This is a genomic window from Bradyrhizobium lupini, from assembly GCF_040939785.1.
In the GTDB taxonomy this organism is placed as follows: Bacteria; Pseudomonadota; Alphaproteobacteria; order Rhizobiales; family Xanthobacteraceae; genus Bradyrhizobium; species Bradyrhizobium canariense_D.
In genome coordinates this window covers 5909406-6132743 of record NZ_CP162553.1, presented here as the reverse complement: position 1 = coordinate 6132743, position 223338 = coordinate 5909406, and the positions used below count along the sequence as shown (strand labels likewise).

The window sequence follows — 223338 nt, the reverse complement described above, 5'->3', positions numbered from 1 at the left end:
CCGCCGGAAGCGCCGCGCATGACGCCATCGGAGCCGGTGATCACGTTGACATTGAAGTCGACATCGATCTCCAACGCGCTCAGGATCACCACATTGACGCGATCCACATAGGCCGCCTTGGAGGTCGGATTGGCGTATTCATTGGCAGAGATCTCAAGATGCGCGCTGGACGTACGAAGCGATTCCGCCGCATCCTTATCGAACGACTGCACGTCGACGACAGCCTTGATCAGGCCCTTCTTGTGAAGATCGGCAATGCCTCCCGTGATGCCGCCGAGCGCGAAGCTCGCCTTGATGGCTTTGCAATTCATGCGCTCTTCGAGAAAACGGGTGGCGGCCGTCGATGCCGCCCCGGAGCCGGTCTGCAGCGAAAAACCGTCAATGAAATACCCGGAATGCTCGATGACATCCGTTGCCCGACGCGCGATCAGCAGCTCCCGCGGATTGTTTGTGACCCGGGCAGCACCGACGCTGATCAGCGAGGGGTCCCCGACCTGATCGAGCTTGACGATCAGGTCGACGCGATCCTGCGAGATGCTGACCGGGCGGTTCGGAAAGTCGACCAGCTCTTCAGTGAGCAAAAGGACCTGCCGCGCGTAGTCGGCGTCGACCTTGGCATAGCCGAGTGACCCGCAACTCAGCTTGCCATGCGATCCATTGGCGTTGCCGAACTCGTCACAGCAGGCGACGCCGAGGAATGCGACGTCAATCTTCAGCTCCCCGGTTTGCAGGAGGTGAACCCTGCCACCATGCGAATGGATCTGAACGGGATTCCTCATCAACCCGTTCGAGACGGCTTCGGCCAGCTTGCCGCGCATGCCGGAGGTATAGATCTGCGTGATGACTCCGGTCTTAATGTGCTCCACCAGCGGATCGTGGCAGTTCAGGAGCGAACTCGAGGCGAGCGTCAGGTTCTTGAAGCCGAGCCGGGCGAGCGTATCGATAACCGTGTTGACCACCTTGTCGCCTTCGCGGAACGCATGGTGAAACGAAATGGTCATCCCATCCTGCAGTCCTGACCGCTGGATCGCCTCCTCGAGCGATCCGCAGATCTTTCGGTGCCACTTCGTCTCCTTGGTTGCGAGAAACGGCGTCTGGGCGTTCGCGCTCGTGAACGGCTGCAGCTTGGGTAACGCGGACTCCTGCGCTGCCAGGCACGCGATGGCGGTCGTCATAGCATCGTCTTTCATGATCGTGGTTTCCTTCAGGATGCATCGGCAAGCTGCAAGGTCATCTCGGCCTCTTCGATGACGGGCGGATCGATCATCTTGCCGTCCAGCGAAACGACCCCAAGCCCTTTTCGGTGGGCCTCGTCCGCCGCCGCGATGACGCGTTTCGCACGGCTCACTTCGTCTGTAGTCGGCGCATAGGCCTTGTGCAGAAGCTCGACCTGCTTAGGGTGGATCAGCGACTTGCCGTTGAACCCGAGCCGCTTCGCGATCCTGACCTCGCGGAGGAAGCCATCGTCATCGCTGACGTTGCCGTAGACCACATCGAAGGCATCGATCCGCGCAGCGCGGGCGGCATGGAGCACCGCGGCTCGGGCGTAGAACAACTCAGGCTGCCACCCGTTGCTGCGCTTGGTGTGCATGTCGACGAGGTAATCGAAGCCCGCTGCGATTGCGATCATGCGAGGCGATGCCGTCGCGATCGACACAGCATTGACTACACCGCTCGCCGACTCGATTGCGGCCATGATCTTGGTATCGCCGACCGCGCGGCCGCACGCCTGCTCAATCCGCACCACGTGCGCTTCGAGTTCACCAATCGCCTGAGCGTTCTCCGTCTTGGGGAGACGCACCACGTCGGCCCCGCCCCTAACGGCGACCTCCAGATCCTTCAGTCCGAACCCGGTCTCGAGCGAATTGACCCGCACGACAGTCTCGATGTCGCGATAAGCTGGATGCTGCAGCGCCTGAAACACCAAAAGCCGCGCCGAGTCCTTCTCGCGTGGCGACACGGCGTCCTCCAGGTCGAACATGATCGAATCCGGCCTGTAGACAAAGGATGTGCTCAGCATTGCGGCGTTGTCACCGGGGACGAAGAGCATACTGCGGCGCAGCTTCATGCGAGCCTCCGCCAGTCCAGCTCTTCCACGCTGCAGCCGCGCAACGCCGCCGCCTGGACACGCGCCCGGATCACGCAGTCAAGTGCGCCCTTGTCCTCGATGACGATAGAGCCAGCGCTGACCGAAAGTTTGTCAAGCGTGTCGGCGACGACAAGCCTGATCTGCTTGCCGAATTGCTTGATTACCTCGCTCCTGAGCACGATATCGCGCGTGCCGTTTTCGCTTGGAGCAACCCTGACCAGCACGTCGCCGGATTCCAGAGTGCCGGAAATAGCTTCCTTGACGATTTTCATTGTCTTTCGGTCTCCTTAGTGACGTTGCGGGATGCGGAAAATGTCCGCTCAAGAAATTGCAAAGTCGGTGCGGGGACCAGGTCCTGCATGGCGGGGAACTCCCCCGCGCCAACAATCGCCTGACCTGGGATGCGGAAATGGGGACATCGCGGACGGAGGCCCGGGGTATTTCGATCACCGTGACTGAAGCGGCCGAGGAGGCTGCATACTGCAGCCAATGCTTCATGTCGGCGTTGTATTTCTCGGTAACGGTGTCGAGCGGCTCTGTACCCACATAGCGATGGCTGATGCCCAGCGCCGGCGCGATGTATTCGCGAAACAGCAGCAGATCGATTGCGGCCCAGCTATGATCGACAAGCGCCTGATCTTTCAGAAAATAGCCAGGAAATGTCGCGCGCGAAATGATGTACTCGGAGCCTGGATGCAGGCTGACTCTTTCGAGATGCTTTACGCCTGCCTCCACGAGCCGAAAGCGATCGGCGTACGAGAACAACGACGCGTCTTCCCTGACCACGAATACATGGAGCCAATCGCAGACGTGAGCGGCCCGCTCCACCAAGTATTGGTGGCCGAGCGTAAAAGGATTCGCATTCAGGACAATGCCGCCGATCTTGCGTCCCGGCCGGCGCTGTTGACGCAGCCTGTCGCAGTAGGCCTGGATCGCGATCGGGCTGTTCTCCATCAGAACCACGAGTTGGGGAACCTCAACCAACGGATAGAAACCCCAACCGCGAAAAAACGGCAGGTTATGCGGGGGCGAGTACAAGAACAGATGAAACTGGCCGCACTCGGCCGCCAGTTTGACCGTCTCGCTGCCGAGGCGCAGGCTGAGCGACTCACCGCGAAACTCATCTGCCACGGCGACGCACTTGATGACGTTGTGATCGAGGCCGGCGCACGCGACGATCCTTCCGTCACGGCGGCACACAACGAATGCCTCGACCTGGCTATCCAGCCCGAGATGATTGGCAGCCAGCAAGCTTCTGACTTCGACCATTTCGTCGGAGGCGTCATCCGGACGGATCGTGGCGAACTCATCAACTACAATCATGGCGCACCTGTTTTCAGACGTCCGCCAGATGATGCGTTGCCGCGATCATGATCGGGATAGTGGCGAAGGCGAGCACCCGCGTCGCGAGGATTGTGGTCGAGGACTCGGACTCAAGAATGCCGTGCTGTTCCGCAAACATGGTCGTGATAACGGCGGAAGGAAGCGCCGCCAGGAGGATAGCCTCCCGCGCGAGCACGCCATTCACTCCGAAGGCCAATACGGCGGCCAGCATCGCGGCGGGATGCACCAGATTCTTGATAAGAACGTCGACGGCCACCGCCCTCGTCAGCTCAACCCTTTCCTCGGCAATGATGAGACCGGCGACGAACAGGGAAATCCCGGTGGTCGCGCTGCCGACGAGATTCAACGAGCTGATGACGAATTCGGGTATACGCAGATCGAGAAGCACGAGGACAATGCCGATGAATGGCACCCAGACCCGTGGTTCGCGTAATGCCTTGGTGACCGTTTTGAAGAACGCTCGCGGTCCGGCGCGTTGTTGCCTTTCCGAGCCAACCTCGAGCAACACAGTCGTAAGGGGAAGAATGAGAAGGGACGGGACAAGATTGGCAATGAGAATAGGATACAGGCTCGAGGGTCCAAACAACTGTCCGAGGATCGGAATTCCCATGAACACCATGTCTGGGAAGGCGAGCAGGCTCGCTCTCAGCGTGGAGGTTCGCAGGTCGTAGCGCAGCACGAAACGGCAGCCGAGTAGCACCGTGAGATATGGGACCATAAGCCCCACCACGAAGAGCAGCGGTATTCTGTAGTTGGTCAGATCCGCGCGCGGCGTCTGCAGAATTCCGGCAAGCAGCAATGGGGGCAAAAGCCAAGTGAGAACCAGCCGGGTCAGCAGGGCTCGGTCCGTCCGCGCAAAGGCGTCATGGCTTCCGGCGCGATAGCCGAGATAAATGACGAACGCGACCGGCACGAGAGTCGTTGCGATGGTGTTGAGCATGGGTTCATGTCGCCAGTCGGATTGAAGTCGGATTCGTCTTGCGCGGCGTATTCTCGGCGTGATCTCGCGAACTACCTCAGTGAGGTTTCTGCAAGACGCTATGCGACTTCCTCGCGATCGCCAGGATGCGCTCGGCTTCGCGCAACATTGCCGGCTCCAAGACATGGCCGGCTAGAACCGGCGCGCTACGGCCGGCGGTATCGCAGGCAGCGACGACAGAACGTGCGTGGCTCACGGCGTCCGGCGAGGGCGTGAAGACGGTGTTAATGACGGCGAGTTGCTCGGCGTGAAGTGCTGCCTTTCCTGTCATGCCGAGTTTGCGGCTCGCCATCGCTTCCTGTCTGAGCCCGGCCTCGTCCGCTTTGAAGTAGGGCACGTCGATAGCAGCAAGGCCGGTGCTGGCCGCCGCCGCCACGAACTTGGATCGCGCATACAGCAGGTTTTCCCATGTGCCTTCCACGCCGAGGTCGGCAGCGAGATCGCCGCCACCCAAGAACAGGCCGCAAACACGCTCATGGGCATCGGCCATAAGCTCGGCAACGAACACCGCCCGGGCGAGTTCGACCATGGGGATGATGCCGATCGTGGAGCCATCCAGGATATCGACCACGACACGGATTTCGTCCGCCGATTGACACTTGGGAAGTATGACTGCATCGGGCTGGCTGCCGGCTTCGAGCAGGGCCAGCAGGTCACGCAGCCCGATCGCAGAGCGCGGACTGTTGACGCGAAGGATGCGCATGAAATCGGCTGCAGGCGGTTCACGAAAGAAGGCCAGCGCCGCGTCTTGCGCGTGGCGCTTGTCGTCAGGAGCGACGGTCGACTCGAGATCGACGATGATAGCATCGCCCCCGAACGCCCGGGTGCTGGCAAAACGCTCGGGCCTGGAGCCTGGCGTGAGCAGGAAACTTCGGCATGCACGAAGGCGGCTGCGGAGCGAAACAGTCGGCCGGCGGGCGCCATTCCCCGACTGTATTTCAATGCGGGAGCCGGAATTCACTTCATCGATGTTCGCCATTATCGTCCGCCTTTCGTCGCCAGGATGAGCAACTCTCCCGCGGGGAGACTTCACTCGATTATTGATGCAACGGAGGTAAGCAGACCGCGTGGCGGCACCATTAAATAGACCTTAAGGTGACTAAACTTTCCTTCATAGCTTGGGACGCGTTGAAGCGGCATTTGCTGCGCTCGATGCGCATCCCCGCTTTCGGTGGCGAATGAAAACGCGCTGATGTGCACGTGCACGTTGGCAGTTGTTTCGCGCCACCGCGACCGCGCTACAGATTCGGGTGATGTGCAGAAGACTGTGGAGCGCTTCGGCACGTGCCGCCCGACCACACGAGCAGCACGCGTATTCGCGCGTGTCGATCAGCTGACCTTGGCCGCGTCTCCACCGGTAACTGCAAATTCGCTGCCGGTTACCAGCGCAGCGGCGTCGGATGCCAGGAAGACCGCTACCGGCGAGATGTCTTCGGGCTGCAGCCATCCCACCTGAAGCGGCACAGTCGGAGCGCGAGCGTCCCAGGTTTCCTGCGCGGTCGGGTGCGCCGGGGGTTGGCGGTTAGATTGTGCCATTGCCGCCCGGAACCGCTGCTCATTGTAGGTCAAAGGCGTGCCGACCAGTCCCGGCAAGATTGCATTGACGGTGACGTTGTGCCGACCGAGCTCCAGGGCCGCCGATTTCATCAGCCCCAAGATGCCCCATTTTGACGCGGAATAGCTTGCCCCATCCATCGTGCCCATTCTGCCTTGCATCGAAGAGAGCAGAATGATGCGACCCTGATTGCGGGCGACCAGCTTGGGTCCAAAGGCGCGAACGGTATTCGCAGTCCCATTGAGATTATTCTCGATCTGGTCGCGCCAGTCCATGTCGTCCATTTCCATCAGCGGTTTCCACCCCTGAATGGCGGCATTGGCGACAACGATGTCGATCTTTCCGTGTTCACGCTCCACTTTCTCGGCAACTGCTCGCAAAGCCTTCATGTCACGAATGTCCGCTTTGACTGCGGTGGCGCGCCGGCCATATTTCTCGATCTCCGATACTGTCCCGGCGAGTTGAGCCTCCGTGGCCGGAATTGCATCGGCAGTGGGGCTGACCGGTCCTGCAATGTCGAGGGCAACGATATCAGCACCGTTGGCAGCGAATTCGATGGCAATCGCACGGCCAATTCCGCGGGCCGCACCGGTCACCACCGCGATCTTGCCGACCAGCGCCGAGCCGCGCCCTGGCAGGATCGGCCCGGCGGTTCTTCCGGCAGGAGGTTTCGGATAGGGCCCGCTGACCGGCTCGGCTACCGATGCATGCTTTACTGGCTCAGCTGCTGCAACGCCGCCTGATAGCGCCAACCCGGTTGCTGCCAGCCCCGCGCCGACCAGCACCGCGCGCCGTCGAACACCATTGCCGTTAGGTTGGAATTCATCGCGAGTATTCTCGCTCATCGCAAAGCTCCTTTAGCTTAGCCGTCATTTCTCTTGGTTACCGATCCGGCGATCTCCTTCAGTGGCGCGTTGTGCAGGCTGCTCGCCTTTGCTCCACAGCGGGATTTGCTCGAATTCACTTCATGTGCATCGCGTTCATTGCGGTTGGACGATTCGCAGCATCGGGCTTTGGCCTCGATGGCGGCAACGGCTTGTCGCTTGCCTGCGAAGCTTCCCCGGTGGCGCGGCGCATGATTGATATCTCCTGCTGCTGTTGCGCGATGATGTTCTGCGCCAGCCGCCGAAGGTCTTCGTTGTGACCGTATTTCAGCTCGGCGCGCGCCATATCAATCGCGCCTTGATGGTGAGGAATCATCATTGCAGCAAAGTCACGGTCCACGTCACCAGTTGGTTTGACAAGCATCGCTCTGGTCATGTCACTCATCGCCAGGTCATTGTCGACCATGAATTGCTGCTCGCTGCGACCGGCGCTGCCTGTGCCAGGGTTCGCGCTTGTTGAATTCTGTGCCCACGAAGGCGAAGCTGCAGCCGTTAGCAGCATCGTGCAGAGCAAGATTGTGCGCGAGGAAAGTGCCATGTTGACCTCCAAAGGGATGACCCGTTGCCCAGCCGGACTGATGAAATGCCAGGCTCTCGATTTCTCGAAGTCGGCGCACCAGATGGCGCATTCAACTAAATTTGGATTTAGGTTTGATGAGCGGGGCTCCAGTCGGACGCAGAGCTACCGAGCGCTCAATTCAAATTGATGCTTAAAGTTTTTGCTTGGGGCGAGTGCGCCACCTCCCTACTTCGCTCCTGTCATTAACCCGCTCGGTGCACGGCACTTACGGCTCTTTCATCGCGGCGTCATCGCGCTCCAACCCGGCAAGAGGCTTGGCGATCGGAGCGCAAGGCAGGAATTGTACGATGGCAACGACTTCCTTGAACGTGAACGGTAAAGTCGCTTCAATAACCGTCGACGATCCTGATACTCCCCTGCTTTACGTGTTGAGAAATGAGCTTGGTCTGCATGGACCGCGCTTCGGTTGCGGCCTCGGCCAATGCGGCGCCTGCACCGTCCACGTCGATGGAACGGCAGTTCGGTCCTGCGTTACACCGCTGTCCGCAGTGTCCGGCCGCATCGTGACGCTCGAAGGCCTCGGCACGGCCAGCAATCCCCATCCGCTGCAAAGCGCGTTCATCGAAGAGCAGGCAGTCCAGTGCGGCTACTGCATCAACGGCATGATCATGCAGTCGGCGGACCTTTTGGCGCGCAATCCGAAACCGAGCGAGCAAGACATCAAGACAGAACTGGCGAGCAATCTTTGCCGTTGCGGAACGCATCTGCGGATTCTGCGCGCGGTCATGCGCGCTGCGGCAAGCTCGTAAGGAGACACGCCATGGACGAGATGATCAATCGGCGCAAGCTGTTGCAGGCAGGTGGCGCGCTCATTGTGGCCTTCAGCCTACCGATGGCACGCGCCGCTACGCCCGCCGCCGGAAGATCCCTGTCGACCGATCGGGTCGACGGCTTCCTTGCTGTCGCACACGACGGAACAGTGACGGTCTATTCCGGAAAGGTCGATCTCGGCACCGGCGTGCGGACCGCATTGACCCAGATCGTCGCGGAGGAGCTTGACGTCTCCATCAATCAGATCACGCTCATCGAAGGCGACACCGCGCTCACGCCGGACCAGGGCACGACCAGCGGAAGCTTTTCGATTCAGAACGGCGGCATGCAGCTGCGCCGCGCTGCGGCCACGGCGCGTCGAGCCCTCCTGCGCCGCGCGGCCGCGCAGATGGATCGCGACATTTCCACGCTTTCGATCCGAAACGGTGTCGTCACTGCCGCAGGCGGCGAACGGCTGCCGATTGGGAGTCTCGTTGAACCGACGAGCCTTGCTCTCGACATCGAAAAGGACGCGCCGCAGAAGGCGCCTGGCGATTACACCGTCGTCGGCAAGCCGGTGCGCCGCCTGGATATTCCGGACAAGGTGGATGGCCGCTTCACTTTCGTGCAGGATTTCACAATCCCCGGGATGCTGCACGGCCGAGTGGTGCGTCCATCGGGGTTCGGTGCGACACTCGTCTCCTATGACGAGTCTTCAATCGCCGACATACCTGGAATTATGAAGATCGTCCGCATCAGCAACTTTCTTGGCGTCGTCGCCAAAAGCGAATGGAGCGCAATCAAGGCCGCGCAACAGCTGAAGGTGACCTGGTCGAGCTGGAGTGACCTCCCGGACCAGAGCAAGATCTGGGAGCACGTACGCAATACGCGTGTCGTGCATGACGAGGTCACCAGCCGCCTCGGCAGCTCGCGTGCGGTCCTTGGTGCCGTGCCACGCAAGCTTCGGTCGACCTATGATTTCGCGATCCACACCCACGGCTCGATCGGCCCGTCCTGTGCCGTGGCGACCTTTACCGATGGCAAGCTCACCTGCTGGACCGCCTCGCAGGCGACACACGATTTGCGCAAGCAACTGGCTGCGATGCTGGCATTATCCGACGCGGACGTTCGCTGCGTCTATGTCGAGGGCGCGGGCTGCTATGGCCGCAATGGGCACGAGGACGCCGCGGCCGACGCGGCGCTGCTGGCGCGTGCGGTCGGCACGCCGGTCAGGGTGCAATGGATGCGCGCGGACGAGCACGGCTGGGATCCCAAGGGACCGCCGACACTACTCGACATGCGAGCCGGGGTCGATCCGCAGGGAAATCTGGCGGCGTGGGAATCCGAACTGTTCGTGCCTGACGGATCGGCGACCTTTGTGCCGCTCACCGGCGCTGACCTTGCCGGGCTCAACAGTCTCGGCAAGCTCAGCCCTGGCGGCGTGCTCAACGATCTCTCGATTCCGTATGACATTCCAAACGTCACGACCACCGCCCACCGATTGCAGTCGACACCCCTGCGACCTGCCTGGATCCGCTCGCCCGGGCGCCTGCAAAATACCTTTGCCAACGAATCCTTCCTTGACGAGATTGCGGCGAGCGTTGGCGCGGATCCACTTGACATTCGGCTTCAACATCTCGCGGACGCGCGCGGCAAGGAACTGCTGGAGCGACTGGCTAAGCTCAGCAAATGGCGTGAGCGACGAAAACCGGATCGCAATGCCGAGGTCGTCACGGGACGCGGGCTTGCCTATGTGAAATACGAGCTGATGCGCACCTATGTCGGCGCCGTCGCCGATGTGGAAATCAACCGCAAGTCTGGCGCCGTTGCGGTGAAACGCTTCTACGTGGCGCATGATTGCGGCCAGATCATCAACCCTGACGGACTGCGCAATCAGATCGAGGGCTGCGTTGTCCAAACCGTGAGCCGAATCCTGAAGGAGGAAGTGACCTTCGATCGCTCCATGGTCACCAGCCTTGATTGGGCCAGCTATCCTATTCTGACCTTCCCTGAGATCCCAGAGGTCGTGATCGATCTGATCGATCGCCCGCAAGAGGTCCCCTGGGGCGGCGGGGAGCCTACCTGCGCCGTCGTCCCTTCGGCCATTGCCGGGGCCGTGTTCGAAGCTACTGGCGTACGCCTGCGCTCGGTGCCGTTCACGCCGCCCAAAGTGTTGGCGGCCCTCCGCGCCAGCTGAACACGCCACAGCGCGCTTGTGAGTTCGCCAACGTCCGCCCTGACCAGAGTGGCGAGCCTCACCTGAAAGCCTCTGCGAGACACGAGCGGCCTCGTCCATGCAGGCGCGCGCCATAAAGTCGAATTTACAAGACTAAACTGGATTTAATGAAGCTCGGCTTCGTGCTAGGGCTATGTGATTATTGTACAATTTCGCAACAGACGGTCAGCCTTGTCTGTGGCGATTGGGCAGGCTCCTGCCATGCGAGCGGCCGTGGTGCAAAGGAAGTCGCAATGCCGAAGGTGCTGCTGATCGAGGATCACGACGAGACCGCCCAGCAGATCGCGGCTGAACTCGCCGGCCGTGGATATGAGGTCGACCGGGCGGCGACGGGCATTGAGGGACTCGACAAAGCGCGCGCAGGCGGGTCCGATGTCATGATCGTCGACCGTCTGCTTCCCGGAATCGACGGCTTGACCATCATCGAGGTTGCCAGGCAGGAGCAGGTGCGCACCCCCGTTCTGGTCTTGAGCGCCCTCGGAGCGGTGGATGACAGAATTCGTGGGTTGCGGGCCGGCGGTGACGACTATCTGACCAAACCATTTGCGATCCTGGAGCTGATTGCGAGGATTGAGGCCCTGCTGCGAAGGCCTGGTGAAAGCCGCGACACCGTGCTGCGGGTCGGACCACTTGAAGTCGATCTGCTGGAGCGTACCGCCGCGCGCGGGGGTCGCCCGCTTGATCTTTTGCCGCGCGAGTTCCGGCTGCTCGAATACATGATGCGCCGGGTCGACCAACTGCTCACCCGAGCGATGCTGTTTGAAGAAGTCTGGAACTACAAGTTCGTGCCGCAGAGCAATCTCGTCGACGTGCATATGGGCCGGCTCCGCCGCAAGGTCGATCCGGCCGGCCAGCCGCCGATGATCCTCAATATCCGGGGGGAAGGATTTATGTTGCGTGCCCCTTCCTAAGATTATTCGAACGAGAGCCTTCCGATCGACCATTCTTCGCGGGACCATGGTCGCAATCGGCGCGTTCGCGATCTGCGTCTTCCTGATCATAGCCTTCATCTACTGGCCGACTTCCAGATACGTGACCGCGAGTGTCGATCGACTGATTATCGATCGCGCAAATACGTTCTCCAGCCTTCCTCCACAGCAGCGGCACCAAGCCCTCCAGCAACACCTCGACGGGGATCCGCGGCGGGTGAAGCTCGGCGGCCTCTTCGACGCACATGGAAACCGTGTGATCGGAAACATTGAAAGTCTGCCGCGCAACCTACAGCCAGACACCCCACCACAGCCGCTTTCAGTGGTGCGGATCGACGCCGCCGGCCGCGAGCAACAGTTGGCGCGCGTTGTCGCACGCAAGCTTGATGATGGAGCGATCCTCCTCATCGGCCGGAACACCGACGAGCTGTCTGAAATCGGCAGCACGATAGAGCGAGCAGTCGCATGGGGGCTTATTCCGGCGCTGTGCCTTGGTTCGCTGTTTGGAGCATTCCTGAGCATCAGGACGCAACAACGGCTCGACCAGTACAACCGGCAGATCCAACGCATCGTGGCGGGCGAATTGCGCGAACGCTTGCCGGAACAAGGTGGGGCTCCCTTCACCGAGCTGGCGCGGCTTATCAATGCAATGCTGGATGAAACGGAGGAGCTTCTGCGTAGTGTTGCCGGAGTGGGCGACGACATCGCTCACGACCTGCGAACGCCGCTCACGAATGTGCGGATGACCCTGGAGAGCGGACGGCACAAAGCGAAGACTCTTGACGAGCTGAAGGAGGCTGTCGATCGCGCCATCGGCGGGCTCGACCAATCATTAACGATGGTCACTGCCCTGCTCCGCATCACCGAAATCGAGCATAGTCGGCGTTTGGAGGGGTTCCGGGAGGTCGACCTGGCGGAGTTGGTACGCGACGTTGGAGAGCTCTACGAGCCTATGGCCAAAGATAAAGGCGTAATGCTAGTCGTAGAAGCCAAAGAGAAGATGGTGGTTCAGGGCGATCGCGACCTGCTGTTCGAGGCCATTGCAAATCTCGTCGACAATGCCGTGAAATTCACGCCGGAATGCGGGCATATCGAGCTCAAGCTCTGCTGCATCGGAGAAAAGAGCATCGTGCACGTCAGCGACACCGGGCGCGGAATCGCACCGAGCGAGCGTGACCTCGTCACCAGACGCTTCTATCGATCCGACAAAAGCCGCGGAGAGCCTGGGCTTGGATTGGGTCTGAGCCTGGTGGTTGCGATCGCAAAATTGCACGGAGTTCAGTTCGGGCTGTCGCCAGCGCCAACCGGACGGGGTTGCGTTGCGGAGATCGTCTTCGAGCGCGTTCCACCGCAAGTCAGCTGAGAGCATCGCGACGCGTCTGTACGAGCAGATCTGCCCAGGCGCCTGGCGATAGCCGGCCCTAAATTCAAGTTTAACTTTGCCGCAGAGAATTTAGTGGCCCCAATCCGCCGGCCGCGTACTTTTACTCGTACCTAAGGCGCCTGGAAGCCGACGCGTCGAACCGCTCCTATCGGTTCAACGGAACTTTCGTTGGTTCAGACGGCGCTTTGCAAATCGATGATCAGGAGATGCCGATGCGGCGACGATTGTTCGTGGCAGCGCTTGCGCTGCTTTGCGCCAGCGCAGCCAGCGACGCGCAAACGACCACCGGCCCCTCAGCAATGGGTGCGACTTCCCCGATGGGCACACTGGGCTCCAACGGAACGAGTAGCAGCTTTACTGGCGCCGGCGTCCCGCTTGGGGCAACCGAAATCGATTCCGGCGGTCTAGGTCCGACAATCGGCGCGTCCTGCAATGCGACTGGCTCGACGGGCGCAATGGGCACGTCGCTGACATCTTCTACGGGTGCAACGAGCAGCGCTTCATCCTCGTCATCGACCTTCGACGGCGGCGGCATGACACCGAATTCAAGCTGCGCCACGACATCAAGCAGCACAGCCTCTTCAAGCCAGCCTGCGGCTTCGACGGCGGGCGTGGTTGGCAGCACGATCCCGCTGGGTGCAACGGAGGCCGATACCAGCGGCGAAAGCCCGATGACAACGGTACCTCTACCTAACACTTCGGGCGTTGCGTACGGCACTAACATGTCGACCGCGACGTCATGCACGTCCGCCTCCATCGCCTCCACGGTGACCGGTGCTACCGGCACGAACACCTTTTCATCTTCATCAGGCTGCTGATTGCTTCGGGGAGCGTTGCATGCGCAAACTATGGCTCATTATTCTCGCTGGCGTGGTCGTTGCCGGAGGAGCTGCATTGGCCGCTCGGCAAATCCGCCCGTCCAAACCAAACATGGTAAGCGTTGCGCCGGACTCGGTGCCGGTCGTGGCGGGAACGGTGGTTCGTCACGACGTGCCGATCTACCGGCGTGGCGTAGGCACGGTGATTGCCTATAACAACGTCATCGTGCGCAGCCAGATCACCGGCCAGCTCATCAAGATCGCCTTCACGCAGGGACAGACCGTCAAAAAAGGCGATCTCCTCGCCGAGATCGACCCGCGCCCTTATCAAGCGCAGCTCGATCAGGCGATCGCCAATCGCGATCGCGATCAGGCGCAAGTCAACAATGCACAGGCCAATCTGAACCGGTACGTGCCGCTGGCCAAGAACGGTTGGGCAAGCACGCAGCTCGTCGATACCACGAAGGCCCAATTGGCCCAGCTTCAGGCGATGGTGAAGTCCGATGAGGGCGTCATCGAGCAAGCGAAGACGAACTTGAGCTATACGCAGCTGACATCTCCAATCGACGGCGTGACCGGCCTTCGCCAGGTCGATATCGGCAACATCATCCATCCGACCGATACAGCTGGCCTAGTGGATGTGACCCAGATCCAGCCAATCTCATTGCTGTTCTCGCTTCCCCAGACCGACTTTGTGGAGATCAATCGGGAGATGGCCAAGGGACCATTGAAGGTGCTCGCCTACAGTCAGGATGACAAGACCCAGCTCGACGAGGGCAAGCTCGATCTGCTGGACAACCAGATCGTCCAGACCACCGGCACGATCAAGCTACGGGCGAGCTTTCCTAATGCGAAACGGATGCTTTGGCCGGGCGAACTCATCAATGCGCGGCTCTTTCTCGAAACCCGCCACAACGGGTTGACCATTGCCGCCTCAGCCATTCAGCAGGGACCACACGGGCCCTTCGTCTGGATGATCGGCGCAGACGAAACCGTGACGACGCGGCCAGTGAGGGTCGCCGAGATCAGCGATGGCAGCGCGCTGATCGATTCAGGGCTTCAGGCCAACGAGAAGATTGTGGTCGATGGGCAATACAGGCTTCAGCCTGGTACCCGCGTGCAGGAGCTCCAGGGCAGCGCAGCGCAGGAAGCAGATCTCCAGAACTCCGTCGAGCAGGAAATCCCATGAACATATCCGCGACGTTCATTCACCGGCCGATCGCGACGGTGCTGCTGATGGCCGGGCTGTTGCTCGGCGGACTGGTCACCTATCGCCTACTTCCCGTCGCCTCCCTGCCGAACGTCAACTTCCCGACGATCTCGGTGACCGCGAGGCTGCCTGGCGCCGATCCGCAGACCATGGCCTCGTCGGTTGCGACACCCCTTGAGCAGCAATTTTCGCAGATCCCCGGTTTGACGCAGCTGACCTCTGCGAATGCACTCGGCTACACCCAGCTCACCGTGCAATTTGATCTCAGCCGCGATATCGACAGCGCGGCGACCGACGTTCTCGCCGCGATCAATGCGGCGACGCCATATTTGCCGACAGGAATTCCCTACCCTCCGACCATCCGCAAGGTAAACCCTGCGGACACGCCGATCCTGGTGCTCGGCTTGACCTCCAACACCTTGCCGCTCACGACGGTGGACGCCTTTACCGAAAACATCCTGGTGCCGAAACTCTCCCAGATCTCCGGCGTCGGCCTGATCGGTATTGGCGGGCAGCAAAAGCCGGCGATCCGCGTCCAGGTCGATCCGCAGGCACTTGCCAATCGCGGCATCGGCCTGGAAGACGTTCGCAACGTGCTGATGCAGGCCAATGTTGATCAGCCGAAGGGGACGCTGAACAGTCCGCACCAGACATTCACGCTGGGTACCAACGATCAACTGCTCAAGCCGGACGCCTACAAGAACCTGATCGTCGCGTACCGCAACGGCGCACCGGTGCACGTCAGCGACGTCGGCAACGTCATCGAAGCATCCGAGAACAACCAGATCGGCGCTTTCGTCAACAAACAACCGGCGATCATCCTGGCCATTCAACGCCAGCCCGGCGCCAACGTCATCCAGACCGTCGACCTGATCAAGTCCCAGCTGCCTCAGCTACAGGCCGCGCTGCCGCCGGGCATCAAGCTCGATATTCTGTCCGACCGCACTCAGACGATTCGCGCCTCCGTTTCCGACGTGCAGTTCACGCTGCTCTTGACGGTCGCACTTGTGGTGATGGTCATTTTCGTCTTCCTGCGCAATTTCTGGGCCACGGTAATACCCGCCATCACCGTACCGCTATCGCTGATCGGCACCTTCGCCGCCCTCTATGCGCTAGGATACAGCCTGGACAATCTCTCGCTGATGGCACTGTCGATTGCGATCGGCTTTGTGGTGGACGATGCGGTCGTGGTGATCGAGAACATCGTCCGCCATCTTGAAGCCGGATTGAGTCCGATGGAGGCGGCTTTGAGAGGTTCGCGCGAAATCGGTTTCACGATCATCTCGATCACGCTGTCGCTGATCGCGGTCTTTATCCCGCTGTTCCTGATGGGCGGCTACGTTGGAAAGCTGTTCCAGGAATTCGCGATCACGGTGAGCGTGTCGCTGATCCTCTCGCTCGTGATCTCGCTGACACTGACCCCAATGATGTGCTCACGCCTGCTCAAGCATGACACGGGCAATCATGGATGGCTCTACCGGCAGTCCGAACGCGCCTTTGACGGGCTGCTTGCGCTCTATGAACGTGGACTGAAGCTGGCGCTACGCCACCGCTTCATCACACTGATGACGATGTTCCTGGCCATCGCCGTAACCGGCTATCTGTACGTCGTCATTCCAAAGGGCTTCTTTCCGCAGCAGGACACCGGCCTGATCGTCGGGGTCGCCGAAGCCGCACAGGATATCTCCTACCCCGCAATGAGCCAGCGCATGCATGCCGTCATCGCCAAGGTGGTCGAGGATCCCGCGGTCCTGTCCGTGGGCTCCGCGATCGGCGCCGGTGGCGGGGTGGCCACGGTCAATCAGGGACGCGTCTTCATTACGCTCAAGCCGCGCGAGCAGCGCGACGCCAGTGCAGACGGAGTGATCAACCGGCTCCGAACCAGGCTCGCCTCGGTGGAGGGCATCACGCTTTACATGCAAGCCGCCCAGGACATCACGGTCGGTGCGCGGCTGGCCAAGACCCAGTTTCAATATACGCTGACCGATTCCGACCAGAACGAGCTCAATCACTGGTCGGCCATCTTCCTGGACAAGCTGAAGAGCATTCCAGAAATTGCCGACGTGACGACCGACCAGGAGAACGCCGGGCCGCGCCTTGATGTTGCCGTTAACCGGGAGGTCGCGTCAAGCTTCGGGATTCCCCTTCGGCCATCGACAATACGCTCGACGACGCCTTTGGCCAGCGCATCGTCTCCACCATCTTCACGTCGCTCAACCAGTATCACGTCGTATTGGAAGTCCTTCCGCGCTTCCAAACCAGCCCAATCGTGCTGCAGCAGATCTATCTCAACTCTTCCAACGGACAACAAGTCCCGCTGAGCACGCTCACCAAAAGCACCGTCACCGCCGCGCCGATCGTCATCAACCATCAGGGAATGTTCCCCTCGACCACGATCTCGTTTAACCTGAAACCGGGGGTGGCGCTGGGCACCGCGGTTGCCGCGATCCAGCAGTTCGAGCGCACGAGCGGCAAGCCGCTCTCGCTCGCCACCACCTTCCAAGGCAACGCGAACGCATTCCAGGCAGCGCTTTCCGGCGAGCTAGTGCTGGTCCTCGCGGCGCTGATCGTCATCTACATCATCCTCGGCGTGCTGTACGAAAGCTTTATTCATCCCATCACCATCCTCTCCACCCTGCCCTCCGCCGGCATCGGCGCGTTGCTTCTCCTCATCGTCGTGCATATGGATCTTAGCGTGATCGCGATCATTGGGATCATTCTGCTGATTGGCATCGTCAAGAAGAACGGCATCATGCTGGTCGACTTCGCCCTCGAGGTGGAGCGCAATGAAGGGCTGACATCCGAGCAATCGATCTACCAGGCCTGCGTGCTCCGCTTCAGACCTATTCTGATGACGACCATGGCAGCGCTTTTGGGCGGGGTGCCGCTGATGCTGGGCACCGGTACCGGATCCGAGATACGACAGCCGCTCGGATACACGATCGTCGGTGGGTTGATACTTTCGCAACTGCTGACGCTGTTCACCACGCCTGTGGTCTACCTCTATCTTGATCGCCTGCAGCAGACGTTCCGGGGCCGGCCCGCGCCGTCGCAGGAAGCTGCGTCACGGTCCACCACGGCTTGAGATTCCCGCCACCAACCTGCGCGCTCGATCTCACACTCGGTCGCGCTCCAATCAGCGCGGCCTTGACTTTGGCTGCTCGAGTGGTCCCGGTTCAGCTAACAGCAGACTTAAACACAGGAACTGCCCTTTGTTGGCGCGTCAGCAGCTCTTTCCATGAGATTGCTGGGCTCAATCATCGGAGCTACATCATGAGGACTGCAACGTAGCCGTCGCGCAAACCAGTTTGAAAAGGCTACGATCCACGATTACATTCTTCGATCTTGGTCCCCGGCCAACATCGGAACGACGGGGCCACAAGGTCGCGTTCTCCCGCGTCAGGGCACGAAATCAGCAATCTCGCAACCGAGACAGCCGGTGAAAGCTGAAGTAGTAGCTCACCTGATCGACGTGACGTCTCGCGAGGTGATTGAGATGCATTGCCGAGTGAGTGGCGACTTCTCGCTGAAGAGGCCCGTCAACCGGGAGGACGACACACGGATTGGCAATCAATGCTGGCGGACCTATCGCCCAACGCCGAGATGATTCTGGCCGGGGGGCGCGAAGCAGCACGGAACTCTGGCGCACTTCGCGCGGCACTGGATGCGGTGACAACGCGGGAGCGGCGGGTCTTTAAAAGCAAGGCAGCTGAGCGACAAGCTCCCTGCGCTCGATGAATTGGCGCCCAAATTCTCGATTTCCAGCGAGCGCGTGCGGCAGATCGAGACTAGCGCCTTTGTAAAGGTCAAGCGGACTGCAAAAGGCGTTCGACGGCGGATTCGGAGCTGCGTTCACTAGGTCAGATTTCGAACTTTAAAAAGAACCAGCATAGGCGTCCCATAATAGGACTTACCTATCCCCAGTACCTCATGGTGGTCGTGCTCCGCTTAAAGGATGACCGCACAGTTAAAGCAATGGGTGACGTGCTTTTTCTCGAATCAATCACATTAACCCCGATCTTGAAGCGGCTCGAAGGCATCGGCCACATCGCCCGCGCGCGTCATCCCGAGGACGAGCAGCAGGTCCGCGTGCGCTTGACGGATCGGGGGCTCGCGCCGCATCCCGAGGCGGCGATTATCGTAGCCTGTGCCGGAGAGGCCCTCGGGATGTCCGAGAGTGAACTCGTCAGGTCCACTGAGTATCTGCCAGCCGCGACCGGCTGCCGGACTACCGGCAGAATATCGATCCCGATTCTCAGATCGGATGACGAGCGAGTAGCGAAGCGCCGCTAAATTTGGATTTAGTGCAGGAAACGCGAGTTTAGTGGCCTGAGTTTTTCGGCGGCCTATTGTGTCCCCATATCTGCAGTAGCCAAGAAGAAATCAGATGGATCGATATCAGCTGGACGGGACCTCCGGAATCCTGAGCTTCCCTCCAACCGCCGGCGACAGAGGTCGGCAACTTCGAATGAATGGCGAAAGCCTCCCTCTTTTGCTCCAGGAGGCCAATCACCGAATTCGTAATCTGCTGACCATGGTCGAAGCGATACTTGGACAGACGCGATCACGGACCGTTCACGATTATCGCGAGAAGGTGATGGCCCGAATTTCCGGCTTGAGCGAGTTTTATGAAGTGATGTCCCGATCAGAGATAGCGAAAGTTGGGCTCGCTGAATTGCTGGAGCAGACGATGCGTCCCTGTTACGCACGCGGTCAGGTCGTTGTCGGAGGACCCGATGTGGAAATTGGATCAAAGTTGGCACTTTGGCTGCACTTGGTCATTCATGAGCTCGCCACCAACGCTAGGAAATACGGGGCGCTGAGTTCAACAGCCGGGACTGTCAACCTCACCTGGGAGATCCAGCAAGCACTCGGCGCCCCCGGTAAGCTCGCCCTTGTCTGGTACGAGGATGGCGGGCCGGAGGTGAAGCAGCCCAAGCGCAGCGGTTTCGGTTCGCGCCTGATTACGAAGGCTCTCGATCATTACGGTGAAGTGCAACTCCACTTCCGGCCGGCGGGGGTTGCTTGTTCCATGCTTATCGACCTGGATCGAGATGTGAACACGTAGCGAAGCGAGCCGGTGGCACGCGCATAGCACAGGTGGATCTTAGGCCAGAGAATATCGACGGCCGGGCCGCGGCGGATGTGGCCTGCGGCATGCTCGCAATCCTCAATCAGAGGTTCGATGCGGCGCATCTCGAGCAGGCCCAGCGCCACTGTGCCAAGGCGATCGACGAGCTTGCTGGAAAGGGGCTGATCAATCCCCAGCAGATCGCCGAGGCGATCAGTGACCAGGCGACCGAGGATTCGAGTTTTACCTGCGATGTCGGCCTGCCAACCAGGTGGGCCGCACGCTATCTCGCGAAGAACGGCAAACGCTGGCGCAGCTGCTGACGCTGTTCACCACGCCTTGGTCTACCTCTATCTTGATCGCCTGCAGCAGAGTTCCGGGGCCGGCCCGCGCCGGCGCAGGAGGCTGCGTCAAGCTCCACCGCGGCTTGAGATTCCCGCCACCAACCTGCGCCGAGCGCGCACTCGGTCGGCCCCAGTTCAGCTAACAGCGAATTTAAACACCGGAATTGCCTTTTAATAGCGCATCGGTAGGTCGTTCCTTAATCCATAGATGCTGGGCTCAATCATCGGAGCTGCATCATGCAGGACTGCAACGTAGCCGTCGCGCAAACCAGTTTGAAAACCACGGCGATCAATCGGACGGAGTCATCCCCGTTTGGACGGTACGCTGGCGCCATCCGCCGTTTCGAAATGCTTGAACACGAGCAAGAGCAGCAGCTTGCGCGCCGCTGGCAAGAGCTGGGCGATCAAGCCGCTGCCGACGCCCTCGTGACTAGCCATCTTCGGCTCGCCGCGAGCGTGGCGAAGCGCTATCGCGGATATGGTCTCCCGCTCGCTGACATCATCTCCGAAGCCAATCTCGGTCTGGTGATGGCCGCAACACGTTACGAGCCGGGTCGCGGCTCACGTTTCTCGACCTACGCGCTCTGGTGGATCAAGGCTACGATTCACGATTACATTCTTCGATCCTGGTCACTGGTCAAGATCGGAACGACGGCTGCCCAGAAGAAGCTGTTCTTCTGTCTCAGGCGCGAAATGAGGAAGCTTGCCAGCGAGACGTCCAGCCTCACGCCGGAGGTGGCCGATGCCATCGCTAAGCGGCTGGAGGTTTCGCCTCGCGACGTTCTGGAGATGGACCGCCGACTGAATGGCGACCTGTCGCTAAACAGGCTGGTTAGCGAAGATAGCGAGACGGCGGACTGGCAGTCGAGGCTGGTCGACCCATCGCTGACGGCGGAGGCGCTCCTGGCCGAACATGATGAATCTGAGCAGCAAGCACGCGCGCTGCGCGCCGCAGTGGATACTCTTACGTCACGCGAACGACGCGTGTTCGAGGCGCGCCGGCTAAACGACCGCCCTGCCACGCTTGAAGTCCTGGCGTGCGAACTGTCGATCTCTAGCGAGCGCGTCCGGCAAATCGAAACCTGCGCCTTTGAAAAGGTCAAGCGGGCCGCCAGGAGGAACCTCAGGCCGGACAGGTCGGCATCGAATTCCGAGCCGGAGGAGCGCAATAAACAGATGGAAGCGGCATAGAGCTTCCTTCGACAACGGCGGCGGGCCTATCACCGCCGGTTCGGGGTTGCGCGGGACCGTAAAGCTCGCCGGAGCGCCTTGGACGCAACACGAGTGAGGCCGATAATGCGACGTTCGTAATCGCACGCTGGAGAGCGGGGCGATCGCCTGACGCTTCATTTCTCCGGTACCCACGCTGTCTCGGGCGTTCTGGATGTCATTCTGGAGACCGGAATATGGCCGCGTCCCGGAGATCCACAGAGGGATCATGATGACGTTTCCACGCGGTTGTCCGGATCCGCGCAGTCGCCCGGAGTCAAGAGAGGCTTGAGCGATCGAGTGCGGGTGATTCGACCCTGTGCAGAAGGTCCCGCAGCCGCACGGGCCGCAAGTCTGCTCAAACGTGTCGCAATCGATCGAACGATCGATCTGGAATGTTCCTGCCGGTCCTATTTCTCGTCGGGAGAGCAGTGTCGGACGGCATTGGGCTGACCGAATGATGGATCAGCCCAATGCTGCTTGGAAGCCAACGTTGGCACGCGCGGCTTATCGACTCAAAACGGCTGAGGCTCGCAAGGGACATTGTCGCCCGTCCACGGCGCCGTCGCAAATGCGCCCACGCGGGGGGCAGGAACGCACACACGCCCATCAACGTCACGCTCGGCCGTGGAGGCAGCCGCCGCCACATGCCGCTGGGCTACGTAGTGCTCGCGAGCCATGGCGGGCGTCGCAAGCATCGCGGTCGCGATCAGTCCGGCCGACAACAGCTTGATTTTGGTCATCGAACTACTCCTATGAAGGGTGAAGCCAAACCATTTGGCTTTCACCCACACAGGTCGGAGTCGATGCCGGGATTCGAAATGCAATATTCGCTCACGGACGTTCAACGCGCTGTGAGTTACTGCCCAAGGGAAGCAAGCTCCCGGTTGACGGTCAATCTACACACAACGAATCGTTACTCTGCGCTTGCGGCTCCTTTCCTACTTCTCTGTATGAAAGGACTTTCGTCATGAAGAAGATCTGTGTTCTCCTAGTCGCCCCCTTTCTCGGTCTTATAACCAACCCGACATTCGCCCATGGGGGAATGGGCTCGCATCAGACGCTCAGGACAGGCGGCGTCTTCGGCTCCAGCGCAGCTACACCCGGGACCAACTCGTTGGGTACAGCGCTGTCGTCGGACGCCGTGAGCAACGGCCATCGCATGAACGGCTCTTTGCTGGGGACCAATCCCGCCATCGACCGTGAAGAGGCGAAGGTGGATACGATGATTAATTCCATTTGTCGGGCTGTTGACTCCGGCGAAGCTCCGACTGGTTTTTCCGAACCAACTGACTCGATGCTGCGAGCACAGGCTTAACGAGCACTGATAGCATTGCACAGCCGACGTTCTGCGCGTCGGCTTGCAAAAATGTGGCCAGCTGCGAACGCGCATTCACAGGATAGCGCCATAGCTCGTCGCCACGCCTTTCGCGCTGCGTTCAAAAGCCTCAGGGGACAACGGCGCAATCTCTCGACGCCTCAACAGTCGCAAACCTCTGGGCCATGGTGGCCGAGCCAATTGAAGCCGCCGCACAGCTTGTAAACTCGAATTTAGTCGGCCTAAAAGCCAATTTAATAACTCCGCGCGCCAGCCTCGCTATCTTCTTGGACAGAACTTTGGGCGATTCTGCGAGCGGCGGTGGCTGCCCTCCAGGTTCGTCCTCACTTTTCCAGAGGAGGCGTTAATGCCGACCAAAACAGTCGCCGACCAGTTCGTGGAAACCCTCGCGGCTGCGGGACTCAAACGCATCTATGGCGTGGTCGGCGATAGTCTCAACGGCCTCACCGACGCTATTCGCCGCCATGGGAAGATCGATTGGATTCACGTCAGGCACGAGGAAGTGGCGGCCTTTGCCGCCGGCGCCGACGCGCATCTGACGGGCGAACTCGCTGTGTGCGCGGGCAGTTGCGGACCCGGCAATCTTCACCTCATCAATGGACTATTCGATTGCCACCGCTCGCGCGTGCCCGTTCTTGCGATCGCTGCACACATTCCCTCACCTGAAATCGGCAGCGGGTACTTTCAGGAGACGCACCCGCAAGAGCTGTTTCGGGAATGCAGCCACTACTGCGAGCTCGTGTCCGGATCCCACCAGATGCCGCGCGCCTTGGAGACCGCGATCCGGGAGGCGGTCGGCAAGCGCGGCGCGTCAGTCCTCGTCATTCCGGGGGACGTCGCCTTGCAGGTCGCTGCAGTGGCGCCACCGCCGAAGCGCGCAATGTTGCTACCACCTGTTCCGGTCGTCACACCCGCTCCCGCCGATCTCGATCGGCTGGCGAAATTGCTCAACGACGCGAGCCGCGTGACGATCTTGTGCGGCTCAGGATGCGCGGGCGCCCATGACGAGCTGCTCGCCCTCGGTGAACTGCTCCAAGCACCAATGGTGCACGCCTTGCGCGGCAAGGAGCATGTTGAATGGAGCAATCCCTATGACGTTGGAATGACAGGGCTGATCGGCTTTTCTTCCGGCTATTACGCCATGCGCGATTGCGATGTCCTGTTGATGCTGGGGACCGACTTTCCTTACAGGCAGTTCTATCCGGAGGCGGGCGGTGCGCGCATTGCGCAGGTGGATTTGCGGCCCGAGAATATCAGCCGCCGGGCCTCGGTCGATGTCGGAGTCGTTGGCGGCGTGAGCGAGACGCTTGCGGCGTTGCTGCCATTGCTCACGCAGAAGACCGACGCTGCGCATCTCGTGCAAGCCCAGCGACACTACGCCAAGGCGCGCAAGGGGCTTGACGAGCTTGCCGTCGGCAGGCCGGGCGGCGGATTGATCCACCCTCAGCAGGTCGCGAAAGCGATCAGCGACCAGGCAGCCGAAGATGCGGTATTCACCTGCGATGTCGGTCTGCCGACAGTGTGGGCCGCCCGCTATCTCGAGATGAACGGCAAGCGCTGGCTACTCGGATCATTCTGGCACGGTTCCATGGCCAACGCGATGGCGCAAGCCCTCGGTGCGCAAGCGGCGTGTCCGGGTCGGCAAGTGATCTCGCTCTCTGGCGACGGCGGCTTCACGATGCTGATGGGAGATTTCCTTACCCTCGTTCAGCAGCGCCTTCCGGTGAAGGTCGTCGTGTTCAACAACAGTGCATTGGGCTTCATCGAGCTCGAGCAGAAGTCGACAGGAATTCTTGACTATGGAACCGAGCTCAAGAATCCGAACTTCGCAGCGATGGCCGAAGCCGTCGGGATTCGCGGCATTCGCCTCGAAGACCCCGCCGAGGTCGATGATGGAATCGCTGCGGCGCTCGCGCACGACGGGCCAGTTCTCATCGATGCGGTTGTGAACCGAACCGAGCTCGCGATGCCGCCGTCGATCACGCTGGAGATGGCGAAGGGCTTTACCCTTTACATGATCAAGGCCGTGATCAGCGGACGCAGCGACGAGGTCGTGGACCTCGCCCGGTCCAATCTTTGGCGCTGAGGGAGGCAGCAATGGAACTCACAGCGCTGCTTCTGTCGCGCCTTCAGTTCGCTTTCACCATCTCCTTCCACATTATTTTTCCATCGTTCACGATCGGTCTTGCAGCGTGGCTCACGATTCTCGAGGCATTGCACATCGCGACCGGACGTCCCGCCTACCGCGCGCTCTTCGAGTTCTGGCTCAAGATCTTTGGCGTTGCCTTCGGTCTCGGCGTCGTCTCCGGAATTGTGATGGCGTTTCAGTTTGGCACCAACTGGAGCGAGCTCTCCCGGATGTCGGGGCCGATTCAGGGGCCGCTACTCTCCTACGAGAGCTTTACCGCCTTCGCACTAGAAGCGAGCTTCTTTGGAATTCTACTGTTCGGCCGGTCGCGCGTTCCGCCGTGGTTTTATCTTTTCTGCACTGCCATGGTGGCCCTGGGCACGACGCTCTCAGCCTTCTGGATCATGGTCAACAACAGCTGGATGCAGGTGCCGGTGGGCTACGCCATGCAAAACGGCGTCTTTATTCCGGTCGATTGGTTCAAGATCATTTTCAGCCCGGTGGTTTGGGTGCGTTTCCCACACATGTTGCTCGCCGCCTATCTCACCGGCGCGTTCTGCGTGGCTGCCAGGGGAGCGTGGTACGTGCTGAGACGGATCTACACCCCGGAAGCCCGTATCATGCTTCGGATGGGCCTGTATCTAGCTGCCGTGCTGCTTCCCATTCAACTGCTGTTTGGCCATCTCGTCGGCGATTACGCGCATGACGACCAGCCGGCGAAGTTCGCGGCGATCGAGGGCCGTTGGCACGACGAGCAGCCCGCGGGCGAGGTTCTGTTCGCTCTGCCTGATGCGGCCTCGCAGACCAATCGGTACGAAATCAAGATTCCGATTCTCGGCAGCTTGATCGGCAGCATGAGCTTTGATGCCAGGGAAGTCGGCCTGACCAGCTTTCGGCCTCAGGACCGGCCACCGGTACTCATTCCCTTCTTCGCGTTCCGCATCATGGTAGGCTGCGGCCTCTTGATGTTGGCGCTAGGCTGGCTCGGCTCCTACCGGTGCTGGATGCGCCGGATTCACCGCAATCCGCTCCTGCTCTGGTCGATCTTTCTGAGCTTTCCTCTGCCTTTCATCGCGACGCTGACCGGCTGGTTCACGGCGGAGGTCGGACGCCAGCCCTGGACCATCTACGGGCTGCTCCGCACCGCTGATGCAATGACACCCTTTTTGACGACTCGTACGGCCGCGATTTCGCTCCTGGTGTACTGCGCACTCTATACCTTCATCTTCGTGTTCGGCATTTACTACATCTACCGCCTGCTGCGGACAGGCCCCGCAGGCAGCCTCGGGATGGCGACCTCCGGCATTCCCAATCGCCCGATGTCGGCGGCCGACCTTCAAGGCAACCCCGCCCTTCCGCTCACCGCAGGAGAATAGCGATGGTGATGTTCTGGGTCGCGGTATTGGCGATCAGCATCCTGCTTTACGTATTGCTGGACGGCTTTGATCTCGGCGTCGGCATTCTGTTCGGCATCACCCTGGTGAGGCGCCACGACGCGCGATGGTGAACGCGGTCGCGCCGATCTGGGACGGCAACGAGACTTGGCTGGTGAGCGCCGGCGTCGTGTTGTGGGGAGCGTTCCCGCTTGCGTATGCGACACTGATTTCGGCGTTCTATTTGCCGGTCTTGCTGATGCTGGCCGGACTGATCCTGCGCGGCGTCGCGTTCGAGTTTCGTGGTAAGGCAGCACGGATGCGGTGGATCTGGGACGCTGCATTCGCGGGCGGCTCCTTGGCCGCGGCATTCATGCAGGGCCTGATGGTGGGCGCACTGGTTGAGGGTCTTCCGATAGTCGGCGCGCGCTATGTCGGTGGAGCCTCCGGCTGGCTAAGTCCGTTTTCGGTGTTGTGCGGCGTTGGGCTCTGTCTTGGGTACGCACTGCTGGGCGCTTGCTGGCTGGTACGGAAGTGTGAGGCCGACGTTCGCGAGGCGTCTTATCGCTTCATTCCCTATTTGTCGGTGGCCCTGTTCGCCTTCCTGGCCATCGTATTTGGCTACGCCTTGGCGGAGGACCTTCCGGTAATGACGCGCTGGCTCGACCGACCTGCCCTGTTTGTCTTCCCGATAGCCGGCGCACTGGCCGCCATCATGCTCGCTACAAGCGTCCGACTTCGTCAGGATGCACTACCGTTTCCGATGGTGGCACTCATCTTCGTGGCCGCGTTCGGCACGCTCGCGATCTCGTTCTGGCCCTACATGATCCCGTTCGCCATCACCATCGATGAGGCCGCCGCGCCTCACGCGAGCCTCGCCTTCATGTTCTGGGGCGCCGGCCTGTTCGTCTTCCCGCTGATGCTGCTCTACACCGCGATCAACTACTTCGTATTTCGCGGCAAGATCGGTTCGACAGCTGAGCATTACTAAAGCGAGAGTTGGCATGCTCAAAGAGCTCGGCGCGGCTTCGGCGGTGACCGGCACTGGGGAGTTGATCAGCTTGGCACCTCAGCTGCGTATGCCACTACCAGCCAGATCATTAAACTGGAATATAATGGTTCTCTAGTCGAGGCGAGCTAACTTACCAAGTGAGCATCAAAAATCACTTCGGGACGCCATGATTACTTCTGCGACAATCAACATCGTCAGCCCCGCCCAATTCGATCGGGGAACGGCGCAGACGCCGGGATGCGAGCGTCACGCCGCGATCGCACCGGAGCTCAATATCGCTTCGGCCATCTGGGGTGGACTGTTTGAAGCGGGACCGGGATCACAAACCGGTGTTCCTCATCACGGAGAGCAAGAGACGATTGCCTACGTTCTTTCGGGCATCTGCGAGATCCGCTGGGGCGAGAGAGGCGAAACTGTCGCGAAGGCGAGGGCCGGCGATTTCATTCATGTGCCCGCCTTCCTGCTGCACATGGAGATCAATCCTTCGAAGCAGGAACCGTTTCGATGGATCGTCGTGCGCAGCACCGCGACGCCCGTTGTTATTAACCTCCCTGACGAGGCCTGGCCCACACTTCCGGTGCGCTCATGATAGAGCCAGGAGCAGCACACATCCGGCGCCGCCCGATCTTGGTTGCTATGGTCGCAATTGCCCTGGCCGCCTTCCTGGCGATCGCTCTTGTGAGCTCGCGCAGCGTCGCCGCCGGGCCTGGAGCGCCCTCGCCTGCTGCTATCCCATATCTGCCGAGCATCAGCGATCTGATGATCGAGACGATCCAGCCGCGGCACGAACGACTTTGGCGAGCCGAGCAGGAGGGAAACTGGGATTTTGCGGCCTACGAACTTCGAGCGCTCCGTGGCTCATTCGATCGGCTCGGGCGGTCCCATCCAACCGACCAGCAGACCTCTCTTCCGCAGATGATTGCCTCCGTCATGGAACAGCCGTTCAGGGAGCTCAACAATGCGATCCAAGCCAAGGATGGCACGGCATTCGCCAAGACCTACGCCGGCCTGACCGACGCATGCAATTCGTGCCATCAGGCTCTTAACCGCGGCGTCGTCGAAATCCGCCTACCGAGCAGGGCTTCCCCATCGGATCCAAACGCTAACGATGTCCCGCACAATTGAGGCTCTCACTGCGTACCGTAGGCATTCCCGCATCTGCGCGCAGCAAACATAAGTCGATAAATGGCGTAGCAGCCCCGACTTGATTTCACCTTCTCGGAAGAGTGATCCGCAACAACGCCGGGTTCTTGCGAGGAATGCCTACATCACTCGCGTAGAAACTTCCAAGGAAACGCACTGACAGAGCAGCCGTCATCGCAAGCCGCGAACTCTCCGCACGAGTGAGACAACGGAGACGAGTATGACTGTTTTCAAGATTCTGACCGCTGCGGCCCTGATCTCGATGGCGACAATTCCATCTGCGTTTGCAGCATGGTCCTTCGCGGATCAAGAGCCTGCGGCCTTCGCATCGATGTATCCCAACCGGATGTGCTGAATGGCGGGGCCTTGACACCTGCAGGCAGAATGGGCCTGGAGCGAGCCGGCGGTGCGGCTCCGGTGTTCGCCGGAGGCAACATTTATGTGCGGCCTCGGCATCGCTAACGCTCGCCCGAGAACTAGGCAAGGCATCGTGCGGCTGTTGCAAAGCGCCGCCCCTGCTTGCCGCGTTGAACGGGCGATGCGCCGCATCTTGAGCAGGTGAGATGAGCTCAGGAGCCGAAGCATAGAAGGCCGCTACACTCTGCCAATGGCATTCTCACCGACCGGAGTATGAATTCAGATTTAGTGTCTGAACAGCGATTTTCAGTCGAGGGGTTTCACTAATCGGCCTACGTTCTGATCGCGGCTGCAGCGGAGTGCCGACCAACAAAGACGCATCACGAGGTAAGAAGGCCAATGACGGCAACAGAAGAACATCTGTTCGATGACGTCGCTCGTTATGATCCGATCACCATCTGGCTGCATTGGATCACGGTCGCCCTCGTTTTGATGCTGTGGGTTCTTGGGCAGACTGCCCATTGGTTTCCAAGAGCAGATCGTGCTGCGATGTGGTCTGTGCATATTGTGGTCGGAGCTATCCTGCTCGTTGTGCTGCCCACAAGAGTTGTTTGGCGGATGCGATTCGGCCGCACTCTGCCGCCGGTCAGGGGCAGACTGCAACAAGTCATAGCCAAACTCACACACGGTAGCCTTTACCTCCTCCTCGCCCTGGTGTTGCTATTGGGAACACTCGATGCATCTTACAGGGGCGCTACCCTCTTCGGGACGTGGCCGGTCCCGCAGTTCGGTACGCACAATCCGGCGACTCTTCGTGCCATCCAGGCTTGGCATGGAATTGGAGCCAATACGACAGTGGTGGTCGCCGCATTGCATGCAGCTGCCGCACTAGTACACCAATACGGCTTCCGAGATCGGCTCCTGACCCGCATGAAGCCCTGAGTGCTCTCGTGCAGCCCAGACGGACCTTGAGTCAACTTTGGGACGCCTAGACCGCAATTCTAAAGCAGGTCGACCCAGCTGAATGGCATCATCTAGGTCCACGTGAGAACGGAAATGGCGCATGCCGCGCTGGCGGTTCAGGCACAAGCCTGACAGCCCTTCAGAAAGAACTTCAGCCCTGCCTCGATTTCCTGTTCGATGATCTCATCCGTAAGATCATTGAGGCCAGCACAATCAGCAGCGGTAGCTCGCCCCGGACGAGACTCTGGAATTGTTTGGCGGCTTCCGTCGAGTCGCCAAATTCCAGGAGCTTTGCGGCCCTGGCGTCTTCGAGAAATTGAGAGAGCCGCCGAATCGTTGCCTCGGGACCGCTTTCATAGAACAGGCGGGCGAGTGCGGGAAATCGACCACTCTCATTGGCGATGATGCGGACGAAGGCCACGTCCTTTCGATCGATGAAGGAATGGAGATATTGTTTGGCGAACTCCCGCAGCGCCTCGTCGATGCTATATGTACGGGAGCGTCATAAGCGACGTCCCCCGCCGAAGCCGATGGCGCCGAACGGCAGAGATGGATCAACGTAGCGCTGGCGTGGATCGAACTCACTCGGCTGCGGGTGACCGTACATCACCGTAGTGTCTAGCTGGACTGGCTCTTCAAGACGTCGTCAGCCGGGAGTGAATCTCCGGCCGAGTTAGACCTCCGAGCCATGTGGCCTTTTGCGCCGCTCGTAAGGGCAGATGTCAAGAGCGCCTTGACTGGCGGCGCTCGAGGTTATCAGTACACCGCCTACTCGACCTCGGAGGGACACTCGGGGCAACTGTCGCCGATCGAGTCCAGCACGTCGCCGATTTCGGCGACGGCCGCTTTCCGTGAAACGCCGGCCGGCGGGTCCCGAAGTGCAATCTCGAGTGCTCGCCCGCAGGCGTGCGGGTCGGCGCGGTCTTGCATCCAGCCGTGCTCCTCGCATTCGCGGATGGCGCCGACCTCACGCAGCACCGAGATGGCCCAGCCGCGCTTGTCCGAATCGCGGGAAGTCTTTCCTTGAACATCAGCATCGCGTTCGCTCCTGGCGCCCAACGAATCCTTAGTGACGCGCCTCGCGTTCCACGCCTTTACCACAGGCCAGGGATTCGAAAATTGCTGGTCGGCTTCTTGTCCACGTGTTCCGGCCCTTGTGGGATAATCCTGCCGGAGCGCCCTGCGCCTTTGCGGCAGCTTGGCGAGAGACGCGTGCAGCACGCCGGTACGCATTCTCACCGACGGGTTTATGGTCTGGAGGACAAAGCTGCCCGCCTCTGCACGCTCGCGAAGATGCTCGCGTGGGACTTGGATCAGACTGTTCCGAAGAGCTAACCGGTGCCTCCGGACCTATAGGCTGGGGATGAAGACTGCATGCTCGATACATCGCCGCGAGCGCCGCCTGCTCAGCAGCACCCCGCGCCGGGTTAGTCTACCATGCCGCAAGCTTCATCGCCGCAACTGCCTCGCGCTCGGGGTCGTCCCGCGCCAAGAGAAGCCGATTTGAGCAGACTTCGCCAATCCGATCTGGTTATCCGGAACGTGAAGGGTGGTGCATGTTTGCGCTTTCGCCCTGCACTTTGCGTGTCACCATTGCTCCATGTTGAATCGACAGGAGGGCAGCCGATGCGCTGGTATATCTCGGTCGGGTCTGTGCTGATCGCAGCGGCTTTGGCCGGCGGTGACGTTGCCGGCGTCGCTGCACCAAGCTCCACCCCTCAACTTGCGGATACCAAGGATTCGCCATCCCTCGATGTCGAACTCGTCATCGCCGTCGACGTATCCTATTCCATGGATCTGGACGAGCTTGCGGTCCAGCGCGAGGGCTATGCCCAGGCGGTCGTCTCCAAAGAATTTCTTCAGGCGATGGAGTCCGGCCCGCACAGCAAGATAGCAGTGACCTATTTCGAGTGGTCGGCATCGAGCGACCAGAAGATCATCATTCCCTGGCGGGTGATCGACGGCCCGGAATCGGCGGATGCAGTCGCCAATGAGATCATGAAAACGCCGGTTCGCCGAGGCTCGCGCACGTCGATCTCCGGCGCGATCAATTTCGCGATGCCGCTATTCGACGAAAATCCCTTTCGGGGTTTGAGACGCGTCATCGATATTTCCGGCGACGGGCCGAACAACAACGGCGAGCCGGTCGCCGGCCCGCGGGACGCCGCGCTGGCGAAGGGTATCGTCATCAACGGCCTGCCGATCATGGTGAAGGAGCCGTCCTATTCCACCATGGATATCGACAACCTCGATTGGTACTACGAAGACTGCGTGATCGGGGGCCCGGGCTCGTTCGTGGTGTCGATCAAGGACCGCGACAAGTTCAAAGAGGCGATCCGGGCCAAACTCATACTTGAGGTCGCGGGCAAGACCCCGAACCATCGAACCGTCCCGGTTGCGGAGAAGGAACCGCGGGTGTCTTGTCTGATCGGCGAGAAAATATGGCAGGACCGTTGGGGGCGATGAGAAGGATATGGTCAACCCATCGTGGCTCATGCGTTGGCCCGGCTTCAATGCTCCCCTTTATGAAATCAGGCTGCGATGCAGCCGATTTCGTTTTTGACATCCCGTCGCTGGATTGTCGCGAATGCCGGAATCATGACCGTCCCGTCAGCCTTCGGGGAGTTTGTCGCTGCTGCTGAGGCTAGGCGACAGGTCCGGCGTAGGCCTAAGCCGCCAGACGGCGCTCCGCTTCGGCCTTCCCTGGGTCATCGCCCGAAGCCCTCTTGAGGAAGCGGGCCAGGGCGGCTTTTCGTGAGTCGCGATCCGATGCGTAGACAGTTTGCTTGAATTCAACACCGTCTGGCCGATCAGTGCCGCAATGGTCACCTCGGTAAAGCCGAGATCGTTGGCGATGCATGCAAAGCTGTGACGCAGGAAGGGGGTAATATCGGATAGCGGGGAATCCGCGAAGACGTGCCTCCAATGGTTCGGGAAGCTGCCGAACGCGTTGTCCTCGCCCTGCCCGAGGAAGGCGTATGTGCCGAAATTGTCTGTGCGCCGTCGCTCGAACTATTCGACGACAGACATTCGGTGGCGGCGGAACAGGCAGTCGGCCGGCTTCAACCGAACGCTTCTGGATGTCGGAAGATTCGCCTGACCGAGCCGTGCGTTCGATATCCCACTATGAAGCGTCGTCCGTGTTTGGCGAGCGAAGGTTGCCAGCGGGACCTCCGCATGCCAAATAAGGGGTGCCGTGGGGCTACACCCCGGGGCTACACCAGGGCCTTCTGGCGTGCAGTAATCCTTATTTTACGGGGCTTTCTCGAAGCCGTTTTAATATGGCGGAGAGGGAGGGGCTCTCTCCCGCGCGTGCGAAAAGGCCCGGTAGATACAAGTTTATCTGTGTTTTTGGGCGTTCCTTGAGCCGTCGGTTCTACACCGAGGGTCTCCACCAATGGGAACGACCAGGATGCCGACCCCGATCAGGCCCAAGAAGGCCAACGGCAAGGAACAGAACGTCTACTGGATCCGGAAAAAGGTGCCCGTCCGGTACCGCGCCCTGGTCGGGAAGACCGAGGTGTGGCGGTCCTTGAAGACTAAAGATCGCCGCACCGCGAACGAGCGGATCGTCGCCGAGTCCATCAAACTCGAGCGGGAGTGGGCGGATCTGGCGCTGGAGGCGAAGCGGGATTCCAAGGCTTCGGCGGTGGGGTTGACCCACCAGGATCTCTACGCCATCCAGCGCGAGACCCACATCCGAATCCGCGACGCCCACAGCGCCGAACCCGGCAGCGGCTTCGGCGCGCTGCGCTGGCATGCGCTCGCGGCGGACCCCGACGGTCCGGACGAAGAGGAAGCTCTCGACCAATGGGCGCGCGAGGTGCTGACGCGGGAGGGTGGCCACCCGCCAAGCGACGCCTTGATCGCCAAGTTCAAGCCGCTGCTGCTGGAGGCCAGGCGCGAGGGATACAAAGATGTCGCGAGGGCCTCCAAGGGCGACTACAGCGAGAACAAGAAGCTCGTTGAGCTACCCAAGACCAGATCGAAGCCGAAGATCGATATCATGGAGGCGTTCGAGCTCTACTGCGGTCAGCCGCGGATCAAGGGAGGACTCGACGGACCGACGGCCAAGCGATGGCGTCCGGTCATCGAACGCTTCATAAAATGGATCAAGCATCGGGACCTCGCGCGGGTGACGCCGCAGGACGCGGTGCGCTGGCGCGACTACATGATCGGCCAGGGTATCGCTCCGAAGGCCGTGCGCGACGTCTGGCTCGCCGCTCCACGGTCGATTGCCACCCACATGCTCAACGCGCTGCGGCTCGAGATCAATCCGTTCGCGGGGATCAAGGTCGAGGGCGTCAAGGCATGGAAAGAGGACGACGAGCGGGGCTTCGATCCGGAGCAGGCGCTGAAGATCCTGTCTGCGACCGTCGCGACGCCGTCGCACCTGATCTCCGCCGAGACGAGGGCGGCTAGGCGTTGGGTCCCCTGGATCTGCGCCTACACCGGCGCCCGCGTCAACGAAATCACCTCGCTTTTGCCGTCCGACGTCCAGCAGATTCTCGGTCATTGGTGCTTCGTGCTGAGACCCGAGATCACGAAGGGAAAGCGGCTGCGCCGCGTGCCGGTGCACAAGCATCTGCTCGACCAGAAGTTCATTGTCTACGTCGAAGCACGCCGCAAGCTCGGCAAGCCGCTGTTCTACGATCCCGTCCGCGCTCGCGGAGGAAAGGGAGCCAATCCCCAATGGCACAAGGTCGCCGAGCGGCTGGGAGAATGGGTGCGCGATACGCTCAAAATCACCGACGTGCAACCCAACCACGGCTGGCGCCACCTCTGGCGCGAGATCGTGCGCGGCACGAACATGAAGCCGGAGTTGTGCGACTACATGTGCGGCCACGAAAGCAAGAGCGGCACCGGGGCGCGGTACGGCAAACGGAAGGTGCCGGTGCTCGCATGGCCCTCTTCCCGAGATTCAAAGTGCCCGCCTTGAACCGGCCGTCGGCGCCTCTCAAGCGCACGCGGCGCTCACCGCAGCAGATCGCCGCGGACAAGGACGACCGGGCCGCCCGGCGCACGGCCGCTTGACGGACTAGCGACGAAGCCATGCTTGGCGAGCGACCCACGATAGCGCGACGCTTCGGCGGGGGCGAGCGCGCAGGTCGGCGGAAGGCTGAAAAGGCCGGAAGGCGACGTCGGCAAAAAGAATCGGATCAGATGACTGTTGGAGCTTGCTGCGCTGGGAGATAGACGTTCGAAGCGACAGCATAAGTGGAGACGGACCGGATATTCGCAGCGATCCAAAGGTCGCTGCGCGGGACGTTACAATAAATTGAGTCTCAAATGAGAGTTCTAGTTGTCGATCCATACCGGCGCGATATCTTCGAAAAGGACATTCCGAAGACCTTGAAGGGGATTCAGGACGTCGTCCATGGCTGCATCCAGGATGTCACCCGGTTTCGCAATGGAGATATCTTGTACGTCAACGAGGACGCGCTGGGTCGCTTCGACGCGTACTTCGCGCTCGGCAAGGGCGAAGCTCTTCCTGGGTTCGGTGTGGTCGTCGGCAGCTCGGGCCCGGAGGGCGACGAGGGCCCGGCTCGCTCTTCTGTGGAGGAGCTGAGGGCCCGCATCCGGTACTCCGCTCAGATCTTTGGCGTAGCAGACGGCCAGTTCAAAGTTGGTAAACCGACCGGTCTTGTCATCCCTTCAGGCGCAGCGTCCGCGATCCTGATTGGAGGGCACATTGCGCCGCAGAGCTTGATGACGGTGTGCGAATTGACGAGGCCCACCCTCAAGGAGATCGAAATCTTCAAGACAGGCCGGGTGCAGGTGGCGATCGCGCGGGAAGAAAACGCAATGATCCTGACGTGGCGCATCCTCCGGCAGGCCGACGGCAAATGCCTCTTGTTCGAGACCCCATTCCATATTGGGCTCCAGGAGGCTGGAACGAAATATCTGCTGCCTCGTGAAACCGCGGAACACGGTCGTACGGTGCGCATGATGCTGCAGGACGAGCACACTAATTGCTGCGCAAGTCGTACCTGCGTCATCCCACCCGAAGCCAGTCATGCCATCGAGGAGGCGGTGGTCGATCAGGTCATCGACGCGGCTACCAATCCTGCTTTTCAGGGCTCATATCAGGCCGCCCTCGGACGATATTTTGCCGATACACCAACGCCCGGCTTCGGGTTCTGAGCAGCCTCCGGCTGTTCACGTGGTCCGCGATGGCGCTCGTTTGCGACGCTCCGGAGGTCTACGACCCCATGACGTCTGCTCGCGATCTAGCAGGTGGCTATCCACCAAGGCATGGGCACGTTTGGTCGGAACGCCTCTCCTAGTGTCACAGCTTCGGGCGGCGGAGAGAGTGGGAATCTCTCCCCGATGCCCCCAATGCGCGAAAATCCGCGGAAAACAAGGATTCCTAAAAAGCCCGGCCGAGTTTTGTGACCACCGGTGTGTACCACCTGTTCGGCCGATTCGGCCGTCAATCTCGGCCGATTTGGAGGCGAATGCGGACCTAGTGCTGCAAGCCCAAGCCTTCCATGGCCTCCGCCAGCATCCAATCACGGAACGCCATCGCCGGCGCATTGCTCTCTAGCAACGGCGGATGAACGAGGAAGTGCGATAATGGCAGGCGGCAGTTATGGTCGGACAACCGGACCAATTTGCCGTTGAGCAGATCGGCGCGAGTGACCGAGCGGCGCGCGAGCGCAATTCCTTGCCCGTCGATCGCCGCCTCCATCAGCAGATTCGCATCGGCGAAGGAGTTGCCGACGATCTTCCGGTCGATCTGCACTCCGAGCGATTTGAACCAGGTCGACCAGGGGACGTTCGGATCGATTAACAACCGCTCATTCACGAATGCCGACGGGTCTCGCGTGAACTGCCCTCCGTTGTAGCGCGGGCTGCAGACCGGGAAGATCTCCTCGTCCATCAGCCGGATGGCGTGAAGCCCCTTCCAGGTTCCGGTGCCGAGACGTAACGCGATATCGACCTTGTCCGACTTGAAATTGGCGAGTTGCCGATCCGACTTCACGTTGACGTGGATGTGGGGGTAATGCTCGTTGAATCGGGGCAAGCGCGGCAACAGCCAGCGGGCCGCCATCACCGGTAGCAAGCTCACCGTGACTTCGGCATCCATGGGGGAAGATCTCAGCGAAGTGAGTGCCCCGGTTAGTTCGGCTAACGAGCGCGCAACTCGATCATAGAGACGTCGCCCGTCCGGCGTGGGTACCATTCGGTGCCCCATTCGCTCGAAAAGCTTGATCCCGACCCGCTCTTCGATCTGCCGAATCCTTTGGCTTACCGCTCCATGAGTGATGTGAAGTTCTTCAGCCGCTCTGGAATAGCTGCCATGACGAGCGGCGACTTCAAACACGCGCATGGCTTCGAGTGGCGGTAAACGGACCATTTTTAGATTGTTAGTTTTGCTAACAGAGCGTGTCAATTCATATGGTTGGGCCGCGTTCGGCGGCCGTGGTCATGTCGCTCTCCGCAACGAGAGGAAGTGATCGTGAACGGACCCGCGAATATCGCCGATTCAAAGCCGCACACGGCGCGCATGGCGCTGCGCGATGACCGACTTGACGCGCTGCTAGGCCATCCGGTCGCCTTGACGATCCTCCGCTTGGCGGTCCCGAATTCGACCGTGATGCTCGTCCAGGTGCTGATGGGACTTCTCGAGGTTTACTTCATCGCAAAGCTCGGGCTCGACGCTCTCGCCGGAGTGACGCTGGTCTTCCCGCTGCTCGCGCTTACCGTAGCGATCTCCCAGGGTGCGACAGGCGGTGGTATCGTCACTTCGGTGGCGCGGGCGCTAGGACGCGGCGAATTCGCCGAGGCAAGCTCCTACCCTTGGTACGCGATCGGGTTGGCGCTGCCGCTTGGATTGGCAACCACCGCATTCATGTATGGGCTGGGGCCCTTGATCTATCGTGCGATGGGCGGGCATGGCGCTTCGCTACAGATCTCCCTGCAATATTCGACGGTGGTCTTTGGCGGAGCGACGCTGATCTGGACATTCAACTTGCTGATGGCGGCGGTGCGCGGCACCGGAAACTTGCGAGTGCCGGTCATTGTAGTGTGCTCAGGCGCAACGCTGCTGGTGCCGCTATCACCGCTTCTGATTTTCGGCGGCTTCGGCATTCCCGCGCTTGGCCCAATCGGCGGCGGCGTCGCACTGTTGATCAACTACGCTCTCGGAACACTTGCCTACGCAATCTACCTGTGGGGCCATATGGGCTTGTTGCGGCCTTCGCCAACCCCACCGCGCCTGGCGCTCGCGCCTGCCTTGACGATCCTCAAGATCGGCGGCGTCTCTGCCATCATCGCGGCGAGCACCAATGTAACGCTGACGCTTGTGACCGCTTACGTCGGCTCCCATGGTATCGCTGCTTTGGCAGGGTATGGCTCAGCCTCACGTCTAGAGTTCCTGCTTGTGCCGATCTCCTACGGTGTGGGCGGCCCGGTCGGCATGGTAGTCAGCGCCAGCCTTGGCGCCGGACTGATCGAGCGTGCGCGGCGCGCCGCCTGGACGGGCGCGGTTATAGGCGCTGCGGTGACCGCCACAATAGGACTCGTCGGCGCGCTGTTAGCGCGCCAATGGATCGGCCTTTTCAACGACGACCCCGGGACCATCCAGGCGGGCGTGCAGTACCTGCACGATGTCGGCCCCTTCTTTGGGTTCTTCGGTCTCGGCTTTGTGCTGTACTGTGTAGGCCAAGCCACCCGGCGGCTCGCGCCTTCGCTGCTCGGAGCTCTGACCCGCGCGCTGATCGCTGCTGCGGGCGGTTATCTGCTGCTACGCTGGAATGCGAGTCTCGACCTGAACTTTTTCGCAGTCTCTGCTGGGATGATGGCGTTCGGGTTGATACCGCTTTCTAGTCTGATGCAGCGCGTTGGCTTCGAAGCCGATGATATCTCCAGCAAGAGAACCAGATAGTCCGCCGGCAAGAACCGACCGGAGCCGCAATCACACTCGCCCCCGACACTCTTGGCTCCCTCATACCTTCGACTGCATTTTTCCCGGAAGCTTAACATGCCTGAATCCCCAGCCGGCAAAACCGGGCTACGCTACCCCTTTCCCTCTGGGGCGCCTCATGTTTGATACGGAGACAACCGCGCTTTTGCGCGCGGTCCTGGACGACGTCTGCGAAAGCGTTTCGCACCGCGAGATTGGAGCACGGACTCACGTCGCTTCGAAAATCCTGGAGGCCGCCACCAGAGGCGAGGTTTCGCCCGATGGGCTAAGGCGGGTCGGCCACGACGCGCTGTCCCGTGCACCCACGATGTGGCGCTGATTGATCCGGAGGGGGCGTGAATTTCCAGGTGACGGTCCTCAAGATCCTGGTGAGCTATCCGGACGGCTTCGCCGTGATGGAGGACCTCAAGCGCGACATGGCGATCCTGGCGACCAGCGGTCGCGACTGGGCGGACCGGACCAAACGCCTGGCCGCGCGGGTGCCCGATCTCGACATCTTTTCGCACCGGCTGGTCGAACGGATCGGTGGCGGGTGGAAGATCACGGCAAAAGGACGGGCAGTGCTCGAGTTCATGGAAGCCCGCCCCGCTGCGACCGAACCGATCCAGGCGTCTTTGGTCGAGGAGGCTCCGGCGCCGATAGTCGCTGCGACGCAGGTTGCTCCGCTGCGGCAACCCGCTGACCGTGCCAAGCGGCGCCGCGAACGTCGCGAACGGCGGCGCGAGGCGCGCGAACGAGCGAGGGCGAGCGCCTCCTGAAGTGTCCTACAGCGCCGGCAACGCGCGAAAAGAGGAGGACGGGACCCGAACCCGCGCGGTATCGCCAGCCGCTACCGCTCCGGCGGCCCTGACCACGCCCAGCACCCCGCATTTGAATGGAGGGCCCGTTTCCGCCCACGAGAGCAACTGTCGTTTCAAACCGGAAGCGTTTAGCTCCGCGCTGCAATATCGGCGGAGAGCGGCTCCTTCCGCCGGCCTTGTGCTGAGCGGACGCTTCCTTGCTTCCTTGCTTCCTTGCTTCCTTGCTTCCTTGCTTCCTTGCTTCCTTGCTTCCTTGCTTCCTTGCTTCCTTGCTTCCTTGCTTCCTTGCCGCCTTGCCACCTTGCACCGCATCTTAAAAAAGTGCGGCCTTAGCAGAAACAATCCGTCGCTCGCTCGGTTGAGGAGAATTGCCACGAGGATATGACATGCGTAAGTCAGCTTCAGCGACCGTTCTGTTCCTCTCCTCTTTCCTAGTCTCCGGCTTCGCCCTTGCTCAACAACCCGAGACTGCACCCGGCTCGAACGAGACCCAGACGACTCCTGTTCAGCCGGACCGTACGCCGCAGCAGTCCGATCAGGCGCGCGAGAGGGAGCGTAAGGCCGCTGAAGATACCCGCGTTAAGCGTGACTGGACAACACAGCGCGATGAGGATCGCACGGGTATGGACCGCATGCGTCAGCAGCATATGGGACGTATGATGGAAGATATGGACCATCGCACCACGGGCGGCAATTGGCGGACGCAGCGCGATGATGAAGATATGGACCGTCGCTCGCGATTCCGCGATGAGGATCGGCCGCGGCGCCGCGTCAAAATCTGCTTTGAATATGAAAACGGCGACGAATTTTGTCGTTACCGCGAGTGAGTTGAACGGACGCGCTGTTCTCACGTAACGGTCGCCGCTCCGGTGTCGGGTTGCGTCATGGTCAGTTGCGAGGTCCCTTGAGGATGTTACGCATGCCGTTCTCACCCCAGCCTTGGCTCCGCTGGAGTGGCCGTGCCTCGCGGCTCTAAGGGGGTCAATGTAGATGCTTCCATGAGAACCGCTGATCTCGCAGCTCCCTTCGTGATCAGTTGTGGAACGCGCATCCAATTCGAGCCGAGCTCGACAGCTCCTTCTCCGAGCGCCGGATCGTCGCCTGCGTGCCGATTGGAGCACTAGACTACCGCGATCGAGGTCATCTGCTCGGCCTTGAACCGGCAGCCGATCGGTCATCCTGCGAATGCTGCCTTCTCGGCCCCCGAGGTAGTTCCCGCGCCCCTCTGTAAGGGACTTCTCGCGATGCGTGAGGTTCTGGAGCAGTGTGTGCCTACATTGTATCTTTGGGGCCTCTGTGACGTCGCGGTAGGGCCATGGGGTTCATGCGTCACACCAGGTCACCAACAACAAGGCCGCGACTGAGCCAGAGGTATTTCACCTCGCGCCGGTGAGCTTGGCCATCCTCTTCCTCGATGCGGATCTGAGATATGTTTGTTGCAACCACCTCCTGGCAGAGATGTGCGGAACGCCAGTGTTTGGCATCGAATGTCCGGCTTGGGTCAAGGCGGCTGTCGGCCCCTGAGTGGGACTTCCACTCTACCTATCGCTCCAGGCCTACCGCTGCGGTTTGCCAGCGGCGATGGGCAACACGCGACGCCACCGACGCGCGACGCAACGCCGCCGCTACCGAAGCGGGCGGGACCGGCTGAACAAGAAACCGCTGGGAGTGAACTTTCGGGCTACTGCGAGCGCGCTGCCCTCGCACGTTTCGAGCGCGATCTTCTGGGCCAGCATGACGTCTCCAATCGGAAGGTCGCCAACGGGCAGGAAACACAAGCCGATCCTTGGACGGCCGTTTTCGCCGACCTCGCAGACATTCGCAGCCGCTCCCGCATAGATTCTGTAGCAGTTGCCCCGTGTCGCCACCGATTACCTCGAAATAACCCTTCTCCGCGAATTGCCGCCGTTGGACAGGCGAGAGGTAATGCCGCAGCAGCAGCAGCGCGCGTCCTTCCGGAGTGCTCTCGGCGCCGTGTCTAATGAACAGCGCCTTTGCAGCCCTCATCCGTGAGCGTTCATCCGGCCGCGACGGCCTGAACAGCCACACGGCTCAGCAATTCAGCCGCCGACCAGCCGGGGGAAGAAAAGAGTTTCTTCCGCCGTGGGGTCGAACGATCGGATCTGCGACACCTGACCTGAACCGGTTCGGACCGCAGCGGTGAAGCCGACGTTCGTCAGCTCGCGGAACCGCTGCTCCGCCTTGGCTAATTCTCGTGCATCGTCCGAGTCGAAGAAGTGACGGCTGTCGCCGGTACTGTCCATCACGGTCTGGATCGGCATGCCGGGGCGCAGCTTTTTGGACTTCGGCGAACAGCATCAGCCCGCCACAGCGTCACCGGATATGGCCATTGGTCGAAAGTTGGTCCGCATCCTTCAAGGTGATCGAGATGGCAAAGCCGAATGCCGCAACCAGTTCGGTGGCTCGCGACGTAGTAGCGGAGCAGGGCTGGGGGCGTGGACGGTATCCAGCAGCTTGCGCGAAATTCGGCGGAGCTTCAGCGTTTCTGACTCAACAGGTTCCGGGCTCTTGTGCGAGGATTTGGAACTTGGCGGCCTAAGAGGCCGTCGTCGCACCGGGCCTCGGCAGTGAAAGAAGAGCAATCTGTGAATTAGCTCATTTAAGGTTGAAGGAAGCCGTGTCTTAACACTCAGGCGAGTCCGAGGATTGCACCAGGAGACGGGCAATGCCAATCACTACGGAAACGACCTCGTTCACCAAAGACATTCAAGGCCGCTATCTCTGCAACAATCTCGCGGAAGTTGATGCCTGGAAATCCGCAGGCGGGCGTCCGTTCGATTTCATCATCGTGGGAGGCGGGACGTTCGGTTCTGCGATGGCTGAGCATTTGTGGTTCCGCCAGAAACAAACGGGTGGCGGATTGAGGACGCTGGTCGTCGATGCCGGGATGTTCACCGTCCCTGAGCATGTTCAGAACACGGGGATCCAAGGGTTTGCCGATCCGGCTAATCCGTTCCTTTTGAACGAAAGCCTGCCGCAGCCGGAGCCCCCACGCAACGAGGTCTGGGGAATTCCATGGAAGTCGACTATTCCCTTCAAAGGACTAGCGTACACGCTCGGGGGCAGATCGCTCTATTGGGGCGGTTGGTCGCCTCGTCTGCTGGACGAGGAGATGTTGGGTTGGCCCGCAAACACCGTAGTCGATCTGAACAGCCGCTATTTCGATGAGAGTTCTCGCCAGATCGGTGTCGACGAGGCGAACGACTTCATTTTCGGCGAATTGCAGAATGCGCTGCGTCGCCGGCTCTTCGACAGTTTGTCGAGCGTGCCCGGAGCGTTCGCGCTCGACGCGCTCCCGCCATCTCCGCTGCTGAAGTCGGGCGCCGACCCCGCACAGTTGCTTGGCCTGTCGTCGAGCGGCGGACTTTCGCAAAACGACCTCCTAAACCTGCTGAAGCTGGAAGCGCCGCTGGCTGTGCAGGCGCGCCCGCCACACGCGGGGTTCTTCCCGCTGAACAAGTTCAGCGTCGTTCCGCTGCTGATGAAGGCGGCTCGGACTGCGGCGAGCGACTCCAACGGCAATGATTCGGTCAAGGAATTCATGGTGCTGCCCGACACGCATGTGCTGACGCTGCGCAGCGTCCCCACCGCGGCAGGGACCTGGCGCATCTCAGGCATCGACACCAGTCGAGGTCCGATAGATCTGGCACCCGGTGGTGCCGTTGTCATCGCGCTCGGCACGATCGAGAACGCGCGGCTGGCTCTCGCATCGTTCGATGCCACCGGACTTCCGACCCTGTCGCTCATCGGCAAGAATCTGATTGCGCACCTTCGCTCGAACCTTGTCATCCGCGTGCCGCGGTCGGCGATTTCCGGGCTTTCGCCGGCGGTGAACGAGCTGCAGACTGCGGCCCTGTTCGTGAAGGGACGGGCAACGCGCCCGAATGGTGATCTGATCGGCCACTTCCACCTTCAGATCTCCGCGAGCGGCGGCGGCAACACCAGCGGCGCCGAGGACGAGCTCTACCGCAAGGTGCCCGACGTCGGCTTTTTCGATCAGCTGAAGACCTCGACCGACACGCATGTCGCAATTGCAATCAGAGGGCTCGGAGAGATGGAGCCCGCCGATCCGGCCAATCCCGCCGCTCATCCAGGCCGCGTCGATCTGAGCTCGCGGACAGACGAATACGGCGTTCGTCGTGCATCGGTTGCGCTGACACCGACGCAGCGCGATCAGGATCTCTGGGCCGTCATGGATGCGGCGATGCAAAAGGTCGCCGCCGTCTTGGCCAACGGTCAGCCCATGCAGGTGCTCCAGAGCAACCAGGACGGGCTCGGGACGACCCATCATGAAGCCGGGACACTTTGGATGGGCACCGATCCGACCACGAGCGTCACGGACGGCAACGGACGCTTCCATCACACCGAGAACCTGTATGCGGCCGGCCCGGCGCTCTTCCCGAGCATCGGTTCGCCCAACCCGATGCTGACCGGGATAGCGCTCTCGCGCCGCACCGGCGACCTGATCATGACGCCTCCTGCCTTCGCGGCCGAGGCGGGTTTCGAGACGCTGTTCGATGGCACCTCTCTCGGGGACTGGACAATGTCGATGATCAGCAACCAGCCCGGCCGGGACGACCCTGGCTCGTTCCGGGTCCGGCGCGGGGTTCTCGAGGCACGAACGGGGACCGATCTGGGGCTGCTCTGGCTGAAGCGCCGGACGCCGCCTCGCTATGTTTTGCGGCTGCAATGGATGACGACGGCGCCGGACGACAATTCGGGCGTCTTCATCGGCTTCCCGGACCCCCGGAACGAGGGCTACGACAACACGGCCTATGTCGGCGTCAACTTCGGCTTCGAGATTCAGATCGACGAACTGGCCCGGCCGGACAATGCGCCCATCCACAGGACGGGTGCGGTCTACTCCTTCAAGGGGCCGACCGACGGTCCGCTGACGGTCCATCCGGTGGGAGAATGGAACAGCTATGAGATCACCGTCGATGGTGCCGACATCACCGTCGCGCTGAACGAGCAGACGGTGAACATTTTCCATTTCGCGGGCGATCCGCAGTCCCCGCGCCGCGGGCTGCCGTCCACCGCTCAGGACCCGCGCTTCATCGGCCTGCAAACTCATACGGGTCGCGTGCTCTTTCGCAACATTCAGTGGAAGTCGTTGGAGGGTCTCGTGGCATGAACCTGATGCCACTCGGATCCTTGGGCGCCGTGGAAAGCAACGGCGCGGTGACGTTCGGACTCTGGATGCCCTGGGTGTCGGCGGCTGACGGCAACGTCGTCACCGTGAAGATCATCCATGAGGCGGACCAGTTCCTGCAGGAGATGCCGGCCCGGGAGTTTCGGCTGGCGCACAGCGTTCGTGCTCCATATGGCGACTTCTGGTCGGTCACGGTCCCCGTCGCCGGGACGCCGCCCGCGGTGCCGGGCTCGCCCTGGGGCAGTCCGGGTCGCTATGTCTATCGCTACACCATCACCAACCCGAACGTCGGAACGCTCGACTGGATCGTCGACCCATTTGCGCGCGAGTTTGGTGTCGGCAGGCAATCCGCCTTCACTCTGGGCTACCAGCCCTACCTCTGGAGTGCCGGCGAGGCGCAATGGCGAACGCCCGCGCCGGCAGACCTGATCCTGTATGAGGTGAACATCGCCGAGTTTGGCAACGACCTCGACCGCGCTCGCGGGCTGGTCGCCTACCTCGCCGACCTCGGGATCAACGTCATCGAGATCATGCCGCTGTCCAACGTCGGCAACTCGGTCGATTGGGGCTATCTGCCGATCGGCTATTTCGGCGTCGACGAGCGTTTCGGCAAGCGGTCGGATTTCCAGCAGCTAGTCGACATCTGCCACCAGCACGGGATCGCGGTGATCGTGGACGTCGTCTATGGCCATACGGGCGTGGATTTCCCGTACTACGACGCCTACACGCGGCTGCGGTACCGCGATAATCCGTTCATGGGGCCGTTTGCCAAGGACTACTTCAGCAACTTCGGCAAGAGCACGGATTTCAATCGGGCGATCACGCGGGACTTCTTTTACACGGCAAATCACCATTGGTTGGAGGTCTATCACGTCGACGGCTTCCGTTACGACTGCGTCCCGAACTATTGGGACGGGCCGATGGGCGTGGGCTATGCGAGCCTGGTCTATGAGACGCACCAGCTGACCAAGGCGAACATCGCGGCAGGTCGCCCGTACTGGAGCCGCTTCGACGGAGCGGCCGGCAGGCCGCTGACTCTCGTGCAGATGGCCGAACAGCTCGAAGCTCCGGAGGACGTGCTGCGCTCGACCTATTCCAACTGCACGTGGCAGAACGGCACCTATGGCGCGGCACGCGCGGTAGCCCAGGGGGATCGCGGCCGGCTCGCCGACCTCGGCCTGCAGCTTGGCCTCTTCGGCTACCCCGACCGGGAGACCGTCAACGGCGACGACATCCCCAAGACCGCGCTCCAGTACATCGAGAATCACGATCACGAGCGCTTTCTGTGCAATTTCGGCACCTCCAACCCCGACGAAGCCGGCAATCCGCTGTTCGCCGAGGGAGACCGGGCACGCTGGTACATGCTGCAGCCCTATTTGATCGGCCTGCTGATGAGCAAAGGAATTCCGATGCTTTGGCAAGGCGAGGAATTCGCCGAAAACTACTTTCTGCCCGATTTCGGAATGGGCCGCGTCTCGCTGCTGCGGCCCATGCGCTGGGATTTCTTCTACGATGATTCAGGACGGCCCACCCTAAGCCTGGTGCGTAAGCTGCTGCGGATCCGGCGGCACCGCGACCACATTCGTCAGGGCACGTATTTCTTCTTCAATGACTGGCACCGATATCAGCAGTTCGGAGTGCTTCTTTTCGCCCGCTACGACCGTGGTCGCTACACCTTGATCGCCGTGAATTTTGGAGAGACTGACCGGACCGTCCCGTTCTGGTTTCCGATGGCCGGGGATTACGTCGAAGAGCTGCATGGCGGCGCTCTCGACCTGAGGAACGTGCCTTCGCTTCAGCAAGTAGATCTAAATATCCCGCCGCATTATGGACGGATCTGGACGCTGACGTAGGCGCGGGGACTATCCTGAAGACATCGCCAACACACCGCTCGATCAAGAGCCCTCCCGAGGTTTGTCGAGGATCTGGACAACACGAAGATCTGTCAATTTCCAAAAAACGATCCTCTTGCCAAGTGGGGGAGGCTTTCTCCATTCCACAATCCAACAAGTTGTGGGTCGGACTCGAAACGGCCGAAGAAGGGATTTGGTTCGGTGCCTTCCGCATGCTGCCCGGTCTCAGCCGTCCAGCACAACGGAAGGAGGCGCGTTTCCAAGCCACGCCTGATTCCGGGGCCGCGCGCTACACGGCCCCACCTCGACCGACTTGCACTGAAACCGGAATCCACGGATAGCCCCACATCAAAAGAGTTGACGAGGTCAGCTTGTCGTCATACTGGTCTGACCAAGATCAGACCAGCGAGATCGGGATGGAGCTTAAGCGCGCGGTCGAAGCCGAAAAAGGGTTTGAGAAGGTGTTTGCCTTCCTGCGCGAACGCCTGCTCGCGGGCTCGCTCAGGCCGGGCGACCGCCTGGTCTCGGAACGCGAGCTCGCCACCCTGCTTGGCGTTAGCCGGCCGATCGTCCGCGAGGCGCTGCGTGCCCTTACGGTGCTCGGCATCGTTGAGATCCGCGACCGCATCGGCACTGTGGTGGCCCGGCCGGACGTCTCGGTACTGAACGACTTCTTCACCTTCGCCCTTGCCCACCAGGCAGACATGCTTGACGACGTCATGCAGGCGCGCGTCGCGATCGAATGCCAGGCGATCCGCCTCGCCTGCGAGCGCGCCAACATTGCCGATTTCGAACGGCTGCAGCGTGCACTGGCGAAAATTGGGGACACCATCGACGAGTCCGATGCCGGCGGCATGGCCGACTTCGAATTCCATCGCGCAATCGTCGTGGCCTCGCATTCGGAGACGCTGACCGTCCTGCACGGGTCGCTGGCGGGTCTGTTGACGCATTCGCATCGCAGCCGCCGCAAGCTGGTGCAGGCCTTCCCGTCGATGAAGACGTACCTCATCGACGACCACCGGCGCATATTCGACGCGATCATCGCGCGCGACCCTGAGCGAGCGGATGCGACACTGCGCAAGCATTTTGCCATTGGCGACGAATACCGCAGGAGGGCCGTCGTCGGCGACATCGACAAGACCAGCGCCTCGCGCTGATCGCGGACTAACCTAGAAACGGACGAATAGCATGGGACGGAACGACAAGGGCAGCGTCGGCTTCATCGGAGTCGGTACGATGGGCCTGGAGATGGTGCGCAACCTTCTGAAGGCGGGGCACGCGGTGCACGCGTTCGACCTCAACGAGGCCGCCTTAGCCGATATCGTCCAGGAAGGCGCGACCCGGGCCAAGAACCCGGCCGATGCTGCGCAAGGCGCCGACATCGTCATCACCATGCTGCCCGACACGCCCCATGTCGAGGCGACTGTTTACAGCGAGCATGGGCTGCTGAAGTCGCCGCCCCCCGGCAAGCTGATCGTCGACATGAGCACGATCTCGCCGGTCGCGGTCCGCCGCATCCATGCCGACCTGCAAAAAAATTGGCGTCAGCTTCATCGACGCGCCGGTCTCGGGTGGGCCGTTGGGCGCCAAGAACGCCGCACTCTCGATCATGGCCGGCGGTGATGCGAACGCCTTCGCGCAGGCCGAGCCGTTCTTCCGCGCGATGGGCACCACCATCACGCATGTCGGCGCGTCCGGCGCCGGGCAGACCGTCAAACTCTGCAATCAGCTGATCTGCGGCATCAACATCCAGGCCATCTGCGAGGCGCTCGCGCTCGGGCGCGCTTCGGGCCTCGATCTCAATTTGCTGCGCCGAGTGCTGCTCGGAGGCTCCGCCGCCTCCTGGATGCTCGACAAGCTCGGCCCCGCGATGATCGCCGGTGATGTCTCCGCCGGCTTCCGGATCGATCTCCAGCTGAAGGACCTCCGCCTGGTGCAGGAGCACGCGCAGGCGCTGAGCGTGCCGCTGCCGGGCACGGCGCTCGTCACCAGCCAATATGTGGACGCGCGCGCGCATGGCGAAGGCAACAATGGCAACCAGGCGCTTTTCCGCGTCTATGACCGCATGACCAACCAGACCACCGGCTGAACCTGACACAATGAGCCTCCAACTCGACTTCCCCGCAGTGCTGGAGCGTTGGCCGAGCTTTCTCGCCGGCGCCGCGCTGACGCTGGAGTTGGCGGTTTTTGCGACCGTGCTCGGCGCCCTGTTCGGCACGCTTGCAGCCGTCGGCCGCGGCTCGCACAGCGCGCTGATCGCCGGCACCTGCAAGGTCTACGTCGAATCGATCCGCAACACGCCCCTGCTGGTGCAGATCTTCCTGGTCTATTTCGGCCTCGCCAGCCTGGGACTGAAACTCTCGGCCTTTACCGTGGCGGTGGCCGCGCTGACCATCAATGTCGGCGCCTACACCGCCGAGATCATGCGCGCCGGCTTCGAGGCGGTTCCACGCGGACAAATCGAGGCCGCCGAAGGACTGGCGCTGTCACGCCTCCAGATCTACTGGCACATCATCCTGCTGCCGGCGATCGAAAAGGTCTATCCAGCGCTGACCAGCCAGTTCGTGCTGTTGATGCTGGCCTCCTCGGTCTGCTCGCAGATCTCCGCCGAAGAGCTCACCGCCGTCGCCAACTACATTCAGTCGGACACCTATCGCGCGTTCGAGACCTACATCATCGTCGCCGTGCTCTACATTATCCTGTCGCTGGTGATGCGCGCGGGCTTCTGGGGCCTCGGCCTCGTGCTGTTCCCGCGCCGTCGCCGGCTCGGCACACCGTTGTGAGATGACCATGGGCGGACATCTCAACATTAACCATTTGATGTTCCTCGGCCAGGGCGCGCTGTGGACCATTGGTCTATCCGTGATCGCGCTGATCGGCGGCAGCATCGTGGGCTTTGTGATTGCGCTGGCACGCATCTCGCCGCTCAAATCGGTGCGGATCGCCAGCGGCGTCTATGTCCAGCTCATCCAGGGCACACCGCTGCTGGTCATCCTCTTCCTGGGCTATTTCGGCCTCGCCGCAATCGGCCTCAAGGTCTCCTCGCTCACGGCCGCCGGCGCCTCGCTGACACTCTATGTCGCCGCTTATCTCGGCGAGATCTGGCGTGGCTGCATCCAGTCCGTGCCGAAGCCGCAATGGGAGGCTGCCGAAGGCCTGGCACTGAGCCGGACCCAGCGCATGATGAAGGTGATCCTGCCGCAGGCGATCCGCATCGCGACGCCGCCTACCGTCGGCTTCATGGTGCAGATCATCAAGAACACCTCCCTCGCTTCCGTCGTCGGCTTTGTTGAGCTGATGCGCTCGGGCCAGATCGTCAACAACTCGCTTTTCGAGCCGTTCGTCATCTACGCCATCATCGCCGTCGCCTATTTCACCATGTGCTATCCCCTGTCGTTGTTCAGCCAGAAGCTGGAACGTCGCATGGGGCGTGGCAAGTTTCACCTTGCACCGGCCTGAACATGCAGCAGAACGCCTCCGCCTCCGAACCGATTGTGTTGCTCCGCGACGTGCAGAAGAGCTTTGGCTCGCTGCGGGTGCTCGATGGTGTCAGTTTTGCCGTCGAGCGCGGCGAGGTGCTGGCGCTGATCGGCCGCTCCGGCTCCGGCAAGAGCACGGCGCTGCGCTGCATCGACCGCTTCGAGAAGGTCGACGGCGGCGAGATCGTCGTCTGCGGACATCGGGTTGACCGTCCCGACGTCGACCTGCGCGCGCTGCGCCAGGACGTCGGCATCGTGTTCCAGAGCTACAATTTGTTTCCGCATCTCACGATCGAGCAGAACATCACGCTGGCGCCCTGTGCCGTCAAGGGCATGACAGCGTCGCAGGCCAAAGACCTTGCGCGAAAAGTGCTGGCGCAGGTCGGGCTCGAGGAGAAGCTTCACGCCTACCCGGAGCAGCTTTCCGGCGGCCAGCAGCAGCGCGCCGCCATCGCCCGCTCGCTCGCCATGCAGCCGAAAGTGATGCTGTTCGACGAGGTCACGTCCGCGCTCGATCCGGAGCTCACCGGCGAAGTGCTGAAGGTGATCGAGCAGCTGGCGGCTGATGGCATGACCATGGTGATGGTCACCCACGAGATGGGCTTTGCCAAAGGCATCGCCGACCGGATCGTCTTCATGCATCGCGGCAAGGTTCACGAAACCGGACCTGCCTCGATCCTGACGTCGCCGACGACCCCCGAACTCACGCAATTCGTGGGCACGGGCAACTTAAAAACATAATAGGGAGGAACTAGGAATGACCAACAAGACATTGCTGGGTGCTGCCGCCGCGCTGTGTGGCCTCGTCATGATGGCGGCGACGCCGGCATCGGCCGACTTACTCGACGATATCACGCAGGCCAAGAAGATCCGCATCTCGACCGACCTCGCCATCCCGCCTTCGGGCATGATGGACTCGAGCATGAAGCCGACCGGCTCCGACGTCGAAGTCGCGCAGCTGCTCGCCAAGGACTGGGGGCTCGAGCTCGAGTTCATCCAGACCACCGGGGCAACCCGTATCCCGAACGTCCTGACCGGCAAGGCCGACGTCATCATTTCGACGCTCTCGGTGACGCCGGATCGCGCCAAGGTGATCGATTTCACCAAGCGTTATGCGACGCTGCAATCCGACGTCGGCTGCCTGAAATCATCGACGGTCAAGGACTGGCCTGACCTCAAGGACAAGTCGATCGGCGTCTCGCGCGGCACCACGCAGGACACGACCCTGTCCAACATGAAGGACAAGGACCTCAAGATCTCCCGTTACGATGACGACGCCACCATGGTCACGGCGGCTGTGTCCGGTCAGGTCGACTGCGTCGCCTCGTCGGCGACCATCATCAACCAGATCGGCGTGAAGAACCCCTCGCGCGTGTTCGAGTCCCGGATTCCGCTGGCGACCTTCGACCTCGCCATCGGACTGAAGAAGGGTGAGCCGCGCCTGATGGACAAGCTCAACACCTGGATCACCGAGAACGTCAAGAACGGCAAGCTCAACGCGATCTACAAGAAATTCCACGGCGTCGAGCTGCCGCCGGATATGCGTAGCTAAGACCGGAAACAATCGTGGCAGCCGCGCGCGGCTGCCACGCCCATGCAAAATCAAGAAGGGCATCACATGCGTCTCGTCATCGGATCCGACCACGCCGGCTGGCCGCTCAAGCAAACCGTCATCGACCACATCCGCAGCCTCGGGCATGACGTCGTCGACGTCGGCTCCTATGACGACAAGCCGGTGGATTTCCCCGACATCGCCCGCGCCGTGGCTCAGAAGGTGACCTCGGGCGAAGCCACGCGTGGCATCATGGTCTGCGGCACCGGCGTCGGCGCCTCGATCGCCGCCAACAAGATGAAGGGCATTCGCGCCGCGGTCTGCCACGACATCCATTCAGCCCATCAGAGCGTTGAGCATGACGACGTCAACGTCATGTGCATCGGCGCGCAGATCGTCGGCGCGTGGCTGGCCGTCGATCTCGTCTCGTCCTATCTCTCGGCCGAGTTCTCCACCGACGAGGATTTCCGCCGCCGCGTGGAGAAGCTGCGAGTCTTGGACGAGCAAGGCTGACGGTTTCTCCGCCATGATCCTAGTGTTCGGATCGCTTAACATCGATCTGGTCGCCCATGTCCCGGTCATTCCGGGCCCCGGCCGCACCGTGCTCGCGCCCTCCTATCGAACCCATTTCGGCGGCAAGGGCGCCAATCAGGCCGTGGCTGCCGCGCGCATTGCCGGGTCGGGACGCGTCCGAATCGCGGGCCGTATCGGACGCGACGGATTCGGCGACAGAGCGGTAGAGAATCTCCGAGCAAACGGCGTCGACACGGATCTCGTCGTCAGATCGGACCAGCCGACCGGCTGTGCCTTCATCACGGTCGATCAGACCGGTGAAAATGCAATCACGGTGGCAAGCGGCGCCAACATGACCGCGAGCGCCGATGACCTCCCCATCGCGCTATTCGGCCGTGACACAATCCTGGTGCTTCAAATGGAAGTGCCTTTCGCAGAAGCGCTGGCGGCCGCACGCAAGACGAAATCCGTGTCCGGTACTGTCATCTGGAATCTCGCACCCGTGCCGGAGTTGATGACCCGCGAGATGGTGGTCGAGCTTCTCTCGGTGACCGATTATCTCCTCGTCAACGAGCATGAGGCTCTGGATGCAGCCAGGGCCATCGGCTTCGCCCCGTCGCCGGATTACGACGCCGCAGCCGCCGAACTTGCCAGGGCCGGTGACCTCAACTGCATCGTAACCGCTGGCGCGCTGGGCGCACTCGCCTTCACCGCCGATGGCAAGCGTCTCCGCGCGCCTGCTCCCTGCATCACCCCCATCGACACAACCGGGGCCGGCGATGCCTTCGTCGGCGCCTTCGCGTCTATGGTAAGTGAGATAGTGCCGTTGCAAAAGTCTTTGGAAATTGGATGCGAGGCTGCCGCATTAAATTGCCTTAAAGAGGGCGCGCAGGACGGAATGCCGGTCAGAGGTGCGGTAAAGTCGATCGCCTGACCATCAGAGATCGTTCATGCACGATGGCTGGCAGCAGGATTCTTGGCTTGCGGGGGATCGCCTTCGCCGACGAGAGCACCTGTCGTTTGAAGCCGTTCTGAACAAGGGGCCGTTGAGAACACACGGCGTCCAGATTTCGGTCAGCTCGATATCGCCATGGGTCCGAGCTAAATGATCGTCCCGACGGCATTCGTTCGCGGTCCAGACCAGCAGATGTTCTCGCCCAGCCCCCGCCGCACTCTCGGAGCCAGCTTCAATCAGGGACGAGAATAGCTCGGATGGGATCAGGTGGATTTGGTGCAGATTGAGGAGGGAGGCTGGCGACGGCTCGATAGCGTTGCCGGACGAACGCGCCGGCTTGGACGTTGCCTTTGACGCGATCTGATCCGGCGACGGCTTGCTGATGTGGTGGTCGAGATCGTGGCTACAGCCAATCCTTTCGCTAGGCCAACAGATCCTGTGTCGACGGCATCAGGCGGCCCGGGCGAGCAATCACCGCTCCCGAGCGGAATGGCGAAGGACTCCGAAACAAGCCCACGAGCAGGGCCTTAAGCTAGGGGAAGTGGGACGCCCGTCAGCCGCCCTTGGTCGACACGAACCCTTTCTCGGCGAGTGGTGGTAAGCGCTTGATCGAGGAAAAGCCGCGCCCTCGACGAGCGCGGCTTGTTGCTGTCGGGGCCTGTCACCAGCGGTGATGGTGCCAGCGGTGCCGCACGACCGGATATGATCCGCGGTAATAGGCGTAAGCAGGCCGCACGGCTCGGCGGTACCGGTAGCCGTAAGACACGGGCGCCGTGTAGTAGGTCGTGGTGGCGTAACCACCACCCCAGCGATAGGGCTCGTCGTAGCCGTAGTCGTAGGCGTAGGGTCCGCCGTAATAGCCCGCTCCATAATAGCGGGGGCCACCGTAGTAGCCGTAGCCAGGTCCCCATCCATAAGCCGACGAGGCAAGCCCGCCGATTACGGCGCCGGCCAACAGACCGCCGGCGATGCCCGGTCCCCAGCCACCTCGCCAGTGGGCTTCGGCAGGAGAGGTGGTGGCCACCGTGGACAGACCAAGAGCGCCGACCATCAGCGCCGACATCGCGATCTTCTTCATCGAGATTCCTTTCACATTGCTCGCGCCCTACCGATAACGGGAAAAAGAGGCAATGGTTGCAGCTGCCCGGGCGGCGCGGGCAATGGAATCCTCGCCGCCGGAGACGGCGCGCGATGCGCCAGTACGGAGCCCGCCGCCGTGACCGCGACGGCCGCCCCGCTTGCATCCAGAAGGTCCGGCCGAAGCCAACGCCTGCAGCTCGGTCGGACCGCGCGAAAGAGCCGAGCAAAGGCTCCTTCTCGAGCGGCTAAGCCAGCGGGAAAAACCGGAAACTTTCCGGAGTGCCTTGAGTTGGCAGCGACTGGGTTCGGTCTCCGGAGGGAGTGAGTATGGTCGACGAAGTCGTCTTGAAGAACGCCATGGAGACCGCCTGGACGGTGTACCGGGCGCAGCACCCCGAGGTCGATCCGCACGACAGCCGGCGCTGCCTGCTGGAGCGCCACCTCCAAAGCAGGTCGGAAGCGCGAGAGAGCGATACCGAAGAACTCGCTGGCTTCGGGATAGCCTATCTGCAGCGGCTTCCTCGAGACGAATGTTGACGGCCATGAAGACGCTTGCAGCGCGAGTGGCCCGCGGAAGCACGAGGCCTGATTGGACGCTGCTCGCGATTTCGGCCCTCATTTCCGCGACGATCGTGACTGTCCTGCGGTTCGTGTTCGGAGCCTAGCCGATGCGGATTGCGCAGCTTGCTCCGTTGGCCGAGAGCGTACCTCCAAAGCTTTACGGCGGCACTGAGCGTGTGATCGCCTGGCTCGTGGACGAACTGGTCGAACTCGGACACGACGTCACCCTGTTCGCCAGCGGGGATTCCAAGACGAAGGGAAAGCTCCACGCCGTGTGGCCGCGCGCGCTGCGCCTGGGGCGGAAGGGTGCCGATCCGAATGCCGCCTGCGCGCTTCTGATCGAGGCCATCGCCGAGCGCGCAGGCGACTTCGACGTGATCCACTCCCACATCGACTGGTTGCCCCTTCCGGTGCTGAGCCGAACCGGCGTGCCTTTTCTGACCACGATGCACGGCAGGCTAGACCTTCCTTGTCTGCCCGAGGTAATCGGCATCTTTGCAGACGCTCCATTCGTCTCCATTTCCGCCGACCAGCGTCGGCCACTTCCGGAGGCGAACTGGATCGCGACGATCCAGCACGGACTGCCGAAGGATCTGTTTCGGCCGTCCTACGAACCGGGTTCCTACCTGGCCTTTCTGGGGAGGCTGACGGCTGACAAGGGACCGGAGGACGCCATACGCATCGCGCGCGCGGCGCGAATGCCGCTGCGAATTGCCGCCAAGATTCCTCGGTCGGAGACGGCCTACTTCAAGAACAAGCTCGAGCCGAACATCGATGGCCAGACGGTTCAACTCGTCGGCGAGGTCGACGACGCGAAGAAGCAGCCTTTCCTCGCAGACGCAGCGGGCCTGCTATTTCCGATCGATTGGCCCGAGCCGTTCGGTCTGGTGATGATCGAGGCGATGGCGTGCGGAACGCCCGTGATCGCTTATCGATCAGGGTCGGTGCCTGAAGTTGTGGAGGACGGCGTCACCGGCTTCATCGTCGACGGTCAGGAGCAGGCGATCAGGGCGGTGAAAGAACTGGGCCGACTGGACAGACGAGTGGTCCGCGCCCGGTTCGAAGAGCGCTTCGCCGCAAGCCGGATGGCGAATGAATACGAGACCCGATATCGCAACCTGATCGCTCGTGGAGGACGCTGCGGGTGAGAGATCCGCGGCTGGCACTGGCGTGAATGGAATCCTTGGCCATGCCGTTTTCGAATCAGGAGCAAGTTGAATTCTAGAGTTGAGGTCGGCATCCGAACGGGCGTGGCTTGGACGTACTCTGCGATCGCTCTCAATACGTGCTCTCGGGAGCTCCCGCGCAAAGCATGCCTCGGTTTGCTGCCAATTTATGTCGGTTCCTGACGCGGAACTTTCGCCCCGAAACAACATTGTGGTTGGTGGCAAAGGCTGAGTCATGAAAAACGAACCATCCCGGATCTCAAAATTCTTCGGTGATTTCGCTAACAAAACCTCGCTTGCGGCTGGGCGCGCCTCGACCTTCCTGTTAGCTGCGGGTGTGGTGGTCGTGTGGGGCATAAGCGGCCCGCTCTTCCAGTTCTCGGACACTTGGCAGTTGGTCATTAATACTGGGACCACAATCGTAACTTTCCTTATGGTATTTCTGATTCAGAACTCGCAAAACCGTGACAGCGCGGCCATTCAGGTAAAGCTGGACGAACTCATTCGCGTGAGTGCGGCGCGCAATAGTCTCGTGGGAATTGAGCACCTCACAGACGATGAGATTGAGGAGCTTCGCTCAAAATGTGAAGCGCGTGCCAAGGCCGAAAAAGCCGGAGATGAGACACTCGACCGGACCCGACAGTCAGCGCGGCGAGCCGCCGAGCAGATCGCCAGCTGACGATGTCAACGCCGACATCATCGAAAAGACCGGTAGAAAATATCGACGCCATCCTGCGGCTTGAAAAGCAGGATGAGGAAAAGATCGCTCTTCATCATCGTGTTTTTCATGCAATCGGATCGTTTGCGGGCACTCCGCAGTTCGTGGTGCTGCAGTGCGGGGCGATGGTGTGTTGGATTGCCTTCGGCCGGGTATTCCCCGATCGCGCGCTTGATCCATTCCCGTTCCCGCTGCTCGGGACATTCCTCGCGCTGGAGGCGGTACTTCTCACCTCCTGTGTCCTCATTCGCCAAAATGCGACCGACCGCATTTTGGAGAAGCGAGATCGTCTAGAACTTCAGATTAATCTGCTCTCTGAACGGGAGGCGACGCGGTCCTTGAGAATATTGCAGAAGCTTGCCAGGCGGCTGAATGTCGATGACGAGGATTGCCAACAAGACGAATTGGCGCAGGAGACGTCTGTTGATCAACTTGCCCGAGGCTTGCGCGAGCGCGAGCAGGCTGAAAAGGCTCAATGAGATGTCCGCCCGGAGGACGACATGGGAGGCGCTCTGATGCCACCTGCGCCATCGTGTTCATCTGCACGAGCTCTTCCTGAGCAGAGTCCGTGCGATGCGCACGGGGCTAGAATTTGAGCGTCGTCCTGAGGCCGAATACCGACGCATTTTTGAGGGCCTTGCCGGCGAATGGCGTCGCCTGCCCGGTGGCGCCGCCGCCCGGGTGGATGATGTATTGGAAGTTTGGCTGCAACGACCAGCCCTCCTTTATCTGGTATTGGTAGACCGTCGTCAGCAACCCCTCGAAGTTTCGCGAGGGCCAGTTGGGATTCACCAGCATGCGGTAGTCGGCGTCGAGCGCCTGCGCCCGTTTGGACAGATGGGCATAGCCCGCGGCGATCCCGAACTTGTCATCGGGCCGGCCGTCACGAAGCCCAATGAACTCGACGCCGGCATCAGCGTAGAGATCGATCAGGTTGCGATCAGCGGGCGCGCCGGCGGCCCTTGCGAACACACCGATCCCGCGATTGTCGCTGTGAGGCACGCGGTAGATCTGTTGCTCGAAGACCGCCCAACCACCGATGTCTCCTGCGAGCAATAGCGGCTCGCCGCTGCTACCGGGAGCGGCGAGCGAGCCGCCGTTCGACGCGAGCTGTTGATCCGCGAAAGAGCCAAAGTGCCGCCAGCCGCCGAACTTGATCTGGCCGGTCAGGTTGGGATCGCCCTTCTTGTTGTTCCAGGCGTACTGGATCTGACCCAGTAACAACGGCGGATCGTTGACGCGGAAATTCACGCCGTAGCGATTGCGCTCCTGCGGGTCGCCCGATCCGGGGCCGGCTTGGTCGCCGTCGAAGATCCCGCCCAGAACGGAAAGCTGGTCGGTCACGTTGACCAGTAGCCTTGCGCCCATAGCCGCCAAAGGTGGCGAAGGTCCGCCGCTGGGAAGATCAAGCGACGTGATCGCGGTCCAACCCATTGAGGCGTTGGTGAACACGTCTGTATATCTGGTGTTGAAGAATTCGCTGTCGGCGGCGAGCTGACCCACTTTCAGCGAGATCCTCTTCGCGCCCCACTGCTTCTCGAAATACGCTTCGTAGAGACGCGTTGAGGGAAGGGCCTCGATTCCGCTGACGACGAAGAAGTTCTGAAGATTGCTCCGGGACAGGCCGTCGCCATGGATCTGGAACATGTTGGCGTGAAAAGTGAGCTTGTCGATCTCGACGAGCTTCTGCAGATCGACATCCACCGCGAGGTTGAGACGGCCTTCGTAGATAGCTCCCTGTTTCAGGCCGCCGGAAGCGTTACCAAACGCCTCGCCTATGTAAGTGGCCGCGAACTTCACGCCTACTTCTGCAGCGGATTGGGCAGAATGCCGAGCGTCTTTTCCTCCACGGTGCTCTCACCCGTGTCCGGATCGGCCGGCTTGTCGTCGTCGGTCTTCTTATCCTCCTGGGCCGCGGCGCCGGCTGCCAGGAGCATGACTACCGACATCGAAAGAACGACCTGCCTATAGGCTCGGTGGGGTCTCGACACGCGACTTCCTGATCTCGAAGATAGCCTTACGAATTGCCTGATCTTGCAAGGCAAGTCCACCGTGGAGGCAATTTCCAAAAGGTCGGTCAGACCAGCTGGCCTATCGCAATCATTTTTGAATCGCGGCACGCGAAATGTTGGCTATGATAGGTTTTCCCTTCTGGGGGCATTCATGTTCGGTCCGTCAACTACTGCGCTATTGCGCGCGGTCTTAAACGAAGTTTCCGAGAGCGTTTCGCACCGCGAGATCGGAGCGCGTACCCATGTCGCCTCAAAGATACTGGAGGCTGCTACCAAAGGTGAGGTATCACTAGACGAACTCAGGCAGGTAGCCGTGATGCCCTTTCGCGTGCACCCACGATGTGGCGCTGATCGGTCGAGGCGGGCGTGAATTTCCAGGTCACGGTGCTGAAGATCCTGGTGAGCTATCCGGACGGCTTCGCCGTCATGGAAGACCTCAAGCGCGACATGGCCATCCTGGCGACCAGTGGCCGCGAATGGGCAGATCGGACCAAGCGCCTCGCCGCGCGGGTAGGCGCGGCGGCTGAAATAGTCCCAAACTGTCCATTACGCCTCCCCAGCCCCAAGCGCACCGCCCTTACGTTGCTTGCGGCCAGGCCGATCCGACCTAAGAACGGTTTTGCTTCGGGTATCGGGACGGGGACTTGTGCACGGGTCCATCTACCCAGCCGGCAGAGCCGCGAATGGCAAGGACGGAAGCGGAACCGAACGGTAAACGACCGTCCCGCCGGCCCGCACCACGCCCAGCATCCCGGCTTTGAATGGAAGGCCCCTTTTTGCCGACGAGAGCCCCAGCCGAGGCGTGCCTGGAGGCATCGAGGAGGACGCAGGCGTCCGGAGACCGGGTAGGCTTGGCTAGGCGGGCTCCGTCAGAGAATCGAGACGTTTCCGGAGAAATGCCAGCACCACGATCTCGTCGGAAGTGAGCTTGGCGTACTGGCGCTTGAACTTCTGCGCGATCTTGGTCTCAATCATCTTCACGAGGTCACCTGACAGGTAGGCGTTCAGGACTTCCGGGTGCACGTAGCACTTGCGGCAGATGGCCGGTGTGTTGCCGAGCTGCTTCGAGACGCTTTCGATCGCGGCGACGACGTTGCGCTTCGCCTCGGCCTGGCTGTCGTACTTCTTGAATTCGGCAAGCGCCAACGCCGCCAGAACGGTTCCCGCCCAAGTCCGAAAATCCTTGGCGCTGAAGTCCTCGCCCGTGATGTCCTTGATGTAGGCGTTGACGTCGCCGGAATCGACGGTGCGGGGCTGTCCGTCGTCGTCCAGGTACTTGAAGAGCTCATGTCCGGGGATCTCCGCGCAGCGCTTCACGATCGCGGCTATCCGCTTGTCCTCGACGCGAAGCTTCCATTGTTTGCCCGACTTGCCCGTGAAGTCGAAACGAAGGACGCCGCGCCCGACCGCGACGTGCTTGCGGCGCATGGTGGTGAGCCCGTAGGACTTGTTTTTCTCGGCGTACTCGGCGTTGCCGACCCGGATCAACGTCTTTTCCAGAAGACTGGCGATCGTGGCCAGCACCTTCTCGCGGGGCAGTCCGTCCCGCTTCATGTCGGCAGCGACCCGTTCCCGCAGCGCGGGCAGCGCGGCAGCGAACAGGACGATATGCTCATACTTGTTCTGGTCTCGGAGTTCGCGCCACTTCGGATGGTAGCGATACTGCTTGCGACCCCGCGCATCGAGCCCGGTTGCCTGGATGTGGCCGTTCGACGACGGGCAGATCCACACGGACTCGTAGGCCGGCGGGATGCCGATTGATTTGATGCGTCGGATGACGGCGGCATCGGTGATGCGCTTGCCGTCCTTGTCGTAGTAGCTGAAACTGGTTCCAGTCCGCTTGCGCGTGTACCCCGGCGCGGAGTCGCTGACGTAGCGGAGGCCTTCTTCCGCGATGGTGGCCGCGACCTCGGCGGTGCGGTCCAGAACCTCTTCTTCGTTGCTGGCTTGGCGGAGCATGGGCCGGCCCCCTCGGAAGCACCCGGGAATCGAGCTCCACTCTTTCTCAAGGGATGAAGACACCGGTTGGTTCCGCTCTGAGGTCGAACGCGAGGTCTGGATCAGTGGCCCTCCAGAATAGCGAGACCTCAGATGGCGAGCCGGTCCGGTTGCGGCCGCCTCCATCCTCGCGAAAGTCGAGCGCGACACCCGAATGCGGACACTCGACGAGCGTCACCCCGGCTACGGATTCGCGGATCACAAGGGCTACCCGGTGCCGGCTCATTATGAGGCGCTCGCCAGGCTTGGTGCATGCGCAGCTCACCGGAGGTCGTTCGGACCGGTACGCAAGGCGCTCGGGCTGCCGCCCCTACCGCCGTGGCCTTCGGCGTCCGAGCGCGCCGCCATCTGAACTCCAGATCGAACGTTTCGTCTCGGCGGCATTATTTTCGCGACCACTTCTTTTCGCGAACGACGTCCTTGGCGTTTTTGTCGGACCTCAGGCCGAGATAGACCGGCTGGCGCAGCTCGCCCTTGCTGGTCCACTCCGCGAATTTCACTTCCGCGACCAAGGAAGGACGCACCCAGGTCGTAACCCGCTCATTTTTCACCTTGCCAGGGAAGGGCGACTTGGCTGTCTTCAGCCTCACGAGCTTGCGGTGAAGCTCTTCGAGAACTTGATAGCTGAAGCCGGTGCCGACGTGGCCAATGTACCGCCATGCATCGGCGTCGCGTACCGCCAGCACGAGGGCGCCAAAGAAGGGCCGGGTTCGCCTCGGCGCGGTGAAGCCGGCGATCACTACCTCCTGACGCTGCGCGGTCTTCACCTTCAGCCAATCGGCGGTCCGGCGTCCGGACGCGTACGGGCTGTCGGCGCGCTTGGCCATGATGCCTTCGAGATGTCTCAGCTCGGCTTGTGCAAAGAACTTTGTGCCGCTGCCTTTGCGGTGGTTGCTGAACGCGATGAGCTTGTGGCGCGGCAGGAGGGCTTTGAGCCGCTTCTTGCGCTCGAGAAGCGGCAGCGCGCGCAGGTCCTCGCCCGCTGCGAACATGAGGTCGAACGCGCAGTACAAAAGCTTGGCCTCGTGACGCAGGGCGTTTTGAAGCAACTGGAAATGGGATACGCCGTCCTTCCCGATCGCAACGAGCTCGCCATCGATCACGGCGTCCGCCTTCACTCCCTCAAGTGCTTTCGCGACCTCGACATAGGAGTGGCTGATGATCTTCCCGTTGCGGCTGTAGAGCGCGACCCGACCACGCCGGATTTCCGCGACCATGCGGAAACCATCGAATTTGTCCTCGAAAACCCAATCGGGATCGTCGAACGGCGCATCCGTGAGCGTGGCCAACATGGGCTGCAGGCGATAAGGCAGGGTCGATTTGCGGGCCATGGTAGGCTCTTTCTACACGGCCGGCAGAGGCCGAAACGAGGAGGACGGAGGGCGAGCCCGCGCGGTATCACCAGCCGCGACCATCCCGCCGGCCCGTACCACACCCAGCACCCCAGATTTGAACGGAGGGCCCGTTTCCGCCGACGAGAGCACCTGTTGCTTAACGCCGGGGTGGAAGCGGTCGATCAGAACGCAAGGCGTCCGGAGGCCGGTCAGTTCTACGATCGCCGTTGGTCCAAGCTCGATGAGCGTCCCGAGCGGCATCCGCTCAAGGTCCAGACCGGCAGTGGTGATGTTCTCGCCGAGCTCTCCCGGTCGTACCTCGAAGCCCGCGTCCGAGAGGGAGGCAAAGAGCTCGGACGGGATCAGGTGGACCTGCCGGAGATTGGGCAGGTGCCGCTGGCGGCGGGCGAGATAGCGGTGCCGGACGAATGGGCCGGCGTGGGCATCGCCTTCGACCCCATAGCCTTCCACCAGCACGATCTCGTCCTGGAGCGGTTTGCTGAAGTTGTGCCCCGGGTCGGCGGCGACCGCCACCACCCTTCCCTGCAGCGAGAGATCGTGCGCCTGCGGCATCAGGCCGCCCGGGCGACCGAGCGCCGCTTCTGGCGGAGGTAGCGCGTGATCTCCGGAAGGGCCATCGCGTTCAGGACCCGGTCGGCAGGGACGCCGCCCTTCCGGGCCATCTCGACGCCCCAGTGCATGTGGTCGAGCTCGGGGATCGAGTGCGCGTCCGGATTGATGCTCATCATGCAGCCGAACTCGAGGGCGGCCTGATGCCAGCGCCAATCCAGGTCGAGCCGCCAAGGGTGGGCATTGATCTCGACGACGACGTCATGCCTAGCGCATGCCCGCAACACCTTCTCGATGTCGATTTCGTAGCCCGGCCGCCGCTGCAGCTGCCGCCCGGTCATATGGCCTATGATGGTGGTGTGGGGATCGGAGATCGCACGAAGCAGGCGCTGCGTCTGCGCCTTGGGGTCGAGTTTGAATCGGCCGTGGACGCTCGCGACCACGAAGTCGAAGCGCTGCAGCACGTCGTCCGCATAGTCGAGCGAGCCGTCGGCCAGAATGTCGGACTCGATGCCTTTCAGGATCCGGAAATCCTTGCCGAAGCGCTTGTTCAACCGGTCGGCGTCCCGGTGCTGCTGCCTGATCTCTTCCTCCGAGAGGCCGCCCGCGTAGTGCGCGGACTTGGAGTGGTCGGCGACGCCGAAATACTCGAAGCCGCGCTGGCGCGTGGCCTTGGCCATCGTGTCCAATCTCTCCGTGCCGTCGGAGGCATCGGTGTGGCAATGAAGGATTCCGCGCAGGTCCTTGTCGGTGACGAGCTTCGGCAACTTGCCCTTCAGGGCGAGCTCGACCTCGCCGCGGCCCTCACGGAGTTCAGGATCGATGAACGGCAGACCGAGGGCACTATAGATCTGGACCTCGTCGCCGGCGATCAGGGTGCGGCCCTTGTGCAGCCCGTCGCTCTCCAGCCGCATTCCTTTCTCCGCGGCCAAAGCCTGGAGCCTCTCGATGTGAGCGGCTGAGCCGGTGCCGAAAAGAAGGGCGGCGCCGAAGTGGTTGCGGTCGGACAAGCGGATTTGCAGTCCGTCGGTCGCCGAAGCATTCGCCGCCTTCTCGATCTTGGCAGCCTCCGCAACGATCGTGAGGTCGCCGACGAGTTCGCAGCCGCGGCGGAAGTCGCCTGCGATCGTCACGCGCTTGAGCTCCGGCCGAGCCTTGCGGAGCGGATCCTTGGCGTGCGCGAGCAGGGCGGCGGCACGGTGCAGATGGAGGCGACCTTCTCCACTTTTGGCGATGGCCAGGTTTTGCAGGATCTTGGTCTGCAGCGCGGCGCCGAGGCCTTTGGCCTTCTTGATACGGTCGTCCTTGGCGGCGGCCTCCAACTCGGCGAGCGAGGTGATGCCGAGATCCTTGTAGAGCCGCAGCACCTTCTCGGGGCGGAGGCCGGGAACGGCGAGCATCTCGAGCACGCCCTCGGGTATCTCCTTCCGGAGCTTCTCAAGGCTCGGATGAGAGCCCGTCTTGTGAAGCTTGGTGATGATGTCGGCGATCGCATCTCCGACGCCGGGAATCTCGGTGAGCCGGTCTTCGGCGATGAGCACGTCCAGAGGGACGGCAAGGGCCGCCAGGCTGTCTGCGGCCCGCGTGTAGGCTTTCGCCCTGTACGGGTTGCCGCCACGCAACGCCGTCCGCTGTGCGTATTCTCGCAGGAGACTGACGATGGTGCGTAAGTCAACGGAAGCCACTCAACGAGCCTCCCGTTCCGCGCCCGGCCTCACCGGAGCAAACGCTCCTTTAGCGGGTGGGCCGTGATCGCGGCGATCGAGAGATGCCTCAAGTTTTTGCGCTGCCCGGAAGTCCTCAAGGTGCTGCGTGTTCGGGCTGTAAGCGGCCTCCTTCTTGAGGAGATTGTAAATTCGCCCCGCAACGAGCTGCAGATGCTTCATTCTGCCGCGCGGCAGCGATCGGGCTTTGCAAAGAGCCCGGACGGCGTAGGCGCGGAAGTAATCAAAGGCGTCAGACATGGTCTGGGTAAACGCCCATTCTGGCCTATAGTTCGGTCGACATAGTCAGCCCCGCAGGACCGTTATGGGCGACATTTGGCGTGCACCTATAATCGTCAGCAGGCTACAGCTCAGCGCGTGGCGAGAACAATCAAGGCAGGGGCGATGAAAGCGCGGCTGCGACCTTCGTTTGCGGCCGGGCCTGTTCGAAACGTTCGGACGTCACGTTTTGGGACTTGGCTGCGGAGTGGGAAGACCTTGGGGAGGCTGAGAAGGTGCGGGATTACTCTGCTGCTGAGGTGCTACGGCGGCGCCGCCCGCATGAGGAACGCACGTACCGATGTTGCTGAGCAGGCGTTTGGCCTGGAGATCGCGGACCTTCGAGTATTCGCGCCGTCGCTCGATATTGGCCGCGGCCCATCTGTCCCAGGCCTCGAAAGCGTCCGTATAGTGCTTTCGCATCTGCTCCTCGGCGGCGAGGCAATCGGCAAACTTGTCGAAGACCAGGTCGGTGTTAACCGGTGTCATCCCTCCCGCCAGCACAACGAGCATCCATTTCATCTTGCTTCGCCTTTCGCGCCGGGCGAATTCTCCGCTAACCCGCAGAATTCCGCTCGCTGTGGTTAGATGGCCCGACGGCTGCGACCGGCCACAAAACCGTAGATGAAAAGCACGATGATGGCGCCTACCACTGCCCCCACTAGCCCCGCGCCTTGTCCTGGCCGGTACCAGCCGAGAGCCTGACCAAGATAGGTCGCAACGAACGCCCCTACTATTCCCAGGATTGTGGTCAGGATGAAGCCCGACGGCTCGTTATCGCCGGGCATGATGAACTTCGCGATGATGCCTGCGATGAAGCCAATGATGATCGTCCAGATAATGCCCATGTCTCTCTCTATCGCTGTGATTATCCCGCCGATGGAGCCGGAAGACGTCCATCAGGCGTGTATTTGTCCACGGCCGTCGGAAGCTCTCGGGACAATCGGTCGAGGATCTCCTGCTGCGACAGGCCGGTCTGCTGCTCCAGCTTTTGAAGGACGTCCGGACCGATAGCCTGCTGGAGTTCGGGCGGGGTGACTTCCCGGTTTGGCCCCTGATTGATCCAGGATTGAGCCGCCTCGCCCTGTCCGTTCTGCTTGAAGTGCTCGAGCAACTCGCCGATCCCGCCGTTCAGGAGCGAACCCACGCCGCCGCCCCCCACAAGGCCACCAAGGTTGCCGAGCATGCCGCTCAGGGAATCCTTGGCACCCGCCGGCTGACCGGAGGTCGCACTGCGAAACATGTCGGCCAACTTGTCACGATTCTGGTAACCGGCGATTGCGAGCATACCCAAGAGGGCGGTCATCGATGGCATTCCGCGGCTCATATTCGGCTCCTCAGTTCGATCATTAGTAACGTGCAAGAAAAGGGCGGCCCGCCTAGGGCGGGCCGCCGGCTAATTCATCGCACTCCGGTGCCGTAAAGTTGGCGCTCTCTGCGGACCTCGTCCGCGCCATAAGGCTGGGCGGAGGGATCGTAGCTCTTCCACCCGGCCTTCTGCCAGGCTGCGCTCCGTTCGCGGAGATTGACGGCGGACTGGTTCAGGATCGCTTCGTAGCGCGCGCGGTCCGCATCAGGTACACGAGCCGAAACCAGGGTGCCGCCGCGCCTAACACCTTCGGCGTAGAGTGGTGCTTCCTCATCGGATACGCCGGCCTGCGTCAACGCTCCCACGACCCCGCCCGTCGCGCCGCCGGCAACGGCACCGAGCGCGGTCGATGCGAGCCATCCGGCCGCCACGACCGGACCCAAGCCAGGTATCGCCAACAAGCCAAGGCCCGCGAGCAAGCCGGCCGCGCCACCGAGGCCTGCGCCGACGCCCGCTCCCGTGGCCGCACCTTCAGCCCGATCATCAACCCCATCTCGATCTCGATCGACCTTCTTGTCGGTGCTGTACCAGTTGTCGGAATTGTTCGCGACGATGCTCAAATCCGAATGCGGCACGCCCGCAGCCTCCAGGCTCGTCACCGCGCGCTGCGCATCGGAGTAGTTATCGTAGAGACGTGAAATCGTGACGGTCATCTTGAATCCCTCAATTTGTTGGGCGCAGGTTATTTCGCCGCGTTCACGTTGCCTTGGAAATCCAGACTCACATCGGTCGAGGCGCCGCCTTTGCTGGCCTTTCCGCGCCAGACGCCGTTGTCGTCCTTCTTCAGGGATGTAACGTTGGTGTAGCCCGCGTCCTCAATCTTCGATTTGGCCTGACTCTCGGTGAAGCTGTTGGCCCCTGCGACCGGCTTGTTGGAATTGTTCTGACCGGTACTGTTGACCGCGTTATTGTTGGGCCGATCAGTGGCCGGCGGGTTTTGCGCAAACGACGGACCCGCCAGAAGCGAAGCAGCCGTTAGCAGAAGAAGCAGTCTCTTGTTCATGTCATCCTCCAGAAGTGGCACGGCACAAACATGCGCTGGACTGAGAAGTTCCAAGTTTTCCCGGTCCGTGGGTTTGGAATGGAGGATGTAGAAAAGGATCTGCAAGAAAACGGGAGCGGGCTCAGGGCGCGTACTTCAAGGTCATTCGGGCGGAGCGTTCGGAGCTGGCCAACCCGGGCGACGTACGCCAAAGGGCCGCTGTAGTCATGCGGTGCGACGAAGCCTTCGTGCAGGCGGTCGAGCAAACGAAATGGAAAGGCCAACAAGGGTGAAGCCGAGATGCTGCCGGCGCTCATTCGGCTTCAGCCCGCAACAGCTTCTTTGAGGGAACCCCGCGATTCCTTGAAGCGTTGCACTGCCATCAGTTTCGCAGACGGAGGAGCAGATGGCAGGGAAGAAGAAGAAGACCGCACGGGGACGCAAACAGGATCGCGCCCGCGTGGCTGAAGGCCAGGACTACGAATTGCGGTACGAAGCAAAGAAGACTGGCCGCTCGGTCTCGGCGGTGAAGAAGGCCGTGAAGAAGGTCGGCAACAGCCGCAAGCGGGTCGAGAAACGTCTCGGCCGCTGAGGGCAGGTTCGCGCGCGTAGCATGGCCGTTGGCGGCCATCAGATCCTGCAGGAGAAGCGGGTGAAGGCGGTCAGCGTCTGCAGGCGCGGCTCCACGTCGCGCAGGTAGATCTCGGTCCGGAGAAACGCGAGCTCGGTGTCCAGCGCCGACTCGCAGACGTCGACGTACCAGGACTTTGGCCGACCGTCCGTGCCGTCGCTCCAGCGATAGCCGCGCCGCTTCAGCGAATCCTTGAGTTCGAACGGCGACTGTTCGGCCCAGATCCGGATGGTCTTCTGTCGTGCGGTCTCGAGCAGGACGGCGAGCGCGGGCGCGCCGGTCGTTGGTAGGTCGAAGTCCAAGATCTCGAGCAGCGCGTGACAGTCGTCAACCGCGCGGTGCGCCTGGTGAAAATAGCCGGCGCCATTCAGAAGGTAGCCGAGCTTCGCTCCATCGAAGCCGTGCTGCCGCCACTGGACCTCGGTCGCGGAGCATGCCCACGCCTTCCGCTCGAAGACGGGCCAGTAGCGTTCGGAAAACTTCCGATCGAATCCACTGTTATGCGCGATGACCAGGACCACGGAATCATCGACGAAGGCGTTCACGGCGGCCTCGTCGATCCTGTGGCCGGCCACCATTTCGTGGGTGATGCCGGTAAGCGCCGTGATCTCGGCCGGGATCGGCTCGGACGGCTCATTGAAGGCGGAGAACGTGTCCCTGACATCAATGATGCGCCCGTCCGGCGTGTAGCCGAACTTGACCATGCCGAGTTCGATGACTTCATCTTTGCGGTGGTCGAGGCCGGTGGTCTCGGTGTCGAGCAGGATGCCGATCCTCATTTCGTGTCCGGAGACCCCCATCGACCTCGGCCGCGGCACCAGGCGCCGGAGCACCCGGTAGTCGCTCGATCGCCCTAGTACCTCGGCCATCGCGGCCAGATCCGATGCGTCTTGAAACATCTCTTCTCGTGGTGAGCCGATGAGGTAGTCCCGTCAGGCCCCACAATATCGGGACCGCTCGGCGCGAGATATCTGAAAGACAAGCAATTCACGGGGTTTTCGGGAGAGTCGGTGCAGTTGGGTCCCCTTGCGGGACGCTCGCGCAGGGCTTCAAGCGCGAGCGCTCCAGAGGTCCGCGCTATGAACGGGCGGATCGGCGGAGCAGCTCCAAAGGCTAGACAGGCGTCCGCCTATCGTGCCGACCCCGGATTGCTACGGTCCCACTGGTGCGTGATCGTTTACGATCTGCAGCTATATTTGTATCTATGGATCTCGAGTACGACCCCAAGCGCGAGGCCGCCGCGGCGATGAAGTTTGCCGCCGAAGCCGATGGGCTAGAACCGCAGAGATGGATCACCGCCGCCCTGGCGTGGTCGGAGCTCACTCGCCTACGCGGGGCTGCCGAGCACAACGTGCCGGAAGGGTGGCCTACGCGGCAGCTCGTTACCGAGGCAAGGCGCCGCGCCTTCCGGGCCCCCCTCCAAGGCGCTAGCAGCGAGTTCAGAGGGCAACGCGATGCCGCACCACCCGCTCACGGCATCAAATCCTCGCCGGTGAGGCCAGGACCACCGGCTGGGTACGTGAGCTTGGCCCTGGGGAAGCGTCTGTCGGCAGATCTCTCGCGCGCTGCGGCGCCAGGCTTCATCGGGTGCGCGGTGCGGCACCATCAAGAACGACACGGGTGTGGGCGTCAGGCCTCACTGGGTCCAGAGAAAGTCGCTGCAGGCGGCGGCGTGCGAGACGCCGGCAGCGGCCGCTCGGTCGGCCCGGATGCCGAGGGCTGACCGCCCCTGCTGTCATACCGTTTGGCGAGATCTAGGAGACGACGCCGGGTGAACGGATCGGCTTTCTCCGCCATACCTCGGACCCTTTGGGCCAGACCTCGGTAGAACTCCTGCTCCATGACACGCCCCTCAACATCACTGCCCAGAGTTGAGTGCTGTGCGGCGGCGGAGTCAAGAAGGCGCGCAACAGTGCGTGAACCCGACCTAATTTTTATCGGCCAGCTTGAGCTCGCGATCTCGGCTGAACTAGAGTGCCATCGCAGGGGAAAAATAGATGGCCATGCTCCATCCGATCCGGAAGGCGTGCCCGACGTGCGGCAAGCCGATGAAAGCTATGTCCGACGAAGCTTCAGAACGGCCGCCGCGGTACGTCTGCACCAATTGCAACGATGACCCGCTACGCGACCCCGCCGCCCGCAAGTGGGCGGACGGCCCGCTGCGCCCTCCGGAGCCGTAGGCGTTCGAGCCGCGCGTGGTCTTGGTGTCGAACATGGAACGGGCTCGGCCGGATACCGTTGATGTGGTGGGCCCGCGCGAATGCATGGCCTGCGTGGCTCCGCCCCCAAGCCCCCCAGCCCCCAAAAGGCGAGGCCACGCTCATTCCTCCTCGTCCTCCCGCAGAATTTTTCGTCATCACTAACTTGCGTGAATCCCAGTCTGGGCGGGTTCATGCAAGATCCCGCTTTCGCTGGGGAGACCTCCAATGTTCGATTCTGAAACCACCGCGCTTTTGCGCGCGGTCCTCGACGAAGTGTGCGAGAGCGTGTCACGCTATGAGACCTCTGCCCGCACCCACGTCGCCTCCATGATCCTCGAAGCCGCCAGCAAGGGCGAGACATCGGTCGACGGGCTGAAGCAGATCGGCAGGAGTGCACTTCGCGAGGCGCCGATCCTGCGGAACTAACCTGCTCCCTCCGAGCCGAGGTTCGTCATAGGCCGCAAGAAGCGCCCCCGGCGCCACCATACTACGGTGTCAGTCAAAAATCTCCGCTGACTCAGGGCGCTACGACGTCCGCTCTGCCTCTGATATCCGGCGGCATCTCACCAGAGGTCAGACTTAGGTCCCGACCGGCCACCTCGAAGTTCGTCCAAGATGTGAAATTCCTTGGCACCCACAGCCAACTGCGTAGACTGGCCTCGATCATCCAGGAGGGCGACTTGGCGATCGACCGGCAAATCCGACGGTTGACCACGATCCTGGCGGCCGATGCAGTCGGCTACAGTCGGCTTGTGGGCAGTGACGAGGAAGGTACGCTCGATCGCCTCCGGGACCTTCGCAAGGACTTGATCGATCCCGCCATCACTGCCCATCGAGGTCGCATCGTCAAAACTACTGGAGACGGTTTGCTGGCCGAGTTCGCGTCGGTTGTGGATGCGGTTCGTACGGCGATCGATGTGCAGCGGGCCTTGGCCGGGAGCAACGCCGACCTAGCGCCGGATAAGCGCATTGAATTCCGCATCGGCATCAATGTTGGTGACGTGGTCGTGGAGGAAGACGGCGATCTCATGGGAGATGCGGTCAATGTGGCGGCGCGATTGGAGGGGATTGCCGAGCCTGGCGGTATTTGCCTGTCCAGTGCCGCCTATGACCAGGTACGTGGCAAGATCGATATCGCGGCGCAAGATCGCGGCCGCCACAAATTGAAGAATATCGCCGGGCCAGTCCAAGTCTATACGCTATCGCCTACCCGCTCGTTAGCAACGGCGCCGGACAACGCCATCGCACCGCGGCTCTCTATCGTCGTCCTGCCCTTCGTCAACCTCAATGGCGACAGCGCGCAGGACTACTTCGTCGATGGTGTAACGGAAAGTCTGACAACCGACCTATCCCGCATTCCTGGAGCTTTCGTAATAGCTCGCAACACGGCCTTCACCTTCAAAAGCAAGCCAGTGGACGTCCGGGTGATCGGCCGCGAACTTGGGGTTCGATACGTGATGGAAGGGAGCGTGCAGGGCGGCGCCGACCGCGTTCGCGTCAACGCACAGCTCATCGACACAGAAACCGGCGCACACCTTTGGGCCGAACGTTTCGACAAGCCGCGCGCCGACATTTTCGACATGCAAGATGAGATCACCACGCGGCTCGCTCGGACTGTTGGCATCGAGCTCGTTGCTGCCGAAGGCCGCCGGGCCGAGCGCGAACGGCCAAACAACATGGATGCCGTAGATCTAGCCATGCGCGGTTGGGCGATCCTCAACCAACCCTTGTCGCTGCGCCGCGACCGTGCGGCGTGTGACCTGTTTGACGAAGCGCTCAAGTTGGACGCCCAAAACGTAGAGGCGTTGATCGGTGTTGCGTTCTATCATGGCAACGAACTTCGCACCTTCGCCTCGATCAATCGGGACGAGCAACTACGAATCGCGCTTACCGCGATCACTCAGGCACTGACGCTGGCCCCTAGCAACGCTCTTGCCCATTTTGTCCACGCCAACGTCCTGCATGTCTCGGGCGCGACGGAACGAGCGCTCAGCGAGCTTGAGTTCGCGATCGGGCTTGATCACAATCTTGCCTGGGCGCACGCCGACGCAGGCTTCATGAAGGTGCTACTCGGGCGCGCGGAAGAGGCAGAAGCTAGTCTCACAAACGCAATCCGACTCAGCCCGCGCGATCCCGGACTGGATCGCTGGCACGCCCTGCTTGGGATTGCCGATCTGTTCCTCGGCCGGCTCGACTCTGCCCTGGACCGGCTACGTAAATCAGTCGGGTTGAATCCTAATGTAGGCATGCCTCATTTCTTTCTGGCGGCGGCCTCAGCACTCAGCGGCCGCTCGACGGAGGCGCGAGAAGCGCGGAATGCCGGCCTCCGGCTCGACCCGAACTTCACTGTCGCTAGATTTCGCAATGAACGCCGCAGTGAAAACCCGATTTTCCTGGCGCAGCGCGAGCGCATCTACGAGGGCCTACGTTTGTCAGGTGTGCCGGAGGAGTAGGCTGGCTGCGAGACTGTCACTTCTACTAATGAGATGGTCCGGCCGTGCTCCTGTCCCGCCAGCGATAAGCTGGCCAGGGGCGACAAGGACATGGAGGTCGCCATGTGCCAGACACCCAATACCGCGATCGCCGTGATCGGAATCGATATCGCCAAGAATTGGTTCCACGTCGTAGGCCACAATGCACGCGGCGCCATCGTGCTGCGGGCAAAAGTGGTCGCGTTGGCCAAGTGGAAGTGCGGCCCGCCAACACACCTTTGCCTCATCGGCATGGAAGCCTGCGTCGGTGCACATCACCTGAGCCGCAAACTCGCATCGCTTGGTCATGATGCCAGGTTGATGCCGGCCAAATATGTTCGTCCCTAGCGCGGCGAACCATACCGACGTGTCAACGAAGGCGCTCATGGGCGTCACTCCTGAACCGGATGCTCCCAAATTTTGCCGTCGGATCGTTCTGCTCAACCCACTTTTCCGCACACGCTTGCGAGGCAAAGAGCCTGCCCCAATCGACGTCGCCAATGTCTGTGGACTCCGGATCGTGCGAGTGGAGCCAAACCGATCCTCGCGCCCGACCGCCTTCCACTTCGTACTCCCAGGCTACGCCTTCGGGGTCGTTTTCCTTGAGCCACCTTTCGGCGACGTCGGCCGATGCAAACACCTTCACCAAGCCGGAATCCTCAATCGTGCGCGGTGCGCGGTCGTGGTAATCGAGGTAGAGCCATACGGTTCTGCCCTCGCGGCGAGCTTCATCATGGCTGCGAACCACCTCGTTCACCCTTTGCCGGTCGGAGCGATCGGCCTCAGGCAGCGACATCACCGCGGCGTACAGTTCGGCAGGAATGTTGCGCCTGTCACGGCGAGGTTTGTGGCGCCATTCCACCCATTGATCGAATGCATCTGACATATGGCTTACCTTCTCGACTTGGCGCGGAATGGACTGTCCATGGTGAAGGCGTCCGGCGCGATCCCGCCCTCGATCCGCTTCCAGGTCACGGGCGCTGCGATCGGAAATCCCTCCCGGGCTCGCGGGGAATAGGTGCCGATGGCCGTGGTACCGCGGCCATTTCGCAGATAATCGAGGAAGATGCGATCGCGACGCTTTGCCTGCGCAGACAAGAGGTAGCGGTGTGGATGGCGCGCTGCGAAAGCGGCCACCAGCTGATGCGCCACCCGATGCGCCTTATCGTGCAGCACCGGCTGATCCAGCGGCGCCATCAGATGGATTCCTTTGCCGCCGGTGAGCTTGGGCCAGGTCTCGAAGCCCTCGCGTTTCATCAGTGTGCGCAGAGCGAGCGCAGTCTCCACGACGGCATCCCAGTCGACGCCCTCCCCGGGATCGAGATCGATGACGATGCGGTCGGCATGCTCGAAGTCCTCGACAGTCGCATTCCACGGGTGCAGCTCGACCGCCCCGATCTCGACAAGGCCCAGAAAGCCTTCCAGGCTGTCAACCCACAGGCGCGTGCCTTCGCCGCCCTCGCGTTTCTGAATCCGGAGCTGGTGCACGGCGGCCGGAATGTCCTTCGGCAGCGGCCCCTTGTGGTAGAAGGTGGTGCCGTGCACGCGACGCACCAGCTTGAGCGGGCGATGGCCGAGGTGCGGGAGGGCTTTCTTCCACACCCTGCGCCAGTAGTCGGCGAGTTCTTCTTTTGACGGCACAACGGCGTCGGGCAGAAGCTGCAGGATGTTCTCTCGGGGGACACCCAGCTTCGGCCGGCCGGCTGCGGACGGCACCAGCCGCGGCGCCTTGACCTTGCGTAGCGCAAGATCGTCTCGAAAACCCTTGAACACGGCTTCGCGAAGCAGACCATCATCGGTCAGCGCGCCATACTGGACCTCGATTTCTAGGGTAGGCTCGACCCACGTCGCCTTGGGCTTTTTGACGGCGACATCGAGCGGCGAAGTCTTCCGAATCAACGGATCCAGCCGCTCGCGCAATTCGCATGCCGTCGTCTCGGTGTAGCCCGTACGCACCTTGCCGGCGTAGAGCAGCTTGCCATGGTCGTGGCGCCCGACATAGAGGGACGCCACCTTGCGGGGGCGCGCATCCAGCTTCTCGACGAACGCGACAATCGGAAAGGTCTCGCTCTTCTTGCACTTGAGCTTGACCCAGCTGTCCTGCCGCCCCGAGCGATAGGGCTCGCCGAGTCGCTTGGCGACGAGACCTTCAAGCCCCATCTTACAAGCGTTTTCGAAAATCTGCTTGCCGTTCGCCCGAATCCCTTCGACATAGATGAAGGTTTCAGGCGCGCCCTTCAGGAGCCGCTGCAGCAAACGCTTGCGCTCCTCGTACACGACGCCCCGCAGGTCGTAGCCGTCGAGGTACAGGAGATCGAAGGCGTGGTAACGCACGCGCTCGCTTTGCCTCGGGCCGAGCTCCCGCCTGAGCTGCTGGAAATCCGGCAGGCCGCCACTGCCGTACACCACGGCCTCGCCGTCCATGATCGCGCTGTTTGCCTTGAGCAGGTGGGCGCTCGCTGCGATCGAGGAGAACTGCTCCGTCCAGTCAAGGCCCGTGCGCGAGTAAACTTTGATGTCGCCCTCTTCCAAGTGCAGTTGTGCGCGGTAACCGTCGGCCTTGATCTCGTAGACCCAGTCTTCGCCGCGCGGCGGCTTTTCACGCAACGTGGGATCACACGGCTCGATGTAACCTGGAATAGCAGCTCTGATGGCGCCATGGACACGCGATACTCCCAAACGAGACTGACGCAACGCCACGGCACACATGCCGATTCAACGCCGTCGCCCTGATTCGTTCCGTGTCTCGCCTAGGCTCGTCCGGAACGCGGTTTGTCTCCGAGCGTTGGCGGGCCGTGGGCGCGGGAAGGAGCGAGTGCGATGATAGAATCGGAGACTCTGCTGGAGAAATGTCCCCAATGCGGCGCATGGCCTATGGCGGCGAACATCCAAAAGTCCGCTTCCGCGCAACGCGAAATCCAGTTCAGGTGTCCGAGGTGCCAGGCGGAGGAAATCGGCCGGCTCCGTCGTCCAACGTCCCCGTTGCGCGCTGCCTGACACCGCGCGCCCAAAGCATCGGAGGCGCTATCACCGTCGCCTTTCGAGGTGCCGGGTTCTCGCCCGGCGGGCTGACTAGGCTGACCAGGCTCGATCCCAAGGTCCCCACGAGGAAGGCGAGTAGCTCGCGCGCTGCCAATCCATAGCAACAGGCGTCTGGAACGTAATTGACGTTCCGGCTTTTTGCTCCGTGGTAGTCGGAGGGAAGTGCGATGAAATCGACGAGCGCTCTCGCATTGGCACTTGTCGTCTCGACAGCGACGGCGTCGGCGCAGCCGGTGCGATGGACCAAGTACACCATTCCCCAGACCGGCACCTCGATGGATTTCCCATCTTCGGTCTTCACGGAAGAAGCTGGCCGACCCGACGGCTACGGGCAACGGTTCCGAACCGCCGACGGGCGGGCCGACATCACGATCCAGGCTGCGCCCAACGTCGAGAACGATTCACCCGCGGCCTTTCTCGCCAAAAAACATCCGCCTTCACGCATTCAGTACAAGCGAGTGACACCACGGTTCTTTGCGGTCTCCAGCTACAGGGGCGACAAGGTCTGGTACAACCGCTGCAACTTCTCGGGGCGGCTGATCCATTGCCTCCTGATCAACTATCCCGCAGAAGAGGAGCGCGCCTGGGACAACACCGTCACTCGTATGAGCCTATCGCTCAGCGGGAGGTAATTGCCGGGGCTCGCGCAGAACATCTCCGCGCGTCCCTTTCACAAGGTGCTCAGGTCTTCCGGCACGTCGCCGAACTTGCGGATCACGGTTGCGTCTCCGAATTCGCCTGTAGCCGGATCCCCGCTGCGGCTGAAGGCCACTGCGCCAACAATGCCAGGCTTTCGCGAAGGCGCCTCGGCCTTCATCACGGCGGCTTGGGATTGAAGCATTCGACGGCTTCGCCGGCAGCGATACCGTCATCCGAAGGAAGGAACGGCAGAGCCACATAGTAGGTCACCGCAGGCATGTCAGTCGTACCAATCCTTCCGGTCGCGCGGTACGTCGAACCGGCCGCGCGAATAGCCGGCAGAAATCGAAGCCCGCAGCTCTTCCACCTGCGTCTCCAGGAAGCCATTCGCGATGATGAGCGCCTTGAGAGCTTCCCGAGCGTCGCCCCCACAGGCCGCAATCGCCTGGTCGGCGGCGTCCTCCAAGTCGAAGCTGGCCGGTTCGGATGCCATGGGTTGGGTCATCGGTGCATGTTCTCATTTTGTTCGTAAGAGTCAAGCGCGCCCGCCACGTCTGCCAGGCGCTTGACCGGGCGTGCCCTCAATTTGGCGGTGGACGCCAGCGAGCAGTGTCGGAACTGTGTCGCGCCGTTCGTCTTGATCCAAGTACCCTTACCTGGAGCGTTGCGTAACCATGGCCCCGCGAGCAAACTGGAAAGGCTTCCTGCGTCTGTCCCTCGTCACCTGCCCGGTCGCGCTCTATCCGGCGACGTCGGAGAGCGAGAAGATCTCGTTCAACCAGCTCAACCGGCAGACCGGCCACCGCATCAAGTACCTCAAGGTCGACGCCGACACGGGCGACGAGGTGCCAAACGAGGACATCGTCAAGGGCTACCAGCTCGAGAAGGATCAGTTCATCGAGGTCACGAAGGAGGAGCTCGAGGAGATTGCGCTTGAGTCCACGCGCACCATCGAGATCGACGAGTTCGTCGACAAGTCCGACATCGACCCGCGATACCTCATCCGGCCCTACTACATCCGTCCGGACGGCAAGGTCGGCCATGACGCCTTCGCCGTGATCCGCGAGACTATCCGGGAGATGGACAAGGTCGCGATCGGGCGGGTGGTGCTGACCAACCGCGAGCACATCATCGCGCTCGAACCGATGGACAAGGGTCTCGTCGGCACGCTGCTGCGCTATCCCTACGAAGTGCGCTCCGAGCAGGAGTATTTCGACGAGATCCAGGACGTGAAGGTGACCAAGGACATGCTCGATCTCGCGAGGCACATCGTGAACCAGAAGGCGGGCAACTTCGAGCCGGAGAAGTTCGAGGACCACTACGAGACCGCGCTGATCGAGCTCATCAACCAGAAGCGCGCCGGCAAGCCGATCACGCCCAAGGAAAAGCCCGCCGCGACCAACGTGGTCAACCTGATGGAGGCGCTGCGGCGGAGCGTAGGTCAGGAGGCCGCGCCGGCGAAGGCCGCCAAGAAGCCACGGAAGGCTGCTGCAGGCCAGAAGGAGATGCTGATGCCGATCGCCGGCAAGAAGCCCGCGAAGGAGGCGGGGGCGAAGAAGCCGGCGGCCAGGTCGCAGCGGAAGTCCGCCTGACAAATAGGAGAGCCGCATGGATATGAAAGAAGCCTCGGCAATGACGGAAGCGTCCGGCCTGACGAACGAACAGGACGGCGTCGATCATGTGTCCGCGGCGAGATTGCGCGCCGAGGCGGAAACGAGCCGGCGCCCGCTGCGGCCGACGTCGCGGGATGCCGCGATGCGCTGGGTCGACAAACTTCGCGAGGTGACCTTGAAGGCGCCGCTGCAGTCGCTGTGCGTAGCGTTCCTGCTCGGTGTATGGGTCGCGCGCCGGCGCTAGACCTTTCGCCGGCAGTGCCCGCCTGGTCGCGGGCTTGACCTTGTGGTCGCAGTGCATCTCGGCACGTCTGAGGGCGGTTCCTGAGTTCCGAGGGCACTCGCTGGTCGGAGACCTCACCGTCAGAGTCCGAACGGATAGGTATCCGGGACGCCGGCGCGGCGATGTTCCGGTCCCAAGGGCCTGACTGCCTTCGTCTCATCAAACCACAAGAATGCATCAAACTGCTGAGGCAGCGACGCTTCGGCGTAATGGCTTTGCAGTTCGGTGTTCGGCCGGTAGATGACGCCGATGAACCGTTCGAGGCGCGGCCCGAGCAAGCGACGCCGAAGGCTCTCGTCCCGGCGGAATTCGAGCAGGCCGCGCGGCACACCAGCGTCGTGGAACTGCCGCTCGTAGCTGTCCGGTCGAGAGGGCCGCACCTGCATCACTTCCATCTCGCCGTCCCAGTCCGACGCGGCGGCCACGGTGCCGGTATGGGTGCCGAAGCCGACCAGGGACGCCGCCTCGGCGAACTTCTCTCGACAAAGCTGACCGATGTTGAGCTCCTTGCGGACCGCCCCAATCTCGGTGAAGCGTGCGTCGCCGATATGAGAATTATGCGCCCAGACCACCGCCTTGGATCGCGGCCCCTGGGCGTCCAAGATATGGCCCAAGGTTTCGAACATGTGCGTGTCGCGCAGGTTCCAGGATTCGGCCCCGCCATAGTACATGATCCGGTAGTAGCGCTCGGCGGAGGCGATCAACCGCGCGTTCTGCGCAGCGTCCAGGAAGCTGTCCGGGTCGTTCGCGGCGTAGTCGAGTTGCTTTCCCAGGATGTCCTGGCACTGGCGAACCACCTCCGCCTCGCATTTCCGATAGGCTTCGGTCAGGACGGCACGGCCGTAGGTCGAAGGTTCGCGCTGCCAAGGGGTTAGGCATCCGTAGCGCTCGCGCGCCACGGCCGCGGCTTGTGGATCTACACCATCTAGGTAGGCGAGAACGGCCGCGATCGAGCTCCGCATGTTGTAGATGTCGAGCCCGAAGAATCCGGCCCGCTCGCCTGCCGGCTTGCTTTCGTTGTGCTCGCGCATCCAGTCGACGAAAGCGGCGACGTCGGTGTTTCGCCACATCCAGGTCGGGAAGCGTTCGAACGGCTTCTCGCCCGAACCGCGTGACGACCGGTGGCGAACGTAGCGGTCGACCGCCGCGGCGTCCGGCCAATCGGCTTCCACCGCGACGGTCGTGAACCCGTGCTTCTCGATCAGGCGCCGCGTGATCGCAGCGCGCGCCCCGTAGAACTCCGACGTGCCGTGGCTGGCTTCGCCCAGCAGCACGACCCGGGACTGCGCAAAGCGATCGAAGAAGGCGCCGAAGGCGGGATCGTCGAAAGCCGGCAGCGGTTCGAGGGCGGCGCCGATCATGTCGGTGAGCGAGCGGAAGCGCGTACGCCCAGGGACGTGATTGCTGGCGGAGCGCGTGCCGTCCTCGGCCCATCCGTGCTCTCCGATCAGGGGCACGAAGCGAACGGCCCCGAAGGCTTCTTCGTCGTATTGGGTGTCGCTCCGGCGCGTGATCCGCAGCAGCGATTGTTCGTGCTCCAAATCGCCGATTGGGATGACGAGACGCCCCCCAATGGCCAATTGGCCCTTGAGCGCGTCCGGTACTTCCGGACCGCCGGCCGCGACGAGAATCGAATCGAACGGCGCCTCTTCCGGCAATCCGCCGGTGCCGTCGCCTGTATGGACGACGCAATTGTCATAGCCGAGCGCCGCAAGCCGCTCGGCGGCGGTCGTGGCTAGGGCGCGATGGCGCTCGACGGTGTGAACCGTTCTGGCGAGCCGCGATGCGACCGCCGCCGCATAGCCCGAACCGGTTCCGACCTCGAGCACCTTGTCCGCGGGCTTCAGCTCGGCCGCCTCCGTCATCAGCGCGACGATGTAAGGCTGCGAGATGGTCTGCGCGTTCGCGATCGGCAGCGCGCCGTCCTCGTAGGCGAATTCCTCGAAACCGGTTTCCACGAACCGCTCTCGAGGGACCTGTGCCATCGCATCCAGAACGCGCCGATCGCGGATGCCGCGGCGTGCAAGTTGAACCTGGACCATGCGGTCGCGAAGCTGTGCGAATTCGACCATGGCCGCGCCGTTCGTCAGAGTTCTGGTGCGACAAGCCAATCGGGACGAGCCGGACAGGTTCCTCCTACGACAAAGTATTGGGTTGGGTGGCGCGTCGGCGCTAGGGTCCCCCTCGACACGGGCCGTCGGCCGCTTCGGAACGAACGCAACTCAGCCGGGTTGGTCGCCGATAATCGGAGTGCTCCGATGCATCTGGCCCGCCAGTCACATGGACGGAGATCGATCTCCGCGGGAACCTTCCTGCTCGCTGTGTTGGTCGTCATGGCCGCGGTGCATTTCGCTACGCGTTCGGGGACGTGACGTGTTCGGGCGGAGTTCGCCCTGCGCCGCTGGCATTCCGTTATGATCGTGCAGACCATCGAGATCGCTGCCGGAATGGTCCTGGTCGTCTTCGCACTACGCGATGTATTCGACACGGTGGTGGTTCCGGGCGAGAGTAGGGGCGCGCTGCGCGTGGCCCGGCGGCTCCTGACCGTCGCGCTCCCGATTTGGAAGTGGGCCCGCCGCGGCAAGAGTGGGGTGTCGACCAGCTTCGCGCCGTCCATCCTCATGGGCTCCTTCCTGATCTGGATGGCGCTTCTCTTGCTCGGGTATGGGCTCATCGCGCATGCGTTAGGGGACTGGTTCTCTCCAGCGGCCGATTTCCAGGAGGCGCTCTTCATCGTCGGAAGCGCGTTGTGCACGGTGGGGCTGAGCGGCATCGAGGCCCACGGTCCGGCCCGCTGGGCCCTGGTCTTAGCCGGCCTTTCGGGCCTTTCGGTCCTAACGATGGCCGTCACATACCTGCTCCAGGTGCAAGAAGGCATTTCCCGCCGCGATGCTGGAATTCTCAAACTTACGACGGCTGCGGGTCAGCCGCCCTCGGCTCTCGGACTGCTGGAGCGTTATGCCGACCTCGACTCTCCGGAGGAGATCAGGCGCGTGCTTTACAGGGGACGGGATTGGTGCGCCACCGTCCTGCAGAGCCATGCTTCCCATCCATCGCTGATCTACTTCCGATCGGTCGGCGTGGGCTCGGGCTGGCCTGCAACGCTCGGAGCCATGATGGACCTCGCACTGATGTTCGAACTGCTGATCGAGGACCCCGCGAGTCGAGCGCCTGCGATCCTGCTCCGAAGCGAAGGATTGCGCCTGATCGACGATCTGAATGGACTGATCGGCCTTGAGGCCAAATCTGACGATACCACTGCTGCGGCAGTTCCGCGGGTGTGCGCCCGCTTGACGGCGGCTGGCTACAAGGTGCGTTCGTCGGTGGACGCAGCGAAGTTCGCTGAGCAGCGGCGAAAGCACGCTGGGCGGGTGCGTGCCGCTGCTGAGCATCTTGGCACCACGGCAGCGCCCCTGATCCCTTGATCATCGACAGCGGCATCGGACCGTGGGTTGTTGGTGCGCTTCAGTCGGGCGGGCATTCAGGGCAGGTATCGCCGATCGAATCCAGCACTCCGCGGACCTCGGCGACAGCCTGGTCCGGAGACAAGCCGTCCGGAGGCTCCTGCCTCGCGATGTCCAACGCGCGCTCCCGGGCGTGAGGGTCGGCCCGCTCCTTTGCCCAGCCATGCTCCTCGCATTCGTGGACGGCGCCCGCCTCCTGCAGCACACCGAGCGCCCATCCGCGCAGCGTTCTGATCGGCGGCCGTTTTTCCTTGGTCATCAGCATCGAGCTTGCTCCTGCCGGGACGAATCCCCTCGCCCGTCTTCTCGTTCCGGGCGGTTAGCATGCAGCAGGGATTCGCAATCGGCAGGGCTGAGTTTGTCCCCGTGTTCCGCGCGCTGTGCACAACGACACCTTCCGGTGCCGGGATGAGGCGCCAGTGCCCTGCAGGCTGTTCGGCATTGCCATCCCGACCGCGGCGCTCTGGAATTGGATCACATGGCGGAGAACCGTTGTTAGAACCGACTGAATTCTCAGATGCGACCGATAGCTCAGCCCTTCCAGGCATCTGCTCGGTTATGAATTGCTACGCTGCCTCGCGGTACCCCTCCTCGCTCCGCTTCTTGTTGATGAGATTCAACAACTGCGCCGAGGCCCGCGCATCGCATAAGGCTCGATGATGATTATCGAGCGAGATGCCATATATCTCGCAAAGCTTCCCAAGTCCGTAGGACTTGTGTCCCGGATACCGCCGCCGCATTCCGGCGCACGTACAGAGCTTCGGGAATTTGAAGCGCCGCGCGATCCTATCGAATTCGTAGACCATGAAACCGTAGTCGAAGCTGACATTATGGGCGACGAAAATGCCGTCCCCCATGAACTCCATGAAACGGTCCGCTACCTCCGCGAACAAAGGTGCATCCCGAACCATTTCGTTTGTGATGCCGGTCAGCTGAACGATCTTTGCGGGAATGGAACGCTGAGGATTGATGAGAGAATGCCACTCGTCGACGACACAGTGATTGCGAACCTTCACCGCGCCGATCTCGGTGATGCGATCGCCATTCGACCAGGAGCCGGTCGTCTCGATATCGACCACCACGTAATCCTGCTCGGGGTCGAAACGATAGTCCACCCGACCGATCTCAGCGATGATGCCGGCGGCGCCGAGCTGGCGGAGGCGGGTCAGCTGGTTGCGGCGGATCACGTCCCCCTCCGCCTTCACCTCCATGAAGGACGCTTTGCCGTCCTGCACCAGCATCAGGTCGGGGAAACCGTCCCGCATGCCGCGGAAATCGTCGCACATGCTGCGGACGATGCTGGCTATGGCGGGGGCATCGAGTCCTTCGAGGAGCGCGCGGAGCGCCTCCACTTGCACATGATCCCAGTTGAAGATCCCATTCGGGCGGCCCCATTTTGCTGCGACGGTGCGTAGGATCAACGGAAGAGAAGCTCCGGACGCGACGGCGGCCAGCTTCTCATCGATCTGCACCGCGAAGAGCCGACGGAAGCTTCGGTCCTTCAGGCAATGCGGTAGCCAGTCGAACCCGCTGGGCATTCGGGTGCTCTCGAAGAGTTCGTCCCAGAAGAGAAGGCCGAACAGGGTGTGCCACAGCACATTCTCGGTGAAGAAAACCTTGGTGCCCTCACGCCGCAGAACGCCGGCGACGCCTGCTTCTGGATTGCCGCGATGGGTATCGTCGACGGTGATCGTTCGCCCGGACCGCAGCAGTTCGGTGCAGACGCCTGTGCGCCTCCCTCCGAACTTGCGAGCGTAATAGTCAGTTGCGAAAACGTGCTCCCCGTCGCTGGCGGGATCATCGATCATCCGCTGCAGCAGGTCTTCGGCTCCGGTGCGATCCCCGGTATTGTAAAGCAGGCGGACCAGACGCTCGTTGCACTCCGGCGAGCACCCCGCGCGGTAGAGCTGCCGCGCAAGATCGCTCTCACCCGCTTTCTCGAAGAAAAGTCCGGTCTGATGAGCCGCTCGGCTGCGGAGGTTGTTGGCGTACTGTGTCCCGCAGGCAGGCCCGGACAGCACGTCGATGGCGGCCCGCCTGTGGACAGGCTCCGATCCGTCCTCAAGGCTGTCGAGAATCTGGTTGTAGTGGAACGAGGCAAGCGCCTCCTCGGCATCGGTGAAACGTGCGCTGAACGCGGTCTCGCGGTTGGTGTGGAGGATGCCCAGGTCCCGCAGCGCGAAGTTCTTGAGGTTCACCTCGGTCTTGCCGAAGTAGAGATAGAGCAGGAATTCGATTGGCCGCGTGCCGTCGAGAGCGATGAATTTCCGGGCGCCGCAGTGCTGCGCGGCCGTCGAGAATGGGATCTGTTCGATATAATAGTCGATGAACTTGGCTTTGGCCCAGGACTTGCGGACGTCTTTGCGCCCAGCCGCCTGTGCTCCGGTGAAGAGGACATCTTTGGGAAGACACGCGACGAACCCGGGATAGTCGACTTCGCCGAGCACCCGGGCATGACCGGCCATCATCAGATCCGACGTGGCCTGCTCGATATCGTCGATCTCGGGGTAGTCGAACAGGGACCGATTGAATATCGCACCACGCCGGTTGATCATGCGGATCAACAGGCATCGGGCATCTCTCGAAAGGCCCTCGAAGCGCGCTATGAAAGCGTGATGATCAGGGCCAAGAACGGGTTCGTACGTCCTCTGCACGAACCCGAGCATTTCGGCGAAATGGTTGAGATAATAGTAAACAGGCAGTTGCGGCAGTTTGGCCAAGCGGACCTTCGCGGCTGGAATCGTTTGTTCTATTTTTGTTCGAATGCTGTGAGTGAAGTCAAGTGCCTCGGGCTCCAGCTGCCTACTCGCCGATCGCTCGGTGTCCGCGAAGTCAGGAAGGCGAAGCCGGGGTATCTTCCTTCAGACCCCGTGCCACGATCCGGAGCGCTCCGTCCGGAAGAGGCCGCTGCAGCTTCAGCGCCTCGTCCGGAGGCGCGGTCATCCAGGTCTCGACCTCTTCCGGCGTCGTGAGGATCACCGGCATGGCCTTCGGGTGGATCGCGCCGACCTCCGCGTTAGGCTCCGTCGTCAGGAAAGCGTAGAGGTCGTTCGTAGTCTCTCCCTCCTTGACCTTCCGGACCGACGTCCAGTTGGTCCAGATGCCAGCAAAGCAGAGTAGCGGTCGGCTTTCGTCGAGCGCGAACCAGACGTCGCCGCCCTCGGCCTTGTTGAACTCGCTGAACGAGTTGAACGGCACCGCGCAGCGATTTTCGACGCCGAGCCAGCGCGTCCAGTGTTTGCTCTTCACGTTGCGGATGTTGGTCGTTCCAGAATCCGGCTCCATCCGGAGCAATTCCTTGAAGTCGACGGTCTTGCCCTTCGCTTGCAGTTTCTCGGCGCGCTTCTTGGTGGCGTCCATCAGAGCTTTCGATGACGACGGCATGCCCCAGCGCGCGGTAGCCAGCTCGCGGCCATCGGGGCCCGTCCGGACGATCGGCGCCTTGTAGTCCGGAAAGACGCCGGGCATCGGCGCCAGGTTGCCGACGTACCGGTTGACGACGCGGAACAGCGCGCTGATGGCGGCCTGGTTGGTGGTGATCGAATAGAGATTATGCCGACGTCGGCATAATCTGTACTATGCCGACCTCGGGATTATGCCGACCATTGCCTCTGAACGGGCTCTGGCGGCGGCGATCGCTGCGTTGGAGTCGGCATAATCTCAGCGCCTCCAGAAATGCGAGAAGCTTGTCATTCGGTCGAAAACGACCGGGGGTGGCTACCGCTGGAGCTGTCGCGGCCAGTGCGCGTTCCTTGATTCCCATATCAGCGTGTAGGTAGATGTGGGTGGTTTCGACCTGCTCGTGGCCGAGCCAAAGTGCTATCACCGAGGTCTCAATTCCTGCCCGCAGCAGTCGCATCGCGGCGCTATGACGCAACACATGCATGCTGATGGATTTCTGTCCCAACGACGGACAGGCGGGGGTTGCGATCTGAACGTATTTGGCGAGCCGATGTTCGAGGGCGTCACGGCTGAGTGACGTTCCCGATCGGGTGACGAAAAGTGGCTCCGCCGGAAGACCCGCGCGCTCGGCGAGCCAAACACGCAGGAGGGCGACCATACCCGCGGTAATCGGTGTGATCCGCAACTTCCGTCCTTTCCCCATGCAACTGATATGGGCGCCAGTGCCGAGATGAACATCGCTGATGCGAAGGCCGATCAATTCTGACGCGCGCAGGCCCGTTTGGGCCGCGAGCGTAAGCAGGGTATGGTCGCGCCGCCCGGTCCAGGTCGAGCGGTCGGGTGCGCGGAACAGCGCATCGAGTTCAGGTTCGATCAGGAAAGTGACGAGCCTTCGGTCGAAACGCTTGCGTGGAATGGCAAGCACCCGCTCGATTACGGCGGCATGCTCGGGATGTCGAAGCGCTGCGTACCGGAACAGCGAACGGACGGCGGCAAGTCGAGCATTGCGGGTGCGCGCACTATTCTCGCGCTGCTTCTCAAGATGGTCGAGGAAGGCGCCGATGAGCGGCGCATCAAGATCGTGGATGTCCAGCTTCGATGGTTCGACGTCCTTCCTCGCGGACGCGAAAATCAGCAGCAGCCGCAGCGTGTCCCGGTAGGCTGCAAGTGTATGGAGACTAGCCTGGCGCTGGCGGATGAGGCGTTCCGTGAAGAACGCTTGCAGGGTTGGGGCAAGTGCGGTCATGCGGCACCTCCGAGGTGCCGCTCCAAACGATCACCAACCAGCGTCAGCAACTCCGGCGCATCTGAAAGATACCAATATGTGCTGACAGGATCGACGTGGCCGAGGTAGGTCGACAGCAACGCGATCCGGTTCCCCGGCTCCCTGCCATCTCGATATCCGTCAAGGATGGTATTGACGGCAAATCCATGCCGCAGATCATGCAGCCTCGGACGGCATGAGGCAGAGCGCGGCTTCAGGCCGGCGACATCCACAATTTGACGAAAGACGGGCTGGATACCCATGTAGTGGAATCTGGTGCCAACCGTAGTGACCAGCAGTGCCGGCGTATTCGACGAGTTTGTCGGACGGTCGTCTCGACGCAGATAATCAACCAGTGCAGCCACCGTGCTCGGATGCAGCGGTAATTGGCGAGACTTGCCGAACTTTGCGTTCCGGATAGTGAGTAGTCCAATGACGGAGTCAAAATCGTCGCGGTCGAGGCCGATCGCTTCCCCAACCCGCATTCCGGTCACTGCAAGCAAGGCGATCAATGTCCGAAATGTCGCCACTCGGTGCGGTGTCCGCAGCGTCCCGGCCGCGGCGATGAGGGCCGCGATATCCGACTCCGAATATAGGTAGGGCGTTGCTCGGCCCTTTTGCTGCACCAGCAAGTGGGTCGGGGGCACCTCGGTCGCGGGGTCGATCCCGCGCAGGTGTTTAGCGAAGCGGCGAACAACGGAAAGCCGGGCAAATGCCCAGGTTCGACCGCGCTTAGGAAGCGTCGCCCAAGCGAGCGCCGCCTCGGTTGTCAGATGATCTTCGCCGCGATCCTCGACGAAGGTGAGAAACTGACCGAGGAGCTTCTCGGCTCGATAGAGCTTAAAGCCGAGGGCGCGGCGAACCACAAAGTAGTCTGCGAGAGCCTTGCGGAGAGCGTTCATGCGACGACACCCGGCCAGGGGCGAGCGATCGACCGCAGAGCATCGCGATCGACCTTGGCATAGATCGATGTCGTAATGGCGTTGCGGTGGCGCAGGAGTTGTCCGATCTCGGGCAGCGATGCACCGCCGCGTAGCATCAGAGTCGCTGCGGTGTGACGCAGCCGGTGAGCATGGATCGGTTCAAAGCCGCACCGTTCGCCAGCGTGGCGAACAATCTGCGTTACCGCGCCAGTGGTGAGAGCGTGATGCGGAGCTGTGATCCGTGCAAACACCATTCGGCCTTGCGTGCTTGCGGGACGGCTGTGATGCAAGTAAGCCGCGATTGCTTCGCCGACGTCTGCAGGCAATGGCAGTCGTTCGGTGCGATTGCCTTTGCTGTGGGCAATCACGATCTCGCCGCCTCGCCAATCGATATGCTCAAGCTGCAGTTTGGCGACTTCGCCTGCCCGCAAGCCCAGGCGAACAAGCATGGTCAGGACCGCGAAGTCACGACAGCCACTTCGGGTGCTGGTGTCGCAGGACGCCAGAAGGCGCTGCACTTGGTCAGCGGCCAATCCCTTCGGCAATCCGGTTAATCGCCGACCGGGAACGGTCGGTACCGCAGACACGAGTGACCGATCGATAACGCCGTCGACGTAAAGAAAACCGAGTAGTGATCGAAGGGCCGACACTGTCAACCCGGCCGTCCCAGGGCTGAGGCGAGGGCAGTTTGTCACCACAAAGGAAATGACGTCAGCCGCCGTCAGGCTTCGAAGGTCCAGAGTAAGGCCGTCCGGCGAGACCTTGGTTTGAAGGAAGGGACGCATCAGTTCAATATACCGGGACGCTGACGCATTCCTGATGCCACGTTCAAGTATCAAGTAACCTCGGTATCGCGCCAGGGCCGCTTCAAGCACTCCGCTGACCGGAGGTGACGAGGCCGGCGGTGCGATCCCAAGACCGCGCAGGTAACCGAGGATCGGCTGCATCGCTCTGATAGAGCGAAGAAAGCTGTAACCCGCTTCATCACGGCTGAGCTGAAACCGCTCTACTTCCTTTGTGCGCAGTTCCCCTACAACGAGCCCCTCGCTCGCAAGCCAATTGCTCAGGTGGTTTAGCAGCAATAAGTGCAGGCGGGTCTGGTGTGGGTTATAGCCTTGTCGTGTCATGTGGTCGGCAAACCCAGTCGCGAATGCCGAAAGCGGACCCGAAACCCCAACTCGTGACAGATCAATCAACATGAAAGCCTCCCTTCAATTGGCAAGGGGGAGACTGTACGCTGTGAGACCAATCGGATTATGCCGACTCTAACGCAGCGATCGCCGCCGCCAGAGCCCGTTCAGAGCCAATGGTCGGCATAATCCCGAGGTCGGCATAGTAGAGATTATGCCGACGTCGGCATAACCTGTACTCCATCACCACCAACCAGGCCGCCATCAGCGCGCTGTTCCGGGTCGTCAACCGGTAAGTCGGCAATTTGGCGCCAATGCCGGGTGTGTTTCCGGATTACCCCGCGCCAATCATTCGCGATGCGGGCGGCGAGCGAGAGATGGTGCTGATGCGCTGGGGCATGCCGCCCCCTCCGCGTACCGGCGGCCCGCCCGTCACGAACATTCGCAACACCTCGTCGCCGCACTGGCGCGCGTGGCTCAAGCCGGAGCACCGCTGCCTCGTGCCACTCAACAGCTTTGCCGAATACGCGCCGGAGCCCAACCCGGAGACGAAGAAGAAAGACATCGTGTGGTTTGCGCTCGCCGGACGCCCGGCCGCTGTTCGCGTTCGCCGGGATCTGGACGACTTTCAATGGTGATCGCGGCACCAAGTCGAAGCCGATCCCCGGACCGCATCAGGTGTACGGTTTTCTTACCACGACGCCGAATGCGGTCGTGGAGCCAATCCATCCGAAGGCAATGCCGGTGATCCTGACTACAGCGGAAGAGCGAGAGATTTGGCTGAGGGCGCCGTGGGATGAAGCCAAAGCACTGCAACGGCCGCTGCCGGATGAAAGCTTGAAGATTGTTGCGCGCGGCATCGAGAAGGAAGATGCGTTCACCACTGCTACAGCCGTAAGATCGGGCGAGCTGGGTTAACGCTGATTATGCCGAGCCATCGGCACAGAAAAGAACGGGCAAGCCTTCGAATCGATCGGAGGCCTGATAACGAGCCGAGAAGCGCTCGCGCGAGTCGCGACCAAACGTATCGCCGGCGGCGAGTTTGCCTGAGCCTGTTGCGCGTCTCCATTCTCTGCAACCTCAGTTGCCAGTTCAGGATGTCGAGCGCGGAGGGCCTTCGCAAGCGCCGACATGTCCGGCGTTGCCGGCGTGTCCAACAGGACCAAAGCGAGCAGTGAATTGCTCATCGGCTACCCCGCACAAATTTTGGGAACGAGATCAGATACACTTTTGTCATTCGCCCACAGGTTGAATTTTTAATTTCCTAGAACAACGCGAACACTGTCAATATCCTCTCGCCCGCGTTGGGTGGCGGGCCACACGCACGTTGTTCTGAAATCTTCTCGCGCGTGATGATGTCATCGGCTTTGCTGCGTTGAGCTGGGCAGCGCTCGAGCCGGCGCAGAGACCACACATCCCGCGCTGATCATCCGGCGCGTCCCGTCCCGCGCGAGCTGAGCTCGCCTCTGTCCAAAAGTGCACATTGCTCACAAGCACTCAAGATGAGTAACGCGCTCAAGTCGCTGAATTTGCTCGCGCAATTAAATCCGCCAACATATCATATGATATTTCCTCTCGCCACCAGAAGCGCGAGGATTGATCCATCACCGCAAGGCAGTTGGCATCGACCCGGTGATGAGACCGCCGAAATTGCTCCCGCCCCATAAGAACGAGGGAGACGTGCATGCAGAAGCGACGACGATTCAAGCAGACCACGACACTCGACGAACGGCTCGCCGCGGAGGCCGCGCGGCTGCGCGAGGAGGCGCGCACGCTCGCGCCGGGGCGCCGCCGCGAGATGCTGCTGCGCCAGGCGCGGCAGGACGAGACCGCCATGCATATTGCCGCCTGGCTGCAATCGCCAGGGCTGAGGCCGCCGACATGACCCAGCAATATCGCGCTTACCTGGTCGGCGACAACGGCGTCTTCCGCTCCGCCGAAGCGTTCGAGGCCGCGTCGGATGCGATCGCCCTCACCTTCGCGCAGCAGTTCACGCGGCTCGGCAAGGTCGAGGTCTGGCAGCTCGGCCGCAAGATCGCCGTGCTCGAGCCCGAGCAATCCCCGCCCGGCGTTCTCACGCGTCAATGATCGCGTGATGCCGCAGGCGTCCTGAAGGTCTCGATCGCGAACGAGAACTTGACCTGCATCACGGGACCCCTGGCATCGCGAACGTCGATCGCCATGGTCTGCCTGCCGCCCGCGGCAGGCGCGGAGAGGATGGCATCGCGCGCCATGTCCGCGACCGACTTGGCGGCCTCCGCCTGAACGGCGCGCCAGCTGGCCAGCTCCAAGCCTTCCTCGTCGAGCGCTACACCGGTGTCGTCGCGCAGGTCGAAATAATATCGGGGCATTGCAACATCCTTTGCCCTAATAGGTCCGAAGCGGACAAAGGTTTCCGGAAGCCGTGAAAAAATCTATGGGGATCAATGGGTTCCGGGAACTTCGCGGTTCCCTCCTGCCGCGTTCGTGCCTCTTCAGGAAGCCGAAAGCGACAGGGCGAAACGACATTCGGCCCCCTCACTCCTCCGCAAGCTTCCCGACGATGTAGGCACCCACCGTTTCCGCGAACGAGCGCTGCACGCCGACCGCAGTGCCATGCTGGTCGAGCGCGTCGCGCTGGAGCACGCGCAGGCCACGGCCGCGCATGCACACCGGCGCGGTGTTCAGATATTGATCGATGGCGCCGGTCGCGAGCGGGATGGCCTTCGGGTCGCCCCTTGCGATCAGAAGCCGCAAGAGGCTCTGGCATTCGGCCAAGCCTGGCATGGATCAGCGCCTCACGCCTGCCGCGATTTCGCCGGCCGCTTCACCGGCTGGGTGTGGGTGCCGAACAGAGCGAGCAAAAACGCGACTTCTTCCTTCGAGCCAACCTGGATCATGATGATCTCCTTTTCGCTAGGTTGGTCGGGCGCAACGGGCGGGGCGTTCGAGACAATCGGGTTTCAGCACTGTTTCAGGCGTGTTTCGTCGCGTCGCGCGATGTCCACGCTCGCCTGAAGTAGGAACAGCTTCTGGGATCAAAAAGTTATTCGCGCGTCGGTCCGGATGCACGACCGGCGCCCCCACGGCCTCAGCTCGCCCCCCGGGCTGGGGCCGTTTCTTTTCGACGCCTTAGTTTCGGCTTTGGCTTTGGCTTTGGCTTTGGCTTTGGCTTTGGTTTTGGTTTTGGTCTCGCCCGGGCGTCTCCCAGAACAGCTTGTTGCACTGGGAGCACCGAAAGATGGCCATCGCGCCGTCCGGTGAACTCACCGCGTCGATGAACGTCATGGGTTTGTTGCACGCAGCACAAATCGGCCGCTGCCTGGTGTCTTGATCCGCCATGCGCGCAAACGCGGGAACGGCGGCAGAGGTTTCTATCGTTCTGGAGGTTCAGGGTGCCAGATCTTCGGAACTTGCTGCTCAAGCAGTGAGATCGATGCCGCGATCTGCTCCCGCGAACGGCGCAGCAATTGTCGTGTCGTTTGGCTTGCATCGAGCTGGTGCATTTTCTGCCGGTCGAGATCCGTCTCGAAGTCCTCGCGGGTGAGCATGACAAGCTCCCGTGTTGCTGCCCATTCGCAGAGTACGTCGAGAGACGATTGCGGACCGTTCACAAGTGAACACAGGGCGGGATGCCCGCCTTCGACCCAGCCGGTCTTCAGGGTCCGCGCTTCTGCGTGACGAGGCGCAGCGCGATACTGTGCTGCCACGCGCGCACCCTCACCGCGGCTTCACTGCGACCAAGTTCGCCCGCGATCTCGTCCGGCCGCCAACCGGCTTCGGCCAACGCCTTCAGCCGCTCGTGCTCTTCCGCTGTCCACTTCTTCAACAACGGGTAGCGTGATTGCATGGTCGGAAGCTGTCTCGCCTTGCGTGATCGATGCAGGCGACAAGCGAGCGAAACAGGCAAAGTTCCTGTCCGACATTCTTATGCGTTGTTTCCATGAGATCTACAGCGCGCCATCCCGCAAGCGGGCCGACCCCGAGGACGTGCCTCGCTCAGATCCAGACGTCCTCGCGGCACGAATCGCACCGATAGATCAGGACCGAGCGTTCGCGCCTCACGTCGAAGATCGAGGTCAGGCAGCGCGTGCCCCTCTCGCATTTGGGGCACGCCGGCCCCGGCTCGTAATATTGATCCGGCCGCGTTGCCGGGCCTGCTTGCTGTTCACTGCTCATCTCATCCCTCGTTGGAGGATTGAGTTCCAAAGTGCCAAAGTGGACATTCGTTCCTATCACGCGGGTGGCGCTTCTGATGGAAGCGAGGGCCTAGACGCCCCATGATCGCGCCCGCGGATCATCGGCTTCGTCCTGAACCATCAAGCGGGTTTGCCCTGAACGATCAAACCGGCTTGCTGTTGGCGCCCCCCCCCGCAGTTCGTCCAGGCTCTCGACGGTGCAGATGCGCGCTGCGCGGCGGGCCAGTTCGTCGTAGTTTTGCGCCACCTTGCGCAGCACGTCCCGCGTCTCGGGGTACTCGCAATTGTCCGCCTTGGTGCGAAATTCTTCCGCCCGCATCCGCCAGTAGCGCGGAGGGTGCATCCGCTCGGTGCCCATGGGCCCCTCCCCTCGATTGGACTGTTCGTGTTCGTTAATGGAGAGCGCGTCCAACAGTTCCCGCGCAGATGTTCTGGCCCCGATCACACGTCCAGATTGCGGCCCGCTGGGACAGCATCTCCCTGGATTGGTCGACTTTAGTTCAAATGCAGCAGGGCGGGTTCGCCAGGATGCAATTGGTTCGCGCCATGCTGGACAATGTCCCCTGCGACCAACGCAATCGGGAAAGGGCCGGAGAGATCATCGATGTATTACGTCGCCGCCGCGCTGCTGGTACTGTCGGGACTGTTCTACTCCGCGAGCCATCACGAGATCGGCTCGTTCGGCGTCACCATGTGCACCTATGGCAGTGCGTTCTGCAACAACCCGCTGATCGTCTTTGCCGGCGCCGCGCTGGCCGGCGCCTGGGGCATGTTCGTCAGCATCAAATAGTCCCGACCGCACGCGCTCAGGAGATAAACATCTCGCCGGTGTCCCTGCGCGGGTTGCGCACTGCGCGAACGCCGGGCCATCGCAGTCCGGTCGCGCTCGGAATGCGTGCAAACGCTGCACCAGGTATTCTCCGATGATGCACTTATACAGGTGTTTTGCCCGACGAGTCAAACGAAATTAGCTTTATCAGAAATCAACGAGGCGCGCCTTACCCGCAGCCCGGGAACCTTGTTCCCTCATTAGCATTTGTGAAGGACGCGCCCCGACCGAGACCCTCCTGCCATGACCGACGATGCCGTCAGCCCCACGAAATCCGCACCGTCGCTGTTGCAGAGGCTGGGGCCGGGTCTCGTCACCGGGGCCGCCGACGACGATCCGTCCGGCATCGCCACCTATTCGCAGGCCGGCGCGCAATTCGGTTACGGACTGCTCTGGACGGTATTTCTGACCACGCCATTCATGATCGCGATCCAGCTCGTCAGCGCCCGGATCGGCCGCGTCACCGGCAAGGGGCTGGCCGCCAACGTCATGCAGATCGCGCCGCGCTGGGCGGTGCTCTCGCTCGTCGCCATGCTGGTCGCCGCCAACACCTTCAACATCGCCGCCGACATCGCCGCGATGGCGGAGGCGCTCTCGCTGGTGATCGGCGGCCTCAACCACGAGCACGCGCTGATCTTCGCGGCGGGCTCGACCCTGCTGCAGGTGTTCCTGCCCTATCGGCGCTATTCGCCGGTGCTGAAATTTCTCACCTTGGCGCTGTTCGCCTATGTCGCGACCGCCTTTACCGTCAAGATTCCGTGGAGCACGGCGCTGCTCGCGGCGGTGTGGCCGAAGACGAATGTCAGCGCCGACTATTTCATGATGGTCGTCGCCGTGCTCGGCACCACGATCAGCCCGTATTTGTTCTTCTGGCAGGCCTCGCAGGAGGTCGAGGAGATGAACCAGGGCAAGCGCGACAAGCCGCTGCGCGAGCTGAAGCGCGGCGGCAGTCTCGAGCTGGCGCGCATCCGGGCCGACACCCTCTCCGGCATGCTGCTCTCCAACGGCATCGCCTTCTTCATCATCCTCACCACCGCCTCGGTGCTGCACGCGAATGGCGTCACCAACATCAACTCGGCGACCGAGGCCGCCGAGGCGCTGCGGCCGCTCGCCGGCGACTTCACCTTCGCCCTGTTCGCGATCGGCATCATCGGCACCGGCCTGCTCGCAATTCCGGTGCTGGCGGGCTCGGCCGCTTACGGCGTGGCGGAGATCTTCGGCTGGCGCGCGACGCTGGAGGCGAAGCCCGACGAAGCGGTCGGCTTCTACACCATCATCGCCGCCGCCACCATCATCGGCTTCGGTCTGGGGTTCACCGGCATCGACTCGATCCACATGCTGGTCTGGAGCGCCGTGCTCAACGGCATCGTGGCCGTTCCGATCATGGCCATGATGATGCTGATCGTCTCGAGCAAGGCGATCATGGGTCGCTTCAAGGGCCGGTCATGGCTCGTCGCGCTGGGCTGGCTCGGCACCGCGCTGATGGCGCTGGCTGTGCTCGCCCTGCTCGGCTCGTCATTGATGGGCTGACTAGCCTTTGACTAGCCTTGCGACAAGACTGCCGAGATCTGCGAGGCGATGATGAAGGCCGCAAACACAGCCGGCACGCTGATGAAGCGCAGGAATTGGTCTATCGAAAGCATCGCTGTCTCCCCCAAGACAAAACGATACGCCCGCCGCGCTATTCCACCCCGTGCGCGACGTGCTGATCGGCCGTCAGAAACTGATCTGAAATGGCGGCTCCACTCATCGTGAGCAGCGCCAGGATCGAAATCACAGCCAGAAATCTCATGGCCGGAAGGTCGATCCCGATTGTGGCGAAAAACGTCAGAGCATAGCGCCTTTTCAGGACGATCCCGGGCAAGATCATGGCTGTCCCCACCGGATTCCCCGCGTTTTCCAATAGAACGTTCGGAAGGGCTTCCCTGCACACCTCGCCAGGCTTCACTGCGCAAGGCCGTTAGCCTAACAATCGTGGCTGGACCCGGGCTTGCGCCCGCCAAAGAAAAAAGCCCAGCCGGGCAACAGGGAGCGACATGACCAAATCGTCGAAAGCAACAAGTCTCGAAATTCTCGCCTGCGACGCCGGCTGGAGAAACTACCACTTCGTCAAGCTGACGACCGAGGACGGCATCGTCGGCTGGAGCGAGTTCGACGAGGGCTTCGGCTCGCCCGGCGTCGGTGCTGCGATCCAGCGCCTGTCTGCCCGCGTCGTCGGGCAGAACGTTTTCCGGCACGAGCGCATCTACGCCGAACTGTTCGCGGCCACGCGTCCCGCCGCCGGCGGCGTGGTGGCGCAGGCGCTCGGGGCGATCGAGAATGCGCTGCTCGATGCCAAGGCGAAATGTCTTGGTGTGCCCTGCTACGAACTGCTCGGCGGCAAGATCCGCGACCATGTCAGGGTCTATTGGTCGCATTGCGCAACGTGGCGGATCAATCACCCGTCCTGGTACAAGCCGCCGATCGAGAACCTCGACGGCGTCAAGGCAATCGGACGCGAGGTCCGCGAGAAGAAGTTCACCGCGCTCAAAACCAACATCTTCTCCTATGATGACGGCAAACCGACCGGTTGGCGACCGGGCTTCGGCTCGCCCTTCGCTCCCGAGATCAACGTCGATCGCAAGATCCTGCGCGATCTGCGCATGCATCTGGAAGCGATCCGGGACGGTGCAGGCCCCGACGTCGACATCTTGCTTGACTGCAACTTCAACGCCAAGACGGAGGGCTATCTGGAGATCCTGCGCACTATCGCGGACCTCGACATGTTCTGGATCGAGATCGACAGTTTCAATCCGGAAGCGCTCGGTTACATCCGCAGGCAAAGCCCGCATCCGATCTCGTCCTGCGAGACGCTATTGGGCTTGCGGGAATTCCTGCCCTATTTTCGCGAGCAGGCCATGGACGTCGCGATCATCGACACGCCCTGGAACGGCGTCTGGCAGTCGATGAAGATCGCAGCCGCCGCGGAAGCGTTCGAAGTCAACGTTGCCCCGCACAATTTCTACGGCCATCTCTGTTCGATGATGAACGCGCATTTCTGCGCCGCCGTGCCGAACCTGCGCATCATGGAGATCGACATCGATCGCCTGGCGTGGGACCGCGAACTGTTCACGCATGAGCCCGACATTCAGAACGGCCATCTGGTCATTCCGGACCGGCCCGGCTGGGGCACCGATCCGAACGAGGAAGCCCTGCGCGCGCATCCGCCGAAGACCACCGGCGGATTGCTCAACTACGGCCGCAAGGGCTAGAGCGTCTTACGGCGTCACTGGATTGACGGTTGGGGACGTCTTCGGCCCCGCCCGCTCCGGCTCGATCGGGGAGTGCGGTTCGGTCGGGAGAATTTTGGCACCTGCGGCCCGCGCGGCTTCACCCGTGGTTGCGTACATCGCAACATGGGCGGGCTGCGTTTTGGCCCGATTCCATGGTCCGTGATCGACGATGAGCATCGCAGCAATCGTCAACGCGGCCACAATCAACGCGATTACGCCGGGATGGCGAAGCGCTGAGGACATGGAGTTTGCGAAGCGATCCGTTGCCATCGTGGAATCCATAGGCTTTTCCTCTCACAGGTTAATGCAATCGCGTCCTGCGAGTTCCGCCCTTGGCCAAGGCAAGTTCCAAGCGGATACGGGAACCTGGTCGCCCCAAGGCGCTCAGTGTTTCACATCCGGCCGCGCGTCGCCGACGAACCGGTCGCGGTTCGGCATCTTGACCGCTGCAAGCGATTTGGCATCGAGCGTCGCATCCGCTCCGACCAGTCCATTCAGGTTCAGGATGTAGGCGGACACCGCATAAACCTCTTCATCGCTCAACGATTGCGGCGCGTTCTGCGGCATCGCGCGGCGGATGTAGTCGAACAGCGTCGGCGCATACGGCCAATAGCTGCCGACCGTACGGATCGGCTTTGGCGTTGCGATCGTGCCCTGCCCACCGACGAGCCGGTCACCGAGCCCGCCCTCGCCTTTGTCGCCATGGCATGATGCACATTGCTGGGCGAACACCTCGCGCCCTTGGCTCACCGAGCCGCTTCCCTTCGGCAGATTGCTGCCGTCGCGTCCGATATCGATATTCCAGCCCGCAATCTCCGCAGCCGTCGCGGGCCGTCCGAGGCCGTACGAGGTCTGCGCCTGCGCTCCGCTCGGAAACGTACACAGCACAATGACGACAGCAATGCCGCAAGTCTCACGCCAGCGCATTGGTCACCTCGCCGTCAGCCGCGATGCGCCAGGGCCAGATCGCGTTATTGTGGTAGAAATAGTTCTCGCCGCGCACCGCGAGCAGCTCGGCCAGAGTCGGCTGCACATAGCCGGTTTCGTCAATGGCACGGCTCTGGATCACGGCAGGCTTTCCGTCCCACTGCCAGGGCAAGCGAAAGCGTGTCAACGCACGCGTCAGCACCGGCTCCTGCAATTGCGCGCTTTGCCAACTCTTTCCCTCGTCGACGGACACTCCGACGCGCGCGATCTTGCCATGCCCGCTCCAGGCGATGCCCGTGATCTCGTGGAAGCCTGGCGCGCCCAGGCGTTGGCCGCCGGAGGGCCTCGTGATAATCGACTTCGCCTCCATGTAGAACGAAAATTCACGCGCGGTGCCGTCCGGCAGCAGGTCTGTGTATTTCGAGGTCTCCTCGCGCGAGTAAACCGGCTCCGCAGTCACATGCAGGCGCCGCAGCCACTTCACACTCATATTGCCCTCGAAGCCCGGCAGGAACAGCCGCAGCGGATAGCCCTGCTGCGGACGCAGCCGCTCCCCGTTCTGGCTGTAGACCAGCATGGCGTCCTCGAGGCATTTCTCGATCGGGATGCTGCGCGTCAGCGCAGCCGCGTCGGCACCTTCGGCGACGATCCATTTGGCATCCGGCTTCAATCCGGCCTCCTGGAGCACCAGCTTGAGGCTGACGCCGGTCCATTCTGCACAACTGACCAGACCTACAAGGTCCGACGCGGTCTTGCCGTAAGGCTTGCTGTAGCCGGGATTGCCGGAGCATTCGAGAAAGTGGACGCGCGATTCCGACGGGAAACGCCTGAGATCGTCCATAGTAAAAATCAGCGGGCGCTCGACCAGCCCGTGCAGCATCAACCGGTGCTGGGCCGGATCGATGGTCGGAACGCCACCATGATGACGCTCGTAGAACAGTCCGTTCGGCGTGATGATGCCATCGAGCTCCTGCAATGGCGTCCGGCTGGAGGCCGAGATGTACTGCTTGAGCGTCTTCGAGATGTTCTTGACGACGCCCTTTTCGAACGGTGACGGCGCGCCGTAGGGCTGGCTTCCCATCGGTTCGCCGGGCGCCTTCATCCATTCGGGAATGTTGGGTGGAAGGTTGTCGGTCTCGGCGGCAACCGATGCGCGGGCGCCCAGGACGGTACCACCCGCCACCGCAGCACCGCCGCGCAGAAAGCGGCGGCGAGTCGTCCCCGCGGGTTTGTCGAATGTTCTGCTCATTTGCGGATCCTCGGCTGAAGCGCGACCCGCATGAAACATTCTGCGACGAGCATTTGCAATTCGCACCTGTTTCAAAAACGGGCGATTTCCATCTGGACTTATCTACATCCGGTGGCGGCGACGGCAGTTCTCTTCTTCGCAATGCACAAACGGCTCGTCCGTCACTCGCCCGGCGCGATCGCATTGCTCGGGGTCGGACGGTCGGCGATCTGTTGGCCGAACAGGCTGCCTATCAGTTCGACCGCGGTGCGCGCGGTGCGGCCACGCTCGTCGAGGAACGGATTGAGCTCGACGATGTCGACTGATCCGACCACGCCGGAATCATGCAGAAGCTCCATGATCAGATGCGCCTCACGATAGGTCGCGCCGCCCGGCACCGTCGTGCCCACTCCGGGTGCGACGCAGGGGTCGAGAAAATCGACATCGAAGCTGACATGCAGCACGCCGTTGCTGGCCCTGACGCGCTCGATGACGCGGCGGATCAGCACGGCGACGCCGAACTCATCGATCTGGCGCATGTCGACAACCCTAATCCGGCGCGTGCGGATCAACTCCTTTTCGAGCTTATCGATTGAGCGCGCGCCGAACAGGTCAAGCCGATCGGGACCGATCGGGGCACGGGGATCATCGCCGAGCAATCCGTCGAGGCCGGGTTCGCCGCAAAGGAATGCCGCCGACATGCCGTGCATGTTGGCGGTGATCGTCGTCTCGGGCGTGTTGTAGTCGGCATGTGCATCGAGCCAGAGCACGAACAGCTCGCGTCCGCGCTCCTGCCAGTGACGGGCCATGGCATTCACCGATCCCATCGACAACGTGTGATCGCCGCCGAGAAAAATCGGCAGCGCGCCGGTTTTCGCGATCTCGTAGCCTCTGTGACTCAGCACGCGCGTCCAGCGCTGGATTTCGCGGTAGTGATTGGCTTTGTCGGGCGGCCTGTCTGCGAGGTCCCGGAGCTCCGCCACGGAGAGATCGCCGTAATCGACGACCTCGAAATCCAGGCTCTCGAGCAGCGTCGCAAGGCCGGCGGTGCGGAGCGCCGCAGGGCCCATCAGGGTACCGCGCTGCGAAGCCCCCATGTCGATGGGAGCGCCGAGCAAGGCGATACGCCGGGCTCGATCCGTCGTGGTCGGGTCGGTCACAGCTGTCTCCTGAGATCAGCAAGATTGAGCCAGCCTAACAGAGATTCGCATCCGTCGTTTCACGGGGGGCGGTCCGCGCAGGGGCGCATCGTCTCGGAACAAAAGCCCGCGCGCCGAATTGCTCATTCAAGGCCGGTACCCGCCGTAAAAACCACGGCGCCTGTCGCGGATAGCCAAAGGTCAAGCGACCCGCTGTTCAGAACGAGCGCTCGCGCGGATAGCCAAAGGTATCGGCCTCCGTCACATGATCAGCCCGGAGGTCGCGCACTTGAGCACGGAGATCCCGCAATCTACCTCGCATCCCGGCATGGCCGAGCGCGCCATCGACGCAGCGACGGACGTATCCCACACAGTCGGCGAGATCGCAGGTGGCCTTCATGCTGCTGTAGACCGCATAACCTCCGCAATCGACGAAGCGCGAAAGCCCGGCCGGCCCCTCGCGACCGTCGCCGCGATCACGCGCGAAGCGCCGCTCGCCAGCCTCTTCGTTGCTTTCCTGTTCGGCGTCGCGGTCGCGCGTCGGCGCTAACGCATGTGCTCAGGAAGCGGCTGCCGCCTGATGTCCGGTTTACCGGCAACACAGTCGCCGCAGAGAGCAGCGGACCTGCAGCGATTGGGATCACGCAATAAGCGAGACCTCCCCCGACTGATTTCATCTTACATTGTCGCGCCGATCGGTTGTTTGTGAAAATCTCGTCCATACCATCAGTTTAGTAGAGACGGACGGCTTCGGATCAAAAGCACACGCATTCAATTGACCTTCGGCAAGGGCCAAAAGCAGCTCAAGCCTTCCCGTGAGAGGACGGGTGCAGTCCACTCCGGCTGTGAGCATCGATTAGCCCGAAAGGTGCCGAACGCACCGTTGTGCTCTTCGTTCCTGGATCGGCTTTCACTCGCGTCAGGGGACAGCTAATTGAGCTTATGCCGCAACTCCTTGGCCACCGCGGAGTTCGGTGATGACCTCCTTCTCGCGAGGCAATTGCGGATGCTCCAAACAGGGCGGGACTGCGGATTGCTGCCGCCGATCCGGCCAGTACGACTGGCTAGTATGCTGCTGGCGATCGTCTAGCGCTCATGTGCGCCACTCCTGCTGATCCGAGATCCGCTGTCGTTTAGCTGGCTTGTTCTTGGCGCTCAGCCCAGTTAGGCCTCAATCGTAGCTCCGCCATTTCGATCCTAATCGGCACCAGAATTGAGCTGCCGATGACAATAAAGGCGTGCAGTAGCGGTGCACACGACGGACCCGGACCTCTCCCCATGAAGGTCAACGCCCGGGCCCACAGAAAAACAGACCATGCGGTCGTCTGCGCCCGGTAGGCTGATATCTACTCCCGTCTGAGCTGCCACAGACACCTCCAGAGTTGTATTGCAGTCTCGCTTGCGAAGATCAGATCGCACTCTCGCCCAGGCCAAGTGCGCTCTGTGAATGGAATGCACCGCTGGAGCGCGCAATAGGAACAATTCAAAAAACCGTGAGTTGGATTGCAAGAAATCCGAAAAGAGAGAGGGTGATGCGATGACGCGGTCCGTGGAGGAATTAAGACGTGAGTCCGAGCGAAGTCGCGCTCAGTTGGCCGCTACGGTCGATCGGCTGAAAGAACAGGTCTCGGAGACGGCCGAGGACATCCGCCTCAAGGTCTCGCCGCAGCACATCAAGTCGGAAGTATCCGACTACGTCACCCATACGACAAAGGGCTGGGTCGACGGACTGAAACAGCAAATCATGGACAACCCTATGCGAGCGGTGGCCGCCGGGACCGCCGTGGCGATTCCACTTCTGCGCTTGGCGCGCGGTGTCCCCCTGCCGCTTTTAATGATCGGTGCCGGCTTGGCGCTCACCTCGAAAACCGTGCGAGACCGCGCCGCCGAGGTTTCCGGCCCTGCGATGGACAAGGCGGGCGAGGTTTTCGAGGACATGGCGGGCCGAGCGCGCGCCATGCAAGGCGATCTCAGGGATCAACTATCTTCCGCCAGTAATCAGGCCGCCAGCATGGCCGATATCGCGCAAGATTCGACTGCCGGTCTCGCGGCGGATTTGCGCGCACGGGCTACCCAGGCCGCCGACACTATTGGCGAGAAGCTTAAGAGCGGGGTGGATGCGGCGAAGGAAAGTGCCTCCGCAGCGAAGGACGCGGCCGGCAGAGCGCCCCAACAAGCTCGCGCGATTATCAGCGATAATGCCGCGCTGATCGCCGGCCTTGGCGTGGCGATCGGAGCCATCGTCGCAGCCGCTCTTCCGGAAACCAAGGTTGAAGCCAAGGCAATGGGCCAGACGAGCGACGGCGTGAAGCGCGCCGCTGCCGAGGCGGCTCAATCGGGATTTGACGGGGCAAAAGATGCCGCAATGTCGGCAGCCGACGCGGCAACAAGCAGGGTCGCTGAGGCCGGCCTCGGTGAGCATGCCAGCCGCATGACTCAGAACCTCGCTGACTCCCTCAAGACAGCCGCCGACGATGTCGTTGGAGCCGCTTTCAATCCCTCCCGCAATTCCAATACCTGAAGGAACGCACCATGAGCGATCTAGACCTGAGCAGAAGCACGAATTCAAATGAAGATCGGAACGCGGGATCTCCCAAGAACCTGAAGGACCAAATGGCGGAGGCTGGCGCGACTGTGAAGCAGCGGGCCGACGAGGCCTTCCGGGCAACCGCTGACGTCGCCCAGGACAAGTTCAAGGAAGCCGGGGATGCGGCCAAGGACCTCGCTTCGGGGACGATGGACCAGATTCGCGGCCAGGCACGCGAGCAGCAGCGGTCTGGAGCCGAGTTCATTGAGCGACTTGCCGGCAATGTTCGGGAAGCGGCTCGCGCCTTCGAGAGCGATGTGCCTTTTGCGGCCCGCGGCATCAACTCCGCCGCGGACTATGTTGAAGATACCGCCGAGAAGATCCGCAACGGCAGCTTCCGCGATCTCCTCGATGGCGCAACCGATTTCGCGAAGCGTCAGCCAGCTGCTTTCCTTGGCGTCTCGGTGCTCGCCGGTTTCGCCGCCGTCCGCTTCTTGAAGGCCTCCGGCGGTGACTCGCCTTCATCGCGACCTGGAACGAACAGTGGAACGTCCTCGGCGCAGGGCGACGAATGGCGCGGAACCACGTCTTCCGCCAAGGCCGGTCACGCATCAATGCAGGGCTCATCGGCGCCCAGCAACAATCCGCAGCGAACGACGTCCTTCAAAGGCGGCAGCGTGTCATGACCATTCAGCATGATATCGAGACAAGCCAGAACGATCTTCGGACCATCTCCACGCTGGTAGCCGAAGCGATGGGCCAGTTCGCCAAGCTGTTCCAGAACGAGATCGACTTGGCCAAGGCTGAACTCAGCGACAGAGCGCAGAAGATAACGGGAGCAGCAGGCCTCCTTGCCGGTGGCGCTCTCCTGGTGATCCCCGCCTTTGTGATGGCGCTGTTGGCGCTGTCCGCGGCGTTGATCTCCGCGGGATGGTCTCAACCGCTTTCCTACCTGACATCCGCGATTGTCGCTGGCGCCATTGCGGGCGTGCTGTTTGCGGTCGGCATCAACCGGCTGGATGCCCGTAATCTTGCGCCGCGGGAGACCATCCGGCAGCTGGAAAAGGACAAGGACACTGTGAAGGGAATGGTCCGATGAGCAGCACGCAAACTGGCTTTTTCGATAGTCTGGTCGCAGCGGCCAAGGAAAATCCCCTCGCCGCCGTCCTTATTGGAGGCGGCGCGCTGTGGCTTATGGCTGGTGACGACAGGATCAAGGGCGCGGCTCGGTCCACGGCGGCTGCCGCGTCCGGTGTGGTCGATAGCGGAGTGAGCACAATGCGGACTACGGCATCGGCGCTCCAGCGCACTGCGGCGCCTCCCACGGCGCCCGAAATGGATCACGTAGGGTCACTCGATGGCGACGATACGTTGCGGTCAGCCAAGGGCGCCGCATCCAGCGTTCTGTCGGACACCGCCGACAAGATGAGGGCCCAGTTTGAGAGCGGCGTAGAGATGGTGCGGGACGGCTTCGCCAAAGTAGGCGACCAGGTTCCGGGCGGCGAAGCCGTCTCAAAAGCAAAGTCGTCGTTGTCTGATATGCTCGAAAAGCAACCGCTGGTGCTTGGCGTCGTCGGCTTGGCCATCGGCGCTGCAGTCGCAGGGGCATTTAGAGCAACCGACATCGAGAATGAGTATGTCGGAGAGACCAGCGATGCTGTGAAGGCCGACCTGAACAGCCGTGTTGGTGCCGTCTCGCAGGCGTTGCGCGAAAACTCCGACACGCTGTTGGCAGAGGTTTCCGATACCGGCGGCGAGGCTCTGGATCGGATCAGGCAGACCGGGATCGATGCAGTCGAAGCAGCCCGTGAAAAGGCCAAGTCGTCCTGATGTGCTGTGGCCACGAAGAGTCGTCGCCACGTCCGCGGCGACTCTTCCGAATTATTCCGCGTAAATCAGTGCATCATCCAGGTGCCCAGCTCGCGCTCCCCGATTCGTGATCAGCGCTCCTCGTAGCAGTAGATCCGCTTCGGGGATGCTGTGCGCGCTGTCGGTAAGAACAGCTCCTGGTCATCCCGACGACCGCTTGTGGTCACAATGCCAAGATCTCAACGCGAAGATCTCAACGTGAGCAACTCTGGTCCGCATGCCCCTGATAAGCCGACCTCTTGGGAGGGGCCGGCGCCTCGCCGACGGGCCAGATACCGAAGATCGACAGCTTTCCGGTTTTCCCGTCCCCGACACAGCGGCCGTCCTGCGACGGGTGAGCGGTGTTACGGGAACCTTCATCGCGAAGCTCAAGTGTTCAGGCGGCACTGACGGCGGCGCACTCGGCTGCGAGGAATTGCCGCTCGAATGCTTCCGCCGGCATCGGACGGCCAAAGAAATAACCCTGGCCTTCCTCGCATCCCATGCTCACCAGGAAGTCGGCCGTCGCGCGATTCTCGATGCCTTCGGCCACGACTGTCAATCCGAGCTGTTTGCTGAGGCCGATGGTCGACCCGACGATCGCGGCATCGTCGGAGTCCGCGAGCAGACCGAACACGAACGACCGGTCGATCTTGAGCCCGTCGAGCGGAAACTTCTTCAAATAGCTCAGGCTTGCATAGCCGGTGCCGAAATCGTCGAACAGGACGCGGACGCCGAGCTGCTGGATGCGTTTGAACATGTCGAGCACGCGCGCTTCATCATGAAGCAGGATGTCCTCGGTAACCTCGAGCTCAAGCAGCGACGGTGTGAGCCCCGTCGCTTCGAGCATCCCCGCAACCGAATGCGCCAGATCGCCGGACTGCAACTGCGAGGGCGACAAATTGATCGCGACGCGCACTCTGTCGCCGGACAATTCCCAGGCGCGTGCCTGCCGGCAGGCGTTCTCCATCACCCAGTTTCCGATCCGCTCGGACAGGGCCGAGCTATTGACCACCGGCATGAACTCTCCTGGCGAAACGTAGCCGCGCACGGGATGCCGCCAGCGGATCAGCGCTTCGGCCCCGACCAGGCTGGCGTCGACCAGGCGAACCTGGGGCTGGTAGAACAGCTCGAACTCGCCGCGATCGGCGGCAAGCGCCAATTCACTCTCCAGCGTCAGCCGGTTCTCCAGCTCCTCCCGGATCGCGCTCTCGAAGATCACATGGCTGCCCCGCCGGGTCAGCTTTGCCTTGCTCAGAGCGAGATGGGCATTGCTCAGGAGATCGTCGGCGTTGTGCCCGCCTTCCGGATGGATGGCGACGCCGATGCTGATTCTGACGCGATGCTGCCGCGTGCCGGTCGCAAGCGGCGCTTCGAAGGCGCGCGCGATGCGCTCGGCGAACTCTGCGATTGGCGGGTCGCCATCGGCGCCTTTGCGCACAATGGCGAATTCGTCTCCGCTAAGCCGGGCAACGACAGCGCCGCGCGCCTCGGCTTTCAGGCGACCAGCGACCGCCTGCAGCACGAGATCTCCGGCCGAATGACCCAGCATGTCATTGATGCTCTGGAAGCCGTCGAGCCCGATCACGAGCAGCGCGACCTCGCAAGGGCGCTGCCCCGCATCCGCGATCATGCCGACCAGCCCTGCATGCAGCATGTTGCGGTTGGCAAGACCGGTCAGCGCGTCGTACTCGGCGAGATATCTGACGCGTTCGGCCTCACGCTTGCGGACCGAGATATCGCGCAGGATGGCTCCGTACTGGAAGCCGTCCGTTCCCTGCCAGCCCGAGAAGCTCGCCTCGACCGGGAAAGTTTCACCGTTCTTGCGCCGCCCTTCGAACTCGACGACGACCGCCCCGCCAGGGACCAGGAGGGCCTGGCGCGCGGCGTCGCGCATGGACGGCCTCGCGTCACCGTCCACCGACACGGCGCACAGCGTTTCGAACGGGCGGCCGATGATCTCGGCGGGCATATAGCCGAAGATCGCACTGGCGCCGGGATTCCACACGGTGATCAGCTGACCTTCGTCGGTGCAAACGAGGCCATCGCCGAGCGACATCGCGATACGATGAAAGCGGCTTTCGGCGATGCGCCCCAAGAGACCGCGGAAATCGATTTCGTCGAGTGCGATCGCCGTCAGATAAGCCACAATCGCGATGTGGAACAACGATGTGTCGATGATGAAGGGCCATCTTGCTTGCACGAGGACCGCCAGCAGCTCGAAAACCGCCCCGGCCGAGATCAGGATTGCGGCGCGAATTCCCGGTCCGAAGCGGCGCCACGAATACACCATCAGCAGGCAGATCCCAGCGAGACCCAGGATCATCCCGGTATCGGAGGTCCAGCGCAGCATCCGGTTCTGGAGGATCGATTCCGCTGCCAGCGCCTGGAGGATGGGTCCGGAGATGATGCGGCCATTCGGAACGCTGAAGCGGTCGCCGAATTCGAGCGCCGTCGCTCCAATGATGATCTTCTTGTCTCTCAGCTTGTCCAGAGCGGCGGTTTCGCCGCGGAGCACGTCGACATAGGAGACACTCGGAACCGAGTTCGCCCGAATGCTGAAATCGATCAGGAAAGGCGGCCGCCGATTGGCGTTCTGCCCGGCCAGCACGACGGCCATCGATGGCATCACGGCATCGCCGAGCTTCTCGCCGAACGGATAGCGGCGAACGAGCCCGTCGGATTCGATCGCGACATTGACCAGCGCCGGCCACGACTGGTTGCCGAACGGCTTGAGGGGGCGATTGATGTGAGCTGCGCCGCCATTCGGCGCGGGCTGCTTGAAGGACGGCAGGATGGTCGAGCCGCCGGCCTTACGCAACGCGTTGACGAAAGCCTCGTCGGAGGCGGGATCGGATGGCGAGCTGAAATCGACGTCGAAAGCGACGTCCTGCGCCCCCGCGGCCTCTAACCTGTGCAACAATTCCGCGTGCAGCCGGCGCGGCCAGGGCCACACCCCGATCTGGTCGATCGAGGGCGCGTCGATGGCCACCACGACGACGTTGCCGCTCGCGGCACGCGATTGCCATGCGAACCGCAAGTCGGTCAGCGCGTTGCGAAGCGCACCATGCCACCCCGTGGACAGCACGATCGCCAGCGCGGTCACGACTAGAATATGCGGACGATAGCGCGTCACTCCGATCCTCCCGCGCACCTGCTTCTGCAGGTACGCCCCCTCATCCCCTACGAAATCGCCTCAGTGCTTGTTGTGGCCAAAGGCATTGCCGTGGCCATTGCTGCCGTTGCCGCCGCCGTTGCCGTTGCCGTTACCGTTGTTGCCCCTACCGTTACCGGTGGCGCCGTTGTTGCCGTTACCGTCGCCGGAATTCCCATTGCCGGAATTGCCGTTACCGGAGTTGCCCTTGCCGGGGTTGGACTTGCCACTGGAATTTCCACTGCCGCCGCCAGAGCCGTCGCTAGACGCACCGGCCGTCGTCGCGGCTATTGTCGTGCCGGCGGCCGAGGAGCTGGTGCTGCCAGCCGTCACGCCGCTGCTCGTAGTGACCGCAGTCTGGCCGGTGCTGTTGGATGCCGTCGTGCTCGCTTTCGAGTCGCTCCAGACCGTCTCGGTGCTGGCGTGCGCGTTGCGCACCTGTCCGGGGGCACCGCCGCCGTGGGCGAGCCCGTGCGTGACCTTGTGGACGTTGAGCTTGACCTCGCCCAGCGAACTCGAGATGCGCACGACGCCGGGCTTTGCAGCACCGCCCTTGGACGCGTGAGCTCCGGCCGCCGGTTGCGATGGCTTGAGCGCGCCGGCCGCCTTGGCGCCCTTGTCGATCGGACCGAGCGCGTGGATCGCATGGCCGTTCGCGGCGTTGCGCGGGGCCGACAGACCTGATTTCGGCACCGGGACGCGCTCGATGCTCGAGGCGCGCGGCTTGCCGTGCTCGATCGGATTGAAGGTGCCGGAGCCGCTCAGAGAGAGGCCGGGCTTGCCATGCTCGAAGACGGTGGCGGCCTGCCCCGGCAGGACCTGGGCGATCTGCCCCGTCTTGAAGTCGGAGACCTCGACTTGGCCGCGAAGCACGCCCACCTTGGTGCTGCCCGCATTCACGGTGACGCTGAACTGGGTGCCCTTGACCACGGCGGCGAGATAGGGCGTCTCGACCTCGAAGTGCTTGACGTTGCGCTTCTCGACCTCGAGCAGGATCGAGCCCGCCTGCTGGATGATGGTGGTCGAGAGACCGTCCTTTTTCTCCGTCGGCAAGCCGACCACCGAGTTGGGAGAGATCAGGATGGTCTCCTCGCCGCGGACGAGCAGGACGCGGCCATTACGTCCGGTACGAATGGTGTCGCCGGGCTTGAGTGCCTCCTGCTGATTCAACGACACCTGCTGCGCGGCGCTAGTGGCGACCCAGACCTCGCCGGTGGCCTTGCCAACCGACCAGACGCCATCATCCGCAGCGGATGCGGCGGAAGCCGTTCCGAGCATCAGCGCAGCCGCCAAGGCGCACCGCATTCCAACCTTGTTCAGCATGACGATCCTCAGTCCGCGTTACAGCCGGCCTTGAGGGGTATCCGAAATCACTCAACATAGGATTAGCGGGAAGCGGCCAGCGGAGCGGTCGCGTTAACCATTCGTTGACCATAAAAAACTATGAAAAATCATGTGGCTAACGAACCCTTATAGCATCAGGGGCACATCTCCGTCGAACTACGGGGACAGGCGCGTCGCGCGCGTTGCGAAGCGGCATCTCGTTACCGCAGCGGTGCTGTTGGCGCCGTTCTTCGCGGGAGTCCCTCAGGCTTTCGCGCAGCAGGCGAACCAGCCGGGTTTCGATCCGCGCCAACCTCAGAAATATTTTGAGAACCAAACCGAGCGGGAATCCCTGAGCCGTCCGCCGGTCAGGCTCCCAACAATCGACCAGCCCAGCACCGGCGGCGATACCAGGCCTCAATTCGTGCTGCGCGGCGTCAACGTCAGCGGAGCCCGCGCCGTTTCCCCCGATCGCATCGCCGCGGTCTACCAGCCCTATGTCGGCAAGAAGGTTTCGCAGGCGGATCTCGCCGCGATCGCCGGCGCGATCAGCGATCTCTACCGTGCCGATGGTTTTCACTTGAGCCGTGCGATCGTGCCGCCGCAGGACATTGCCGACGGCCTGCTCCGGATCCAGGTGATCGAAGGCGCCATCGTGCAGGCCGAGCTGAAAGGCGATGGCGCCGAGCAGTTCGGCGTGAGACCGATGCTTGGGCCGGTTCTGGCTGAGCAACCGTCGCGCCTGGCAACGCTGGAACGTCAGCTCTTTCTCGTCAACGGCAGACCTGGCGTCCGGATCACCGATACCGCACTGGAGGAGATCGGCGGTGCAACCGGCCGCTTCCGCCTCATCGTCTATTTGAAGACCTGGCACGTCTTCTCGTCGTTCGGTCTGGACAATCTCGGCTCATCATCAGTCGGTCCGTGGCAGACCTATGCGACCGGCGCGTTCAACTCCTATCTCACGGCCGGCGACACGCTGGCGGTCAACCTGTCGACCATCGCCAACGACCCCCGCCAGCTTGGCTTCGCACGGCTGTCCTACGATGCACCGATCGGTGTCGACGGCGTGCGTCTCGGCGGGTCTGTCTTATACAGCGCGGTCAGGCCGGGCGATGCGCGCCGCCTCGACAGCGACATCACCACGACCGAGGCGTTCGAGCTGCGTGCCAGCATCGTCCCATTGCAGTCGCAATTGTCCTCGCTGACCCTGACCGCGGCGACGACCTTCAGCAACGTGTCCGAGCATGACCTTTACGGCCCCTGGTACAACGACCACATCAGGACCGCGAGCCTGACCGCCGACTACCGGCTCCAGGATCATTTCGGCGGCACCAATTTCGCGACGCTGATCTACCGCCAGGGCCTCGACATCTTCGGTGCCTCGCATTTCGACGACGACCTGTTGTCGCGCGATGGCGCGTCATCGAACTTCTCCGTGCTGAACCTCTGGTTCACGCGCTACCAGACGCTCAACGACGTCTGGTCGCTCAAGCTCTCCGCTGCGAGCCAGACGGCGTCACGGCCGCTGTTCACCTCGCAGCAATTCTATCTCGGCGGCGCTGCCTTCGGGCGCGGCTATGGCGCAGCCGAGATCAGCGGCGACAATGGTCTCGCCGGCTCGCTCGAACTGCGCTTCGACCAGAAGCTCAATTTCCGCTATTGGACCGGCTATCAGCTCTACGCCTTCGGTGACGCCGGCGCAGTCTGGAACCACGGTTACCGCCTGAGCGAGGGCCCGTCGCTGACCTCGGCCGGAGCTGGCGTGCGGTTCTTTCTGCCAGACGATTTCCGGGCCGATCTCGGCGTGGCCGTCCCCCTGAGCTACCGGGCGCCCGACAACGAGCGCCGCAGCCCGCGCTTCCTGTTTACTCTGTCAAGCGCGTTGCAGCTCTGCTCCGAACGCGGCAAGGGCGGTTGTCTGTAAACCCCTTGTCCTTCGCGCTGTAGCCCGCGACATGCGGCCCCTGGGCTCCGGCTCACAGCCTTGCCTAAATTTAATCCCGTAACCTGCTCACGATCGCTCGATCCGGGAGTTCCCAATGGCCATGTTCAGTCAAAAGTGATTTGAGACGGAACCATGAAAAGGGTGTTTGCAGTTCTGGCGTTTCTCTGCGTCCTCGGCGTCGGCCAGTATTTCGTCGTCAGCCGGTTCGCGATCCGCCATGAGGTGTTGACCCTGTTCGACGCCGCCCGCCAGCGGCCGATTGCGGTCGAAATCGCTGTACGGCGCGATTACGAGACCAAGGCCAATCTCGGCCTCTGGAAGCTCCCGCTCGCCATCATCAGCAACGGCAATACCGTCAAGGCCACCGAATATTCCTTCCTCGCCAACGTGCTCGCCGCGCGCGGTTATCTCGTCGCCAGCATCCAGCAGGATCTGCCGAGCGATCCGCCGCTGATGACCAAGGCCGGCCAGCAATATGTCGGTCGGCGCGAGGTCTATATCCGTTGCGAGGCCAACATCCTCTTCACCTTGGGCGAGTTGAAGCGGCGGCAGGAGAACGCCGACTACGACCACATCACGCTCGTCGGCCATTCCAACGGTGGCGACGTTTCGATGTACGTCGCCCATCAGCACCCGGAGCTGGTGTCGAAAGTGATCACGCTCGACAATCTGCGGGTACCTTTCGTGCTTAGCGACAACATGAAGATCCTGTCGTTCCGCTCGAAGGATCCGCATTTCGTAACTGATCCCGGCGTGCTGCCGACGCCAGAAGAGGCCAAGGCGCGCGGCATCGACATTATCCACACTGGCGCACAGCATACCGAGATGAGCGATCGCGGTCCCGATGCGGTCAAGGAGAAGATCCAGGCGACGCTCGACCGCTTCCTGCGCGACAGCGCCAGCAGCGCGCTCGCCCCGGCCGATACACGAAGCCCGATGATCATGAACCCCGGCGACTATTAGTCCGGCCCCTTTGCGGCAGATCAAGGCTGCCGCGAGCCGACCCCGATAGAAAGAGCCTCGTCATCTCGGAGAGGCACGTGTCGCACTCCATCGATAGCCTTGATACGAAAAGACACGATACGACAAGCTTTGGCCTGCCCGCGGCAAGGACGCCGAGATCTGCCCGGCATCTCTATCGTTCGGCTCGCAAGCTGCTGCGGTCGATCATCGCCCGCATCGACCTCTCGCAGTTTCCGGGTTCGTGTTGCGGATGAGGATGGCGTCGCTAGCCAACAACACACAGGATTGCCCCATGCACCGGCATTTGAGACGAATTTGCCTGCTGGTTGCCGTGGCCTTGAGCGTGGGCACGTCGTCCGCTCTCGCCGCCGATGCAGATCACGGCGCCGACCTTGCGAGGCGCTGGTGCGCCAGCTGCCATGTCGTGGCGAACGGCAAAACTCAGGCGAGCGCCGACCGAGTCGTTCCGAACTGAAGTCAGGCCTGCGCGCAACGGACACGAAAGAGGGGACGCACCCGAAGATGCCGAATTTCCCCTTGAGGCGGATCGAAGCCGGCGATATCGCGGCCTACATCGCATCGCTGCGTTAGCAGAGCGACCTGGTCAAGACACCTGCGACAGATGCAAATCCCTGCCTGAGAACCGACAGGGATCAGCGGAAAGGATGATGGGCGGCGAATGAGGTCCATTCGACGGCCCATCATGGACCGATACCAGTGCGGATATTCACGCGGTGCAAGTCCAATCTGTGGACGCGCCGTGAACACACCGAGAATTAGGACTTGCCCTTCCCCGGTTGCATCAGACTACCGGTCATCTGGCGCATGTGGTCTCCGGCACTGGTGAACTGGCTGCGCAGGAAATCCGATTGGATCTGCATCGCCTCCTGAAGGTCGGTCGCATGGACGAGCTTGCGGGCATGCTCGAACGCCGACTTCATGTTCTGCTCGGTGAAAGCGAGCGCCTGCTTCGAGACGTCCGCCCCCGCGCCCGGAACGGTCGTCATCGATTTGGTGGCGGCTTCGAAAAACATGCCGAATGCCTTTTCCGCTTGGTCAATCGTCTTCTCGGCCAAGTCGCGCAGTTCGGCCGGAACTTCGAGCTTCGGTTCGATCATGGTCGCACTCCTCCCGTTTTCAGAACTGAATACCACACTTGCCGGATCGCCTGCCAGCGTCCAGCCCCGGGGAAGACGTCGCCCGGCGGCCTGCTGTGGCAGGAAAACATAAGGCCGGCGCGCAAGCCGGCTCAGGACAGGGGGTGTTCGGGGAGGGTTTCTTCGGTGGCGAGGTCTTCGACGAGCTTGATGACCTCGAAACGCTGCCGGGGCGCGAGCTTCAGAAAGGCCCGGAGCAGGCGCAGGCTTTCGACGGTGCCGCTTGCAGGCGCGCCGAGCTTGAGGTGCAGCTCAGCTGCGAAATTGAGGTTCTTCATCTCGCACCTATGACAAGCATCGGACTTCGTGATCCAACATCGAGGTCCCAACTAAGAACCCAACGCCACAACTGGATGCCATAACCGGATGCTATGGCGACGGCGCGCCTTCGGCCGGGGGAAGCCCGGTGTGTTCGCACGCCGAGCTACATCTGCGGCGCGCACACCTGAACAGGTTGCAACTATGTCAAGAAACAACCCCTCCGGCAAGCCTAACGGTTGGCGCAGCGATGCTTCGTCTGCATCGCACCACGGCAATTCCGGATAACAGGAATAGGGCCGGCCGTCACCCACCTGCGTCAAGAAGCGGCATCGATCAGGCATACAGCCTCGATTGCCGTCAATCGACGCTGCGTTTCGTGTTGTTTCGGATGTGAATGGACGTTGGTGGACGCGAACCAGTGCTTCTTCAGCGTATACACGTAATTGTTGAGTCTGGCGTCGGCGGTTGTATCGTCGACGAAATAGGCGTCGATCTCGCGCTATGGATCGGCAGCCACAGCGCGGCCTTCTGACCAAGAGACAAACTATGACGTTTGGATTTCATCCAAACCCGTCCCCTCGAGCTCTTGGACTTGGACCCGCCTTTTCGCATCAGGATTCATCGGGCCCCATTTGTTTCCGGCCGTGAACCGTTTTCGAGGAGCAAACGACAAAGCGGAGGCGAAACAGTCACGCAGATCACGGGCGCCGTGGCCGATGCATTGATCGATCTGGGCGCCCCAGCACCAAAGGACGACGGCATGCTTTCTCGCTGCGATCTCATCAAGGGCGCCGCAGTCGCGCTTCTCACCTTCTCGACACAAAGCGCGTGGGCGCAGGAGACCAGGATGAACCTGTTCAAGATCGTCACCATCAAGGATGAAATCGTCGTCGGATTGTCGACGGAGGAGCTTCAGGCCCTCGGCGGCAATGATGCGAGCGCCGTTGCACATGCTCTGGCACAGAAGGGCGATCTCACCGTCTGGCAATACAACGTGCATCGCGGTCCGAACGGCGAATTGCAGCAGGCGCCGACCGCCAGAATCGGCCTTTTGGCCAACGCCTCGCTGCGAGTCGAGCCCTATGCCACGACCTACCAGATCCTACCGCATCCCTAAGCACAAGACCGGCGCGCCCACGATCGTGGTCGCGGGCGCGCCGTTGTCATCTTCGTTGCCCTGCACGCTGTCTCCCCGTTTCCGCCGCAAAGCCATAGATCACTGCCAGCCGGTCCAGGCATTCACGGAAACGTCGGGCAAAATAGTCGATCCAGCGCTGCGTACGGACGGCGCGACGCTGGCCGATCTCGTCCATGGTCAGGCCCAGCACCAACACGTCGTGCACTAGCGCGGCACCGTCTGTGCCGAGTTCGCGCTCGATCCGGTTCAGCCGCAGCACCGCCTGGCGTTGGCTCTCGGTGACCGGCTCGCGCATGCGCGCGCCATCGACATATTCGCGAGTCGGGTCCATTGCCTGAGGGCCTCGCTCGGCCTTCTCCCAATCGTCCTGGAAGGCGCGCCCGCCGCGATACTGCGCCTCGTCGATCTGACGGTGCGCATGCAGCCGGCCGAGCGGATCGCTGCGGATCGACCGCACGGCCATAATCTTCTCGCCGGGGTCGAGCGCCAGCGGATTGTCCACCTCGACTTCCGCCACCTCCGCATTGAACGGTATCTCACGTGAGCGTCGGTCGTAGACATTCGCCGATTTGAAGGAACTGTTGCGGCGGACACGTGCCACTCGGATACTCCTTGCGAATTGACGATTGAACGGACGGTCGTGAGGTCACGCGGCAGAGACCAGCCTCAGCACGACGGGGCCGGCGACGCGGGCGGATCCAGCTCCGGCGCGGCGCGTCAGGCGCGCATGCGGCGTGCAATAGCTCGAGCCCGGCTCACTTGGATGGCCGCAGAAGGTAATCTCCTCCCCGTCCTTGTCGCCACCATAGGGATAGCGACAGTCCTCGGCAGCGAGTTCGACCAACGGGACCAGGCGCGGCTGGACGCCGACGCAGCGCAATTTGACCTGCGCGGCAGGCTTCATCGCAGATTTCGGCGGCAGGTTCAGTAACGCGGGACGGTGCGGGAGGATAAGACAGGCTCCAGACGGCAGCACCGGCACGATCGACGGGCTCGTCATCCGCACCTGCACGATCAGCCCGAGCCGCTTGGCGCGGCCGACCACCGCGTTGCGCGTGTAAGCCGTTCCGAACCTTGCGTTAATCTGTCTTCCGATCTCCGCATAAGACAACCCCTTGAGAAAATAGTCGCGAAGCGCGTCGGAGTGCTCCGACGGCCAATGAGCCGGTTCCATGCTGCTGTCCTGTGATGCGCCTCCTCCGATCGCACGACCGCGAGGCGGAGCCTACATTCCGGTATTCCGAAGTCGAAGTCAAGCGATAATTCTGATATTCATAATTGCATCAATTCCGAATTTCGGATTACAAGAGACGGACGATGGACAATCGAGGGAATCACCATGTTGGACGCTGCAATGATCGAACGGGGCCTGGAAAAGACGGGCAAGAGCAAGGGCGGCCTGGCGGCTGCCATGGGCGTACGCCCCGGCGCTGTCTCGGAGATCCTCGGCGGCGAACGCCTGGTGAAGGCTTCGGAAATCATTCCGATCATGGAATATCTCGAGCTCAATCTCGCGCCGATCATGGGCCGCGTGGGGGCCGGTGCCGTGATCGAGCCGGATTATGAGCAGGTTCCCCCCGAAGGCCTTGGCGACATCGCGCTGCCCTTTCCGATCATGGAGGAGACCATCGCATTCGAGATCGTGGGCGATTCGATGCTGCCCAAATACGAGAGCGGCGACGTAATCGTAGTCTACAAGGATCAGCGCCATCCCCTGTCGAGCTTCTACGGCGAGGAGGCCGTGGTCCGGCTCAAGACCGGCGAGCGTTATCTGAAGACCATCGAACGAGGCAAATCCCCCTCCGTCGTCAATCTCAGCAGCTTCAATGCCAAGCAGATCGTCGGGGTGAAACTAGAGTGGGTCGGCGAGATCTGCCTGTCCATGCCCAAGGGGCAGCTGGAGCGGCTGCGCGCCAAGTCGGCGCGCCCGCGCAAGAGGAGCAAGTAGGCTGCAATTTCCGTTTTTACGAAATTCGCCTTGACTTGATTCCGTTTTTCGGAAATACTCTGCCGTTCCCGACCATGGGCACGGCAGGATCGTTTCATGCAGTATTTCGTCGTGATGATCGACTATGGGCGCCGCGGCCGCGAGGCAGTGGTCGACCCTGAAATCACCAGGCGCGAGGTCATTTCCCGCGTTGCCTCAGGGGAATATCGGAATATCTCGTTCATCCATGAAATCGTGGAGAATTCGGTCGAAGACGTGACCGAGGCGATCCTCGCTGAGGCTGCCCTGCCCCGGATCCCGCCCGAAGAGGTCGACCTCCAGGCTCTCCGCCTCGATCACGCCCGCGATCTGCGTAAGCACGAACGGACATAACGCAGGCCCAGGGCCGACCTTTTCCGGTCCGATCGACTCGGAACGGGCTCTGGATTTCTTATTTTGACGCGTTTTCTCTACGCGAACCGGAATCCAGTTCGCTCGAAACGCTCTGCCAGCCTGCGCCACAGCCCGGTCGGAGATCACACCGTGAGGACGGTCGATCCCGTGGTCTTGCGCGCGGCGAGATCGGCATGCGCCTTGGCGGCGTCCTTCAGTGGATAGGTCTGGCGCACCTCGATCTTGACCGCGCCGGACTTGACGACATCGAACAGCTCGCCCGCCATCGCGACCAGGCTTTCACGCTTGGCGGCGTAGGTGAACAGCGTCGGCCGGGTGACGTAGAGCGAGCCCTTCTGCGCCAGCAGACCGAGATTGAGCGGCTCGACGGCGCCGGAGGACGCACCGAACAACGCGGCGACGCCGAGCGGCGCGAGGCAATCGAGCGACTTCAAGAACGTATCCTTGCCGACCGAGTCATAGACCACCGGCACCTTCTTGCCGCCGGTGATCTCGTCCACGCGCTTCACGAAATCCTCGCGGCTATAGATGATGACATGGTCGCAGCCATGCTCCTTGGCGAGCTTGGCCTTCTCGTCGTTGCTGACGGTGCCGATCACGGTTGCGCCGAGATGCTTGGCCCACTGGGAAGAATCAGGCCGACGCCGCCGGCGGCCGCATGCAGCAGGATGGTGTCGCCGGCCTTCACCTGATAGGTCTGCCGGATCAGATATTGCGTTGTGAGCCCCTTCAGCATCATCGCCGCTGCGGTCTTGTCGTCGACACCGTCCGGCAGCTTCAGCAGTCGGTCGGCCGGGATCAGACGCGCCTCGGAATAGGCCCCGAGCGGCGAGGCGCCGTAGGCGACGCGATCGCCGGGCTTCAGATCGGTGACGCCAGGCCCGACCTCCTCGACGACGCCAGCAGCCTCGCTACCAAGCCCACTCGGCAGTTGCACCGGGTAAAGGCCCGAACGATTGTAGATGTCGACGAAGTTGAGACCGACGGCGGTATGGCGGATTCGTGCCTCGCCTGGTCCGGGCTTGCCGACACTGACTTCTTCCCAGACCAGCACTTCCGGACCACCAGTCTTATGAAAGCGAATGGCATGCGTCATGGGCGTTGCTCCCTTATCGTTGAGGTCGAAGTCCGAATATCGGATCGGGCTTTGAAATAGGTATTTGCTCCACCCGTCACAGTACAGAGACGTAACAAGAATGTCACAGCGAACGACAAACCTCCGCCGTTCCGCCTCTGTTCGAAAGAGTTGATGTCGGCCTTTCGCCGGCCGGCAGTAGCCTTCGCGCGGGTTTGGAGGTCGTCTGCGAAGGAGAGCCGAGATGCCAGCTTATGTACAGCATCATCAGGATATCGAGATCGCGCCTGTGATTTGCCCTGCTTGCATGGGGTTCCTTCCAATGTATGTGCGCGAGGTCGAACCGCATTGGAGTCTTGCCAAGATCGACTTCGTCTATGAATGCGCCGATTGCGGCGCCGAGGTCAGACAGACGATCCGCAAGCCGGAGTTGCTGCGGCACTGATCCCGCGGCCGGTTGGCCGCCCGACTATTTGCGTTGAGCGGAAAAAACGCCCATTCGCGCGGGTCTGGCCTCTCCCAAACGAGGCTTGTTCTTTGCCGTGAACGCAGGCAGAACAAGCCTCAATCAAGACCTTTGGGAGCGCCTTTTCGTGGCTGAACAGAAGCCCTCGACAGCGATCGAGGCAGTGGAGAGCGGTCTCGCCGCTCAAGGCTACATCGCGAGCCGGCAGATCGCGACCGCCGTCTATTTGTCGCAACAGATCGAGAAGCCGATCCTGGTCGAAGGACCCGCGGGCGTCGGCAAGACCGAGCTTGCCAAGGCGATCGCGGCCTGGCGCGGCCTGAAGATGATCCGCCTTCAGTGCTACGAAGGCCTCGACGAGGCCAAGGCGCTCTATGAATGGAAATACGCCAAGCAGCTTCTCTACACGCAGATCCTCAAGGACAAGCTCGGAGAAGTCCTTGGCGGCGCGCAGACTTTGCACGCTGCACTTAATCAACTCCACGATTTCGGTGACGTGTTCTTCTCCAAGGAGTTCGTCGAGCCGCGGCCGCTGCTGCAAGCGCTGGAGCAGCCGGGCGGCTGCGTGCTCCTGATCGACGAAATCGACAAGTCGGATGCGGAATTCGAATCGCTGCTGCTGGAAATTCTCTCCGATTTCCAGGTCACGATCCCCGAACTCGGCACCGTCTCCGCGATCACGCCGCCAACGGTGATCCTCACCTCCAACAGCGAGCGCGATCTCGGCGACGCCCTGAAGCGGCGCTGCCTGCATCTGCACATCGGCTTCCCCGAGCAGCGGCTCGAGGAGCGCATCGTCGAGAGCCGCGTCCCCAACATTTCGCAGACGCTGCGGCGGCAGATGGTCGGCTTCATCCACGAAATCCGCTCGCTCGACCTGAAGAAGCTGCCTTCGGTCAGCGAGACCATCGACTGGGCACGCGTGCTGGTGCTCTTGCAGGCCTCGGAGCTCGACACCGAGATCGTCAAGGACACGCTCAACGTGCTCCTGAAATACGAGGCCGACATCGAGGCGGCTCAGCCTCAGATTACGACCTTCATTGCCAAGGCAGCACGATCCAACGTCTTCGGTTGACCCCGATGCGCGAGAATATCCATCGTTTCTTCCGTGCCGCACGGGGCGCCGGGGTCCATGTCTCGCCGGCCGAAAGCATCGATGCGATGCGTGCGGTCGCGCAGGTCGGCGTCTCCGACCGGACCATCCTGCGCGATGCGCTCCTTCTGACGCTCGCCAAGTCGCAGGACGAAAAGCTCGCGCTCGGAGACTGTTTCGATCTGTTCTTCAGCCAGCCGGAGCCGCGACAGGAACAGCCTGAAGCCGACAGCAACTATGTTTCGGAGGACGCGGATCAATCTCCGTCGTCGGGCGCGGCCAGCGATGCGAGCGCCGGTTCGCCTCCCGCAGAATTGGGGCCCCTCGCGCAGATGCTGCTGTTGCAGGATCGCAACGCGATCACCGCCGCGATCGCCAGCGCCTCAGGTGCGGCCTCCCTATCCGACATCCGCTACTCCACCCAGCGCGGCATCTTCTCCAGCCGCATCCTTGACGCCATGGGGCTCCAGCGGCTGCGCGACGATCTCGAGGAGCTGACCGCGACCAATCCGGCACTGGCCGAGCGGCTTCGCGCCGCGCTCGATGCCTTGCGCGAAGCCGTCCGCGACACCGTCGCGCAGGGGCTTGCGCTCTATGCCCGCGAGGAAGCTGAAAACCTCCGCAACGAGATTCTTCGCAACGCGCCGCTTGCCCGCATCGAGCGCCGCCATGTCGCGGAGATGCGCGCTCTCATCCGCCAGATCGCACGTCGCCTGCGCGAGCGCTATTCGAAACCACGCAAGCGCCAACGGCGCGGTCCTCTCGACGTCCGCCGCACGCTGCGCCGCAATGCCGCCTGGGGCGGCATCCCCTTCTCACGGCCTGGAAGCGCAAGCATCGCGATCGGCCGAAGATCGTGGCGCTCTGCGACGTCTCGGGCTCGGTGGCGCAGGTCTCGGATTTCTTCCTGCTCCTGATCCACTCGCTGCACGAGGTGGTCGACGACGTCCATTCCTTTGCCTTCTCCTCGCATCTGATCGAAGTCAGCGACATCCTGGAATCGAAATCGCCGGAAGAAGCGATGGCCGAGATCATGTCCAAGGTCGGCTTCGGCTCCTCCGACTACGGCTCGTCGCTGGTCGATTTCGAGAAGGAGTTTATGAGCACGCTGACGCCGCAGACCACGGTGATCGTGCTGGGCGATGCCCGCAGCAACAATCTCGATCCGCGCGCCGACATCCTGCGCCGCATCTCTGAGCGCTCGAAGCGACTGGTGTGGCTCAATCCCGAAGGACGTCTCGCCTGGGGCTTTGGCGATTCCGAGATGCCGCGCTATGCGACCTTCTGCAGCGTGGTGCGCCAGTGCGCCACCGCGCAGCAGCTCGAGCGCGCGGTATCCGATATTGTGGCGACTTATCAGTAGGCCTTACCCACAGCCGACGTCAGTTTCGCCCCAGCTCCGTCTGAGCCACATTGCACTCCCGGAAATGATAGGCGATCTCGTCAAGCGCGCGCTGCTCCCATTCCTGAGCTTGCGCAAGCCAGAAAAGCCGGCGCTGCAAATCAAGCGCGGCACGCTCCCGGCACAGGGATTCCTGACTGCGAATTTCGACCAGCCTGTTCATGCACTCCACTCCTGCCGTGTGAAGCCATTCCCCGCGAATCAGCGTAACAGAATCCCGAACCCTTCGTTCTCATGATTTCTGTGCATATTGCGACGCAGAATGGGACAGCAGCGCTTCCCGTGCAGTGCGGTAGTTCGCGGACCAACATCAAGCCTACATCATCAATATGTGATCGAGGCTCGGACGGTCCTCGTGACCGAGCGGTCTTAACTCTTGTGGCGCAATGGCGTGCAGCAATTTGTGAAGAGAAGTTCTAAACGCCTCACCGAATTCCCGACTCATTGTCGTCGCACGGTCTTCATGCAGCGCCTCTAACAGAGGCGCAGGAACGGCACCACGGCTTGAGGCAACATGAGCAACGACATCGACTTCGATCTTTCGCCAGACCAATGGGAGGTTCTGAAGGCGCTTCGCGACCCGGTGCCGAACGGTCGCCTTTCCAAGGCCTATCTCATCGAGAGCCTCGTCAAGTTCGGTCTTGTCGTCGTCTGCGACGGCGTGCCGGTCATGACGCCGAATGGACGCAAGGTGCTGGTACGCGGATCGTGTCGGCTGCTGGATCTCGCGGCGTGACGCGGCCACCCGCGCGCAGAACGTGACTGTGGACCGCAAAATCGTCTGTCCACGTGACCGACGGCACCTGGAACGGTTTCCCGGCGCCGATGCGGATGCCGGTCGCACCGCAAAAAGACCGAATAGACCTCCTCCTCAGCGAAAACCGCGACAATCTGGCACGCTAGTTGCTCCTTTCGACGATCGAGACGTCGTCAAAACGGGGAGTCACCATGTCGACCATTGCCGCGGCCCCGGCCGCCGAGCCAAAGCCGCTCTACACGTCGCTGTTCGTCCAGGTCCTGGCCGCGCTGATCCTCGGCATCATTCTCGGGGTGGCCGCGCCGGATTTTGCCATCTCGCTCAAGATTCTGAGCGACGCCTTCCTGAAGCTGATTTCGATGATCGTGGCGCCGATCGTGTTCTGCGTCGTCGTGCACGGCATTGCCGGCGCGGGCGACCTCAAGAAGGTCGGACGGGTCGGCGTCAAAGCGCTGGTCTATTTCGAGGTGATGACCACAGTCGCGCTCGTGGTAGGTCTCATCCTGGCCTACACTTTCGGCCCCGGTCATGGCATGAACATCGACCCCTCGACGCTGGACGCCAAGGCGCTCAATACCTATGCCGACAACGCCCACAAGCTTCAGGGCGGCGGCATCGGCTCCTTCCTCCTCAACGTGATCCCGAGCACCTCGTTCGACGCGTTGTCGCGCAACGACGTGCTCCAGGTGCTGTTTTTCGCCGTGCTGTTCGGCGTAGGCCTCGCACTGGTCGGCGGCGAGAAGGGCAAGCTCGTGACGTCGATGATCGATGCCGCCTCGACCGTGCTGTTCCGCGTCATGGGGCTTATCGTCCGCGTTGCTCCACTTGGCGTGCTCGGCGCAGTCGCCTACACCGTCGGCAAATACGGCGTCGGCTCGCTCAAGCAGCTCGTCTCACTGGTTGCGCTGTTCTACGTCTCGGTCGGCATCTTCGTGCTGGGCGTGCTCGGCGGCGTCATGGCGCTTGCCGGCATCAACATCCTCAAATTCCTCGCCTACCTGCGCGAGGAGTTGACGATCGTGCTCGCGACCGCCTCGTCCGACGCAGTGCTGCCGCAGATCATGAAGAAGCTGGAGCGGATGGGCGTGAAGGATTCCGTCGTCGGCCTCGTGATTCCGACCGGATATTCCTTCAACCTCGACGCGTTCTCGATCTACCTGACGCTTGCGGTCGTCTTCATCGCGCAGGCGACCAACACGCCGCTGTCCTTCGGCGACCTCCTACTGGTGCTCGGCGTCTCCCTGATCACCTCCAAGGGCGCGCATGGCGTGCCGGGCTCCGCGATCGTGATTCTGGCGGCGACGCTGAACGCGGTGCCCAGCATCCCTGCGATCGGCCTCGTGCTGGTCTTGTCGGTCGACTGGTTCATCGGCATGGCTCGCGCGGTCGGCAACCTCACCGGAAATTGCGTTGCGACCGTGGTGGTGGCCGCCTGGGAAGGCGACCTCGACCGCGCCAAGGCGGCCAAGGTCCTCGACGGTGGCGAGCTTGTGGACGTGACGGCTGGGTAACGACCGCCGTTCAGTCATTCCAATGGAGGAGCGGCGTTCCATGCGCCCTCCTCCAGACAGAGAGGAAACGCGGAAACCAGGAGTGGGCCACGGCACCCTTGTAGGCCCAGGTGCGATACTTCAGGCCCCGCTCCGAGATCAGTTCCTGATAGCCGCCGTGGACTTCGGTTGCGGTGCGAATGTCCTTCAGAATTCCCTGGGCGCAGGAACGGTAGGTATCGCTGCACGAGAATTCGTCATAGTCCAGCATGCGATCCGCGAACTCGACGTTGAAAGTCGGCCAGGAGGAACGTCCCTGGTACGCGGGAGCCGCGATCTTGTGGATCATCTTGTTCCGCGGATTATCCGCGGACACCAGGAAGTGGAATGTGCCGGGGATGCGAAAGCGCGGCTCCGCAATGATCAGATCCGCCGTGGCCGCGAACAGCGCGCGCTCGGCCGGCTCGCTCATATCCCAGAAGCCGCGATGCACACTGACGAAATCCAGAGCGACCGAGGACACCGGCGAGCCTGGGGGGCCATCCAGGGAATGCCTGATATAGCCACCCTTGCCGAACAGGCGGAGCAGGTCCCTCTTGTACTGCGCCAGGTCGCGTCCGAGCCGCCGCTTCAGCTCGTTCTCGTCGATGATCCCGAGCCGCACGCCCCACACGAAGGTCGTGTAGACGCAGGCATTGGTGACGAAACGCCTGCGCTCGGCGCGCGTGTCGGTTGCCGCAGAGCGCGGAGCACTGGCATCGCACAGCAAATACGTAGAGCCATCATCGTTGAACGGCTCGAGCTCGCTTGCGAGCTGGAGGATCGCGCGCTTCAGATCACCGCAATATTCGGCCAGCAGCAGGCGACCGGCATGCACGCATTGCGACATCGCCAGATAGGATGACGCTCTCTCCTCGGCAGAGATCATCTGCCGCAGGCCGGCCAGAATGCCGAGCAGCGTATCCGAAGGGCGCGAGAAATAGTTCACGCCGAGATACCGGGCGCGCCCAGCCGGGACGATGGTCGTCGTGACGACGTTGGCGCGAACCGCTTCCAGCAGCAGGCGGACGCTCTTTTCGAGCAGACGAGCCCGGCGAACCGCATCCTGCGAATCCATGATGGTGTCGGGGTCGAGGATGTCGGGATAGAACCAGGCAAAGTCGCGCGGATAGTACGCAGAAGCGTGCGGCGCGCCCGTAACGAGAAAGGTCTCAGATACCGCAAAGGCACTGTCCATCGAGTACCGGTAGAGGTCCCCGATGGCCGTGAACGGATGATGCGACTTCCTCAGGAATCGATCACCGAGAAAGTTCACCGCCTGAAGCGCGTTGGCAACGAAGGTCGCCGCCATACCCTGGTAAAATCGGTTTTCGCCATGGGATGGAAAAGAGATGCCGCTGTTCATACGCGCCGTCGAATGTTGTCTCGTGGTCCGGCGGGACGCCGTTACGACGCTAGACCTGTCTGATTCTTATCTCTAGCCGGTGACGTGAGGAGCCGATTTACCCTTGCCGCGGCCGAAATTCTCGATCAGCCCCAGCAACACTCGCGCGCCGGCGTCGGCATCGGCGAGCTCGACATGCTCGTCGGGGTGATGGCTGATTCCGCCGCGGCAGCGAACGAAGATCATGCCGACGTCGGCAATGTCGATCATGGCCATGCCGTCATGCCCCGCCCCGCTCGGCAGCTCGAACACGGAAAAACCTTCCGCTTTGATCGCCTGCGCGATCTGCTCCTTGAGCCAGGGCGCGCAGGGCGCGGTGCGGTTCTCGTGGGTGACGTCGAGCTGAAGTGTCAATTGGCGGCGCTTTGCGATGGCCTCGATCTGCCTCACGACATCGGCGACCGCGCGCTTGCGGTGCATGTCGGTCGGCGCCCGCATATCGATGGTGAACGACACCTCGCCCGGGATGACGTTGGTTGCGCCGGGCCTCGCCTGGATGTAGCCGACGGTGCCGACCAGCCCACCCTCGTCGGTGCGGCAAAACTGCTCGATCGCACCGATGCATTCGGCCGCGCCCGCCAACGCATCGCGCCGGAGTGCCATCGGCACCGTGCCTGCGTGCCCCGCCATGCCGGTCAGCCGCGCGGCAAGCCTTGTCGCGCCCGCGATCGCAGTGACAACTCCGACGGGGAGGTTTTGCGTTTCCAGCACCGGCCCCTGCTCGATGTGCAGCTCGAGATAGGCAAGCAGCTCGCGCCGGGCCCGCGCGGCCGCGCCGATATGATCGGGGTCGAGCCCGAACTGCACCAGCGCATCGCGCATCGCGACGCCATCGCTGTCGCGTGTGTTGAGGACGCTTTCGTCAAAAGTGCCGGCCACGGCGCGGCTGCCGAGCAGGGTCGAGGCAAAGCGCACCCCTTCCTCATCCGCAAAACCGACGATTTCGATCGCGAACGGCAGGCGCTTGCCGCGGCGGTTGAGATCGGCGACGCAGGCGATCGCCGTGATCACGCCCAACGGCCCGTCCCATTTGCCGGCATCGCGCACGGTGTCGTAGTGCGAGCCGAGCATCAGGCAGGGCGCACCCGGCCGCTCCCCTTCGTAGCGCCCGCAGACATTGCCGATCGCGTCGAGACGCGCGCTCATGCCGGCGTCGCGCATCCAGCTCAGGATGAGGTCCGCGGCCTTGCGCAGCTCGCCGGTCAGATAGATGCGGGTGAGCTTGTCGCCTTCTTCCGAGATCGCCGCGAGCTCGTTGATTCTTCGCACGATCTCTTCGCCGAGCGAACCATTATGAACGGCGGTACCAGCAGCCATCTCGGCGGGCTTTCCATCTCTTGGGACCGCGGCGACGGCGGTCCTGGCGGCAATCGATTCAAGTTCGGTGCCAGCGAAATCACGCTGTCGACATCGTTCCGATCAGCGCGTGGTTAGCATGAATGCGGTTGCCGGCAGACCACCCGACCCTCGTCATGCACATGTCCAAGCCGGTTAAGACTGCTTAACTCCATTGCATACAATTATAAAATACTGCCTATATTTTCATCTGCTGCTTTCCTGATCAAGCTCGGATCACCGAAAAGCAAATTACTCTCAATAACTTAAGTAGAAATCCTCCCTCGGTAGCCTCTGGCACGAAGCTTGCGACAATCTATCCCGGGCTCCGCCAGACCGGCGCAGCGCGAGATGAGGCGGTGCATCCGCCAAGGGGAGCAAGCAATGGAATTTGGCAGGGTCTCACGACGTCATTTGTTGCAGGGCGGCGCGGCCGTCACCCTCGGTGCGGCGACGGGCATTCGTCCGGCCTTCGCGGCCGAGACCACCATCGGATTCATCTACGTCGGCTCGCGGGACGACTATGGCTACAACCAGGCGCATGCGCAGGGCGCGGCGGCGCTGAAGAAGATTCCCGGCCTCAAAGTCGTGGAAGAAGAGAAGGTGCCGGAGACCGACGCGGTCGAGAAGACGATCGAGTCCATGATCAATCTCGACGGCGCCACCCTGCTCTTCCCGACCTCGTTCGGCTACTACAATCCTCACATGGTCAAGATGGCCAACAAATTCCCGAAGCTGCACTTCGAGCACTGCGGCGGCCTGTGGAGCGACAAGGACCCGAAAAACGCCGGCAGCTATTTCGGCTACATCGATGAAGCCCAATACATCTCGGGCATCGTCGCCGGCTACAGCTCAAGAGCGGCAAGCTCGGCTTCGTAGCGGCCAAGCCGATCCCGCAGGTGCTGCGCAACATCAACGCCTTCGCGCTCGGCGCGAGGCTTGCCAATCCCAAGGCCACCACGCAAGTGATCTTCACTGGTGACTGGTCGATGCCGGTCAAGGAAGCCGAGGCCACCAACAGCCTGATCGATCAGGGCGTCGACGTCCTCACCTGCCATGTCGATGGTCCCAAGACCATGGTCGAGAACGCCGCGCGTCGGGGCGCCATGGTGTGCGGCTATCACGTCAACCAGTCGCCGCTCGCGCCAAAAGCGTATCTCACGGGCGCCGAGTGGAACTGGGAAGCGCTGTACCCCAAGTTCGTCAAGATGATCGCCGCCGGCGAGAGCATCCCGAACTTCTATCGCGGCGGCCTCAAGGAGGAGATCGTCAAGACCTCGCCCTATGGCGAAGCGGTCTCCGCCGAGGCGCGCAAGCACGCCGACGACGTCAAGGCCAAGTTCTTGTCCGGTGACGGCTACGCCATCTTCAAGGGAGGGCTGGTCGACAACAAGGGCAAGACGGTGATCGCGGCCGGCACCGATCGCGGCCAGAAGGATCCCGAACTCGAGAAGATGGACTATCTCGTGGAGGGCGTGGTCGGGGCGACTTCGTGACGACGGAAGCTGCAGATCTCGCTGAAGCGGTCGGGACCGTTGCCCCGGCCGCCGATCCGGGATTCCTCCAGCGTCACGGCGGAGCGATCGAATATATCCTGATCCCGGGCGCGGCGCTGGCCGGCGCGCTCGGGGTCTTCGGCATCTTGGTCGCGATGTTCGGCAAGAGCCCGCTCGACCTCTATTTCTACATGTACTACGGCGCGTTCGGCACCTGGTTCTCATGGCAGAACACGTTGACGCGCGCGGCGCCGCTGATCCTTACCGCACTCTGCACGGCGCTGCCCGCGCAGCTCGGCATGGTCATCATCGGCGGCGAAGGCGCACTCCTGATCGGCGCGCTGTCGGCAACCAGCGCAGCACTGGTGCTTCAGGGCATGCCGCCGCTTATCGTGCAAATCGCCATGGTCGTCGCCGGCGTGATCGGCGGCGGCCTCTGGGTCATGCTTTCGGGCGCGCTACGGCAATATCGCGGCGTCAACGAAACGATCTCGAGCCTGCTGCTCGTCTATATCGCGCTCGCGGTCCTCAACCATCTCGTCGAAGGCGCGATGCGCGACCCCGGCAGCCTGAACAAGCCGTCGACCCGCGAGATCGGCGCGGCCAACATGATCGGATCGATCCCCGGCACCGATGTGCATTGGGGTCTCGTGTTCGGACTGATCGCCGCGTTCGCCGCCTATATCCTGATCTATCACACTGTGTTTGGCTTCGCCGCGCGTGTTGCCGGCGGCAACATCCGCGCTGCGAAGATCGTCGGTCTCAATGTCAGCAAGCTGATCCTGATCGTCTGCTTCCTCGCCGGCGGCGCCGCGGGCCTTGCAGGCATGGTCGAGGTCGCCGCGGTGCAGGGGCGCACCAACGCGAACCTCGCCGCAGGCTACGGCTTCACAGGGATTCTCGTCGCCTTCCTGGCGCGGCAAAATCCGCTCGCCATTATCCCCGTCGCGATCCTGCTCGGTGGTATCAGCGCCAGCGGCGGGCTGTTGCAGCGCCGCCTCGGATTGCCGGATGCATCCGTGCTGGTGCTGCAAGGCATCATCTTCGTCTTCGTGCTGTCCAGCGATGCGCTCTACGGCCGCATCGGGTTTCTGAAGGGAAAGTCCTGAGATGGCAGACGGCTCGATCGGACTCTGGACCGTTCCGCTCGCCGTGCTCGGCGGCGCCATTCGAGTCTCGACCCCGTTCCTGTTCGTGAGCCTGGGCGAATGCATCACCGAGCGCTCCGGCCGCATCAATCTCGGCCTCGAAGGCACGCTGGTAATGGGCGCGATGAGCGCCTACGGGATTTCCTACCTTACGGGATCGCCGTGGCTCGGCGTGCTCGCCGCTGGCATCACCGGCGCGCTTCTGGGCGCGCTGCATGCCGGCATCTGCTCGTTGCCGCGCGTCAACGACATTGCGGTTGGCATCGCCTTGATGCTGTTCGGCACCGGCCTAGCTTTCTACCTCGGCAAACCGTTGATCGAGCCGACGGCACCTCGACTGCCCGCAATCGATTTCGGCTGGTGGAGCGACATTCCGCAGGTGCGCGCGGCCCTACGGGTCAACGTGTTGTTCCTGATTGGTGTCGCGCTCGCCCCAACTCTCTACTGGGCCTTCCGGACCACGCGCTGGGGCCTCCTGATCCGCACCGCCGGCGAGAGTTCGGACGCCGCGCGTGCGATCGGCCACTCCGTGCTGCTGATCCGCTTGCGCGCGACCATGGTCGGCGGCTTCCTCGCCGGCATCGGTGGCTCCTTTCTGTCGCTGTTCTATCCCGGAAGCTGGAACGAGGGCCTGTCCTCGGGCCAGGGCATCACGGCCGTGGCGCTCGTGATCTTCGCGCTGGGACCCCTTGCTGTGTCTCTGGGCCTCGCTCGCTTTCGGTGGCGCCGCAGCGCTGGGACCCGCGTTGCAATCGGTCGGCGTCACCTCCGGCTACCACCTCTTCAACGCAGCCCCCTACCTCCTGACGCTGGCGATCATGATCATCACCTGCTCGCCGAAACGCACGTTGACCGGAGCCCCGGCCGAATTGTCGATCACCCGCTAGAGAGCGAAATCATGCCCGAGCGCACCATCAAGTCCGAACCCTATGCATGGCCCTATAACGGCGATCTGCGCCCCGAGAACACCGCGCTCATCATCATCGACATGCAGACCGATTTCTGCGGCGTCGGCGGCTATGTGGACAAGATGGGCTATGATCTCTCACTGACGCGGGCGCCGATCGAGCCGATCAAGAAACTGCTGACGGCAATGCGCGCTCAAGGCTTTCACATCATCCATACCCGCGAAGGCCACCGTCCCGATCTCTCTGATCTTCCTGCCAACAAGCGCTGGCGTTCCCGGCAGATCGGCGCCGGCATCGGCGATCCCGGCCCATGCGGCCGGATCCTGGTGCGCGGCGAGCCCGGGTGGGACATCATCCCCGAGCTCGCGCCGCTGCCCGGCGAACCCATCATCGACAAGCCCGGCAAGGGTTCGTTCTGCGCCACCGATCTGGAGCTGATCCTGCGCGTGCGCGGCATCGAGAACATCGTGCTCACCGGGATCACCACCGACGTCTGCGTTCACACCACCATGCGTGAGGCCAACGACCGCGGCTTCGAATGCGTGCTGTTGCATGACTGCTGCGGTGCGACCGACAAGAGCAACCACGATCACGCGCTGAAGATGATCAAGATGCAGGGCGGCGTGTTCGGTGCGGTCTCGACCTCCGACGCCTTCATCGGAGCGATTTCGTGATCGTCGGCGAAACGCCACCGCCATCGGGCGCCTTCGGCGTCGATGCCATCGCCATGACCATGCGTTTCGGCGATTTCCTGGCGCTGGACAATGTCGCGCTGAAAGTGCGGCCGGGTTCGTTCCATGCGTTGCTCGGCGAGAACGGCGCCGGCAAGTCGACCCTCGTCAAATGTATCATGGGCTATTACCACGCCACCGAGGGTGACATTCTCGTCGGCGGGCGCGAGCAGGCGATCGGAAATCCAAAGGACGCCCACGCACTCGGCCTCGGCATGGTCTACCAGCATTTCACGCTGGTGCCCGCGATGACGGTCGCCGAAAATCTGGTGCTGGCGCGCGATGACGTGCCGGCCGTGCTGAACTGGCCGAAGGAGATGAAGGAGCTCGAGGCCTTTCTCGCGCGCATGCCGTTCAAGGTACCGCTCAGGTCAAAAGTCGCCGACATCTCCGCGGGCGAACGGCAGAAATGCGAGATCCTGAAGCAGCTCTACCTGAAGCGTCGCTTCCTGATCCTGGACGAGCCGACCTCGGTGCTGACCCCGGCGGAAGCCGACGAGGTGCTTGGCATGCTCCGCGACATGGTCGTCAAGGGCGAGCTGACCATCCTGATGATCACGCACAAGTTCCGCGAGGTCATGGCCTTCGCCGACGACGTCACAATCCTGCGCCGCGGCAAGCTCGCCGGTGCCGGCAAGGTTTCCGAACTGACGCCGGACGCGATGGCGCGCACCATGATCAGCGCCGAGGAGCTGATGGTGCAGCCGCCACGCACCGGTGAGGCCGGCAAGGCGAGGCTGGAGGTGGCGAAGATGCGCGCGCGCGACGACGCCGGCGCCATCGCCGTGCATGACGTCTCCCTCACGGTCCGTGCCGGCGAGATCGTCGGCATCGCCGGCGTCTCCGGCAACGGCCAGCGCCAGCTCGTCGAGGTGCTGGCCGGGCAGCGCGGGGCTGAGAGTGGCGAGATCCGCGTCGCCGGCGATCCCTATCACGCCAGCCGCGAGGAGATGCGGCGGCACAATATGTCACTCCTGCCGGAGGAGCCGCTGAAGAACGCCTGTGTCGGCGGCATGAGCGTCGCCGACAACATCGCCTTCCGCGAATTCGACCGCGCGCCTTTCGCTAGCCTCGGCTGGTGGCTCAACCGCGGTGCCTTCCGCGTCGACGCGCGGAAGAAGATCGCCCAGTACAAGATCAAGACCCGCACGCCCGACACGCCGATCTCGGCGCTGTCGGGCGGCAATGTCCAGCGCGCCGTGCTGGCCCGTGAGCTCGGCGGCGACGTCGAGGTGCTGATCGCGGCCAATCCCTGCTTCGGGCTCGATTTCGCGGCGGTAGCGCAAATCCATGCCGAGATCATGGCCGCGCGCAACCGCGGCGCCGCGGTGCTGTTGGTCAGCGAGGACCTCGACGAACTCCTTGAACTCTCCGATCGGCTGGTGGTGATGTTCCACGGCGAATTCGTGTATGAAGCACGGACCAGCGAAGCCGATCTCACCGTGGTCGGCCGGCACATGGCGGGGCATTGACCAGGGAAGAGCGATGAGCGGCGGGTCCGAACGTGACGAGCACTTCCTCCGCCTTTCCTTCGCGGTCGCCCGCCGTTCCCTCACGCACGGCAACCATCCCTTCGGCTGCATCGTGGTCGATGCCGAGGGCAAGGTCCTGATCGAGGCCGAGAACGGCTACATGCCGGATCACGACGGCACCGCGCATGCCGAGCGCCTCGCCGCCACGCAGGCCTGCCGCACGCTTGGCCGCGAGGTGTTGGCGAGAGCCACGCTCTATTCCTCCGCCGAGCCCTGCGCGATGTGCGCCGGCGCGATCTACTGGGCCGGCATCGGCCGTGTCGTCTATGGCCTCAGCGAGCACCGCCTGCGCGGCATCACCGGCGATCATCCGGAGAACCCGACGCTCGACTTGCCCTGTTGCGAAGTCTTTGCCAGCGGCCAGCGGCCGACAGAGGTTGCGGGGCCGCTGCTCGAAGACGAGGCCGAAGCGCTGCACGACGGCGTGTGGACGAAGTAGCAAACACCAATTCAATTTCGTAGAGCGGATTGCGCCTACGGCTCATCCCCGACCTTCCTGCCCACAAACGAAGATGACGCCGCGGAGGTTTGACGCGGCGCCATCGTCGTTCACCTGAAGCGTGTCAGGTGGCTAGAATTTCACAGTGACACCGGAGTAGAGCGAGGACTCGGTGCAGGAGCCGGTGCTCACCCTCGCGCCACCGGCCAAAGTGGTGCAGGCCACCGCGTTGTTGTGATCGAGGCCGAACTTGTTCTGCCAATACCGGTAGGCGACCCAGACGTCCACGAAGTGCGAGTACTTCTCACCCCACACCGCCTTCGAGGCATCGAGGGTCAGGCGGATCGGCTCGGAGTTGAACTCGACCTTGGTGGGATAGACGCCGTTGGCGACGCTGGCGGGAAGCGGCTCAGTGTCGGTGCCCTTCTTGCCGTACCACGCCGCGCGGCCGCTGATCGAGAAATACTGCATGTTCTGCGGCAGGAAGCCGAGGTCCATATAGTAGTTGGTTTCGATCGCCCAGGTCGGCTTGAACGACGTGTTGCCGTCGGCAATACATGGAGCGGACCAGCCGGCGCCGCACTGCGAGAAGGAGTTGTGGTTGGCGAACTCCCAATACACCAGCGGCGCGACGTTGAAGTAGCCCTTGTAGGGAAGATCGAAGGCGAACTGCAGACCGGCAACGACGTCGCGCTTGGCGGCGCCGAAATAGCGGTTCTCCGTGTTGGCATCCATGCCAATCTCGAACGAGATATTGTGCAGCGGGCCCTGCGTGAAAGCCTTGGTGTTGAAGATCTCGTTCCAGCCGAAGGTCGAGCGGAAAAGACCGTAGATTTCTGTCGCGCCGGCACAGCTCGTCGGCGTCGCAGCGAAGCCCGCAGCCGGCGAAACGACCACGCCTGTGGCGGTACACGGGCCGGCCGGATCATTGTGGTCCGACTTGAACATCGAGATGGTGAAGAAGTTGGTGCCGTAGGTCCAGGCATCGAAGTGGGTGAAGGAGTAGACCTGCTTCGTCGTCTTGGCGTTGATCACGCCGTTGGTGTTGGTGAACGCACCGGGCTGCGAGGCATTGAAGATGTAGGAGAAGGTGACGCGGTCGTCGATCACCAGGAAGAACGGAAGGTCGGCCGCCTTCTTGGCAGCCTTGACCGGCAGATCCGCCGCCTGAGCCAGGCCACCGGTAGCAACCGTAGCAAGTGACAGCGCGCCTGCTGCAATTGCCTTGAAACGAAACGACATCCTGAATACCCCCAAGTTTGGACACGTAAAAATGAACGTCCCTTGGGTGCGACACTTGCGCCGATCTCCCGGAGTGAGAAGCCTCAACTTGTTTCAAGGCATGCCGCTTGTTTGCACAGGGCGCGGCGTTTCACCGGCCGATTTGGAAGGCCAACCTCACCGCCACGCCGTCGGCCGAGAGCGACCCATTGCCGGATATCCCCATTTGATTTCGTTCGCCTTTTCATGTCGACCGGACAAGGCAAACAAGATGGGTGGAAGCTACTGTCGCGGTGTTCGCAAATGCATACGCGTGCTGGCGCGTCTCTGCTTAACTTCACGCCAAGCCTGCATAGCGGGTTCCGATTTGGCTTGAGCCGTCACAAATTTGCAACAGGCGTCACACGCAAGCCCGGACTGCAAAGGCTGCTCGGAAGGTGTCTGAGGACGATCGCCGCCGGCGAGAGCCGAGACTCGCCGACACCTCCTGCCTGCCGAAGCGTTGAGCAAGGGATGACGCTTTTTCACACCTTACGCGGCGGTTCAAACTAGCCCAGTATTGAGGCACTTCACCCCATGCAAGCGCATCAGCGAATGTTGGATCCCACGGCTAAGAGCCTGCATTCCGGCGAGTCCCCGCTCCTCAGGACGGTCGGGCTCACCAAGCGCTATGGCGATTTCCTCGCCAACGATGCCATCGACATCGATATCTGGCCAACGGAAATCCACGCGCTGCTGGGCGAGAACGGCGCCGGCAAGTCGACGCTGGTCAAGGCGATCTACGGGCTGATCCAGCCCAGCGCTGGCCAGATTTTCTGGCAGGGCCAGCCGATCGTGCTGTCCGGCCCCTCGGAAGCGCGCAGCCGCGGCATCGGCATGGTGTTCCAGCACTTCTCGTTGTTCGACAATCTCACCGTCGCCGAGAACGTCGCGCTCGGCCTCGACGGGAAAGAATCCTTCAAGGACATGTCGGCGCGGCTTGAGCAGGTGTCGAAGACTTATGGATTGCCGCTAGATCCCAAACGCGAGGTCTGGCAATTGTCGGTCGGCGAACGCCAGCGCATTGAGATCGTTCGCGCGCTGATGCAGGATCCGCAATTCCTGATCCTTGACGAGCCCACCTCGGTGCTGACACCACAGGAAGCCGACCAGCTCTTCGTCGTGCTGGAGCGGCTCAAGGCCGAAGGTCGCGCCATCCTTTATATCAGCCACAAGCTCGAAGAGGTGAAGCGCTTGTGCGACACGGCAACGATCCTGCGCGGCGGCAAGAAGGTGGAGACCTGCAATCCCAGGCTTGAGACCGCCGCTTCGCTGGCGCGCATGATGGTCGGCGGTGAGATCAAGGAGGTGAAGGCGGCCGCCGGCCGGCAGACCACGGTGCCGCGTCTCGTCGTCAACGACCTCTCGCTCGCCCCCGGCGAAGCGCATGGCGTGCGGCTCGAGCATATCTCGTTCGAGCTGAAAGGCGGCGAGATCCTCGGCATCGCCGGGGTCGCCGGCAACGGCCAGGACGAACTTTTCGCCGCGCTGTCCGGCGAACGCCTGTCGAAGGATCCCGGCACGATCGTCATCGAAGGCCTTGCTGCCGGCCATCTCTCGATCACGCAGCGCCGCAAGCTCGGCGCGGCATTCGTTCCCGAGGAGCGGCTCGGCCACGGCACCGCGCCGCGCATGAAGCTTTCCGAGAATGCGCTTCTCACCGGGCACGCCGCCAGCGGCATGGTCCATCACGGCTTCATCGATACTGCCGCCACCCTGAAGACGGTTGACCGCGCAACCGAGACCTTCGACGTCCGCAAGGCCAAGCGCGATCCGGAAGCAGCATCCCTCTCCGGCGGCAATCTGCAGAAATTCATCGTGGGACGCGAGATCCTGCGCAATCCCGCGGTGCTGGTGGTGAGCCAGCCGACCTGGGGCGTCGACGCTGGCGCTGCCGCCGTCATCCGCCAGGCGCTGCTTGATCTCGCAACCGCAGGCGCCGCCGTGCTCGTCACCAGCCAGGACCTCGACGAGCTCGCGGAAATCGCCGACCGCATCGCCGTGATGTTCCATGGCCATCTGTCCGCACCGCTCGCCACCAGCGAGGCGACGCGCGAAAAACTAGGCCTGTTGATGGGCGGCAGCACGCTGGAGCCGAAGGAGGCCGCGCATGCAGTTGGTGCTTGAGAAGCGCGCCGAACGCTCCAACACGATCGCGCTGATCTCGCCGCTGATCGCGATCGGCCTCACGATCGTGACCATGGTCATCCTGTTCGCGATCCTTGGCAAGAATCCGCTGCTCGCGCTGCACGCCTATTTCGTCGCGCCTTTGACCGACAGCTATTCGCTCCAGGAAATCGCGGTGAAGGCGACACCGCTGGTGATGATCGCGATCGGGCTGTCGCTCTGCTATCTCGCCAATGCCTGGAACATCGGCGCCGAAGGGCAGTTCCTGATCGGTGCAGTCGCCGGAAGCTGGATTGCGGTGAAGACGCAGGGCACCGACGCCGGTGTCTGGGTGCTGCCGGTCATGCTCGTGCTCGCCGCCGCCGCAGGCGCGCTCTACGCAATGATCCCGGCAATCTGCAAGGTGAAGTTCGGCGCCAGCGAAATCCTGACCAGCCTGATGCTTGTGTATGTCGCCGATCTCTTCCTCGACTATCTCGTGCGCGGCCCCTGGCGCGATCCGCACGGTTTCAACTTTCCGACCACCGCCGAGTTCGACCCCGTCGCAACGGTGCCGCTGCTGATCGAAGGCGGCCGGCTGCATCTCGGCTCGATCATCGCCCTTCTCGTTGTCGCGGCGGTGGCGATCCTGCTCGGGCGCACCATCAAGGGATTCGAGATTCGCGTGGTCGGTGCGGCGCCGCGCGCCGCGCGGTTCGGCGGCTTCAATTCCAACCAGTTGATCATCCTGACCTTCGCCGTCTCGGGCGCGCTGGCAGGCCTCGCCGGCATCATCGAGGTTGCAGGTCCGGTCGGGCATCTCCAGCCCGGCATCTCGCCGGGTTACGGTTTCACGGCGATCATCGTCGCCTTTCTCGGCCGGTTGAACCCCCTTGGAATATTAATTGCAGGCCTTTTTCTCGCGTTGACCTTTATCGGCGGCGAGCAGGCGCAGATCGCGATGAAGATCCCGTTGGACGTGACAAAGGTTTTTCAGGGCATCCTGCTGTTCTACGTGCTCGCCTGCGATTCCCTCATCCTCTACCGCTTCAAGCTGGTTTTCCCGAACCGACAGGTGGCTCGTGGAACTCATTGAAGCCATCATCCTCGCGGTGCTCGCCGCCTCGACGCCGCTCCTGATCGCGGCGACCGGCGAGCTCGTGACCGAGCGCTCCGGTGTGCTCAATCTCGGCGTCGAGGGCATGATGATCGTCGGCGCCGCATGTGGCTTTGCAGGTGCGTGGTTGACCGGCTCGATCTTTATCGGCGCACTGTTCGGCATCGTCGCCGGCACGTTGATATCACTGGTCTTCGCACTGATGGCGCTCGGGCTTGCGGTCAACCAGGTTGCGACAGGGCTGGCGCTGACCATCCTTGGTGTCGGACTCTCCGGCCTGATCGGCGCTGGCTTCGTCGGCGAGCGCATCACGCCGGCGCTGCATCTCAACATTCCCGGTCTCACGGATATTCCGCTGGTTGGCCGCGTGTTGTTCGGCGAGGACGCCTTCGTCTATTTCTCGCTGGCGCTGGTCATCGGCGTCTGGTGGTTCCTGTACCGTACGCGGCCGGGATTGATCCTGCGCGCCTGCGGCGACAACCACGTGTCTGCGCATGCGCTCGGCTATCCCGTGCTGCGCATCCGCACCTTAGCGGTGATGTTCGGCGGCGCCTGCGCAGGACTTGCCGGCGCTTATCTGCCGCTCGCCTATACGCCCTTCTTCATTCCGGGCATGACCGCAGGCCGCGGCTGGATCGCGCTGGCGCTGGTGGTGTTCTCGTCCTGGCGGCCGGGCCGCCTCGTGGTCGGCGCATATCTGTTCGGCGCGGTGACGATCCTGCAACTGCACGCGCAGGGCTGGGGCGTCGGCATTCCCTCGCAGTTGATGTCGGCGCTGCCTTACCTTGCGACCGTCATCGTCCTGGTCCTGCTCTCCCGCGCGCGCACGGGCGGATCGACCGCACCGGCTGCGCTTGGCACCGTGTTCGTGCCTGACCGCTAGCGTTTCATTTCCGCGGCGTGCGCGATGGGGCGCGCACGGTGCGGATCGTGGCTTTCCCCTGATGTTTGGAGATTGATGATGAGGAAATCACTTCTTGCGCTGGCTGCCGGGCTCTTGCTTGCCGGGAGCGTCAGTGCAGCCTCCGCCGCCGACAAGCTGAAAGTCGGATTTATCTACCTCGGCCCGGTCGGTGACCTCGGCTGGACTTATCAGCATGAGCTGGCACGCCAGGCGCTGGTGAAGGAGCTCGGCGACAAGATCGAGACCACCTTTCTCGAAAACGTGCCTGAGGGCCCCGACGCCGAACGCTCGATCGAGCAGCTCGTCCGCGCCGGCAACAAGCTGATCTTCACCACCTCGTTCGGCTACATGGATCCGACGCTGAAGGTCGCGAAGAAATACCCGAACGTGCATTTCGAGCACGCGACCGGATACAAGCGCAACCCGAACATGTCGACCTATTCGGCCAAATGGTACCAGGGCCGCTACATCCAGGGCCTGATCGCGGCCAAGATGTCGAAGTCCGGCGTGCTCGGCTATATCGGCTCGTTCCCGATTCCCGAGGTCGTCTCCGGCATCAACGCGACGATCCTCGCCGCGCAGACCATCAACCCGAACATCAAGGTCAAGATCATCTGGGCCAACACCTGGTTCGACCCGGGCAAGGAAGCCGACGCCGCCAAGGCGCTGATCGACCAGGGCGCCGACATCATCATGCAGCACACGGATTCGCCGGCGGCAATGCAGATCGCCAGCGAACGCGGCAAGCTCGCCTTCGGCCAGGATTCCGAGATGATCAAGTTCGGGCCGAAGACCCAGCTGACCTCGATCCTCGACACCTGGGGTCCCTACTACATCGCCCGGGTCAAGGCCGAGCTCGACGGAACCTGGAAATCCGAGGACACATGGGGCGGCCTCGACAGCCACATGTTCGCGATGGCGCCCTACACCAATATGCCTGACGACGTGAAGAAGATCGCCGAGGATGCCCAGGCCGCGATCACCGCGGGCAAGCTGCATCCGTTCAAGTGCCCGGTCCTTGGGCAGGACGGCAAGCCGATCGAGTGCAAGGGCGGCGCCAATCTCGACGACGGCCAGATCCTCGGCATGAATTTCTATGTCAAAGGCATCGACGACAAGCTGCCGGGCAAGTAGCACGCTTCTTGCATCGCCAAATCACCTGCTCCTCCCGGAGGAGGTTCGGAGGGGGTGGCCAGAAGCACCCGGCACTTGTGGTCGCCCCCTCTTTCTATCTTCGCCTAGGTACTATCCCGCCTGCATGGCTCGCGCCGCCGAACTGTGGCGGTGGATGAGGTCTGCCACATCAAGACCGGGGATCGCGCCATCGATCACGGCCCATTTTCCCGCCACCATCACCCTGTCGGCCCGATGCGCGCCGCACAGCACCAGTGCGGCCAAGGGATCGCCATGGCCGGAGAAGCGTAGCTCGTCGAGCCTGAACAGCGCGAGATCTGCTGCCTTCCCGACGGCGATCTCGCCGAGTTCCGGCCGGCCGACGCAGGCCGCCGAGCCCTTGGTGGCCCAGCGCAGCGCATCCTTATGACTGACCTTCGTCACCCCGTAGCGCGCCCGCTGCAGCAGAAACGCGGCCCGCACCTCCTGCATCAGGTTCGATCCGTCGTTCGAGGCCGAGCCATCGACGCCGATGCCGATGCCGACACCAGCCTCCTCCATCTCGCAGACGGGGCAGCAGCCGGAGGCCAGGAGCTGATTGCTACAGGCGCAATGACTGATCGTCGTCTTCGCCCTGCCGAGCCGCTTCATCTCGTCTGCATTGAAGAAGATGCCATGGGCAAGCCATGTCCGCGCATTGAGCCAACCGCATTGTTCGAGATAGTCGAGCGGACGGCAGCCATACATCTCCTGGCAGAACCTGTTCTCGTCCTCGGTCTCAGCAAGATGGGTATGCAGGCGCACGTCGAGCTTGTCGGCCAGATCGGCGGTGGCGCGCATCAGGGACGTCGACACCGAGAAGGGCGAGCAAGGTGCGAGCGCGATCTGCACCATCGCATCCGCGCCGCGCTGGTGGTGCCTGGCGACCACGCGCGCGCTGTCCGCGAGGATGGTGTCCTCATCCTGCACGACGCTATCGGGCGGCAGACCGCCGTCGCGCTGCGACAGGTTCATCGAGCCGCGCGTGAGCAGCACGCGCACGCCGAGCCGCCTGGCCACCGCCACCTCGATATCGACGGCGTCTTCGAGCCCTGACGGAAATACGTAGTGATGATCCGTCGTAGTGGTGCAGCCCGACAGCAGCAGTTCGGCCATCGCCACCGTGACAGCGAGCTCGAGCACATCAGGCGTCAGCTTCGCCCACACCGGATAGAGCGCCTGGAGCCAGGGAAACAGCTCGCGGTCCATCGCCGCGGGCAGTGCCCGCGTCAGCGTCTGGTAAAAATGGTGATGGGTGTTGATGAGGCCGGGCAGCACGACGTGGTCGCCAGCATCGAACACCGCGACGTCAGCGGTTGCGGGCGCACCGCCGGCCGGCACCAGCTCGACAATTCGGCCGTCCCGCACCACGACGCCGCGCTCGGCGCCATCGGCGAGGATAGCCAGGGGATCCCTGATCCAGATCGGCTTTGCGTCGCTCATGAATCTGCTCCTCCTCACATCCGCTCCCGACAGGCCTGCAAGGCAGGGGCCGGCCTGATTGCGCTTTTGCTGCGACTTGTTGTTGCGACTTGGCGCTCGTCTTGCAAGACTTTCTCCCGGCTCGATTCACTCGTTGGAAGCGTTGGCGTCGCCATGGACTTGAATACCATCACAGCGGTCGCCCATCCGCAAACGCGCGCCAGCTGCCCGTTTGGACGCCAGGCGATGCTTGGCTCGCGGGCGGCACCTGGCTGTTCTCGGAGCCGCAAGTTCACCTGACTCGGCTCATCGATCTCACCGACCTCAAATGGCCGGCGCTGACGGTCACGGAGAGCCATTTCAGCATCGCGGCCACCTGCACCGTTGCGCAGCTCGATGGATTCGCCTGCCCACCCGACTGGTTCGCGGCACCGCTGATCAACCAGTGCTGCCGCGCCTTCCTTGCTTCGTTCAAGATTTGGAAGACTGCGAGCGTCGGCGGCAATCTCTGCATGTCGCTGCCGGCGGGACCGATGATCTCGCTCACCGCGGCGCTGGAGGGCGTCTGCACCATCTGGAAGGCCGGCGGCGGCGAACAGATGATGCGCGTCATCGACTTCGTCACCGGCAACCAGCGTAACCTTCTGGCGCCGGGGGATCTGCTCCGGCAGATCGATATTCCGATCGCCGCGCTGAAGCGTCGTACGGCCTTCCGCCAGATCTCGCTGGCGCCGGTCGGCCGCTCGGCGGCGCTGGTGATCGGCAGTCTGGATGCCGATGGCACGCTGGCGCTCACGGTCACCGCGTCGACGGTGCGGCCGATCCGGTTGTCCTTTCGCGAGGCCCCCGACACGAAAGCGCTTCGCGAGGCCATCGCGCAGCAGATCACCGACGATCTGTACCACACCGACAACCATGGCAAGCCGCTCTGGCGCAAGCACATGACACTGCGGCTTGCCGAAGAGATCCGCGACGAACTCATCGGAGCACAGTCGTCATGAGCTTCGAGGTCAATGGCACGACGTTTCCGCAGGAGCCACGTGCCGGCCAGTGCCTGCGCACGTTCCTGCGCGAACTCGGCCATTTCGGTGTGAAGAAGGGCTGCGACGCCGGCGATTGCGGCGCCTGCACGGTGCTGCTGGACGGCGAACCGGTGCATAGCTGCCTGATCCCGGCCTTCCGCGCCGAAGGTCGTGCCGTCACCACGATCGAAGGTCTGGGCGGAGACGGCGGCGCGCACCCGATGCAGCAGGCTTTCCTCGATGCGCAGGGCTTTCAATGCGGCTTCTGCACCGCCGGCATGATCCTGACCTGCGCCTCGCTGAACCAGGCGCAGCGCACCGATCTCGGCGTCGCGCTGAAGGGCAATATCTGCCGCTGCACCGGCTATCGCGCGATCGAGGACGCGTTGCTCGGCAAGACCAACATCGAGGAGAGCGTCGAGGCCGGCGCCGCATTCGGCCGCAGCCTGCCGGCGCCAGCTGGCCCCGATGTCGTGCGCGGCAAGGCGCGCTACACGTTCGACACGCAGATCGACGGCCTGCTGCATATCAAGCTGCTCCGTTCGCCCCACGCCTACGCGAGGATCGTCGCGATCGACAAGTCGGAAGCGCTGGGCGTTCGCGGCCTGCACGCGGTGCTGACGCATGAGGATGCGCCAACCACTCTGATGTCGACCGCGCGGCATGAGAAGGACTGGATGGATCCCGAGGACACCCGTGTTCTCGACGAAATCGTCCGCTTCATCGGCCAGAAGGTTGCCGCCGTCGTCGCAGACAGCGAAGCCGCCGCCGAGGACGCTTGCCGCCGGTTGAAGATCGACTACGAGGTCCTCCCCGCGCTGATCGACCCTGAAATAGCAATGGCGCCCGGCGCACCCATCATTCATCCCGACCGCACCACCGCGAACCGCGTCGCCGACGCCCAGCGCAACCTCGCCGCGGAGACGCATGGCGAATTCGGCGACGTGGCGGCTGCGCTCGCGACATCTGCCGTCACCTTCGAGGGCACCTTCCATAGTCACCGTGTGCAGCATGCCGCTTTGGAAACCCACGGCGGCCTCGCCTGGCTCGACGCTTCCGGCGTGCTCAATGTCCGCACCTCGACGCAGGTGCCGTTCCTGACCAGGCGCGCGCTGTCTGATATCTTCGAGCTTCCCATGGACAAGGTCCGCGTCTTCTGCGAGCGCGTCGGCGGCGGCTTTGGCGGCAAGCAGGAGATGTTCGTCGAGGACATTCTGGCGCTCGCCGCGCGCAAGACCGGACGGCCGGTGAAGCTGGAGCTCACCCGGGAGGAGCAGTTCATCGCAACCTCGACGCGGCACCCGATGCGGGTCCACGTCAAGGCCGGTGCCGACGCGGACGGCAAGCTCACCGCGCTCCAGCTCGACGTGCTCTCCAACACCGGCGCCTACGGCAATCACGCCGGCCCGGTGATGTTCCACTCGCTGGCGGAATCCATCAGCGTCTACAATTGCCCGAACAAGCGGGTCGACGGCTGCGCAGTCTACACCAATACTGTGCCGGCAGGCGCGTTTCGCGGTTATGGCTTGCCGCAAACACTGATCGCGGTCGAGGCCGCGATCGACGAACTGGCCAAGCAGCTCGGCATCAGCCCTTACGAGATGCGGCGGCGCAACGTCGTCAAGCCGGGCGATCCCATGGTGTCGCCACCGCCGTCGGAATTTCAGGACGTGTTCTACGGCTCCTACGGCCTCGACCAGTGCCTCGACCTCGTCGAGCGCGCGATGCAGGCTGATGGCCCGCAGCCGGACCTGTCGCCGGAGTGGCTGATCGGCGACGGCGTCGCGCTCACCATGATCGACACAGTGCCCCCGGCGGGCCATCTCGCGGATGCGACGGTCGCGCTCAACGAGGACGGCGGCTTCGACCTCACGGTCGGCACCGCCGAATTCGGCAACGGCACCAGCACCGTGCACCGGCAGATCGCGGCGACCACGCTTGCGACCACCGTCGACCGGATCCGCCTGCTCCAGTCCGACACCGCCCATGGCGGCCACGACACCGGCGCCTATGGCAGCGCCGGCATGTTCGTCGCCGGGAAGGCGACGCATGCGGCAGCCGTGCAGCTCGCAACCGAGCTGAAGGCGGCCGCCGCCGGCGCATGGCTCTGCGACGTCGGCAGCTGCACGCTCGAGAGCGAGGCCGTCGTCAGTGGCGTACGGCGCATGTCCTTTGTCGAGCTGGCAAAGCTCGCGCGCGAGCGCGGACAGCCGTTGGCAGGCGCCGGCAATTCCGGCGGGACGCCGCGTTCGGTCGGCTTCAACGTGCAGGGCTTTCGCGTCGCCGTGAACAAGGGCACCGGCGAGCTCCGGATTCTCCAGGAGCGTGCATGCGGCAGACGCCGGCGTCGTCGCCAATCCCATGCAATGCCGCGGCCAGGTCGAAGGCGGTGTCGCGCAGGCGCTCGGTGCCGCGCTCTACGAGGAGATGGTGATCGACGCGGACGGTCGCGTTGCCAACCCCAAATTCCGCGACTATCACCTGCCCTCTTTCGCCGACGTCCCCCGCACCGAGGTCTTCTTCGCGGAGACATCCGACACGATCGGGCCGCTGGGGGCGAAGTCGATGAGCGAGAGTCCGTACAATCCGGTCGCCGCCGCCCTCGGCAACGCGATCGCCGATGCCACCGGCATCCGCTTCACGGCGCCGCCCTTCAAGCCGGACCGGCTGTTCCCGGCGCTGCACGAGAAGTTCGGCAATTAACTGCCGCGATAGGTCGAATAGCTCCAGGGCGTGACGAGCAGCGGCACGTGGTAGTGGCTTTCCGGCTCGCTGATCGCAAAGCGTATCGGGATCTCGTCGAGGAACGGCGGGTCGGTGAGCTGCACGTTGCGCTCGGCATAATATTTGGCGACGCTAAACCGGAGCTCGTAGCGGCCGATCGGCAGCGGCCGGCCGCCGATCAGCGGCTGGTCGGTGCGGCCATCCGCATTGGTCACCGCGCGCTATCACGCGGCTCTCGCCGAGATTCGCGAGCTCGACCAGCTCGACCGGAATGCCCGGCGCGGGTTTGCCGGCGTGGTTGTCCAGCACATGGGTCGAGAGCCGGCCGTGGACCTTGAGCTTGTCATCGGCTTCGACGAGTTGATCAAGCCGCAACGCCGAGATACGGCCGATCTCCTCGATCGCACGTCGCGTCTCGGTCTTGGCGATATTGCGCAATCGCGTCTCGAAATCGCGCAGCACGGAATCCCTGGTGTGACGGCGCACGCAGACGATATAGGGGATGTCGAACTTGTCGCGATAGGCATTGTTGACGCGCTCGAACGCCGCGTATTCGGCCTCCGACAGGCGGTCGAGGCCGGCGCTGTTCTGCTCGTCGGTCGATTCCGCGGTGAGCCCCGCCGCGCGCTGGGTCTTGTTGGCGAGGTCCGGATGCGCCCGGATCAACGCCAATTGCACCTCGGGTTCGGCACTCTGGATCGCCGCCATCAGCGCGGCGTGCAACTGGTTGATGCCGGCGAACGGTCGCTTCGCGGCCAGTTGACCGGCGATCCACGGCGAATATTCAACGACGTTGGCGAGCGCGGCAACGAAATCGGCTTCATCGGCGGCATTGAGATCAGACAGCGATATCTGCGACATCGTCCTCACCCGATCTCGAATGCGTCGGCCGCAAGGTGCGCGAGCTTGTCGTGCCAATGCTGGGCGATCTGCAATCGCGTCGGCACCCAGACGCGCTCGTGCTTGCCGATGTAGTCGAGGAAGCGGATCAGCCCCGCCGCGCGGCCGGGGCGACCGGCGAGACGACAGTGCAGGCCGACCGATATCATCTTCGGCGCGCTCTGGCCTTCGGCATAGAGCACGTCGAAGGCATCCTTCAGATAGGTGAAGAACTGCTCGCCTTCGGCAAAGCCTTGCGGATTGATGAAGCGCATGTCGTTGGCGTCGAGCGTATAGGGAATGACGAGCTGCTTACCGCTGGCGCCCTTGACCCAATAGGGCAGATCGTCGGCGTAGAAATCGCAGAGATAGAGGAAGCCGCCCTCCTCCATCAACAGACGGTTGGTGTTGATCGAGGAGCGTCCGGTGTACCAGCCGAGCGGCCGCGAGCCGGTCGCCGCAGTGTGGACGCGGATCGCTTCCGCGATCTCCGCGCGCTCCTGCGCCTCGGTCATGTCCTTGTGCTCGATCCACTTCAGGCTGTGGCTGGCGATGTCCCAGCCCGCTTCCTTCATGGCAGCTACGATTTCCGGATTGCGCTTCAGCGCTGTGGCGACGCCGAACACGGTGGTCGGCCACTTCCGCTCGCTGAACATCCGCCACAGCCGCCAGAAGCCGGCGCGCGAGCCATATTCGAACATCGATTCGATATTGGCGTGGCGCTGGCCGGGCCAAGGCTGTGCGCCGAGCACGTCGGACAGAAACGCTTCCGAGGCAGGGTCGCCATGCAGGATGTTGTTTTCGCCGCCCTCCTCGAAATTGACGACGAACTGCACCGCGACCCGCGCGTTGCCGGGCCATTGCGGGTGCGGCGGGTTGCGGCCGTAACCGCGGAGATCGCGCGGGTAGCGGGTACCAGTCACTCAGACTTCCTCGAAGCGGATCGGCAGCGCGCCCTTCCACAGCACGCTCTTGCCGAGCGTTGCCAGATTGTCCAGGCCAGAGGTCAGCGTGATGAAATGGTTGCCGGCGAGTTGGCCCATCTTGCTCGCGAAGTGCACGCCGCCATAGGCCATCAGGATCTCGGTCTCGCTGATGCCGCCGGGATAGAGGATGATCTGGCCGGGCGCGGGATAGCTGGTGTGGTTCTCGTAACCGACACCGAAGTCCAAGTCGCCGAGGGGCATCCACACCCCCTCGCCGCTCCAGCGCACGTGGATGATGTGGCTTTCGAACGGCAGCGCCTTGCGGAACGCGGCGACAGTCTTGGGCGCCGCTTGCTCCTCGAAACGGGCATCGAAGGTGAAGTCGCCGGCGCGGATAACGAGTTTGGTCATCTCATCTCTCTGGATCGGGGCGGTGGCCCCACGGGGAATTTTCAGGCAAAGAGCACTCCGTCGGGCTTCGCGCAAGGGGCGCGGCCCGTTACCTGCGGTCGTAGGACCAGCCGAAAACGCCACTCCGCCGCGTCTCGGGCTCCGGCTCGGCGGCGGGCTGCGGCGCCTCCCTCAGTTCCGCCTGCGGCGACGGAGGCGGCACCGGCAAATTTTCGCATTTCATGGAGTAGACCAGCTTGCCGTCCGCGGTCCGTCCGATCGGCGCGCAGGGGTCCGGATGCGCCGCCGATGTTTTTGGGGTCAGCTTGACCTGCGCCACGGCCGGCGAGGCGATCAGCAGAAGGACCAGCAGATATTTCGACATCATTGTCGCCTGAAAACCAGATTTGGCCCATTGAACCGGATTGGAGCAGGCAAGTCCACCCGTGCCACCGGTCGCGATTGCCGAATATTTAGCCGAGGCTAGAAAATTGGCTCGCCCCAATGTGATGTCGCGAGCGGTGATATCGGCCGGGCGCGTCGCCATGTCAGCCGCGACGGCGACACACAAAACACACATCTCACAGCCGGGCGTCGTCACGGGAGAAAGAAACAATGCAAAAGACTTTCATCATTCTCGGCGCGACGCTGATTGCCGCCGCCACCATCCAGACTGCCGCGGCGAACGACCGCCGTCATGTCCGCAAGGCGCAGCCCCATCCCATCACCCAGTCGGTGCGCGACTCCAACGCCGCGCTCTGGCCCTCGCAGCCGACCGGGCCCGACTGGTCCCGCTATTCCAACGGCGCGATGTCTGCACCAGCGGGACGGTGATGCCGGAAGCCTAGCGCGATCAGCGAAACTGCCTCCACGTCGTCATTGCGAGGAGCTCTTGCGACGAAGCAATCCAGACATTTTCCGGAGATGCATTTCTGGATTGCTTCGCTGCGCTCGCACGGAGTGTGAGGCGGCAGCGCCAGTCCAATCGCAGACACGTCTTCGCGTTCTCGCGGCTGATTTCGCCCGAGCTTTGCCTGGTCGCTTCACCCTCTTGTCCAAGAGGGCGCAGGGAAGGCCGGTGCCGGCTGGCACCCGCGGTCCGCTGCGCGAAAAGCACACGCAGGAAAACCGCACAGCAGCATACAGGTGTAGCCAATCACTCGGCCTTCCCTGCGCGATGGTTGGACGGCTTATGCCGTGCTCTCCCGGGAGCCGAGTTCTCTTTGGCCTCCCTCACCCCACGAAAGTCACCGCCACCGCGCCGGTTGACGCAGATGCCGCATTCGCCAGGGCTTGACGTAGCAACGACGGCCAGGACCACACGTCTATATTTTGGCATTCGGTGAAACACGCCGAAACTAACAAAAGACTTTGAAAGAAGGGCTTTTCGACTACCCTGATGCGGGCTGTTTCAGCGGGCTTCACCAAGGGCCCGGCCCTACGCCTTTCAGCGTCCGCACGACAAACTGAAAGTCTTAAAGCCGAGCTCTTTGGTCCCAAGCCTTAGGAGCTGAAACCACATGGATGCTACCATCATCGCGGACACCGCTGGCAAGCGCGGCCGCAATAGCAGCGTCATCCTGACCGACCGCCTGTGCGAGAAACGGGTCCCCAAGAGGACCAAACTCTACGACCGGAAGGTTTGTGCCACCGGGTCGTACCAAAAACGGAAAGCCCATTGCCGATAATGGAGTCGCTGGAATCGGTGTGATTCTTAAAGCGCTGAACCATGGTATGTTCGCGAATCAATCGAAGGAGGCCGTCATGCTGTTCGATCGTCTCTTCGCAATTCTTGTTGTGGTGTCGGTTCTGTTTTCGGGCGCCCTCATCGGCGTCGTGCTAATTGCGTTGTGACGCGCTCGCGGTCTCTCTGGCGGCCTTATCAAGTCGCCGTCCACTCCAAAAACATCGCCAGTAGGGTTGGCGCGGCATTCGGTTGGGCTCCCTCGTTTTGAAGCTTGTTCTCCAGCTCCAGACGCCTACAGCAGACCGTAGCAATTTCGGTCCGCGCCGCGCGGGAAATCTGTCAAAGAAACGAGAGGCTGGTCCCCCGCCCTCATCGCTGTCAGGGGCGGATGCCGGCGGCCGACTGCGCTGAGTAGGATCTACGAGGTGGCGCAGCCAGCGCCGGTCCTGCCCGACACCGCTCTTTATGCGGGGCCAGGGACGGAATTAACATGTGCCTTTCAGCCCCGGGTAAGCCTTGCTTTCACGGGGGCAGCGAGATGGGCTCAGCAGAACTCCCCTCTATCTCACAATGCAAAACTTTCGCGTTGAAAGCCAAAGAGCTCGATGCCGATCCAGCGAATTCGGCGCGTCGTTCCGCAGTCCTGCGAAGCATCGCGTAGCTGTACTGCGCTCGCGCACCAGCTTGAGATCCTAGCAGTCATATCGAAAGAGGAAGAAAAGCCGGTAAGTCGTAGAGAAGCAAGGGATGAGGCCTGAGCTTAGATCTCGGCTGAAGTGAAGCGGGTGGCACCGTGCGGCTTGTCGGCTCCGTCGATGCCACTCGCCCAGACGTTCACCTTTGTGGTGGAGCGCCGTCGGGAAGTTCACCTTTCGGGTGGAGCCCCCGCGGCAGATTTATGAAAAACTATCGAATGTGTCCTGAACGGCGCAGCGTCCGGTTGAGGATGTCGATTCAGCAGCGACGCGCAAATAGGAAGAGGCTGAGGTGACCAGTCCCGCTCCTCCCCGTGCAGTGTGGGCACATGCGCCTTTAATCAACCCGCCAAGATCACGAGGCAACACCAACATCGTCCGTGCATTCTTTGATCTAGCAAACAGCTCCCACTCCGAATCTCGGACTAGCCTTGGTTGCTGATGAAGACGGCAAGGATCATGAACAACAGGTTGGCGATTGGGATGATTGCCTTCGCGGTGATAGCGTTCATTTCCTTCTTGTTATGCCGCAAGTCCCCCGAACCACGCACCAAAATAGCCGGCGTAGAGCGCGGGCATTTCGAGGTTCATCGAATGCCCGATACCGGGCACCACGACGAGGCGGCAGTCCGGCATTACCGCGGCCATCATATGAAGATCGGCGGGGGGATCCAGCCGTCCCATTCGCCCCACAATACCAGGTGCGAATGCCCGATCTCCGGCATGCGGCTTTCCAGTTCCCGGCTGTCCCGTTCGCGCGTGAGATTCACGGGTGTCCCGATCCAGATGCCTTCGGAGACGCCAAAAGTTTGTTCGATGATCCTGTCGAACAACGCCTGAATGTCCGCACCCCCGGACGGAACTGCGGAACTTTATTCGGCGCCATGCTTTCAGGCACGAACAGCGATGAGGCTGCGGTCGCCATCACCGAGCGGGTCAGCTCCTTGCTCGCCATCATAGCCCGAAACAGTCCGATCTGATCAGTATTGAAGGCCATGCCCAGCGGCGTGACCGGATCAAGCGCAAATACCCGTCCGAAGCGGCGCGGTTGCATCAGCAGCATACGGGCCGCGATGATGCCGCCCGTCGAATGCGTTGCAAGGTGGCAGTAATTGATATCCAGGGTATCGAGTGCAGCCAGCATGTCCTGTGCGTGCTGCTGCATCGTGTAGTTGGTGTAGTCAACCGTAGGCTTCGGCCGGTCGCTGTCGCCGCAGCCGCGCCAGTCGATGCCGATGACGCGAAGACCAGAAGGAAACAGCGGGGCAGCGAGCTCGATCCAGTCCTTGCTGGCTAGATTGCCGTGGATGAAGAGGACGGTGACGTCGCCTCGTCCCCACTCTCGCCAGCCCAGCTGGACTTCGCCCGCCTGCACCCTTGGCATGAACCGGCCCTATTTGTTCAGGCCGGCGGTCGGCGCGGCGCCGGGCGGTGTCGGAGCCACCGGCAAGGCCGAGACCACCGCCCCCTTGATCATGCGGTCGGTCCCGACCGGCGACGAGGTGTCGACGCTTCCCCGCGTCACGAAATCCACGATGTCGGACGGGTATTCGACCGGATTGTCCGTGTGGATGAAATGCCCGGTCTCCGGATAGATCTTCAGGATCGGCCGATTGCCCGCATTAGTCATACGCGTCATGAACGGCGTGATGGCGTCGCGTCCGAGGTCCGTCAGCCCATTGAATGCCGGCGTCGGGATGAACGGCTCCTTGTCGCCGAATGCGAGGAAGATCGGCGCCTTTATCTGCGTGAGCCGCTCGTAGAGGTTCTTCGGATCATCCTGCTGGAGCTCGGCGCCGATCGTGTAGATGTCGTAGATAAAGATGTTACACCACTGCTCCAGCTCCTTCGGATTGCCCTTGGTCAGCCGGACGCGCTGCTCGGTGTGGAGGCGGGCATATTCGCTGTCGCTGAAGAAATAGCCGCTTTTGGCAGCCGACACCGCGCCGGTCTCCGGGTCACGCTTCTTGAAGTAGAAGAAGTCACGAATGTTCTGCTCGTCACGCGCCTTCTCCGCGGCAAGGATCCCGGTCTGGTCCCAGGTCGCCCTCCACTTGTCGAAGTCATGATCGAAGGCCGGGTCGAACAGCGGCGCCTTTTTGCCTTTCGCGATGGTGATCTCGCGCGGATATTCCTCGAGACCTGACGGCGCCTCCAGCGCGAGGCCCTGCACTGTATCCGGCCAGGTCAGGGCGTAGCCCATCACGAACTGACCGCCGAGCGAATGGCCGAGATAATACGCCTTCTTGACGCCGAGCTGGTTGACGACGAGGTCGTAGATGACCTCGCGCATGTCCTGCATCGTGCGCGCCGGACTCTTGTCGAGATTGCCAGGCCCGGACATGCCGTAATGCGGCAGATCGGGCACGATCACGCGAAGGCCGCTGCGCAACGCATACTGCATGATGTTGCCGTAGTGACCGCCGAAAGCGCCTTTGCCATGGATGACGACGAGGACCTTCGGATCCTTATCCGTGCCAGCATATTCATCCATGTAGCCGATCTGCCAGGAATTGCCGCCCTTGTCTTTGGCATTGGCGTATTTGACCGGATAGGGGTAGGTCACGAACTCTTTCCAGAACGACTTTTTAGGGTCGATGTTCTCGGCGACGCCGGGCACCCGATAATTCTTGTCAACGAATTTCTGCGCGCGGTCGAGGCTCGCCACATCATCCATGAAGGCAACGAACTTCGGGTCATTCTTGCGCTGGTTGATGATCGGAAACACACCATAATGGGCGACCGGGCTTTCCTGAGCAATAAGGTCTGCACCAGGCACGCGATCGACTGCCTTCTGAGCCAACTTGAAGTTCAGCCACAGGTCATTGGTGATGTGCATCACCAGCGTCCGCGCCTGGATGCGGCCGAGATAAGGGTTGATGTTGTGCGTTTCGCCGACACGGTTGCGCCAGACCAGGTCGACCGCATCGTAAAGCTTGGCACGGTTGACGACGTTTAACGCCGCCTTTTCGTTCGGGGGTCCCAATAGAAGATTTCGGGCTGGACTGCCCCCCAATTCTGGGTCGTACGGAACGCAAAGTCATAGCCCGTCATCCCGAGGATCGACCAGCCGAACGCCACGCCCGGCATCGGATGCTTCTCCTTGGGCAGCTTGTAATAATCACCCTTCGTTTCCTGCCACACCGGATCGGATTCGATCGCTGCCGTCATCATCTGGAATGTCCAGTTGCCGACGGGATCCTCGCCATCCGACTGCGTGGTGCCGCCGATCGGCATCAGTGCGCCGATATATTCGGGATGCATCACGCCCCAGACATACGTCTGCGTGCCGCCCATGGATACGCCGGACACCAGCGCAACGCGCGCGACCTTCAGCCCCTCGCGCAGCATCCGGTAGTTGGCCTGGACCATGTCATAGTAGCTGTACTGCGGAAACTTTACGCCGAGACCGTCCGACGGTTTGCTGGCGCCCCACGTTCCGAGTGGATCGACCATGATGACGTAGTAGCGATCCGTGTCGATGGGCCGGCCCGGACCAATAATTGGCACGGTGCCTGACAAGGCTGCTCCTTTGACCCACTGCTCGTACATGTCGGTGGCATCGCCAGAATAATATGAGTTGATGACGACGGCATTGGTGATCTCACCGGCAGCGTTGCGCCGCGGCGTACCGACCGCGATATAGGCGGTGTGCAATTTCCCGGCGCCAAGCGATTCGAGCGTGACGCCGCCCTCGCCGCCATTCTCCCACTTCGAGGGATCGGCGAGATCGTACTTGCCGCCAAGTCGAAAATTCGCGATCTCGTAGGTCTTCTTCAGACCGTCATGCTGCATCTGCGACGAGCGGCGCGTGATGGGCTGCGCAACCGCGAGCGATGTCCCGATCAATAGCAACAGCAGGCTGATGAGATATCGCCGCATGACATGTCTCCCGATCATGGCGAATTCCTCCGGCAGGCTTTGATTTTCCCAAACGCTAGGAGCGGACGCGGCGCGACCTTTGATCTAGCGCAAGGGAATTCGCACTGCCCGCGCGACAATTCTTTAGAACGAATTACATGCCGAGTCGCCGCGATGCCATTCCTCACGCACGGCTCCTACCGGATCCGGTATGAGCTCGACGGTCCTGCGACGGCGCCGGCGTACGTGCTGGTCAATGGACTGACCCAATATTCCGAACTGTGGAGCGCTTATCGCGACGCGCTTATCGCACGGGGATTTCGCGTTGCGACATTCGATCTGCTCGGCCAGGGCGCCTCTGACAAGCCGACGCTTTTCATCAATCAGGACGACCATGTCCTTGCGCTGCATCGCCTGATCGAGATGCTCGGTGAAGGTTCGGTCTTCCTCAGTGGAATCAGCTTCGGTGGCTTGATCGCGCTGCGCTACGCGATCGAGCATGGAAGGCGCCTCTCGGGTCTGGTGCCCATGAGTTGCTTTGCCGAGCTTTCGCCTCAACTTCTCCTGATCGGCAACGCACTACGTACCGGCTTAATTCTGGGTGGAACCGGCTATCTCCAGGATCTGCTGCTGCCGATGAATCTGTCCGATGAATGGTTGAAGCCGCTGCTGGACAAGCTCGACGGGGTCAAGCGGCAGGGCTGGCTTGTCAATGACCTCTACGCGTTACAGAACCTGATGGAGTCGTTCCTCGACTTTCAGCCGCTGACGCCGCAACTCGCCTCGATCGCCGTCCCAACCATGATCCTGAACGGAGAGTTCGACTTCCTGACGCCGCGCGCCCTGCACGACACGCTGCGAGTCGAAATCCCCAACAGCGCGCTCGTGATCATCCCGGGCGCCTATCACGCCTTCACGTTGGAAAAGGGTGCGCTCACAGCCGACCTGCTCGCGCGATTCGCCGACGACGTGCTGGCTGGACGCTGGCAAGGTAACAAAGCGGTCTGGATTGCGCCCGAAGATCCTAGCGGTGAGCTCACTCCATTTCCCGCCGGCTACGACCATCTGCGTGCCATCCCCGTCCAGAGGACCCCGGCATGAGCGGACTTCTCGGACCACTCGACTCCGAAGGCCGCGTGCCGCACGGTCAGCAGACCCGCGTCGCCGCTTTCCTGATCTCGGCCCATGGCGCTCTCGCAAGGCAATTCGGCCTCGCCCTGCCGGCGAAGTTCGAGGCCGGCTGGCAGACAGAATTGAACGCTCAATTCTACCGAGAGAGCGAGATCGTCTCGCTTCTGATGCGCGCAACCACATGGGTGCCGGATCTCGCCCTGGGCTACATGGCCATGTCTTGGGAGGCCGCCTGGCTTCCGACGCCGAACGAAGGCACTGCCGATCGCTCTCTTTGGCAAGCAGTACACCTCGCCGCGCTCGCGCATGCCGTCCACGCCGGGATCCGGCCAGCTGCGTTGCTACCGCTTGAGGCAAACGCGAATGACCCCTTCGTGATGGCGTTGCGCCGCATCGAGATCGAGAGCGGCCGTCTGTTACAGGCACAGATCCTGTTCCTGAAAGGTCCTGACTTGGTGCCCTTCCGCGATACCGTCAGCACAGTCTTGGAAAGCCGACACACCGAACTGCGCAAGCTCTGGCACGACACGCTCGCGAGCGTGGGAATCGTCCGCGAATGATGCGGAGCCTTGACGCAGATCAAAGCAGCGCGATTTCCGCCCTCCAGCATTCATTGACCGCCCTGCACGCGCCGACCGGAGTTCTTCCTCATGAAGGCCATTTCCCTCGAAGAAGCCGTCGCAATGATCCCAGTCGGCGCGAGTGTCATGGTCGGCGGTTTCATGGGTGTCGGAACACCGGAGCGTCTGCTCGACGAGGTGGTGCGGCAGAAGAAGGGCGGCCTGTCGCTGATCTGCAATGATGCAGCGATCCCCGGCAAGGGCGTCGGCAAGCTGTTCGATGCTGCGCTGGTCGCGCGATTGACCGCAACGCATATCGGTCTCAATGCGAAGGCACAGCAGCAGATGCTGGCAAACCAGATCGCCGTCGATCTGGTACCCCAGGGAACCTTCGTCGAGCGCATTCGTGCGGGTGGATGCGGGCTGGGTGGAGTTTTGACGCCAACCGGCGTCGGCACGCTGGTTGCTCAGGGAAAGCGGGAGATCGAAGTCGACGGAAAGCCTTTTCTGCTTGAGACAGCCTTGCGGGCGCAGTTTGCGCTAGTGCACGCCTTCCTTGCCGACTACCTCGGCAACTTGGCGTACGCCCTGACCTCGCGCAACTTCAATCCAGTCATGGCAATGGCCGCCGACACCGTGATCGTCACGGCGGAGAACATCGTGCCAGTCGGGGTGATCGCGCCCGACCACGTCGTGACCCCGGCGCCGCTCGTCGACTACCTCATTACAAACGGGTGACGACATGGATCCGCAGATCATCATCGCCCGGCGTGTCGCCAAGGAGCTTCGGAGCGGCGACCTCGTCAATCTCGGCATCGGTATCCCGACGCTGGTCGCGAACTACGTTCCAACGGACCTGAAGGTATTCTTCCAGTCGGAAAACGGCCTGATCGGAACGGGGCCTATCCCCGAGCAAGGCCTGGCGCATCCGACGCTAACGGACGCAGGGGGGCGCCCGATTAGCGCGCTGCCCGGGGCCTCGACCTTTGACAGCGCGATGTCGTTCGGACTGATCCGCGGCGGTCATGTCGACGTCACGGTACTTGGGGGCCTTCAAGTTGATGCCCATGGCCATCTCGCCAACTGGATGATCCCGGGCAAGATGGTGCCCGGCATGGGCGGCGCGATGGACCTGGTGAGCGGCGCCAAGCGAGTCATCGTCGCCATGCAGCATGCGGCGAAAGGCAAGTCGAAGATCGTCGCGAAATGCACGTTGCCACTCACCTCGGCACGGCCCGTCCATCTCGTCGTCACCGACATGGCGGTGATCGGCTTTCCCGACGGTAAGGCGACGTTGCTGGAGACTGCGCCGGGCGTCACGATCGGTGAGGTCATGGCGGTGACTGAGGCTGACCTCGTCGTTCCCGAACACGTGCCGGAAATGAATATCTGACCAGGTGACGGACATGCGAATATTTGGCGATTTCGACGAGATCAGATCCGCAGTCGGCACCGAGATCGGCGCCAGCGACTGGATCGAGGTGACGCAGGACCGGATCAACAAGTTTGCGGAAGCGACCTGCGATGAACAGTGGATCCATGTCGATCAGGAGCGCGCGAGGAAAGAGATGCCCGGCGGCACCACTATCGCCCATGGCATGCTGTCCCTGGCGCTGGCACCGATGTTCATCCGCTCTGTGATGGGGTTGAAAGGCCTCCGCAACACCCTGAACTACGGCGCGGATAGGATCAGGTATCTTTCGCCGGTCCCGGCGGGATCAAAGCTGCGCGGCCGCGTCAGCGTTGCTGAGACGGAGGATGTCCCTCCCGACGGGCTGCGCGTGAACTATCATCTGGTCATCGAGATAGAAGGGGGCAAACGACCGGCTTGCATCGCCGAGCTGATCGCCCTGCACTATCGCTGAGTCGCGTCCCGTCCTCTTCAATCGATGATGTGATAACCACCATCAATATAGAGAACGCTTCCCGTAATGAGCTTGGCGCCGTCGAGTGCGAGAAATGCCGTGGCGTTGCCGACATCATCAATGCTGACGAGGCTGCGCGACGGGGCCTTGGATTGCGCCTTGTCCATCAGTTCGTCGAACTCGGGAATGCCAGATGCCGCGCGCGTGGCCAGCGGTCCGGGCGAAATCGCGTGCACGCGGATACCCTTCGGGCCCAGCTCGGCGGCGATATAGCGCACCGAGGCCTCGAGCGCAGCCTTGGCGACACCCATCACATTGTAGTTCTCCACGACCATCTGGCTTCCATAATAGGTCATGGTAAACATGGTGCCGCCGTTCTTCATCAGCGGCTCGGCCAGATGAGCCATGCGCATGAAGGACCAGCAGGAGACCTCCATCGTCTTCAGGAACCCGTCGCGGCCGACGTCCACCACACGTCCGTGCAAGGCTTCCTTCGGTGAGAAGGCGATCGAATGCAGCAGGAAATCGAGCTGGCCCCAGTCCCTGTCGACCCGGGCAAACACTTCTTCGGTCTGCCCCTCCGTCATGACATCGAGTGGCATGAAAATAGACGCCTCAAGTGCCTGCGCGAGAGGCTCGACGTGCTTCTTCGCGCGGTCGTTCAGGTAGGTGACGGCGAGATCGGCACCAAGGGCACGAAAGGCCTTTGCGCATCCCCATGCGATCGACTGGTCGTTGGCGATGCCCACGACGAGGCCTTTTTTTCCCCTTCAGGGCAATCTTGGTATCCGGAAATACGGGAATCATGACGCCCTCTCCTGTCGTTGATTGGTCGATGTTGTCTTCATCAGCAGCGACAGTGTGTGCTGCGCGATCATCAGCTCCTCGTCGGTGGGCACCACATAGACTGGGATGCGACTGTCGGGACCCGAGATCAGCTGTGAGTGGCGCGTATTCTCGGCTTGATTGAGCGTGACGCCCAGCCACGCGAGCTGGCCAGCGACATGCGCGCGAATTTTTGCGGAGTTTTCGCCGATACCAGCCGTAAACACAAACGCGTCCAGCCCCTGCAGCGCTGCGGCAAGCATCCCCGCATTGAGGCCTATGCGATAGCCGAAATATTCGATCGCCAGTCTGGCTCTCGGATCCTCACTGCCCTCCAGCTCCCGCATATCGTTGCTGACCCCGGATAACCCCTTCAAGCCGCAATCGCGGTAAAGGAAGTTCTGGATGGTGGACGCTGACATCCCCTTCTCCGAAATGAGGTAGAGCACCACCCCGGGGTCGATCTGGCCAGGGCGGGTTCCCATCGGAAGTCCGTCGAGAGCGGTGAAGCCCATGGTGCTTTCGACGCTTCGTCCCGCGCTGAGAGCGCACATCGAGGCGCCGCTTCCAAGGTGAGCGACGATCACGCGCCCATTCGCGATTTTCGGCGCGACCTTTGGCAAGGTCTTCGCAATGTATTCGTAGGAGAGACCGTGAAAGCCGTAGCGGCGCACGCCCTCGGCATAAAGCTGATGCGGGATCGCATAATGATCGGCGACCGCGCTATGCGTTCGGTGAAATGCGGTATCGAAACAGGCGACCTGCAGAAGCTCTGGAAAATTGCCGAGAATCGAACGGATTGGCGCCAAATTATGCGGTTGATGCAGCGGTGCGAGCGCGATGAACCGCTCCAGCCGGGTCACGACACCATGATCGATTTGAATTGGGCGGTCGTAGTCCGGGCCACCGTGAACGACGCGATGACCGACAGCGATCGGGCGAATGCGTTGCTCGTCCCGCAACCAGGCACCGGCAATGTCCATCGCGGCCGGAACATCCGGCACCCCCTCGATCGGATAGGCGCGATCCGCAAGCGGATCGCCGGTGGAGCCACTCGCGCGCAAACGCGGGCGGCTGCCGATCCCATCCATCTGCCCTTTCAGCTGTCGCCGCAGTATTCCTTCGCCCTCGATCGAATAGACCTGGAACTTGACGCTGGAGGAGCCGGCATTGACCACAAGGATGGTGTCCATGGCGCTCACGCGGCAATCGTTGGAGCACGCCGGCGCCGGGCATGGGCATACAGCGCGGCGACCGCGCACGAGGCCATCCGCGCGCGCGCCGAATCCGCGCGTGAGGTCAGGACGACCGGGACCCGGGCTCCGAGCACGATGCCCGCGCCGTCCGCCTTGGCGAAATAGGCGAGATTCTTTGCAAGCATGTTGCCGGCCTCTAGGTCGGGAACGACGAGGATCTGCGCGCGACCGGCGACCTCGGACTTGATCCCCTTGATCCGCGCTGCCTCCACGTCGATGGCGTTGTCGAAAGCCAGCGGTCCGTCGAGGATCCCTCCGGTGATCTGCCCGCGATCCGCCATTTTGCAGAGTGCTGCCGCCTCGATCGTAGACGGAATCTTCGAGGTCACGGTTTCAACTGCTGACAGGATTGCCACGCGCGGCGACTTGCCGAATCCAGCTTCCACGTACAGATTGATTGCGTTCTGGATGATGTCGCGTTTGGCGTCCAGATCAGGGAAGATGTTGATGGCCGCGTCCGTCACGAAGATGGTCTCAGCATAGGCCGGCACGTCCATCACGAAGACATGGCTGATACGCCGATCGGTACGCAAGCCCCCGGCCTTCGCGGTGACGGCGCGCATCAATTCGTCGGTGTGCAAGCTGCCTTTCATCAACAGCTCACCTCGGCCGGCGTGGATCAGCTCTACCGCCTTTGCAGCGGCTTCATCGCTATGTGCTACGTCAACAAGCTCGAAGCCCGCGATGTCGAGACCATGCCTGCCGGCCGTATCCCGGATCTTCCTTTCAGGTCCGACCAGAAGCGGTCGGATAATGCCGGCCTGTGCACTATCGACAGCGCCGCGCAATGAGCTTTCATCGCAGGGATGCACGACGATGGTTGGGGCCGGCGGCACGGCCTGCGCAGCCGCGATCAGACGGTCGTACTTGCTCGGGGACTGTGCCTGCGACGTGTCGGCTGACATGAGCCGGTTCCTTCCAGACAGTGTTACGATGCCTTCGCCTTGGGGTCGAAAGGGCAACGTTCGACGCCCTCCCCAACGTTTCGGCGTCGAGACCGAACAGCTGTGCGACACGCTGCAGGCGGCTGGCGCGCTCGCCTGTGATGTGCTCGCTGGCCGACAGCACCTCGCTCATCGTCATAAAAGCCGCGCGGCGTTGATTGACATCGTCGGGAAGCAACTTCGGGATAACGGCCAGGCCGCCTCGCGATCGAGCAGCAGCATGAAGAACTGCTCGCGAACCAGCATCTTAAATTCCGCAAGCGTTAATCGCGCTCCGCTGTCGTCGCGACGAGCCTGACGCAACGCCTCGATGCTGCGTTCGTCCACCATTCCTCTCGCCGAGCCGACATAAAGCAGGGCACGGATGGCCGCCTCGCGAAGCCCGCCTTCGCCAATCCTGGATCGGAGCTCGGCGACCCGTTTGTCGAGCATGGCACGGTGTTCGGGCGGCATCTCGCGCCGGCGCGACAGTTCGCCTTTCGGATCTATGCCGACTGCCGCCTGTAGCGCCGGCGAGCCGTAGACGTTGAGGAAGAGCGCCTCGCTCATCGCTTCCTGCGAATCGCGCCAGCTGTCCAGCGCATGAACGATTTGCTTGGAGACCTGCTCCTGAAACGCCAGGAACGGATTGTCGTTCGAAACCGGCTTGCGGTTCTCTTCCAGCCCTTCCGCTGCCGATTTCACCGCTTTCATCCACGGATTTTGACTGCTAAAGGCCTCATATTGCGTCCGCAGCGGGTGCAGGTTGCGCATCAACTCCGCCGTCTGCGGCGCCACCATGCCCTTGATCCAGGGCTGCACGAGCTTGCGGTAGGCGGCTAGATTAAGCTCGGAGACGCGTTTGGCCGCGGCAAAGCGCCGCTCGTCCTCAGGCGAATTGCCGCCCATGGCACGAATATCCTCAAGCGTTCGAGCCTCGCAGCGCATCACCCATTGGCCAACAACGAGATCAGAACTGGTGGTCTCCTCGTCCTTGGCTTCGAACGTCGCTTCGTAAAGGCCGGGCGGTAGTACATCGATCAGATCGATGTTGCTGGAAAATTCAGCGTGCTCCTTCTTGGCGACGCCGCCTGAAACGAAGATGCCGAGATGGCCAACGCTCTCGTGAACCGTATAGACGATCGTCTGCCCAAAGGCCCTGATGTCATCCACGTCGGCATAGCATTCGAGGATCCAACCTAGCGCCTGCTGTGGCGGAGTGATGTTGTCGCCCTTGGAGCAGAACACCACGATCGGCGAACTGATGTTGCGCAGGTCTACCTTCTGCCCGTCGGACAGGGTGATATTGCCAGCGGCCAGGTTGTTGCCAACGAAAAGTTCGTCAACAATGAACTGAATCTCCTCGGCGTTGAGATTGACGTGCCCACCCCACCAGCGCTCGAACTCGAGGTAGCGATCGGATTCGGTATCGACCTTAGAATAGACATTGTACTGCTTGGTCCAGAGCGTGTTCGACGGGTTTTGGCCTTCGAAGTTCTGGACCAGCCAGGCACCATCGAACTTCCCGCCGCCGAGATCGCTAACGAGCGCAGTTAGCCAGCTTCCGCCCAGCAGGCCGCCCGAATATCGCATCGGGTTTTTGCCATGCACGCCCGCCCAGTACGCGAGCGGGGCTCCGGCGATGATCAATGGGCCAAACAGTTCGGGCCGCACCGAAGCCAAAATCATGACCGCCCAACCGGCTTGGCAATTGCCTATGACGCAGGGTTTCCCTTCGGCTTCACGATGAAAACTGACTACCTTCTCGATGAACAATGCCTCGGCACGCGCGATACGCTCGATAGTCTGGCCCGGCACCGGCTCCGGCAGGAAGCCGATGAAGTAGCAGGGATGTCCCGCCTTCATCGCGACGCCGATCTCGCTGTCGGCCTTGAACCCGCCGATGCCTGGACCGTGCCCCGCGCGCGGATCAATCACGATGAACGGCCGCCGCGCGGAATCGATTTGGACGGCGGCTGGCGGGACGATGCGGACAAGCACGTAATTGACGGGTTCGTCCAACTCGCGGCCGTCGATGATCAGTTCGGCCGCATATTGCAGAACGTGTGGTGCGGTTTGGGCGACGTGCTCCCGATATTGGTCGCCGCGCCGGCGCATCACATCGAGAAAGAGTATGCTCCGTTGTCCCGCGTCGACCATGTATTCAACGGCCGAGGCGACGAGGCCGGACATCGGACCACCGGGCGATCCAGGCACTTCCATCTGCATGCTCCGACCTCAATGTCGTAGGAATGCATCCAAAGCCGGCCGCAACAGCGGGCCATTGATATAGGTCAATGCTGGACGGTCAGTACCCCGGCCCAGTCGTGTCACGCGGGTCATCCCGCCCGAATGTGTCGAGCTGCTGCTGAGATTCAGGCCGCCGGCTTTTTGCGGGCCCTTGAGACAAATCAAACGGGCGACCAACCGCCCTGTCATAGACCAGCCTCAGGCCGACGTGCTTTCCGGCCGCCCGAGCCGAGACCTCCATGTGGGACATCGCTAAATACAGCGTGACGGAACACTTGCGGGACGGCAGCACGGCCGAACTCCGAGCGCTGCGGCCGGCCGACGAGACGGCTGTCCTCGACGCGCTGGATCAGTCCAGCACGCAGTCGTTGCAGCGCCGTTTTTTCGGCATCAAGCGTCATTTCTCCGACAAGGAGCGCGCGTTCTTCATGAATGTCGACTTCAAGAATCACGTCGCGCTGGTGTGCGAGGTCGAGAGCCCCGAGCGGACAATGATTGTCGGAGGCGGCCGCTACGTCGTGTTTGAGCCCGGACGAGCCGAGTTGGCCTTCGTCGTCATAGACGCTTGGCAGGGCCGAGGCATCGGTTCCATCTTGATGCGCCACCTTGGCGAGATCGCCTCCAATGCCGGATTGCGTGAACTCACCGCGGAGGTCCTGCCCGAGAACAGGTCGATGCTGGCGGTGCTCGGCAAGTTTGGCTTTAAGCCGGCTAAGAACCGCGACCCACAGACGATGCGTTTGGCGCTATGCCTGGGCAAAGAGGGGCCGTGATCAATGAGCTGTGCATGGTTCGGGCTCGCGCTCAAGCTCAACGCTGGTTCAGTGACCACAATGACTTTCAGCAAGATCATGCCGCGCAATGCATCCGTCGGCGTCACGGAAAGCGTGGCCTCCCGCACGAGGCGCGTGCGGTTCTCTGGCCTATCAGCGCGTTTTTGCGTTCAGCGTCACACCTCACGTAAAACGATGAATTTGTTCAGCTCGGTTGAGACCGCCTGGACCGGAACTGTCGAGGTGTCATTCCGGTCCATCGCTTGAACGCGTGTGTGAGCGAACTCAGTTCGCGATAGCCAAGCAGCCAAGAAACTTCGGACACGGGCAGCTGCTCCTCTTCGAGATAACGCTTGGCGAGCGCGGCGCGCAGTTGATCAAGAATTTCAGCGAAGGACGTCTTCTCTTCGCCAAGCTTGCGCGACAAGGTGCGGGTACTCAGTCCCAACTGCCGCGCGACTTCCTTCGCGACGCCTCTACCGTGAGGTAGCAGCGTGGTAAGCGTCTTCTCGACTTTTGAACGGAGCGTCGCGCCATGCGGCGCTTTCCGTACCAAGGCTTCATCCGCATAACGTCGCAACAAATCGTGCAGATAGCCGTCGCGGCCGACCAGCGGGAGCAGTGCCACTGGCACCGGAAAAGAGATAACATCGCGGTCCGCGCCGAACTCGACGTCCCTGCCAAAGAACATTCTAAATTCGGGGGGCATCCCGGCTCGCAGATGCCTCACCTGCAGCCGAGACGGCACCAGACGACCGTCCGTTACCTGCCTGCAGATCCGCACCAGCGTCACGATCCAAAATTCGATTTGTTGCCGGTCGCCCATTCGATCGACACCAACATATTCGAGCGCGATGGTCGCAGTATGCCCCTCCATGTTGAAGCGCAGCCGGACTCCCTCATTCATGATCCGGCTGTACCGCTCCGCGGCGCGAAGCGCATCGGCGACATTCTCAGACGACGCCAAAACGTAGTAAACAAGGCCGATTTGGCGCAAGTCAAAGCCTCGCGCGAGCCGAAAACCCAAGATATCGTCTTCCAATTCTATGGCGGCCAACTCGAGAAGCATGATCTGGGTCGACACTTCGAGCCGGACCGCGGGGTCGCTGAAGTCGTTCAGCGTCAATCCCGCTTTCGAAAGCAGCGCTGCTGGATCTTTCCCAGATTCCGCGACTCGCGCGCAGGCCAGCCGAGCAATACCACCAGTCGCGCTAGGTATCGCACTCAGGCATCCCGCCGACCGCATAGTCGCATTCCTGTCCTGGTCAAGACGTCAAAGCCCTTTATAAATACGATCACAAGAATGCCACCGCACGTCCGTGACAAACACATCTGTCTGCGCGCCGATCGAACTGAATGATTCTTCGCGGATATTGATTTGGATCAAACCGGTCGGCTGGCGCCGGGCGCGGGTCGGATCCGACCCGGCTACTATGGCTAACGCGGATCGGAGCGGCGGCTGTTGTAGGAGCTGCCGGTCAGCCATCGCGGTTTACGGGGCGCCTCCCGTCCTAAGGGCGAAATCGGATCGATTGCAGACGCCTTTCGCCACAAAGAATTTGTGACCTCAAAGAACAAAAAATTGGCGACTTCTAGCAAGCACGTGTGAGCCGATCACTGCTACCTCCGGCCGACCCCATCCCAATGCGCAGGCTATCCCGCGAGCGACGCTCGCGCTTGGTCATCGATACCAACCCAAGGACCGAATTTTGATCGACCGCAGCACGCCCGGCAGGGCGCTTACGGAACTGAAGATCGCGCAGGCTTACGTTCGGCTCTCATGCATCCCGGACAACGATCAAGGTATGTCCGTTTCAGTCGCCACGGTCGCAAACTGTGAAATCCGCATGCTGCGAGGCTCCGAACTCGATCTGCATGGTGCGCCACTCTTTTGGCTAGAGCTATTCGACCTCAATGCAAAGCTTTCGGTCGACAGCGGTTCTTGTCATAGGATTAAGGATGCGGTGTCCATATTCGAGGGCTTCGTCGAGCAGGCGCTTGCCCTGGACCAGCCCGGTGGCGAGCCGCTGTGAAGGGTTACTGGGACCATCTGGAAGCACTGCGAAAGCAAGCAGCAGAGGCTGCGTTAATCAGCGCGCTAGCGACATCGCCGCAGAAGCGAGAACTTTTCGCAAAGATTGCGGAACATCTCAACACGCTGGCGGCTGCGGTGGAGCAAGCATTGACGGCGGGCTTCGTGTCGACGGAGGGCAAACGCACAAGGTAAGATCGGGAGCAGTCCCTCCCGTGAGTAAGTTGAGCAACACCTTTGGCTGCTGAGTTTTTGTTCCGGCGGCCACCGATCAAGGTGTTGCGAAATGACGATCTCTGCTACTGGCGGGCTTGGGCATGTGCGCGAGCCGCGCCCGAACTTGGTTACAAAAACTTACCGCGGCACTCTGTATCGTCGCGGACATGGGAGTACCCTCGCCTCCCCAGCTGCGTATACACGTTCGACCACTTTCTGGGGACGCACTGGACCAGATGCAGTGAAGCTTCCTTCTCGCTGTCATTCACTTTCATCGGCTCGCCAATCATTGACTTAGATCAATGCCAGTCCCTACCCGCAGGCAAGCTTCTTCTGGGTTCCTGCCTTTAGCTGGATCGGAATGCCGGACGCCACAACTTGCTGGGCCGCGCATCGCGAAGCCGCGATTCCATCTCCCGCCAGTCAGGATCCCTGATGATAGTCGCTAGTGTTGCTAGTTGATGTCTCGGTCGGAAAAGGCAAAATATGAAAATACTTGCGCTGTTGCTCACTTCGGCAATTTTGCTCGTATGCGCTAGCGAGAGCCACGCCGTGGTGAGAATTGCCAATGATCGCGGTGGCTTGATCCAACGTTACCTTGATCGATATGATCAGTTGAAGGACACGGGCCAGACGGTGGTCATTGATGGGCTCTGCGCCTCCGCCTGCACGATCGTGCTTTCGAAGATCCCGTCAAACAGGATCTGCGTAACCGAAAGGGCAGCCCTTGCTTTCCACGCAGCTTGGGACCTTGGTCCTCGTGGACGCCATATTACAAATCAAGAAGCCACACGGACGATGTATCTGATGTACCCAGCTCCAGTTCGGAATTGGGTATCAACGCAGGGCGGGTTGTCACCTCGCATGATCTTCCTTCGGGGCCCGAAGTTGGAAAACATGTTCGCACGGTGCTATCTGGATGCTGCAATCTTTCTAAGGCTATAACTGATCCGAGGCCCGCCTGCGAAGCAACGTAAGTGGACAAGCTCCGTAACCTCAGTACCACTGAGAACCCAGCATGCCGATGTTACTAGCATTGTGCGGGGCCGTCCGATGCATGACGTTCGGAAGATCCCGGCCCCGGACGAATTGACGGTTCGCGGCCAATCTTATTTCGCAATTCCAAGAGGTCGGTGAAGACATCTGCTTGGCGCCGCAGTTCGTCTGCGATCATCGGCGGCTTGGTCGAGAGCGTCGAGACGACCGTCACGCGCACCCCGCTCCGCTGCAATGCCTGGACCAACACCCGGAAATCTCCGTGGCCCGAGAACAGAATGATCTCATCGACGTGCTGAGCCGATTCCATTGCATGCACCGCGAGCTCAATAGCCATGTTGCCCTTGATCTTGCGGCGGCCATTGGCGTCGAAGAATTCTTTGCTGGCTTTTGTGATCACGGTGAAGCCGTTGTAATCGAGCCAATCGACCAGCGGGCGGATGGACGTGTACTCCTGATCTTCGATGATCGCTGTGTAGTAGAAGGCTCGGGTCAGTGTCCCTCGGCTGCGAAGCTCGTTCAGTAGCCGCTTGTAATCGAGATCAAAATCGAGGGCCTTCGCTGTAGCGTAGAGGTTGGGACCGTCGATGAAAGCTGCAATTCTGCTAAATCGGGATATGGTCATAATGGAAAAGACCTTGCTCACAAAACCGTCGGCCGGCAGCCAGCGCTGACATGAACGTCAACGTTCCTGCTGGCGAGCGCCATAACAAGCAGCGCGAATGAGCGCTTGTTCTAGAAGGCCAATGATTTGCTTTTGGGCGCCAACCGCTCCGCAGCTGTTCGTCGCGAGGGCCACACTCAAATCGTCAGTCGAGAAAAGTACCAACTTCAAAAGGTACGCGCCCGCCGGCCTCAGTCATCCAGGCCAGGGCCGTCCATTTTTCTGCACACCTGCCTTCTCGAAAAAGTTAACGAATTCCTAAGCACGGTAGAGTGCATTCGGTTCCCTCTTAGCCATTTTGGCGGCGCAGTGTGACAGGCAGGACACGGACGACAGGGAGCGAGTCGTATAGTTCTACTGGTGCAACTTGCGACAGCGTCGGCAATCGCAGGCGCATGGGGATGGAGACTCTGATGAAGACATTTCTGCTCGGTACCGTTGCGTTGTTTGCTTTGGGGCTCGCCGCCCCTGCTTCCGCTGCCGACATGGCAGCACGTCCGTACACCAAGGCCCCGCCGCCGCTGGCGGCTCCGATCTACGACTGGACCGGGTTCTACATCGGTGCGAACGGTGGCTGGGGTCAGAGCCGCAATTGCTGGGATTTCGTCGGCGCGGCCGGCGTGGTATTCGCTGACGGCTGTCGCGAGCGCTCGGGCGGCCTTGTCGGCGGTCAGGTCGGGTATCGTTGGCAGGCCAGCCAGTGGGTGTTTGGATTGGAAGCTCAAGGTGACTGGGCCGACCTCAGCAGCCAGCGTGTCAGCCTGATCAACCCCGCGTTTTCGACCCGGACGAAAACGGACGGCATCGGGCTGTTCACCGGCCAGATCGGCTATTCCTGGAACGCGTCCTTGCTGTACGTCAAAGGCGGCGCGGCGGTGACGAGCAACCGCTTTAGCATCCTCGACACGCTCACAGGGACTGAACTCGCGGCCGCAAGCGCAACCCGCTGGGGCGGGACCGTAGGTGTGGGCTGGGAGTATGGTTTTGCACCGAACTGGTCAGCTGGCATCGAGTACGATCATCTGTTCATGGGCAACGCAAACAACTCGTTCTCGGTTGCCAACCCCATCGTTGCCGGTGCGCTGAACCGGATCAACCAAGACGTCGATATGGTCACACTGCGCGTCAACTATCGCTTCGGCGGCTTCGGCGGGTACGGTGCGCCGGTGGCGGCGAGATACTAAGCCTCGTCGGACCGTCCTTTCTCCAGTAAATTAGGCCGGCAGAGATGCCGGCCTTTTTGTGTTGGAGAGAACATGTCCGAAAGATCTCTCAAGTTGCCAAGCCGTCCCTCAAGCCGCCGCGGCGCAACCGACGCCATCAATCGCGCCCTTGAGAGGTCGGACATCACTGAAATCTGCCAGGCCATTGGCACTGCTATGAGTGATTATAACGTCTCCGACATCGCCAACGAATGCGGGATTGCAAGGCAAACCCTCTATCGCGCCTTTGCCGGTGGTCCAAAGCATCCAAATTTCACAACCGTTTTGACGGTCTTGGACGCGCTGGGCTTCCAGTTGCATGTCACGGTACGACGGACGGCTCGGGCACGGTTGGCGCTTCCTAAGGCGGTTCCGCCATCACAGTAGTGACCTCTTGTCGAAGCTTCCTTAAGTCGATCGTCCCGCAGAACGGGTTGCTGGCAGTACGAGTGCCTTCTTGAGACTCGATTTGCTCGCCTGTGTCAGCGCATCAGACCGGCGGGTGGCCGCTGACCTAATAGGCTTTACCTCCCGACCATCGAGCTTTCACGGACGAGAGCCTCACCATGATGTATGAGGGTGTTCGCGGCGCTCTCCCGTCGGACGACGCGCAGAAAGCCGCCGGAGAGAATCCTCCTTTCCAAATTCGCGAAACGTCCGATTGGCAGGCGCCTGCCGCCGATCTGGAAAAACCGAAATGCTTCGGCGCGATATGTGTCTTCGAGTCATAGATTGGTCCGAAAATCAGCGGCGACACCGCTCTAGAGTCCTGCGGCAGGGGGATTAATGGACCGCTGCCAACATTGAGACCATTGGCAATCGCTCGCGAAAGCCACACCGCTGGCGTTACCAATTGTCTGGACCTGCTCGGTTAACAGCCTCTTCAAGGAGAGACCGTTGCTAGAAGGTTACCTGATTGCCGCTGTCGCGCTGCTTTTCTTGAGCCGATGCGATCATCAAGTATCGCGACGCACATCACGCGCTCCTTCGGCGTCTGACAGTTCGTGACGCGCTCTAACTGCAACCGGTAATGCGCGCCACCGCCTTCATGTACTTGAGGTGAAGGCGGCGTCACCTCCCTCTGACGGAGGGTTGCGCGCGGTGCGTCGATCCGAGTTCAAGCAGGTCTCAAGATCGAACCTGATATGCGAGCACCATCCTGAGGCGCTCTGCTCCGCCTCTTCCTTGAAGGGGCCAAACCCGACAAAGGTCTGAACATGCCCGGCTTGGCCGTCGGCCGCCGACACAAGATTGATTCCTGAGATGTAGTAGGACGAACACTGGCCGATCTGAGATTCGGCGCATGTTGCAACGCTTATCCCGAGAGCCACAACGGTGGTTATGAGGACGGCCCTCTCCATTTTCTCCTCCGCCAAGGGGCTTGCGTTCTATTTGATGGCGACGATACTGGCTATCGGCGCGCGCCTCATTTCCTCTGGGTCGCGATCTTCTTAAGTGTGACCGTCTGTCGAAAGAAGGCTTTTATCGATTGAGCAGGGCTTCCCAGCACCTTGGCACCGGGTGCTAGATCTGAGATGACGCCCGCCTGCGCTCCGATTTCCGAACCTCGACCGATACGGAGATGCCCTGCCATAGCAGCCTGTCCCCCGACGCGGACGAAATCTTCAAGTACGGTTGAACCCGAGATCCCGACTTGTGCAACTACGACGCAACAGCGGCCGAGACTAACATTGTGACCGATTTGCACAAGGTTATCGAGGCGGGAGCCAGCGCCAATTATGGTGTCTCGCGATGATCCGCGATCAATCGTCGAATTGGCACCAACTTCAACATCATCTTCAAGAATAACTCGCCCAAGCTGGGGGATGGAGAGAAACCCGTCGCTGGTGGAGGCGAATCCGAACCCTTCCTGCCCAATCCGCGCACCCGGATATACGTAAACGCGTGCTCCCAAAACCGCGTAACTAAGGCTTACATGTGCGCCAATCCGGCAATCCCTGCCGATGGTGACGCCGCTTCCAATGACTGCGCAAGGACCGATCCGACAGCCGGGCCCTATCTCCACTCCGCTTTCGATCACAGTCAGGGGTCCAACTTCTGTCGAGGGATCAATGTGTGCGTCATCCGCCACTATGGCGGACGGGTGAACACCGGGTCGCAGCGGCGGCACAGGATAGAAAAGGGCAGCAACGCGGCCCCAAGCGGCATAGGGTTCGCTCGTTATGATGGCCGCAGTGGCTGCTGGTACTCGCGCAGCCATATCAGGGTGAACGACCACAGCCCCGGCGGACGTTTGATCCAGCGCAGAAGCGTAACGTCGGTTGTCTAGGAAGCTCACTTCAGTTGGCCCTGCCGTTTGGAGAGGGGCCACGCCTTCCAGCAATAGTTCACCTCCGTCCGCCACACCCCGCGCCGCGCTGGCAACGAGCGCGAGCGGATGCGGCCCAGTTCGCCGGAAGAACCTTGCGCTCCCTAGTACTGCTTCGGTCATCCCATCCCCACCCGCAATGCGAGTTGAACTCGCGTTTCTTCCGACGTCTGTGTCATGCCAAGCCTCAGTTGGGTCCCAGTGGCTCGGGAGACGCTGATTCAATGGACTTTCCGGCACCTATCCAGTCACTGTGACTTGCAGTCTAGAGCGGGTTCGAAGCTTGCCGTTCCTGTGCTTCGTAGTATTCGGCCGAAAACTTGACTGACCACCGGGAAAAGAACAAACGCAATTTCTGCGTGGGTCTTTCCACGCCAAGATGTTCGGTGACGTGCGCGTTTTGGAGCCATCTACCCAGCGATGCAAAACAGGCCAACCTCATCAACGCGTGAAGCACTGCGACGCCGATCGTCTCTGCCTGCCGATAACGATAGCCTAGCTTTCTAGTGACGTACTGACGCTGAATGTTGTCGTAGGCCTTGCCCATGAACCGAGCGAACACACTTTTCTTTGCCTGCGGCCACGCCGCCGGATACACCGGTAATACGAGAAGCTTGCTCTTAGCGATGACCGTAGCCACCGGATGCAAAAGCTGCATCCAGGCTGGCCAGGACGCTAATTTGGCAAACAATACCGCATGCATCGCTGTCGCAACCCCGAAAGAGATCGGAAGCCACAGTACCGCAGCCAAGATTACAAGCAATGCGGTGTTCGGGGTGAGATGGCGACATGTTCGAAATACCCACGCCATACCGCTTGCGAAGGCAAGGTGCATGGTTCGCTCGAACGCTCGATAGCTAATCTTGCGCCGGAACCGCGACCAGCGGCGGCGCATCGATATGATCCACTTTCGACGTCTCGTCTCGGAAAGAGGAAGGATGCGCAGCGCGGCACCCACGGCAGCAACGACGAAGTTGCCCAGCACCTTGGCTGCGAAGAGCGGAAGCCAAACAATCTCCATCACCAGAGGGAAGGTATAGTCGAGCAGCCGCATCAACACCGAAATGGTGAAATGCAGAATCTTGTTTGCGGCGATCGCGATTAAAACGAGTGGAACGATGATCACGTCATCGAGAGCACCGCGCAGATGGCGCTCTTCGATGCGTGCTCGGCTTTGATCATGGGTCACGCTACTACCGGTCAAGGCGTGCTTTCGCCGCCCCGTCCGCCATCCCGACGGGCTAAACTATTGCATTATTGACCAAACGCTAGCAGGTCATTCCAGTCGCACATCTGCGGACGGCTCGACGGGTTTGCCGGACGGTTGTTCGGGCCACGCAAATGCCGTTCACCCTAGTTCTGCCTGCGCCGCAGGCAGCGGCGATTTCCGTGATCATGCTGTCCGGCTGCGCGAGCATGGGAGCAATGGGTGTGGCTTGCGCCGACACCGCGAGAGACAGAGCGAACGCGCCAATTGCAATTAACCTGATCATTCTCACCTCCTCGAAGAGCGAAGAATGGACCAAGCTGACGCCGCACTTGCTTGCAAGACTTGAGATGGATCAAGGGTTCTTAACTAACGCGGCTTCTTCATCCGTGTTGGGATAAGTAGTCTCGGCCCCTCAGGCGACACTTCCATATCGGTTCACGAGCATGCCTTCCCGCTGGCATTCACGCACTGGCACAAGGTGCACTAGTCAAATCCTGAGTTTCTGCTTGTCTACGGTGCGCCTTGCCGATTCTTTCCAGCCCCCAAGCTTCCAGGATTGGCGAGAACGTACAGGCCCCGGCGGGGCATCCGTTTCGCCGGGGCCGCGGACGCGGAGATAGTCTGGGTCTATGGACGCAGCGGCAGATCGACAAAAGGTTTGGAGTTGGCTCGCCGGTGGGCAGAGCATGCTTCGGCGCACGAGCTTGCCAGCATGGTGAGCGGGTCGCTTGATGATCTCAGCAGATTTTGCCACCAGACGTATCCGATCGCCGTGCATGCGTGGAGCTGTCTGCGCCTCAATTTCACCATCCGACTCAGGCTTTGGTTGTATTCGTTGCCGGCGTCTCGTCTGCGACGGTTGTCGATCCCGAACCGGCGCGCGACGAAGCGGAGCCAGAGGCCCGGAGAGAACCCCATCAAACCGGGCCTTTGCGCTGTCCATTGAGCGAAGCGCATCGCGCCTTACGTATGTCATCGCCGGTTGGTTCCGACGTCGCTTTGAGCATGCAGCGCTGCATCGTGTCCAGGATAAATCCCGTCTAAGTTGGAGCGTTGAACTGGCCGGCTTTGGGCCACAAACAGAGATCGGCACCTTATCGATCGCCTCGCTAGCACGCAGCAGGAACGACCCGAGCGCGTCGTTGACATGTAAAGTGCAACCGCGCGACCAGCGACGGTGAAGCCCCGCTCGCCCTTGGTGCGGCAACTCCTGCCAACCCCTCAACGGACATTCACTGGTACCTGCGCCCGCTCGGCGTCGGCGGTCGCGTTGCCCATGTATCTCGATTGGAAATGAGCAACCCGCTCGCGCCACATTCCGACGAACGCCTCCGACGTCAGCTTCTCCACCGATTTCCACGCCCCCTTAACGGCCGGAAGCGTATTGCCCCAGATCGCGCGCCTGCACCATTTTTCGCCCTTCTCCCTGCCTTCACTGGTGGCGCACATCGATTTCCAGGCCACGCGATTGGGTTCGCTGAGGTGCTCCGCGGCGCCTTCCCAGCCCTGCTGATGGATCAGGTAGAGATCGTTCAAGTCCGGCTTCCTGTGGGTCACCCACTCGAACAGAATCCCTTCGGTAATGATCTTGTAGGCCGCCGCAACGGCATTATCGCGGGGATTGAGAATATCTCCGGAGCCGAATTTACCGAACTCGTATTTGCTCAGCTGGAACAGCCCGATATACGACCCGGTGCGTTGCTTTGGGTCGAAACCGGACTCGACCTTGGCCACCGCCTTCATGAAAGTGAAATCCAGACCGAAAGCGTCGGACGCCCGCTTGATCTCTTCCATCGGCGTCCCGACCGGGATGTCCTTGAACGAACGCAAGACGATCGCAGCCGGCTTCTCGGCAGGCGGCAGTTCGGACCAGATGTAACAAATGAGATACCGGAAATCCTGCGGCCCCGAGTTGGAGGCACCGCCGGATGCACCGCACGTCGTCGGCGCCAGTTGGGCGACATCATGGTGGCCCAAGTCCACCGATTCCTGCACACGCGGTAAATCAGCCGACCGCGTCTGCGACGGATCGGGCAACGCGGCCACGACGATCGATTCCGATTTATCCGAGGCCGCCGTCGTGTCGGTAGCCGTCCCCGCCGCGGGTTCGGCGGCCGTCGCCACTTCGGCGCTAGCGACAGCGGCGTTCGCGGGTCCGGTGTTGCCCATTGCGATTGCCTGCGGTTCATCCGCGAGCCTCGCGGTGGCGGCGAGAGTTGCTGCGCGGTCCTGGATTGTCACTGCGCGAGCGTTCTCGGTGCCGGCGGGACCGAACCCGGCTAGCCAGCCAGCGATCCACCCCGCGAGAACGACCATTCCGCAAAATGTCGGCGCCACTATCGTAAATCGCCGCGGGTTCATGATGCCGTCGCCCCCAATAGGCTCCACCGGAGCCGTGTAGAAAAGCCAAGCATGCGAAGCGGCTCATTCTTGGGATCAATGTGGGTGGCGCAATAGCGCAAACCGCCGCTCCTTGATATTTCCAAAGCATGTTGCCCGATTGCAACGCGTCGAATCGCAAGCAGTAGCGCCCCACTCCATGGCAACTCGCACTGCAATTGTGAGTACGGTCCAATTTTCGACCCACTGCGACCAGATTTGGAGGAGAGGCTTGGTGCGCTGTCAGGATGACGCATCAGGCGCCAGCTTCGCGCATCGTCTCGAACCGATGGAATCGCGCCTATGGGACCGGGCGATGTTCGTTAAGAAATTGTCAGCAATGCAGGGCGCGATAACAACCGCTGTATTCGCGATTTTCATGCTCCCTGCGGGGGTCGCACACGCTCAATTTCTGTTTGAACCCCAACACACGTTCTGGCGAAGCCAATACGCTCCGTACAAACACAAGCCCCACCACCGGCAGACAAACTCTGAAATGGCGAAGAGCCTTCGGCTCGAGCCCCTTCCGAAGGGCCCGCTCCAGATCATCATCTCGATAGCAGACCAACGGGTCTCCCTTTTTGACAACGGGGCCCTGATTGCACGCTCGCCGGTGTCCACCGGAACGGAGGGGCATCCGACGCCCCTCGGCGTGTTCAGCGTCATCAGCAAACAACGATGGCACCGTTCAAATATTTATAGCGGCGCCCCCATGCCCTACATGCAACGCATCACCTGGTCAGGTATTGCGTTGCACGCCGGTGTCGTGCCTGGGCATCCAGCGTCACACGGCTGCATCCGTTTGAAAGATAATTTTGCCGTTCGACTGTGGCATCTCACGAAGCGCGGCACGCGCGTGATCATTGCGCATGGTGATGTCCAGCCAGTCGAGATAACCAATCCGCATCTATTTCAACCGAAGGCCGCGGCTGGTTCGTCCGAATTCCAGAGTGCCACCGTCGCAACCGAGAGCATCGGTGCAGCCGCGGCAACGCAGGGATCACTGCTATCAAACGCCGAGACTCCAGAAGCCGCCAGCCTCCAGGAGCCGGGCTCAGCTCCCGCTGCAAGCGTGCCTAAAAAGATCGTTCCGATCTCCATCTTCGTCAGTCGTAAGTTGAGCAAGCTGTTCGTGCGTCAGGGCTTCACGCCGTTGTTTGATGTCCCGGTCAAGATCGAAAATCCGGAGGAGCCGCTGGGAACGCACGTGTTTACCGCACTGGAATTCCAGAACGAGAGAACCGCTATTCGCTGGAGCGTCGTGTCGATTCCAGATGAATTGCCCCCTATGTCCGGGGCTGCCACGAAAGGGCGAGAAGCGCCCGCGAAGCAAACCGTGCCGGCACCGCTTCCCGATCAGGCCGCCGCTGTCCTTAACCGCATTGAAATAGCACAGGATACGGTTGAGAGGATCTCAAAACTTCTGACGCCGGCCTCTTCATTGATTATTTCCGACCACGGATTTAGCCGTGAGACCGGAAAAGACACGGATTTCATCGTGCTAACGCATTGATGCGGCGGCGCAACTCACCAACACACGATGCCGCTGCGCAACCCGCTGGAATTGTTCGACCGCAATTCTGATGCAAATTCTTGATGTCTGCGGCCAAAGCAGCGCGAGGTCTGTTCTGGTTAATCACCTCGGTTTGCAACGACTGACGACTTCAGCTCCGCCCTCATAAACAAACGTAGATAACGCCCGCCGGCAGCCAGCCGCTATTAATGCCGAGTCGAGAAACGTTGGTCGCCAGTCGCAACCACTTCGGTCGCCAGACATGCCGAACGGAGCAACTCTCTGGTGATTGGGGACAATCCGAGGAACCTCTGGGCTGATTGGTGCGGCGTCGCCCGTTGGCCGCCCACTGCGATCCGCATTGGCGCCGCTCACTGCCCCGCCCGCCTACTTGATCGTCGCGTGCACGGTGATTACTGACGTGCCAGAAGCTTTCGGCCCCTACCCACTGCCTTGATGGCAAAGGTGTCACTTCCCTTGTACCGGGCCTTTGTCTTGTATTCGTAAGTCGCAACGTTAAGCTTCTTCAGTTTGCCGTGTGCTGGCTTCCGTGAGATTTCCGAGCTACTCGTCACGCCGCGCAGCGTGATCGGGAAAGTGCAACTTTCCCCAGACGCCTCGTTGATGTCGCCCGTCGAATTCTCTCCCCAATCCGCCAGCTCCATCGATCTGGAACTCCTTCTGCATGGCCAGCAGCTTTTGACGAACTTCCTCCGCCTTCGCCTCGGTCGGAAATGCAATTACGACAAGGTCACTCATCTGTGTACTGCTCCTCTACTCAACGATTCCTAAATCTTTTCAGCGCACCGCAAAATCGCTCGATGCAGATCAATGAGGTGCTAGGCGGCCAGACCCCGCGATAGGCCACGTCGCCCACAGTACCTGCAGACCGGATGGCGCAGGGCCGCCATCGGCGGACGGTCACCAGCGCTTGCGCACAGAGGCCAAGCGCGCTATCGCGCGTTGCCACGGATTAATAGGCGCAGATATAATTCCCGTAAGCATCGTAGCAACTGCGGCGGTACGCAGCGGTGCCCAGGGCAGCCGCGCCTACCGCTGCCGCTCCTACACCGTAGCCCCGATAGCCATAGCCGCGATAGGCTCCACCACGATAGCCGTAGCGCCCCCCGCGCACTGCTACAGCGCCGCCGCCGCGCGGTCCTCGAACTGCGACCGCACCGCCGCGATAACCGCCGCCACCGCGATAGGCACCTCCGCCGCGCCGAGCCTCGGCATCATCCGGGATCAAGCAGGCGATGAGCAAAACGAAAGCGGCAAGTGCCGCGAGGATATAGCGAAGCATTGCAAGCACCTCTCTATGAATTCCCCCCGCATGCGAGAGGGTGCTGCTCCGCCAAGCCCACCGCTTGATGTAAATCAACGGAACAGTCCCGCCTTGAAGTTCCATCCGGCCGTTTGCTATGGTTTGTCATAGCTCCGGGAGAATGCTGTGGGTGCCTTGAGCGAACGACGTGTCCGCGAGATTTACGAGCAGTTCGCCCATCGTCGCTTGAATGATCTTGAGCACGCAATTGACGAGAACATTGATTTCCTGAGCCATGCCCCGGCTGATATTTTCCCATATCTCGGAAGACGGCGCGGGCAGGCTGAAGTTCTGCGAGCATTCACAGAAGTGCATGAGGAACTGGAAGTCCTTTCGTTTTGGCCTCTAACTACGGTCGTCAATGAAGACCGCGCGGCCCTGTCGGTTATTGTCAAGGTGAAGGATCGCGCCACGGAGCGGTCCGCGCACTACCGTGCTGCACACTTCCTCCGGTTTCGGGACGACCGCATCATCGAGTGTTGCGCTATCATCGACTCTTCGACGCAGCGCGCCAGTTGGCTCGACAAGAGACCGCCGTTCAAGACTCTTAGCCGCTTTCAGCTTGATACCTTCAAGAACGACCAATTGCCTCCGGCCGCGTCGCTGCATTGAGGCCTAACCGCCTCGACGTTTTCGCCGACGGGCAGGCGTAGGACTGCGGCATCGGCCCGCTCCATCACCCGGTCATCCTCACCACGGCGGCAGGCGACGGGACGGCCGGGCAGCGCGGCAGCGGAGGTGGCACAAATTGCATAGTCGCCTCTAGAACGGACAGATCAGCCATGCCCCGAAAGAGCGCTAAACGATACTTACGGACCTTGAATTGCGCGGTACTCTCTTTGCAACGAAAGGGGATCGGTGCCGGGGCTCGTGCATATTGTTGACGACGATCCGTCCTTTTTGACAGCGATGGAGCGTCATTTGAAGCACGCCGGTTACGATGTAGCCGTCTATGCGTCAGCACAGGCGTTGCTGGACCGATTGCCGGGCGATAGCGTTCCGAGTTGCATCCTTCTTGACGTGCAAATCCCCGACTTGGATGGCCCTGCGCTACAAACGCGATTGCGCGAACTCGGCTCGACATTGCCGATCATATTTCTCTCCGGCTATCGCAACATTCCTCTCACGGTAAAGACCATAAAGGCCGGTGCGGAGGACTTCCTGACCAAGCCCGTAAGCTCAGAAGACCTTCTTCGCGCGATTGCTGGAGCGCTTGCTCATCATCAATCATCACAAGACCTACAGAACATGCTGAGCATGGCTCGTGCCCGCCTCTCTAAGTTGACGCCTCGCGAGCGACAAGTCTTTGACCTCATCGTTCGGGGCAGAATTAACAAGCAGATCGCTCACGCGCTCGGAACGACTGAGCGCACGATAAAAGCTCACCGTCACGGAGTGATGGAGAAATTGCAGGTGCGGTCGTTAGCCGAGCTGGTATCTCTTGCCGAGCGAATCGGGCTCCTAGGCGGCGCATCCGACTCTCAAGCGACGTTCTGAGCGCCAGGCCGCTCCATTGATCTACGTCAACATCGCTGAACTTTAGGCTCGAATTGTATTGCTGCGAAGCTGTGGTCGGTGCGATGCACCATGCGGTGTTAGGAGCATCGATGAGGATGCCCATAAGCGAGCTGCGCCGTTTGCGTGGAGAACGCATCGACTGGCTGCTCTCGATGCTGACGGGCGTGCTGGCATTACTGATTTTTGTCTTCGCCCCGCTACAAGCAATGGGCATTACCGCCTTCCATCTGTTTGCCGATGGTCTGTTGCTAACGATCATCGTCAGCATGGTGATCATCTCCAACAGCCCAACTGCCCTCGTTCTGATGTCGCTGGCGCTGATTTTTAATGTCGCCGTATTCTTTCTGCGCATCTACTACCCTGTACCCTACCATCTTCACATCTTGGCGGGCGCTTGGTTGGTCATTGCCTGCACGTTAGGCGTTGTCGTGCTTCAGGCCGTATTTAGGCGAGGTCTCGTTACATATCATCGAATTATCGGGGCGATCCTTCTGTACCTGTTGATCGCGGTGGCCTTTGCAACGCTGTTCCTGTTTGTAGGGCTAGCGGCTCCGGACGCAATCAAGGGAATAGCTTTCGAGGACGATCATTCAGTAGCCGCATCGCTTTTTTACATGAGCTTTGTCACGCTTACATCGACTGGGTATGGAGACATCGTTCCGGTACATCCGTTGGCACGAAGTCTCTGCAATATCGAGAGCGTGATCGGTCAGCTTTATCCGGCGACCCTTCTGGCGAGGCTCGTTACCCTCGAGCTCAGCAGTACCGGCTCAGCGCGCAAGCCGACCCATACCACCTGAACCGCAGGCGCTGAACCGACACGCGTGCGCTGCACTCGCGTCCTGTGAGCTTCTGGCGTGGCGATGCAAACACTCGGTTGATCTATGTCAACACCGGCTATCCTTCAGCGGACACGCTGCGTGCAGCCACACCTGAGACGGCGTCCGTGCATCTGTTGCGCTGGCACGAAAAAGGGAGACCCGCACCATGCATCCTAAGAAGCATTTTTCGATCAAGTCGGCGACTGTTGCAGGGATAGCTGCCAGCAGCCTGTTGGGGCTTGCAGGTCTCACTCTCAGTCCAGGCCCGGCCAATGCGGTCGTGTATTGCCAATACACTGCCTACCCCGCCGGCTGCGTTGCTCGGCCCGGTGTGGTGCTCGGTGCGCGTCCGGTAGCCCGCGCTGCGGTGCGCCATAATGCCGGTGGCAATGCCAATGGTGGCGTCAACCGCGTCGGCGTGCGGCGGTAGACCAGTGGTTTGCAGGTAGCTGGGGAGAAAAAGAGCCGTCGCGGTTGGTCTCGGCCCGGAGGATAGCGACCGATGACGGGCAGCGGCCTCGCGGTATGAAGTACACGTGGTATGTCACCTTTGAAGTGCCGATGGACGGCACGCTGCTAAGACGGCGACATCCGCGCTTAACGAAGACGTTTGTCACCGAAGCACAGGCCCGGGATTTTGCGCGAGCCAGATTCACCGAAGGATTGATTGTCACTGCAGGCACCATCATCCCGCGCCTGCCAAGAGCGTCAATTCCGTCGGAGGGAATTCCAGAGTGGCTAGAAGCCAACCATGTAAATGACTGATCAGCGGGCCAGCAAACCGGGAGCTTGAAGATGTAGGAGCCGAAACAGGTCTGTCGTCGCAACGCACTCACTTTCCTTGGATACGCAGGGATGTTCGGGCTTGTGGCTTCGTCCTCAATTTTTGCAGCCTCAGAGGCTGTTGCCCAAACCACCGCGCCAGCCGCCGCGCCTACGACGCCGCCAGCGGACGCGCCGAAGTCAGGCACAGAACGCCGTCAGGAGCGGCGCAGCGGGCGAACAGAGCGCCGACAGGAACGCCGCACGGGACGCACTGAGCGGCGTCAGGAACGCCGCACCGGGCGCGACGAGCGGCGGGACGCTCGCGACGGCACCCCGGCTGCCACGACGACCACCACAGAGCAGAAAAAGTAGGCCCTTCATTCGGCCAACCACAGGAGCCGGGCCACCTCAGCGGAGGCCCGGGAAGGCCGTACAGAAGCCCGCCAGCGCCGGGCTGCAGACACACCGGGGCAAGCCGGGCCAGTTTGCCAGCCGCTGCCTCAGTCGTGCGTTGTGGCAATGCGCTGGCAAGGCAGGCATCTGTACACGCGCACGCTTTATGAATTCCGATCTCTGACAATCTTCCGAGCAGCGTCATTTCGCGCTCGCAGTTCTCGCACGCGGGAGGTCGCTGGGCATCATCGTGTGGTCGCATGACGATTGCGATTACTCGATCTGCGAAGGCCGGGACGCTCGGTTTTCTACGGGGGAGGCTTCCCCGGATAGCGAACGAGCCGCACGGTTGAGCGACTTGGGCAGGGGCGCCGCCGGCTGCTCATCGGCTACCTTACTTTCTGACGGGTTGGCTGCCGCTGGTCTTCTTTGAAGCGCAGCGCCGACTAACCCGACGAACACGAGCAAAGCGCCGCCGATCATAAGCCAGTGTGGGAATTCCATGTTTACTTCCCCAGCTCTGCAATCCATCCAGCGGCAGCCGATTGCAGTACTTGACCAGGATCAACGTTCGGCCACCAACTGGGACGGGGCGAGCCGCGGGCGACGGGCCACGCCGTCAGGCGTCAGTGTCGGGCCACAGGAAGACCGCAGGGAGGCCCCACAGCGCGCTGCCAGCGCAGGGGCAAGCCCGGCCATCGCATCCAGCAGGGCCGCGCCGCGACCCGCCGGCCGACCGGGCGCAGTCCAGCCGGGTCACACCTCGCGCGGGCGCAGCCCCAACTCTCGCTTGACACGGCAGCTGTGAAACTAGGGCCTAATAGGGCCCGGCGATTTCGGGCCGGACGCAGCACCGGGCACCGATCCATAAGCCCTTCATTGGTCGACATTTTTTAGTTTTCCTCGACTGCCCGAAATGACTGGACGCCAGGACCACACGGTTTTGCCGTACGCACGGCTCGCCATTTCGCCGCAGTTTTCCCAGCCCTGTCGACGGAGCCGGAAACTTACAGACGAGACGAAGCCTAGCAGCGCCGCTCGTCGGCACGCAGCCTTGGGCTCACGGAGAGCAATCCGCCCTGCCCTTGGCCTCTCGCACCCGAACGCTGCCGCGTCCACCGCAAGCCCGGCTCGCGAACATGACGACCACAAGATCGCCCCTCAAGGATGAGCCAGGATGGGCGACACATACGCCGTTTCCGAATTTCGGTAAAGCGGAATATTTTTTCTGGAGGGATTGACGCGCCCGCGACACAGGTCGCGCAATGAGACGCCTCGCGCAGAAGCAACAAGGGGCGGTGCAAAACACCGCCCCTTGGCGAGAACGAGACTGCGGCGAGGACAGGCGCCTAATACGGCTGATAATAGCCACGCGGACCATAGTAGGGACCGCCGCCGTAATATCCCTGGCCGCCGTAGTAAGGACCGGGACCGTAATTATAGCGGTCCTCGTAGTACTCCTGGCGCCTGCTCTCTGCGATCGCGCCGCCGATCAGACCTGCCGCCACGCCCATGAAAGCGAGGCCTGCAGCGTTCGGACCTCGCCGATAATAGCGGTGGCGGCGAGCCGCGCTGAAATCGGTGGCAGCCGGAGCGACCGAGCCCGCGGCAGCGGCTTTGGTGGGCGCGGGCGAGTTGGCAGCCGAAGGGGTGATCGGGGCCGTCATCAGAACAAGACTTGCGAAAGCTGCCAGCCCAACGCTGCGGCCGGCTGCGGAAATCATCGGTCCTTTATTCATCTTGACCTTCCTGTTCTCGCTCAAAGCGACATAATCAAACAAGACTAAACGTCCAAACCACTGAAATGGTTTCGTGATCGCGGCAATCTGCCACGCGTTGAACGATTGTAGATCGAACGTCCAGATCCAGCTTGAACCATCCAACATGAGCGGATAATGAACAGGCGCACCGTCTTTCGGTCGCCGTAAGCGTTTTACGTGAACCAACGCATCAACCGACGCCGTCGGGATCGATGCCATTCTTGGGTTCACCGTGACTGACGCGTCTTATTCCAAGAGAAACCAGATGATTTCCAAGAGAAACCAGATGATTGCGGTTCGCAAACTGCCGGCGCGCTATGCGTCGATCGTGATGCCATTTGTGCTGTCCATCCTCATGACAGCCGTGGTGTCGGTCATTTCCACCCTTCGAAGCCTCGGCGCAACGCCGGCGTTCCTCGCGACCTGGCCGGGCGCCTGGGCGCTGTCATGGCTCGTCGCCTTTCCGACGCTGCTGATGGTGCTGCCACTGGTCCGCCGGATCGTGGCTAGCGTCGTCGCTGCTCCCTTGCAGCCAGGCCGATAGCAGGCGCGGACGGCGGCGCATGATGCACGCCGTCCCGCTTCCGCGTGACCTTACGACAGCGCGCCGAGTACGCCGCGCGTCGCCTTGTCGATCTCCTCGACATAGCGGCGGCGGGCGAAGGTCTCGGTAAGGAAGCCGACCACCTTGCGGCTGTCGGTGGAATCGACCACCGCCAGCATCTCGGCCTCCGCCTCGTCGAACACCGCCATCGCCGACTTCACGTTCATTTCCGGGATCAGCACGATCTCGGTCAGGCGCGCGAGCTCGATCACCTGGATTTCGTCGGCGATGGTGTCGAGGTCGCCCGAGAACAGGTCGGGCAGCAGGACAAGGCCGACATATTCGTCCGCATTGTTGACGATGACGATCCCGGGCCGCGAGCCCAGCGCGAATTCGCGGCGGACCGCGGCGATCGTCGTGGTCGACGGCACCTTGCCAACATCTGAGCGCATCAGCCGCTCGACGGTGAGGTTGCGCAGCCAGCCGACGTCGTTGGCGCTGCGGATGGTCTCGCCGCGCAGATGCAAGCGCCAGGTCGAGAAGGAGTGCCCGAACATGAAGCGGACGCAGATCGAGGTGACGATGCAGCCGGCGAGCACCACGGCGGTAACGTCGACGTTGCGGGTCATCTCGAGCACGAGGAACGACATGGTCAAGGGACCGCCGACGATGGCGACGCCCAGCGTCGCCATGCCCGTCAGCATCGAGACCAGCGGATCGATCACGAAGTTCGGGCTGATCAAGAGCAGCACCGCGGAGAAGAACTTTCCGATCAGGCTGCCCACGAACAGCGAGGCAAAGAACAGGCCGCCGCGGAAACCGGAGGCGAGCGAGATCAGGCAGGCCGTCACCTTCAAGGCGATGATCAGCGCGATCAGGCCGATCGTCATGTCGTGAAAGAGATCGAGCACCATTGCGCCGTGGCCGGCCGCCAGCACCTGCGGCGTGACGATCGCAAAACCGCCGACGATGAGGCCGCCGATCACCGGGCGCAACCAGACCGGCAGCCATTTGAACAGGCGCTCGAACATCGAGGACGAGCGCATCACGGCGATGCCGACACCGCTGGTGACGAGCGCGAGACCGATCAGCGCCAGATATTGCTCGACGCCGACGGCGCTGACCTTGGGTATTTCGAGCGAGTATGGCGCGCCGCCGAGCCATTGCGCGGTCAGGGCGCCCGCGAGCGAGGCGGCGAGGATCGGCGCCGCGCTGCCGACCGAGTAGACGCCGACGATCAGCTCGCAGGCGTAGAAGGCGCCCGTGATCGGTGCACCGAAGGCCGCCGCGATCGCCGCAGCGGCACCGCAGCCGACGATCAGGCGCAGATCGTTGCGGCGCAGATTGAAGAACTTGCCGAGCAACGAGGCGATACCCGAGCCGATCTGGGTATAGCCGGCCTCGAGGCCGACGGAGGCGCCGCAGCCGTTCGAGATCAGCGTCTGGCTGGACACCACCACGCTGTCGCGCATCGACAGATTGCCGCCGCGCAGTGCGTTCGCCTCGATCGGATCGACCGCGCTGGAGAGCTTGAGCCGTCGCCGCCACCACTCCATGATCCCAAGCACCAACCCGCCCAGCGCGGGCGCGATCAGCGCGGCCCACGGACTGACGCTGGTATTGGCGGACAGGCGGACGTCGATGGGAATGCCGTAGATCACCATGTGGGCAATCTGCGCAATCTCGGCCATCAGCGTCACGATGGCGCCGGCGAGCGTGCCGATCACCAGCGCCAGCGGGATCAGATAGAATTCGTTGCTGCGTAGCAGCGCCCGCAGCCGAACCATGATGCGGTTCGTCCCCTTGCGGTCGGCGAGATGTCTGATCCGCAGGAACACGTTCTGTCCGCCCTACCCTTCCGACATGCCGTAACCGGACATGCGCTGGCGGACCCGCTCGATCTCGGCGCTCGACAGCAGCGGCGGCTCTCCGATCTGGAGACAGCCGTGATATTGCCGCGCCAGCGTCTCGACCTCGACCGCGAGCCACATCGCCTTGTCCAGCGACTTGCCGATCGCGATCATGCCGTGATGGTCGAGCAGGCAGGCAAGTCGGCCCTCCAGCGCCCGCACGGCATGTTCGGACAGCTCCGCCGTTCCGAAGGTGGCATAGGGCGCGCAGCGGATGCTGTCGCCGCCGGCGGCCGCGATCATGTAGTGCACGGGCGGGATCTCCAGGCCCATGATCGCCAGGATGGTGCAATAGGTCGGATGGGCGTGGACGACGGCGTCGACGTCTGGCCGGGCCTTCAGGATGTCGAGGTGGAAGCGCCACTCGCTGGACGGCTTCTGATCGGGCGCGTGCGAGCCGTCCATCGTCATGAACACGATCTGGTCCGGCGTCATGGCGTCGTAGGGCACGCTGGTCGGGGTGACCAGAAGCCCGTCCACATGCCGGACGCTGATATTGCCCGAGGTGCCCTGGTTGATGCCGAGCGCATTCATGCGGCGGCAGGCGCCGATGATGGCCTGTCTCTTGTCGAGCTCGTCCGCTGTCATCGACATCTCGATTTCCTGACGATGGGCGCCTGTCAGACGGGGAGTACGTCAAGCAATATGGCAGCGCAAGAGAAAGCGGACCGGATCGCGCGCGATCCCGCCAGCCGCCTCATGGCATCATGGAATAAACATGAAAATCAACGCATTAACAGATTGTCGCAGCTCTACGGCAAGCTTGCCCGGACCGCAGCGATGCCGTTGATCACGAACTGCACCGAATAGGCCGCGAGCAGCATGCCGAGCACGCGCGAGAGGACGGCGTTGCCGGTGCGCCCGAGGCTCCGCGCGATCATGTTCGCGGAGACAAAGCAGAGCATGCAGAGCAGGCACACGGCGAGCACGACCGCGATGATGATCGCGAGCCTCGGTCCGTAGCCGGCATCGCCGGTCAGGAGCAGCGTGGTCGCGATCGCGCCGGGACCGGCCATCATCGGGATCGCCAGCGGGAATACCGCGACGTCGGAGGCATGCTCCGAGGTTGCCTTATCGGCCTCGCGGGCCTCGCGATGCGGACGGTCGCCGAAGATCATCTGGTAGGACACGCCGAACAGCAGCAGCCCGCCGGCGATCTGGAAGGCGGGGATGCCGATCCCGAGCTGGCGCAGCAGCCAGTTTCCGATCAGGGCGATCACCACCAGGATCGACGCCGCAATCAGCGGCGCACGCAGCGCGATGGTGCGCATGGTCTTGTCGGGCATGCCTCCGGTCGCAGCGAGGAAGGCCGGCGCAAGGCCCACCGGATCGACCACGAGCAGCAGCGTCACGAACGCGGACAGGGTGAAGTCGATCATGTCTCGGTGGGCTCCCTGGACGCAGGAACGATGGCTGGCGGACTGACTTAGCCCGATAGAACCGCTTTGAAAATCACCGGAGATGCACAATGAGTGACAGTGGAATTGGAATGTTGCTGGGTCACCTTTCGGGCAACCTGCTCTGGCTCTGGTTCATCGGTGCCTTCGTGCTCGGTGCGGTCCTCGTCTACGGCGTGGCGAAGGCGGGGCGCCTGCGGCGCCGCGAGCGCGCGCAGCTCGACCGCAACACCGAGGCGCGGCAGCGGCAGGAAGATCCCTACAAGCGCCCGACCTGAGCGCAGGCTGCAGTTTGGAACTTTCGTTCTCCGAAAGCTTTTGATCGCCTGAGGATTGCGGAAGGCGATGCCTTCGCGCGTCACCTCAAGAGGAGGATGTATGGCAAAACGAGCAAAGAAGCGCACAAGCAAGAAATCGTCGACGGGCCGCGCCCGTCAGGCGCCGAAGATGTTGAGCGACCTATTCCTGGAGACGCTCAAGGACATCTATTTCGCCGAGAACAAGATCATCAAGACCCTGCCCAAGATGGCCAAGGCTGCCAACTCGAAGGAGCTCGCGGCGGCTTTCAACAAGCATCTGCGCGAGACCCAGGGCCAGGTCAAACGTCTGGACCAGATCTTTAAGATGCTGGGCAAGCCGGCCCGCGGCAAGCCTTGCGAAGCGATCAACGGCATCACCGACGAAGGTGCCGAGATCATGAAGGAGTTCAAGAACGCGCCTGCGCTCGACGCCGGCCTGCTCGCAGCCGCGCAGGCGGTCGAGCACTACGAAATCTCCCGCTACGGCACGCTGCGCACCTGGGCCGAGGAGCTCGGCATGCAGGACGCGGCAAAGCTGCTGCAGGCGACGCTGGACGAGGAAGAGGCGACCGATCACGCCCTGACCGAGCTCGCCACCTCCGTGATCAACCTCGAGGCGGAAGAGGAATACCGCCAGGCGGCCTGAGGCACACATAGGGTGACGACGGAACGCCGCGGCCCGGAAGGCCGCGGCGCTTGTTTTCGGATCGCACGATCCGCATGGCACCTGCGCGCAGCCGGGCTGGAATTCTCGGGAACCGGCCCCATATTCAGCGTTCCTCACCCGAGCCCGCATCATGCAACCCAAAAATCCCCTCGACTGGATGCTGTCCGAAGCCTTGGACTCGCTGACCCGCGCCGAACGGCTGCGCCAGCAGTTCGGCCGGCAGGAAGCCTGCTGGGAGCCGCCGATCGACGTGCTCGAAACCGAGCATGAGCTCCTGATCCTGGTCGCGCTTCCCGGCGTCAATCCCGACAATGTCGAGACTGTCATCCATGACGGCGTGCTCGTCATCTCCGGCCAGCGCACCCTTCCGCCAGAGCTTCGCAACGCCCGCATCCACCGGCTCGAACTGCCGCAGGGGCGTTTTGAGCGCCGCATTGCATTGCCCGTTGGCCGTTACGCCATCAGCCGCTTCGTGATGGACGGCTGCGTCGCGCTGCGCCTCGCCAAATCCTGAGGTCGATCATGGCCACCGAACCAATGAATACCGCACCGACCAATCCCCAGAGCAATTCCGACGTGAAGATTCCCGAAGACGCGCTGATCATCATTCCCGTGCGCGAAATGGTGCTGTTCCCCGGCGCCATCGCGCCGATCGCGATCGCACGGCCGAAGTCGGTCGCCGCCGCGCAACAGGCGCTGCGCGAGCAGCGACCGGTCGGCATCGTCCTGCAACGCAGCCCCGAGACCGAGGAGCCCGGACCGGACGACCTCTATCGGGTCGCGACCATCGCCAACATCGTGCGCTACATCACCGCGCCCGACGGCACCCATCACATCGTCTGCCAGGGCGTGCAGCGCGCGCGCATCCTCGACTTCCTGCCGGGGACGCCGTTCCCGGCCGCGCGGATCCAGCAGATTCCTGGAGCCGACCACCAGCACGCCCGAGATCGAGGCCCGCGGGCTGAACCTGCAGCGCCAGGCCATCGAGGCGATCGAGCTGCTGCCGCAGGCGCCGCCCGAACTGGTCGCGATGTTCCAGGGCACCACGGCGCCCGGCGCGCTGGCGGACCTGGCGACCTCGTTCATGGACATCAAGCCGCAGGACAAGCAGGAGGTGCTGGAGACCATCGACCTCGCTCTGCGTGTCGAGAAGGTGTCGAAGCATCTGGCCGAACGGCTGGAGGTGCTGCGCATCAGCAACGAGATCGGCCAGCAGACCCGCGCCAGCTTCGACGAGCGGCAGCGCGAAGCGATCCTGCGCGAGCAGATGGCGACCATTCAGCGCCAGCTCGGCGAAGGCGACGGCAAGGCGGCCGAGGTGGCCGAGCTGACGGCTGCCATCGCCAAGGCCAACATGCCGCCCGAGGCCGATGCACATGCGAAAAAGGAGCTGCGCCGCTACGAGCGCATGCCGGAGGCCGCCGGCGAGGCCGGCATGGTCCGCACTTACCTGGACTGGCTGATCGAGCTGCCGTGGGCACTGCCCGCGGAGAAGCCGATCGACATCAAGGAAGCGCGCCGCATCCTCGACGCCGATCACTTTGGCCTGGAGAAGATCAAGAGCCGGATCATCGAATATCTGGCGGTGCGCAAGCTGGCGCCGCAGGGCAAGGCGCCGATCCTGTGCTTCATCGGACCGCCCGGCGTCGGCAAGACCTCGCTCGGCCAGTCCATCGCACGCGCGATGGACCGTCCCTTCGTGCGCGTCAGCCTCGGCGGCGTGCATGACGAGGCCGAGATCCGCGGCCACCGGCGCACCTATATCGGCGCGCTGCCCGGCAACATCATCCAGGGCATCAAGAAGGCCGGCGCCCGGAACTGCGTCATGATGCTGGACGAGATCGACAAGATGGGCCGCGGCGTGCAGGGCGATCCTTCCGCCGCGATGCTGGAGGTGCTCGACCCCGAGCAGAACGGGACATTCCGGGACAATTACCTGGGCGTGCCCTTCGACCTGTCGCGCGTGGTGTTCATCGCGACCGCAAACATGCTGGACCAGATCCCGGGTCCGTTGCTGGACCGCATGGAGCTGATCAGCCTCGCCGGCTACACCGAGGATGAGAAGCTGGAGATCGCGCGGCGCTATCTGGTGCGGCGGCAGCTCGAGGCCAACGGCTTGACGCCGGAGCAAGCCGAGATCGAGCCGGAGGCGCTGAAGCTGGTGGTCAAGGGCTACACCCGCGAAGCCGGCGTGCGTAACCTGGAGCGGGAGATCGGAAAGCTGTTCCGCCATGCTGCCGTGCAGGTCGCCGAGGGCACGGCTGCCAAGATCGTCGTGACGCCAAAGGACATCGGCACTGTGCTCGGCCAGCCGCGCTTCGAAGGCGAGATCGCGCAGCGCACCAGCATTCCAGGCGTGGCCACTGGCCTGGCCTGGACGCCGGTCGGCGGCGACATCCTGTTCATCGAGGCCTCGCGGGTATCAGGCCGCGGCGGCATGATCCTGACCGGCCAGCTCGGCGAGGTCATGCGCGAGAGCGTGCAGGCTGCGATGACGCTGGTGAAGAGCAAGGCCACGCAGCTCGGCATCGATCCGCAGCTGTTCGAAAAGAGCGACATCCACGTTCACGTGCCGGCAGGCGCGACCCCGAAGGACGGACCGAGCGCGGGCGTTGCGATGTTCACGGCGCTGACGTCCCTGCTCACCAATCGCACGGTGCGCAGCGACACCGCCATGACCGGCGAGATCTCGCTGCGCGGCCTGGTGCTGCCGGTCGGTGGCATCAAGGAGAAGGTGGTGGCAGCCGCGGCCGCGGGCCTGAAGCGGGTGATGCTGCCGGCGCGCAACAAGCGGGATTACGACGACATCCCGCAGAGCGCGCGGGACAACCTCGAATTCATCTGGCTGGAGCGCGTCGACGAAGCCATCGCCGCGGCGCTCGAGCCGGCCGAGGCCCAAGCCGATGCCAAGGTCGAAGCGGCGGAGTGAATGCCATGAAGAAATTGCTGGAAAGAGCGAAGCGATCGCGGACGACGCAGCGGCTGCGCCAGTTGCTGGATCGCGCCATCGACGGGGTTCGCGATGCGCTGGCGATGCCGGGACCGCGGCTTCAGCCGGCCCCGGTCCGGGCGAAGCGCCGCAAGGGTTGAGCCCTCCGTCTCAAGTCCTCGCGACAGCCCCGAACAAAAGGCCCCCTCGCTCGAGGGGGCCTTCGCCTTGTTAGCCCACGGCGTCCTTGGCGGCCTTGACCGGGCGGGCGCGAACGATCTTCCGGGCCGGTTTGGCCTTGAACATCATCTCTTCGCCCGTGAACGGGTTGGTGCCCTTGCGCGCCTTGGTCGCGGGCTTCTTGATGACCACGAACTTGGCGAAGCCCGGCACCAGGAACAGGCCGTTCTTCTTGAGCTCCTTGTGACCGACGTCGGTCAGCGTCTCCATGACGCTCTTGACGTCACGCTTGGAAAGCTCGGTGGTGGTCGCGATCTTTTCGATCAGCTGCGATTTCGACATTTGGGTGGCCATCGTGTCTCCTCTGATTCGTTGACGGCTGCATATTAGACCAACCGGTGAAGGCCTATAGCCTTCTGCACAGTTTTGTCGGGGTTTTACGGGCTTTTTTGGCCCTCTGTGGCAAAAAACCCTGCTTTTTAGCCACTTCCGGAGCGGGAGAAGCCTCAGGCAGCGGATTTTACCTTGTTTCAAAGGCCCGCACGCAGCCTTGCTAAAGCTGATTCGATGCTTTCGACAAGCGATGACCGGCCTCTTTGTCGGAGTCCGGTCGCGATTCACCCTGGAAAACAAGCCTAGATCGTCGTGATGTGGCGATCGCGGGTACTTTCTCTCCCTTATTTCTAGGGAGCGCGACGAGCTTCGCTCGCGCTAGATACGTTCGATGATGACGGCCGGGGCCATGCCACCGGCCGCGCACATGGTGACGAGACCGCGCTTCAAGTCGCGCCGTTCGAGCTCGTCGAGCATGGTGCCGATCAGGATCGAGCCGGTGGCGCCGATGGGATGGCCGAGTGCGATCGAGCCGCCATTGACGTTGACCCTGGCGCGGTCGAGCTTGAGGTCGCGGATGTATTTTTCCGCAACCACGGCAAAGGCCTCGTTGATCTCGAACAGGTCGATGTCGTCGATGGTCAGCCCCGCCTTCGCCAACACCTTGCGCGTCGCCGGCACCGGCGCGTTCAGCATCAGCGTCGGCGAGTCCCCCATATTCGCCATCGCGACGACGCGGGCGCGCGGCTTCAGGCCGTGCGCCCTGGCGTAAGCGGGCGAAGCCAGAAGGATCGCGGCGGCGCCGTCGACGACGCCGGACGAGTTGCCGGCGTGGTGCATGAAGTCGATCTCGAGGTCGGGGTATTTCTGCAGGATCAGGCCGCGATAGGTCGTGCCCTTGTCGTCGAGCGCATGGTCGGCGACAGCGGGGAATGCGGGCTTCAAAGCGCTCAGCCCTTCCATCGTGGTCTGCGGCCGCGGATATTCTTCATGGTCGAGCGCGAGGCTGCCGTCCTCGCGATGCACCGGCACAAGGCTCTTCTTGAAGTGGCCGTTCGCGATCGCATGCGCGGCACGCTTCTGGCTTTCGAGGCCCAGCGCGTCGACGTCCCTTCGCGTGATACCTTCCAGCGTCGCGATCGCGTCGGCGCAGACGCCCTGATGCGACTGCGGATGCCGCGCTCGCAGGCGCAGATTGCCGTTGTCCATCATCATCGGACCGCCGCCGCGGCGTCCTTCCATCGACATCATCTCGCAGCCGCCGGCGACGACGAGGTCCTCCGTGCCCGACATGATCGAGCTTGCGGCCATGTTGACGGCGGTGATGCCGGAGCCGCAGAAGCGGTCGAGCGTTACGGCACTCGCGCGCACGTCGTAGCCGGCGTCCAGCGCCGACATGCGGCCGAGATCGCCGCCTTGCGTTGCGACCTGCGCGCTGCAGCCCCAGATGACGTCGTCGACGTCGGCGGTGTCGATGCCGGTGCGCGTCGCGAGCGCGCGCAGCACGGTTGCTCCCAGCTGCTGCGGATGAATGCCCGAGAGCGCCCCCTTGCCGGCCTTGCCAACGCCCCGCGGGGTCCGGCAGGCATCGATGATGAGTGCGTCGATCATTGGCATTATCCTCTTGTTGAACGGTTGGAAGCGTTTTGAATCAGCGGGCGAAGGGAGTCAATGCGCGCTGGCGGAACCGCCTCACCCCGCCCTCTCAACGCGAGCCAAGCTCGTCGCTTCCGCAAGAGCGGGGCGAGGGAGAGCAATCAAACCCCCGCTGCGTTCTTCGCGATCACGTTGCGATAGAAGCTGGCGCTGAGTTTCGGCGTACGCACCTGCGTATCGAAATTGACGTGGTAGAGCCCAAAGCGCTTGTTGAGCCCAAATACCCATTCGAAATTGTCCATCAGGCTCCAGAGGAAATAGCCGCGCACCGGCACGCCTTCGGCGGTGGCGCGCTGGAGCTGGGCCAGGTAGTTGCGCAAATACATGATGCGGTCGGTGTCGTAGATCTTGCCGTCGGGCGTCACGACGTCGTCGCCGGAGGTGCCGTTCTCGCTGATATAAATCGCGTCCGTTTTCCAGATCTTTGCCGCCAGCTTGGGCACCCAGTAGATCGTCTCGGGGCCGACGCGCAGCCAGTCCGAATTCATGTGCGGGAAGGATTTCGGGATCGGCAGCGGCATGAAGCCCGCGCCCTGGTCGGAGGCCACCACATAGTTCTGCGGCGCGTAGATGTTGAGGCCGAGGAAATCGACCGGCGAGGAGATGATCTTCAGCTCCGCATCCGTGTATTTCGGCGCGTCGCGCCCGGCGAATTTCAGGAAGGCGTCGGTGTACTGGCCCGTCATGATGACGTTGAGATAGCCTGCGTTCATTTCGCGCAGCGCGATCTCTGCGGCGCGGACGTTCTCCGGCGTGTCGATCGCGGGGGCACAGGCATCGATGTTCTCCGCCGGCCCCACCCTGGTGCCACGGCGGCCATGGGCGCGTACCGCCTGCACCGCAAGCCCGTGCGCGAGCGCGCTGTTGTGCCTGATCTGGTTGACCTCGGCTTGTGGCAGCGTCACGCCGGGCGCGTCGATGCCGATGCCGTAGCCGAAATAGACGAAGCGACCGCTCTCGTTCAGTGTGAATACGTTCTTGACGCGATCGGTCAGGTGCTCGGCGACATAGGCCGCGTAATCACCGAAGATCTTGCAGGTCTCCGTCGACCGCCAGCCGCCAAACCGGTCCTGGAGCGATTGCGGCAGGTCCCAATGATAGAGCGTCAGCCACGGCTCGATGCCGTTCTTGAGGAGTTCGTCGACCAGGCGGTTGTAGAAATCGAGTCCCTTCGGGTTGGGCTTGCCGTCGCCGTCCGGAAACAGCCGCGGCCAGGCCACCGAGAAGCGATAGGCCTTGCAGCCGAGCTCCCTGATGAGCGCGATGTCCTCCTTGTAGCGGTGATAGTGCTCGTTGGCGCGGTCGCCGGTCGAGCCATCCTCGATCTTGCCGGGGATGCGGACGAACTTGTCCCAGATCGAGGCCCCTCGCCCGTCCTCGTTGACCGCGCCCTCGACCTGATAGGACGAGGTCGCCGTGCCCCAGACGAAGCCCGCGGGGAAACCGTCCACGTTTCGCGGCGGCGATGCGGGCTTGGCGTCCGCGACCTCGAGAGGATTGGCGATTCCGGCTGCGGACAATCCCGCCAGCGTGGCGAACTGGCGACGCGAGACCTTGTCCGACATTGATCGTGCTCCGGGGTGATGCTCTTTCGGTGGCACCATGGCGAATCGCGGGTCGTTTGAGAAGCGGGCGAGCCGAGGGCCGAGGATGCAGGATTGCGGAATGCGACAAAGTTGTCCGAAAGGGGCTAGGGCGATCGTCGGCAGAGCTACCCCAAAGCCGAAATACCAGCCCCACCGTCATTCGAATTCCAGCCCAATCCGGCAAGGAAGTTGTCAGTTCCCTCGATACGAGGGCCCGTAGGCTCACAGAATGCCATATACCGCTCGGAAATTACGACCAAACTTCGCAAATATGGCGTATGCTGCAGCCATCGCCGCTCCGCTCTGGGCGATTGTCTGTCTGCACCGGTCAAGCAAGAGAACGACTGACTTATGACGCGGTTTGACCGCATCAGACTGTGGTAACCTCTTCCGCTTGACCAAGCGCCTGTCCTGCCAGGGATACAATGACTGACCCGCGTCAGAGCCACCGTGAATTCGAGGTAGATATATGTCGTATGCCTACAAGCTGAATGAAGACGTTCGCCACCAGCCCCAAGGCCCACAAGGACGTGCCGCAACTGAGCCACCGATGATTTACACCATCGTCCAGCATATGCCCATCGAGTCCGATGGACGTCTCCGATACCGCATCAAGTGCAAGTCGGAGAAAATCGAGCGAGTCGTCACGGAAGATCAGCTTTCGTATTCGCAGTGATCGCTTGATGACGGCGGGAATCCAGCGCGGATGAATTGGCTCGGTGTTGCCATGACCAACGACGGGACCGTTCTCGTTGCTTGGCGAGCCTGGATTGCGGAATGTCTGCCTGGGTCGGGAGCAGACATGAGGTCCTTCCGCCGCGGTGGCGCGCGGGCTTCCGCGATCAGCGCGAGCGCTTCGGCAACTTTGGCAGCTTGTCGGGATTGAACGGCGGCATCTGCCCGGTTCGTTCAGGTGCGGGCGCCTGCTGTTCCGTCAGAATCAGCGTACCCTGGAGGATCATTCCCGGCGCTTGCGCTGCCGTCGCCGTGTAGGTCGCCACCTTGCCCGGGCAGTTTCCCTCGATGTCCAGCGTGAGCTCATCGTCGACGCCGAACACGGTTGCGCGTCCGTCGGTATGGCGCTTCGTCGACACGGTGGCGGTGAAGCGATCGCCGTCGACCTTGCAAGAGCCGTGATAGGTCATCAGGCTGTCGCAGCCCCAGATCTGTCCGTCTGCGATATGGACGATCCCGGTCCCCTGATCGAGCGGCGTCTTGTACCAGGCGGCGTAGGTGCCGTCCTTCAACATGGGAGCAGTCTCCCCTGGTATTTCCTCGCGCATATCGACACGATCAGCGCTAACAAAGCGTTAATCGCGCGGCCCGAGCCAATCCGGGCTATTCCTGCGCAGCTCGGCCTCCAAGTCTTCAATGATGCTGTGAAGCAGACAGGCGGCAAGTGGATCGGTCACTTCGCGCTCCAAATGCCGGTACCGCGCGATCTGGAATTCCTGCTCTCTCAACTGGTGCTCTGTCATCGGACGGGCCCTCCGACGAACCGACGCAGAGACAGCCGAACAGTTTCGTTACAATTTTAGGATCATTCGCTATGGTTTCCGATCGGTAAAAACAACGCGACGCCAAGCTTCGCCGGGGCGGGATCATCGGAGATGTCAAAAGGTCGATACGCTGACACGCACCGCTGTCACGGCACGTCGCCGCCGCTGCGACTTCCACCGATGCTGTGCGGCTTATTGAGGAAGAACTCCCGGTTACCGAGAGCCGCCTCCGCGTACTGATCAATCGCAACCTGGATGGCCTCGATGTGCATGCGGCACCAACCCTCGAGGCAGGACAGGCGCCGCGCATGATGAAGCGCCTTCAGAAATTCCGGCGGCTCCTGCATGTCGGAGAAGTAGGTCGGCCTCTCCCCCTTCATGCTCGTGCCATCTTTCGCGGCGGAACAAGGCTGCGCTTCTCAACCCCGACGCGCGATGGCATCGGCCGACGGCGGGGAACGAACAGGCTGGCGACGACGATCGGGTCGGTGTCTCCGAGCGCGGCCCGCTCCTGAACGAGCCCGCTCATTACCGTGCGCATCTTCATGACTTCGCCTGCGACGAAGCTGCAGTCCTCGTCCCTGTTGATCTGCTCATGCATGATCGCCTCGGCCTCACGCATGCTGACGCGTAACGCCCTGATGATCCTGCGGATTTCGTTGATGCGGTTGTCCATGGCTCGCTCCCTTGGCTGGACGAGCAGCATAAGAACAAAACATGAACAATGAGTCAATCGGCTTGAGGTAGAGCAGAGCCGGCGTGACACGCCATGCCGGGCGGCGCCAACCCGGGCTTACCGAGCCAAGATCAGAACGTCACCCGCATCCCCGCATAGAACGCACGCGGCCTTGCCGGACTGAGCGAGCGCGGGTCGGTGAACTCGGCACCGCCATTGGTGAAGTTGGGCACGGCTTCGCGGTCGAAGAACTGTCCGTAGGTCGCGTAGCGCCTGTCGAAGATATTGTCGATCTTGCCGTAGAGCTGGACGTTCTTGGTCACCTGGTAGGACGTGTGCAAGTTGAACACGGTGTAGGACGGCAGCTTCGTATATTGGTTGGACTCGTCGCCGACCAGATATTGGCTGGAGACGAACAGCGCGTTGCCGCCAACCTTCCACACGTCGGTGACGGCATAGTCGATGCCGACCTTGACGCGATGGCGCGGGATCGCGGGGAGCTGGTTGCCGGGTAGCACCTGAATGGTCTCGGTGACAGTATCCCTGAACGAGCTTTCGGAACCGAGCGCGAAAGCGTCGAGATAGCGTGCGTCGACGAAAGCGTAGCTCGCCTGAAACTGAAGCGTGGGCGACTTGATGTTGACCTCAGCTTCGAGCCCCTGACGCCTGGTACGGCCGACGTTGGAGAAATAGCCGAAGCCGGTGCGGCCGACTGCGGGAACGGCGACGATGTCGTCGTAATTGGTGGCGCGGAAGCCGCCGATTTTCCAGCCGAGCGTGCCGATGTTCAGCTCCCTGCTGCCGCGCAGGCCCGCTTCCACGGTCTTGGACACGACCTGCTTCAATGGCGGATCGGAGACGAGAAACGCGGCAATCAGACAGGGACGGGCTGGATCCGAGCAGCCGAGCTCGAGCGGCGTCGGAACGCGGTTGGCCTCGGAATAGCCGGCGTAGGCCGTCAGCTCCGGCGTGATCTTGTAGGTGCCGCCGATTACCGGATTGAAGCGGGTGAAGGTGTGATCGCCGTTGAGATCGGTCCCGAGCTGATCCTCCAGCGTGATGCGCGCGACGTTGAACCGGCCGCCGCCGGTGACGGCGAAGGCGTCCGTGATATTGAACGTGTCCATTGCGTAGAGGCCGTTATATTGATTGACGGTCCGCAGCGAGACAGGGCCGGCAACGGTATCAGGTACGCCAGTCGGCCCCAGGAAGAGGCCGCCGCCGCTGACGACGTAGCTTTCTCCGATCGTGCCGATTTCGGCGGTGGCGTTATAGCGCGTGACACTGGCGTCATAGGTCGCGCCCATCACGAAGCGGTTGTCGTGGCCGAACAGCTGGTCGGTGTTGGTGGCCTGCCCCGACACGCCGAAGGTGGTCGAACGTATCGAGCTCCGGTCGATCTCGCCGAGGATGGTCCCGGACGCGAAAGGATTGGCAAGCGGCAGGCCGTTCACGCCGTTTGCCGGTGTGGCGCCGTCGCCGAAGCAAAGAAGCCCAGCGAGCCCCGGGTCAGTGCATTCCTGCGCGTCGGTCGGATTGCCGTCGACGAGCTTCTGCTCGTACCTGCGCACATGCGCGGTGCCTTCGAGCGTCCAGGTCGGCGTCGCATCGACCTTGCCCGTCAGGTTGAGATAGCCGACGCGGTTGGAAGTGGTCTGCGGGGTCGTGTAGGTCGCGCCCCAATATTTGTCGAGCAGCTCGGCGGGAACGGTGGCGTTGGCGCCGAAATCGTTCTTGGCGACGCCCATGTTGGCGTGGAATTCGCTGTCGCCCGCCTTGTAACCGACGTCGCCGTAGAAGCGCCGCACGTCCGATTGGGAGAAATTGCGGAAGCCGTTGTCGTGCAGGCCTTCGAGCGCGGCATAGACGCCGTAGTTCTTGTCGACCGTCTTGCCCCATTGCGCCGAGCCCTGAATGCGGCCGAACGAGCCGCCCATGAGATCAAGCTCCGAGCCCTGATAGGTAAAACCGTCCTTCATTTGCAAATTGATCGCGCCGCCCAGCGCGTTGAGGCCGAAGGCGGGATTGTTGGTCACGAGCGTCACCGACCGGATCGCCGCGGTCGGGATCAGGTCCCAGTTGACGGCGTCGGAGAAGGCCTCGTTGATGCGAACCCCGTTCTGATACACAGCGAGGCCTTGCGGCGTGCCCGTCACCGGCGAGGCAACGAAGCCGCGGAATTCGACATCCGGCTGAAATGGATTGCCGGTAACCTCGCTGATGTTGACGCCGGCGATGTTGTCGCGAAGCGCGTCGGTGATGTTCAGCGAGCCGGTGCGCTTGATCTGGCTGGCGTCGACGGCGTTGATCGCCGAGGGGACCTTGTCGACGTCAAGACCTCTGCCGGTACCCGGCGCGGTCGGATAGACGTAGAGGCGCGTCTTGGGGCTGGCGGATGACGGCGCTCCGATGTGCGCGACCGGACGCGATGACGCGGTGCGCCGCGCCGTTGACCGCGGCGGCGCCGTCACCTCGACCGGCGGCAGGTTCTGGACGTTGGTTTCCTCGTCCTGCGCGGCCCCCGCGGGGATCGCGAAGACGGAGAGCAGCCCGGTCGAAACCAAGGCGATCAACAAACGACGATTGAACCCAAGAGGCTTGAACCCAATAGGCTTGAACCGAAAACGCTTGAACCAAACACGATCGCCCATCCCAGCCTTCCCATCCGTGACCACCGACTGTTTTGATCTTCCCCCGGTTGGTCGAGACGAGTGTAATCGGCAGGAATGCGTGCGCCAGCCACAAAAGGTCGGGCCGTATCGCACCAATTTTCCCGACCAAATCGGGAATTTTTCCCGACGCGATCAGGCCGCTGCCGTCGGGACCAGGGCCTCTACGGTCAGACCACCGTCACCCGAGACGACGTTGAGCGTGCCGCCCAGCGCGAGAATCCGCTCGCGCATGCCGACGAGCCCGAAGCCGAGCTTTTGGCCGGGCTCCATGCCGCGGCCATTGTCGCTGACCCGCACCCGGGCACAGCTGCGGCCGTCGCTTGCCGCCTCCGCCACCGGCTCGATGACGACGTTAACCGAAGTCGCGCCGGCGTGGCGGAACACGTTGGTGAGCGCCTCCTGCACGATGCGGTAGATGGTGAGGTCGGCGGTCTCCCCGGTGACGCCAAGCGCCGGCGAGATCACGGTCTCGATGGTGACATCGGGATGCGACTCCCGCCACAGCCGCGACAGCGATTCCAGCGCCTGGCGCAGGCCGAGCTCGGCCAGGCCGACTGGCCGGAGGCGCTCCAGCACGCGGCGATTGAACTGCTGAAGCGCGTTGATCTGCTCCAGCATGGCACTGCCGTGTTTTCGCACGGCCTCCGCATTCGGGGCGCGTCCGTCCGCCTGCTTCGCCAGCGCGCTGGCATGCGCGCGTAGCGAGAACAAGTATGGCCCGAACTCGTCATGGAGCTCGCGCGCGATCTCCTTGCGCTCGACGTCCTGGAGCGACACCGTTCGCTCGGCGAGGCGCCGCTTGTCCTCGATGGCGTCACTGAGCGTTGCCGCAAGATGGTTGAGCTTGGTGCAGATCGCGGCGAGTTCCGGCGCGCCGCCCGGCGCGACGCGCGCCTGATAACGCCCGTCTTCGAGCTCGGCCATCACGTCCGCAAGGGATTGGAGCGGCGCCAATGCCCGGCCGATCACATTCATCATCACCAGGAACAGCGCCAGCGCGATCACCGAGCCGACCTCGAGCTGGGTCACGATGGCGTCCCAGATCTCGGCGATCTCGTCATCGGGATGGGAGGTGATCAGCAGCGAACCCGGCTTGCCATGGATCGAGACGGGCACGCTCACCGCGGTCTGCTCGGGATGAACCAGGCTGACGAACCAGGCCGGCGGCGCGCGGGTGTCGTCATCGGCGTCGGTCCGGGGCTGCGTCAGCGGACGGCCGGCTTCGTCCCGTAGCGCGATGCTGACATGGCGCAGGCGGCTGAGGTCGCGCGCAATCTGGTTCAGCCTGGCATCCGGATCGGGCGCCTCGTTGAGATCCGCAACGATCATCTCGATGAATTCGCGCGCGAGCCGGATCACGCTCTGGTCCTCGGCCTGCACGCGCGGCCCGGCTTCCGCGACCTGGCGGCCGATATTCACGGCGAGTCCCAGCGCCAGCAGCAGCGCCACCAGCAGGTTGATGCGCCCGCGCAAGGATAGATTTTGCCACATTGGTATCGCCCGTCCCCGCCGCGAAGGATTGGCCTGCGCCTGTCCGATAACGTTGACAGAGGCGAAGCGCCCGATATCTAATCGAAAGCGTACAGCAATCCCGGCCGGGCGCGAAACAGGCCAAGACGCTGTCGCGAGGAACGCCTATGCGCATTTTGATCGTCGACGATCATCCCATCGTCGCCTCCGGCTGCCGTGCCGTGCTGGCGGACGAGGGCGAGATCGAGATTTTGGAGGCCGCCGACGCCGAAGACGGCGAGTGCGTCTTCATCGTCGAGCGCCCCGACCTCTCGATCATCGACATCAACCTGCCGACCGTGTCCGGCTTCGAGCTCGCGCGCCGCATCCTCGAGCGCGCGCCCGAGGCCCGGATCATCATGTTCAGCATGAACGACGACCCTGCTTTTGCCGCGCGGGCGATCGAGTGCGGCGCCAAGGGCTATGTCTCCAAGACCGGTGACCCCGACGATCTCGTCGAGGCGATCTGCACCGTCGGCGGCGGCGGCACCTATCTGCCGAGCGCGATCGCGCGCAGCATCGCCTTTGCGGGACCCGCGCTGGCGCAAAGCCCGCTGTCGAAGCTGAACGCGCGCGAGATGGAGATTTTGCGGCTGCTCAGCGCCGGAAAGAGCCTATCCGAGATCGCCTGGCTGGTGCAGTCGTCCTACAAGACTGTCGCCAACACCTCGTCCATCATGCGCCAGAAGCTCGGGGTGAAAACCTCTGTCGAGCTGGTGCGGCTGGCGATCGACAGCGGCGTGGCCTGACGGCCGCCGCGAATTCGGTCACACAAGCGTTGCAATCCTGATGTGGTTTGATGCCACGGAGCATAACGGCATGACGATCCAGACTGTCTCGACCAATACATCCTATGGCGGCGTGCAGGGCGTGTATCGCCATGCCAGCCAGGCGACCGGAACCGACATGACGTTCTCGGTCTATGTTCCCCCGCACGCACAGGGCGCCAAGCTGCCTGTGGTCTGGTATCTCTCCGGCCTCACCTGCACGCACGCCAACGTCACCGAGAAGGGCGAATTCCGCAAAGCCTGCGCCGAGCTCGGCTTGATCTTCGTCGCGCCCGACACCAGCCCGCGAGGCCCCGACGTGCCCGGCGATGCCAATAATGCCTATGATTTCGGTCTTGGCGCCGGCTTCTATGTCGACGCGACGGAAGCGCCGTTTTCAAGCAATTATCGCATGTGGAGCTACGTCACCGACGAACTGCCGAAACTCGTGGCGGAAAATTTTCCGGTCGATGCGAAGCGCCAATCGGTGATGGGCCATTCGATGGGCGGCCATGGCGCGCTGACGGTCGCGCTGCGCAACCCGCACCGTTTTCGCGCGGCCAGCGCCTTTGCGCCGATCGTCGCGCCGTCGCTCGTGCCCTGGGGCATCAAGGCGTTGACCGGCTATCTCGGGCCGAACAAGGACATTTGGCGCAGCCACGACACGGTGGCGCTGATCGAGGACGGCGCGAAGTTTTCAGGCTTCCTCGTCGACGTCGGCGAGGCCGATAACTTTTTGAAAGAGCAGCTTCGTCCTGAATTGCTGCAGGCGGCCTGTGCCAAGGCCAACATTCCGCTGACGCTGCGGCGGCAGGCGGGCTACGACCACAGCTATTACTTCATCTCGACCTTCATGGGCGATCACCTGCACTGGCATGCGGAGCGATTGAAGGGGTAAATATCTCCCTCACGGCTTGCCGTAGTTCGGCGCCAGCAAGCGGTTGCGGATCAGATAGCTCATCGTGCGCGTCCAGGATTCATCGGTGTTGCCGCGCATATCGGCGCTGGCGGCCGTGATCATGTTGCCGGTCTTCACGTCGCGCAGGTAGATGTTCAGATTGATGATCAGGTTCGAGACCTTCTGCACCATGCCGGTGATTTCCAAATCGGCACCCAGCTGCCCGGCAAGCTTGAGGTCGCAGCCGCCGCAGGCCTGCAGATTGGCGTGACGGGCCGCGTCCCGGACCGGCGCGATATCGAGCAGCTGGAACCTGCCTGACTCAACCAGTGCCTTGCGCAACTGCTCGCTGATGAGGTCGAGCCGCGCTTCCTCGGGCTTGGAGCCGTAGAACTCGCCAGGCAGGCTGGTGTCGATCAGTTCGAAATCGAACACCGCGAGTTTCGGCGGATCGGCGAATGCGGCCGAGCCCGTCAACAGCAAAGCGGCGAAACATATCAGCGCTCGCATGATCGTGATTCCCGGCGTGGCGGCGTGAGGACGAAATGCGGGGTTGCATGCCCTGACAAATCGGTCATGCTTTAGCAGAGACAATTCTCCATCGGCGGTCAAGCCGGGGAGAACATCTGGAGGAAACATGATCCGATGGTTGGTCGGCCTGATCTGCCTGGGTTTTGCTGCGACGAGTGCGCTCGCAGCCGACCCTGTCATGATCGGCGTCGGCTATCTCGGAATCGCCGGCACCAGATCAACGCTGTCGCTGGTCGAGCAGCCCGCGGAGAATGACGGCGTTGCCGGCGCACGCCTGGCCATCGAGGACAACAACACTACCGGCAAATTCCTCAACCAGCGATTTGCGCTGGAGGAGCGTCGTATCAAGGAGGGCGAAGATGCCGTGCAGGCCGCGACAGAGCTCGCCGCACGCAACGGCTTCATCATCGCCGACCTGCCGGCCGACACGCTGCTGAAGGTCGCCGACGCCCTGCGCGAGCGCGGCACGTTGCTGTTCAACGCCGGCGCGATCGACGAGCGGCTGCGCGAGGCCGATTGCCGTGCCAACGTCATCCACACCGCGCCGACGCGCGCAATGCTGGCCGATGCGCTCGGTCAGTATCTGGTGTGGAAGCAATGGAAGCGCTGGCTGCTCGTGGTTGGCTCGCATGACGAGGACAGACTGTTCGCCGATGCGCTCCGGCGCACCGCGACGCGGTTCGGCGCCAAGATCGTGCAGGAGCGCAGCTTCGAAGACAAAGGCGGCGCGCGCCGCACGGACTCCGGCGTGACGCTGATCCAGCGGCAGATGCCGGTGTTCACGCAACAAGCTCCGGCCTATGATGTACTGGTCGCCGCTGACGAGAGCGAGGTGTTCGGCGCCTACCTGCCCTATCGCACCTGGGATCCACGGCCTGTCGCGGGCTCGGCCGGCCTCGTGCCGCGGAGCTGGGACGCTGCGCAGGACCAGTGGGGCGCGATCCAGATGCAGAACCGCTTCGTCAAGCTCAACGCGCGGCGGATGACTGCGCTCGACATGCAGGCGTGGACCGCCGTGCGCATGATCGGAGAGGCCACGTCGCGCACCAATTCCGGCGAGGTCAAGAAGGTCACCGATTTCATCAAGGGCCCGGAGTTCTCGGTCGCCGCCTTCAAGGGCACGAAGCTGACCTTGCGCGACTGGAACCTGCAGCTGCGCCAGCCGATCCTGCTGGTCGATGGCCGCATGGTGGTGTCGGTGTCGCCGCAAGAAGGTTTCCTGCACCAGGTCTCCGAGCTCGACACGCTCGGCTATGACCGCCCGGAGAGCAAATGCAAGCTGAAGTGAGGACATTAAAGTGAGGACTTGGACGTTCCGCGCGTGGCGTGTTGGGTTGCTGTCCGGATTGGCGCTGGCGGCAGCGCCGGCGCATGCGTTCATCGCCTATGTCTCGAACGAGAAGAGCAACACGGTGTCGGTGATCGATACCGAAAGCTGGACGGTGACCAAGACCATCAAGGTCGGCCAGCGCCCGCGTGGCATCGACTTCACGCGCGACGGAAAGTTCGTGATGGTCGCGGTCGGCGACGACGACACGATCCAGATGATCGACGCGAAGACGCAAACCGTGGTGGACAGCCTGCCCTCCGGTCCCGACCCTGAATTGTTCGCCCAGGATGCCGCCGGCAAGGTCCTCTATGTCGCCAACGAGAACGACAACACAGTGACCGTGATCGACCTCGAGAAGCGCGCTCGCCTTGGCGACATCCAGGTCGGCGTCGAGCCCGAGGGCATGACCATCAGCCCGGACGGCAAGACGCTGATCAACACGTCCGAGACCACCAACATGGCGCATTTCATCGACACGTCGTCGCGCCAGATCGTCGCCAACGTGCTGGTCGACGCGCGACCGCGCTTTGCCGAATTCAAGCACGACGCTTCCGAATTGTGGGTGTCCTCGGAGATCGGCGGCACCGTCTCGATCATCGACCCCGGAAAGCACGAGGTGACCGGCAAGATCAATTTCGAGATTCCGGGGTTGAGGAAAGAGGCGATCCAGCCCGTTGGCATCGGCATGACCCGGGACGACAAGACCGCCTTCATCGCGCTCGGTCCCGCCAATCGCGTCGCCGTGGTCGATACCGCCTCGCGCAAGGTGACGAAATATCTGCTGGTGGGACAGCGGGTCTGGCACATGGCATTCACGCCGGACGAAAAATTTCTGCTCACCACCAATGGCGTCTCGAACGACGTCTCCGTCATCGACGTCGCCGCGCAAAAGGTGATCAAGACCATTCAAGTGGGCGAACTGCCCTGGGGTATCACGATCGCGCCATGACCAGCCCTGTTCCCATCGCCGAACAACGCGAAACACCAAGGCCCGATCCGGCGACCGTGCCCGCGCTATCGATCGACGACGTCAGCCACGCCTATGGACCGCGCCGCGCGCTGATGGACGTGTCCTTCAACGTGCAGGCCGCGAGCTTCACGGCCCTGCTTGGCCTCAACGGGGCGGGCAAGAGCACGCTGTTCTCGCTGATCACGCGCCTGTTCGGCATCCAGTCCGGCCGCGTCGGCATTTTCGGCCATGACATCAGCAAGAGTCCCGGCGAAGCGCTGCGGTTGCTCGGCGTCGTGTTCCAGCCGCGCACGCTCGATCTCGATCTGTCGCTGACGCAGAACCTGCTCTATCACGCCGCACTCCACGGGATCAGCCGCCGCGAAGCCGGCGCGCGAGCCGCCGAGCTGCTCGGTCGCATCGGGCTTACCGAGCGCGCCGGCAGCAAGGTGCGCGATCTCTCGGGCGGGCAGATGCGGCGGCTGGAGATCGCCCGTGCGCTGCTGCATCGGCCACGCCTGCTCTTGCTGGACGAGCCCACCGTCGGCCTCGACGTCAAGGCGCGCGCCGACATCATCAGCCATGTGCGCCAGCTCGTGAGCGAGCAAGGCATCGGCGTACTCTGGGCCACGCATCTGTTCGACGAAATCATGGCCGGTGACGATCTCGTGGTGCTGCATCAGGGCAAGGTGCTGGCGCAGGGACCGATGAGCCGCGTCGTCGCGGAAGCCGGCGCGCAGGACGTCAACACCGCCTTCATGCGCCTGACCGGCGCGCAGACCCTGCCGGGCGGCGGCGCATGAGCAGCATCACCACGCGCGAGGCGCAGCGCGGCTTCTCGGCCGCCGAATACATGACCTGCCTCACGGGCATTGTCTGGCGCGAGGGACTGCGCTTCCTGCACCAGCGCGAGCGGTTCGTCTCGGCGCTGGTGCGGCCGCTGGTCTGGCTGTTCATCTTCGCCGCCGGTTTCCGCCAAGTGCTCGGCATCTCCATCATCCCGCCCTACGAGACCTACATCCTCTACGAGGTCTTCATCGCGCCGGGGCTGATGGCCATGATCCAGCTCTTCAACGGCATGCAGTCCTCGCTCTCGATGGTCTATGACCGTGAGATGGGGAACATGCGCACGCTGCTGGTGAGCCCACTGCCGCGCGGCTACCTGTTGTTCTGCAAGCTGCTCGCGGGCACCGCGGTGTCGCTGCTCCAGGTCTACGCGTTCCTGCTGATAGCCTGGTTCTGGGACATCACCCCTCCCCTATCGGGCTATCTCACCGTGCTGCCGGCCCTGATCCTGTCCGGACTGATGCTGGGCTCGCTGGGCATGCTGATCTCCTCCGGCATCAAGCAGCTGGAGAACTTTGCCGGCGTGATGAATTTTGTCATTTTCCCGATGTTCTTCGCTTCATCGGCACTCTACCCGCTCTGGCGGGTGCAGGAGGGCAGCCCATATCTCTACTATGTTTGCGAGGCCAATCCGTTCACCCATGCGGTCGAGCTGATCCGCTTCGCGCTGTACGGACAGATCAACTGGATCTCGCTGGCGGTGGTCGCGACCTGCACAATCGTCTTCATGATCGGCGCGATTCTGGCCTATGATCCCTCGCGCGGGCTGGCGCGACGGGGCCCTGCGGGAGGCGAAGGATGACGGTTCGGGTTCTGGCCATGGCCGCTCTGATGCTCGCAGCCGCGAGCACGGCGGCACGCGCGGCCGATCCGCGCTATCCGGATTGGCCCTGCACTCAGGCCAAAGTGCCGGAAATTTCGCTCGCCGCCGTATGGGCTGGTCCTCCGCTCGACGACGTGCAGAACAAATGGAAGGACGACGCCAAGGTCAGCGCGCTGGTCGCCAAACTGTCGGCACGCAAGACGCCGCTGGACGAGGGCGAGAAGTTGGTGAAGGAGTTTTTGGCGGGCTCCGCGGCCGACAAGACCACGAACGCAAAACTGCTGTTCGCAGGCCTGTTCGACACGCTCAACGCTCAGCGCTCGCAGGTCATGAGCGGGCTGGAACGCGTCAGCCGCAAGCAGCGCGAAGCCGCCGACAAGATCCGCGAGGAGAGCGTCCAGCTTCAGGCGCTCCAAGGCGCCACGCCGCGCGACGAGGCTAAGGTCGATGCGCTCAGCAACGAGCTGATCTGGAAGACTCGCATTTTCGAGGACCGCCACAAGGTGGTGCGATTCGTCTGCGAGGTTCCCACCACCATCGACCAGCGGCTGTTTGCGCTTGGACGCGTGATCCAGCAGGAAATGGAATAGAGTCAGCCTCATTGACCGCTTGCGGCCGGTTCCCGCGCCTCCATGGCGATCATTAACCTGCCGCCGTGCTATATGCCGGAACCAAATCGGTCTAGGATGTCTTGTCGACGGGTAATCCAAGGCATCGGGAGGCCTCGATGGGAACCACGAAATTCATCTTCGCAGGCGCTGCAGCCATCAGCATGCTCGCAAGCAGCGCATTCGCTGACGATCTGACCGGAATGGTCACCCGGATAGATCGGCTCAACAGCACGATTTCGATCCAGCAGACGCAGAAGGGCACAGTCGGCGGCAGCGCAGGCGGCGCCGGCGCGCTCCAGGAGTACAAGGCCAAGGATGCCGCGATGCTCGACGCCGTCCACGCCGGCGACAGGGTGAGCTACTCTGCGACCGACAATAACGGGACGGGCACGCTGACGAAGTTGCAGAAGCAGTAAGCTTTTCCTCGCCTCTTCCCACGTGCGACAGGGCGTCATGGCCGGGCTTGTCCCGGCCATCCAAGCACAGCCACGAGGCACGAAAAACGTGGATGCCCGGGACAAGCCCAGGCATGACGATCTCTTGCCTATTGCTCCGGCCGCCGCTCGGGCTGCGCCTCCTCAGTAGGAAGCTTTGCACGCTCCCAGCCATCGGTGCCATCGGGATACCAGGCGACGTTGGAATAGCCATACGCGAGCGCGCGCTTGGCGGCGTTCCAGGACATCCAGCAATCGGCCAGGCAATAGATCACGAGCAGCGCGGTCTTATCGCCGTGTGATGCACGCGCCAGGCCGCGCTGGAAATAGTCGTCCATGGCGGGCGGCAGCATGCCGTAGCCGGTATCCGGCAGCCAGATGCTGCCCGGAATATTTTTGCGCGGCGCCTCGCGCCAAACGGTACCCGCGGGAAGGTTCTTCGGCTTCGGCGCGCGCGGCAGCACGTCGATGAAGGCGCCGCTCTTCGCGTGCCAGATCGCCTCGGCTTCTGACGTCGACAGCACGCGCGCCTCGCCGAGCGTCGCCGGCACGGGCGCGCGGTAGTTGTCGGTGCGATAGCCCTCGGGCTCGAACGGCTCCTGCTGCTGCGCAACGACCGGCGCCACCAGCACGGCGGCGACCAGCGCAGCCGCAAGGTGCCGCCTCATGGCGTCTGCCTCATGGTGCCTTCTTGGCCGTCTCCGCGCCGAGCGGCCGATCATTCTCGTCCAGCAGCGGCACGCCGAAATCGAGCAGGATATTGTTGATCTCGCCCTGGTTCTCCTGGATCAGCTTGTTGAGCTGCCGCTTCCAGTTCTGGTCGGCGCCACGCACGCCCATGCCGATGCGATAGACCAGTTTTGGCCCGGTGGTTTCCTTCACCAGCGGCGTGACATGAAGCGACCCCGCCTTCTTCGCGTAGAACCCTGCCATCGGTCCCCACAGCACGCCGGCGTCGATCTTGCCCGCCGTGAGATCATCGATCATTGCCTGCGCCGAATTGTCGTAGCGCGTGTCGATCATCAGCGGATAGGGCTTTGCATCACCCATCAGTCCCGCGATGGCCATGTTGGTCGCAGGCGGCGTGCCGGCGACGATGCCGACATGCTTGCCCTTCAGCCTGGCATCCTCGAGCGTGTCGACCTCCTCCAGCCCGCTGCCTGTTTTCGCGACCAAGGCATAGCTCGTGCGGTAATAGGGATTGGTGCCTTGCACGAGGTCGTCGCCTTGGGGAAAACCCATGATGACGTCGCAGCGATGCGAGCCGAGCGTCATGCGCACGAAGCCGGTGGCTTGCGGAAAAAAGACATAGTCGAGCTTCTTCTGGAGCTTGTCCGCAAACAGCTCGGCAAGCTTGTTCTCGAACCCCTCGCCCTTCTCATTCGAGAACGGCAGATTGCGCGGGTCGGAACAGACGCGCAGCACCTTGGGGTCGACCAGCTCGAACGAGAGGTCACCCGTCTCGTTGGTCTGCGCTATGGCGACGTCGCCGAACGCGCAAGACGCAACCAGGATACTCAGTGAAAGCAACCAGCGACGATGTCGTCCGGCCTCCGTCATCGCGCTTCCTCCTAGGCTTGTTTGAATGCTAGCCATGCAACGCATGACGCGCCATGTTTTGCCAGACTTTGTGCTGGCTTTCTTTGTTGCAGTGCAATGCGCGCAACCTTTGAACTGAGGCTGAAAAGTGTCTCGCATCGCTCTCGTGATCGCAGCCTTGTCCCTGGTAACAGCGACGCTAGCATGCGCCGCAGCGGCCGAATTGCCTGTGAGCGAAGTCGCGCCGGGAATCTTCGTACACTCCGGGACCATCGCCCTGATGACCCGCGAGAACGAGGGCGACATCGCCAATGTCGGCTTCATCGTGGGCGAAGATGCGGTGGCCGTGATTGATACCGGCGGTAGCGTTCGCGAGGGCGAGGCGCTGCTGGCGGCGGTGCGGGCCCGCACCAGCAAGCCGATCCGCTACGTCATCAATACCCACGGCCATCCCGACCATGTTTTCGGCAATGCGGCTTTCGTCCCCGGGGACACCATTTTCGTCGGTCACAGCCGACTGCCGCGGGCGCTCGCTGCCCGCGGGCCGTACTATCTCGACAATTTTAGGCGCATCATGGGCGACGAATTGATATCTCCCGTGAAAATCGTGCCGCCCACAATGCTCGTCACGGACACCCTGATGCTCGATCTCGGTGCGCGCCGCCTGACCCTGCGGGCCTGGCCGGCCGGGCACAGCGACAATGACCTGACCGTGTTCGATGAGATGACGAAGACGCTGTTCACTGGCGACCTCATCTTCCTCCGCCATATTCCGGTGATGGACGGCAGCATTCGCGGCTGGCTTCGCATCCTCGCGGAACTCGAGAGCATTCCGGCGCAGCGCGTCGTTCCCGGTCACGGACCTGTGAGTGAATGGCCTGCCGCGCTGACCGATGAACGGCGCTATCTGACGGCACTGCTGGCGGACATCCGGGCGTCGAACAAGAAGGGCGAACCGATCCGAACCGCTGCAGACAAGGCCGCCGCCTCGGAACGGCCGCACTGGGAGCTGTTCGACGACTACAACGCCCGCAACGCAACCGCAGCATTTTCGGAAATTGAATGGGAGTAGCGGACGCGCTACGATGCGTGAAACGTTGCTTCGTCCGCGGGACCATGACCATGACGGGATGCACGCGCCGACTGCCTCTGATCGCCCTGCTCCTCGGCATTGCATTCGCCGTGCCGGCGCAGGCGGAAGAGGCTTACGATCCCTGGCCGGGCCTGGTGCAGGACATCTTCAGCAACCGTCCGATGAATGACGGCGGCAATGTCATTGGAATCGAGATGCCGTATCGTGCCGAAGACGCGGCCATCGTGCCGGTGACCCTGCGCAGCAAGCTCTCGCCCGGCGATGCCCGCCGCATCCGTTCGATCACGCTGGTGATCGATCGTAATCCCGCGCCGATGGCGGCGAAGTTCGAGCTCGGACCGGATGCCAACGTCACTGAAATCTCGACCCGCGTGCGCGTCAACAATTACACCGACGTTCATGCGGTGGCCGAGCTCAGCGATGGCCAGCTCTATGTCTCGAAAGTCTATGTGAAGGCCTCCGGCGGCTGCTCGGCACCAGCAGGGAAGAATGCCGAGGAGGCCCAGAACCGGCTCGGCCAGATGCGCTACCGCCAATTCGCGCGCGAGGAGGCCCCGGCGAGCCGCATGCGGGAAGCGCAGATCATGATCGGCCATCCCAACAATTCCGGCCTGCAGATGGACCAGGTCACACAGCTCTACATTCCCGCCTTCTTCATCAACCAGCTCAAGCTGACGCAGGACGACAGCCCCGTGCTGTCGATGGAAGGCGGCATCTCGATCTCGGAAGATCCAAATCTGCGCTTCACCTATGTATCCAACGGCGCCAAGCGTTTTCGCGCGGAAGCCAAGGACACGGACGGACACGTGTTCCGGAACGAGTGGGACGTGGAGAAGCCGGGGACGTGGGCTCCCGGTCGTCATGGCCGGGCTTGTCCCGGCCATCCACGATCTTAGGTGCCGCCAAGACGTGGATGCCCAGGGACAAGCCCGGGCATGACGAATACGGTGGTCGTACAACCAAGCGGTCAGAAACACCTCACCTCGGCTTCCGCCTGGGCACGCCTCAAATCATTCACGGCCGAGTTCGCCTGCTCCGAGGTGCGGAACTGGACGCCGAGATTGCCGCGGACCTGGGACATGCTGAGCGCGGTTTCTGCGGTAACGTAGCGCTCATAGGACACGATCGAGGCCACCACGTCGATCGAGCAGGAACATTGTTCGATCGCCTGCCGGGTCTCGCCATTCGCCTTCATGCAGCCATAGACATACTCGGCACGCGCCGACGTCGGATAATCATTGGCCTGTTCAGCCTGCGCGGCGAGCGCGGTCGCAGCCCACACCGCCAATGCGGCGACAATCGGTCGTAGCTGTCCGGCCAGATTCATGAGCGTCCTCCCGCTGGTTGCGACGGAAGCTATGCTATGCGTATTGTCCTGAAAAGCACTTCTGTCAGAGGAAACGGCTCACAAGGTGATGAGAACATTTGGTGGATCATTGGCGCTCGCGGTGGCGCTGACGCTAACCGGGCCCGGCCGCGCCGCGGATACGATTCGCCTTGCGGTGCAGAAGACCGGAACATTCTCCTGGGAGCTGGCCGCGATCCGCGCCAACGGCCTCGACAAGGAGGCCGACCTGTCGCTCGACGTCGCCGAGCTTGCGAGCCCCGAGGCCGGCAAGATCGCGCTGCGCGCCGGCAATGCCGACATCATCCTGTCCGACTGGCTGTGGGTGTCTCGCGAGCGCACGCTTGGCGCCAAGCTCACCTTCTATCCCTATTCCAGCGCGCTCGGCGCGGTGATGGTGCCGGCCTCCTCGCCGATCAAGTCGCTCGCCGACTTGAAGGGCCGCAAGCTCGCCGTCGGCGGCGGTCCCATCGACAAGAGCTGGCTGCTGCTCCAGGCGCGCATGAAGCAGGACGGCATCGACCTGAAATCGGAGGTGACCATCGTCTATGGTGCTCCGCCTCTGCTCGCCGCCAAGGCGCTCGACGGCGAGATGGATGCGAGCCTCAATTTCTGGAATTTCTGCGCACAGCTGGAGGCCAAGGGTTTTAGACGCCTTGCCGGTATCGAGGACATATTGCCGAAACTCGGCGCCAAGGGCGCGGTCTCCGCAGTCGGCTATGTCTTCGACGAAACCTGGGCGGCAAGTCATCGCGATGCGGTGGCGCGCTTCATCGCGATGACCCGCAAGGCCAAGCAGCTGCTGGTGACCTCCGATGCCGCCTGGGACAAGATCGCACCGCTCACCGGCACGAGCGATGCCACCCTGCTCAAGACTTATCGCGAGCGCTATCGCGACGGCATTCCGCGCCGGAGCATCGATGACGAAGAAAGGGACGCGCGCGTGCTCTACCGCGTGCTGGCCGAGACCGGCGGCCGCGACCTCGTCGGCCCGGCTGCCGAGCTCGATCCCGGCACGTTCTATCACGCAGTTGCCGGAGACTGAGGTGCTGCGTCTTCTGTCGTTTGCCCTGTTGCTCGCGATCTGGTGGATCGCCGCCCTCTTCGTCGGGGCCGCGAAGCTGCCCTCCCCGCCCGCCGTGCTCGACGTCGTCGTCGCGGAAGCATCGAGCGGCGCGCTGTTCCTGCATCTCGGCGCAACGCTTGCCCGCGTAAGCTTCGCCTTCGTGCTGGCGATGTCGCTCGGCAGCGCCATCGGCTATCTGATGGGACGGGTGAAGCTCGCCGACCGGCTCGGCGATCCCTGGCTAATCCTGCTCCTGAACCTGCCCGCGCTGGTCGTGATCGTGCTGGCCTATATTTGGGCCGGGCTCACCGAAGCCGCAGCGATCGCGGCGATCGCCATCAACAAGTTGCCGACCGCCATCGTCACCCTGCGCGAGGGCGCGCGCACGCTCGACCGCTCGCTCGACGAGATGGCGAGCGTGTTCGCGATGCCGCGCTGGCGCGCTTTCCGCCACGTCGTGCTGCCGCAACTGGCGCCCTATATCGCAGCCTCAGCCCGCTCCGGATTGTCGCTGGTGTGGAAGATCGTGCTGGTCGCCGAACTCCTGGGGCGACCCAACGGCGTCGGCTTCGAGATCGGCGTCGCCTTCCAGCTGTTCGACACGCCGCGGCTGCTGGCCTATTCGCTAACCTTCGCCGCCGTCGTGCTCGTGATCGAGACCGCGCTGGTGCAACCGTTCGAAGCCCGCGCAACACGATGGCGACCCCGTGCGGCTTGAGGTCGATATCACAGGCAAGAGGTTCAAGAGTGCCGCGGGCGGGACGCAGGAGGTGCTCGCGCCGGTCAGCTTCGCGCTTCAATTCGGCGAGGTCGGCGTGCTGATCGGACCGTCCGGCTGCGGCAAGAGCACGATGCTGCGCATTATCCTCGGCCTCGACCGCGATTTCGAGGGACGCGTCTCGCGCCCGCCGGAAGCGCGGATCGGCATGGTTTTCCAGGAGCCGCGGCTGCTGCCATGGCGCTCGGTCGAGCAGAATGTGCGGCTTGCGGCACCCGATGTCACCGACGCCAAGCTCGCCGAGCTGTTCAGGATCCTGGAGCTGGACGCGCATCGCAGTCATTTTCCAGGCGAGCTGTCGCTTGGCCTCGCCCGGCGCGTCGCGCTCGCTCGCGCCTTTGCCGTCGAGCCTGACCTGCTCGTGCTCGACGAGCCCCTCGCCTCGCTCGACGACGCACTCGCCGGCCGTTTGCGCGACGAGATCGCGACGCTGGTGGCGCGCCGTCCGGTGATGACGTTGCTCGTCACCCACAGCCTGGATGACGCGATCCGGCTCGGCGACCGCCTGTTCTTGCTGTCGCCGCGACCGGCGCGCATCGTGCGCGAGGTGCCGATTGCCGTCCCGCGCGCGGAGCGCAGCGAGGCCGAACTCGGCAAGATCAGGGCCGAGCTCGCGGCGTTGCAGCTTGAATCGCAATGAGAACTCATGGTCAATTGGACCAACGACATCTTCGCGGGAGGGTCATCATGCGGCGTACGCTGATTGCGATCGGCATCCTGTTGGTTGCGATGCCGGGCGCGGCGCTCGCCCAGGCCAAGGGCAAGGGTATCCGGCTCTGGAATCTGACGACGGAGACGATCTCCGGCTTCCAGCTCTCCCCGGCCGGGAAGACCGAGTGGGGGCCGAACCAGTGCCTGAACGACAAAGACAAGGAGGTCGACCACGACGAGCGGCTGCGCATCACCGGCGTCGAGCCCGGCCGCTACGACGCCAGGGTCAGCTATCCCAATGCGCGGCAATGCATCGTGCGCGACATCGAGATCAAGGCGGATGCGGTGTTCTCGATCGCCGACAAGGATCTGAAGGACTGCACGAAATAACGCCGGCGACTCACGCTTTGTCGTTCGGGTGAGGATATTCGCAGCGCCACCGCACTGCCTGCCACTTCGGATGGTCGCCAACCCATTGCGCGATATAGGGCGGGGCAGCCATCGCGCATTGCGTCGGCGACCCCGCATAGTTGAACACCAGATGCTGCTCCTCGCAGGTCGCAGGCGAGAGCAACGCACACACAGTCACCACCAGGTCGACCGGGTTCATGCCGGGATCCTCGCAGAGGCGATGAAGTTAGCACAAAAGATTACGTTCCGATGAGCGGGAAGTTTCAATCCGGCCGCCCGAAATAAAGCGGGAATTGCCTGTCAACTCTCCCCGAGCGCTAGAAATTAACTCCAAAGACCAGCCTTGCCTGGTGGCGCTCGAAATTGACGAGGTCGAGATTGCCGCCCGATCCGGCCGGCCGGCCCCATGCCTGCATGCTCCAGCTCATGGTCAGGCGCGAGCGCTCGGAAAGCTGGAAATAAGCGGTCGGACCGACGAAAAGCGCCTGTCCTGCGAACTCGCCGAGGCCGATGCCTTCGTACTGCCGGAAGTAGCGCACCTCGCCGCCGAGCAGCACATCGGGCCGCACGCGCACCAGGCCGGCGAAGGCCGCGCCGATGGTCGAACTCTTTTCGGAGAGTCCCGCCATCTCGAAACGCGCCCATTCGGGTTGATAGATCAGGTTGAGCGCCCCGATGGCGAAGTTCGGGATCAGCTCGCGATCGAAGGCGAGCGTGAAATCGGTACCGTACATCCGCCCTTTTGCTCCAGAAGTCTCGTCGATGCGGTCGCCATGGAGTTCGGCGGCGACGGTCAACCCGAATGGCGCGCGCTCGCGATCGAGCAGGCGATAGCGCAGGTCGAGCGAGGCGCGCTGGAAATTGAACTGGCGGCGGTCGCCGAGATCGGGAACGCCGGTGATGTCGTGCAGCGTGGCAGTGCCGCCGACCTCGATGCGAAAGTTCGGCAGCGGCACGATCTCGATCTCGACCTCCTGCGAGAGGGCGCGATAGGTCCCGCCTCCTTTGCCGAATCGGCCTGTCGTCTGAGTCTGGAATTCGCGCTCGCCGGGATTGCCGACATCGGTACCGATCATGAAGCCGAAGATGTGTTCGGTATCGAAGCCCTCTTCGGCGCGGACGCATGCCGGCGCGAGCGCGACGGTGCAGGCGGCTATGGTCCAGAATGTAAGGGCTCTCGCGCGCATCCCCGACACTACCACGGCTTCGACGGTGGTTGCCATCGAAGCCGCGGCAGGTCGTCAGTCTTACTTGTGGTCTTACTTGCGCAAAGCGCAGGCGTACATGTTGATTTCCATGCCGACCGGCACTTCCACGATCTTCGGAGCTTTCCAGGCCATTCGGGGACTCCCAAGGGATTGAGCGCGACATCGCGCCGGCGAAAACCTAGGGCTGCGTCAGCCACAGCGCAAGTCTGGAATCGCACCGTTGACACAGCGAACTGTCGCATCGCGCTTGCAAATTTCTCTCTCGGGCAACTCGCCTTCGCTCCCAGTCAAGCGGCGCGGTTCTCACCGCAACAAGCGCAGCAGCGCGCGACCGGCGCGCGAGTTCAGCTCCTTCGCATCCAGCGTTCCATCCTTGTCGGGATTCGCCGCGTTGAAGCGCTGCTCCACCACCGAGAGATATTCGTCGAGCGTGAGAGTCCCGTCGCGATCGGGATCGGCGGCGGCGAGTTCTTTCGCTGTTAACCGTCCGCGCAATTCGCGGGCGTCGAGCGTGCCGTCGTGATCGGGATCGAGCTTGGCGAACAACGCCGCCGCCGCCTTCTTCACCTCGGCAAGATCGAGGGTGCCGTCATTGTCGGTATCGAACGTCTTGACCGCGTTGCCGGAGGCCGACCATGCCGGACCGGACAGCAGTGCAATCGTGAGCGCAAGTGCAACAGAGCGACGCGATATCATGAAAACCTCCCTCACCAAGAGCTCCGATTCGAACCGGATCGAAACGACATAAGTCCACAAGCGAGCCTCGGTTCAAGTCCCGAATTGCAGCCTGCGCACCGCACAACTTGCAGAACCCGTCGGCGCGACCGCTGCCGTGGCGCACGCGCTCTGCTCCATGCCGCGGAATTTCTTCAGCGCCTGCGCACAAGTGAGAGTTGCTTTGTCAGGCCTCCATCAGGTGACGGCATCCCGCGCCGCCTACCATATCGGCATCGCAATTACGACTTTCGTATTGACGCGTTTTGCATTCGGGCGGAGTGTTGCTGTCGCAGCGTCAATAGGCGCGCATATTGGGAGGGACGGATGAAACGCTTTGCGATGGCCGCGAGCCTCGTCATGCTTGCATCGACTTGTGCAAGTGCACAAACCAGCGAGCAGCTGGTCAAAGGCGCGACCGATACATCGAACGTTCTCAACTACGGGATGGGCTACAATCTTCAGCGTTTCTCGACGCTGAACCAGATCAACAAAGACAGCGTCAAGAACCTTGTCCCGGTCTGGAACTACTCTTTCAACGACGATCGCAGCGAGGAATCGCAGCCGCTAGTGTACCAGGGCGTGATCTACGTGACGTCGCACAATGCGACCATGGCGGTCGACGCCAAGACCGGCAAGCAGATCTGGAAATCCAAGGTCGAGTATCCTGCCGAAACGCCGCGCATCGTCTGCTGTGGCATCATCAATCGCGGCGCAGCACTCTATGAGGGCAAGGTGTTCCGCACCACGCTGGACGCCAACGTGATCGCGCTCGACGCCAAGGACGGCAAAGAGCTGTGGCGGCAGAAGGCGGCCGATATCAAGGAAGGCTATTCGATGACGGTGGCGCCGCTGGTCGCCGACGGCGTCGTGATCACCGGCATCTCCGGCGCCGAGTTCGGCACCCGCGGCTTCATCGACGGCTGGGATCCCGCAACGGGCAAGCACCTGTGGCGCACCCATTCGATCCCCTCTCCGGATGAGCCCGGCGGCGACACCTGGAAGGGCGATACCTGGAAGCTCGGCGGTGGCTCGACCTGGATTACGGGCTCCTATGATCCCGAGCTGAACACGGTTTACTGGGGTATCGGCAATCCCGGACCGTTCAACTCGGCGGTACGCCCGGGCGACAACCTCTACACCTGCTCCGTGCTGGCGATGGATCCCAAGACCGGCAAGATCAAGTGGCACTACCAGTTCTCGCCCAACAATCCGTTCGACTATGACAGCGTGGCCGAGATGGTCCTCGCCGATATGAACGTCGAGGGCAAGCCGACCAAGGTGTTGATGGACGCCAACCGCAACGGCTTCTTCTACGTGCTCGACCGCACCAACGGAAAGCTGCTCGCGGCCAATCCTTACGTGAAGGTCAACTGGGCGACGGGAATCGACATGAAGACCGGACGTCCCATCGAGACCGACGTCTCGAAGGATGCGCGTGAGGGCAAGAAGGTGACCGTCTATCCGTCGATCCTCGGCGGCAAGAACTGGGAGCCGATGTCGTTCAATCCGCAGACCGGCCTCGCCTACGCCAACACGCTCGCCTTCGGCGGCAGGTACAAGACCGAACCCGCCACCTTCAAGCAGGGTGAATGGTATCTCGGCATGGACCTCACCGATCTCTGGGAATGGGGTGACGGCCCGCGCGGTCATCTGAAGGCGATCGATCCCATGACCGGCAAGGCGAAGTGGGAAGCACCCAGCGACATTCCGCGCTTCTCCGGCGTGCTGTCGACCGCGGGCGGTGTCGTGTTCTCGGGCGCGCTGACCGGCGAGTTCGAGGCCTTCGATGCCGATACCGGCAAGAAGCTCTGGCAGTTCCAGACCGGCTCGGGCATCGAGGGACAACCGGTGACCTGGCAGCAGGACGGCGTGCAGTATGTCGCCGTGACGAGCGGCTATGGCGGCGTCTACTCGCTGTTCTCCGGCGACGAACGGCTGGCCAAAGTCCCGCCCGGCGGCTCACTTTGGGTTTTTGCGGTCAAGCAATAACCACGGCACGATGCTGAGAAAGCTATCTCACAAGACGGTGGCGATCCTCGCCGCCGTCGCGGTGCTGACGGTCGCGCTTGCGGCGACCGTTCGTGCCGCGGATGATTCAACCGGCAATCCCGTGCAGGCACAGATCGACCACGGCAAGTCGACCTATGCCGAGAAATGCTCGCACTGCCACGGCCCCAACATGATGAACCCCGGCACCATCACGCCGGACCTGCGCGCCTTCCCCGACGACAAGACGCGCTTCGTCACCACCGTGAAGAACGGCAAGAACAACAAGATGCCGCCCTGGGCTGACATTCTCAGCGACGAGGAGATCGGGAATCTCTGGGCCTTCATCTCGAGCCGGAGAAAACCATGAGGCGCTGGCTGGCCGTTTGGAGCATTGCCGCGATTCTCGCGGCGGCGGCCGCAGCTGCACGCGCGGCCGACGATCCGCTCAAGATTTGTCTCGACGAGGACAGGCCGCCGCTCTCCGTGCATCACAAGGGCAAGCCCGGCTCGGGTTTCGACGTGCTGCTGGCGCAGGCGATCGCCGATCGGCTCGGACGACCGCTGACGATCCAGTGGTTCGAGAGCAAGCTGGACGAGGATTCGAGCCCGCAGCTCGAGGCCAATGCGCTGCTGTCCGACGGACGCTGCTCGCTCGTCGGCGGCTACGCGCTGACGACAGACTCCCTCGTCAAGCCCGGCATGAAAACGGCGCGCCTGCCGGATTTTGCCGGCGCCACGCGCGACGACAGGCGCCGCCGCGTCGCGCTCGGCGTGCTCGCGCCGAGCCAGCCCTATGTCTACTCGCCGATGACGGTCGTGCTCGGGCCGAAGGCGCGGGGTCGCAACATCGGCGATATCGGAGATCTCGCCGGCCTGCGCCTCGTCATCGAGAGCGGCTCGCTCGGCGATGCGATCCTCATGACCTTCGACAAGGGGCGCCTGATCGACGACATCACGCATCTCGTCCCCGGCCGCGATGATCTCCTCGGCGCACTTGCCCGTGGCGATTATGACGCGACGCTGATCGACCTCGGCCGCTTCGACGCCCATCGCGCCGCGCACCCCGACACGGCGATCACCGCGTCCGGCTATTACTATCCGATCGGGGCCAATCGCGGCTATGTCGGGCTGGCCAGCGATCCCGCACTGCTCGACGCCGTCAACAAGGCGCTGACCGGGCTTGCTGCCGAGGGCAAGATCGCCGAATTCGGCACACAGGCGGGGCTGAGCTATCTGCCGCCGCGGGAGCCTGCGATCCTTGGCGACGTCTGGTTGAAGATCATTCAGCGCTAGTGGACAGCTGGCGCACCCAGCGCGGCCCTTCGAATGCGCCAATCTGTCTCGCCAGCCACCCATGGCAGAGGCGACCCGATGCAGTACCGTCGGCGACAACCCGGGAGAGAATCATGTCCGCAAAACTCGATCGCCGCCGCTTCATCGCCGCCGGCACCACCACACTCGCGATGCCTTTCGTCTCGCGTGGCGCCTCGGCGCAGGCTGCGTGGCCATCGCGGCAGATCCGCATGATTTGCAGCTATCCCGCCGGCGGACAGACCGATCTGCTCGCGCGCGCCTATAGTGAATTCATTGCCAAGCAGGTCGGAAAGACCGTCGTCGTCGAGAACAAGCCCGGTGCCGCCGGCGCGATTGGGACGGCGGAGGTCGCCCGCGCAGAGCCCGACGGCCACACAATCCTGTGCTCGATCTCGACCACCTACATCATGAACCGGGTGGTGATGAAGACCCGGCTACGACATGGACAAGGATTTGACGCTGGTCAGCGTCATTCCGGGCGCCGGCCTGTTGCTGGTGGCGAACCCAAAAACCGGCGTCAAGACGCTGGAGGATTTCGTCGCCTTTGCGCGCAAGAGCGGCAAGGTCAACTTCGGCACCTATAGCGCGGGCTCGGCCCCGCACATGACGGTCCACGAGCTCAACAAGCAGTATGGCCTTGCCATCGAGCCGATCCACTATCGCGGCGAAGCCCCGATGTGGACGGGCATGCTGGAAGGTACGCTCGATGTGGCCATGGGCAGCTACACCGCAGCGCAATCGGTCTTGCAAAGCGATCGCGGCACCGTGTTCGCGGTGCATTCGAAGAAGGTCGACGCCATCCCTGATATCAAGACCCTCCCCGAGCAGGGCGCGACGTCGAAATTCTTCACCGTCAGCGGCTTCTCCGGTTGGGCCGTGCCGAAAGCGACACCGCAGCCGGTCGTCGACCGCCTGGCGGAGCTTTGCGTCGCTGCCAACAGCGATCCGAAGGTGAAGGAGGTTCTCAACACGTTCGTGCTCGAACCCGCGATCGGCTTCAAGGAAACCAACGCCCTGTATCAGCGCGAGCTGCCGATCTGGATCGAGAGCGCGCGATCGCTCGGCCTCGAACCCGCCTGAACCGCGAGGCAAGACGCCCTTCGCAGCGCGGCATCCGACCAAAGCCTAGTGCCGGAAGCGCATTTTCCCGCTATGATTGTGCGACGCTGGCGGGAAGGTCTCGCCGGCGCGGACGAGAAAGGCCGATCCCATGACACCGGATGGCGTTGCCGTAGCCGTCATGATCATCCTACTCTTTCCGATGGGCTATTTCACCCTGGCGTCTCCGGCCTTCCTGCTGGTGAAGCTGGATATCCAGCCCGTCGCCCAGCTTTTGCGCGGAATGTTCAATGCGCATTTTCTGGTGATGCGCGTTGCCGGAATCATCGGAGCGGTCGCTTTCCTGCTCGACGGTCGTCTGGTCGCAGCGATGGGCGTTGGCCTCCTTGCAGCCTTGGCGATCTATGGGCGCCGCTGGTTCATGCAACAGATGGACGAACAGCTCAGCGCCAGGGACGCCGGCGATGCCGAGGCCCCGCGCCGGCTACGCCGACTGCATTGGAGTGGAATGCTGGGCAACGCGGTGTTGCTCGTCGCTCTCCTGACCAGCATTCCCTACATCGCCATATCGGCATGAGAGACATCGCGGGCGCGTGACGGTCAACCGTCGCGTCGACTCCGAACCTGGCGTTTGCCTAGTGCTCGTCCGCCGCAACCGCGCCCTGTTGCGCCTTGTGGATCGAGGACGGCACTACGCCGAAATATTTCCGGAACACCCGGCTGAAATGCGATGAGCTGGAGAAGCCCCAGGAGAACGCGACGTCGGTAATGGTCTTGCCGGCGTGGGCCTCGAGCTCCTGGCGGCAATTCTGAAGACGCGCCTGCCAGATGTAGTCGCTCACCGTGGTGCCGCGCTCCGAGAACAGCATGTGCAGATAACGCTTGGAGCAGCCCAGTTCGCCGGAGATCTGGTCGATGCACAGATCCGGATCGCGCAAATGCTCGCGGATGAAGAATTGCGCGCGCACATAGGTCGCTTCGGGTCCGACGCGATCGAGCATCGTGTCGGCCTCGCGCAGCGGCAGCAGCAAGAGGTCGATCAGCGAATCGGCGACGCCGACCGCACTGTTCGCCGACAGCTTGGCCGCCTCGTCGAAGGTCGCATGGACGAAATCATGGGCGATGCGCCCCGTCCCCGTGCGTGAGGTCAATTTGCAGGCGGGCATTCGCTGCGACGGGAATCCACGGTCGCGCAGCAGCGCCTTCGGCACGATCACCACGTCATGGCGCGTGAAAGCGGGACTGATGATCGAATGCGGACAGGAGACGTCATAGGCGATGATGTCGCCCGGGTTCAGCTCGATGTGGCGGCCTTCCTGCTCGAAATAGGACACGCCGTAAGTCTGGAAGTGGATCTTGATATACGGGTGTTCATTGGCCTTGGCGCGCGCCAGCGTGTGCGCGATGCGATGTTGGCTGACCTCGATCTGGCAGAGCTTCAGACGCGAGACGCTGGTGTAGTCGATGCGGCCTTCGAGCGAAGACGCTTCCAGCGGATCGACGTCGAAATGCCCACACAGGCTGGTCAGCCCGTCGATCCAGCTTTGGATCTGACGTTTCGGCGTCATGCCCGTCGTCGAGAGCGTGTGAATCGTGTCGGACATTAATCCAGCCACTGGTTTGATCCGGAGATTTGACGCGAATCGCGAGCCGCGCTGCCGGAGCCCTGAACCGTGATTGCGTGACGTTTACCTCGATTTTGAGCGATCTTCTAGAACGAGCGCCATCGTTCCATTGCCACCCTTGTAAGTTAATCCTCCGCCTTAGTTGCAGCGCCGTCAAGGGGAACCTGAGCGGTGAAGGCGCAGCCAAAGCGTTGCGGAAGCCGCTGAATTCGCTACTGCAAAATCAAAAACTTCCGACCCGTGCGCTGTCAAGCAAACCAGCTTCTCTCTTGGGCAAGTTTCCCGATGACGAAGTCGTTAGGGATTGTATCAGGAACAACAAGAACGGGCCGCTCCGCACGTGGACCCGTGGCTCTCATCAGGAGGAGGAAACACCACAGCATCGTTTCTGGTCCCAATCGTGACCGCCCTGCACGAGCAGACGCCGGACGAAAAGCCCGGCGATTAAGCAATGCTTCGGAAACAATAAACGAGACCAATGGAGGAATGACTATGCGCAAGGTACTACTCGCGGCCTATCTTGGCTCCGCGGCGGCTCTCGCCGTCGGCAGCGCGTCGGCCAACGACGAAGTGCTCAAGATGTCGCAGAACCCGAAAGACTGGGTGATGCCGACCGGCGACTACGCCAACACCCGCTATTCCAAGCTGAACCAGATCAACGCACAAAACGTAGGCAAGCTCCAGGTCGCCTGGACCTTCTCGACCGGCGTGCTGCGCGGCCACGAAGGCGGCCCGCTGATCATCGGCAACATGATGTACGTCCACACGCCGTTCCCAAACAAGGTCTACGCTATTGACCTTTCCAACGAGAACAAGATCGTCTGGAAGTACGAGCCGAAGCAGGATCCGAACGTCATTCCAGTGATGTGCTGCGACACGGTCAACCGCGGCCTGGCCTATGGCGACGGCAAGATCTTCCTGCATCAGGCCGACACCACGCTCGTCGCGCTCGATGCCAAGAGCGGTCAGGTGGCATGGACCGCGAAGAACGGCGACGCCAGCAAGGGCGAGACCGGTACTTCGGCCCCCATGGTCGTCAAGGACAAGGTGCTGATCGGCATCTCCGGCGGCGAGTTCGGTGTTCAAGCCCATATGACCGCCTACGACATCAAGACGGGCAAGCTGGCTTGGCGCGGCTACTCTGAAGGACCGGACGATCAGATCCTGGTCGACGCAGAGAAGACCACCGCACTCGGCAAGCCGGTCGGCAAGGACTCGAGCCTGAAGACCTGGCAAGGCGATCAGTGGAAGATCGGCGGCGGCGCCACCTGGGGCTGGATCTCCTACGACCCCGAGCTGAACCTCGTCTATTACGGGTCGGGCAATCCCTCGACCTGGAATCCGAAGCAGCGTCCCGGCGACAACAAATGGTCGATGACGATCTGGGCTCGCAACCCTGACACCGGCCAGGCCAAGTGGGTTTATCAGATGACGCCCCACGACGAGTGGGACTATGACGGCGTCAACGAGATGATCCTCTCGGACCAGGCCATCAACGGCCAGCCGCGCAAGCTGCTGACGCATTTCGATCGTAACGGCCTCGGCTACACGCTCGATCGCGCCACCGGTGAGCTTCTGGTCGCCGAAAAGTACGATCCGAAGGTGAACTGGACCTCCGGCGTCGACATGGACAAGAACTCGCCGACCTACGGCCGCCCGAAGGTGCTCGATGCAGCTTCGACCGACAAGGCGGGCGAGGACCACAACGTGAAGGGCATCTGCCCGGCCGCGCTCGGCACCAAGGACGAGCAGCCGGCAGCCTACTCGCCGGACACGCAGCTGTTCTACGTTCCGACCAACCACGTCTGCATGGACTACGAACCGTTCAAGGTGAGCTACACCGCGGGTCAGCCCTACGTGGGCGCAACGCTCTCGATGTATCCGCCACAGGGTGAAACCCACATGGGCAACTTCATCGCCTGGGACGGCAAGACCGGCAAGATCGTCTGGTCGAACAAGGAGCAGTTCTCGGTCTGGTCGGGTGCGCTCGCAACCGCGGGCAACGTGGTGTTCTACGGAACGCTCGAAGGCTACCTGAAGGCAGTCGACGCCAAGACCGGCAAGGAGCTCTACAAGTTCAAGACTCCCTCCGGCATCATCGGCAACGTCACCACCTATGAGAACGGCGGCAAGCAGTATGTCGCAGTGCTCTCCGGCGTGGGCGGCTGGGCCGGCATCGGTCTGGCGGCAGGCCTGACCGATCCGACCGCCGGTCTCGGCGCCGTCGGTGGCTACGCGGCGCTCAGCAACTACACGGCACTCGGCGGTACGCTGACCGTGTTCTCGCTGCCCAACTAGGCCTCTCAGCATCGCTCCGGCGCGTGGATCAACTCCACGCGCCGGCTCGTCTCACCGAATGCCTTCCGAGGAAAATCTCTTGCGTAAAATCTGCTCTGCCATTGCTGCGATGTTCTTGGTCGCGTCCGGGGGAATTGCCGTCGCTGACGGATCAGGTGACCCGACTGCCGTCAAGCAGAACGAAACCGGCGAATGGTCCGACAAGGAAGGCAACCCAACCTACAAGATCACCGACGGATCCGTCGACTGGTACACCTATTCCGGATACCGCCGCTATCACTCGGATTGCCATGTGTGTCACGGCCCGGACGGCATGGGCTCGACCTACGCCCCGGCGTTGAAGGATTCGCTGAAGACGATGAGCTATGCCGATTTTCTCGGCGTCGTCGCCTCCGGCCGCAAGAACATCTCGACTGCTGCAGAGAACGTGATGCCGGCCTTCGGCGATAACCCGAACGTCGCCTGCTACATGGACGATCTCTACGTCTACCTGCGCGCCCGCTCCAACGAGGCCTGGGGCCGCACAAGACCCGGCAAGCACGAGGACAAGAACGACGCCTATACCAAGAACGAAGATTCGTGCATGGGCAAGAAATGAACGTGCGGAGCCCGACCAGGACCTGGATCTGGGCGCCCTGCTGGAATTTAAGGAGCTTAAGATGAAGACACGTGCCGCCGTCGCTTTCGAAGCCAAGAAGCCGCTCGAGATCGTCGAAGTCGATCTGGAAGGACCAAAGGTCGGCGAAGTCCTGGTCGAGATCAAGGCGACGGGCATCTGCCATACCGACGCCTACACGCTCGACGGCTTCGACAGCGAGGGAATTTTCCCGTCGATCCTGGGCCATGAGGGCGCGGGCATCATCCGCGAGATCGGTGCTGGCGTGACCTCGGTGAAGCCGGGCGACCATGTCATCCCGCTCTACACGCCGGAATGCCGGCAATGCAAAAGCTGCCTCAGCCAGAAGACCAACCTCTGCACCGCGATCCGCGCGACGCAGGGCAAAGGCGTGATGC

At 62.2% G+C, this 223338-nt stretch carries 210 protein-coding genes and 25 pseudogenes (2 of these 235 running past the window's edge); 128 read left to right on the top strand and 107 right to left on the bottom strand.

Going from position 1 to position 223338, the window contains the following annotated elements; genetic code table 11:
- The 8 genes and pseudogenes from citF to AB3L03_RS29130 all read right to left on the bottom strand — a co-directional run.
- Positions 1-1175: pseudogene (gene citF, locus AB3L03_RS29165) on the bottom strand (citrate lyase subunit alpha) (it extends 345 nt beyond the left edge of the window).
- Between the two features lie 29 nt (positions 1176-1204).
- A complete protein-coding gene (locus tag AB3L03_RS29160; protein WP_368507456.1) occupies positions 1205-2068 on the bottom strand; it encodes an aldolase/citrate lyase family protein in 864 nt (287 codons plus the stop codon).
- Positions 2065-2313 carry a citrate lyase acyl carrier protein gene (gene citD / locus AB3L03_RS29155; RefSeq protein ID WP_368507455.1) on the bottom strand — a complete coding sequence of 83 codons (249 nt, stop codon included), beginning with the start codon at positions 2311-2313 and terminating at the stop codon, positions 2065-2067. Before citD ends, AB3L03_RS29160 begins: the two co-directional genes overlap by 4 nt.
- Positions 2201-3358 carry a [citrate (pro-3S)-lyase] ligase gene (gene citC, locus AB3L03_RS29150; RefSeq protein WP_368509089.1) on the bottom strand — a complete coding sequence of 386 codons (1158 nt, stop codon included), beginning with the start codon at positions 3356-3358 and terminating at the stop codon, positions 2201-2203. The genes citD and citC overlap by 113 nt, the downstream gene beginning before the upstream one ends.
- A 67-nt stretch (positions 3359-3425) precedes the next feature.
- Positions 3426-4373 carry an AEC family transporter gene (locus AB3L03_RS29145; protein WP_368507454.1) on the bottom strand — a complete coding sequence of 316 codons (948 nt, stop codon included), beginning with the start codon at positions 4371-4373 and terminating at the stop codon, positions 3426-3428.
- Between the two features lie 76 nt (positions 4374-4449).
- Positions 4450-5391, bottom strand: coding sequence for a CoA ester lyase (locus AB3L03_RS29140; RefSeq protein ID WP_368507453.1), 942 nt, complete (start codon positions 5389-5391; stop codon positions 4450-4452).
- Positions 5392-5741: 350 nt separating this feature from the next.
- Entirely contained in the window at positions 5742-6812 is a 1071-nt protein-coding gene (locus AB3L03_RS29135) for an SDR family NAD(P)-dependent oxidoreductase (RefSeq protein ID WP_368507452.1), read from the bottom strand.
- 115 nt (positions 6813-6927) lie between these two features.
- Positions 6928-7389, bottom strand: a complete 462-nt coding sequence (locus AB3L03_RS29130) for a DUF305 domain-containing protein (protein ID WP_368507451.1) — start codon at positions 7387-7389, stop codon at positions 6928-6930.
- Between the two features lie 329 nt (positions 7390-7718).
- Between AB3L03_RS29130 and AB3L03_RS29125 the strand changes: the two genes are divergently transcribed.
- The 4 genes from AB3L03_RS29125 to AB3L03_RS29110 all read left to right on the top strand — a co-directional run bounded on the left by AB3L03_RS29125 (position 7719) and on the right by AB3L03_RS29110 (position 12709).
- The gene (locus AB3L03_RS29125) at positions 7719-8180 is read left to right on the top strand and encodes a (2Fe-2S)-binding protein (RefSeq protein ID WP_368507450.1); all 462 of its coding nucleotides are present in this window, start codon (positions 7719-7721) and stop codon (positions 8178-8180) included.
- Between the two features lie 11 nt (positions 8181-8191).
- Positions 8192-10378, top strand: coding sequence for a molybdopterin cofactor-binding domain-containing protein (locus tag AB3L03_RS29120; protein WP_368507449.1), 2187 nt, complete (start codon positions 8192-8194; stop codon positions 10376-10378).
- A 272-nt stretch (positions 10379-10650) separates the two neighbouring features.
- A complete protein-coding gene (locus AB3L03_RS29115; protein WP_368507448.1) occupies positions 10651-11328 on the top strand; it encodes a response regulator transcription factor in 678 nt (225 codons plus the stop codon).
- Between the two features lie 46 nt (positions 11329-11374).
- Complete coding sequence (locus tag AB3L03_RS29110) at positions 11375-12709, top strand: sensor histidine kinase (protein WP_368507447.1); 1335 nt, start codon at positions 11375-11377, stop codon at positions 12707-12709.
- 220 nt (positions 12710-12929) lie between these two features.
- Here the strand turns inward: AB3L03_RS29110 and AB3L03_RS29105 are convergent, their stop codons facing one another.
- Positions 12930-13523 carry a hypothetical protein gene (locus tag AB3L03_RS29105; RefSeq protein WP_368507446.1) on the bottom strand — a complete coding sequence of 198 codons (594 nt, stop codon included), beginning with the start codon at positions 13521-13523 and terminating at the stop codon, positions 12930-12932.
- A 44-nt stretch (positions 13524-13567) separates the two neighbouring features.
- Here AB3L03_RS29105 and AB3L03_RS29100 point away from each other — a divergent pair, with 44 nt between their 5' ends.
- The 7 genes and pseudogenes from AB3L03_RS29100 (at position 13568) to rpoH (ending at position 21364) form a co-directional block, all read left to right on the top strand.
- Entirely contained in the window at positions 13568-14737 is a 1170-nt protein-coding gene (locus tag AB3L03_RS29100; RefSeq protein WP_368507445.1) for an efflux RND transporter periplasmic adaptor subunit, read from the top strand.
- A pseudogene (locus AB3L03_RS29095) lies at positions 14734-17843 on the top strand (multidrug efflux RND transporter permease subunit). Before AB3L03_RS29100 ends, AB3L03_RS29095 begins: the two are co-directional and overlap by 4 nt.
- Positions 17844-18497: 654 nt before the next feature.
- The gene (locus tag AB3L03_RS29090; protein WP_368507444.1) at positions 18498-18617 is read left to right on the top strand and encodes a hypothetical protein; all 120 of its coding nucleotides are present in this window, start codon (positions 18498-18500) and stop codon (positions 18615-18617) included.
- Positions 18618-18688: 71 nt separating this feature from the next.
- Positions 18689-19051 (top strand): MarR family transcriptional regulator, encoded by a 363-nt coding sequence (locus tag AB3L03_RS29085; protein WP_368507443.1) that lies wholly within the window; start codon positions 18689-18691, stop codon positions 19049-19051.
- Positions 19052-19145: 94 nt separating this feature from the next.
- Positions 19146-19826 carry a sensor histidine kinase gene (locus tag AB3L03_RS29080; protein WP_368507442.1) on the top strand — a complete coding sequence of 227 codons (681 nt, stop codon included), beginning with the start codon at positions 19146-19148 and terminating at the stop codon, positions 19824-19826.
- A 32-nt stretch (positions 19827-19858) separates the two neighbouring features.
- Positions 19859-20152: a hypothetical protein gene (locus AB3L03_RS29075; protein WP_368507441.1), complete on the top strand. Its 294-nt coding sequence runs from the start codon at positions 19859-19861 to the stop codon at positions 20150-20152.
- 258 nt (positions 20153-20410) lie between these two features.
- The gene (gene rpoH / locus AB3L03_RS29070; RefSeq protein ID WP_368507440.1) at positions 20411-21364 is read left to right on the top strand and encodes an RNA polymerase sigma factor RpoH; all 954 of its coding nucleotides are present in this window, start codon (positions 20411-20413) and stop codon (positions 21362-21364) included.
- Positions 21365-21897: 533 nt separating this feature from the next.
- Here rpoH and AB3L03_RS29065 read toward each other — a convergent pair.
- The gene (locus AB3L03_RS29065) at positions 21898-22125 is read right to left on the bottom strand and encodes a hypothetical protein (RefSeq protein ID WP_085351486.1); all 228 of its coding nucleotides are present in this window, start codon (positions 22123-22125) and stop codon (positions 21898-21900) included.
- Between the two features lie 227 nt (positions 22126-22352).
- Between AB3L03_RS29065 and AB3L03_RS29060 the strand changes: the two genes are divergently transcribed.
- The 7 genes and pseudogenes from AB3L03_RS29060 (at position 22353) to AB3L03_RS29030 (ending at position 29676) form a co-directional block, all read left to right on the top strand.
- Positions 22353-22700 carry a hypothetical protein gene (locus tag AB3L03_RS29060; protein ID WP_368507439.1) on the top strand — a complete coding sequence of 116 codons (348 nt, stop codon included), beginning with the start codon at positions 22353-22355 and terminating at the stop codon, positions 22698-22700.
- A 367-nt stretch (positions 22701-23067) separates the two neighbouring features.
- The gene (gene poxB / locus AB3L03_RS29055) at positions 23068-24807 is read left to right on the top strand and encodes a ubiquinone-dependent pyruvate dehydrogenase (RefSeq protein WP_368507438.1); all 1740 of its coding nucleotides are present in this window, start codon (positions 23068-23070) and stop codon (positions 24805-24807) included.
- An 11-nt stretch (positions 24808-24818) separates the two neighbouring features.
- Positions 24819-26225 (top strand): cytochrome ubiquinol oxidase subunit I, encoded by a 1407-nt coding sequence (locus tag AB3L03_RS29050; RefSeq protein WP_368507437.1) that lies wholly within the window; start codon positions 24819-24821, stop codon positions 26223-26225.
- A 2-nt stretch (positions 26226-26227) separates the two neighbouring features.
- Positions 26228-27213, top strand: a pseudogene (gene cydB, locus AB3L03_RS29045) (cytochrome d ubiquinol oxidase subunit II).
- Positions 27214-27400: 187 nt separating this feature from the next.
- Positions 27401-27823 (top strand): cupin domain-containing protein, encoded by a 423-nt coding sequence (locus AB3L03_RS29040; RefSeq protein ID WP_368507436.1) that lies wholly within the window; start codon positions 27401-27403, stop codon positions 27821-27823.
- A 47-nt stretch (positions 27824-27870) separates the two neighbouring features.
- A complete protein-coding gene (locus AB3L03_RS29035) occupies positions 27871-28359 on the top strand; it encodes a cytochrome family protein (protein WP_368507435.1) in 489 nt (162 codons plus the stop codon).
- 774 nt (positions 28360-29133) lie between these two features.
- Positions 29134-29676: a cytochrome b gene (locus AB3L03_RS29030; protein WP_368507434.1), complete on the top strand. Its 543-nt coding sequence runs from the start codon at positions 29134-29136 to the stop codon at positions 29674-29676.
- 172 nt (positions 29677-29848) lie between these two features.
- Here AB3L03_RS29030 and AB3L03_RS29025 read toward each other — a convergent pair whose 3' ends face one another.
- Entirely contained in the window at positions 29849-30118 is a 270-nt protein-coding gene (locus tag AB3L03_RS29025) for a TetR/AcrR family transcriptional regulator C-terminal domain-containing protein (protein WP_368507433.1), read from the bottom strand.
- 347 nt (positions 30119-30465) lie between these two features.
- Positions 30466-30734, bottom strand: a pseudogene (locus tag AB3L03_RS29020) (hypothetical protein).
- A gap of 589 nt (positions 30735-31323) precedes the next feature.
- Between AB3L03_RS29020 and AB3L03_RS29015 the strand changes: the two are divergent.
- A complete protein-coding gene (locus AB3L03_RS29015; protein ID WP_368507432.1) occupies positions 31324-32163 on the top strand; it encodes a DUF1194 domain-containing protein in 840 nt (279 codons plus the stop codon).
- A 202-nt stretch (positions 32164-32365) separates the two neighbouring features.
- Here the strand turns inward: AB3L03_RS29015 and AB3L03_RS29010 are convergent.
- Positions 32366-32682, bottom strand: a pseudogene (locus tag AB3L03_RS29010) (integrase); the annotation flags it as partial.
- A 427-nt stretch (positions 32683-33109) separates the two neighbouring features.
- Between AB3L03_RS29010 and AB3L03_RS29005 the strand changes: the two are divergent.
- Together AB3L03_RS29005 and AB3L03_RS29000 are read left to right on the top strand one after the other, a co-directional pair.
- Positions 33110-34636: a DUF6538 domain-containing protein gene (locus tag AB3L03_RS29005; RefSeq protein ID WP_368507431.1), complete on the top strand. Its 1527-nt coding sequence runs from the start codon at positions 33110-33112 to the stop codon at positions 34634-34636.
- Positions 34637-34986: 350 nt separating this feature from the next.
- Complete coding sequence (locus tag AB3L03_RS29000; protein ID WP_368507430.1) at positions 34987-35841, top strand: hypothetical protein; 855 nt, start codon at positions 34987-34989, stop codon at positions 35839-35841.
- A 322-nt stretch (positions 35842-36163) separates the two neighbouring features.
- Here AB3L03_RS29000 and AB3L03_RS28995 read toward each other — a convergent pair whose 3' ends face one another.
- On the bottom strand, positions 36164-37030 hold the full coding sequence (locus AB3L03_RS28995; RefSeq protein ID WP_368509088.1) for a LysR substrate-binding domain-containing protein: 867 nt from the start codon (positions 37028-37030) through the stop codon (positions 36164-36166).
- 129 nt (positions 37031-37159) lie between these two features.
- Here AB3L03_RS28995 and AB3L03_RS28990 point away from each other — a divergent pair, with 129 nt between their 5' ends.
- The 4 genes from AB3L03_RS28990 to AB3L03_RS28975 all read left to right on the top strand — a co-directional run bounded on the left by AB3L03_RS28990 (position 37160) and on the right by AB3L03_RS28975 (position 40253).
- The gene (locus tag AB3L03_RS28990) at positions 37160-38587 is read left to right on the top strand and encodes an MATE family efflux transporter (RefSeq protein ID WP_368507429.1); all 1428 of its coding nucleotides are present in this window, start codon (positions 37160-37162) and stop codon (positions 38585-38587) included.
- A 157-nt stretch (positions 38588-38744) separates the two neighbouring features.
- Positions 38745-38945, top strand: a complete 201-nt coding sequence (locus AB3L03_RS28985) for a hypothetical protein (RefSeq protein WP_368507428.1) — start codon at positions 38745-38747, stop codon at positions 38943-38945.
- Between the two features lie 16 nt (positions 38946-38961).
- Positions 38962-39384 (top strand): hypothetical protein, encoded by a 423-nt coding sequence (locus AB3L03_RS28980; protein ID WP_368507427.1) that lies wholly within the window; start codon positions 38962-38964, stop codon positions 39382-39384.
- A gap of 428 nt (positions 39385-39812) precedes the next feature.
- The gene (locus AB3L03_RS28975; RefSeq protein WP_247398534.1) at positions 39813-40253 is read left to right on the top strand and encodes a hypothetical protein; all 441 of its coding nucleotides are present in this window, start codon (positions 39813-39815) and stop codon (positions 40251-40253) included.
- A 798-nt stretch (positions 40254-41051) separates the two neighbouring features.
- Here AB3L03_RS28975 and AB3L03_RS28970 read toward each other — a convergent pair.
- Positions 41052-41433, bottom strand: a pseudogene (locus AB3L03_RS28970) (hypothetical protein).
- A 53-nt stretch (positions 41434-41486) separates the two neighbouring features.
- Positions 41487-41708, bottom strand: a complete 222-nt coding sequence (locus AB3L03_RS28965) for a hypothetical protein (protein WP_368507426.1) — start codon at positions 41706-41708, stop codon at positions 41487-41489.
- A gap of 404 nt (positions 41709-42112) precedes the next feature.
- Here AB3L03_RS28965 and AB3L03_RS28960 point away from each other — a divergent pair, with 404 nt between their 5' ends.
- The 10 genes and pseudogenes from AB3L03_RS28960 (at position 42113) to AB3L03_RS28915 (ending at position 52930) form a co-directional block, all read left to right on the top strand.
- The gene (locus AB3L03_RS28960; RefSeq protein ID WP_368507425.1) at positions 42113-44581 is read left to right on the top strand and encodes a family 16 glycoside hydrolase; all 2469 of its coding nucleotides are present in this window, start codon (positions 42113-42115) and stop codon (positions 44579-44581) included.
- Positions 44578-46452: an alpha-amylase family glycosyl hydrolase gene (locus AB3L03_RS28955; RefSeq protein WP_368507424.1), complete on the top strand. Its 1875-nt coding sequence runs from the start codon at positions 44578-44580 to the stop codon at positions 46450-46452. The genes AB3L03_RS28960 and AB3L03_RS28955 overlap by 4 nt, the downstream gene beginning before the upstream one ends.
- Before the next feature lie 416 nt (positions 46453-46868).
- A complete protein-coding gene (locus tag AB3L03_RS28950; protein ID WP_368507423.1) occupies positions 46869-47609 on the top strand; it encodes a FadR/GntR family transcriptional regulator in 741 nt (246 codons plus the stop codon).
- 31 nt (positions 47610-47640) lie between these two features.
- Positions 47641-48541 (top strand): annotated as a pseudogene (locus AB3L03_RS28945) (NAD(P)-dependent oxidoreductase).
- A gap of 10 nt (positions 48542-48551) precedes the next feature.
- Entirely contained in the window at positions 48552-49235 is a 684-nt protein-coding gene (locus tag AB3L03_RS28940) for an amino acid ABC transporter permease (RefSeq protein ID WP_368507422.1), read from the top strand.
- Between the two features lie 7 nt (positions 49236-49242).
- The gene (locus tag AB3L03_RS28935; RefSeq protein WP_354211472.1) at positions 49243-49911 is read left to right on the top strand and encodes an amino acid ABC transporter permease; all 669 of its coding nucleotides are present in this window, start codon (positions 49243-49245) and stop codon (positions 49909-49911) included.
- A 2-nt stretch (positions 49912-49913) separates the two neighbouring features.
- The gene (locus AB3L03_RS28930; RefSeq protein WP_368507421.1) at positions 49914-50672 is read left to right on the top strand and encodes an amino acid ABC transporter ATP-binding protein; all 759 of its coding nucleotides are present in this window, start codon (positions 49914-49916) and stop codon (positions 50670-50672) included.
- 16 nt (positions 50673-50688) lie between these two features.
- Positions 50689-51483 carry a transporter substrate-binding domain-containing protein gene (locus tag AB3L03_RS28925; RefSeq protein WP_368507420.1) on the top strand — a complete coding sequence of 265 codons (795 nt, stop codon included), beginning with the start codon at positions 50689-50691 and terminating at the stop codon, positions 51481-51483.
- Between the two features lie 66 nt (positions 51484-51549).
- Positions 51550-51996, top strand: coding sequence for a ribose 5-phosphate isomerase B (rpiB, locus tag AB3L03_RS28920; RefSeq protein ID WP_368507419.1), 447 nt, complete (start codon positions 51550-51552; stop codon positions 51994-51996).
- A 13-nt stretch (positions 51997-52009) separates the two neighbouring features.
- Positions 52010-52930 carry a ribokinase gene (locus AB3L03_RS28915; protein WP_368507418.1) on the top strand — a complete coding sequence of 307 codons (921 nt, stop codon included), beginning with the start codon at positions 52010-52012 and terminating at the stop codon, positions 52928-52930.
- 682 nt (positions 52931-53612) lie between these two features.
- Here AB3L03_RS28915 and AB3L03_RS28910 read toward each other — a convergent pair.
- Positions 53613-54044 carry a hypothetical protein gene (locus AB3L03_RS28910; protein WP_368507417.1) on the bottom strand — a complete coding sequence of 144 codons (432 nt, stop codon included), beginning with the start codon at positions 54042-54044 and terminating at the stop codon, positions 53613-53615.
- A gap of 314 nt (positions 54045-54358) precedes the next feature.
- On the opposite strand from AB3L03_RS28910, the gene AB3L03_RS28905 reads away from it, so the two are divergent.
- The 4 genes from AB3L03_RS28905 (at position 54359) to AB3L03_RS28890 (ending at position 56955) form a co-directional block, all read left to right on the top strand.
- Positions 54359-54568, top strand: a complete 210-nt coding sequence (locus AB3L03_RS28905; protein ID WP_368507416.1) for a hypothetical protein — start codon at positions 54359-54361, stop codon at positions 54566-54568.
- 131 nt (positions 54569-54699) lie between these two features.
- Complete coding sequence (locus AB3L03_RS28900) at positions 54700-55740, top strand: glycosyltransferase family 4 protein (RefSeq protein ID WP_368507415.1); 1041 nt, start codon at positions 54700-54702, stop codon at positions 55738-55740.
- Between the two features lie 253 nt (positions 55741-55993).
- Entirely contained in the window at positions 55994-56437 is a 444-nt protein-coding gene (locus tag AB3L03_RS28895; protein ID WP_368507414.1) for a low affinity iron permease family protein, read from the top strand.
- A gap of 2 nt (positions 56438-56439) precedes the next feature.
- Positions 56440-56955 (top strand): DUF1003 domain-containing protein, encoded by a 516-nt coding sequence (locus AB3L03_RS28890; protein ID WP_368507413.1) that lies wholly within the window; start codon positions 56440-56442, stop codon positions 56953-56955.
- A 106-nt stretch (positions 56956-57061) separates the two neighbouring features.
- Here the strand turns inward: AB3L03_RS28890 and AB3L03_RS28885 are convergent, their stop codons facing one another.
- Entirely contained in the window at positions 57062-58276 is a 1215-nt protein-coding gene (locus tag AB3L03_RS28885; protein WP_368507412.1) for a carbohydrate porin, read from the bottom strand.
- 2 nt (positions 58277-58278) lie between these two features.
- A complete protein-coding gene (locus AB3L03_RS28880; protein ID WP_368507411.1) occupies positions 58279-58413 on the bottom strand; it encodes a hypothetical protein in 135 nt (44 codons plus the stop codon).
- Between the two features lie 226 nt (positions 58414-58639).
- On the opposite strand from AB3L03_RS28880, the pseudogene AB3L03_RS28875 reads away from it, so the two are divergent.
- Positions 58640-58839, top strand: a pseudogene (locus AB3L03_RS28875) (hypothetical protein).
- A 504-nt stretch (positions 58840-59343) separates the two neighbouring features.
- Here the strand turns inward: AB3L03_RS28875 and AB3L03_RS28870 are convergent.
- Entirely contained in the window at positions 59344-60612 is a 1269-nt protein-coding gene (locus AB3L03_RS28870) for a DNA topoisomerase IB (RefSeq protein WP_368507410.1), read from the bottom strand.
- On the opposite strand from AB3L03_RS28870, the pseudogene AB3L03_RS28865 reads away from it, so the two are divergent.
- Positions 60596-60838 (top strand): annotated as a pseudogene (locus AB3L03_RS28865) (ribonuclease HII); the annotation flags it as partial. The gene AB3L03_RS28870 and the pseudogene AB3L03_RS28865 sit on opposite strands and share 17 nt — an antisense overlap.
- 31 nt (positions 60839-60869) lie before the next feature.
- Here AB3L03_RS28865 and ligD (AB3L03_RS28860) read toward each other — a convergent pair.
- The 9 genes from ligD (AB3L03_RS28860) to AB3L03_RS28820 all read right to left on the bottom strand — a co-directional run bounded on the left by ligD (AB3L03_RS28860) (position 60870) and on the right by AB3L03_RS28820 (position 66744).
- A complete protein-coding gene (ligD, locus tag AB3L03_RS28860) occupies positions 60870-61817 on the bottom strand; it encodes a non-homologous end-joining DNA ligase (protein ID WP_368507409.1) in 948 nt (315 codons plus the stop codon).
- Between the two features lie 12 nt (positions 61818-61829).
- On the bottom strand, positions 61830-62393 hold the full coding sequence (locus AB3L03_RS28855) for an MOSC domain-containing protein (protein WP_368507408.1): 564 nt from the start codon (positions 62391-62393) through the stop codon (positions 61830-61832).
- A complete protein-coding gene (locus AB3L03_RS28850) occupies positions 62393-64075 on the bottom strand; it encodes a PHP domain-containing protein (protein ID WP_368507407.1) in 1683 nt (560 codons plus the stop codon). Before AB3L03_RS28850 ends, AB3L03_RS28855 begins: the two co-directional genes overlap by 1 nt.
- Positions 64076-64354 carry a hypothetical protein gene (locus AB3L03_RS28845; protein WP_035973532.1) on the bottom strand — a complete coding sequence of 93 codons (279 nt, stop codon included), beginning with the start codon at positions 64352-64354 and terminating at the stop codon, positions 64076-64078.
- A 201-nt stretch (positions 64355-64555) separates the two neighbouring features.
- A complete protein-coding gene (locus tag AB3L03_RS28840) occupies positions 64556-64894 on the bottom strand; it encodes a hypothetical protein (RefSeq protein WP_085352469.1) in 339 nt (112 codons plus the stop codon).
- A gap of 62 nt (positions 64895-64956) precedes the next feature.
- Positions 64957-65220: a GlsB/YeaQ/YmgE family stress response membrane protein gene (locus AB3L03_RS28835; protein ID WP_007604874.1), complete on the bottom strand. Its 264-nt coding sequence runs from the start codon at positions 65218-65220 to the stop codon at positions 64957-64959.
- Between the two features lie 20 nt (positions 65221-65240).
- Positions 65241-65699 carry a YidB family protein gene (locus tag AB3L03_RS28830; RefSeq protein WP_085352471.1) on the bottom strand — a complete coding sequence of 153 codons (459 nt, stop codon included), beginning with the start codon at positions 65697-65699 and terminating at the stop codon, positions 65241-65243.
- Positions 65700-65773: 74 nt separating this feature from the next.
- Positions 65774-66394, bottom strand: a complete 621-nt coding sequence (locus AB3L03_RS28825; RefSeq protein WP_007604870.1) for a general stress protein — start codon at positions 66392-66394, stop codon at positions 65774-65776.
- 29 nt (positions 66395-66423) lie between these two features.
- Positions 66424-66744 (bottom strand): hypothetical protein, encoded by a 321-nt coding sequence (locus AB3L03_RS28820; RefSeq protein WP_368509087.1) that lies wholly within the window; start codon positions 66742-66744, stop codon positions 66424-66426.
- A gap of 385 nt (positions 66745-67129) precedes the next feature.
- On the opposite strand from AB3L03_RS28820, the gene AB3L03_RS28815 reads away from it, so the two are divergent.
- Positions 67130-67315 (top strand): DUF3606 domain-containing protein, encoded by a 186-nt coding sequence (locus tag AB3L03_RS28815; protein ID WP_368507406.1) that lies wholly within the window; start codon positions 67130-67132, stop codon positions 67313-67315.
- Positions 67316-67353: 38 nt separating this feature from the next.
- On the opposite strand, the gene AB3L03_RS28810 is transcribed toward AB3L03_RS28815, so the two are convergent.
- The 3 genes from AB3L03_RS28810 to AB3L03_RS28800 all read right to left on the bottom strand — a co-directional run bounded on the left by AB3L03_RS28810 (position 67354) and on the right by AB3L03_RS28800 (position 69569).
- Positions 67354-68253, bottom strand: coding sequence for a 3'-5' exonuclease (locus tag AB3L03_RS28810; RefSeq protein WP_368507405.1), 900 nt, complete (start codon positions 68251-68253; stop codon positions 67354-67356).
- A 730-nt stretch (positions 68254-68983) separates the two neighbouring features.
- Positions 68984-69196 (bottom strand): hypothetical protein, encoded by a 213-nt coding sequence (locus AB3L03_RS28805; RefSeq protein ID WP_106948287.1) that lies wholly within the window; start codon positions 69194-69196, stop codon positions 68984-68986.
- Between the two features lie 127 nt (positions 69197-69323).
- The gene (locus tag AB3L03_RS28800) at positions 69324-69569 is read right to left on the bottom strand and encodes a hypothetical protein (RefSeq protein WP_007604863.1); all 246 of its coding nucleotides are present in this window, start codon (positions 69567-69569) and stop codon (positions 69324-69326) included.
- Between the two features lie 211 nt (positions 69570-69780).
- On the opposite strand from AB3L03_RS28800, the gene AB3L03_RS28795 reads away from it, so the two are divergent.
- The 3 genes and pseudogenes from AB3L03_RS28795 to AB3L03_RS28785 all read left to right on the top strand — a co-directional run.
- Complete coding sequence (locus AB3L03_RS28795) at positions 69781-69981, top strand: hypothetical protein (RefSeq protein WP_007604862.1); 201 nt, start codon at positions 69781-69783, stop codon at positions 69979-69981.
- Between the two features lie 254 nt (positions 69982-70235).
- Positions 70236-72008 carry an adenylate/guanylate cyclase domain-containing protein gene (locus AB3L03_RS28790; RefSeq protein ID WP_368507404.1) on the top strand — a complete coding sequence of 591 codons (1773 nt, stop codon included), beginning with the start codon at positions 70236-70238 and terminating at the stop codon, positions 72006-72008.
- 102 nt (positions 72009-72110) lie between these two features.
- Positions 72111-72371: pseudogene (locus AB3L03_RS28785) on the top strand (IS110 family transposase); the annotation flags it as partial.
- A 25-nt stretch (positions 72372-72396) separates the two neighbouring features.
- On the opposite strand, the gene AB3L03_RS28780 reads toward AB3L03_RS28785, so the two are convergent.
- Both AB3L03_RS28780 and ligD (AB3L03_RS28775) read right to left on the bottom strand, forming a co-directional pair.
- Positions 72397-72912, bottom strand: coding sequence for a hypothetical protein (locus tag AB3L03_RS28780; RefSeq protein ID WP_368507403.1), 516 nt, complete (start codon positions 72910-72912; stop codon positions 72397-72399).
- A 5-nt stretch (positions 72913-72917) separates the two neighbouring features.
- A complete protein-coding gene (gene ligD / locus AB3L03_RS28775) occupies positions 72918-74735 on the bottom strand; it encodes a DNA ligase D (protein ID WP_368507402.1) in 1818 nt (605 codons plus the stop codon).
- Between the two features lie 500 nt (positions 74736-75235).
- Between ligD (AB3L03_RS28775) and AB3L03_RS28770 the strand changes: the two genes are divergently transcribed.
- The gene (locus tag AB3L03_RS28770; RefSeq protein ID WP_247392923.1) at positions 75236-75700 is read left to right on the top strand and encodes a hypothetical protein; all 465 of its coding nucleotides are present in this window, start codon (positions 75236-75238) and stop codon (positions 75698-75700) included.
- Positions 75701-75738: 38 nt separating this feature from the next.
- On the opposite strand, the pseudogene AB3L03_RS28765 reads toward AB3L03_RS28770, so the two are convergent.
- Both AB3L03_RS28765 and AB3L03_RS28760 read right to left on the bottom strand, forming a co-directional pair.
- Positions 75739-75986, bottom strand: a pseudogene (locus tag AB3L03_RS28765) (hypothetical protein).
- A gap of 1 nt (position 75987) precedes the next feature.
- A complete protein-coding gene (locus AB3L03_RS28760) occupies positions 75988-76200 on the bottom strand; it encodes a hypothetical protein (RefSeq protein WP_368507401.1) in 213 nt (70 codons plus the stop codon).
- Between the two features lie 181 nt (positions 76201-76381).
- Between AB3L03_RS28760 and AB3L03_RS28755 the strand changes: the two genes are divergently transcribed.
- Together AB3L03_RS28755 and AB3L03_RS28750 are read left to right on the top strand one after the other, a co-directional pair.
- On the top strand, positions 76382-77299 hold the full coding sequence (locus AB3L03_RS28755) for a Ku protein (RefSeq protein WP_368507400.1): 918 nt from the start codon (positions 76382-76384) through the stop codon (positions 77297-77299).
- A 16-nt stretch (positions 77300-77315) separates the two neighbouring features.
- Positions 77316-77564 (top strand): hypothetical protein, encoded by a 249-nt coding sequence (locus AB3L03_RS28750; protein ID WP_247392925.1) that lies wholly within the window; start codon positions 77316-77318, stop codon positions 77562-77564.
- A gap of 119 nt (positions 77565-77683) precedes the next feature.
- Here AB3L03_RS28750 and AB3L03_RS28745 read toward each other — a convergent pair whose 3' ends face one another.
- Positions 77684-79675 (bottom strand): protein-L-isoaspartate(D-aspartate) O-methyltransferase, encoded by a 1992-nt coding sequence (locus AB3L03_RS28745; RefSeq protein WP_368507399.1) that lies wholly within the window; start codon positions 79673-79675, stop codon positions 77684-77686.
- A 342-nt stretch (positions 79676-80017) separates the two neighbouring features.
- Between AB3L03_RS28745 and AB3L03_RS28740 the strand changes: the two genes are divergently transcribed.
- Entirely contained in the window at positions 80018-81028 is a 1011-nt protein-coding gene (locus AB3L03_RS28740) for a hypothetical protein (protein ID WP_368507398.1), read from the top strand.
- Between the two features lie 40 nt (positions 81029-81068).
- Here the strand turns inward: AB3L03_RS28740 and AB3L03_RS28735 are convergent, their stop codons facing one another.
- The 6 genes from AB3L03_RS28735 to AB3L03_RS28710 form a co-directional block, all read right to left on the bottom strand.
- The gene (locus AB3L03_RS28735) at positions 81069-81332 is read right to left on the bottom strand and encodes a hypothetical protein (RefSeq protein WP_368507397.1); all 264 of its coding nucleotides are present in this window, start codon (positions 81330-81332) and stop codon (positions 81069-81071) included.
- Between the two features lie 301 nt (positions 81333-81633).
- A complete protein-coding gene (locus AB3L03_RS28730; protein ID WP_368507396.1) occupies positions 81634-83787 on the bottom strand; it encodes an exonuclease domain-containing protein in 2154 nt (717 codons plus the stop codon).
- Positions 83788-83899: 112 nt separating this feature from the next.
- A complete protein-coding gene (locus AB3L03_RS28725) occupies positions 83900-84607 on the bottom strand; it encodes an SOS response-associated peptidase (RefSeq protein ID WP_368509086.1) in 708 nt (235 codons plus the stop codon).
- Between the two features lie 10 nt (positions 84608-84617).
- Positions 84618-85715, bottom strand: coding sequence for a tyrosine-type recombinase/integrase (locus tag AB3L03_RS28720; protein ID WP_368507395.1), 1098 nt, complete (start codon positions 85713-85715; stop codon positions 84618-84620).
- Entirely contained in the window at positions 85712-86635 is a 924-nt protein-coding gene (locus tag AB3L03_RS28715) for a tyrosine-type recombinase/integrase (RefSeq protein WP_368507394.1), read from the bottom strand. Before AB3L03_RS28715 ends, AB3L03_RS28720 begins: the two co-directional genes overlap by 4 nt.
- Positions 86632-87855, bottom strand: a complete 1224-nt coding sequence (locus AB3L03_RS28710; protein ID WP_368507393.1) for a site-specific integrase — start codon at positions 87853-87855, stop codon at positions 86632-86634. Before AB3L03_RS28710 ends, AB3L03_RS28715 begins: the two co-directional genes overlap by 4 nt.
- 173 nt (positions 87856-88028) lie before the next feature.
- On the opposite strand from AB3L03_RS28710, the pseudogene AB3L03_RS28705 reads away from it, so the two are divergent.
- From AB3L03_RS28705 to AB3L03_RS28695, 3 genes and pseudogenes are all read left to right on the top strand, one after another.
- A pseudogene (locus AB3L03_RS28705) lies at positions 88029-88704 on the top strand (SOS response-associated peptidase).
- Positions 88705-89470: 766 nt separating this feature from the next.
- Positions 89471-89671, top strand: coding sequence for a hypothetical protein (locus AB3L03_RS28700; RefSeq protein ID WP_018454858.1), 201 nt, complete (start codon positions 89471-89473; stop codon positions 89669-89671).
- Positions 89668-89874 carry a hypothetical protein gene (locus AB3L03_RS28695; protein WP_368507392.1) on the top strand — a complete coding sequence of 69 codons (207 nt, stop codon included), beginning with the start codon at positions 89668-89670 and terminating at the stop codon, positions 89872-89874. Before AB3L03_RS28700 ends, AB3L03_RS28695 begins: the two co-directional genes overlap by 4 nt.
- On the opposite strand, the gene AB3L03_RS28690 is transcribed toward AB3L03_RS28695, so the two are convergent.
- The 6 genes from AB3L03_RS28690 to AB3L03_RS28665 all read right to left on the bottom strand — a co-directional run bounded on the left by AB3L03_RS28690 (position 89868) and on the right by AB3L03_RS28665 (position 92322).
- A complete protein-coding gene (locus tag AB3L03_RS28690; protein WP_085361079.1) occupies positions 89868-90137 on the bottom strand; it encodes a hypothetical protein in 270 nt (89 codons plus the stop codon). The genes AB3L03_RS28695 and AB3L03_RS28690 overlap by 7 nt on opposite strands.
- Positions 90138-90303: 166 nt before the next feature.
- The gene (locus tag AB3L03_RS28685; RefSeq protein WP_368507391.1) at positions 90304-90552 is read right to left on the bottom strand and encodes a hypothetical protein; all 249 of its coding nucleotides are present in this window, start codon (positions 90550-90552) and stop codon (positions 90304-90306) included.
- Positions 90553-91139: 587 nt separating this feature from the next.
- A complete protein-coding gene (locus AB3L03_RS28680; protein ID WP_368507390.1) occupies positions 91140-91316 on the bottom strand; it encodes a hypothetical protein in 177 nt (58 codons plus the stop codon).
- Positions 91317-91423: 107 nt separating this feature from the next.
- Complete coding sequence (locus AB3L03_RS28675) at positions 91424-91615, bottom strand: hypothetical protein (protein WP_368507389.1); 192 nt, start codon at positions 91613-91615, stop codon at positions 91424-91426.
- A 149-nt stretch (positions 91616-91764) separates the two neighbouring features.
- Entirely contained in the window at positions 91765-91944 is a 180-nt protein-coding gene (locus tag AB3L03_RS28670; protein ID WP_085350653.1) for a hypothetical protein, read from the bottom strand.
- Between the two features lie 90 nt (positions 91945-92034).
- Positions 92035-92322, bottom strand: a complete 288-nt coding sequence (locus AB3L03_RS28665; RefSeq protein WP_368507388.1) for a hypothetical protein — start codon at positions 92320-92322, stop codon at positions 92035-92037.
- A 246-nt stretch (positions 92323-92568) separates the two neighbouring features.
- Between AB3L03_RS28665 and AB3L03_RS28660 the strand changes: the two genes are divergently transcribed.
- Together AB3L03_RS28660 and AB3L03_RS28655 are read left to right on the top strand one after the other, a co-directional pair.
- Positions 92569-92754: a hypothetical protein gene (locus tag AB3L03_RS28660; RefSeq protein WP_018454867.1), complete on the top strand. Its 186-nt coding sequence runs from the start codon at positions 92569-92571 to the stop codon at positions 92752-92754.
- Between the two features lie 282 nt (positions 92755-93036).
- Complete coding sequence (locus AB3L03_RS28655) at positions 93037-94323, top strand: NRAMP family divalent metal transporter (RefSeq protein WP_094183309.1); 1287 nt, start codon at positions 93037-93039, stop codon at positions 94321-94323.
- Positions 94324-94474: 151 nt separating this feature from the next.
- On the opposite strand, the gene AB3L03_RS28650 is transcribed toward AB3L03_RS28655, so the two are convergent.
- Positions 94475-94663: a hypothetical protein gene (locus AB3L03_RS28650; RefSeq protein ID WP_368507387.1), complete on the bottom strand. Its 189-nt coding sequence runs from the start codon at positions 94661-94663 to the stop codon at positions 94475-94477.
- A 166-nt stretch (positions 94664-94829) separates the two neighbouring features.
- Between AB3L03_RS28650 and AB3L03_RS28645 the strand changes: the two genes are divergently transcribed.
- Positions 94830-96044: a mandelate racemase/muconate lactonizing enzyme family protein gene (locus tag AB3L03_RS28645; protein ID WP_085350649.1), complete on the top strand. Its 1215-nt coding sequence runs from the start codon at positions 94830-94832 to the stop codon at positions 96042-96044.
- Between the two features lie 6 nt (positions 96045-96050).
- Here the strand turns inward: AB3L03_RS28645 and AB3L03_RS28640 are convergent, their stop codons facing one another.
- The 4 genes from AB3L03_RS28640 to rocF all read right to left on the bottom strand — a co-directional run bounded on the left by AB3L03_RS28640 (position 96051) and on the right by rocF (position 99380).
- Positions 96051-96347, bottom strand: a complete 297-nt coding sequence (locus tag AB3L03_RS28640) for a hypothetical protein (RefSeq protein ID WP_368507386.1) — start codon at positions 96345-96347, stop codon at positions 96051-96053.
- A 102-nt stretch (positions 96348-96449) separates the two neighbouring features.
- Positions 96450-96992 carry a c-type cytochrome gene (locus AB3L03_RS28635; RefSeq protein WP_018454873.1) on the bottom strand — a complete coding sequence of 181 codons (543 nt, stop codon included), beginning with the start codon at positions 96990-96992 and terminating at the stop codon, positions 96450-96452.
- Complete coding sequence (gene soxC, locus AB3L03_RS28630; protein ID WP_368507385.1) at positions 96979-98241, bottom strand: sulfite dehydrogenase; 1263 nt, start codon at positions 98239-98241, stop codon at positions 96979-96981. The genes AB3L03_RS28635 and soxC overlap by 14 nt, the downstream gene beginning before the upstream one ends.
- 161 nt (positions 98242-98402) lie before the next feature.
- On the bottom strand, positions 98403-99380 hold the full coding sequence (rocF, locus tag AB3L03_RS28625) for an arginase (protein WP_317245933.1): 978 nt from the start codon (positions 99378-99380) through the stop codon (positions 98403-98405).
- A 244-nt stretch (positions 99381-99624) separates the two neighbouring features.
- Between rocF and AB3L03_RS28620 the strand changes: the two genes are divergently transcribed.
- From AB3L03_RS28620 to AB3L03_RS28600, 5 genes are all read left to right on the top strand, one after another.
- The gene (locus AB3L03_RS28620; RefSeq protein WP_085384818.1) at positions 99625-99909 is read left to right on the top strand and encodes a hypothetical protein; all 285 of its coding nucleotides are present in this window, start codon (positions 99625-99627) and stop codon (positions 99907-99909) included.
- A gap of 1041 nt (positions 99910-100950) precedes the next feature.
- Positions 100951-101880, top strand: coding sequence for a DUF3618 domain-containing protein (locus AB3L03_RS28615; RefSeq protein ID WP_368507384.1), 930 nt, complete (start codon positions 100951-100953; stop codon positions 101878-101880).
- Positions 101881-101972: 92 nt separating this feature from the next.
- A complete protein-coding gene (locus AB3L03_RS28610) occupies positions 101973-102572 on the top strand; it encodes a hypothetical protein (protein WP_368507383.1) in 600 nt (199 codons plus the stop codon).
- Positions 102569-102985, top strand: a complete 417-nt coding sequence (locus AB3L03_RS28605) for a phage holin family protein (protein WP_368507382.1) — start codon at positions 102569-102571, stop codon at positions 102983-102985. Before AB3L03_RS28610 ends, AB3L03_RS28605 begins: the two co-directional genes overlap by 4 nt.
- Positions 102982-103716 carry a hypothetical protein gene (locus AB3L03_RS28600; protein WP_368507381.1) on the top strand — a complete coding sequence of 245 codons (735 nt, stop codon included), beginning with the start codon at positions 102982-102984 and terminating at the stop codon, positions 103714-103716. Before AB3L03_RS28605 ends, AB3L03_RS28600 begins: the two co-directional genes overlap by 4 nt.
- 415 nt (positions 103717-104131) lie before the next feature.
- Here the strand turns inward: AB3L03_RS28600 and AB3L03_RS28595 are convergent, their stop codons facing one another.
- Together AB3L03_RS28595 and AB3L03_RS28590 are read right to left on the bottom strand one after the other, a co-directional pair.
- Complete coding sequence (locus tag AB3L03_RS28595; protein WP_368507380.1) at positions 104132-106870, bottom strand: EAL domain-containing protein; 2739 nt, start codon at positions 106868-106870, stop codon at positions 104132-104134.
- A gap of 60 nt (positions 106871-106930) precedes the next feature.
- Complete coding sequence (locus tag AB3L03_RS28590; protein WP_368507379.1) at positions 106931-108211, bottom strand: FecR domain-containing protein; 1281 nt, start codon at positions 108209-108211, stop codon at positions 106931-106933.
- Between the two features lie 130 nt (positions 108212-108341).
- On the opposite strand from AB3L03_RS28590, the gene AB3L03_RS28585 reads away from it, so the two are divergent.
- From AB3L03_RS28585 to AB3L03_RS28575, 3 genes and pseudogenes are all read left to right on the top strand, one after another.
- Positions 108342-110138, top strand: coding sequence for a ShlB/FhaC/HecB family hemolysin secretion/activation protein (locus AB3L03_RS28585; protein WP_368507378.1), 1797 nt, complete (start codon positions 108342-108344; stop codon positions 110136-110138).
- A gap of 153 nt (positions 110139-110291) precedes the next feature.
- The gene (locus tag AB3L03_RS28580) at positions 110292-111122 is read left to right on the top strand and encodes an alpha/beta fold hydrolase (RefSeq protein ID WP_085384826.1); all 831 of its coding nucleotides are present in this window, start codon (positions 110292-110294) and stop codon (positions 111120-111122) included.
- A gap of 292 nt (positions 111123-111414) precedes the next feature.
- Positions 111415-111713, top strand: a pseudogene (locus tag AB3L03_RS28575) (cytochrome c).
- Positions 111714-111898: 185 nt separating this feature from the next.
- On the opposite strand, the gene AB3L03_RS28570 reads toward AB3L03_RS28575, so the two are convergent.
- Positions 111899-112240, bottom strand: coding sequence for a phasin (locus AB3L03_RS28570; RefSeq protein ID WP_368507377.1), 342 nt, complete (start codon positions 112238-112240; stop codon positions 111899-111901).
- A 131-nt stretch (positions 112241-112371) separates the two neighbouring features.
- Complete coding sequence (locus tag AB3L03_RS28565; protein WP_007612798.1) at positions 112372-112557, bottom strand: hypothetical protein; 186 nt, start codon at positions 112555-112557, stop codon at positions 112372-112374.
- Positions 112558-113300: 743 nt separating this feature from the next.
- Here AB3L03_RS28565 and AB3L03_RS28560 point away from each other — a divergent pair.
- Positions 113301-113657 carry a hypothetical protein gene (locus AB3L03_RS28560; RefSeq protein ID WP_026233220.1) on the top strand — a complete coding sequence of 119 codons (357 nt, stop codon included), beginning with the start codon at positions 113301-113303 and terminating at the stop codon, positions 113655-113657.
- Positions 113658-113703: 46 nt separating this feature from the next.
- Here the strand turns inward: AB3L03_RS28560 and AB3L03_RS28555 are convergent, their stop codons facing one another.
- Positions 113704-114279, bottom strand: coding sequence for a hypothetical protein (locus AB3L03_RS28555; protein ID WP_247393641.1), 576 nt, complete (start codon positions 114277-114279; stop codon positions 113704-113706).
- 45 nt (positions 114280-114324) lie between these two features.
- On the bottom strand, positions 114325-114852 hold the full coding sequence (locus tag AB3L03_RS28550; RefSeq protein ID WP_247542990.1) for a GcrA family cell cycle regulator: 528 nt from the start codon (positions 114850-114852) through the stop codon (positions 114325-114327).
- Positions 114853-115017: 165 nt separating this feature from the next.
- Here AB3L03_RS28550 and AB3L03_RS28545 point away from each other — a divergent pair, with 165 nt between their 5' ends.
- Both AB3L03_RS28545 and AB3L03_RS28540 read left to right on the top strand, forming a co-directional pair.
- Complete coding sequence (locus AB3L03_RS28545; RefSeq protein WP_007612810.1) at positions 115018-115626, top strand: S24 family peptidase; 609 nt, start codon at positions 115018-115020, stop codon at positions 115624-115626.
- Positions 115627-115722: 96 nt separating this feature from the next.
- Complete coding sequence (locus tag AB3L03_RS28540) at positions 115723-115998, top strand: hypothetical protein (protein ID WP_368507376.1); 276 nt, start codon at positions 115723-115725, stop codon at positions 115996-115998.
- A gap of 143 nt (positions 115999-116141) precedes the next feature.
- Here AB3L03_RS28540 and AB3L03_RS28535 read toward each other — a convergent pair.
- Positions 116142-117115 (bottom strand): annotated as a pseudogene (locus AB3L03_RS28535) (quinone oxidoreductase).
- 223 nt (positions 117116-117338) lie between these two features.
- Here AB3L03_RS28535 and AB3L03_RS28530 point away from each other — a divergent pair.
- The 3 genes and pseudogenes from AB3L03_RS28530 (at position 117339) to AB3L03_RS28520 (ending at position 120016) form a co-directional block, all read left to right on the top strand.
- Positions 117339-117539, top strand: coding sequence for a hypothetical protein (locus tag AB3L03_RS28530; protein ID WP_007612817.1), 201 nt, complete (start codon positions 117339-117341; stop codon positions 117537-117539).
- Between the two features lie 148 nt (positions 117540-117687).
- Positions 117688-118635, top strand: coding sequence for a MoxR family ATPase (locus AB3L03_RS28525; RefSeq protein ID WP_007601482.1), 948 nt, complete (start codon positions 117688-117690; stop codon positions 118633-118635).
- A gap of 5 nt (positions 118636-118640) precedes the next feature.
- A pseudogene (locus tag AB3L03_RS28520) lies at positions 118641-120016 on the top strand (VWA domain-containing protein).
- 19 nt (positions 120017-120035) lie between these two features.
- On the opposite strand, the gene AB3L03_RS28515 reads toward AB3L03_RS28520, so the two are convergent.
- Positions 120036-120218 carry a hypothetical protein gene (locus tag AB3L03_RS28515; RefSeq protein WP_018456679.1) on the bottom strand — a complete coding sequence of 61 codons (183 nt, stop codon included), beginning with the start codon at positions 120216-120218 and terminating at the stop codon, positions 120036-120038.
- A gap of 351 nt (positions 120219-120569) precedes the next feature.
- Between AB3L03_RS28515 and AB3L03_RS28510 the strand changes: the two genes are divergently transcribed.
- Positions 120570-120791: a hypothetical protein gene (locus AB3L03_RS28510; RefSeq protein WP_368507375.1), complete on the top strand. Its 222-nt coding sequence runs from the start codon at positions 120570-120572 to the stop codon at positions 120789-120791.
- Between the two features lie 212 nt (positions 120792-121003).
- Positions 121004-122323 (top strand): dicarboxylate/amino acid:cation symporter, encoded by a 1320-nt coding sequence (locus tag AB3L03_RS28505; protein ID WP_018456682.1) that lies wholly within the window; start codon positions 121004-121006, stop codon positions 122321-122323.
- Between the two features lie 10 nt (positions 122324-122333).
- Here the strand turns inward: AB3L03_RS28505 and AB3L03_RS28500 are convergent, their stop codons facing one another.
- Positions 122334-123707, bottom strand: a complete 1374-nt coding sequence (locus tag AB3L03_RS28500; RefSeq protein WP_204511913.1) for a hypothetical protein — start codon at positions 123705-123707, stop codon at positions 122334-122336.
- A gap of 72 nt (positions 123708-123779) precedes the next feature.
- Positions 123780-125063, bottom strand: a complete 1284-nt coding sequence (locus AB3L03_RS28495; protein ID WP_204511914.1) for an allantoate amidohydrolase — start codon at positions 125061-125063, stop codon at positions 123780-123782.
- Positions 125064-125465: 402 nt separating this feature from the next.
- On the opposite strand from AB3L03_RS28495, the pseudogene AB3L03_RS28490 reads away from it, so the two are divergent.
- From AB3L03_RS28490 to AB3L03_RS28465, 6 genes and pseudogenes are all read left to right on the top strand, one after another.
- Positions 125466-126577: pseudogene (locus tag AB3L03_RS28490) on the top strand (BMP family ABC transporter substrate-binding protein).
- The gene (locus AB3L03_RS28485; protein WP_368507374.1) at positions 126574-127686 is read left to right on the top strand and encodes an ABC transporter permease; all 1113 of its coding nucleotides are present in this window, start codon (positions 126574-126576) and stop codon (positions 127684-127686) included. The pseudogene AB3L03_RS28490 and the gene AB3L03_RS28485 overlap by 4 nt, the downstream one beginning before the upstream one ends.
- Before the next feature lies 1 nt (position 127687).
- Positions 127688-128612 (top strand): annotated as a pseudogene (locus AB3L03_RS28480) (ABC transporter permease).
- A gap of 11 nt (positions 128613-128623) precedes the next feature.
- Entirely contained in the window at positions 128624-129307 is a 684-nt protein-coding gene (locus AB3L03_RS28475) for a cysteine hydrolase family protein (RefSeq protein ID WP_085361056.1), read from the top strand.
- Positions 129304-130836: an ABC transporter ATP-binding protein gene (locus tag AB3L03_RS28470; RefSeq protein ID WP_317245917.1), complete on the top strand. Its 1533-nt coding sequence runs from the start codon at positions 129304-129306 to the stop codon at positions 130834-130836. The genes AB3L03_RS28475 and AB3L03_RS28470 overlap by 4 nt, the downstream gene beginning before the upstream one ends.
- A 13-nt stretch (positions 130837-130849) precedes the next feature.
- Entirely contained in the window at positions 130850-131335 is a 486-nt protein-coding gene (locus tag AB3L03_RS28465; protein WP_368507373.1) for a nucleoside deaminase, read from the top strand.
- Positions 131336-131467: 132 nt separating this feature from the next.
- On the opposite strand, the gene AB3L03_RS28460 is transcribed toward AB3L03_RS28465, so the two are convergent.
- A complete protein-coding gene (locus tag AB3L03_RS28460) occupies positions 131468-132577 on the bottom strand; it encodes a hypothetical protein (RefSeq protein ID WP_085350622.1) in 1110 nt (369 codons plus the stop codon).
- Positions 132578-133150: 573 nt separating this feature from the next.
- Here AB3L03_RS28460 and AB3L03_RS28455 point away from each other — a divergent pair.
- The 4 genes from AB3L03_RS28455 to AB3L03_RS28440 all read left to right on the top strand — a co-directional run bounded on the left by AB3L03_RS28455 (position 133151) and on the right by AB3L03_RS28440 (position 137856).
- Entirely contained in the window at positions 133151-134722 is a 1572-nt protein-coding gene (locus AB3L03_RS28455) for an ABC transporter ATP-binding protein (protein ID WP_085350621.1), read from the top strand.
- A complete protein-coding gene (locus AB3L03_RS28450; RefSeq protein ID WP_085350620.1) occupies positions 134706-135797 on the top strand; it encodes an ABC transporter permease in 1092 nt (363 codons plus the stop codon). The genes AB3L03_RS28455 and AB3L03_RS28450 overlap by 17 nt, the downstream gene beginning before the upstream one ends.
- Positions 135784-136701, top strand: coding sequence for an ABC transporter permease (locus tag AB3L03_RS28445; protein WP_247297941.1), 918 nt, complete (start codon positions 135784-135786; stop codon positions 136699-136701). The genes AB3L03_RS28450 and AB3L03_RS28445 overlap by 14 nt, the downstream gene beginning before the upstream one ends.
- 78 nt (positions 136702-136779) lie before the next feature.
- The gene (locus AB3L03_RS28440; RefSeq protein WP_368507372.1) at positions 136780-137856 is read left to right on the top strand and encodes a BMP family ABC transporter substrate-binding protein; all 1077 of its coding nucleotides are present in this window, start codon (positions 136780-136782) and stop codon (positions 137854-137856) included.
- Positions 137857-137967: 111 nt separating this feature from the next.
- On the opposite strand, the gene AB3L03_RS28435 is transcribed toward AB3L03_RS28440, so the two are convergent.
- Positions 137968-139317, bottom strand: coding sequence for an 8-oxoguanine deaminase (locus AB3L03_RS28435; RefSeq protein WP_368507371.1), 1350 nt, complete (start codon positions 139315-139317; stop codon positions 137968-137970).
- Positions 139318-139470: 153 nt separating this feature from the next.
- Here AB3L03_RS28435 and AB3L03_RS28430 point away from each other — a divergent pair.
- Together AB3L03_RS28430 and AB3L03_RS28425 are read left to right on the top strand one after the other, a co-directional pair.
- Positions 139471-140297, top strand: a pseudogene (locus AB3L03_RS28430) (FAD binding domain-containing protein).
- Positions 140294-143021: pseudogene (locus tag AB3L03_RS28425) on the top strand (molybdopterin-dependent oxidoreductase). The pseudogenes AB3L03_RS28430 and AB3L03_RS28425 overlap by 4 nt, the downstream one beginning before the upstream one ends.
- On the opposite strand, the pseudogene uraD reads toward AB3L03_RS28425, so the two are convergent.
- The 4 genes and pseudogenes from uraD to AB3L03_RS28405 all read right to left on the bottom strand — a co-directional run bounded on the left by uraD (position 143018) and on the right by AB3L03_RS28405 (position 145625).
- Positions 143018-143903 (bottom strand): annotated as a pseudogene (gene uraD / locus AB3L03_RS28420) (2-oxo-4-hydroxy-4-carboxy-5-ureidoimidazoline decarboxylase). The pseudogenes AB3L03_RS28425 and uraD overlap by 4 nt on opposite strands.
- Before the next feature lie 5 nt (positions 143904-143908).
- Positions 143909-144844, bottom strand: coding sequence for an allantoinase PuuE (gene puuE / locus AB3L03_RS28415; RefSeq protein WP_085350613.1), 936 nt, complete (start codon positions 144842-144844; stop codon positions 143909-143911).
- Positions 144845-145258, bottom strand: a complete 414-nt coding sequence (locus AB3L03_RS28410; protein WP_085350612.1) for a DUF3830 family protein — start codon at positions 145256-145258, stop codon at positions 144845-144847.
- 88 nt (positions 145259-145346) lie between these two features.
- Positions 145347-145625, bottom strand: coding sequence for a hypothetical protein (locus tag AB3L03_RS28405; protein ID WP_018456703.1), 279 nt, complete (start codon positions 145623-145625; stop codon positions 145347-145349).
- A gap of 227 nt (positions 145626-145852) precedes the next feature.
- On the opposite strand from AB3L03_RS28405, the gene AB3L03_RS28400 reads away from it, so the two are divergent.
- The gene (locus AB3L03_RS28400; protein WP_007612884.1) at positions 145853-146071 is read left to right on the top strand and encodes a hypothetical protein; all 219 of its coding nucleotides are present in this window, start codon (positions 145853-145855) and stop codon (positions 146069-146071) included.
- 2070 nt (positions 146072-148141) lie between these two features.
- Here AB3L03_RS28400 and AB3L03_RS28395 read toward each other — a convergent pair.
- Positions 148142-149003 (bottom strand): annotated as a pseudogene (locus AB3L03_RS28395) (alpha/beta fold hydrolase).
- A 9-nt stretch (positions 149004-149012) separates the two neighbouring features.
- Positions 149013-151519, bottom strand: a pseudogene (locus AB3L03_RS28390) (alpha/beta hydrolase).
- A 135-nt stretch (positions 151520-151654) separates the two neighbouring features.
- On the opposite strand from AB3L03_RS28390, the gene AB3L03_RS28385 reads away from it, so the two are divergent.
- From AB3L03_RS28385 to AB3L03_RS28365, 5 genes are all read left to right on the top strand, one after another.
- The gene (locus AB3L03_RS28385) at positions 151655-152581 is read left to right on the top strand and encodes an alpha/beta hydrolase (RefSeq protein WP_317245915.1); all 927 of its coding nucleotides are present in this window, start codon (positions 151655-151657) and stop codon (positions 152579-152581) included.
- Positions 152578-153171, top strand: a complete 594-nt coding sequence (locus tag AB3L03_RS28380) for a hypothetical protein (RefSeq protein ID WP_085350608.1) — start codon at positions 152578-152580, stop codon at positions 153169-153171. Before AB3L03_RS28385 ends, AB3L03_RS28380 begins: the two co-directional genes overlap by 4 nt.
- Before the next feature lie 90 nt (positions 153172-153261).
- Complete coding sequence (locus AB3L03_RS28375) at positions 153262-153909, top strand: CoA transferase subunit A (RefSeq protein WP_085350607.1); 648 nt, start codon at positions 153262-153264, stop codon at positions 153907-153909.
- A 4-nt stretch (positions 153910-153913) separates the two neighbouring features.
- Positions 153914-154564 (top strand): 3-oxoacid CoA-transferase subunit B, encoded by a 651-nt coding sequence (locus AB3L03_RS28370; RefSeq protein WP_085350606.1) that lies wholly within the window; start codon positions 153914-153916, stop codon positions 154562-154564.
- Between the two features lie 13 nt (positions 154565-154577).
- A complete protein-coding gene (locus AB3L03_RS28365; protein WP_085350605.1) occupies positions 154578-155036 on the top strand; it encodes a MaoC family dehydratase in 459 nt (152 codons plus the stop codon).
- A gap of 17 nt (positions 155037-155053) precedes the next feature.
- On the opposite strand, the gene fabI is transcribed toward AB3L03_RS28365, so the two are convergent.
- The 4 genes and pseudogenes from fabI to AB3L03_RS28345 form a co-directional block, all read right to left on the bottom strand.
- Positions 155054-155785, bottom strand: a complete 732-nt coding sequence (gene fabI, locus AB3L03_RS28360; RefSeq protein ID WP_368507370.1) for an enoyl-ACP reductase FabI — start codon at positions 155783-155785, stop codon at positions 155054-155056.
- 54 nt (positions 155786-155839) lie between these two features.
- The gene (locus AB3L03_RS28355; RefSeq protein ID WP_085350603.1) at positions 155840-157054 is read right to left on the bottom strand and encodes an acetate/propionate family kinase; all 1215 of its coding nucleotides are present in this window, start codon (positions 157052-157054) and stop codon (positions 155840-155842) included.
- 5 nt (positions 157055-157059) lie between these two features.
- Positions 157060-158022 carry a phosphate acetyltransferase gene (locus tag AB3L03_RS28350; protein ID WP_085350602.1) on the bottom strand — a complete coding sequence of 321 codons (963 nt, stop codon included), beginning with the start codon at positions 158020-158022 and terminating at the stop codon, positions 157060-157062.
- A 23-nt stretch (positions 158023-158045) separates the two neighbouring features.
- Positions 158046-160269, bottom strand: a pseudogene (locus AB3L03_RS28345) (DUF3141 domain-containing protein).
- A gap of 260 nt (positions 160270-160529) precedes the next feature.
- On the opposite strand from AB3L03_RS28345, the gene AB3L03_RS28340 reads away from it, so the two are divergent.
- A complete protein-coding gene (locus tag AB3L03_RS28340; RefSeq protein WP_085350600.1) occupies positions 160530-161063 on the top strand; it encodes a GNAT family N-acetyltransferase in 534 nt (177 codons plus the stop codon).
- A 205-nt stretch (positions 161064-161268) separates the two neighbouring features.
- Here the strand turns inward: AB3L03_RS28340 and AB3L03_RS28335 are convergent, their stop codons facing one another.
- Positions 161269-162189, bottom strand: coding sequence for an AraC family transcriptional regulator (locus AB3L03_RS28335; RefSeq protein WP_240543328.1), 921 nt, complete (start codon positions 162187-162189; stop codon positions 161269-161271).
- Positions 162190-162772: 583 nt separating this feature from the next.
- On the opposite strand from AB3L03_RS28335, the gene AB3L03_RS28330 reads away from it, so the two are divergent.
- Positions 162773-163096, top strand: a complete 324-nt coding sequence (locus AB3L03_RS28330) for a hypothetical protein (RefSeq protein ID WP_368507369.1) — start codon at positions 162773-162775, stop codon at positions 163094-163096.
- 1245 nt (positions 163097-164341) lie between these two features.
- Here the strand turns inward: AB3L03_RS28330 and AB3L03_RS28325 are convergent.
- Positions 164342-164932, bottom strand: coding sequence for an NYN domain-containing protein (locus AB3L03_RS28325; protein ID WP_085350679.1), 591 nt, complete (start codon positions 164930-164932; stop codon positions 164342-164344).
- A gap of 452 nt (positions 164933-165384) precedes the next feature.
- Here AB3L03_RS28325 and AB3L03_RS28320 point away from each other — a divergent pair, with 452 nt between their 5' ends.
- Together AB3L03_RS28320 and AB3L03_RS28315 are read left to right on the top strand one after the other, a co-directional pair.
- Entirely contained in the window at positions 165385-166155 is a 771-nt protein-coding gene (locus AB3L03_RS28320) for an outer membrane protein (protein WP_085350678.1), read from the top strand.
- 72 nt (positions 166156-166227) lie between these two features.
- Positions 166228-166560, top strand: a complete 333-nt coding sequence (locus AB3L03_RS28315; RefSeq protein ID WP_143273228.1) for a hypothetical protein — start codon at positions 166228-166230, stop codon at positions 166558-166560.
- Between the two features lie 659 nt (positions 166561-167219).
- Here the strand turns inward: AB3L03_RS28315 and AB3L03_RS28310 are convergent.
- From AB3L03_RS28310 to AB3L03_RS28300, 3 genes are all read right to left on the bottom strand, one after another.
- Positions 167220-167534 carry a hypothetical protein gene (locus AB3L03_RS28310; protein WP_143273226.1) on the bottom strand — a complete coding sequence of 105 codons (315 nt, stop codon included), beginning with the start codon at positions 167532-167534 and terminating at the stop codon, positions 167220-167222.
- A 65-nt stretch (positions 167535-167599) separates the two neighbouring features.
- Positions 167600-168625 (bottom strand): UDP-3-O-(3-hydroxymyristoyl)glucosamine N-acyltransferase, encoded by a 1026-nt coding sequence (gene lpxD / locus AB3L03_RS28305; RefSeq protein WP_085350594.1) that lies wholly within the window; start codon positions 168623-168625, stop codon positions 167600-167602.
- A gap of 142 nt (positions 168626-168767) precedes the next feature.
- Positions 168768-169706, bottom strand: a complete 939-nt coding sequence (locus AB3L03_RS28300; protein WP_240543330.1) for a hypothetical protein — start codon at positions 169704-169706, stop codon at positions 168768-168770.
- A gap of 137 nt (positions 169707-169843) precedes the next feature.
- Here AB3L03_RS28300 and AB3L03_RS28295 point away from each other — a divergent pair, with 137 nt between their 5' ends.
- Positions 169844-170110 (top strand): hypothetical protein, encoded by a 267-nt coding sequence (locus AB3L03_RS28295; RefSeq protein ID WP_368507368.1) that lies wholly within the window; start codon positions 169844-169846, stop codon positions 170108-170110.
- An 823-nt stretch (positions 170111-170933) separates the two neighbouring features.
- Here the strand turns inward: AB3L03_RS28295 and AB3L03_RS28290 are convergent.
- On the bottom strand, positions 170934-172028 hold the full coding sequence (locus tag AB3L03_RS28290) for a transglycosylase (protein WP_368507367.1): 1095 nt from the start codon (positions 172026-172028) through the stop codon (positions 170934-170936).
- 298 nt (positions 172029-172326) lie between these two features.
- Here AB3L03_RS28290 and AB3L03_RS28285 point away from each other — a divergent pair, with 298 nt between their 5' ends.
- On the top strand, positions 172327-173604 hold the full coding sequence (locus AB3L03_RS28285; RefSeq protein ID WP_240543337.1) for a L,D-transpeptidase: 1278 nt from the start codon (positions 172327-172329) through the stop codon (positions 173602-173604).
- A gap of 564 nt (positions 173605-174168) precedes the next feature.
- On the opposite strand, the gene AB3L03_RS28280 is transcribed toward AB3L03_RS28285, so the two are convergent.
- Both AB3L03_RS28280 and AB3L03_RS28275 read right to left on the bottom strand, forming a co-directional pair.
- Positions 174169-174363 carry a hypothetical protein gene (locus AB3L03_RS28280; RefSeq protein WP_162496344.1) on the bottom strand — a complete coding sequence of 65 codons (195 nt, stop codon included), beginning with the start codon at positions 174361-174363 and terminating at the stop codon, positions 174169-174171.
- A gap of 214 nt (positions 174364-174577) precedes the next feature.
- Positions 174578-174907 (bottom strand): hypothetical protein, encoded by a 330-nt coding sequence (locus AB3L03_RS28275; protein ID WP_085350592.1) that lies wholly within the window; start codon positions 174905-174907, stop codon positions 174578-174580.
- A 147-nt stretch (positions 174908-175054) separates the two neighbouring features.
- On the opposite strand from AB3L03_RS28275, the gene AB3L03_RS28270 reads away from it, so the two are divergent.
- The 5 genes from AB3L03_RS28270 to AB3L03_RS28250 all read left to right on the top strand — a co-directional run bounded on the left by AB3L03_RS28270 (position 175055) and on the right by AB3L03_RS28250 (position 178032).
- The gene (locus AB3L03_RS28270; RefSeq protein ID WP_368507366.1) at positions 175055-175540 is read left to right on the top strand and encodes a nuclear transport factor 2 family protein; all 486 of its coding nucleotides are present in this window, start codon (positions 175055-175057) and stop codon (positions 175538-175540) included.
- Between the two features lie 246 nt (positions 175541-175786).
- Complete coding sequence (locus AB3L03_RS28265; RefSeq protein WP_085350590.1) at positions 175787-176425, top strand: response regulator transcription factor; 639 nt, start codon at positions 175787-175789, stop codon at positions 176423-176425.
- A gap of 110 nt (positions 176426-176535) precedes the next feature.
- Positions 176536-177246, top strand: coding sequence for an ion channel (locus AB3L03_RS28260; RefSeq protein ID WP_317245910.1), 711 nt, complete (start codon positions 176536-176538; stop codon positions 177244-177246).
- 187 nt (positions 177247-177433) lie between these two features.
- Positions 177434-177697 (top strand): hypothetical protein, encoded by a 264-nt coding sequence (locus AB3L03_RS28255; protein ID WP_085350588.1) that lies wholly within the window; start codon positions 177434-177436, stop codon positions 177695-177697.
- Positions 177698-177792: 95 nt separating this feature from the next.
- The gene (locus AB3L03_RS28250; protein ID WP_085350587.1) at positions 177793-178032 is read left to right on the top strand and encodes a hypothetical protein; all 240 of its coding nucleotides are present in this window, start codon (positions 177793-177795) and stop codon (positions 178030-178032) included.
- Positions 178033-178230: 198 nt separating this feature from the next.
- Here AB3L03_RS28250 and AB3L03_RS28245 read toward each other — a convergent pair whose 3' ends face one another.
- Together AB3L03_RS28245 and AB3L03_RS28240 are read right to left on the bottom strand one after the other, a co-directional pair.
- On the bottom strand, positions 178231-178413 hold the full coding sequence (locus tag AB3L03_RS28245) for a hypothetical protein (RefSeq protein ID WP_143273224.1): 183 nt from the start codon (positions 178411-178413) through the stop codon (positions 178231-178233).
- 1361 nt (positions 178414-179774) lie between these two features.
- Positions 179775-180164, bottom strand: a complete 390-nt coding sequence (locus tag AB3L03_RS28240) for a hypothetical protein (RefSeq protein ID WP_085350675.1) — start codon at positions 180162-180164, stop codon at positions 179775-179777.
- A 307-nt stretch (positions 180165-180471) separates the two neighbouring features.
- Here AB3L03_RS28240 and AB3L03_RS28235 point away from each other — a divergent pair, with 307 nt between their 5' ends.
- Entirely contained in the window at positions 180472-180729 is a 258-nt protein-coding gene (locus AB3L03_RS28235; RefSeq protein ID WP_085350586.1) for a DUF2798 domain-containing protein, read from the top strand.
- 50 nt (positions 180730-180779) lie between these two features.
- On the opposite strand, the gene AB3L03_RS28230 is transcribed toward AB3L03_RS28235, so the two are convergent.
- The 3 genes from AB3L03_RS28230 to AB3L03_RS28220 all read right to left on the bottom strand — a co-directional run bounded on the left by AB3L03_RS28230 (position 180780) and on the right by AB3L03_RS28220 (position 184018).
- Positions 180780-182567 carry a chloride channel protein gene (locus AB3L03_RS28230; RefSeq protein ID WP_085384834.1) on the bottom strand — a complete coding sequence of 596 codons (1788 nt, stop codon included), beginning with the start codon at positions 182565-182567 and terminating at the stop codon, positions 180780-180782.
- 12 nt (positions 182568-182579) lie between these two features.
- The gene (locus tag AB3L03_RS28225) at positions 182580-183233 is read right to left on the bottom strand and encodes a class II aldolase/adducin family protein (protein ID WP_198957640.1); all 654 of its coding nucleotides are present in this window, start codon (positions 183231-183233) and stop codon (positions 182580-182582) included.
- A 158-nt stretch (positions 183234-183391) separates the two neighbouring features.
- Positions 183392-184018 carry a MarC family protein gene (locus AB3L03_RS28220; RefSeq protein WP_247335370.1) on the bottom strand — a complete coding sequence of 209 codons (627 nt, stop codon included), beginning with the start codon at positions 184016-184018 and terminating at the stop codon, positions 183392-183394.
- Positions 184019-184107: 89 nt separating this feature from the next.
- Between AB3L03_RS28220 and AB3L03_RS28215 the strand changes: the two genes are divergently transcribed.
- From AB3L03_RS28215 to AB3L03_RS28195, 5 genes and pseudogenes are all read left to right on the top strand, one after another.
- Positions 184108-184314 carry a hypothetical protein gene (locus AB3L03_RS28215; protein ID WP_007601434.1) on the top strand — a complete coding sequence of 69 codons (207 nt, stop codon included), beginning with the start codon at positions 184108-184110 and terminating at the stop codon, positions 184312-184314.
- A 100-nt stretch (positions 184315-184414) separates the two neighbouring features.
- Positions 184415-184981: a ferritin-like domain-containing protein gene (locus AB3L03_RS28210; RefSeq protein ID WP_085384836.1), complete on the top strand. Its 567-nt coding sequence runs from the start codon at positions 184415-184417 to the stop codon at positions 184979-184981.
- A gap of 151 nt (positions 184982-185132) precedes the next feature.
- Positions 185133-185516 (top strand): Hsp20/alpha crystallin family protein, encoded by a 384-nt coding sequence (locus AB3L03_RS28205; protein ID WP_007601432.1) that lies wholly within the window; start codon positions 185133-185135, stop codon positions 185514-185516.
- An 8-nt stretch (positions 185517-185524) separates the two neighbouring features.
- A pseudogene (lon, locus tag AB3L03_RS28200) lies at positions 185525-187931 on the top strand (endopeptidase La).
- 5 nt (positions 187932-187936) lie between these two features.
- The gene (locus tag AB3L03_RS28195; protein ID WP_162847267.1) at positions 187937-188092 is read left to right on the top strand and encodes a hypothetical protein; all 156 of its coding nucleotides are present in this window, start codon (positions 187937-187939) and stop codon (positions 188090-188092) included.
- A 70-nt stretch (positions 188093-188162) separates the two neighbouring features.
- On the opposite strand, the gene AB3L03_RS28190 is transcribed toward AB3L03_RS28195, so the two are convergent.
- The 9 genes from AB3L03_RS28190 to AB3L03_RS28150 form a co-directional block, all read right to left on the bottom strand.
- On the bottom strand, positions 188163-188465 hold the full coding sequence (locus AB3L03_RS28190; RefSeq protein WP_007601427.1) for an HU family DNA-binding protein: 303 nt from the start codon (positions 188463-188465) through the stop codon (positions 188163-188165).
- 357 nt (positions 188466-188822) lie between these two features.
- Positions 188823-190055 carry an acetyl-CoA C-acetyltransferase gene (locus tag AB3L03_RS28185; RefSeq protein ID WP_085350582.1) on the bottom strand — a complete coding sequence of 411 codons (1233 nt, stop codon included), beginning with the start codon at positions 190053-190055 and terminating at the stop codon, positions 188823-188825.
- Positions 190056-190201: 146 nt separating this feature from the next.
- Positions 190202-191665 (bottom strand): GH1 family beta-glucosidase, encoded by a 1464-nt coding sequence (locus tag AB3L03_RS28180; protein ID WP_204511933.1) that lies wholly within the window; start codon positions 191663-191665, stop codon positions 190202-190204.
- Between the two features lie 863 nt (positions 191666-192528).
- Positions 192529-192936: a hypothetical protein gene (locus AB3L03_RS28175; protein WP_018460275.1), complete on the bottom strand. Its 408-nt coding sequence runs from the start codon at positions 192934-192936 to the stop codon at positions 192529-192531.
- Between the two features lie 60 nt (positions 192937-192996).
- Complete coding sequence (locus AB3L03_RS28170; RefSeq protein WP_162847266.1) at positions 192997-193164, bottom strand: hypothetical protein; 168 nt, start codon at positions 193162-193164, stop codon at positions 192997-192999.
- Positions 193165-193331: 167 nt separating this feature from the next.
- On the bottom strand, positions 193332-193565 hold the full coding sequence (locus tag AB3L03_RS28165; protein ID WP_018460276.1) for a hypothetical protein: 234 nt from the start codon (positions 193563-193565) through the stop codon (positions 193332-193334).
- On the bottom strand, positions 193562-193861 hold the full coding sequence (locus tag AB3L03_RS28160; RefSeq protein WP_085384859.1) for a hypothetical protein: 300 nt from the start codon (positions 193859-193861) through the stop codon (positions 193562-193564). The genes AB3L03_RS28165 and AB3L03_RS28160 overlap by 4 nt, the downstream gene beginning before the upstream one ends.
- Positions 193862-193992: 131 nt before the next feature.
- Positions 193993-196512, bottom strand: a complete 2520-nt coding sequence (locus AB3L03_RS28155) for a TonB-dependent receptor (protein ID WP_245329511.1) — start codon at positions 196510-196512, stop codon at positions 193993-193995.
- A 153-nt stretch (positions 196513-196665) separates the two neighbouring features.
- Positions 196666-198024, bottom strand: coding sequence for a histidine kinase (locus tag AB3L03_RS28150; protein ID WP_368507365.1), 1359 nt, complete (start codon positions 198022-198024; stop codon positions 196666-196668).
- Positions 198025-198170: 146 nt separating this feature from the next.
- Here AB3L03_RS28150 and AB3L03_RS28145 point away from each other — a divergent pair, with 146 nt between their 5' ends.
- Positions 198171-198791 (top strand): response regulator, encoded by a 621-nt coding sequence (locus AB3L03_RS28145; RefSeq protein ID WP_368507364.1) that lies wholly within the window; start codon positions 198171-198173, stop codon positions 198789-198791.
- Between the two features lie 70 nt (positions 198792-198861).
- A complete protein-coding gene (gene fghA / locus AB3L03_RS28140; RefSeq protein WP_018460281.1) occupies positions 198862-199707 on the top strand; it encodes an S-formylglutathione hydrolase in 846 nt (281 codons plus the stop codon).
- A gap of 9 nt (positions 199708-199716) precedes the next feature.
- Here the strand turns inward: fghA and AB3L03_RS28135 are convergent, their stop codons facing one another.
- Entirely contained in the window at positions 199717-200217 is a 501-nt protein-coding gene (locus AB3L03_RS28135; protein ID WP_085350576.1) for a DUF3280 domain-containing protein, read from the bottom strand.
- A 127-nt stretch (positions 200218-200344) separates the two neighbouring features.
- On the opposite strand from AB3L03_RS28135, the gene AB3L03_RS28130 reads away from it, so the two are divergent.
- The 6 genes from AB3L03_RS28130 to AB3L03_RS28105 all read left to right on the top strand — a co-directional run bounded on the left by AB3L03_RS28130 (position 200345) and on the right by AB3L03_RS28105 (position 205213).
- Complete coding sequence (locus AB3L03_RS28130; protein ID WP_018460283.1) at positions 200345-201526, top strand: ABC transporter substrate-binding protein; 1182 nt, start codon at positions 200345-200347, stop codon at positions 201524-201526.
- 10 nt (positions 201527-201536) lie between these two features.
- Positions 201537-202517, top strand: a complete 981-nt coding sequence (locus tag AB3L03_RS28125; protein ID WP_026233991.1) for a YVTN family beta-propeller repeat protein — start codon at positions 201537-201539, stop codon at positions 202515-202517.
- Positions 202514-203320 (top strand): ABC transporter ATP-binding protein, encoded by an 807-nt coding sequence (locus AB3L03_RS28120; protein ID WP_368507363.1) that lies wholly within the window; start codon positions 202514-202516, stop codon positions 203318-203320. Before AB3L03_RS28125 ends, AB3L03_RS28120 begins: the two co-directional genes overlap by 4 nt.
- Positions 203317-204165, top strand: a complete 849-nt coding sequence (locus AB3L03_RS28115; protein ID WP_018460286.1) for an ABC transporter permease — start codon at positions 203317-203319, stop codon at positions 204163-204165. Before AB3L03_RS28120 ends, AB3L03_RS28115 begins: the two co-directional genes overlap by 4 nt.
- The gene (locus AB3L03_RS28110; RefSeq protein WP_026233992.1) at positions 204162-204776 is read left to right on the top strand and encodes a hypothetical protein; all 615 of its coding nucleotides are present in this window, start codon (positions 204162-204164) and stop codon (positions 204774-204776) included. The genes AB3L03_RS28115 and AB3L03_RS28110 overlap by 4 nt, the downstream gene beginning before the upstream one ends.
- Before the next feature lie 137 nt (positions 204777-204913).
- On the top strand, positions 204914-205213 hold the full coding sequence (locus AB3L03_RS28105; protein WP_085395379.1) for a copper-binding protein: 300 nt from the start codon (positions 204914-204916) through the stop codon (positions 205211-205213).
- A 128-nt stretch (positions 205214-205341) separates the two neighbouring features.
- Here the strand turns inward: AB3L03_RS28105 and AB3L03_RS28100 are convergent, their stop codons facing one another.
- A complete protein-coding gene (locus AB3L03_RS28100; protein ID WP_085395381.1) occupies positions 205342-205899 on the bottom strand; it encodes a PQQ-dependent catabolism-associated CXXCW motif protein in 558 nt (185 codons plus the stop codon).
- A gap of 10 nt (positions 205900-205909) precedes the next feature.
- Positions 205910-206791 (bottom strand): substrate-binding domain-containing protein, encoded by an 882-nt coding sequence (locus AB3L03_RS28095; RefSeq protein WP_085350572.1) that lies wholly within the window; start codon positions 206789-206791, stop codon positions 205910-205912.
- 127 nt (positions 206792-206918) lie between these two features.
- On the opposite strand from AB3L03_RS28095, the gene AB3L03_RS28090 reads away from it, so the two are divergent.
- Both AB3L03_RS28090 and AB3L03_RS28085 read left to right on the top strand, forming a co-directional pair.
- Positions 206919-207842 (top strand): quinoprotein relay system zinc metallohydrolase 2, encoded by a 924-nt coding sequence (locus tag AB3L03_RS28090; RefSeq protein WP_368507362.1) that lies wholly within the window; start codon positions 206919-206921, stop codon positions 207840-207842.
- 50 nt (positions 207843-207892) lie between these two features.
- Positions 207893-208759, top strand: a complete 867-nt coding sequence (locus AB3L03_RS28085) for a quinoprotein dehydrogenase-associated SoxYZ-like carrier (protein WP_368507361.1) — start codon at positions 207893-207895, stop codon at positions 208757-208759.
- Between the two features lie 71 nt (positions 208760-208830).
- Here AB3L03_RS28085 and AB3L03_RS28080 read toward each other — a convergent pair whose 3' ends face one another.
- On the bottom strand, positions 208831-209190 hold the full coding sequence (locus AB3L03_RS28080) for a hypothetical protein (RefSeq protein ID WP_368507360.1): 360 nt from the start codon (positions 209188-209190) through the stop codon (positions 208831-208833).
- Positions 209191-209278: 88 nt separating this feature from the next.
- Here AB3L03_RS28080 and AB3L03_RS28075 point away from each other — a divergent pair, with 88 nt between their 5' ends.
- Genes AB3L03_RS28075 through AB3L03_RS28060 form a run of 4 tightly spaced genes read left to right on the top strand, consistent with a single transcriptional unit; the run spans position 209279 to position 212093 of the window.
- Positions 209279-210253 carry an ABC transporter substrate-binding protein gene (locus AB3L03_RS28075; protein ID WP_368509085.1) on the top strand — a complete coding sequence of 325 codons (975 nt, stop codon included), beginning with the start codon at positions 209279-209281 and terminating at the stop codon, positions 210251-210253.
- Between the two features lies 1 nt (position 210254).
- The gene (locus tag AB3L03_RS28070) at positions 210255-210992 is read left to right on the top strand and encodes an ABC transporter permease (RefSeq protein WP_368507359.1); all 738 of its coding nucleotides are present in this window, start codon (positions 210255-210257) and stop codon (positions 210990-210992) included.
- Positions 210982-211692 carry an ABC transporter ATP-binding protein gene (locus AB3L03_RS28065; protein ID WP_368507358.1) on the top strand — a complete coding sequence of 237 codons (711 nt, stop codon included), beginning with the start codon at positions 210982-210984 and terminating at the stop codon, positions 211690-211692. The genes AB3L03_RS28070 and AB3L03_RS28065 overlap by 11 nt, the downstream gene beginning before the upstream one ends.
- A 47-nt stretch (positions 211693-211739) precedes the next feature.
- Positions 211740-212093 carry a hypothetical protein gene (locus AB3L03_RS28060; protein ID WP_085350566.1) on the top strand — a complete coding sequence of 118 codons (354 nt, stop codon included), beginning with the start codon at positions 211740-211742 and terminating at the stop codon, positions 212091-212093.
- A 10-nt stretch (positions 212094-212103) separates the two neighbouring features.
- Here AB3L03_RS28060 and AB3L03_RS28055 read toward each other — a convergent pair whose 3' ends face one another.
- The 4 genes from AB3L03_RS28055 to AB3L03_RS28040 all read right to left on the bottom strand — a co-directional run bounded on the left by AB3L03_RS28055 (position 212104) and on the right by AB3L03_RS28040 (position 214018).
- Entirely contained in the window at positions 212104-212313 is a 210-nt protein-coding gene (locus AB3L03_RS28055; RefSeq protein ID WP_368507357.1) for a hypothetical protein, read from the bottom strand.
- A 118-nt stretch (positions 212314-212431) separates the two neighbouring features.
- Positions 212432-213337: a hypothetical protein gene (locus AB3L03_RS28050; protein WP_368507356.1), complete on the bottom strand. Its 906-nt coding sequence runs from the start codon at positions 213335-213337 to the stop codon at positions 212432-212434.
- Between the two features lie 36 nt (positions 213338-213373).
- Complete coding sequence (gene pqqA / locus AB3L03_RS28045; RefSeq protein ID WP_018460299.1) at positions 213374-213454, bottom strand: pyrroloquinoline quinone precursor peptide PqqA; 81 nt, start codon at positions 213452-213454, stop codon at positions 213374-213376.
- Positions 213455-213625: 171 nt separating this feature from the next.
- On the bottom strand, positions 213626-214018 hold the full coding sequence (locus tag AB3L03_RS28040) for an EF-hand domain-containing protein (RefSeq protein ID WP_026233996.1): 393 nt from the start codon (positions 214016-214018) through the stop codon (positions 213626-213628).
- A 345-nt stretch (positions 214019-214363) separates the two neighbouring features.
- Between AB3L03_RS28040 and AB3L03_RS28035 the strand changes: the two genes are divergently transcribed.
- The 5 genes and pseudogenes from AB3L03_RS28035 (at position 214364) to AB3L03_RS28015 (ending at position 218978) form a co-directional block, all read left to right on the top strand.
- On the top strand, positions 214364-216028 hold the full coding sequence (locus AB3L03_RS28035; protein ID WP_085350564.1) for a methanol/ethanol family PQQ-dependent dehydrogenase: 1665 nt from the start codon (positions 214364-214366) through the stop codon (positions 216026-216028).
- 10 nt (positions 216029-216038) lie between these two features.
- Positions 216039-216395, top strand: a complete 357-nt coding sequence (locus tag AB3L03_RS28030) for a c-type cytochrome (protein WP_018460302.1) — start codon at positions 216039-216041, stop codon at positions 216393-216395.
- The gene (locus tag AB3L03_RS28025) at positions 216392-217321 is read left to right on the top strand and encodes an ABC transporter substrate-binding protein (RefSeq protein WP_085350563.1); all 930 of its coding nucleotides are present in this window, start codon (positions 216392-216394) and stop codon (positions 217319-217321) included. The genes AB3L03_RS28030 and AB3L03_RS28025 overlap by 4 nt, the downstream gene beginning before the upstream one ends.
- A 113-nt stretch (positions 217322-217434) precedes the next feature.
- Positions 217435-218422, top strand: a pseudogene (locus AB3L03_RS28020) (Bug family tripartite tricarboxylate transporter substrate binding protein).
- A 130-nt stretch (positions 218423-218552) separates the two neighbouring features.
- Positions 218553-218978, top strand: coding sequence for a hypothetical protein (locus AB3L03_RS28015; protein ID WP_085350671.1), 426 nt, complete (start codon positions 218553-218555; stop codon positions 218976-218978).
- 58 nt (positions 218979-219036) lie between these two features.
- Here AB3L03_RS28015 and AB3L03_RS28010 read toward each other — a convergent pair whose 3' ends face one another.
- Positions 219037-220005, bottom strand: coding sequence for a helix-turn-helix domain-containing protein (locus AB3L03_RS28010; RefSeq protein ID WP_007601369.1), 969 nt, complete (start codon positions 220003-220005; stop codon positions 219037-219039).
- A gap of 513 nt (positions 220006-220518) precedes the next feature.
- Between AB3L03_RS28010 and xoxF5 the strand changes: the two genes are divergently transcribed.
- From xoxF5 to AB3L03_RS27995, 3 genes are all read left to right on the top strand, one after another.
- Positions 220519-222324: a lanthanide-dependent methanol dehydrogenase XoxF5 gene (xoxF5, locus tag AB3L03_RS28005; RefSeq protein WP_018460306.1), complete on the top strand. Its 1806-nt coding sequence runs from the start codon at positions 220519-220521 to the stop codon at positions 222322-222324.
- Between the two features lie 109 nt (positions 222325-222433).
- Positions 222434-222922: a c-type cytochrome, methanol metabolism-related gene (locus AB3L03_RS28000; RefSeq protein ID WP_007601366.1), complete on the top strand. Its 489-nt coding sequence runs from the start codon at positions 222434-222436 to the stop codon at positions 222920-222922.
- Between the two features lie 61 nt (positions 222923-222983).
- Positions 222984-223338, top strand: partial view of an S-(hydroxymethyl)glutathione dehydrogenase/class III alcohol dehydrogenase gene (locus tag AB3L03_RS27995; RefSeq protein ID WP_018460307.1) — the 5' end (the start) only. It continues 755 nt past the right edge of the window; only the first 355 of its 1110 coding nucleotides appear in the window; it begins with the start codon at positions 222984-222986; its stop codon lies beyond the right edge, outside the window.

Excerpts from the sequence above, each read along its gene's own strand:
- AB3L03_RS28975 (WP_247398534.1), top strand. The coding sequence starts at position 39,813 with ATGCGTAAGTCAGCTTCAGCGACCGTTCTGTTCCTCTCCTCTTTCCTA.
- AB3L03_RS28835 (WP_007604874.1), bottom strand. The coding sequence starts at position 65,220 with ATGGGCATTATCTGGACGATCATCATTGGCTTCATCGCAGGCATCATC.
- AB3L03_RS29115 (WP_368507448.1), top strand. The coding sequence starts at position 10,651 with ATGCCGAAGGTGCTGCTGATCGAGGATCACGACGAGACCGCCCAGCAG.
- AB3L03_RS28810 (WP_368507405.1), bottom strand. The coding sequence starts at position 68,253 with ATGTTTCAAGACGCATCGGATCTGGCCGCGATGGCCGAGGTACTAGGG.
- AB3L03_RS28750 (WP_247392925.1), top strand. The coding sequence starts at position 77,316 with ATGGATATGAAAGAAGCCTCGGCAATGACGGAAGCGTCCGGCCTGACG.
- AB3L03_RS28100 (WP_085395381.1), bottom strand. The coding sequence starts at position 205,899 with ATGAGGCGGCACCTTGCGGCTGCGCTGGTCGCCGCCGTGCTGGTGGCG.
- AB3L03_RS28900 (WP_368507415.1), top strand. The coding sequence starts at position 54,700 with ATGCGGATTGCGCAGCTTGCTCCGTTGGCCGAGAGCGTACCTCCAAAG.
- AB3L03_RS28475 (WP_085361056.1), top strand. The coding sequence starts at position 128,624 with ATGCCCGAGCGCACCATCAAGTCCGAACCCTATGCATGGCCCTATAAC.
- AB3L03_RS28645 (WP_085350649.1), top strand. The coding sequence starts at position 94,830 with ATGACCAAATCGTCGAAAGCAACAAGTCTCGAAATTCTCGCCTGCGAC.
- AB3L03_RS28450 (WP_085350620.1), top strand. The coding sequence starts at position 134,706 with ATGCAGTTGGTGCTTGAGAAGCGCGCCGAACGCTCCAACACGATCGCG.
- AB3L03_RS28405 (WP_018456703.1), bottom strand. The coding sequence starts at position 145,625 with ATGATGTCGAAATATCTGCTGGTCCTTCTGCTGATCGCCTCGCCGGCC.
- AB3L03_RS28375 (WP_085350607.1), top strand. The coding sequence starts at position 153,262 with ATGAAGGCCATTTCCCTCGAAGAAGCCGTCGCAATGATCCCAGTCGGC.
- AB3L03_RS28820 (WP_368509087.1), bottom strand. The coding sequence starts at position 66,744 with ATGAACAAGAGACTGCTTCTTCTGCTAACGGCTGCTTCGCTTCTGGCG.
- AB3L03_RS28830 (WP_085352471.1), bottom strand. The coding sequence starts at position 65,699 with ATGAGCCGCGGAATGCCATCGATGACCGCCCTCTTGGGTATGCTCGCA.
- AB3L03_RS28605 (WP_368507382.1), top strand. The coding sequence starts at position 102,569 with ATGACCATTCAGCATGATATCGAGACAAGCCAGAACGATCTTCGGACC.
- AB3L03_RS28040 (WP_026233996.1), bottom strand. The coding sequence starts at position 214,018 with ATGATATCGCGTCGCTCTGTTGCACTTGCGCTCACGATTGCACTGCTG.
- AB3L03_RS28210 (WP_085384836.1), top strand. The coding sequence starts at position 184,415 with ATGGCAAAACGAGCAAAGAAGCGCACAAGCAAGAAATCGTCGACGGGC.
- AB3L03_RS28035 (WP_085350564.1), top strand. The coding sequence starts at position 214,364 with ATGAAACGCTTTGCGATGGCCGCGAGCCTCGTCATGCTTGCATCGACT.
- AB3L03_RS28620 (WP_085384818.1), top strand. The coding sequence starts at position 99,625 with ATGATCAGCCCGGAGGTCGCGCACTTGAGCACGGAGATCCCGCAATCT.
- AB3L03_RS28080 (WP_368507360.1), bottom strand. The coding sequence starts at position 209,190 with ATGAATCTGGCCGGACAGCTACGACCGATTGTCGCCGCATTGGCGGTG.
- AB3L03_RS28185 (WP_085350582.1), bottom strand. The coding sequence starts at position 190,055 with ATGATCGACGCACTCATCATCGATGCCTGCCGGACCCCGCGGGGCGTT.
- AB3L03_RS28675 (WP_368507389.1), bottom strand. The coding sequence starts at position 91,615 with ATGCAATCACGCTACCCGTTGTTGAAGAAGTGGACAGCGGAAGAGCAC.
- AB3L03_RS28025 (WP_085350563.1), top strand. The coding sequence starts at position 216,392 with ATGAGGCGCTGGCTGGCCGTTTGGAGCATTGCCGCGATTCTCGCGGCG.
- AB3L03_RS28435 (WP_368507371.1), bottom strand. The coding sequence starts at position 139,317 with ATGAGCGACGCAAAGCCGATCTGGATCAGGGATCCCCTGGCTATCCTC.
- AB3L03_RS28380 (WP_085350608.1), top strand. The coding sequence starts at position 152,578 with ATGAGCGGACTTCTCGGACCACTCGACTCCGAAGGCCGCGTGCCGCAC.
- AB3L03_RS28510 (WP_368507375.1), top strand. The coding sequence starts at position 120,570 with ATGAGCAACGACATCGACTTCGATCTTTCGCCAGACCAATGGGAGGTT.
- AB3L03_RS28995 (WP_368509088.1), bottom strand. The coding sequence starts at position 37,030 with ATGCGCGTGTTTGAAGTCGCCGCTCGTCATGGCAGCTATTCCAGAGCG.
- AB3L03_RS28130 (WP_018460283.1), top strand. The coding sequence starts at position 200,345 with ATGATCCGATGGTTGGTCGGCCTGATCTGCCTGGGTTTTGCTGCGACG.
- AB3L03_RS28295 (WP_368507368.1), top strand. The coding sequence starts at position 169,844 with ATGCCGTTCACCCTAGTTCTGCCTGCGCCGCAGGCAGCGGCGATTTCC.
- AB3L03_RS28720 (WP_368507395.1), bottom strand. The coding sequence starts at position 85,715 with ATGACCGCACTTGCCCCAACCCTGCAAGCGTTCTTCACGGAACGCCTC.
- ligD (WP_368507402.1), bottom strand. The coding sequence starts at position 74,735 with ATGTGTGCCGTGGCGTTGCGTCAGTCTCGTTTGGGAGTATCGCGTGTC.
- AB3L03_RS29085 (WP_368507443.1), top strand. The coding sequence starts at position 18,689 with ATGGTGGTCGTGCTCCGCTTAAAGGATGACCGCACAGTTAAAGCAATG.
- AB3L03_RS28220 (WP_247335370.1), bottom strand. The coding sequence starts at position 184,018 with ATGATCGACTTCACCCTGTCCGCGTTCGTGACGCTGCTGCTCGTGGTC.
- AB3L03_RS28880 (WP_368507411.1), bottom strand. The coding sequence starts at position 58,413 with ATGCTCCTGGCAGCCGGCGCCGCGGCCCAGGAGGATAAGAAGACCGAC.
- pqqA (WP_018460299.1), bottom strand. The coding sequence starts at position 213,454 with ATGGCCTGGAAAGCTCCGAAGATCGTGGAAGTGCCGGTCGGCATGGAA.
- AB3L03_RS28195 (WP_162847267.1), top strand. The coding sequence starts at position 187,937 with ATGAAGAAATTGCTGGAAAGAGCGAAGCGATCGCGGACGACGCAGCGG.
- AB3L03_RS28940 (WP_368507422.1), top strand. The coding sequence starts at position 48,552 with ATGAGCCTCCAACTCGACTTCCCCGCAGTGCTGGAGCGTTGGCCGAGC.
- AB3L03_RS28500 (WP_204511913.1), bottom strand. The coding sequence starts at position 123,707 with ATGAACAGCGGCATCTCTTTTCCATCCCATGGCGAAAACCGATTTTAC.
- AB3L03_RS28355 (WP_085350603.1), bottom strand. The coding sequence starts at position 157,054 with ATGGACACCATCCTTGTGGTCAATGCCGGCTCCTCCAGCGTCAAGTTC.
- AB3L03_RS29160 (WP_368507456.1), bottom strand. The coding sequence starts at position 2,068 with ATGAAGCTGCGCCGCAGTATGCTCTTCGTCCCCGGTGACAACGCCGCA.
- AB3L03_RS28000 (WP_007601366.1), top strand. The coding sequence starts at position 222,434 with ATGTTCTTGGTCGCGTCCGGGGGAATTGCCGTCGCTGACGGATCAGGT.
- AB3L03_RS28315 (WP_143273228.1), top strand. The coding sequence starts at position 166,228 with ATGTCCGAAAGATCTCTCAAGTTGCCAAGCCGTCCCTCAAGCCGCCGC.
- AB3L03_RS28890 (WP_368507413.1), top strand. The coding sequence starts at position 56,440 with ATGTCAACGCCGACATCATCGAAAAGACCGGTAGAAAATATCGACGCC.
- AB3L03_RS28170 (WP_162847266.1), bottom strand. The coding sequence starts at position 193,164 with ATGACAGAGCACCAGTTGAGAGAGCAGGAATTCCAGATCGCGCGGTAC.
- AB3L03_RS28085 (WP_368507361.1), top strand. The coding sequence starts at position 207,893 with ATGACGGGATGCACGCGCCGACTGCCTCTGATCGCCCTGCTCCTCGGC.
- AB3L03_RS29135 (WP_368507452.1), bottom strand. The coding sequence starts at position 6,812 with ATGAGCGAGAATACTCGCGATGAATTCCAACCTAACGGCAATGGTGTT.
- AB3L03_RS28015 (WP_085350671.1), top strand. The coding sequence starts at position 218,553 with ATGACACCGGATGGCGTTGCCGTAGCCGTCATGATCATCCTACTCTTT.
- AB3L03_RS28755 (WP_368507400.1), top strand. The coding sequence starts at position 76,382 with ATGGCCCCGCGAGCAAACTGGAAAGGCTTCCTGCGTCTGTCCCTCGTC.
- AB3L03_RS28280 (WP_162496344.1), bottom strand. The coding sequence starts at position 174,363 with ATGAGTGACCTTGTCGTAATTGCATTTCCGACCGAGGCGAAGGCGGAG.
- soxC (WP_368507385.1), bottom strand. The coding sequence starts at position 98,241 with ATGAGCAGAACATTCGACAAACCCGCGGGGACGACTCGCCGCCGCTTT.
- AB3L03_RS29000 (WP_368507430.1), top strand. The coding sequence starts at position 34,987 with ATGAGAGTTCTAGTTGTCGATCCATACCGGCGCGATATCTTCGAAAAG.
- AB3L03_RS28805 (WP_106948287.1), bottom strand. The coding sequence starts at position 69,196 with ATGGAGCAGGAGTTCTACCGAGGTCTGGCCCAAAGGGTCCGAGGTATG.
- AB3L03_RS29145 (WP_368507454.1), bottom strand. The coding sequence starts at position 4,373 with ATGCTCAACACCATCGCAACGACTCTCGTGCCGGTCGCGTTCGTCATT.
- AB3L03_RS29130 (WP_368507451.1), bottom strand. The coding sequence starts at position 7,389 with ATGGCACTTTCCTCGCGCACAATCTTGCTCTGCACGATGCTGCTAACG.
- AB3L03_RS28060 (WP_085350566.1), top strand. The coding sequence starts at position 211,740 with ATGCGGCGTACGCTGATTGCGATCGGCATCCTGTTGGTTGCGATGCCG.
- AB3L03_RS28545 (WP_007612810.1), top strand. The coding sequence starts at position 115,018 with ATGTTGGACGCTGCAATGATCGAACGGGGCCTGGAAAAGACGGGCAAG.
- AB3L03_RS28260 (WP_317245910.1), top strand. The coding sequence starts at position 176,536 with ATGAGGATGCCCATAAGCGAGCTGCGCCGTTTGCGTGGAGAACGCATC.
- AB3L03_RS29015 (WP_368507432.1), top strand. The coding sequence starts at position 31,324 with ATGCGCTGGTATATCTCGGTCGGGTCTGTGCTGATCGCAGCGGCTTTG.
- AB3L03_RS28460 (WP_085350622.1), bottom strand. The coding sequence starts at position 132,577 with ATGTCGTTTCGTTTCAAGGCAATTGCAGCAGGCGCGCTGTCACTTGCT.
- ligD (WP_368507409.1), bottom strand. The coding sequence starts at position 61,817 with ATGGCCCGCAAATCGACCCTGCCTTATCGCCTGCAGCCCATGTTGGCC.
- AB3L03_RS28515 (WP_018456679.1), bottom strand. The coding sequence starts at position 120,218 with ATGAACAGGCTGGTCGAAATTCGCAGTCAGGAATCCCTGTGCCGGGAG.
- AB3L03_RS28870 (WP_368507410.1), bottom strand. The coding sequence starts at position 60,612 with ATGGAGGCGGCCGCAACCGGACCGGCTCGCCATCTGAGGTCTCGCTAT.
- poxB (WP_368507438.1), top strand. The coding sequence starts at position 23,068 with ATGCCGACCAAAACAGTCGCCGACCAGTTCGTGGAAACCCTCGCGGCT.
- AB3L03_RS28385 (WP_317245915.1), top strand. The coding sequence starts at position 151,655 with ATGCCATTCCTCACGCACGGCTCCTACCGGATCCGGTATGAGCTCGAC.
- AB3L03_RS28760 (WP_368507401.1), bottom strand. The coding sequence starts at position 76,200 with ATGGCATCCGAACCGGCCAGCTTCGACTTGGAGGACGCCGCCGACCAG.
- AB3L03_RS29030 (WP_368507434.1), top strand. The coding sequence starts at position 29,134 with ATGACGGCAACAGAAGAACATCTGTTCGATGACGTCGCTCGTTATGAT.
- AB3L03_RS28825 (WP_007604870.1), bottom strand. The coding sequence starts at position 66,394 with ATGACCGTCACGATTTCACGTCTCTACGATAACTACTCCGATGCGCAG.
- AB3L03_RS28115 (WP_018460286.1), top strand. The coding sequence starts at position 203,317 with ATGAGCAGCATCACCACGCGCGAGGCGCAGCGCGGCTTCTCGGCCGCC.
- AB3L03_RS28495 (WP_204511914.1), bottom strand. The coding sequence starts at position 125,063 with ATGGCTGCTGGTACCGCCGTTCATAATGGTTCGCTCGGCGAAGAGATC.
- AB3L03_RS29125 (WP_368507450.1), top strand. The coding sequence starts at position 7,719 with ATGGCAACGACTTCCTTGAACGTGAACGGTAAAGTCGCTTCAATAACC.
- AB3L03_RS28010 (WP_007601369.1), bottom strand. The coding sequence starts at position 220,005 with ATGTCCGACACGATTCACACGCTCTCGACGACGGGCATGACGCCGAAA.
- AB3L03_RS28105 (WP_085395379.1), top strand. The coding sequence starts at position 204,914 with ATGGGAACCACGAAATTCATCTTCGCAGGCGCTGCAGCCATCAGCATG.
- AB3L03_RS28640 (WP_368507386.1), bottom strand. The coding sequence starts at position 96,347 with ATGGATTCCACGATGGCAACGGATCGCTTCGCAAACTCCATGTCCTCA.
- AB3L03_RS28925 (WP_368507420.1), top strand. The coding sequence starts at position 50,689 with ATGACCAACAAGACATTGCTGGGTGCTGCCGCCGCGCTGTGTGGCCTC.
- AB3L03_RS28580 (WP_085384826.1), top strand. The coding sequence starts at position 110,292 with ATGAAAAGGGTGTTTGCAGTTCTGGCGTTTCTCTGCGTCCTCGGCGTC.
- AB3L03_RS28410 (WP_085350612.1), bottom strand. The coding sequence starts at position 145,258 with ATGACCAAACTCGTTATCCGCGCCGGCGACTTCACCTTCGATGCCCGT.
- rpoH (WP_368507440.1), top strand. The coding sequence starts at position 20,411 with ATGCAGGACTGCAACGTAGCCGTCGCGCAAACCAGTTTGAAAACCACG.
- lpxD (WP_085350594.1), bottom strand. The coding sequence starts at position 168,625 with ATGACCGAAGCAGTACTAGGGAGCGCAAGGTTCTTCCGGCGAACTGGG.
- AB3L03_RS28895 (WP_368507414.1), top strand. The coding sequence starts at position 55,994 with ATGAAAAACGAACCATCCCGGATCTCAAAATTCTTCGGTGATTTCGCT.
- AB3L03_RS28690 (WP_085361079.1), bottom strand. The coding sequence starts at position 90,137 with ATGCCCCGATATTATTTCGACCTGCGCGACGACACCGGTGTAGCGCTC.
- AB3L03_RS29005 (WP_368507431.1), top strand. The coding sequence starts at position 33,110 with ATGCCGACCCCGATCAGGCCCAAGAAGGCCAACGGCAAGGAACAGAAC.
- AB3L03_RS28175 (WP_018460275.1), bottom strand. The coding sequence starts at position 192,936 with ATGTTGAAGGACGGCACCTACGCCGCCTGGTACAAGACGCCGCTCGAT.
- AB3L03_RS28215 (WP_007601434.1), top strand. The coding sequence starts at position 184,108 with ATGAGTGACAGTGGAATTGGAATGTTGCTGGGTCACCTTTCGGGCAAC.
- AB3L03_RS28165 (WP_018460276.1), bottom strand. The coding sequence starts at position 193,565 with ATGAAGGGGGAGAGGCCGACCTACTTCTCCGACATGCAGGAGCCGCCG.
- AB3L03_RS28240 (WP_085350675.1), bottom strand. The coding sequence starts at position 180,164 with ATGAATAAAGGACCGATGATTTCCGCAGCCGGCCGCAGCGTTGGGCTG.
- AB3L03_RS28275 (WP_085350592.1), bottom strand. The coding sequence starts at position 174,907 with ATGCTTCGCTATATCCTCGCGGCACTTGCCGCTTTCGTTTTGCTCATC.
- AB3L03_RS28845 (WP_035973532.1), bottom strand. The coding sequence starts at position 64,354 with ATGTCTGACGCCTTTGATTACTTCCGCGCCTACGCCGTCCGGGCTCTT.
- AB3L03_RS28905 (WP_368507416.1), top strand. The coding sequence starts at position 54,359 with ATGGTCGACGAAGTCGTCTTGAAGAACGCCATGGAGACCGCCTGGACG.
- AB3L03_RS28855 (WP_368507408.1), bottom strand. The coding sequence starts at position 62,393 with ATGCCGCAGGCGCACGATCTCTCGCTGCAGGGAAGGGTGGTGGCGGTC.
- AB3L03_RS28340 (WP_085350600.1), top strand. The coding sequence starts at position 160,530 with ATGTGGGACATCGCTAAATACAGCGTGACGGAACACTTGCGGGACGGC.
- AB3L03_RS28930 (WP_368507421.1), top strand. The coding sequence starts at position 49,914 with ATGCAGCAGAACGCCTCCGCCTCCGAACCGATTGTGTTGCTCCGCGAC.
- AB3L03_RS28985 (WP_368507428.1), top strand. The coding sequence starts at position 38,745 with ATGTTTGATACGGAGACAACCGCGCTTTTGCGCGCGGTCCTGGACGAC.
- AB3L03_RS28735 (WP_368507397.1), bottom strand. The coding sequence starts at position 81,332 with ATGCTGATGACCAAGGAAAAACGGCCGCCGATCAGAACGCTGCGCGGA.
- AB3L03_RS28840 (WP_085352469.1), bottom strand. The coding sequence starts at position 64,894 with ATGAAATGGATGCTCGTTGTGCTGGCGGGAGGGATGACACCGGTTAAC.
- AB3L03_RS28250 (WP_085350587.1), top strand. The coding sequence starts at position 177,793 with ATGAAGTACACGTGGTATGTCACCTTTGAAGTGCCGATGGACGGCACG.
- AB3L03_RS28530 (WP_007612817.1), top strand. The coding sequence starts at position 117,339 with ATGCCAGCTTATGTACAGCATCATCAGGATATCGAGATCGCGCCTGTG.
- AB3L03_RS28370 (WP_085350606.1), top strand. The coding sequence starts at position 153,914 with ATGGATCCGCAGATCATCATCGCCCGGCGTGTCGCCAAGGAGCTTCGG.
- AB3L03_RS28225 (WP_198957640.1), bottom strand. The coding sequence starts at position 183,233 with ATGTCGATGACAGCGGACGAGCTCGACAAGAGACAGGCCATCATCGGC.
- AB3L03_RS28795 (WP_007604862.1), top strand. The coding sequence starts at position 69,781 with ATGTTCGATTCTGAAACCACCGCGCTTTTGCGCGCGGTCCTCGACGAA.
- AB3L03_RS28325 (WP_085350679.1), bottom strand. The coding sequence starts at position 164,932 with ATGACCATATCCCGATTTAGCAGAATTGCAGCTTTCATCGACGGTCCC.
- AB3L03_RS28190 (WP_007601427.1), bottom strand. The coding sequence starts at position 188,465 with ATGGCCACCCAAATGTCGAAATCGCAGCTGATCGAAAAGATCGCGACC.
- AB3L03_RS28290 (WP_368507367.1), bottom strand. The coding sequence starts at position 172,028 with ATGGTCGTTCTCGCGGGGTGGATCGCTGGCTGGCTAGCCGGGTTCGGT.
- AB3L03_RS28155 (WP_245329511.1), bottom strand. The coding sequence starts at position 196,512 with ATGGGCGATCGTGTTTGGTTCAAGCGTTTTCGGTTCAAGCCTATTGGG.
- AB3L03_RS28135 (WP_085350576.1), bottom strand. The coding sequence starts at position 200,217 with ATGCGAGCGCTGATATGTTTCGCCGCTTTGCTGTTGACGGGCTCGGCC.
- AB3L03_RS28440 (WP_368507372.1), top strand. The coding sequence starts at position 136,780 with ATGAGGAAATCACTTCTTGCGCTGGCTGCCGGGCTCTTGCTTGCCGGG.
- AB3L03_RS29120 (WP_368507449.1), top strand. The coding sequence starts at position 8,192 with ATGGACGAGATGATCAATCGGCGCAAGCTGTTGCAGGCAGGTGGCGCG.
- AB3L03_RS28050 (WP_368507356.1), bottom strand. The coding sequence starts at position 213,337 with ATGGCAACCACCGTCGAAGCCGTGGTAGTGTCGGGGATGCGCGCGAGA.
- AB3L03_RS29050 (WP_368507437.1), top strand. The coding sequence starts at position 24,819 with ATGGAACTCACAGCGCTGCTTCTGTCGCGCCTTCAGTTCGCTTTCACC.
- AB3L03_RS28635 (WP_018454873.1), bottom strand. The coding sequence starts at position 96,992 with ATGCGCTGGCGTGAGACTTGCGGCATTGCTGTCGTCATTGTGCTGTGT.
- AB3L03_RS28255 (WP_085350588.1), top strand. The coding sequence starts at position 177,434 with ATGCATCCTAAGAAGCATTTTTCGATCAAGTCGGCGACTGTTGCAGGG.
- AB3L03_RS28245 (WP_143273224.1), bottom strand. The coding sequence starts at position 178,413 with ATGAAGGGCCTACTTTTTCTGCTCTGTGGTGGTCGTCGTGGCAGCCGG.
- AB3L03_RS28030 (WP_018460302.1), top strand. The coding sequence starts at position 216,039 with ATGCTGAGAAAGCTATCTCACAAGACGGTGGCGATCCTCGCCGCCGTC.
- AB3L03_RS28960 (WP_368507425.1), top strand. The coding sequence starts at position 42,113 with ATGCCAATCACTACGGAAACGACCTCGTTCACCAAAGACATTCAAGGC.
- AB3L03_RS28680 (WP_368507390.1), bottom strand. The coding sequence starts at position 91,316 with ATGCTCACCCGCGAGGACTTCGAGACGGATCTCGACCGGCAGAAAATG.
- AB3L03_RS28780 (WP_368507403.1), bottom strand. The coding sequence starts at position 72,912 with ATGTCAGATGCATTCGATCAATGGGTGGAATGGCGCCACAAACCTCGC.
- AB3L03_RS28540 (WP_368507376.1), top strand. The coding sequence starts at position 115,723 with ATGCAGTATTTCGTCGTGATGATCGACTATGGGCGCCGCGGCCGCGAG.
- AB3L03_RS28145 (WP_368507364.1), top strand. The coding sequence starts at position 198,171 with ATGCGCATTTTGATCGTCGACGATCATCCCATCGTCGCCTCCGGCTGC.
- AB3L03_RS28685 (WP_368507391.1), bottom strand. The coding sequence starts at position 90,552 with ATGCCAGGCTTGGCCGAATGCCAGAGCCTCTTGCGGCTTCTGATCGCA.
- AB3L03_RS28715 (WP_368507394.1), bottom strand. The coding sequence starts at position 86,635 with ATGAACGCTCTCCGCAAGGCTCTCGCAGACTACTTTGTGGTTCGCCGC.
- AB3L03_RS28590 (WP_368507379.1), bottom strand. The coding sequence starts at position 108,211 with ATGCTGAACAAGGTTGGAATGCGGTGCGCCTTGGCGGCTGCGCTGATG.
- AB3L03_RS28110 (WP_026233992.1), top strand. The coding sequence starts at position 204,162 with ATGACGGTTCGGGTTCTGGCCATGGCCGCTCTGATGCTCGCAGCCGCG.
- AB3L03_RS28055 (WP_368507357.1), bottom strand. The coding sequence starts at position 212,313 with ATGAACCCGGTCGACCTGGTGGTGACTGTGTGTGCGTTGCTCTCGCCT.
- AB3L03_RS28670 (WP_085350653.1), bottom strand. The coding sequence starts at position 91,944 with ATGAGCAGTGAACAGCAAGCAGGCCCGGCAACGCGGCCGGATCAATAT.
- AB3L03_RS28400 (WP_007612884.1), top strand. The coding sequence starts at position 145,853 with ATGCAAAAGACTTTCATCATTCTCGGCGCGACGCTGATTGCCGCCGCC.
- AB3L03_RS28800 (WP_007604863.1), bottom strand. The coding sequence starts at position 69,569 with ATGTTCGACACCAAGACCACGCGCGGCTCGAACGCCTACGGCTCCGGA.
- AB3L03_RS28935 (WP_354211472.1), top strand. The coding sequence starts at position 49,243 with ATGGGCGGACATCTCAACATTAACCATTTGATGTTCCTCGGCCAGGGC.
- rpiB (WP_368507419.1), top strand. The coding sequence starts at position 51,550 with ATGCGTCTCGTCATCGGATCCGACCACGCCGGCTGGCCGCTCAAGCAA.
- AB3L03_RS28745 (WP_368507399.1), bottom strand. The coding sequence starts at position 79,675 with ATGGTCGAATTCGCACAGCTTCGCGACCGCATGGTCCAGGTTCAACTT.
- AB3L03_RS28180 (WP_204511933.1), bottom strand. The coding sequence starts at position 191,665 with ATGTCGGACAAGGTCTCGCGTCGCCAGTTCGCCACGCTGGCGGGATTG.
- citC (WP_368509089.1), bottom strand. The coding sequence starts at position 3,358 with ATGGTCGAAGTCAGAAGCTTGCTGGCTGCCAATCATCTCGGGCTGGAT.
- AB3L03_RS28095 (WP_085350572.1), bottom strand. The coding sequence starts at position 206,791 with ATGACGGAGGCCGGACGACATCGTCGCTGGTTGCTTTCACTGAGTATC.
- AB3L03_RS28695 (WP_368507392.1), top strand. The coding sequence starts at position 89,668 with ATGACCCAGCAATATCGCGCTTACCTGGTCGGCGACAACGGCGTCTTC.
- AB3L03_RS28150 (WP_368507365.1), bottom strand. The coding sequence starts at position 198,024 with ATGTGGCAAAATCTATCCTTGCGCGGGCGCATCAACCTGCTGGTGGCG.
- AB3L03_RS28815 (WP_368507406.1), top strand. The coding sequence starts at position 67,130 with ATGGCAGGGAAGAAGAAGAAGACCGCACGGGGACGCAAACAGGATCGC.
- AB3L03_RS28915 (WP_368507418.1), top strand. The coding sequence starts at position 52,010 with ATGATCCTAGTGTTCGGATCGCTTAACATCGATCTGGTCGCCCATGTC.
- AB3L03_RS29080 (WP_368507442.1), top strand. The coding sequence starts at position 19,146 with ATGGATCGATATCAGCTGGACGGGACCTCCGGAATCCTGAGCTTCCCT.
- AB3L03_RS28955 (WP_368507424.1), top strand. The coding sequence starts at position 44,578 with ATGAACCTGATGCCACTCGGATCCTTGGGCGCCGTGGAAAGCAACGGC.
- AB3L03_RS29060 (WP_368507439.1), top strand. The coding sequence starts at position 22,353 with ATGAAGAAGATCTGTGTTCTCCTAGTCGCCCCCTTTCTCGGTCTTATA.
- AB3L03_RS28205 (WP_007601432.1), top strand. The coding sequence starts at position 185,133 with ATGCAACCCAAAAATCCCCTCGACTGGATGCTGTCCGAAGCCTTGGAC.
- AB3L03_RS28235 (WP_085350586.1), top strand. The coding sequence starts at position 180,472 with ATGATTGCGGTTCGCAAACTGCCGGCGCGCTATGCGTCGATCGTGATG.
- AB3L03_RS28700 (WP_018454858.1), top strand. The coding sequence starts at position 89,471 with ATGCAGAAGCGACGACGATTCAAGCAGACCACGACACTCGACGAACGG.
- AB3L03_RS28600 (WP_368507381.1), top strand. The coding sequence starts at position 102,982 with ATGAGCAGCACGCAAACTGGCTTTTTCGATAGTCTGGTCGCAGCGGCC.
- AB3L03_RS28120 (WP_368507363.1), top strand. The coding sequence starts at position 202,514 with ATGACCAGCCCTGTTCCCATCGCCGAACAACGCGAAACACCAAGGCCC.
- AB3L03_RS28160 (WP_085384859.1), bottom strand. The coding sequence starts at position 193,861 with ATGGACAACCGCATCAACGAAATCCGCAGGATCATCAGGGCGTTACGC.
- AB3L03_RS28770 (WP_247392923.1), top strand. The coding sequence starts at position 75,236 with ATGAAATCGACGAGCGCTCTCGCATTGGCACTTGTCGTCTCGACAGCG.
- AB3L03_RS28650 (WP_368507387.1), bottom strand. The coding sequence starts at position 94,663 with ATGATCTTGCCCGGGATCGTCCTGAAAAGGCGCTATGCTCTGACGTTT.
- fghA (WP_018460281.1), top strand. The coding sequence starts at position 198,862 with ATGACGATCCAGACTGTCTCGACCAATACATCCTATGGCGGCGTGCAG.
- AB3L03_RS28350 (WP_085350602.1), bottom strand. The coding sequence starts at position 158,022 with ATGTCAGCCGACACGTCGCAGGCACAGTCCCCGAGCAAGTACGACCGT.
- AB3L03_RS28565 (WP_007612798.1), bottom strand. The coding sequence starts at position 112,557 with ATGAAGAACCTCAATTTCGCAGCTGAGCTGCACCTCAAGCTCGGCGCG.
- AB3L03_RS28505 (WP_018456682.1), top strand. The coding sequence starts at position 121,004 with ATGTCGACCATTGCCGCGGCCCCGGCCGCCGAGCCAAAGCCGCTCTAC.
- AB3L03_RS29035 (WP_368507435.1), top strand. The coding sequence starts at position 27,871 with ATGGTCGCAATTGCCCTGGCCGCCTTCCTGGCGATCGCTCTTGTGAGC.
- AB3L03_RS28950 (WP_368507423.1), top strand. The coding sequence starts at position 46,869 with ATGGAGCTTAAGCGCGCGGTCGAAGCCGAAAAAGGGTTTGAGAAGGTG.
- AB3L03_RS28585 (WP_368507378.1), top strand. The coding sequence starts at position 108,342 with ATGTGGCTAACGAACCCTTATAGCATCAGGGGCACATCTCCGTCGAAC.
- AB3L03_RS28465 (WP_368507373.1), top strand. The coding sequence starts at position 130,850 with ATGAGCGGCGGGTCCGAACGTGACGAGCACTTCCTCCGCCTTTCCTTC.
- AB3L03_RS28560 (WP_026233220.1), top strand. The coding sequence starts at position 113,301 with ATGCTTTCTCGCTGCGATCTCATCAAGGGCGCCGCAGTCGCGCTTCTC.
- AB3L03_RS28965 (WP_368507426.1), bottom strand. The coding sequence starts at position 41,708 with ATGCCGATCCAGACCGTGATGGACAGTACCGGCGACAGCCGTCACTTC.
- AB3L03_RS29065 (WP_085351486.1), bottom strand. The coding sequence starts at position 22,125 with ATGACCAAAATCAAGCTGTTGTCGGCCGGACTGATCGCGACCGCGATG.
- AB3L03_RS28320 (WP_085350678.1), top strand. The coding sequence starts at position 165,385 with ATGAAGACATTTCTGCTCGGTACCGTTGCGTTGTTTGCTTTGGGGCTC.
- AB3L03_RS29100 (WP_368507445.1), top strand. The coding sequence starts at position 13,568 with ATGCGCAAACTATGGCTCATTATTCTCGCTGGCGTGGTCGTTGCCGGA.
- AB3L03_RS28550 (WP_247542990.1), bottom strand. The coding sequence starts at position 114,852 with ATGGAACCGGCTCATTGGCCGTCGGAGCACTCCGACGCGCTTCGCGAC.
- AB3L03_RS28610 (WP_368507383.1), top strand. The coding sequence starts at position 101,973 with ATGGCGGAGGCTGGCGCGACTGTGAAGCAGCGGGCCGACGAGGCCTTC.
- AB3L03_RS28665 (WP_368507388.1), bottom strand. The coding sequence starts at position 92,322 with ATGGGCACCGAGCGGATGCACCCTCCGCGCTACTGGCGGATGCGGGCG.
- AB3L03_RS28455 (WP_085350621.1), top strand. The coding sequence starts at position 133,151 with ATGTTGGATCCCACGGCTAAGAGCCTGCATTCCGGCGAGTCCCCGCTC.
- AB3L03_RS29110 (WP_368507447.1), top strand. The coding sequence starts at position 11,375 with ATGGTCGCAATCGGCGCGTTCGCGATCTGCGTCTTCCTGATCATAGCC.
- AB3L03_RS28655 (WP_094183309.1), top strand. The coding sequence starts at position 93,037 with ATGACCGACGATGCCGTCAGCCCCACGAAATCCGCACCGTCGCTGTTG.
- AB3L03_RS28075 (WP_368509085.1), top strand. The coding sequence starts at position 209,279 with ATGAGAACATTTGGTGGATCATTGGCGCTCGCGGTGGCGCTGACGCTA.
- AB3L03_RS28740 (WP_368507398.1), top strand. The coding sequence starts at position 80,018 with ATGATCGTGCAGACCATCGAGATCGCTGCCGGAATGGTCCTGGTCGTC.
- AB3L03_RS29040 (WP_368507436.1), top strand. The coding sequence starts at position 27,401 with ATGATTACTTCTGCGACAATCAACATCGTCAGCCCCGCCCAATTCGAT.
- AB3L03_RS29140 (WP_368507453.1), bottom strand. The coding sequence starts at position 5,391 with ATGGCGAACATCGATGAAGTGAATTCCGGCTCCCGCATTGAAATACAG.
- AB3L03_RS28710 (WP_368507393.1), bottom strand. The coding sequence starts at position 87,855 with ATGTTGATTGATCTGTCACGAGTTGGGGTTTCGGGTCCGCTTTCGGCA.
- AB3L03_RS28365 (WP_085350605.1), top strand. The coding sequence starts at position 154,578 with ATGCGAATATTTGGCGATTTCGACGAGATCAGATCCGCAGTCGGCACC.
- AB3L03_RS28310 (WP_143273226.1), bottom strand. The coding sequence starts at position 167,534 with ATGGAGAGGGCCGTCCTCATAACCACCGTTGTGGCTCTCGGGATAAGC.
- xoxF5 (WP_018460306.1), top strand. The coding sequence starts at position 220,519 with ATGCGCAAGGTACTACTCGCGGCCTATCTTGGCTCCGCGGCGGCTCTC.
- AB3L03_RS28660 (WP_018454867.1), top strand. The coding sequence starts at position 92,569 with ATGTATTACGTCGCCGCCGCGCTGCTGGTACTGTCGGGACTGTTCTAC.
- AB3L03_RS28570 (WP_368507377.1), bottom strand. The coding sequence starts at position 112,240 with ATGATCGAACCGAAGCTCGAAGTTCCGGCCGAACTGCGCGACTTGGCC.